Annotated in this window: 215 protein-coding genes, 4 tRNA genes, 1 other RNA gene, 3 pseudogenes and 1 riboswitch (3 of these 224 only partly in view); of the genes and pseudogenes, 108 read left to right on the plus strand and 115 right to left on the minus strand. The window is 72.5% G+C overall.

The window, feature by feature from the left end; all coding sequences use genetic code 11:
• Positions 1-6: the 3' portion of an adenosine deaminase gene (locus ABZ565_RS00250; RefSeq protein ID WP_361018375.1), read on the plus strand. It extends 987 nt beyond the left edge of the window; 6 of the gene's 993 nt are visible here — the last part of the coding sequence; its start codon lies off the left edge, out of view; it ends in the stop codon at positions 4-6.
• Here the strand turns inward: ABZ565_RS00250 and ABZ565_RS00255 are convergent.
• On the minus strand, positions 1-1,322 hold the 5' portion of the coding sequence (locus ABZ565_RS00255) for an MFS transporter (RefSeq protein WP_361018378.1). 31 nt of this gene lie to the left of the window's left edge; 1,322 of the gene's 1,353 nt are visible here — the first part of the coding sequence; it begins with the start codon at positions 1,320-1,322; the stop codon falls past the left edge of the window. The genes ABZ565_RS00250 and ABZ565_RS00255 overlap by 37 nt on opposite strands.
• A 301-nt stretch (positions 1,323-1,623) precedes the next feature.
• Here ABZ565_RS00255 and ABZ565_RS00260 point away from each other — a divergent pair, with 301 nt between their 5' ends.
• The 7 genes from ABZ565_RS00260 (at position 1,624) to era (ending at position 7,546) form a co-directional block, all read left to right on the plus strand.
• Complete coding sequence (locus ABZ565_RS00260; RefSeq protein ID WP_361018381.1) at positions 1,624-2,730, plus strand: PfkB family carbohydrate kinase; 1,107 nt, start codon at positions 1,624-1,626, stop codon at positions 2,728-2,730.
• Between the two features lie 132 nt (positions 2,731-2,862).
• Positions 2,863-3,915 (plus strand): PhoH family protein, encoded by a 1,053-nt coding sequence (locus ABZ565_RS00265; RefSeq protein ID WP_361018384.1) that lies wholly within the window; start codon positions 2,863-2,865, stop codon positions 3,913-3,915.
• A 9-nt stretch (positions 3,916-3,924) separates the two neighbouring features.
• Positions 3,925-4,422: an rRNA maturation RNase YbeY gene (gene ybeY / locus ABZ565_RS00270; RefSeq protein WP_361018387.1), complete on the plus strand. Its 498-nt coding sequence runs from the start codon at positions 3,925-3,927 to the stop codon at positions 4,420-4,422.
• Positions 4,419-5,714 (plus strand): hemolysin family protein, encoded by a 1,296-nt coding sequence (locus ABZ565_RS00275; RefSeq protein ID WP_361018390.1) that lies wholly within the window; start codon positions 4,419-4,421, stop codon positions 5,712-5,714. Before ybeY ends, ABZ565_RS00275 begins: the two co-directional genes overlap by 4 nt.
• Positions 5,711-6,064: an MmcQ/YjbR family DNA-binding protein gene (locus ABZ565_RS00280; RefSeq protein WP_093708896.1), complete on the plus strand. Its 354-nt coding sequence runs from the start codon at positions 5,711-5,713 to the stop codon at positions 6,062-6,064. Before ABZ565_RS00275 ends, ABZ565_RS00280 begins: the two co-directional genes overlap by 4 nt.
• Before the next feature lie 60 nt (positions 6,065-6,124).
• On the plus strand, positions 6,125-6,478 hold the full coding sequence (locus ABZ565_RS00285; RefSeq protein WP_361018392.1) for a cytidine deaminase: 354 nt from the start codon (positions 6,125-6,127) through the stop codon (positions 6,476-6,478).
• Positions 6,479-6,571: 93 nt separating this feature from the next.
• Positions 6,572-7,546 (plus strand): GTPase Era, encoded by a 975-nt coding sequence (gene era, locus ABZ565_RS00290; RefSeq protein ID WP_328900110.1) that lies wholly within the window; start codon positions 6,572-6,574, stop codon positions 7,544-7,546.
• A gap of 29 nt (positions 7,547-7,575) precedes the next feature.
• On the opposite strand, the gene ABZ565_RS00295 is transcribed toward era, so the two are convergent.
• On the minus strand, positions 7,576-7,842 hold the full coding sequence (locus ABZ565_RS00295; protein WP_361018395.1) for a protealysin inhibitor emfourin: 267 nt from the start codon (positions 7,840-7,842) through the stop codon (positions 7,576-7,578).
• Positions 7,843-7,854: 12 nt separating this feature from the next.
• Positions 7,855-8,931, minus strand: a complete 1,077-nt coding sequence (locus tag ABZ565_RS00300; RefSeq protein WP_361018397.1) for a M4 family metallopeptidase — start codon at positions 8,929-8,931, stop codon at positions 7,855-7,857.
• 315 nt (positions 8,932-9,246) lie between these two features.
• Between ABZ565_RS00300 and leuA the strand changes: the two genes are divergently transcribed.
• The 7 genes from leuA (at position 9,247) to ABZ565_RS00335 (ending at position 17,846) form a co-directional block, all read left to right on the plus strand.
• Positions 9,247-11,034: a 2-isopropylmalate synthase gene (gene leuA, locus ABZ565_RS00305; protein ID WP_361018399.1), complete on the plus strand. Its 1,788-nt coding sequence runs from the start codon at positions 9,247-9,249 to the stop codon at positions 11,032-11,034.
• 209 nt (positions 11,035-11,243) lie between these two features.
• Entirely contained in the window at positions 11,244-11,921 is a 678-nt protein-coding gene (locus ABZ565_RS00310) for a TerB family tellurite resistance protein (protein WP_361018401.1), read from the plus strand.
• Positions 11,922-12,070: 149 nt separating this feature from the next.
• Positions 12,071-14,170 (plus strand): MMPL family transporter, encoded by a 2,100-nt coding sequence (locus ABZ565_RS00315; RefSeq protein ID WP_361018404.1) that lies wholly within the window; start codon positions 12,071-12,073, stop codon positions 14,168-14,170.
• A gap of 42 nt (positions 14,171-14,212) precedes the next feature.
• Positions 14,213-15,532 carry a histidine kinase gene (locus tag ABZ565_RS00320; protein WP_361018407.1) on the plus strand — a complete coding sequence of 440 codons (1,320 nt, stop codon included), beginning with the start codon at positions 14,213-14,215 and terminating at the stop codon, positions 15,530-15,532.
• Positions 15,529-16,200, plus strand: a complete 672-nt coding sequence (locus ABZ565_RS00325) for a response regulator transcription factor (protein WP_361018410.1) — start codon at positions 15,529-15,531, stop codon at positions 16,198-16,200. Before ABZ565_RS00320 ends, ABZ565_RS00325 begins: the two co-directional genes overlap by 4 nt.
• A gap of 59 nt (positions 16,201-16,259) precedes the next feature.
• Positions 16,260-17,006 (plus strand): DNA repair protein RecO, encoded by a 747-nt coding sequence (recO, locus tag ABZ565_RS00330; RefSeq protein WP_073965270.1) that lies wholly within the window; start codon positions 16,260-16,262, stop codon positions 17,004-17,006.
• 21 nt (positions 17,007-17,027) lie between these two features.
• Positions 17,028-17,846 (plus strand): isoprenyl transferase, encoded by an 819-nt coding sequence (locus tag ABZ565_RS00335; protein ID WP_073965271.1) that lies wholly within the window; start codon positions 17,028-17,030, stop codon positions 17,844-17,846.
• A gap of 41 nt (positions 17,847-17,887) precedes the next feature.
• On the opposite strand, the gene ABZ565_RS00340 is transcribed toward ABZ565_RS00335, so the two are convergent.
• The 4 genes from ABZ565_RS00340 to ABZ565_RS00355 all read right to left on the minus strand — a co-directional run bounded on the left by ABZ565_RS00340 (position 17,888) and on the right by ABZ565_RS00355 (position 21,094).
• A complete protein-coding gene (locus ABZ565_RS00340) occupies positions 17,888-18,322 on the minus strand; it encodes a transcriptional repressor (RefSeq protein ID WP_361018412.1) in 435 nt (144 codons plus the stop codon).
• A 65-nt stretch (positions 18,323-18,387) separates the two neighbouring features.
• Positions 18,388-19,281, minus strand: a complete 894-nt coding sequence (locus ABZ565_RS00345) for a metal ABC transporter permease (protein ID WP_361018415.1) — start codon at positions 19,279-19,281, stop codon at positions 18,388-18,390.
• A gap of 2 nt (positions 19,282-19,283) precedes the next feature.
• Positions 19,284-20,066, minus strand: coding sequence for a metal ABC transporter ATP-binding protein (locus ABZ565_RS00350; protein ID WP_361019243.1), 783 nt, complete (start codon positions 20,064-20,066; stop codon positions 19,284-19,286).
• Positions 20,067-20,140: 74 nt separating this feature from the next.
• Positions 20,141-21,094, minus strand: a complete 954-nt coding sequence (locus ABZ565_RS00355) for a metal ABC transporter substrate-binding protein (RefSeq protein ID WP_361018418.1) — start codon at positions 21,092-21,094, stop codon at positions 20,141-20,143.
• Positions 21,095-21,237: 143 nt separating this feature from the next.
• Here ABZ565_RS00355 and ABZ565_RS00360 point away from each other — a divergent pair, with 143 nt between their 5' ends.
• Both ABZ565_RS00360 and ABZ565_RS00365 read left to right on the plus strand, forming a co-directional pair.
• Positions 21,238-22,620, plus strand: a complete 1,383-nt coding sequence (locus tag ABZ565_RS00360; RefSeq protein ID WP_361018420.1) for a glycine--tRNA ligase — start codon at positions 21,238-21,240, stop codon at positions 22,618-22,620.
• Between the two features lie 241 nt (positions 22,621-22,861).
• On the plus strand, positions 22,862-23,098 hold the full coding sequence (locus tag ABZ565_RS00365) for a DUF6243 family protein (protein ID WP_361018423.1): 237 nt from the start codon (positions 22,862-22,864) through the stop codon (positions 23,096-23,098).
• A gap of 221 nt (positions 23,099-23,319) precedes the next feature.
• On the opposite strand, the gene ABZ565_RS00370 is transcribed toward ABZ565_RS00365, so the two are convergent.
• Positions 23,320-24,792 (minus strand): MFS transporter, encoded by a 1,473-nt coding sequence (locus tag ABZ565_RS00370; protein ID WP_361018426.1) that lies wholly within the window; start codon positions 24,790-24,792, stop codon positions 23,320-23,322.
• 121 nt (positions 24,793-24,913) lie between these two features.
• Here ABZ565_RS00370 and ABZ565_RS00375 point away from each other — a divergent pair, with 121 nt between their 5' ends.
• Positions 24,914-25,795, plus strand: coding sequence for a helix-turn-helix domain-containing protein (locus ABZ565_RS00375; RefSeq protein WP_361019246.1), 882 nt, complete (start codon positions 24,914-24,916; stop codon positions 25,793-25,795).
• Here ABZ565_RS00375 and ABZ565_RS00380 read toward each other — a convergent pair.
• Entirely contained in the window at positions 25,765-27,240 is a 1,476-nt protein-coding gene (locus ABZ565_RS00380) for an MFS transporter (protein WP_361018429.1), read from the minus strand. The two genes, ABZ565_RS00375 and ABZ565_RS00380, sit on opposite strands and share 31 nt — an antisense overlap.
• 15 nt (positions 27,241-27,255) lie before the next feature.
• Positions 27,256-28,182 (minus strand): class A beta-lactamase, encoded by a 927-nt coding sequence (bla, locus tag ABZ565_RS00385; protein WP_361018432.1) that lies wholly within the window; start codon positions 28,180-28,182, stop codon positions 27,256-27,258.
• A 155-nt stretch (positions 28,183-28,337) separates the two neighbouring features.
• On the opposite strand from bla, the gene dusB reads away from it, so the two are divergent.
• From dusB to ABZ565_RS00405, 4 genes are all read left to right on the plus strand, one after another.
• On the plus strand, positions 28,338-29,486 hold the full coding sequence (gene dusB / locus ABZ565_RS00390; RefSeq protein WP_361018434.1) for a tRNA dihydrouridine synthase DusB: 1,149 nt from the start codon (positions 28,338-28,340) through the stop codon (positions 29,484-29,486).
• A gap of 417 nt (positions 29,487-29,903) precedes the next feature.
• Entirely contained in the window at positions 29,904-32,615 is a 2,712-nt protein-coding gene (gene ppdK, locus ABZ565_RS00395) for a pyruvate, phosphate dikinase (RefSeq protein ID WP_361018437.1), read from the plus strand.
• Positions 32,616-33,051: 436 nt separating this feature from the next.
• On the plus strand, positions 33,052-34,038 hold the full coding sequence (locus tag ABZ565_RS00400) for a helix-turn-helix domain-containing protein (protein WP_361018440.1): 987 nt from the start codon (positions 33,052-33,054) through the stop codon (positions 34,036-34,038).
• Positions 34,039-34,143: 105 nt separating this feature from the next.
• On the plus strand, positions 34,144-34,554 hold the full coding sequence (locus tag ABZ565_RS00405) for a VOC family protein (RefSeq protein ID WP_361018443.1): 411 nt from the start codon (positions 34,144-34,146) through the stop codon (positions 34,552-34,554).
• Position 34,555: 1 nt separating this feature from the next.
• Here the strand turns inward: ABZ565_RS00405 and ABZ565_RS00410 are convergent, their stop codons facing one another.
• The 3 genes from ABZ565_RS00410 to nirB form a co-directional block, all read right to left on the minus strand.
• On the minus strand, positions 34,556-35,479 hold the full coding sequence (locus ABZ565_RS00410) for an oxidoreductase (RefSeq protein ID WP_361018446.1): 924 nt from the start codon (positions 35,477-35,479) through the stop codon (positions 34,556-34,558).
• Positions 35,480-35,562: 83 nt separating this feature from the next.
• The gene (nirD, locus tag ABZ565_RS00415) at positions 35,563-35,922 is read right to left on the minus strand and encodes a nitrite reductase small subunit NirD (RefSeq protein WP_328900087.1); all 360 of its coding nucleotides are present in this window, start codon (positions 35,920-35,922) and stop codon (positions 35,563-35,565) included.
• On the minus strand, positions 35,922-38,516 hold the full coding sequence (gene nirB, locus ABZ565_RS00420; protein ID WP_361019249.1) for a nitrite reductase large subunit NirB: 2,595 nt from the start codon (positions 38,514-38,516) through the stop codon (positions 35,922-35,924). Before nirB ends, nirD begins: the two co-directional genes overlap by 1 nt.
• A 282-nt stretch (positions 38,517-38,798) precedes the next feature.
• On the opposite strand from nirB, the gene ABZ565_RS00425 reads away from it, so the two are divergent.
• Entirely contained in the window at positions 38,799-39,587 is a 789-nt protein-coding gene (locus tag ABZ565_RS00425; RefSeq protein ID WP_361018449.1) for a TSUP family transporter, read from the plus strand.
• Positions 39,588-39,618: 31 nt separating this feature from the next.
• Here the strand turns inward: ABZ565_RS00425 and ABZ565_RS00430 are convergent, their stop codons facing one another.
• The 4 genes from ABZ565_RS00430 to ABZ565_RS00445 all read right to left on the minus strand — a co-directional run bounded on the left by ABZ565_RS00430 (position 39,619) and on the right by ABZ565_RS00445 (position 42,815).
• Positions 39,619-40,242, minus strand: a complete 624-nt coding sequence (locus ABZ565_RS00430) for a class F sortase (RefSeq protein ID WP_361018452.1) — start codon at positions 40,240-40,242, stop codon at positions 39,619-39,621.
• Between the two features lie 101 nt (positions 40,243-40,343).
• Positions 40,344-41,168, minus strand: a complete 825-nt coding sequence (locus ABZ565_RS00435; RefSeq protein ID WP_361018455.1) for a hypothetical protein — start codon at positions 41,166-41,168, stop codon at positions 40,344-40,346.
• A gap of 363 nt (positions 41,169-41,531) precedes the next feature.
• Positions 41,532-42,011, minus strand: a complete 480-nt coding sequence (locus tag ABZ565_RS00440; RefSeq protein WP_361018458.1) for a DUF5990 family protein — start codon at positions 42,009-42,011, stop codon at positions 41,532-41,534.
• 3 nt (positions 42,012-42,014) lie between these two features.
• Entirely contained in the window at positions 42,015-42,815 is an 801-nt protein-coding gene (locus ABZ565_RS00445) for an aminotransferase class IV family protein (RefSeq protein WP_361018461.1), read from the minus strand.
• 91 nt (positions 42,816-42,906) lie between these two features.
• On the opposite strand from ABZ565_RS00445, the gene ABZ565_RS00450 reads away from it, so the two are divergent.
• Positions 42,907-43,530: an NAD(P)H-dependent oxidoreductase gene (locus ABZ565_RS00450; RefSeq protein WP_361018464.1), complete on the plus strand. Its 624-nt coding sequence runs from the start codon at positions 42,907-42,909 to the stop codon at positions 43,528-43,530.
• Between the two features lie 67 nt (positions 43,531-43,597).
• Entirely contained in the window at positions 43,598-43,939 is a 342-nt protein-coding gene (cutA, locus tag ABZ565_RS00455; RefSeq protein ID WP_164399733.1) for a divalent-cation tolerance protein CutA, read from the plus strand.
• Here the strand turns inward: cutA and ABZ565_RS00460 are convergent.
• A complete protein-coding gene (locus tag ABZ565_RS00460; protein WP_361018467.1) occupies positions 43,926-44,672 on the minus strand; it encodes an ElyC/SanA/YdcF family protein in 747 nt (248 codons plus the stop codon). The two genes, cutA and ABZ565_RS00460, sit on opposite strands and share 14 nt — an antisense overlap.
• A 132-nt stretch (positions 44,673-44,804) precedes the next feature.
• On the opposite strand from ABZ565_RS00460, the gene ABZ565_RS00465 reads away from it, so the two are divergent.
• The 6 genes from ABZ565_RS00465 (at position 44,805) to ABZ565_RS00490 (ending at position 52,441) form a co-directional block, all read left to right on the plus strand.
• Entirely contained in the window at positions 44,805-45,608 is an 804-nt protein-coding gene (locus ABZ565_RS00465) for a Cof-type HAD-IIB family hydrolase (protein WP_361019252.1), read from the plus strand.
• A gap of 106 nt (positions 45,609-45,714) precedes the next feature.
• The gene (locus ABZ565_RS00470; RefSeq protein ID WP_361018470.1) at positions 45,715-46,524 is read left to right on the plus strand and encodes a sirohydrochlorin chelatase; all 810 of its coding nucleotides are present in this window, start codon (positions 45,715-45,717) and stop codon (positions 46,522-46,524) included.
• Between the two features lie 36 nt (positions 46,525-46,560).
• A complete protein-coding gene (locus tag ABZ565_RS00475; RefSeq protein ID WP_361018472.1) occupies positions 46,561-47,883 on the plus strand; it encodes a deoxyguanosinetriphosphate triphosphohydrolase in 1,323 nt (440 codons plus the stop codon).
• 89 nt (positions 47,884-47,972) lie between these two features.
• Positions 47,973-49,232: an FAD-dependent oxidoreductase gene (locus ABZ565_RS00480; protein ID WP_361018475.1), complete on the plus strand. Its 1,260-nt coding sequence runs from the start codon at positions 47,973-47,975 to the stop codon at positions 49,230-49,232.
• Between the two features lie 105 nt (positions 49,233-49,337).
• A complete protein-coding gene (gene dnaG / locus ABZ565_RS00485) occupies positions 49,338-51,245 on the plus strand; it encodes a DNA primase (RefSeq protein WP_361018478.1) in 1,908 nt (635 codons plus the stop codon).
• 89 nt (positions 51,246-51,334) lie between these two features.
• Positions 51,335-52,441, plus strand: a complete 1,107-nt coding sequence (locus ABZ565_RS00490; RefSeq protein WP_361019255.1) for an RNA polymerase sigma factor — start codon at positions 51,335-51,337, stop codon at positions 52,439-52,441.
• A 51-nt stretch (positions 52,442-52,492) separates the two neighbouring features.
• On the opposite strand, the gene ABZ565_RS00495 is transcribed toward ABZ565_RS00490, so the two are convergent.
• From ABZ565_RS00495 to ABZ565_RS00510, 4 genes are all read right to left on the minus strand, one after another.
• Complete coding sequence (locus tag ABZ565_RS00495) at positions 52,493-54,424, minus strand: ABC transporter ATP-binding protein (RefSeq protein ID WP_361018481.1); 1,932 nt, start codon at positions 54,422-54,424, stop codon at positions 52,493-52,495.
• The gene (locus ABZ565_RS00500; protein WP_361018484.1) at positions 54,424-56,157 is read right to left on the minus strand and encodes an ABC transporter ATP-binding protein; all 1,734 of its coding nucleotides are present in this window, start codon (positions 56,155-56,157) and stop codon (positions 54,424-54,426) included. Before ABZ565_RS00500 ends, ABZ565_RS00495 begins: the two co-directional genes overlap by 1 nt.
• 135 nt (positions 56,158-56,292) lie before the next feature.
• On the minus strand, positions 56,293-57,738 hold the full coding sequence (locus ABZ565_RS00505) for an FGGY family carbohydrate kinase (RefSeq protein ID WP_361018487.1): 1,446 nt from the start codon (positions 57,736-57,738) through the stop codon (positions 56,293-56,295).
• Positions 57,739-57,807: 69 nt separating this feature from the next.
• Positions 57,808-58,113 (minus strand): YtxH domain-containing protein, encoded by a 306-nt coding sequence (locus ABZ565_RS00510; RefSeq protein ID WP_361019259.1) that lies wholly within the window; start codon positions 58,111-58,113, stop codon positions 57,808-57,810.
• Positions 58,114-58,293: 180 nt separating this feature from the next.
• Here ABZ565_RS00510 and ABZ565_RS00515 point away from each other — a divergent pair.
• The 3 genes from ABZ565_RS00515 (at position 58,294) to ABZ565_RS00525 (ending at position 58,684) form a co-directional block, all read left to right on the plus strand.
• Positions 58,294-58,366: transfer RNA gene (locus ABZ565_RS00515), tRNA-Asn, on the plus strand.
• A 5-nt stretch (positions 58,367-58,371) separates the two neighbouring features.
• Positions 58,372-58,444 (plus strand) — tRNA-Asn (locus ABZ565_RS00520).
• 166 nt (positions 58,445-58,610) lie between these two features.
• Positions 58,611-58,684 (plus strand) — tRNA-Ile (locus ABZ565_RS00525).
• 44 nt (positions 58,685-58,728) lie between these two features.
• Here the strand turns inward: ABZ565_RS00525 and ABZ565_RS00530 are convergent.
• The gene (locus ABZ565_RS00530) at positions 58,729-59,514 is read right to left on the minus strand and encodes a hypothetical protein (RefSeq protein WP_361018490.1); all 786 of its coding nucleotides are present in this window, start codon (positions 59,512-59,514) and stop codon (positions 58,729-58,731) included.
• A gap of 134 nt (positions 59,515-59,648) precedes the next feature.
• Between ABZ565_RS00530 and ABZ565_RS00535 the strand changes: the two genes are divergently transcribed.
• Positions 59,649-60,854, plus strand: coding sequence for an MFS transporter (locus tag ABZ565_RS00535; protein WP_361019262.1), 1,206 nt, complete (start codon positions 59,649-59,651; stop codon positions 60,852-60,854).
• Positions 60,855-60,860: 6 nt separating this feature from the next.
• Here ABZ565_RS00535 and ABZ565_RS00540 read toward each other — a convergent pair whose 3' ends face one another.
• From ABZ565_RS00540 to ABZ565_RS00555, 4 genes are all read right to left on the minus strand, one after another.
• Positions 60,861-61,667, minus strand: coding sequence for a VOC family protein (locus tag ABZ565_RS00540; protein ID WP_361018493.1), 807 nt, complete (start codon positions 61,665-61,667; stop codon positions 60,861-60,863).
• A gap of 43 nt (positions 61,668-61,710) precedes the next feature.
• A complete protein-coding gene (locus tag ABZ565_RS00545; RefSeq protein ID WP_361018495.1) occupies positions 61,711-63,066 on the minus strand; it encodes a carboxyl transferase domain-containing protein in 1,356 nt (451 codons plus the stop codon).
• Entirely contained in the window at positions 63,059-64,522 is a 1,464-nt protein-coding gene (locus ABZ565_RS00550; RefSeq protein ID WP_361018498.1) for an acyl-CoA synthetase, read from the minus strand. The genes ABZ565_RS00545 and ABZ565_RS00550 overlap by 8 nt, the downstream gene beginning before the upstream one ends.
• Positions 64,523-64,597: 75 nt before the next feature.
• Positions 64,598-65,809, minus strand: coding sequence for an MFS transporter (locus ABZ565_RS00555; protein ID WP_361018501.1), 1,212 nt, complete (start codon positions 65,807-65,809; stop codon positions 64,598-64,600).
• Positions 65,810-65,915: 106 nt separating this feature from the next.
• On the opposite strand from ABZ565_RS00555, the gene ABZ565_RS00560 reads away from it, so the two are divergent.
• Positions 65,916-66,347: an Lrp/AsnC family transcriptional regulator gene (locus ABZ565_RS00560; RefSeq protein ID WP_361018504.1), complete on the plus strand. Its 432-nt coding sequence runs from the start codon at positions 65,916-65,918 to the stop codon at positions 66,345-66,347.
• Between the two features lie 12 nt (positions 66,348-66,359).
• On the opposite strand, the gene ABZ565_RS00565 is transcribed toward ABZ565_RS00560, so the two are convergent.
• The 4 genes from ABZ565_RS00565 to ABZ565_RS00580 all read right to left on the minus strand — a co-directional run bounded on the left by ABZ565_RS00565 (position 66,360) and on the right by ABZ565_RS00580 (position 70,250).
• Positions 66,360-67,943 carry a GAF domain-containing protein gene (locus ABZ565_RS00565; RefSeq protein ID WP_361018506.1) on the minus strand — a complete coding sequence of 528 codons (1,584 nt, stop codon included), beginning with the start codon at positions 67,941-67,943 and terminating at the stop codon, positions 66,360-66,362.
• Between the two features lie 21 nt (positions 67,944-67,964).
• Positions 67,965-69,002 carry a rod shape-determining protein gene (locus tag ABZ565_RS00570; protein WP_361018509.1) on the minus strand — a complete coding sequence of 346 codons (1,038 nt, stop codon included), beginning with the start codon at positions 69,000-69,002 and terminating at the stop codon, positions 67,965-67,967.
• A gap of 218 nt (positions 69,003-69,220) precedes the next feature.
• Complete coding sequence (locus ABZ565_RS00575; protein ID WP_361018511.1) at positions 69,221-69,808, minus strand: hypothetical protein; 588 nt, start codon at positions 69,806-69,808, stop codon at positions 69,221-69,223.
• A 16-nt stretch (positions 69,809-69,824) separates the two neighbouring features.
• Complete coding sequence (locus ABZ565_RS00580) at positions 69,825-70,250, minus strand: MarR family transcriptional regulator (RefSeq protein ID WP_361018514.1); 426 nt, start codon at positions 70,248-70,250, stop codon at positions 69,825-69,827.
• 120 nt (positions 70,251-70,370) lie between these two features.
• On the opposite strand from ABZ565_RS00580, the gene ABZ565_RS00585 reads away from it, so the two are divergent.
• The 3 genes from ABZ565_RS00585 (at position 70,371) to ABZ565_RS00595 (ending at position 72,745) form a co-directional block, all read left to right on the plus strand.
• A complete protein-coding gene (locus tag ABZ565_RS00585) occupies positions 70,371-71,390 on the plus strand; it encodes an NADP-dependent oxidoreductase (protein WP_361018517.1) in 1,020 nt (339 codons plus the stop codon).
• 89 nt (positions 71,391-71,479) lie between these two features.
• Positions 71,480-71,908 carry an organic hydroperoxide resistance protein gene (locus ABZ565_RS00590; RefSeq protein WP_265544505.1) on the plus strand — a complete coding sequence of 143 codons (429 nt, stop codon included), beginning with the start codon at positions 71,480-71,482 and terminating at the stop codon, positions 71,906-71,908.
• Between the two features lie 54 nt (positions 71,909-71,962).
• Positions 71,963-72,745 carry an EI24 domain-containing protein gene (locus ABZ565_RS00595; RefSeq protein WP_361018521.1) on the plus strand — a complete coding sequence of 261 codons (783 nt, stop codon included), beginning with the start codon at positions 71,963-71,965 and terminating at the stop codon, positions 72,743-72,745.
• Between the two features lie 14 nt (positions 72,746-72,759).
• Here the strand turns inward: ABZ565_RS00595 and ABZ565_RS00600 are convergent, their stop codons facing one another.
• On the minus strand, positions 72,760-73,752 hold the full coding sequence (locus ABZ565_RS00600) for an aldose epimerase family protein (protein ID WP_361018524.1): 993 nt from the start codon (positions 73,750-73,752) through the stop codon (positions 72,760-72,762).
• A gap of 11 nt (positions 73,753-73,763) precedes the next feature.
• On the minus strand, positions 73,764-74,678 hold the full coding sequence (locus tag ABZ565_RS00605) for an SGNH/GDSL hydrolase family protein (RefSeq protein WP_361018527.1): 915 nt from the start codon (positions 74,676-74,678) through the stop codon (positions 73,764-73,766).
• A gap of 278 nt (positions 74,679-74,956) precedes the next feature.
• Between ABZ565_RS00605 and ABZ565_RS00610 the strand changes: the two genes are divergently transcribed.
• The gene (locus ABZ565_RS00610; protein WP_328900056.1) at positions 74,957-75,451 is read left to right on the plus strand and encodes a DUF3145 domain-containing protein; all 495 of its coding nucleotides are present in this window, start codon (positions 74,957-74,959) and stop codon (positions 75,449-75,451) included.
• Positions 75,452-75,574: 123 nt separating this feature from the next.
• Here the strand turns inward: ABZ565_RS00610 and fabF are convergent, their stop codons facing one another.
• The 5 genes from fabF to ABZ565_RS00635 all read right to left on the minus strand — a co-directional run bounded on the left by fabF (position 75,575) and on the right by ABZ565_RS00635 (position 80,475).
• A complete protein-coding gene (gene fabF, locus ABZ565_RS00615) occupies positions 75,575-76,837 on the minus strand; it encodes a beta-ketoacyl-ACP synthase II (RefSeq protein ID WP_361018530.1) in 1,263 nt (420 codons plus the stop codon).
• A 77-nt stretch (positions 76,838-76,914) separates the two neighbouring features.
• Complete coding sequence (locus ABZ565_RS00620; RefSeq protein ID WP_361018533.1) at positions 76,915-77,163, minus strand: acyl carrier protein; 249 nt, start codon at positions 77,161-77,163, stop codon at positions 76,915-76,917.
• A gap of 63 nt (positions 77,164-77,226) precedes the next feature.
• A complete protein-coding gene (locus tag ABZ565_RS00625; RefSeq protein WP_361018535.1) occupies positions 77,227-78,258 on the minus strand; it encodes a ketoacyl-ACP synthase III in 1,032 nt (343 codons plus the stop codon).
• A 13-nt stretch (positions 78,259-78,271) separates the two neighbouring features.
• Positions 78,272-79,186 (minus strand): ACP S-malonyltransferase, encoded by a 915-nt coding sequence (locus tag ABZ565_RS00630; protein ID WP_361018538.1) that lies wholly within the window; start codon positions 79,184-79,186, stop codon positions 78,272-78,274.
• An 89-nt stretch (positions 79,187-79,275) separates the two neighbouring features.
• Positions 79,276-80,475, minus strand: a complete 1,200-nt coding sequence (locus ABZ565_RS00635) for a helix-turn-helix domain-containing protein (RefSeq protein WP_026171552.1) — start codon at positions 80,473-80,475, stop codon at positions 79,276-79,278.
• A gap of 110 nt (positions 80,476-80,585) precedes the next feature.
• Here ABZ565_RS00635 and ABZ565_RS00640 point away from each other — a divergent pair, with 110 nt between their 5' ends.
• The gene (locus ABZ565_RS00640) at positions 80,586-81,242 is read left to right on the plus strand and encodes a pirin family protein (protein ID WP_361018540.1); all 657 of its coding nucleotides are present in this window, start codon (positions 80,586-80,588) and stop codon (positions 81,240-81,242) included.
• Positions 81,243-81,262: 20 nt separating this feature from the next.
• Here ABZ565_RS00640 and ABZ565_RS00645 read toward each other — a convergent pair whose 3' ends face one another.
• On the minus strand, positions 81,263-81,442 hold the full coding sequence (locus ABZ565_RS00645) for a hypothetical protein (RefSeq protein ID WP_361018543.1): 180 nt from the start codon (positions 81,440-81,442) through the stop codon (positions 81,263-81,265).
• A 104-nt stretch (positions 81,443-81,546) separates the two neighbouring features.
• Entirely contained in the window at positions 81,547-82,134 is a 588-nt protein-coding gene (locus ABZ565_RS00650; protein WP_361018546.1) for a GNAT family N-acetyltransferase, read from the minus strand.
• 249 nt (positions 82,135-82,383) lie between these two features.
• Between ABZ565_RS00650 and ABZ565_RS00655 the strand changes: the two genes are divergently transcribed.
• The gene (locus tag ABZ565_RS00655) at positions 82,384-84,474 is read left to right on the plus strand and encodes an alkaline phosphatase family protein (RefSeq protein WP_361018549.1); all 2,091 of its coding nucleotides are present in this window, start codon (positions 82,384-82,386) and stop codon (positions 84,472-84,474) included.
• A gap of 27 nt (positions 84,475-84,501) precedes the next feature.
• Here the strand turns inward: ABZ565_RS00655 and ABZ565_RS00660 are convergent, their stop codons facing one another.
• Positions 84,502-85,317: a serine hydrolase domain-containing protein gene (locus tag ABZ565_RS00660; protein ID WP_361018552.1), complete on the minus strand. Its 816-nt coding sequence runs from the start codon at positions 85,315-85,317 to the stop codon at positions 84,502-84,504.
• Positions 85,318-85,408: 91 nt separating this feature from the next.
• On the opposite strand from ABZ565_RS00660, the gene ABZ565_RS00665 reads away from it, so the two are divergent.
• From ABZ565_RS00665 to ABZ565_RS00675, 3 genes are read left to right on the plus strand one after another with little or no spacing between them, the layout of a single operon-like run.
• Complete coding sequence (locus ABZ565_RS00665; protein ID WP_361018555.1) at positions 85,409-85,870, plus strand: MerR family transcriptional regulator; 462 nt, start codon at positions 85,409-85,411, stop codon at positions 85,868-85,870.
• Positions 85,870-86,886 carry an aldo/keto reductase gene (locus ABZ565_RS00670; protein ID WP_361018558.1) on the plus strand — a complete coding sequence of 339 codons (1,017 nt, stop codon included), beginning with the start codon at positions 85,870-85,872 and terminating at the stop codon, positions 86,884-86,886. The genes ABZ565_RS00665 and ABZ565_RS00670 overlap by 1 nt, the downstream gene beginning before the upstream one ends.
• Before the next feature lie 44 nt (positions 86,887-86,930).
• A complete protein-coding gene (locus ABZ565_RS00675) occupies positions 86,931-87,377 on the plus strand; it encodes a VOC family protein (protein ID WP_361018561.1) in 447 nt (148 codons plus the stop codon).
• Here ABZ565_RS00675 and ABZ565_RS00680 read toward each other — a convergent pair.
• The 5 genes from ABZ565_RS00680 to ABZ565_RS00700 all read right to left on the minus strand — a co-directional run bounded on the left by ABZ565_RS00680 (position 87,374) and on the right by ABZ565_RS00700 (position 92,785).
• Positions 87,374-88,459: an alpha/beta hydrolase gene (locus ABZ565_RS00680; protein WP_361018564.1), complete on the minus strand. Its 1,086-nt coding sequence runs from the start codon at positions 88,457-88,459 to the stop codon at positions 87,374-87,376. The two genes, ABZ565_RS00675 and ABZ565_RS00680, sit on opposite strands and share 4 nt — an antisense overlap.
• Positions 88,460-88,608: 149 nt before the next feature.
• Positions 88,609-89,292, minus strand: a complete 684-nt coding sequence (locus ABZ565_RS00685; protein WP_361018567.1) for a response regulator transcription factor — start codon at positions 89,290-89,292, stop codon at positions 88,609-88,611.
• 13 nt (positions 89,293-89,305) lie between these two features.
• Positions 89,306-90,535, minus strand: a complete 1,230-nt coding sequence (locus tag ABZ565_RS00690; protein ID WP_361018570.1) for a sensor histidine kinase — start codon at positions 90,533-90,535, stop codon at positions 89,306-89,308.
• Positions 90,536-90,547: 12 nt separating this feature from the next.
• Positions 90,548-91,486, minus strand: coding sequence for a DUF4429 domain-containing protein (locus ABZ565_RS00695; protein ID WP_361018573.1), 939 nt, complete (start codon positions 91,484-91,486; stop codon positions 90,548-90,550).
• Positions 91,487-91,573: 87 nt separating this feature from the next.
• Positions 91,574-92,785, minus strand: coding sequence for an alpha/beta hydrolase (locus tag ABZ565_RS00700; protein WP_361018576.1), 1,212 nt, complete (start codon positions 92,783-92,785; stop codon positions 91,574-91,576).
• Positions 92,786-93,079: 294 nt separating this feature from the next.
• On the opposite strand from ABZ565_RS00700, the gene ABZ565_RS00705 reads away from it, so the two are divergent.
• Positions 93,080-93,463 (plus strand): peptidase inhibitor family I36 protein, encoded by a 384-nt coding sequence (locus tag ABZ565_RS00705; protein WP_361018579.1) that lies wholly within the window; start codon positions 93,080-93,082, stop codon positions 93,461-93,463.
• 80 nt (positions 93,464-93,543) lie between these two features.
• Here ABZ565_RS00705 and aceE read toward each other — a convergent pair whose 3' ends face one another.
• Complete coding sequence (aceE, locus tag ABZ565_RS00710; protein WP_361018582.1) at positions 93,544-96,285, minus strand: pyruvate dehydrogenase (acetyl-transferring), homodimeric type; 2,742 nt, start codon at positions 96,283-96,285, stop codon at positions 93,544-93,546.
• 540 nt (positions 96,286-96,825) lie between these two features.
• Between aceE and ABZ565_RS00715 the strand changes: the two genes are divergently transcribed.
• The 6 genes from ABZ565_RS00715 (at position 96,826) to ABZ565_RS00740 (ending at position 101,482) form a co-directional block, all read left to right on the plus strand.
• Complete coding sequence (locus ABZ565_RS00715) at positions 96,826-97,263, plus strand: DUF3052 domain-containing protein (protein ID WP_361018585.1); 438 nt, start codon at positions 96,826-96,828, stop codon at positions 97,261-97,263.
• Between the two features lie 213 nt (positions 97,264-97,476).
• Positions 97,477-97,935, plus strand: a complete 459-nt coding sequence (locus ABZ565_RS00720) for a peroxiredoxin (RefSeq protein ID WP_328900033.1) — start codon at positions 97,477-97,479, stop codon at positions 97,933-97,935.
• Positions 97,936-98,084: 149 nt separating this feature from the next.
• On the plus strand, positions 98,085-98,660 hold the full coding sequence (locus tag ABZ565_RS00725; RefSeq protein ID WP_164402590.1) for a TerD family protein: 576 nt from the start codon (positions 98,085-98,087) through the stop codon (positions 98,658-98,660).
• Between the two features lie 158 nt (positions 98,661-98,818).
• The gene (locus ABZ565_RS00730; RefSeq protein ID WP_164643397.1) at positions 98,819-99,394 is read left to right on the plus strand and encodes a TerD family protein; all 576 of its coding nucleotides are present in this window, start codon (positions 98,819-98,821) and stop codon (positions 99,392-99,394) included.
• A 70-nt stretch (positions 99,395-99,464) separates the two neighbouring features.
• Positions 99,465-100,592 (plus strand): DUF475 domain-containing protein, encoded by a 1,128-nt coding sequence (locus tag ABZ565_RS00735; protein WP_361018589.1) that lies wholly within the window; start codon positions 99,465-99,467, stop codon positions 100,590-100,592.
• Between the two features lie 155 nt (positions 100,593-100,747).
• Positions 100,748-101,482, plus strand: coding sequence for a Tellurium resistance (locus ABZ565_RS00740; RefSeq protein ID WP_361018592.1), 735 nt, complete (start codon positions 100,748-100,750; stop codon positions 101,480-101,482).
• Here ABZ565_RS00740 and ABZ565_RS00745 read toward each other — a convergent pair.
• The gene (locus ABZ565_RS00745) at positions 101,479-102,270 is read right to left on the minus strand and encodes a TerD family protein (protein ID WP_361018595.1); all 792 of its coding nucleotides are present in this window, start codon (positions 102,268-102,270) and stop codon (positions 101,479-101,481) included. The two genes, ABZ565_RS00740 and ABZ565_RS00745, sit on opposite strands and share 4 nt — an antisense overlap.
• Before the next feature lie 220 nt (positions 102,271-102,490).
• Between ABZ565_RS00745 and ABZ565_RS00750 the strand changes: the two genes are divergently transcribed.
• The 4 genes from ABZ565_RS00750 to ABZ565_RS00765 all read left to right on the plus strand — a co-directional run bounded on the left by ABZ565_RS00750 (position 102,491) and on the right by ABZ565_RS00765 (position 107,709).
• The gene (locus ABZ565_RS00750; RefSeq protein WP_361018598.1) at positions 102,491-103,654 is read left to right on the plus strand and encodes an HpcH/HpaI aldolase/citrate lyase family protein; all 1,164 of its coding nucleotides are present in this window, start codon (positions 102,491-102,493) and stop codon (positions 103,652-103,654) included.
• Positions 103,655-103,761: 107 nt separating this feature from the next.
• Complete coding sequence (locus tag ABZ565_RS00755) at positions 103,762-106,197, plus strand: phosphoribosyltransferase (RefSeq protein ID WP_361018601.1); 2,436 nt, start codon at positions 103,762-103,764, stop codon at positions 106,195-106,197.
• Positions 106,194-107,021 (plus strand): HAD family hydrolase, encoded by an 828-nt coding sequence (locus tag ABZ565_RS00760; RefSeq protein ID WP_361018604.1) that lies wholly within the window; start codon positions 106,194-106,196, stop codon positions 107,019-107,021. Before ABZ565_RS00755 ends, ABZ565_RS00760 begins: the two co-directional genes overlap by 4 nt.
• Before the next feature lie 28 nt (positions 107,022-107,049).
• Positions 107,050-107,709, plus strand: coding sequence for an O-methyltransferase (locus tag ABZ565_RS00765; protein WP_265544537.1), 660 nt, complete (start codon positions 107,050-107,052; stop codon positions 107,707-107,709).
• A gap of 109 nt (positions 107,710-107,818) precedes the next feature.
• Here ABZ565_RS00765 and ABZ565_RS00770 read toward each other — a convergent pair whose 3' ends face one another.
• From ABZ565_RS00770 to ABZ565_RS00780, 3 genes are all read right to left on the minus strand, one after another.
• Entirely contained in the window at positions 107,819-108,052 is a 234-nt protein-coding gene (locus ABZ565_RS00770; RefSeq protein ID WP_361018609.1) for a zinc ribbon domain-containing protein, read from the minus strand.
• 168 nt (positions 108,053-108,220) lie between these two features.
• A complete protein-coding gene (locus ABZ565_RS00775; protein WP_361018612.1) occupies positions 108,221-109,699 on the minus strand; it encodes a hypothetical protein in 1,479 nt (492 codons plus the stop codon).
• 107 nt (positions 109,700-109,806) lie between these two features.
• Complete coding sequence (locus ABZ565_RS00780) at positions 109,807-110,574, minus strand: DUF4097 family beta strand repeat-containing protein (protein WP_361018615.1); 768 nt, start codon at positions 110,572-110,574, stop codon at positions 109,807-109,809.
• A 174-nt stretch (positions 110,575-110,748) separates the two neighbouring features.
• Here ABZ565_RS00780 and ABZ565_RS00785 point away from each other — a divergent pair.
• A tRNA-Val gene (locus tag ABZ565_RS00785) sits at positions 110,749-110,820 on the plus strand.
• 192 nt (positions 110,821-111,012) lie between these two features.
• Here ABZ565_RS00785 and ABZ565_RS00790 read toward each other — a convergent pair.
• On the minus strand, positions 111,013-111,783 hold the full coding sequence (locus ABZ565_RS00790; RefSeq protein ID WP_361018618.1) for an aminoglycoside phosphotransferase family protein: 771 nt from the start codon (positions 111,781-111,783) through the stop codon (positions 111,013-111,015).
• A gap of 245 nt (positions 111,784-112,028) precedes the next feature.
• Here ABZ565_RS00790 and ABZ565_RS00795 point away from each other — a divergent pair, with 245 nt between their 5' ends.
• The 3 genes from ABZ565_RS00795 to ABZ565_RS00805 all read left to right on the plus strand — a co-directional run bounded on the left by ABZ565_RS00795 (position 112,029) and on the right by ABZ565_RS00805 (position 114,089).
• The gene (locus ABZ565_RS00795) at positions 112,029-112,988 is read left to right on the plus strand and encodes a threonine/serine dehydratase (protein ID WP_361019265.1); all 960 of its coding nucleotides are present in this window, start codon (positions 112,029-112,031) and stop codon (positions 112,986-112,988) included.
• A gap of 28 nt (positions 112,989-113,016) precedes the next feature.
• Positions 113,017-113,409, plus strand: coding sequence for a DUF6578 domain-containing protein (locus tag ABZ565_RS00800; protein WP_361018621.1), 393 nt, complete (start codon positions 113,017-113,019; stop codon positions 113,407-113,409).
• Positions 113,410-113,576: 167 nt separating this feature from the next.
• Positions 113,577-114,089, plus strand: a complete 513-nt coding sequence (locus tag ABZ565_RS00805) for a GNAT family N-acetyltransferase (protein ID WP_361018624.1) — start codon at positions 113,577-113,579, stop codon at positions 114,087-114,089.
• Positions 114,090-114,106: 17 nt separating this feature from the next.
• Here the strand turns inward: ABZ565_RS00805 and ABZ565_RS00810 are convergent, their stop codons facing one another.
• On the minus strand, positions 114,107-114,481 hold the full coding sequence (locus tag ABZ565_RS00810; protein ID WP_361018627.1) for a MerR family transcriptional regulator: 375 nt from the start codon (positions 114,479-114,481) through the stop codon (positions 114,107-114,109).
• A gap of 74 nt (positions 114,482-114,555) precedes the next feature.
• Here ABZ565_RS00810 and ABZ565_RS00815 point away from each other — a divergent pair, with 74 nt between their 5' ends.
• From ABZ565_RS00815 to ABZ565_RS00825, 3 genes are read left to right on the plus strand one after another with little or no spacing between them, the layout of a single operon-like run.
• Complete coding sequence (locus tag ABZ565_RS00815) at positions 114,556-114,906, plus strand: putative quinol monooxygenase (RefSeq protein ID WP_361018630.1); 351 nt, start codon at positions 114,556-114,558, stop codon at positions 114,904-114,906.
• Positions 114,903-115,088, plus strand: coding sequence for a hypothetical protein (locus ABZ565_RS00820; RefSeq protein WP_143615837.1), 186 nt, complete (start codon positions 114,903-114,905; stop codon positions 115,086-115,088). The genes ABZ565_RS00815 and ABZ565_RS00820 overlap by 4 nt, the downstream gene beginning before the upstream one ends.
• Before the next feature lie 53 nt (positions 115,089-115,141).
• Entirely contained in the window at positions 115,142-116,386 is a 1,245-nt protein-coding gene (locus ABZ565_RS00825; RefSeq protein WP_361018634.1) for an MFS transporter, read from the plus strand.
• A gap of 214 nt (positions 116,387-116,600) precedes the next feature.
• On the opposite strand, the pseudogene ABZ565_RS00830 reads toward ABZ565_RS00825, so the two are convergent.
• Positions 116,601-116,953 (minus strand): annotated as a pseudogene (locus tag ABZ565_RS00830) (PadR family transcriptional regulator).
• Positions 116,954-117,080: 127 nt separating this feature from the next.
• On the opposite strand from ABZ565_RS00830, the gene ABZ565_RS00835 reads away from it, so the two are divergent.
• Positions 117,081-118,709, plus strand: coding sequence for an IS200/IS605 family accessory protein TnpB-related protein (locus tag ABZ565_RS00835; protein WP_361019268.1), 1,629 nt, complete (start codon positions 117,081-117,083; stop codon positions 118,707-118,709).
• 59 nt (positions 118,710-118,768) lie between these two features.
• Here ABZ565_RS00835 and ABZ565_RS00840 read toward each other — a convergent pair whose 3' ends face one another.
• Both ABZ565_RS00840 and ABZ565_RS00845 read right to left on the minus strand, forming a co-directional pair.
• Positions 118,769-120,058 (minus strand): MFS transporter, encoded by a 1,290-nt coding sequence (locus ABZ565_RS00840; RefSeq protein ID WP_361018637.1) that lies wholly within the window; start codon positions 120,056-120,058, stop codon positions 118,769-118,771.
• 193 nt (positions 120,059-120,251) lie between these two features.
• Positions 120,252-121,208 carry a LysR family transcriptional regulator gene (locus tag ABZ565_RS00845; RefSeq protein WP_361018640.1) on the minus strand — a complete coding sequence of 319 codons (957 nt, stop codon included), beginning with the start codon at positions 121,206-121,208 and terminating at the stop codon, positions 120,252-120,254.
• Between the two features lie 91 nt (positions 121,209-121,299).
• On the opposite strand from ABZ565_RS00845, the gene ABZ565_RS00850 reads away from it, so the two are divergent.
• The 3 genes from ABZ565_RS00850 (at position 121,300) to ABZ565_RS00860 (ending at position 123,562) form a co-directional block, all read left to right on the plus strand.
• On the plus strand, positions 121,300-122,766 hold the full coding sequence (locus ABZ565_RS00850; RefSeq protein ID WP_361018643.1) for an MFS transporter: 1,467 nt from the start codon (positions 121,300-121,302) through the stop codon (positions 122,764-122,766).
• A 64-nt stretch (positions 122,767-122,830) separates the two neighbouring features.
• Positions 122,831-123,271 (plus strand): hypothetical protein, encoded by a 441-nt coding sequence (locus ABZ565_RS00855; protein ID WP_361018646.1) that lies wholly within the window; start codon positions 122,831-122,833, stop codon positions 123,269-123,271.
• Positions 123,272-123,337: 66 nt separating this feature from the next.
• Entirely contained in the window at positions 123,338-123,562 is a 225-nt protein-coding gene (locus ABZ565_RS00860; RefSeq protein ID WP_073965355.1) for a DUF2277 domain-containing protein, read from the plus strand.
• Here the strand turns inward: ABZ565_RS00860 and ABZ565_RS00865 are convergent.
• The 5 genes from ABZ565_RS00865 to ABZ565_RS00885 form a co-directional block, all read right to left on the minus strand.
• Positions 123,549-124,208 carry a VTT domain-containing protein gene (locus ABZ565_RS00865; protein ID WP_361018649.1) on the minus strand — a complete coding sequence of 220 codons (660 nt, stop codon included), beginning with the start codon at positions 124,206-124,208 and terminating at the stop codon, positions 123,549-123,551. The two genes, ABZ565_RS00860 and ABZ565_RS00865, sit on opposite strands and share 14 nt — an antisense overlap.
• A gap of 237 nt (positions 124,209-124,445) precedes the next feature.
• The gene (locus ABZ565_RS00870; protein WP_361018652.1) at positions 124,446-124,904 is read right to left on the minus strand and encodes a DoxX family protein; all 459 of its coding nucleotides are present in this window, start codon (positions 124,902-124,904) and stop codon (positions 124,446-124,448) included.
• A gap of 469 nt (positions 124,905-125,373) precedes the next feature.
• Positions 125,374-126,018, minus strand: coding sequence for an HNH endonuclease family protein (locus ABZ565_RS00875; protein WP_361018655.1), 645 nt, complete (start codon positions 126,016-126,018; stop codon positions 125,374-125,376).
• A gap of 378 nt (positions 126,019-126,396) precedes the next feature.
• Positions 126,397-127,059, minus strand: a complete 663-nt coding sequence (locus ABZ565_RS00880; RefSeq protein WP_361018658.1) for an HAD-IA family hydrolase — start codon at positions 127,057-127,059, stop codon at positions 126,397-126,399.
• Between the two features lie 175 nt (positions 127,060-127,234).
• A complete protein-coding gene (locus ABZ565_RS00885) occupies positions 127,235-128,278 on the minus strand; it encodes a peptidoglycan-binding domain-containing protein (RefSeq protein WP_361018661.1) in 1,044 nt (347 codons plus the stop codon).
• A 63-nt stretch (positions 128,279-128,341) separates the two neighbouring features.
• Here ABZ565_RS00885 and ABZ565_RS00890 point away from each other — a divergent pair, with 63 nt between their 5' ends.
• Positions 128,342-130,474: an MDR family MFS transporter gene (locus ABZ565_RS00890; protein WP_361019271.1), complete on the plus strand. Its 2,133-nt coding sequence runs from the start codon at positions 128,342-128,344 to the stop codon at positions 130,472-130,474.
• Between the two features lie 17 nt (positions 130,475-130,491).
• Here the strand turns inward: ABZ565_RS00890 and ABZ565_RS00895 are convergent, their stop codons facing one another.
• Positions 130,492-130,977, minus strand: a complete 486-nt coding sequence (locus ABZ565_RS00895; protein ID WP_361018664.1) for a GNAT family N-acetyltransferase — start codon at positions 130,975-130,977, stop codon at positions 130,492-130,494.
• A gap of 59 nt (positions 130,978-131,036) precedes the next feature.
• On the opposite strand from ABZ565_RS00895, the gene ABZ565_RS00900 reads away from it, so the two are divergent.
• Positions 131,037-132,140, plus strand: coding sequence for a serpin family protein (locus ABZ565_RS00900; protein WP_361018667.1), 1,104 nt, complete (start codon positions 131,037-131,039; stop codon positions 132,138-132,140).
• Here ABZ565_RS00900 and ABZ565_RS00905 read toward each other — a convergent pair.
• Positions 132,137-133,228 carry a DUF2330 domain-containing protein gene (locus tag ABZ565_RS00905; RefSeq protein WP_361018670.1) on the minus strand — a complete coding sequence of 364 codons (1,092 nt, stop codon included), beginning with the start codon at positions 133,226-133,228 and terminating at the stop codon, positions 132,137-132,139. The two genes, ABZ565_RS00900 and ABZ565_RS00905, sit on opposite strands and share 4 nt — an antisense overlap.
• 354 nt (positions 133,229-133,582) lie before the next feature.
• On the opposite strand from ABZ565_RS00905, the gene ABZ565_RS00910 reads away from it, so the two are divergent.
• Positions 133,583-135,532: a bifunctional glycosyltransferase 87/phosphatase PAP2 family protein gene (locus ABZ565_RS00910; protein WP_361018673.1), complete on the plus strand. Its 1,950-nt coding sequence runs from the start codon at positions 133,583-133,585 to the stop codon at positions 135,530-135,532.
• 10 nt (positions 135,533-135,542) lie between these two features.
• Here ABZ565_RS00910 and ABZ565_RS00915 read toward each other — a convergent pair whose 3' ends face one another.
• The 7 genes from ABZ565_RS00915 to ABZ565_RS00945 all read right to left on the minus strand — a co-directional run bounded on the left by ABZ565_RS00915 (position 135,543) and on the right by ABZ565_RS00945 (position 143,010).
• Positions 135,543-136,523, minus strand: coding sequence for an AEC family transporter (locus ABZ565_RS00915; protein WP_361018676.1), 981 nt, complete (start codon positions 136,521-136,523; stop codon positions 135,543-135,545).
• A 101-nt stretch (positions 136,524-136,624) separates the two neighbouring features.
• The gene (locus ABZ565_RS00920) at positions 136,625-137,062 is read right to left on the minus strand and encodes a transglycosylase SLT domain-containing protein (RefSeq protein WP_361018679.1); all 438 of its coding nucleotides are present in this window, start codon (positions 137,060-137,062) and stop codon (positions 136,625-136,627) included.
• A 303-nt stretch (positions 137,063-137,365) separates the two neighbouring features.
• Positions 137,366-138,190, minus strand: a complete 825-nt coding sequence (locus ABZ565_RS00925; protein ID WP_361018682.1) for an ECF transporter S component — start codon at positions 138,188-138,190, stop codon at positions 137,366-137,368.
• Positions 138,187-139,917, minus strand: a complete 1,731-nt coding sequence (locus ABZ565_RS00930; protein ID WP_361018685.1) for an ATP-binding cassette domain-containing protein — start codon at positions 139,915-139,917, stop codon at positions 138,187-138,189. The genes ABZ565_RS00925 and ABZ565_RS00930 overlap by 4 nt, the downstream gene beginning before the upstream one ends.
• The gene (locus ABZ565_RS00935) at positions 139,914-141,074 is read right to left on the minus strand and encodes an energy-coupling factor transporter transmembrane protein EcfT (RefSeq protein WP_361018688.1); all 1,161 of its coding nucleotides are present in this window, start codon (positions 141,072-141,074) and stop codon (positions 139,914-139,916) included. Before ABZ565_RS00935 ends, ABZ565_RS00930 begins: the two co-directional genes overlap by 4 nt.
• A complete protein-coding gene (locus ABZ565_RS00940) occupies positions 141,071-141,751 on the minus strand; it encodes an SCO2322 family protein (protein ID WP_361018691.1) in 681 nt (226 codons plus the stop codon). The genes ABZ565_RS00935 and ABZ565_RS00940 overlap by 4 nt, the downstream gene beginning before the upstream one ends.
• Positions 141,748-143,010, minus strand: a complete 1,263-nt coding sequence (locus ABZ565_RS00945; protein ID WP_361018694.1) for a prenyltransferase/squalene oxidase repeat-containing protein — start codon at positions 143,008-143,010, stop codon at positions 141,748-141,750. Before ABZ565_RS00945 ends, ABZ565_RS00940 begins: the two co-directional genes overlap by 4 nt.
• A gap of 123 nt (positions 143,011-143,133) precedes the next feature.
• Positions 143,134-143,206, minus strand: a riboswitch (cobalamin riboswitch).
• 268 nt (positions 143,207-143,474) lie between these two features.
• Here ABZ565_RS00945 and ABZ565_RS00950 point away from each other — a divergent pair.
• A complete protein-coding gene (locus tag ABZ565_RS00950) occupies positions 143,475-144,113 on the plus strand; it encodes a helix-turn-helix domain-containing protein (protein WP_361018697.1) in 639 nt (212 codons plus the stop codon).
• Positions 144,114-144,161: 48 nt separating this feature from the next.
• Complete coding sequence (locus ABZ565_RS00955) at positions 144,162-144,626, plus strand: DUF3291 domain-containing protein (RefSeq protein ID WP_361018700.1); 465 nt, start codon at positions 144,162-144,164, stop codon at positions 144,624-144,626.
• Here the strand turns inward: ABZ565_RS00955 and ABZ565_RS00960 are convergent.
• Genes ABZ565_RS00960 through ABZ565_RS00970 form a run of 3 tightly spaced genes read right to left on the minus strand, consistent with a single transcriptional unit; the run spans position 144,623 to position 148,609 of the window.
• Positions 144,623-145,756 carry a winged helix DNA-binding domain-containing protein gene (locus tag ABZ565_RS00960; RefSeq protein ID WP_361018703.1) on the minus strand — a complete coding sequence of 378 codons (1,134 nt, stop codon included), beginning with the start codon at positions 145,754-145,756 and terminating at the stop codon, positions 144,623-144,625. The two genes, ABZ565_RS00955 and ABZ565_RS00960, sit on opposite strands and share 4 nt — an antisense overlap.
• Complete coding sequence (locus tag ABZ565_RS00965) at positions 145,753-147,756, minus strand: GAF domain-containing protein (protein WP_361018706.1); 2,004 nt, start codon at positions 147,754-147,756, stop codon at positions 145,753-145,755. Before ABZ565_RS00965 ends, ABZ565_RS00960 begins: the two co-directional genes overlap by 4 nt.
• A gap of 34 nt (positions 147,757-147,790) precedes the next feature.
• Positions 147,791-148,609, minus strand: coding sequence for a 3-hydroxybutyrate dehydrogenase (locus ABZ565_RS00970; protein WP_361018709.1), 819 nt, complete (start codon positions 148,607-148,609; stop codon positions 147,791-147,793).
• 312 nt (positions 148,610-148,921) lie between these two features.
• Between ABZ565_RS00970 and ABZ565_RS00975 the strand changes: the two genes are divergently transcribed.
• The 12 genes from ABZ565_RS00975 to ABZ565_RS01030 all read left to right on the plus strand — a co-directional run bounded on the left by ABZ565_RS00975 (position 148,922) and on the right by ABZ565_RS01030 (position 156,650).
• Positions 148,922-150,175 (plus strand): PHB depolymerase family esterase, encoded by a 1,254-nt coding sequence (locus ABZ565_RS00975; protein WP_361018711.1) that lies wholly within the window; start codon positions 148,922-148,924, stop codon positions 150,173-150,175.
• A gap of 173 nt (positions 150,176-150,348) precedes the next feature.
• Positions 150,349-150,645, plus strand: a complete 297-nt coding sequence (locus ABZ565_RS00980; protein WP_361018714.1) for a gas vesicle protein — start codon at positions 150,349-150,351, stop codon at positions 150,643-150,645.
• A 45-nt stretch (positions 150,646-150,690) separates the two neighbouring features.
• On the plus strand, positions 150,691-151,128 hold the full coding sequence (locus ABZ565_RS00985) for a gas vesicle structural protein GvpA (RefSeq protein WP_361018718.1): 438 nt from the start codon (positions 150,691-150,693) through the stop codon (positions 151,126-151,128).
• Between the two features lie 5 nt (positions 151,129-151,133).
• Complete coding sequence (locus ABZ565_RS00990; RefSeq protein WP_361018721.1) at positions 151,134-151,844, plus strand: GvpL/GvpF family gas vesicle protein; 711 nt, start codon at positions 151,134-151,136, stop codon at positions 151,842-151,844.
• A 40-nt stretch (positions 151,845-151,884) separates the two neighbouring features.
• Complete coding sequence (locus ABZ565_RS00995; RefSeq protein WP_361018724.1) at positions 151,885-152,142, plus strand: gas vesicle protein GvpG; 258 nt, start codon at positions 151,885-151,887, stop codon at positions 152,140-152,142.
• A 49-nt stretch (positions 152,143-152,191) separates the two neighbouring features.
• Positions 152,192-152,824, plus strand: coding sequence for a hypothetical protein (locus ABZ565_RS01000; RefSeq protein WP_361018727.1), 633 nt, complete (start codon positions 152,192-152,194; stop codon positions 152,822-152,824).
• Complete coding sequence (locus tag ABZ565_RS01005) at positions 152,817-154,136, plus strand: SRPBCC family protein (RefSeq protein ID WP_361018730.1); 1,320 nt, start codon at positions 152,817-152,819, stop codon at positions 154,134-154,136. The genes ABZ565_RS01000 and ABZ565_RS01005 overlap by 8 nt, the downstream gene beginning before the upstream one ends.
• Positions 154,137-154,189: 53 nt before the next feature.
• The gene (locus ABZ565_RS01010; protein ID WP_361018733.1) at positions 154,190-154,636 is read left to right on the plus strand and encodes a gas vesicle protein; all 447 of its coding nucleotides are present in this window, start codon (positions 154,190-154,192) and stop codon (positions 154,634-154,636) included.
• Positions 154,633-155,481 (plus strand): GvpL/GvpF family gas vesicle protein, encoded by an 849-nt coding sequence (locus tag ABZ565_RS01015; RefSeq protein WP_361018736.1) that lies wholly within the window; start codon positions 154,633-154,635, stop codon positions 155,479-155,481. The genes ABZ565_RS01010 and ABZ565_RS01015 overlap by 4 nt, the downstream gene beginning before the upstream one ends.
• The gene (locus tag ABZ565_RS01020) at positions 155,478-155,690 is read left to right on the plus strand and encodes a gas vesicle protein (RefSeq protein ID WP_361018739.1); all 213 of its coding nucleotides are present in this window, start codon (positions 155,478-155,480) and stop codon (positions 155,688-155,690) included. The genes ABZ565_RS01015 and ABZ565_RS01020 overlap by 4 nt, the downstream gene beginning before the upstream one ends.
• A gap of 56 nt (positions 155,691-155,746) precedes the next feature.
• Positions 155,747-156,157, plus strand: a complete 411-nt coding sequence (locus ABZ565_RS01025) for a gas vesicle protein K (protein ID WP_361019274.1) — start codon at positions 155,747-155,749, stop codon at positions 156,155-156,157.
• 49 nt (positions 156,158-156,206) lie between these two features.
• Entirely contained in the window at positions 156,207-156,650 is a 444-nt protein-coding gene (locus ABZ565_RS01030; protein WP_361018742.1) for a hypothetical protein, read from the plus strand.
• Between the two features lie 72 nt (positions 156,651-156,722).
• Here the strand turns inward: ABZ565_RS01030 and ABZ565_RS01035 are convergent, their stop codons facing one another.
• From ABZ565_RS01035 to ABZ565_RS01065, 7 genes are all read right to left on the minus strand, one after another.
• Complete coding sequence (locus ABZ565_RS01035) at positions 156,723-157,622, minus strand: alpha/beta hydrolase (RefSeq protein WP_361018745.1); 900 nt, start codon at positions 157,620-157,622, stop codon at positions 156,723-156,725.
• Positions 157,619-158,731 carry a branched-chain amino acid ABC transporter permease gene (locus tag ABZ565_RS01040; protein WP_361018748.1) on the minus strand — a complete coding sequence of 371 codons (1,113 nt, stop codon included), beginning with the start codon at positions 158,729-158,731 and terminating at the stop codon, positions 157,619-157,621. Before ABZ565_RS01040 ends, ABZ565_RS01035 begins: the two co-directional genes overlap by 4 nt.
• On the minus strand, positions 158,728-159,615 hold the full coding sequence (locus ABZ565_RS01045) for a branched-chain amino acid ABC transporter permease (protein ID WP_361018751.1): 888 nt from the start codon (positions 159,613-159,615) through the stop codon (positions 158,728-158,730). Before ABZ565_RS01045 ends, ABZ565_RS01040 begins: the two co-directional genes overlap by 4 nt.
• Positions 159,615-160,361, minus strand: coding sequence for an ABC transporter ATP-binding protein (locus ABZ565_RS01050; protein ID WP_361018754.1), 747 nt, complete (start codon positions 160,359-160,361; stop codon positions 159,615-159,617). Before ABZ565_RS01050 ends, ABZ565_RS01045 begins: the two co-directional genes overlap by 1 nt.
• Positions 160,358-161,146, minus strand: a complete 789-nt coding sequence (locus ABZ565_RS01055) for an ABC transporter ATP-binding protein (RefSeq protein WP_361018757.1) — start codon at positions 161,144-161,146, stop codon at positions 160,358-160,360. Before ABZ565_RS01055 ends, ABZ565_RS01050 begins: the two co-directional genes overlap by 4 nt.
• A gap of 3 nt (positions 161,147-161,149) precedes the next feature.
• Positions 161,150-162,397, minus strand: a complete 1,248-nt coding sequence (locus ABZ565_RS01060; RefSeq protein WP_361018759.1) for a substrate-binding domain-containing protein — start codon at positions 162,395-162,397, stop codon at positions 161,150-161,152.
• 126 nt (positions 162,398-162,523) lie between these two features.
• Positions 162,524-163,123 carry a TetR family transcriptional regulator gene (locus ABZ565_RS01065; RefSeq protein ID WP_361018761.1) on the minus strand — a complete coding sequence of 200 codons (600 nt, stop codon included), beginning with the start codon at positions 163,121-163,123 and terminating at the stop codon, positions 162,524-162,526.
• A gap of 176 nt (positions 163,124-163,299) precedes the next feature.
• On the opposite strand from ABZ565_RS01065, the gene ABZ565_RS01070 reads away from it, so the two are divergent.
• The 3 genes from ABZ565_RS01070 to ABZ565_RS01080 all read left to right on the plus strand — a co-directional run bounded on the left by ABZ565_RS01070 (position 163,300) and on the right by ABZ565_RS01080 (position 166,521).
• Complete coding sequence (locus tag ABZ565_RS01070; protein WP_361018764.1) at positions 163,300-164,631, plus strand: glycosyltransferase family 4 protein; 1,332 nt, start codon at positions 163,300-163,302, stop codon at positions 164,629-164,631.
• Between the two features lie 67 nt (positions 164,632-164,698).
• Complete coding sequence (locus ABZ565_RS01075) at positions 164,699-165,451, plus strand: class I SAM-dependent methyltransferase (protein ID WP_361018767.1); 753 nt, start codon at positions 164,699-164,701, stop codon at positions 165,449-165,451.
• The gene (locus ABZ565_RS01080; RefSeq protein WP_361018769.1) at positions 165,448-166,521 is read left to right on the plus strand and encodes a prenyltransferase/squalene oxidase repeat-containing protein; all 1,074 of its coding nucleotides are present in this window, start codon (positions 165,448-165,450) and stop codon (positions 166,519-166,521) included. Before ABZ565_RS01075 ends, ABZ565_RS01080 begins: the two co-directional genes overlap by 4 nt.
• A 9-nt stretch (positions 166,522-166,530) precedes the next feature.
• Here the strand turns inward: ABZ565_RS01080 and ABZ565_RS01085 are convergent, their stop codons facing one another.
• Positions 166,531-166,818, minus strand: coding sequence for a hypothetical protein (locus ABZ565_RS01085; protein ID WP_164637284.1), 288 nt, complete (start codon positions 166,816-166,818; stop codon positions 166,531-166,533).
• 148 nt (positions 166,819-166,966) lie between these two features.
• Between ABZ565_RS01085 and ABZ565_RS01090 the strand changes: the two genes are divergently transcribed.
• The 3 genes from ABZ565_RS01090 to ABZ565_RS01100 all read left to right on the plus strand — a co-directional run bounded on the left by ABZ565_RS01090 (position 166,967) and on the right by ABZ565_RS01100 (position 169,466).
• Positions 166,967-167,521, plus strand: a complete 555-nt coding sequence (locus tag ABZ565_RS01090) for a hypothetical protein (protein ID WP_361018771.1) — start codon at positions 166,967-166,969, stop codon at positions 167,519-167,521.
• A gap of 40 nt (positions 167,522-167,561) precedes the next feature.
• Entirely contained in the window at positions 167,562-168,338 is a 777-nt protein-coding gene (locus tag ABZ565_RS01095) for a maleylpyruvate isomerase family mycothiol-dependent enzyme (RefSeq protein ID WP_361018774.1), read from the plus strand.
• 87 nt (positions 168,339-168,425) lie between these two features.
• Complete coding sequence (locus ABZ565_RS01100; protein ID WP_361018777.1) at positions 168,426-169,466, plus strand: PHP domain-containing protein; 1,041 nt, start codon at positions 168,426-168,428, stop codon at positions 169,464-169,466.
• A 70-nt stretch (positions 169,467-169,536) separates the two neighbouring features.
• Here the strand turns inward: ABZ565_RS01100 and ABZ565_RS01105 are convergent, their stop codons facing one another.
• The 6 genes from ABZ565_RS01105 to ABZ565_RS01130 form a co-directional block, all read right to left on the minus strand.
• Positions 169,537-170,310, minus strand: a complete 774-nt coding sequence (locus ABZ565_RS01105) for a hypothetical protein (protein ID WP_361018780.1) — start codon at positions 170,308-170,310, stop codon at positions 169,537-169,539.
• A gap of 223 nt (positions 170,311-170,533) precedes the next feature.
• On the minus strand, positions 170,534-171,460 hold the full coding sequence (locus ABZ565_RS01110; RefSeq protein WP_361018783.1) for an N-acetylmuramoyl-L-alanine amidase: 927 nt from the start codon (positions 171,458-171,460) through the stop codon (positions 170,534-170,536).
• Between the two features lie 83 nt (positions 171,461-171,543).
• On the minus strand, positions 171,544-172,131 hold the full coding sequence (locus ABZ565_RS01115; protein WP_361019277.1) for a class I SAM-dependent methyltransferase: 588 nt from the start codon (positions 172,129-172,131) through the stop codon (positions 171,544-171,546).
• Between the two features lie 150 nt (positions 172,132-172,281).
• A complete protein-coding gene (locus ABZ565_RS01120; protein ID WP_361018786.1) occupies positions 172,282-173,607 on the minus strand; it encodes a M20/M25/M40 family metallo-hydrolase in 1,326 nt (441 codons plus the stop codon).
• Positions 173,604-174,995 (minus strand): cytosine permease, encoded by a 1,392-nt coding sequence (locus ABZ565_RS01125; RefSeq protein WP_361018788.1) that lies wholly within the window; start codon positions 174,993-174,995, stop codon positions 173,604-173,606. The genes ABZ565_RS01120 and ABZ565_RS01125 overlap by 4 nt, the downstream gene beginning before the upstream one ends.
• Entirely contained in the window at positions 174,995-175,948 is a 954-nt protein-coding gene (locus tag ABZ565_RS01130; protein WP_361018791.1) for a DUF1177 domain-containing protein, read from the minus strand. Before ABZ565_RS01130 ends, ABZ565_RS01125 begins: the two co-directional genes overlap by 1 nt.
• Positions 175,949-176,096: 148 nt before the next feature.
• Between ABZ565_RS01130 and ABZ565_RS01135 the strand changes: the two genes are divergently transcribed.
• Positions 176,097-176,930 (plus strand): IclR family transcriptional regulator, encoded by an 834-nt coding sequence (locus ABZ565_RS01135; protein ID WP_361018794.1) that lies wholly within the window; start codon positions 176,097-176,099, stop codon positions 176,928-176,930.
• A 25-nt stretch (positions 176,931-176,955) separates the two neighbouring features.
• Positions 176,956-177,684: a dipeptidase PepE gene (gene pepE / locus ABZ565_RS01140; protein WP_361018797.1), complete on the plus strand. Its 729-nt coding sequence runs from the start codon at positions 176,956-176,958 to the stop codon at positions 177,682-177,684.
• On the opposite strand, the gene ABZ565_RS01145 is transcribed toward pepE, so the two are convergent.
• Positions 177,647-179,452, minus strand: a complete 1,806-nt coding sequence (locus ABZ565_RS01145) for an MFS transporter (protein ID WP_361018800.1) — start codon at positions 179,450-179,452, stop codon at positions 177,647-177,649. The genes pepE and ABZ565_RS01145 overlap by 38 nt on opposite strands.
• Before the next feature lie 270 nt (positions 179,453-179,722).
• Between ABZ565_RS01145 and ABZ565_RS01150 the strand changes: the two genes are divergently transcribed.
• Entirely contained in the window at positions 179,723-181,210 is a 1,488-nt protein-coding gene (locus tag ABZ565_RS01150) for an MFS transporter (protein ID WP_361018803.1), read from the plus strand.
• Here the strand turns inward: ABZ565_RS01150 and ABZ565_RS01155 are convergent.
• From ABZ565_RS01155 to ABZ565_RS01185, 7 genes are all read right to left on the minus strand, one after another.
• Entirely contained in the window at positions 181,149-182,591 is a 1,443-nt protein-coding gene (locus ABZ565_RS01155; protein ID WP_361018806.1) for a glycosyltransferase family 39 protein, read from the minus strand. The genes ABZ565_RS01150 and ABZ565_RS01155 overlap by 62 nt on opposite strands.
• A 53-nt stretch (positions 182,592-182,644) precedes the next feature.
• Positions 182,645-183,277 (minus strand): response regulator transcription factor, encoded by a 633-nt coding sequence (locus tag ABZ565_RS01160; protein WP_361019280.1) that lies wholly within the window; start codon positions 183,275-183,277, stop codon positions 182,645-182,647.
• A 5-nt stretch (positions 183,278-183,282) separates the two neighbouring features.
• Positions 183,283-184,485: a sensor histidine kinase gene (locus ABZ565_RS01165; RefSeq protein ID WP_361018808.1), complete on the minus strand. Its 1,203-nt coding sequence runs from the start codon at positions 184,483-184,485 to the stop codon at positions 183,283-183,285.
• A gap of 53 nt (positions 184,486-184,538) precedes the next feature.
• Positions 184,539-185,258 (minus strand): ABC transporter permease, encoded by a 720-nt coding sequence (locus tag ABZ565_RS01170; protein ID WP_361018810.1) that lies wholly within the window; start codon positions 185,256-185,258, stop codon positions 184,539-184,541.
• On the minus strand, positions 185,258-186,220 hold the full coding sequence (locus tag ABZ565_RS01175; protein ID WP_361019283.1) for an ABC transporter ATP-binding protein: 963 nt from the start codon (positions 186,218-186,220) through the stop codon (positions 185,258-185,260). The genes ABZ565_RS01170 and ABZ565_RS01175 overlap by 1 nt, the downstream gene beginning before the upstream one ends.
• Before the next feature lie 221 nt (positions 186,221-186,441).
• Positions 186,442-186,618: a hypothetical protein gene (locus ABZ565_RS01180; protein WP_361018813.1), complete on the minus strand. Its 177-nt coding sequence runs from the start codon at positions 186,616-186,618 to the stop codon at positions 186,442-186,444.
• A gap of 120 nt (positions 186,619-186,738) precedes the next feature.
• Positions 186,739-188,022 (minus strand): hypothetical protein, encoded by a 1,284-nt coding sequence (locus ABZ565_RS01185; RefSeq protein WP_361018816.1) that lies wholly within the window; start codon positions 188,020-188,022, stop codon positions 186,739-186,741.
• 198 nt (positions 188,023-188,220) lie between these two features.
• On the opposite strand from ABZ565_RS01185, the gene ABZ565_RS01190 reads away from it, so the two are divergent.
• Genes ABZ565_RS01190 through ABZ565_RS01200 form a run of 3 tightly spaced genes read left to right on the plus strand, consistent with a single transcriptional unit; the run spans position 188,221 to position 190,984 of the window.
• On the plus strand, positions 188,221-189,057 hold the full coding sequence (locus ABZ565_RS01190; protein WP_361018819.1) for a Nif3-like dinuclear metal center hexameric protein: 837 nt from the start codon (positions 188,221-188,223) through the stop codon (positions 189,055-189,057).
• The gene (locus ABZ565_RS01195; RefSeq protein ID WP_361019286.1) at positions 189,054-189,797 is read left to right on the plus strand and encodes a C4-type zinc ribbon domain-containing protein; all 744 of its coding nucleotides are present in this window, start codon (positions 189,054-189,056) and stop codon (positions 189,795-189,797) included. The genes ABZ565_RS01190 and ABZ565_RS01195 overlap by 4 nt, the downstream gene beginning before the upstream one ends.
• The gene (locus tag ABZ565_RS01200; RefSeq protein ID WP_361018822.1) at positions 189,797-190,984 is read left to right on the plus strand and encodes a bifunctional RNase H/acid phosphatase; all 1,188 of its coding nucleotides are present in this window, start codon (positions 189,797-189,799) and stop codon (positions 190,982-190,984) included. Before ABZ565_RS01195 ends, ABZ565_RS01200 begins: the two co-directional genes overlap by 1 nt.
• Before the next feature lie 194 nt (positions 190,985-191,178).
• Here the strand turns inward: ABZ565_RS01200 and eda are convergent, their stop codons facing one another.
• Both eda and yaaA read right to left on the minus strand, forming a co-directional pair.
• Entirely contained in the window at positions 191,179-191,799 is a 621-nt protein-coding gene (eda, locus tag ABZ565_RS01205) for a bifunctional 4-hydroxy-2-oxoglutarate aldolase/2-dehydro-3-deoxy-phosphogluconate aldolase (protein WP_361018825.1), read from the minus strand.
• A gap of 63 nt (positions 191,800-191,862) precedes the next feature.
• Positions 191,863-192,663: a peroxide stress protein YaaA gene (gene yaaA / locus ABZ565_RS01210; protein ID WP_361018828.1), complete on the minus strand. Its 801-nt coding sequence runs from the start codon at positions 192,661-192,663 to the stop codon at positions 191,863-191,865.
• Between the two features lie 175 nt (positions 192,664-192,838).
• Between yaaA and ABZ565_RS01215 the strand changes: the two genes are divergently transcribed.
• The 4 genes and pseudogenes from ABZ565_RS01215 (at position 192,839) to rnpB (ending at position 195,951) form a co-directional block, all read left to right on the plus strand.
• A complete protein-coding gene (locus ABZ565_RS01215) occupies positions 192,839-194,257 on the plus strand; it encodes an RNB domain-containing ribonuclease (protein WP_361019289.1) in 1,419 nt (472 codons plus the stop codon).
• A gap of 64 nt (positions 194,258-194,321) precedes the next feature.
• Positions 194,322-194,831: a TetR/AcrR family transcriptional regulator gene (locus ABZ565_RS01220; RefSeq protein WP_361018831.1), complete on the plus strand. Its 510-nt coding sequence runs from the start codon at positions 194,322-194,324 to the stop codon at positions 194,829-194,831.
• 120 nt (positions 194,832-194,951) lie between these two features.
• Positions 194,952-195,515: pseudogene (locus ABZ565_RS01225) on the plus strand (Uma2 family endonuclease); the annotation flags it as partial.
• Positions 195,516-195,549: 34 nt separating this feature from the next.
• An RNA gene (gene rnpB, locus ABZ565_RS01230) (RNase P RNA component class A) lies at positions 195,550-195,951 on the plus strand.
• Positions 195,952-196,104: 153 nt separating this feature from the next.
• Here the strand turns inward: rnpB and ABZ565_RS01235 are convergent.
• From ABZ565_RS01235 to ABZ565_RS01260, 6 genes are all read right to left on the minus strand, one after another.
• On the minus strand, positions 196,105-196,587 hold the full coding sequence (locus ABZ565_RS01235; protein ID WP_361018834.1) for a DNA starvation/stationary phase protection protein: 483 nt from the start codon (positions 196,585-196,587) through the stop codon (positions 196,105-196,107).
• 203 nt (positions 196,588-196,790) lie between these two features.
• A complete protein-coding gene (locus ABZ565_RS01240; protein WP_361018837.1) occupies positions 196,791-197,114 on the minus strand; it encodes a putative quinol monooxygenase in 324 nt (107 codons plus the stop codon).
• Positions 197,115-197,167: 53 nt separating this feature from the next.
• A complete protein-coding gene (locus ABZ565_RS01245; protein WP_361018840.1) occupies positions 197,168-197,992 on the minus strand; it encodes an alpha/beta hydrolase in 825 nt (274 codons plus the stop codon).
• Between the two features lie 160 nt (positions 197,993-198,152).
• A complete protein-coding gene (locus ABZ565_RS01250) occupies positions 198,153-200,906 on the minus strand; it encodes an AAA family ATPase (protein WP_361018843.1) in 2,754 nt (917 codons plus the stop codon).
• A 290-nt stretch (positions 200,907-201,196) separates the two neighbouring features.
• The gene (locus tag ABZ565_RS01255) at positions 201,197-201,325 is read right to left on the minus strand and encodes a hypothetical protein (protein ID WP_361018846.1); all 129 of its coding nucleotides are present in this window, start codon (positions 201,323-201,325) and stop codon (positions 201,197-201,199) included.
• Between the two features lie 70 nt (positions 201,326-201,395).
• Entirely contained in the window at positions 201,396-202,145 is a 750-nt protein-coding gene (locus ABZ565_RS01260; RefSeq protein ID WP_361018849.1) for an SDR family oxidoreductase, read from the minus strand.
• A gap of 128 nt (positions 202,146-202,273) precedes the next feature.
• On the opposite strand from ABZ565_RS01260, the gene ABZ565_RS01265 reads away from it, so the two are divergent.
• The gene (locus tag ABZ565_RS01265; RefSeq protein ID WP_361018852.1) at positions 202,274-202,708 is read left to right on the plus strand and encodes an Rrf2 family transcriptional regulator; all 435 of its coding nucleotides are present in this window, start codon (positions 202,274-202,276) and stop codon (positions 202,706-202,708) included.
• Here the strand turns inward: ABZ565_RS01265 and ABZ565_RS01270 are convergent.
• The 4 genes from ABZ565_RS01270 to ABZ565_RS01285 form a co-directional block, all read right to left on the minus strand.
• Positions 202,662-203,972 carry a low temperature requirement protein A gene (locus ABZ565_RS01270; RefSeq protein WP_361018854.1) on the minus strand — a complete coding sequence of 437 codons (1,311 nt, stop codon included), beginning with the start codon at positions 203,970-203,972 and terminating at the stop codon, positions 202,662-202,664. The genes ABZ565_RS01265 and ABZ565_RS01270 overlap by 47 nt on opposite strands.
• Complete coding sequence (locus ABZ565_RS01275; protein WP_361018857.1) at positions 203,969-204,328, minus strand: hypothetical protein; 360 nt, start codon at positions 204,326-204,328, stop codon at positions 203,969-203,971. Before ABZ565_RS01275 ends, ABZ565_RS01270 begins: the two co-directional genes overlap by 4 nt.
• Positions 204,329-204,428: 100 nt before the next feature.
• Positions 204,429-205,886 (minus strand): aldehyde dehydrogenase family protein, encoded by a 1,458-nt coding sequence (locus tag ABZ565_RS01280; RefSeq protein WP_361018860.1) that lies wholly within the window; start codon positions 205,884-205,886, stop codon positions 204,429-204,431.
• Between the two features lie 239 nt (positions 205,887-206,125).
• Positions 206,126-207,811, minus strand: a complete 1,686-nt coding sequence (locus ABZ565_RS01285; RefSeq protein ID WP_361018863.1) for a glycosyl hydrolase family 18 protein — start codon at positions 207,809-207,811, stop codon at positions 206,126-206,128.
• A gap of 293 nt (positions 207,812-208,104) precedes the next feature.
• Here ABZ565_RS01285 and ABZ565_RS01290 point away from each other — a divergent pair.
• Positions 208,105-208,380: pseudogene (locus tag ABZ565_RS01290) on the plus strand (carbohydrate-binding protein); the annotation flags it as partial.
• A 55-nt stretch (positions 208,381-208,435) separates the two neighbouring features.
• On the opposite strand, the gene ABZ565_RS01295 reads toward ABZ565_RS01290, so the two are convergent.
• Both ABZ565_RS01295 and ABZ565_RS01300 read right to left on the minus strand, forming a co-directional pair.
• Complete coding sequence (locus ABZ565_RS01295; RefSeq protein ID WP_361018866.1) at positions 208,436-209,695, minus strand: arginine deiminase; 1,260 nt, start codon at positions 209,693-209,695, stop codon at positions 208,436-208,438.
• A gap of 38 nt (positions 209,696-209,733) precedes the next feature.
• Complete coding sequence (locus tag ABZ565_RS01300; protein WP_361018869.1) at positions 209,734-211,170, minus strand: basic amino acid/polyamine antiporter; 1,437 nt, start codon at positions 211,168-211,170, stop codon at positions 209,734-209,736.
• Positions 211,171-211,366: 196 nt separating this feature from the next.
• On the opposite strand from ABZ565_RS01300, the gene ABZ565_RS01305 reads away from it, so the two are divergent.
• From ABZ565_RS01305 to ABZ565_RS01315, 3 genes are all read left to right on the plus strand, one after another.
• Positions 211,367-212,155: a MerR family transcriptional regulator gene (locus tag ABZ565_RS01305; protein ID WP_361018872.1), complete on the plus strand. Its 789-nt coding sequence runs from the start codon at positions 211,367-211,369 to the stop codon at positions 212,153-212,155.
• A gap of 65 nt (positions 212,156-212,220) precedes the next feature.
• Positions 212,221-213,438, plus strand: coding sequence for a glycosyltransferase (locus ABZ565_RS01310; protein ID WP_361018876.1), 1,218 nt, complete (start codon positions 212,221-212,223; stop codon positions 213,436-213,438).
• A gap of 199 nt (positions 213,439-213,637) precedes the next feature.
• Entirely contained in the window at positions 213,638-215,263 is a 1,626-nt protein-coding gene (locus ABZ565_RS01315) for a ubiquinol-cytochrome c reductase cytochrome b subunit (protein ID WP_361019292.1), read from the plus strand.
• Here ABZ565_RS01315 and ABZ565_RS01320 read toward each other — a convergent pair.
• The 3 genes from ABZ565_RS01320 to ABZ565_RS01330 all read right to left on the minus strand — a co-directional run bounded on the left by ABZ565_RS01320 (position 215,224) and on the right by ABZ565_RS01330 (position 217,830).
• Positions 215,224-215,613: a cytochrome c oxidase subunit 4 gene (locus ABZ565_RS01320; RefSeq protein WP_361018879.1), complete on the minus strand. Its 390-nt coding sequence runs from the start codon at positions 215,611-215,613 to the stop codon at positions 215,224-215,226. The two genes, ABZ565_RS01315 and ABZ565_RS01320, sit on opposite strands and share 40 nt — an antisense overlap.
• Positions 215,610-217,298, minus strand: coding sequence for a cytochrome c oxidase subunit I (gene ctaD, locus ABZ565_RS01325; protein ID WP_361018882.1), 1,689 nt, complete (start codon positions 217,296-217,298; stop codon positions 215,610-215,612). Before ctaD ends, ABZ565_RS01320 begins: the two co-directional genes overlap by 4 nt.
• A 154-nt stretch (positions 217,299-217,452) precedes the next feature.
• A complete protein-coding gene (locus ABZ565_RS01330; protein ID WP_361018885.1) occupies positions 217,453-217,830 on the minus strand; it encodes a VOC family protein in 378 nt (125 codons plus the stop codon).
• A 233-nt stretch (positions 217,831-218,063) separates the two neighbouring features.
• Between ABZ565_RS01330 and ABZ565_RS01335 the strand changes: the two genes are divergently transcribed.
• On the plus strand, positions 218,064-218,888 hold the full coding sequence (locus ABZ565_RS01335; RefSeq protein WP_361018887.1) for a ScbA/BarX family gamma-butyrolactone biosynthesis protein: 825 nt from the start codon (positions 218,064-218,066) through the stop codon (positions 218,886-218,888).
• 7 nt (positions 218,889-218,895) lie between these two features.
• Here ABZ565_RS01335 and ABZ565_RS01340 read toward each other — a convergent pair whose 3' ends face one another.
• Together ABZ565_RS01340 and ABZ565_RS01345 are read right to left on the minus strand one after the other, a co-directional pair.
• Positions 218,896-219,774: a PhzF family phenazine biosynthesis isomerase gene (locus ABZ565_RS01340; protein WP_361018890.1), complete on the minus strand. Its 879-nt coding sequence runs from the start codon at positions 219,772-219,774 to the stop codon at positions 218,896-218,898.
• 110 nt (positions 219,775-219,884) lie between these two features.
• The gene (locus ABZ565_RS01345; protein ID WP_361018893.1) at positions 219,885-220,667 is read right to left on the minus strand and encodes an SDR family oxidoreductase; all 783 of its coding nucleotides are present in this window, start codon (positions 220,665-220,667) and stop codon (positions 219,885-219,887) included.
• A 240-nt stretch (positions 220,668-220,907) separates the two neighbouring features.
• Here ABZ565_RS01345 and ABZ565_RS01350 point away from each other — a divergent pair, with 240 nt between their 5' ends.
• Entirely contained in the window at positions 220,908-222,536 is a 1,629-nt protein-coding gene (locus ABZ565_RS01350; RefSeq protein WP_361018895.1) for an alkaline phosphatase D family protein, read from the plus strand.
• Here the strand turns inward: ABZ565_RS01350 and ABZ565_RS01355 are convergent.
• Complete coding sequence (locus ABZ565_RS01355; RefSeq protein ID WP_361018898.1) at positions 222,533-223,531, minus strand: Gfo/Idh/MocA family oxidoreductase; 999 nt, start codon at positions 223,529-223,531, stop codon at positions 222,533-222,535. The two genes, ABZ565_RS01350 and ABZ565_RS01355, sit on opposite strands and share 4 nt — an antisense overlap.
• A gap of 78 nt (positions 223,532-223,609) precedes the next feature.
• Between ABZ565_RS01355 and ABZ565_RS01360 the strand changes: the two genes are divergently transcribed.
• Positions 223,610-224,181, plus strand: the 5' end (the start) of a protein-coding gene (locus tag ABZ565_RS01360) for a multidrug effflux MFS transporter (protein ID WP_361018900.1). It continues 733 nt past the right edge of the window; 572 of the gene's 1,305 nt are visible here — the first part of the coding sequence; it begins with the start codon at positions 223,610-223,612; its stop codon lies beyond the right edge, outside the window.

Raw genomic sequence — 224,181 nt, forward strand, 5'->3', positions numbered from 1 at the left:
GACTGACCGCCCTCCGGGCCGGCCGTCCGGAACGCGTTCCTGCCGAGGCGCCTGCGGCGCAGGGCCGGGATGCTGATCTCCGTGACGGCCTGCTCGGGCGCACCCACCTTGGGCACCGCGCCGGGCACCGCACCCGTGGTGACCGCCAGCAGGGCCGCCGGCGCACCGCCCCGGCGGCGTACCGAACCCGGCACCAGCGGACGACCGCCGACGTGCAGGGCGACGGCCGTCACCGGCAGCGCGACCAGCAGGGTCGCCGCGCCCAGGACCAGTCCCATCCCCGGGAACCCGGCCTCCTCCGACAGCACACTGCCGAGCACCGGTCCGCAGGCGACGCCCACGGACGACGCGGAGCCGGCGAGGACCGCCCAGCGGCCGCGTACGTCGAGGGAGGCGGCCAGGCCGATCAGATACGACAGCACCACCGGGTAGACGGTGTTCCACAGGATCTCGCCGGTCGCGAAGGAGCCGAGGCTCCCGGCGGACGAGCTGAGCACGATGCTCCCCGCGATCACGGCGGTGCCGACCCCGATCGGGACCGCGCGCCCCAGCTTCGAGCCCAGCACCCCGGCGCCCATCACGCCGAGCAGCCCGGCACCGAGCGCGGCGGCGAACACGGCGCCGATCGTCACCTCGGACAGCCCGACCTGGTCCACGCCGATCCGGCTGCTGACGCCCCACAGCGCGTTCTGCGCCATCGACCAGACGAGCATGCCGCCCGCGAGGACCAGTCCGGAGCGGCGGTGCGGCAGCCGGCCCGCCGAGGGCACGGACGGCCCGGACGCGGCCGAGCCGCCGAGCCGGGAGGTGGCCGGCCAGACCAGGAGCGCGACCAGGGCGATCGAGGCGAACGGCAGCCGGTGGCCGCCGCCCAGGTGCGGGACCGTCAGGTACAGGGCGCCCGCGGTCGCCGAGACGCTCAGCAGGCCCAGGGACGAGGTGCGGTGCGGGTCGCTCTGGGCGGCGATGCCCGCCGCCGCGACGGCGGTCGCCGTACCGGAACCGAAACCGCCGACCACCGCGCCCGCGATCACCAGCGGCACGGTGCCGGCCAGCGCCGCGCAGCCGTACCCCACCACGCACAGGATCAGTCCCACGCGGGCCGGTCTGCACGGCCCGTACGCCTCCACGCGTCCCGCCAGGGAGAAGCCGGCGGAGGCGGAGCTGAGCAGCAGCGCACTGCCGACGAGCCCGGCCTGGGCCGTGCTGAGGCCCAGATAGACGGAGAGCCGTCCCACGATGGTGGGGAGGAGATAGGCGGCGAGGTAACCGGCGGTGAACACGGCGACCAGGGGCCACGCGGCGCGAGGGCGCGAGGACATGGGCGTTCCTGAGGACATGCCGAGAAGCGGCAGAAGGGAGGGGGGAAATACGAGAAATCGGCGCTTCCGTCGGGTACGTCTCCAACGGTGCTCGCGGGCCAATTTGTATCAAGTGCTCCCGGCCCACCGAAAGCCGGTCTTCTGTGATCTGGGCCACTTTTGTGTTTACGCGCTTCGCTGATGGGTAATCGCGCATGTTTACGCAGGTCAGCGACCGTGAACACACGCGCGGCGCGCACTCGTCCATCACCGTCGCGTATCGGGCACACTGGCCGCAACCGCCACGACCGGGGAGTGCAAGGTGAGCGCTGACATTCCGCAGATCGACCCGCTGGACGGGCTGCGCGCCCCGCAGGACCCCGACTGCGACGTCTTCCTCACCGGCACGGTCTTCCTGGACATCATCTTCACCGGCCTGGACAGCGCCCCCGTGCGGGGCACCGAGTCCTGGGCGCGCGGCATGGGCTCCAGCCCCGGCGGCGTCGCCAACATGGCCACCGCGCTGGCCCGCCTCGGCCTGCACACCTCCCTGGCCGCCGCCTTCGGCGACGACCACTACGGCGAGTACTGCTGGGACGCGCTCGAACAGGGGGAGGGCATCGACCTCTCCCGGTCGCACACGGTCCGCGGCTGGCACTCCCCGGTGACCGTCTCCATGGCGTACGAGGGCGAGCGGACGATGGTCTCGCACGGCCACGAGGCCCCGTCCCACCCCACCACCGCCTCGCCCGAGGCCCCCGCCTTCCCCCGCTGCCCGCCCAGGGCCCGGGCCGCCGTCACCTCGCTGGAGCCCGGCCGCACCGAACCCTGGGTCGCCGAGGCCGCCCGCCGGGGGGCCCTGATCTTCGGGGACGTCGGCTGGGACGAGACCGGGCGCTGGGACCTGGACGCCCTGAGCGGCCTGGAGCACTGCCACGCCTTCCTCCCCAACGCCGAGGAGGCGATGCGCTACACCCGCACCGACTGCCCCCGGGCCGCCGCGCACGCCCTCGCCGAACGCGTACCGCTCGCCGTCGTCACCCTGGGCTCCGACGGTGCCTACGCGGTCGACGCCGCCACCGGCACGGCCGCCGAGGTCCCGGCCATCGAGGTCGAGGCCCTGGACCCGACCGGCGCCGGCGATGTCTTCGTGGCCGGCTTCGTCACCGGCACCCTGGCCGGCTGGCCCCTCGCCGACCGCCTCGCGTTCGCCGGGCTGACCGCGGCCCTCTCCGTCCAGGAGTTCGGCGGCTCGCTCTCGGCCCCCGGCTGGGCGGAGATCGCCGCCTGGTGGCAACAGGTGCGCACCTGCGCCGGACAGGACCCGGCCGCGCTGCGGCGCTACGCCTTCCTGGACGACCTGCTGCCGGCCGCCGCCCGGCCCTGGCCGCTGCGCCGGGCCCTGCCCACGATCGGTTTCCGCGCGTAACCTGCCCGGCCCCGTACCGCCCGGTAAAACCTCTGGTGTTGTCGGTGCGGAGTCGTAGGCTTGAGGGACACGAGGTTCTCGAGCGGCGAGGACCCAGCAACGGGAGGTATGCGCAGGCCCGAGGGCCGGCCCATGACTCAGTCACCCACACAGCCGCAGGCGCGTGCCCACATCAGCATCCCGGCCGCTCACCCGATGGTGATGCTCCTGGGAGCGGGCGACTCGCTGCTGCGCGTGATCGAAGCGGCGTTCCCGGCGGCCGACATCCACGTCCGGGGAAATGACATAAGCGCGACGGGCGACGCGGCGGACATCGCCCTGATCCAGCGCCTGTTCGACGAGATGGTGCTGGTGCTCCGCACCGGGCAGCCGATGACGGAGGACGCCGTGGAACGGTCGATCGCGATGCTCAAGGCCACCGACAACGGCCAGGCGGACGGCACGGAGACCCCGGCCGAGGTGCTGACGCAGAACATCCTCTCCAGCCGGGGCCGCACGATCCGCCCCAAGACGCTCAACCAGAAGCGGTACGTCGACGCGATCGACAAGCACACGATCGTCTTCGGCATCGGCCCCGCCGGTACGGGCAAGACCTACCTGGCGATGGCCAAGGCGGTCCAGGCCCTCCAGTCCAAGCAGGTCAGCCGGATCATCCTGACCCGCCCCGCCGTCGAGGCCGGCGAGCGCCTGGGCTTCCTCCCGGGCACGCTGTTCGACAAGATCGACCCGTACCTGCGCCCGCTCTACGACGCCCTGCACGACATGCTCGACCCCGACTCGATCCCGCGCCTGATGGCAGCGGGCACGATCGAGGTGGCGCCCCTGGCGTACATGCGCGGCCGCACCTTGAACGACGCCTTCATCATCCTGGACGAGGCGCAGAACACCAGCGCCGAGCAGATGAAGATGTTCCTCACCCGGCTCGGCTTCGACTCCAAGATCGTCGTCACCGGTGACATCACCCAGGTCGACCTGCCGAGCGGGACCAAGAGCGGTCTGCGCCAGGTGCAGGAGATCCTGGAGGGCATCGACGACGTGCACTTCTCCCGGCTCACCTCCCAGGATGTCGTCCGGCACAAGCTGGTCGGCCGTATTGTCGACGCGTACGAGAAGTACGACAGCAGCAAGGGCGAGCAGGACGGCGGGGGCCATCGGGGCCGCGGCCGTCACAACGGGAAGCAGTAGCAGCGCACCATGTCGATCGACGTCAACAACGAGTCCGGAACCGAGGTCGACGAGCAGGCGATCCTCGACATCGCCCGCTACGCGCTCGCGCGCATGCGGATCCACCCGCTCTCCGAACTCTCGGTGATCGTGGTGGACTCCGCGGCCATGGAGCAGCTGCACATGCAGTGGATGGACCTGCCGGGCCCGACCGATGTCATGTCCTTCCCGATGGACGAGCTGCGTCCGCCGGCCAAGGACGAAGAGGAGCCCCCGCAGGGGCTCCTCGGTGACATCGTGCTCTGCCCCGAGGTCGCCACGAAGCAGGGCGAGGAAGCCGAGACGCAGCACTCCATGGACGAGGAGCTCCAGCTCCTCACCGTCCACGGGGTGCTGCACCTGCTGGGCTACGACCACGAGGAGCCGGACGAGAAGGCCGAGATGTTCGGCCTCCAGGCGGCCATCGTGGACGGCTGGCGCGGCGAGCACGGGCTGACCGGTCCGTCCCCCGCCCCGACCGTCTCGTGAGCCTCCCCCTGATCGCCGGCGTCGTCATGCTGCTCGTCGTCGGCTGGCTGGCCGCCTGCGCGGAGGCCGGGATCGCCCGCACATCGAGCTTCCGGGCCGCCGAGGCGGTCCGCTCGGGCCGGCGCGGCAGCGCCAAGCTGGAGCAGGTCGCGGCCGACCCGACGCGCTATCTCAACGTCGCCCTGCTGGTGCGGGTCGCCTGCGAGATGGCCGCCGGAGTGCTCGTCACATACGCCTGTCTGAAGGAGTTCCCGGAGACCTGGGAGGCGCTGGCCGTCGCCATCGGCGTGATGGTCCTCGTCTCCTACGTCGCGATCGGTGTATCCCCGCGCACCATCGGCCGCCAGCACCCGCTGAACACCGCGACCGCGTCGGCGTACGTGCTGCTGCCGCTGGCCCGGATCATGGGGCCCATTCCGCAGCTGCTGATCCTCATCGGCAACGCGCTGACCCCCGGCAAGGGATTCCGCAAGGGCCCGTTCGCCAGCGAGGCCGAGCTGCGGGCCATGGTGGACCTCGCCGAGCAGGAGTCGCTGATCGAGGACGAGGAGCGCCGCATGGTGCACTCCGTCTTCGAGCTCGGTGACACGCTGGTGCGCGAGGTGATGGTCCCGCGCACCGACCTCGTCTGCATCGAGCGCTACAAGACGATCCGTCAGGCGCTCACCCTCGCGCTGCGCTCCGGATTCTCGCGGATCCCGGTCACCGGCGAGAACGAGGACGACATCGTCGGGATCGTCTACCTCAAGGACCTGGTCCGCAAGACGCACATCAACCGGGAGTCGGAGGCCGACCCGGTCTCCACGGCGATGCGCCCGGCGGCGTTCGTGCCCGACACGAAGAACGCCGGCGACCTGCTGCGCGAGATGCAGCAGGAGCGCAGCCACGTCGCCGTCGTCATCGACGAATACGGCGGCACGGCGGGCATCGTCACCATCGAGGACATCCTGGAGGAGATCGTCGGCGAGATCACCGACGAGTACGACCGCGAGCTGCCGCCCGTCCAGGAGCTGGAGAACGGCTGCTTCCGGGTGACCGCCCGGCTCGACATCGGCGACCTGGGCGAGCTGTTCGGCCTCGACGAGTACGACGACGAGGACGTGGAGACGGTCGGAGGGCTCCTCGCGAAGGCGCTGGGCCGGGTCCCGATCGCCGGTGCGTCCTCCGAGGTCGAACTGCCCGACGGGCGGCGGCTGCGGCTGACCGCGGAGTCCCCGGCGGGGCGGCGCAACAAGATCGTCACGGTGCTGGTGGAGCCGGTGGCTCCCGAGGAGGAGGAGACGCCGGAATGACCCCGCAGCAGCTGAGGGCCTTCTGCCTGGGCTTCAACGCGAGCGTCGAGGAGTTCCCGTTCGGGCCCGAGGCGTCCGTCTTCAAGGTGCTGGGCAAGATGTTCGCCCTCAGCGCGCTGGACGCCCGGCCGCTGACGGTGAACCTCAAGTGCGACCCCGACGAGGCGGTGCGGCTGCGCGAGGAGTACGAGGCGGTGGTGCCCGGCTGGCACATGAACAAGCGCCACTGGAACACCGTCACCGTCTCCGGACTGCCCGACGCGAAGCTGCGCGAGCTGATCGAGGACAGCTACGACCTGGTGGTGGCGGGGCTGCCGAAGGCGGAGCGGCTGCGGCTGGACCGTCCGTAGGCCGCGTCGCCCGGGGCTCCCGCCCGCCCCGGTCCGTGCCGGGCTTCGTATGCTCGGCACATGACTGAGACCACCGACCTCGGCGCCGAGGACCGCAAGATCGTCACCCTGGCGCGCAGCGCCCGCGCCCGCAACGGCGTCCCCGAGGGCGCGGCCGTCCGCGACGAGACCGGACGCACCTACGTGGCCGGGACCGTGGAACTGGAGTCGCTGAAGCTCAGCGCGCTGCGGACGGCCGTCGCGATGGCGGTGGCCAGCGGGGCGAAGTCCCTGGAGGCCGCCGCGATCGTCTCCGAGGCGGACGCCCCCTCCGACGAGGACCGGGCCGCCGTACGGGACCTGGGCGGGGCCGAAACGCCGGTGCTGCTCGCCGGGCCGGACGGACAGCTGCGGCTCAGCGTCACGGCCGGCTGACCCCCGCACGGGGCGGGCCCGGGGCCGTCCGGACCGGGCCCGGGAGGCCTTGGCGGGCGCCTCGGTGCCCCGCCGCCCCCGGGATCGGGGACAATGGGCGCCATGAGCGTTCGACCTAACCCTGAAGCCGCCGCGCGGCAGGCCGAGAACCCCGCCCCCCACCGGGCCGGCTTCGCCTGCTTCGTGGGCCGTCCCAACGCGGGCAAGTCCACCCTGACGAACGCTCTGGTCGGGCGGAAGGTGGCCATCACCTCCAACCGGCCGCAGACGACCCGGCACACCGTGCGCGGCATCGTGCACCGGCCGGACGCCCAGCTGATCCTGGTCGACACCCCCGGGCTGCACAAGCCGCGCACCCTGCTGGGCGAGCGGCTGAACGACATCGTGCGCACCACCTGGGCCGAGGTCGACGTGATCGGCTTCTGCCTGCCCGCCGACCAGAAGCTCGGCCCCGGCGACAAGTACATCGTCAAGGAGCTCGCGGGCATCAGGAAGACGCCCAAGATCGCGATCATCACCAAGACCGACCTGGTCGAGTCGAAGCAGCTCGCCGAACAGCTGCTGGCCGTCTCCAGGCTCGGCGAGGAGCTCGGCTTCGAGTGGGCGGAGATCATCCCGGTCTCGGCCGTCAAGGACCAGCAGGTCGACCTGCTCTCGGACCTGATCGCCCCCCTCCTGCCGGAAAGCCCGCCGCTCTACCCCGAGGGCGACCTCACCGACGAGCCGGAGATGGTGATGGTCGCGGAGCTGATCCGCGAGGCCGCGCTCGAAGGCGTACGCGACGAGCTGCCGCACTCCATCGCGGTCGTGGTCGAGGAGATGCTGCCGCGCGAGGACCGGCCGGCGGACAAGCCGCTGCTGGACATCCACGCCAACGTCTACATCGAGCGCCCCAGCCAGAAGGGCATCATCATCGGCCCGAAGGGCAAGCGGCTGAAGGACGTCGGCACCAAGTCCCGCAAGCACATCGAGGCCCTGCTCGGCACCCCCGTCTTCCTCGACCTGCACGTCAAGGTCGCCAAGGACTGGCAGCGCGACCCGAAACAGCTCCGGAAGCTCGGGTTCTGAGCGGAGGGCGCTTCAGCCGCGGCCCCGTCTCACGCGCCCTCCTTCAGAACGCGTGAGATCAAGGCGCGCTGGGCCTCGGTCAGGCGGGGGTCCGCGCAGTGCACGGTCCTGCCGTCGACCGTTATCCGGTAGCTGAAGCCGTCCGGAACGCCCTTGGGCGCGGCGGCCTGGCCGTCGGCGAGCGCCGAGTCGGCCAGGGCCTCCCACTCCCGGGCGTCGGCCCGTCCGGAGGTGTCGATCTCGCGGTGGCGCGCGATGCCGGCGAAGCCGCCGGTCCTGCTCACCTGGATCCGCATGCGGTGTCCCTCCTAATCGGTCGGAACGCCCACCTCCGACCACGCCTTGAGGACGGCTTCCACCTCGTCGCCCTCGCCGAAGCGGCTGCGCGCCGCCGCCACGGTCAGCCGGGCGAAGTCCGCGAAGTCCGCGTCCACCGCCAGTTCACCACCTGTGAGCACATCGAACCAGAGCCGGCCCGCCCGCTCCCAGGAGTTGCCGCCCAGCGCGGTGGCCAGGAGGTAGAACGCGCGGTTGGGGATGCCGGAGTTGAGGTGGACCCCGCCGTTGTCGTCGCCGGTGTGGATGTAGTCGTCCATGGACGCGGGCTGCGGGTCCTTGCCGAGCACGTCGTCGTCGTACGCCGTGCCGGGCGCCTTCATCGAGCGCAGCGCCACGCCCTGGACCCGGGGCGCGAGCAGCCCCTCGCCGATCAGCCAGTCCGCCTGGTCGGCGGTCTGGCCCAGCGAGTACTGCTTCACGAGGGAGCCGAAGACGTCCGAGACCGACTCGTTGAGCGCGCCGGACTGGCCGTAGTAGCTCAGGTTGGCCGTGTACTGCGTGAGCCCGTGGGCCAGTTCGTGGGCGATCACGTCGAGGGCGACGGTGAAGTCGAGGAAGATCTCCCCGTCCCCGTCCCCGAAGACCATCTGCTCGCCGTCCCAGAAGGCGTTGTTGTACTTCTCGTCGTAGTGGACGGACCCGATGAGCGGCAGTCCGCGGCCGTCGATGGAGCGCCGGCCGTAGGCGGTGAGCAGCAGGTCGAAGGTGGCGCCGAGGCCCGCGTACGCGCGGTTGACGCTGGCGTCCTTCGTGGGCTTCTCGCCCTCGCCGCGGACCTTGGTGCCCGGCAGGTCCGTGCCGTGGCGGCAGTCGTAGAGCGTGCGGTGGGGCTTGGCGCTGGCCTCGTCGTCCGGTTCGACCGGGGCCGTGGGCCGGGCGACGGTCGTCATCCGGCGGCGGGTGCGCCGGGCCGCGTCGGACTCCAGGGTGCGGCGCGCCGGATCGGCGAGGACGGGGTCGTCGGACTGGGAGAGCTTGTCGAGGACGTGGGGCGGGACGATGGTGCAGAAGACGGGGTGGAACCCCTGCTGTGAACGAGGCTGCATACACACGACTGTGGCAGTCCGTAAGCACAATGTCACTGGTTGCAACCGGGGTTGATGAAATGGAGTGATTGATCACTGTTGGGTGTTTAAGCCGTTCGGTACCGGCAAGCGTGGCCACCGATCCCGCATACTGATACGGCACCCACGTCTCGGGCGCCCCTCGGCTAGTCTCGACGCATCATGCGTTTCGGGCTGCTTCTTCTTAGCTGCCGCGGCGAGGGCCTGTAGTCGAGGCCGACCCCCTCCCCGCGGAGTCTGGTGTTGCAGTAACACAGTCGGCCGTCCCGGAGAAGGACACCCGAGGAGCCCTGCGCCATGACCGAAGTGAACCCCGCCCAGACCCCCGCCTCGCGGGCCGTCGGCCGCCCCACGCCGATCACCAACGCGACGGTGCTGCAGAAGCCGTCGGGGATGCCGGTCCACAAGTACGGCCGCTACGAGGCCGTCGACATCCCCGACCGCACCTGGCCCGAGAAGCGGATCACCAAGGCGCCCCGCTGGCTCTCCACCGACCTGCGCGACGGCAACCAGGCCCTGATCGACCCGATGTCGCCGGCCCGTAAGCGCGAGATGTTCGACCTGCTCGTACGCATGGGGTACAAGGAGATCGAGGTCGGCTTCCCGTCCTCCGGCGAGACCGACTTCGCCTTCGTCCGCTCCATCATCGAAGAGGGCGCGATCCCCGAGGACGTGACGATCTCCGTCCTGACGCAGGCCCGCGAGGAACTGATCGAGCGGACTGTCGAATCACTGGTCGGCGCTCGACGCGCCACCGTCCACCTGTACAACGCGACCGCCCCGACCTTCCGCCGCGTGGTCTTCCGCGGGTCCCGCGAGGAGGTCAAGCAGATCGCGGTGGACGGCACCCGGCTGGTCATGGAGTACGCCGACAAGATCCTGGGCGACGAGACGATCTTCGGCTACCAGTACAGCCCCGAGATCTTCACCGACACCGAGCTGGACTTCGCCCTGGAGGTCTGCGAGGCGGTGTGTGACGTCTGGCAGCCCGAGGAGGGCCGCGAGATCATCCTCAACCTGCCCGCCACCGTGGAGCGTTCGACGCCGTCCACGCACGCGGACCGGTTCGAGTGGATGTCGCGCAACCTGTCGCGCCGCGAGTTCGTCTGCCTGTCCGTCCACCCGCACAACGACCGCGGGACCGCCGTCGCCGCCGCTGAACTGGCCCTGATGGCCGGGGCGGACCGGATCGAGGGCTGTCTGTTCGGCCAGGGCGAGCGCACCGGCAACGTCGACCTGGTGACGCTGGGCATGAACCTGTTCTCGCAGGGCGTCGACCCGCAGATCGACTTCTCGCAGATCGACGAGGTCCGCCGCACCAGCGAGTACTGCAACCAGATGGAGGTCCACCCGCGCCACCCCTACGCGGGCGACCTGGTCTACACCGCCTTCTCCGGCTCCCACCAGGACGCCATCAAGAAGGGCTTCGACGCCCTGGAGGCCGACGCGGCCGCCCAGGGCAAGACCGTGGACGACATCGAGTGGGCGGTTCCGTACCTGCCGATCGACCCGAAGGACGTCGGCCGCTCCTACGAGGCGGTCATCCGGGTCAACTCGCAGTCCGGCAAGGGCGGCATCGCGTACGTCCTGAAGAACGACCACAAGCTGGACCTGCCCCGCCGGATGCAGATCGAGTTCTCCCGGATCATTCAGGCCAAGACCGACGCCGAGGGCGGCGAGGTCACGCCGACGCAGATCTGGAGCGTGTTCCAGGACGAGTACCTGCCCAACCCGGACAACGCCTGGGGGCGCGTGCAGATCCGCTCCGGCCAGAGCACGACCGGCTCCGACGGCCGCGACACGATCACCGTCGAGGCGACCGTGGACGGCACGGACACCGTGCTGACCGGCACCGGCAACGGCCCGATCTCCGCGTTCTTCGAAGCGCTGCAGGCCATCGGCATCGACGCCCGGCTGCTGGACTACACCGAGCACACCATGAGCGAGGGCGCGAGCGCGCAGGCCGCCTCGTACATCGAGTGCGTCATCGACGGAAAGGTGCTGTGGGGCATCGGCATCGACGCCAACACCACCCGCGCCTCGCTGAAGGCGGTCGTCTCGGCCGTCAACCGCGCCACCCGCTGACCCGGTGCCCGAAAGGGCCCGAAGTCGTACGGTCCGCGAACCCCGCCCACCCGCTTCCGGGGGGCGGGGTTCGGCCACTCTCCGGGCGGTTGTGACCGGCGGGGTGCTGACGGCACAACGGTGATGTGGTTAACATCACGTCGACACGGCAGTGTTGCCGGAGTGTTACGGAGGTGTGCGACGTGCGGTCAGCCCTGGGACAACGCGCCATGAAGCTGCGTATCTGCGGCATCCGTACGCTGTGGGACACCACCGGCGACGGGGAGTTCTTCTGCCCCGGCTGCGGCGGTGACCGCAACTACCGCCGCCTCACCGGCCGCCGCCGCTTCGCCGTGCTGGGCGTGCCCCTGCTGCGGCGCGGCACCACGGACCCGGTGGTCGAATGCGCCGCCTGCCACCAGCACTTCGACCCGGAAGCGCTCGACCACCCCACCACCACCCGGTTCTCGGCGATGCTCAGGGACGCCGTGCACACCGTGGCCCTCGGCGTCCTCGCGGCCGGCGGCAGCACCTCCCGTACGGTGCTGGAGAGCGCCGCCGAGACCGTGCGCGGCGCCGGGTTCGAGGACTGCACGCCCGAACAGCTCGCCACCGTGGTCGAGGTGCTGTCCGCCGACATCGGCCAGGGCTCCGCGTTCGACCCGGCGGCCGAGGCGTGCGGCGCGGCCCTCGCCATCGAGCTCCACGAGGCGCTGGAACCGCTCGCCCCGCACCTCGCCCCCACCGGGCGCGAATCGATTCTGCTCCAGGGCGCCCGGATCGCCCTCGCCGACGGCGCGTACAGCACCGCCGAGCGCGAGGTGCTGACCACCGTCGGCGGGGCGCTGAGGCTCCGCGCCGAGGACACCGCCCGGCTGCTCGCCGAAGCGGCGCGTACGCCCTCCTGATCCGCCCCGCCCGGTACTCCCCAGGGAGTAACGGGCCCGCCGCGCCCACCCGGGCAGTAGCCGGGAAGTCGGCCCCTGGCGCGACGAAGTTCCCCCGCACCGACGGGAGTCTGGACACGACCGGACACCCGTACGGAAGGGGGCCTCCCATGAGGACCGCGGAACAGGACAGCGGCGGACGCACACGACAGGTGAGCCGGTGGCGGCTGCTGCCCTGGGCGGTCGTCGCCCTCTGGGCCGCCGTCATGGCCGTCGCCGGGCCGTTCGCGGGCAAGCTGGCGGACGTACAGGTCGACCGGGCCGTCGACTACCTCCCGGCGAGTGCCGACTCCACCCAGGTCGCGAAGATCCAGGACGCCCTGCCCGGCGGCGAGTCCACCGACCTCGTCCTCGTCTACCACCGCGACGGCGGTCTCACCCCCGCCGACCGGGCGCTCGCGGCGCGGCAGACCGCCGAAGTGGCGAGCGGCCACACCCTCATAGCGCCCCCGCGCCCCGTGCCCTCCGAGGACGGCACCACGCTGATGTACCCGGTCTCCACGACCGAGCCCGGCCAGGACGACGAGGCCCGCACCGCGTTCGTGGACGACGTCCGCGAGACCGCGCGCGGCGGTGACGGACTGGGCGTCGAGGTCGGCGGCCCCGGGGCGCTGTACGTGGACTCCAAGAAGGTCTACGACTCGCTCGGCGGGCCGCTGCTCTACACGACCGTCGGCGTCGTCGCGGTCCTGCTGATCCTCATCTACCGCAGCCCGCTGCTGTGGCTGGTGCCGCTCGCCGTCGCGGGCGTCGCCGACGCCCTGTCCATGGCCGTCGTCCACGGGTTGCACCAGGGCTTCGACGTCACCGTCACCGGCCAGAGCTCCGCCGTGATGACCATCCTCGTCTTCGGCGCCGGCACCGACTACGCCCTGCTGCTCGTCTCCCGCTACCGCGAGGAGCTGGTCCGCGCCGAACGCCCCCGCGACGCCATGGCGGCGGCGCTGCGCGGCTGCGGACCCGCCGTCCTCGCCTCCTCCGGGACCGTCGCCGCGGGCCTGCTGTGCCTGCTGGCGGCCGACCTCACCAGCAGCCGGGGCATGGGCCCGATCGGCGCCGTCGGCGTGCTGTGCGCCCTCCTGGCCATGCTGACGCTGCTGCCGGCCGTCCTGGTCCTGCTGGGCCGCCGCGTCTTCTGGCCACTCGTCCCCGTGTACGGCTCCGAGCCGCGCCGCCGCCGTTCGCTCTTCGCGGCCGTGGGCGGCTCCGCCGGGCGCCGGCCCGTCGCGGTCCTCGTCACCGGCGGGGTGCTGCTGGGCGCGCTGTCGCTCGGGGTGTTCAACCTGCCCGGCGACCTCAAGCTGGAGGACTCCTTCACCACGAAGCCGGACTCGGTGACCGCGATGAAGACCCTCGCCGACGCCTACCCCGGCCGCTCCAGCCGTCCCGTCATCGTGACGACGCCCACCGGGAAGGCCCCCGGCGCGCTGGCGCGGGCCCGTACCACCGAGGGCGTCGCAGCCGTCGAGCGCGGCCGCAGCGGCGGCGGCTGGACCGAGCTGTCCGTCACCCCGAAGGCCGCCCCCGAGTCGGCCGGGGAGCGGGCCACCATCCTCGCCCTGCGCGAACGCCTTCCCGGCAGCCGCATCGGCGGGCCCAGCGCCCAGCAGATGGACCTGGAGAAGGCCGGCACCAGAGACCTCAGGACCGTCGTCCCGCTCGTCCTGCTTTCCGTCCTCCTCATTCTGATCGCCCTCCTGCGCAGTCTCGTCGCACCCCTTCTGCTCGTCGCCGCCGTCGTCGCGGTCTGGGGTGCGGCCCTCGGCATCGGCGGTCTGCTCTTCGGACCGGTCCTCGGGCTGGAGGGCACCGACCCCGGGGTGCCCCTGCTCACCTTCGTCTTCCTGGTGGCCCTGGGCGTCGACTACGGCATCTTCCTGATGCACCGGGTCCGCGAGGAGGCCCGGGGCGGCGCGGAGCCCACCGACGCCGCGCTCACCGCCCTGCGCACCACCGGCGGAGTCATCGCGTCGGCCGGCCTCGTGCTCGCCGCCACCTTCGCCGTGCTGACGAACATGCCGATGACGGCCCTGGTCGAGATGGGCCTCGTGATCGCCGTCGGCGTCCTCCTCGACACCTTCCTGGTGCGCACCTACCTGGTGACATCGGCGAGCGTGGCCCTCCAGCGCCGGATCTGGTGGCCGGGCGCGCTGAGCCGCCCCGCCCCCGCAGGAACGCCCCGCCAACCCGAACTCGTCAGTACCCCCTGACAGGCGCTGACAGCGCCCCGCCCCGTACCGGAGGATGGCGACGTGCCCCCAGCCACCGCCCCGGCCGCCCCCGCGGCCACGAGCCGCCGCGACCGCGTCCTGGCCGTCGTCAACCGCGACCCGATGCTGGCGCCGCACCGGACCCGCAACGACGCCCTGACCGCCGCGGGCGCGGCGGCGCTCGCCACGGCCCTCGCCCTGACCGCAGGGGGCGCCGACAGGATGGGCGCGGCCGGCTGGGCCCTGCTCCTGGGCAGCGCCGTACCGCTCGCCTGGCGCCGGCGCGCCCCGGTGTGGATCCTGTGCGCCATGGTGCCGCTGCTGGCGCTCTACCACGGCACCCAGGACCTCCACTCGGCGCCGATGCCGCAGACCTGGATCATCCTCTACACCGTGGCCGTCACCGGCCGCCCGCTGCGCACCCTGCTCGTCGGCATCGGCGTCACCTCCGTGATGGTGACGGTCGTGCTCGCCCTCAGCGCCCATGACGCCCTCGAACTGCTGCGTATCTCCGGCTGGATCGTCGCGGTGCTGCTCTGCGGGGTCGACGTGCGCATCTACCGCCAGTACGTCGCCTCGGTACTGGAGCGCGCCGAACGCGCCGAACGGACCCGGGAGGAGGAGGCGGCCCGCCGGGTCGCGGAGGAGCGGCTGCGGATCGCCCGCGATCTGCACGACCTCCTCGCGCACAGCATCACCGTCATCGGGGTGCGGACCTCGGTCGCCTCGCACATCCTGACCGTCGACCCGGAACGGCTCGACCGGCGGGCCGTCGCCGCCGCGCTGGACGACATCGCCGACACCTGCCGGGAGGCCAGGGCGGAGCTCCGGACCACCCTTCAGGTGCTGCGCGGGACCGGGCAGGAGGGCGGGAGAGCGGAGGCCGAGGGCCCGCTGCCCGACCTGGCCGCCCTGCCCGGCCTCGTACGGGCCGCCGAGGCGGCCGGGGCGCGGGTCGAACTCGACACCGGCGTCCCGGACGGCCGCCTCGCCCCCGCCATCGGGGCGGCCGCCTACCGGATCGTCCAGGAGTCCCTGACGAACGCGGTACGCCACGCGGGCGCCGGAGTCCGCGTGCGCGTCGTCGTCGCCCGGGCGAGCGGGGCGCTGCGGGTCACGGTCACCGACGACGGCACCGGTCCGGTGGAGGACGGCACCGCGCCCGGGTTCGGGATCGTCGGAATGCGGGAACGAGCCCGCTCCACGGGCGGCACCCTCACGGCGGGCCCCCGCCCCGGCGGCGGCTTCGAGGTGGCGGCCCTGCTGCCTCTCCCGCCGGGGTCCCCGGGAAACCAGCCGGACGAGCCCGGCGTGTACGCGCGTGAACACCGATCGGCACGGGAAGCGGAGACCACACCATGATCCGGGTACTGCTCGCGGACGACCAGACGCTCGTCCGGGCGGCCTTCGCGATGCTCGTCGGCTCCGACCCGGAGATGGAGGTGGTCGGCGAGGCCGCCACCGGCCTGGAAGCGGTCGCGCTCGCCCGCTCGGCCCGTGCCGACCTCGTCGTCATGGACATCCGGATGCCGGAGCTCGACGGCATCGAGGCCACGCGCCGCATCGCCGCCGACGAGGACCTGGCCGGGGTGAAGGTGCTGGTCCTCACCACCTACGACACCGACGACCACATCGTCGAGGCGCTGCGCGCCGGCGCCTCCGGCTTCCTGGTCAAGGACACCCGGCCCGCCGACCTGCTGGCCGCGATCAGGACCGTCGCGGCCGGTGAGTCCCTGCTCTCGCCCGGCCCGACCGCCCGCCTCATCGCCCGGGTGCTCAGCGCCCCGAGCGCCCCCGCCGGGCCCGGTCCCGAGGGCCTGGGCATGCTCTCCGAGCGGGAGCGCCAGGTCCTGGCCCTGGTCGCGCGCGGCCTCAACAACACCGGGATCGCCGAGAGCCTGGGCCTCAGCCCGCTCACCGCCAAGACCCACGTCAGCCGGATCATGGGCAAGCTGGGCGTCCGCGACCGGGCCCAGCTGGTCATCGCCGCCTACGAGTCGGGGCTCGTGGTGCCCGCCGGGGGAGGCTGAGGGACCCGGCTCACGGGGGCGGGCCCCGGGTGTCGGTGGCGTACCGGACAATGGGACGCATGAGCTTGTTCCGGGACGACGGCGTGGTGCTGCGCACGCAGAAGCTGGGCGAGGCCGACCGGATCATCACGATACTGACCCGGGGCCACGGCCGGGTGCGGGCCGTCGCGCGCGGCGTGCGGCGCACCAAGTCGAAGTTCGGGGCCCGCCTCGAACCGTTCTCCCACGTGGACGTGCAGTTCTTCGCGCGCGGCAGCGAGCTGGTCGGGCGCGGGCTGCCGCTGTGCACCCAGAGCGAGACGATCGCCCCGTACGGCGGCGGGATCGTCACCGACTACGGGCGCTACACCGCCGGGACCGCGATGCTGGAGACCGCCGAGCGCTTCACCGACCACGAGGGCGAGCCCGCGGTCCAGCAGTACCTGCTGCTGGTGGGCGGGCTGCGCACGCTGGCCCGGGGCGAGCACGAGCCGCACCTCATCCTGGACGCCTTCCTGCTGCGCTCCCTCGCGGTCAACGGCTACGCCCCCAGCTTCGACGACTGCGCCCGCTGCGGACTGCCGGGACCGAACCGTTTCTTCTCGGTGGCGGCGGGCGGAGTCGTATGCGGCGACTGCCGGGTGCCCGGCAGCGTCGTACCCTCGGCTGAGGCCGTGGCCCTGCTGAGCGCCCTGCTCACCGGCGACTGGGAGACGGCGGACGCGTGCGAGGCGCGTCATGTCAGGGAGGGGAGCGGGCTGGTGTCCGCGTATCTGCACTGGCATCTGGAGCGCGGGCTGCGTTCACTGCGGTACGTAGAGAAGTGACACAGGGAGACTGAGAAGCTCATGGCAGTACGCGGGATGCTCGGCGGCCGTAACCGGCGCGACTACAAGACCCCGGAGCCGCACCCGTCCGGTGCCGTGCCCCCGAAGATCCCCGGTGAGCTGGTGCCCAAGCACGTCGCCATCGTGATGGACGGCAACGGCCGCTGGGCGAAGGAGCGCGGCCTGCCGCGCACCGAGGGGCACAAGGTCGGCGAGGGCGTCGTCATGGACGTGCTCAAGGGCTGCATCGAGATGGGCGTCAAGAACCTTTCGCTGTACGCCTTCTCGACGGAGAACTGGAAGCGGTCCCCGGAGGAGGTGAAGTTCCTGATGAACTTCAACCGGGACGTAATCCGCCGCCGCCGTGACGAGATGGACGAGCTCGGCATCCGCATCCGCTGGGTGGGCCGCATGCCCAAGCTGTGGAAGTCCGTCGTGCAGGAGCTCCAGGTCGCCCAGGAGCAGACCAAGGACAACGACAGGATGACGCTGTACTTCTGCGTCAACTACGGCGGCCGGGCCGAGATCGCGGACGCCGCGCAGCGGATCGCGCAGGACGTCGCCGCCGGGCGGCTCGACCCGTCGAAGGTCAACGAGAAGACGTTCGCGAAGTACATCTACTACCCGGACATGCCGGACGTGGACCTGTTCGTGCGGCCCAGCGGCGAGCAGCGCACCTCGAACTACCTGATCTGGCAGAGCGCGTACGCGGAGATGGTCTTCCAGGACGTGCTGTGGCCGGACTTCGACCGCCGCGACCTGTGGCGCGCCTGTCTGGAATTCGCCCAGCGCGACCGCCGGTTCGGCGGCGCCGAGGAGGTCGCGGCCTCGGGGAGCTGAGAAAGACCGGGCCGGCAGGGGACACCCCTGCCGGCCCGCCCTCAGCTCTCGCCGCTCGCGCAGTCCGCGCAGGTGCCGAAGACCTCGACCGTGTGCGCCACGTTGACGAAGCCGTGCTGGGTGGCGATGGTCTCCGCCCACTGCTCGACCACGGGCCCCTCGACCTCGACCGCCTTGCCGCACACGCTGCAGACCAGGTGGTGGTGGTGCTCGCCGGTCGAGCAGCGCCGGTAGACGGACTCGCCCTCCGTGGTGCGCAGGACGTCCACCTCGCCGGCGTCGGCGAGGGACTGGAGGGTGCGGTAGACGGTCGTCAGGCCGACCGAGTCCCCCCGGTGCTTGAGGACGTCGTGCAGCTCCTGGGCGCTGCGGAACTCGTCCACCTCGTCGAGCGCCGCCGCGACGGCTGCCCGCTGCCGGGTCGAGCGGCCGCGTACCGGAGCCGCGTTCGTCCCACTGATCGGCGCCGTCGCCACAGGAGCCTCCTCGTGTCGCCCGTACATCTGTCGGGCCATTGTGCCAGCCCGCCCCTTCCGGGGGATCAGACTCGGACGTCGTCCGCCGCCGGGCGGGCCGCCGGTACTTCCAGGGTGCACCGCTCCGCCTCGGTCTCGCCGCGCCGGGCGCGGACGCGGGCGAGCGGGGCGGCGAGCAGGGTCAGGACCACGAAGACCCCGATGGCCAGCAGCACGATCGTCGCACCGGGCGGGACGTCCTGGTAGTACGAGGTGATGGTGCCGGACAGGGTGACGCCGACGCCGATGACGACGGAGAGCACGAACGTCACCTTGAAGGACCGGGTGATCTGCTGCGCGGCCGCGACCGGGACCACCATCAGGGCGCTGACCAGCAGCAGCCCCACGACCCGCATCGCGACCGTGACGGTCACGGCGGCGGTGACCGCGACGAGCAGGTTCAGCATCCGCACCGGCAGACCGGTCACCCGGGCGAACTCCTCGTCCTGGCTGACGGCGAACAGCTGCCGCCGCAGCCCCACCGTCACCAGCAGCACGAACGCGGCGAGCAGCGAGATCGCGGTGATGTCCTCGGAGGAGACCGTGGCCAGCGAGCCGAACAGGTACGAGGTCAGGTTGGCGTTCGAGCCGGTGTCGGAGAGGTTGATCAGCAGGACGCCGCCCGCCATGCCGCCGTAGAAGAGCATGGCCAGCGCGATGTCGCCCCGGGTGCGGCCGTACCAGCGGATCAGCTCCATGACGACCGCGCCCGCGACGGCGACGGCGGTGGCCATCCAGACCGGGCTGGTGGAGAGCAGGAAGCCGAGGCCGACGCCGGTCATCGCGATGTGGCCGATGCCGTCGCCCATCAGGGCCTGCCGGCGCTGCACGAGGTAGATGCCGACGGCGGGCGCGATGACGCCGACCAGCACGGCGGCGAGCAGAGCCCGCTGCATGAAGGGAGGGTCGAGGAATTCCATGGTCAGCTCAGCAGTCCCGTCCGGACGGGCTCGGAAGCCGCGTGGGGGTGTACGTGGTCGTGGCCGGGCAGCGCGTGCTGTCCGACGGCCTTCGGGGGCGGCCCGTCGTGCAGCACACAGCCGTCGCGCAGGACGACCGCCCGGTCGATCAGGGGCTCCAGCGGGCCCAGCTCGTGCAGGACGAGGAGCACGGTGGTGCCGGCGGCGACCTGCTCGCGCAGGGTGGCGGCCAGGATCTCCTGGCTGGCCAGGTCCACGCCCGCCATCGGCTCGTCCATGATCAGGAGCTCCGGTTCGGCGGCGAGCGCGCGGGCGATGAGCACGCGCTGGTGCTGGCCGCCGGAGAGGGCGTTCACCGAGTCCTTCGCGCGGTCGGCGAGGCCGACGAGCTCGATGGCGCGGTCGACGGCGGCGCGGTCCGCCTTGCGGGGGAGGCCGAGACGGGTGCGGGAGAGCCGCCCGGCGGAGACGACCTCGCGGATCGTGGCGGGCACGCCGCCGGCCGCCGTGGTGCGCTGCGGTACGTAGCCGACCCGGGCCCAGTCGCGGAAACGGCGCAACGGGGTGCCGAAGAGCTCGACGGTGCCGCCGGTCAGGGGGACCTGGCCGATGACGGAGCGGACGGCGGTGGACTTGCCGGAGCCGTTGGCGCCGAGCAGGGCGACGACCTCGCCCCGGCGCACGGTCAGGTCGACGCCGCGCAGCACGGGGCGCGCGCCCAGGACGGCGGTGGCGTCGCGTACGGCGATCACGGGTTCGGGGGTGGGGTGCTGGGGCTCGGGCATGAGCGCCTCCGGTGCTGCTGCGCGGTTCGGGCCGACGGGTGCGGTGGGATCGCCGGGTGCGGTGGGGTCGTCGCTCACTTCGCGCCGAGTGCCGTGCGCAGGGCGGCGAGGTTGGACTTCATGACCTCGATGTAGTCATCGCCCTTGGAGCTGTCGGTGATTCCCTCCAGCGGGTCCAGGACGCCGGTCTTCAGGCCGGTGTCGCGGGCGACGGTCTTCGCGGTCCGGTCACTGGCCAGCGTCTCGAAGAAGACGGTGGTGACCTTCTTCTCCTCGGCGATGGAGTGCAGGGCACTGATGCGGGCGGGGCTGGGCTCGGCCTCGGGGTCGATGCCGGCGATGCCCTCCTGGACGAGGCCGTAGCGCTCGGCGAGGTAGCCGAAGGCGGAGTGCGTGGTGATGAACGTCTTCGTCCCGGTGTTCTTCAGTCCGGTCCGGTACGCGGTGTCGAGCGCGCCCAGCTCCTTGACCAGGGCGTCGGTGTTCTTGCGGTAGTCCGCCGCGTGGTCCGGGTCGGTCTTCTCCAGGGACGTGCCGACGCCCTTGGCGACCTCGGTGTACTTCACCGGGTCCAGCCAGATGTGCGGGTCGGCGCCGGCCTCGTCGCCCTCGTGCTCGTGGCCGTGCTCCTCGCCGCCGGTCTCGGTGCCGTGGTCCTCCAGCGTGGTCAGCGTCGCGGCGTCGAGGGTGTGGGAGGCGCCGGACTGCTTGATCGCCTCGTCGACGGCGGGCTGGAGGCCCTTGAGGTAGAGGATGAAGTCCGCGTCGCTGAGCCTGCCGGTCTGCCGGGGGCTCAGCTCCAGGTCGTGGGGTTCCACCCCGGGCTCGGTGAGCGTGGTGACCGAGACGTGGTCGCCGCCTATGCGCTCGGCCAGGAACTGCATCGGATAGAAGGACGCCACCACGTCCAGCCGGCCGTCGCTCTTGTGGTCGGAGGTGCCGGACGACGAGCAGGCGGTGACGGCGGTGAGGCCGAGCGCGACCGCGCCGGTGACGGCGGCGGCCGGTATGAGGCGGCGTATGTTCATGACACTCATTTTCAACAAAAGTGGAAACGATTGTCAACAAGCGGGGTTCGCGGCCGGGACCGATACCGATTTGATCGAAGGGGAGTGGCCGCCGGTAATCTGGGCCATTCGCCCGCCCGTTCCGTCGTAATGAAGAGAGCACCGTGGCCGCCGACAAGATCGACACCATCGTCAGCCTGAGCAAGCGCCGTGGCTTCGTCTACCCCTGCAGCGAGATCTACGGTGGTCAGAAGGCCGCCTGGGACTACGGGCCGCTGGGCGTCGAGCTCAAGGAGAACCTGAAGCGTCAGTGGTGGCGCTACATGGTCACCTCCCGCGAGGACGTCGTCGGCATCGACTCGTCGGTCATCCTGGCTCCCGAGGTCTGGGTGGCCTCCGGCCACGTCGCCACGTTCTCGGACCCGCTGACCGAGTGCACCTCCTGCCACAAGCGCTACCGCGCGGACCACCTGGAGGAGGCGTACGAGGAGAAGCACGGCAAGGCGCCCGCGGGCGGCCTCGCCGACCTCAACTGCCCCAACTGCGGCAACAAGGGCACCTTCACCGAGCCCAAGCAGTTCTCCGGCCTGCTCTCCACGCACCTCGGCCCGACCCAGGACTCCGGCTCGGTCGCCTATCTGCGCCCCGAGACCGCCCAGGGCATCTTCACCAACTTCTCCCAGGTGCTGACCACCGCGCGCAGGAAGCCCCCGTTCGGCATCGCGCAGATGGGCAAGTCCTTCCGCAACGAGATCACTCCGGGCAACTTCATCTTCCGCACGCGCGAGTTCGAGCAGATGGAAATGGAGTTCTTCGTCAAGCCGGGCGAGGACGAGCAGTGGCAGGAGTACTGGATGGAGCAGCGCTGGAACTGGTACACCGGCCTCGGCATGCGCGAGGAGAACATGCGGTGGTTCGAGCACCCGCAGGAGAAGCTCTCCCACTACTCCAAGCGCACCGCTGACATCGAGTACCGCTTCCGCTTCGGCGGCAGCGAGTGGGGCGAGCTGGAGGGCGTCGCCAACCGCACCGACTACGACCTCACCGCCCACTCCAAGGCGTCGGGCACGGACCTCTCCTTCTTCGACCAGGAGAAGAGCGAGCGCTACACCCCGTTCGTCATCGAGCCCGCGGCCGGTGTCGGCCGCGCGATGCTGGCCTTCCTCCTCGACGCGTACAGCGAGGACGAGGCGCCGAACGCCAAGGGTGTCATGGAGAAGCGCGCCGTGATGCGCCTCGACCCGCGCCTGGCGCCGGTCAAGGTCGCGGTCCTCCCGCTCTCCCGCAACCCGCAGCTCTCGCCGAAGGCCAAGGGCCTCGCCGCCGACCTCCGGCAGAACTGGAACATCGAGTTCGACGACGCCGGCGCCATCGGCCGCCGCTACCGCCGCCAGGACGAGATCGGTACGCCGTTCTGCGTCACCGTCGACTTCGACACCCTGGACGACAACGCGGTCACCGTCCGCGAGCGCGACACGATGAAGCAGGAGCGCGTCTCCCTGGACCAGATCCAGGGCTACCTCGCCTCCCGCCTGCTCGGCTGCTGACGCCCGCACCGACCGGGGCCCCCGCTTCCGCGCCCGCCGCGGAACCGGGGGCCCCGTGCGTCCGGGGGACCGGAGGCGGAAAACCGGGTGAGGCGGACGCCCGCTGTGGGTACCGTCATGCGCATGTATTCGTTCTTCCAGATCTACGAGTGAGAGCGCGGCGGGCCCGACCACCCGCCGCCCCCCGGATCGATCCGAGGTCGCGAGAGACCTCACCGAGACCACACATTGGGAGAACCCCATGGCCAAGAGCCGCAACAACCTCCTCGGCGTCGGCGGACAGCGCAAGAAGCTGTCCCGCGCCGAGGCGCAGGGGGCCGGCCCCGCCCGCGAGGCCGACCGCAGGACGGCCGCCGACCAGAAGCAGGAGCTGCTCCGCAAGATGCGGGAGCGGGCCACCGGCACCGAGCAGCCCGACACGGCGGACGCCGAAGCCGAGGCGCAGGCCCCGGAGCCGGAGGCCCCGGCGCAGAGCTGACGGGCGCGGGGGCGCCCGGGGCGCCTCACCCTCGCCCCGGCCGGCCCGGAATGCCGCGCACACCTCAGGCCCCGGCGGGCCGACCCCACAGGGGTCCGCCCGCCGGGGCCGTCGCGTACGGGGCCGTCGCGTACGGGGGTCCGTCGTGCACGGGGTCGCCGGGCGCGGGCCGTCGCGTACGGGGCCGCCCCGCCCGAAGCACCGCGTTCGAAGGGCGCCCCTCACCCCACCGCGCGCGGCAGCCGCAGGCTCAGCGCGGTCGTCAGGGCCACCGCCGCCAGCTGGACGAGCAGCGTCACGATCAGGGCGTCCCGCATCCCCGACCCCGGCACCAGGGCCAGGAACAGCGAACCGAGCGTCGCCACCCCCAGCGTCAGCGTCGCCTGCTGGGTCGTCGTCATCACACCGCCGCCCACCCCGGCCCGCTCCGGCGGGACGTCCGACAGGATGATGCGGAAGATGACGGGCAGCTGGAGGCCCTGGCCGAAACCGGCGACCGCCATGCCCGGCAGCAGGCCCGCCATGCCCAGGTCCGGCCAGCCCCGCCACACGGTGAGCGCGAGCACCGCCACGCCCACCGCCTGGATCAGCCCGCCGGCCGTCACGACCCGGCTGCCGTAGCGCCGCACCAGCCGGGGACCGGCCAGCGAGGCGACGAAGAAGGCCGCCGCCATCGGGGCCATCGACAGGCCGGACCGCGCCGGGCCCAGCTCCAGGCCCTGCTGGAGCGCGACCGCGATGACGAACATGAAGCCGCCGAAGCCCACCGAGAACGGCACCACGAGGGCCAGCCCGCGCCGCAGCGACTCCAGGCGCAGCAGGCTCGGCGGCACCAGCGGGATCAGCCCGCGCCGGTCCGCCCGCCGCTCCACCCGGTAGAACGCCGCCGCCGCGAACGGGAACAGCGCGAGGGACACCCAGGTCCACAGCGGCCAGCCCGCCGCCCGTCCTTCGGTGAGCGGGGCCAGCAGCGTCAGCAGCGACACCGCGAGCAGCAGCGTGCCCGGTACGTCGACGGGCGCGGGCCGGGCCGCCCGCGTCTCCGGGACCGCGCGTGCGGCCAGTACCAGTCCGATCGCCGCGACGGGCACGTTGACCAGGAACACCGACCGCCAGCCCGCGCTCTCGCCGAACACCGAGGAGAGCGGCGCGGCGGCGACCAGCGCCCCGCCCAGGATCTGGCCCGCGACCATGGAGAGCCCGGCCGTCGCCCCGTACAGGCTCATCGCCCGGGCCCTGCGGTGGCCGGAGGTGGCCGCCTGGATGGTGGCGAGGACCTGCGGCAGCATCAGCGCGGCCGAGGCGCCCTGGGCCACCCGCGCCCCGACCAGGGTCCAGGCGGTCGGGGCGAGCCCGCAGGCCAGCGAGGTGAGCCCGAAGGCCGCGATGCCGGTCAGGAAGAGCCGGCGCCGGCCGGCCATGTCACCGAGCCGCCCGCCGAGGACGAGCAGCACGGCGTAGGCGAGCCCGTAGCCCGCGACGACCAGTTCCAGCAGGGCCGGGCCCGCCGCCAGGTCGTGGTCGATGGTGGGCAGGGCCACGTTGACGATGAAGAAGTCGATGAGGGGGAGGGCCGCGCCCAGCAGCACGGTGAACAGCCCCAGCGCGCCGAGCACCGGGGCGGGATGGTCGTGCCGCACCACCGGGGAGGTGGTGGCGCTTGCCGTTGTCGTCCGTACAGAGGATTCACTCACGCCACCGACGATCGCTCGCCCCACAGCCTGGTACCAGAGTGTCCTTATCCTGGTACAAGTACCACCAGGAACAGACCGTCCCCGGCCGGCGTCCGGCCCGCACCCTGGAGGAATGACGACGATGGCGATGCCCGTGGCGCGGACGGCCGCCCCCGGCGACAGCGAGCCCGACATCCGGCGGCACGAGCTCGCGAACTTCCTGCGCAGCCGCCGCGAACGGATCACCCCCGAGCAGGTCGGCCTCGTCCGGGGCCGCCGGCGGCGCACGCCGGGACTCCGCCGCGAGGAGGTCGCGCAGCTCTCCGCAGTCGGCGTCACCTGGTACACCTGGCTCGAACAGGCCCGGGACATCCAGGTCTCGCCCCAGGTCCTCGACGCCCTCGCCCGCGCCCTGCTCCTCGACCGCAGCGAGCGCAGCCACCTCTTCTCGCTCGCCGCTGCCATCGACCCGGCCCCCGGCACGGACTGCCCGCACCTCACCCCGGCGCTGCGGACCATGCTGCGGCAGCTGGAGCCGATCCCCGCCTGCGTGCAGAACAGCCGGTACGACATCCTCGCCCACAACCGCACCTACGGGCGGCTGCTCTGCGACCTGGAGGCGGTCGCGCCCGAGGACCGCAACGTCATGCTGCTCGCCCACACCAACGAGCAGTGGCGCTCCTCCGTCATGGACACCGCCGAGGTGACCCGCTACATCACCGCCAAGTTCCGTGCGGCGATGGCGGAACACCTCGCCGAGCCGGCCTGGAAGGAGCTGCTGGGGCGCCTGGAGGCGGCCTCGGAGGAGTTCCGCGAGAACTGGGCCCGGCACGAGGTCGTCGGGGCCGGCAGCCGGGCCAAGGTCTTCCGCAACGCCTGGGTGGGGCTGCTCCGGGTGGAGGCCACCGACCTCTGGCTCGGCCCCTCGGCCGGACCGCGCCTGGTCAGCTACGCGCCCCGCGACGACGAGACGTACGAGCGGCTGGCGCGCCTTCAGGAACTGGTGCGCGCCGCCGAGGACTGAGCGGCCGGCACGGTGGCATCGGCCGCCGGTTCCGCCAGCCGGTCCGCCGTCCGGCGGGCGGTGGACCGGGCCCAGCGGCCGCTGCTCAGGGCGCCGATCAGCAGGACGGCGAGCCCGCAGCCGGTGACGATCCACCAGCCGGGCCGGCTCGCCGCCACGAAGCCGTCCGACCCGCCCGGGTCCGCCATGCCCGCCGCCAGGACCGCGCCGATCACGGCGACCCCGAGGGTCTGCCCGATCTGCCGGCTGGTGGAGGCGACGGCGGCCGCCACGCCCGCCTGGGAGCGGGGCATGCCGGAGACGGCGGTGTTGGTGATGGGCGCGTTCACCGAGCCGAAGCCCAGGCCGAACAGCGCGTACGCGGCGAACATCGAGACCGTCCCGGTCTCCGCGTCGAACGCCGCCAGCATCAGCCCGCTCACCGCCATCGCACCGCCCGCGATCAGCAGCGGAACGCGCGGCCCGCGACTGGCCACGAGCCGCCCGGACAGCGGCGAGAGCAGGCACACCACGGCCGCCATGGGCAGCGTGTAGAGACCGGCGTCCAGCGCGCTCAGGCCCCGGACGTCCTGGAGGTAGAGCGTGTTGAGGAAGAGGAAGCCGCCGAGCGCAGCGAAGGCGCTGACCGCGATGACCGTGGCACCGCTGAACGGAACGCTGTGGAAGAACCGCAGGTCGATCAGCGGATCGGCGCGCCGGGGCTCGTACACCAGCAGCCCCGCCAGGGCCGCCGCCGCGAGCCCCGCGAAGAGCAGGATCCCGGCGGAGGTCCAGCCCTTCTGCGGGGCCTCGATGATCGCGTACGTCAGCGAGCCCAGCAGCGTGATCACCAGGAGCTGGCCCAGCGGGTCCGGGCGGCGGGCCCGGTGGGCGCGCGACTCGGGGACGTAACGCCAGGTCAGCAATAGGGCGGCGAGGCCCACCGGGAGGTTGACCAAGAAGATCGACCGCCAGCCGACCGAGTCGACGAGCCCGCCGCCGACCACCGGTCCCGCCGCCATCGAGATGCCGACGACCCCGCCCCAGACCCCGATCGCACGGGCGCGCTCGCGGGGGTCGGTGAAGGTGTTGGTGATGATGGACATGGCGACCGGGTTGAGCATCGAGCCGCCCACGGCCTGCACCATCCGGAAGGCGATCAGCGCCTCCAGGTTCGGCGCCAGCGAGCAGAGCGCCGAACCCAGGGTGAACAGCACCAGCCCGGCCATGAAGACCTTGCGCCGGCCGATCCGGTCGGCGGTGGAACCGGCGAGCATCAGCAGGGACGCGAGGACGAGCGTGTACGCGTCGATCGTCCACTGCATCCCCGCGACGCTCGCGTCCAGCTCCCGGCGCATGGCGGGCAGGGCGACATTCAGGGCGGTGGTGTCGAGGCTGACGATCAGCAGGCTCATGCAGCAGATCGCCAGCACCAGCATCCGCCGTCGGTGGCTGAGCTCAGGCATTTATTGATAGTACGACTAACTAACGACTTCCGCTGCCAGCACCTTCGCCACGTCCCGGACCAGAGGGTGGTCGCCCGCCGCGTCGGAGGCGCCCGCCGGCTTCGTCGTCAGCACCGCCAGGACCACCGGCGCGCCCTCCGCCGTCCACGCGACGCCCACGTCGTTGCACGAGGCGTACGAGCCGCCGCCCGTCTTGTCGGCGACCGTCCACTCCGGCGGCAGCCCGGCCCGGAACCGCGTACCGCTCGTCCGGCAGTTCAGCAGCCAGTGGGTCAGCAGCTCGCGGTCCCGGGGCGCCAGCGCGTCCCCCAGGACGAGCCGGGCGTAGTCACGGGCGAGCGCGGACGGGGTCGTGGTGTCCGTGACCCGGCCCGGCTCGGCGGAATTCAGGTCGGGCTCCCAGCGGTCCAGCCGGGTCAGGCGGTCGCCCAGCGAGCGGGCGAAGCGGGTCACCGTACGCGGGCCGCCCAGTTCGCGCAGCAGCAGGTTCGCCGCGGTGTTGTCGCTGTCCCCGATGGCGGCGTCGCAGAGCCGGGCCACGCTCAGCCCGCTCGCGATGGACTCCGGGGTGTCGGTGACCGGCGAATCGGAGACGCAGTCCGCCTTCGTGTAGTGGATCACCTTCTCCAGGACCTCGCCGTCCCGGTCCAGATCCCGCAGGACGGCCGCCACGGCGAGCGTCTTGAACGTGGACAGCATCGGGAAGCGCTCGCCGGCACGGTGCCGCACCGCGACCCCGGTCGCCACGTTGTAGGCGAACGCACCGACGCGGGCGCCGTGCGTCCGCTCCAGCTCGCGCAGCCGGGCCGTCGTGGAGCCGGCCGCCGCGCGGGCGGGCCCCGCGCCGAGGAGCAGCGCGCCGGCGGCACCGGCGCCACCGAGCGCGAGCAGTCCGCGACGGCTGGGGGAGCCGAGAGTCAAGCGGGACATGGGCGTGGTCATGATTCATGTCTCCTTGGTTCGCCAAAAACCTTTACCGGCCCGTCGCCGGAATCCCCACGCTACGGCGGGGGTCGGACAACGCCCCCCTCTTTCCCGTCGTCCGGCGGGGCGCCACCGCCCTCGGAGCAGTCTCCGGGGTACGGGACAATGGGGCCATGACCACGCTCGCCCCCTCGCCCTCGCTGCTCCGCATCGGCCCGCACACCGTGCAGCCGCCGGTGGTCCTCGCGCCCATGGCCGGCATCACCAACGCCCCCTTCCGCACGCTGTGCCGGGAGTTCTCGGGCGGCAAGGGCCTTTTCGTCAGCGAGATGATCACGACGAGGGCCCTGGTCGAGCGCAACGAGAAGACCATGCAGCTCATCCACTTCGACGCGAGCGAGACCCCGCGCTCGATCCAGCTGTACGGAGTGGACCCGGACACCGTCGGCAAGGCGGTCAGCATGATCGTCGACGAGGACCTGGCCGACCACATCGACCTCAACTTCGGCTGCCCGGTCCCCAAGGTGACCCGCAAGGGCGGCGGCTCGGCGCTCCCGTACAAGCGGCCGCTGCTGCGCGCGATCCTGCACGAGGCGGTTTCCCGGGCCGGGGACCTGCCCGTCACGATCAAGATGCGCAAGGGCATCGACGACGACCACCTGACCTACCTCGACGCCGGCCGGATCGCCGTCGAGGAGGGCGTCACGGCGGTCGCCCTGCACGGCAGGACCACCGCCCAGCACTACGGCGGCACCGCCGACTGGGACGCCATCGCCCGGCTCAAGGAGCACGTCCCGGAGATCCCGGTGCTCGGCAACGGCGACATCTGGTGCGCGGACGACGCCCTGCGCATGATGCGCGAGACCGGTTGCGACGGCGTGGTCGTGGGGCGCGGCTGCCTGGGCCGCCCCTGGCTCTTCGGCGACCTGGTCAGCGCGTTCGAGGGCACGGAGACCCGGCAGGCGCCGACGCTGCGCACCGTCGCCGACGTCATGCTGCGGCACGCGACGCTGCTGGGGGAGTGGATCGGCGACGAGGCGCGGGGCGTGATCGACTTCCGCAAGCACGTGGCCTGGTACCTCAAGGGCTTCGCGGTGGGCTCCGAGATGCGCAAGAAGCTGGCGATCACCTCCTCGCTGGAGGAGCTGGGCTCCCAGCTCCAGGAGCTGGACCTCGACCAGCCCTGGCCGGACGGTGCCGACGGCCCGCGCGGCCGCACCTCGGGCAACAACCGGGTGGCCCTCCCGGACGGCTGGCTGAAGGACCCGTACGACTGCGCGGGCGTCGGCGCCGAGGCGGAACTGGACACCTCGGGAGGCTGAGGAAGCGATCGACGAGTGGGGGCACTGGGTGCCCCCACTCGTCGTTTTCGCTCATCTGAGCGGCACCACTATCGAGTGATTCTCGCCACCTTGAGAGAAGTGGCGCTCGAATGAGCGCAAATTTCGGGGCTGCACTTCTCAAAGGGTGGCACTGAGTGCCAGGTGTTCGTACTTTGATCGATCGATGCGTCGATCACTTTCAGCCACCGAATCGCGGGTTGCGGTGAGCGCTGCGTCATCCTGCGTACGACTCCTGAACACGCCGTTCCGGAGGGCTTTCGGGCGGCCGACTTTCGATCTGCTGGCGGACGGGTGGTTACGGCCGTACGACGCGCAAGTGGACGTACCCAGGCACCTTCGATCTGGGTATGTTCCTCGCCGTCAGGGCAGCCACCGCGTCTTCGAGGAGTCGAGACCGTGTCGGAAAACAAAGATGTGCAGAAGTTCGTCTACGACTTCACCGAAGGCAACAAGGATCTGAAGGACCTCCTCGGCGGGAAGGGGGCCAACCTCGCCGAGATGACCAACCTCGGGCTCCCCGTCCCGCCCGGTTTCACCATCACCACCGAGGCGTGCAAGGTCTACCTGGACAGCGGTGAGGAGCCGGCCGCCCTCCGCGATGAGGTGAGTGCGCACCTCGACGCCCTGGAGACGCGGATGGGCAAGAAGCTGGGTCAGGCCGACGACCCGCTGCTGGTCTCCGTTCGCTCCGGCGCCAAGTTCTCGATGCCCGGGATGATGGACACCGTCCTCAACATCGGCCTCTCCGACGCCTCCGTGGTGGGCCTCGCCGCCCAGGCCGGGGACGAGCGGTTCGCGTGGGACTCCTACCGCCGGCTGATCCAGATGTTCGGCAAGACCGTGCTCGGGGTGGACGGCGACCTCTTCGAGGAGGCGCTGGAGGCCGCCAAGGAGGCCAAGGGCGTCAAGGTCGACGTGGACCTCGACGCGGGCGACCTGAAGAAGCTGGTCAAGGAGTTCAAGAAGATCGTCGCCCGGGACGCCGGCCGCGACTTCCCGCAGGACGCGCGCGAGCAGATGGACCTGGCCATAAAGGCGGTCTTCGACTCGTGGAACACCGACCGGGCCAAGCTCTACCGCCGACAGGAGCGCATCCCCGGCGACCTCGGCACCGCCGTCAACGTCTGCTCGATGGTCTTCGGCAACCTCGGCCCCGACTCCGGCACGGGCGTCGCCTTCACCCGTGACCCGGCCAGCGGCCACCAGGGCGTCTACGGGGACTACCTCCAGAACGCGCAGGGCGAGGACGTCGTCGCGGGCATCCGCAACACCGTGCCGCTCGCCGAGCTGGAGGCGATCGACAAGCAGTCGTACGACCAGCTGCTGAAGATCATGGAGACGCTGGAGACCCACTACAAGGACCTCTGCGACATCGAGTTCACCATCGAGCGCGGCCACCTGTGGATGCTCCAGACCCGGGTCGGCAAGCGCACCGCCGGTGCCGCCTTCCGGATCGCCACCCAGCTGGTGGACCAGGGGCTCATCGACGAGGCCGAGGCCCTTCAGCGGGTCAACGGCGCCCAGCTCGCCCAGCTGATGTTCCCGCGCTTCGACGACACCGCGAAGACCCAGCGGCTCGGCCGGGGCATCGCCGCCTCGCCCGGCGCGGCGGTCGGCAAGGCGGTCTTCGACTCGTACACCGCCGTCAAGTGGTCCCGGTCCGGCGAGAAGGTCATCCTGATCCGCCGCGAGACCAACCCGGACGACCTGGACGGCATGATCGCCGCCGAGGGCATCCTCACCTCGCGCGGCGGGAAGACCTCGCACGCCGCCGTCGTCGCCCGGGGCATGGGCAAGACCTGCGTCTGCGGTGCCGAGGAGATCGAGGTCGACACCAAGCGCCGGCGCCTGACGGTCGGCGACATCGTCGTGGAGGAGGGCGACGTCGTCTCCGTCGACGGCTCCACCGGCAAGGTGTACCTCGGCGAGGTCCCCGTCGTGCCGTCCCCGGTGGTCGAGTACTTCGAGGGCCGGATGCACGCGGGCGCCGACGACGCCGACGAACTGGTCGCCGCCGTGCACCGGATCATGGCGTACGCGGACCGGGTGCGCCGGCTGCGGGTGCGGGCCAACGCGGACAGCGCGGAGGACGCCCTGCGCGCCCGCCGCTTCGGCGCCCAGGGCATCGGGCTGTGCCGCACCGAGCACATGTTCCTCGGTGAGCGCCGCGAGATGGTCGAGAAGCTGATCCTCGCCGACACCGACCAGGAGCGCGAGACGGCCCTCGAGCAGCTGCTCCCGCTCCAGAAGGCGGACTTCATCGAGCTGTTCGAGGCGATGGACGGACTGCCGGTCACCGTACGGCTGCTGGACCCGCCGCTGCACGAGTTCCTGCCGGACATCACCGAGCTCTCGGTACGCGTGGCCCTCGCCGAGGCCCGCAAGGACGCCAACGAGAACGACCTCAGGCTCCTCCAGGCCGTGCACAAGCTGCACGAGCAGAACCCGATGCTGGGGCTGCGCGGGGTGCGGCTCGGCCTGGTCATCCCCGGCCTGTTCGCCATGCAGGTGCGGGCCATCGCCGAGGCGGCCGCCGCCCGCAAGAACGCCAAGGGCGACCCCCGCGCCGAGATCATGATCCCGCTCGTCGGCACGGTCCAGGAGCTGGAGATCGTCCGCGAGGAGGCGGACCGGGTCATCGCCGAGGTGCAGGCCGCCACCGGCACCGACCTCAAGCTGAAGATCGGCACGATGATCGAGCTGCCGCGCGCCGCGCTGACCGCGGGGCAGATCGCGGAGGCGGCGGAGTTCTTCTCCTTCGGCACCAACGACCTGACCCAGACGGTGTGGGGCTTCTCCCGCGACGACGTGGAGGCGTCGTTCTTCACCGCCTACCTGGAGAAGGGCATCTTCGGGGTGTCGCCGTTCGAGACGATCGACAAGGACGGCGTCGGCTCGCTGGTCAAGAACGCCGTCGCGGCCGGCCGCGCCACCCGCCCCGACCTGAAGCTGGGCATCTGCGGGGAGCACGGCGGCGACCCGGAGTCCGTGCACTTCTTCCACGAGGCCGGTCTCGACTACGTCTCCTGCTCGCCGTTCCGCATTCCGGTGGCGCGCCTGGAGGCAGGCCGGGCGGCGGCCGGGGCGCGGGCCAGCGACAGCCGCTGACGCGGAATTCCGGAGGCGGCGGCACCCTGTGCGGGGGTGCCGCCGCCTTGCCGTACGCGAGCGGGTGCGGCACAACGTTGTCATGTCTCGGTAAATGGGATGAGCGGCGCCCATTGCTTCGTTTAATGCGCAAAGAAATCGAGTTGAACGGACCGGGGTGCGGCCCGTGGATCCCCATCCACGGGCCGCACCCGGCTTACCCCCATCGAGTGCGGAGCCGCACCATTGCCAACCGCCGCCGAACGAGCAAAACCCCCCACGGCCTTCACTCGCTCTTCCGGTGGCTCCGGAATCGCACCCGACGCCGTACAGCTTTTCGTCCGGCGGCCGGTCCGGGCGAGGCGTTTCACCTCTGGCCGAAACCCCGTGGTGACGTGCTGTTACGATTCGCATACTCTTGCGAGGGGGAATTGCAGGTGCAAGGGGTGGGAGTTCGGTGCTGCGTATCCATGTCTCCGGATGGGACCTTTCCCGGGTGCGGATGGCCTCCGGGCCGGACGCGCTGTGGGAGACCATTCTCAGCTTTCACCGGCTGAGGGACCGGAGGGCTTCCGCGCTCTTCGGGAAATGGCGCACCGAAACCCGCCCACGGTTGAGCGGTGAAGTGCGTCTGCTGTCCGCGGTGATCCCGCAGCGCGGCTATTTCCCCGACTTCCTGACGCCTTCTCAGGAAGACTCCGACCCGCTCGGGCTCGATGCCGGAACGGAAGCCGTGCGCGCCACTCCGCCCGACCGCCTGCGCGCCGAGATCGGCCTCCTGGGGGACCCCGGCGCCCGGCACGCCGCCCGCCTGGAGCCCCTGCGCGAGGGCGGCGCCGAGCCCCTGGCCCGCCTCGTCGGCGCCTTACGGGACTACCACAGCGCCGCCGTCGGGCCGTACTGGCCGCACATCCGCTCCGCCGTCGAGGCCGACCGGGCGATCCGGGGCCGCGCCCTCCTGGACGGCGGCACCGACGAACTGCTCGCCTCCCTGCCCCCGGTCATCCGGTGGCGGGCGCCCGTCCTGGAGGCGGACTACCCCGTGGACCGCGACCTCCACCTGGACGGGCGCGGGCTGCTCCTCCAGCCGTCCTACTTCTGCCGGGGCACCCCCGTCGTCCTGCGCGACCCCCTGCTCCCGCCGGTCCTCGTCTACCCCGTGGCCCACCCGGCCGCCCCCGCCTTCGCCGACCCGGGCCCCTCGCTCGGCCGGCTCCTCGGGCAGACCCGCTCCACGGTCCTGCGGGCCATCGGCGACGGCTGCACCACCAGCGAACTGGCCCGGCGCGCCGGGGTCTCCCTCGCCTCGGCCAGCCAGCACGCCTGCGTCCTGCGCGAGGCGGGGCTCGTCCACACCCTGCGGCACGGCAGCTCCGTCCAGCACACCCTGACCCCGCTGGGCGGCTCGCTGCTGAGGGGCGGGGCGCCGGTCGCGGTTTCGTGAAGGGCCTGACACGGAAAGGAACCGGGGCCGCGCCGATGAGTTCCGGGCACCCCCCGCGTCTACCTGTCGAGAAGTGCGCGAAAGACACGAGAGAGCGAGACGGACATGCCCCAGATGATCTTCGTGAACCTGCCGGTCAAGGACCTGGAGACGTCGAAGGACTTCTTCGCGAAGCTGGGCTACTCCTTCAACCCGCAGTTCAGCGACGAGCGCACCGCCTGCCTCGTCATCAGCGACACGATCTTCGCCATGCTCCTTGAGGAGGAGCGCTTCAAGGACTTCACCAAGAAGGACATCGCCGACGCCGCCGCGTCCACCGAGGTGATCCTCGCGCTCAGCGCCGACAGCCGCGAGAAGGTGGACGAGCTGGCCGACGCCGCCCTCGCCAACGGCGGATCGCCCGCCAACGAGCCGCAGGACCTCGGCTTCATGTACGGCCGCTCCTTCCAGGACCCGGACCACCACATGTGGGAGGTCATCTGGATGGACCCGTCCGCCGTCGAGGAACAGGGCTGAGCTACAGCCCCGCGTACGTCACCCCGGTCAGCTGCTCCGAGGCCACCCACAGGCGCTCGCCCGCCACGTCGTCGCGCGTCCAGCCCGCCCGCCAGGACGGTCCGGGCGCGCCGCGCCAGCCCAGCACCCGGGGGCCGGTGAACGCGTCGGGGCGCACGCCCGGTGCGGTGGCCGCGTACAGCGTGGGCAGGGCGCCGGCCGACGCCGGCTGGGCGACGAGGCGGTTGGCGAGGCCCATGACCCGCTCCGCCCCCCTGCGGTTCTCCATCCGGGCGGCGGCCGCCTGGAGGTTGGTCGAGGCGTAGCCGGGATGCGCGGCGGCGGCGACCACTGCGCTGCCGGCCGCCGCGAGCCGCCGGGCCAGCTCGTGGACGAAGAGCAGGTTCGCGGTCTTCGAGCGGCCGTAGGCGGTCCAGCGGCGGTAGTTCCGCTCGCTGTTGAGGTCGCCCATGTCGATGTTGCCCAGGGCGTGCAGCCCGCTGGACACGGTCACCACCCGGGCGCCCCCGGTGGCCAGCAGCTTCGGCAGCAGCAGCCCGGTGAGCGCGAAGTGCCCGAGGTGGTTGACGCCGAACTGGGTCTCGAAGCCGTCGGCGGTCCGCCCGTACGGAAGGGCCATCACCCCGGCGTTGTTGATCAGCAGGTCGAGCCGGTCCGCCCGGAAGTCCCCGGCGAACGCGCGCACGGAGGACAGGTCGGCCAGATCGAGCGGGGCGAACTCGACGTCCGCACCGCGCACCGCGTACCGGATGCGGGCCGCCGCCTCCTCGCCGCGCCGCTCGTCGCGGCAGGCGAGCAGCACCCTGGCCCCGCAACGCGCCAGCTCGCGGGCGGTGATGAGCCCGATGCCGCTGTTGGCCCCCGTCACCACGGCCGTGCGGCCGCTCTGCTCGGGTATGTCGCGCGCGCTCCAGCCCTGGGTCATGGATCAAGCGTACGACCGGGGGCGCGGACGGCCGGAAGCACCCGTTCGGGGGTACTTCCGGCCGCAGGGCGTGCCCTGGCGCGTCAGTCCGCGCGTACCTCGAAGACCGGTACGGAGACCTCGTCGTCGTCCAGGCAGGCGCCCGTCGCCAGGTCGAAGCGCTGCTTGAGCAGGGGCGACGCGACGAAGGGCTGCCCGCCGTCCGAGCCGATCAGGCCGCGCGAGAGGACATAGGCCCCGGTGAACGGGTCGCGGTTGTCGATGGCGTACGTGCGCCCCGCCCGGTCCAGGAAGAGCGCGACCTGCCGGCCGTCCGGGAGGAGGGCGGCGACCCCGCGGCCCGGGGTCAGCAGGGAGCGGTCGCACACCGTGAGCCAGCCGTCCCCGGCGGCGAGCCGGACGGTCCGGGTGTCCTGCGCGGTCTCCAGCGTCTGCGTGGTCATCAGGAGGCGGTCCCTTCAAGAGTGCGGATGGCGAGAACCGGGCCTGCGAGGATGTCCAGGTCGGGCTTGACCTGGTCGCGTTCCGGGACGAACTTCACCGACGGGTCGGGCGCGTCGGGCGCGTTGACGAAGGTGACGAACCGGCGCAGCCGCTCGGGGTCGTTGATGGTCTCGGCCCACTCGTCGCGGTAGCCGCGGACGTGGTCGGCCATCAGCCGCTCCAGCTCCTCGCAGAGCCCCAGCTTGTCGTGCACGACGACGTCCCGGACGTGTTCCAGGCCGCCCTCGATGCGCTCCAGCCAGGCCGAGGTGCGCTCCAGCCGGTCCGCGGTGCGGATGTAGAACATCAGGAACCGGTCGATCAGCCGGACCAGTTCGGCGTCGGACAGGTCCTGGGCGAGCAGGTCGGCGTGGCGCGGGGTGGCGCCGCCGTTGCCGCCCACGTACAGGTTCCAGCCGCCGGCCGTGGCGATGATCCCGAAGTCCTTGCCCCGGGCCTCCGCGCACTCCCGGGCGCACCCCGAGACCGCCGACTTCAGCTTGTGCGGGGCGCGCAGGCCCCGGTAGCGCAGCTCCAGGTCGATCGCCATCTTCACGGAGTCCTGCACGCCGTAGCGGCACCAGGTCTGCCCCACACAGGACTTGACCGTGCGCAGCGACTTCCCGTACGCGTGCCCGGACTCGAAGCCGGCGTCGACGAGCCGGGTCCAGATCAGCGGCAGCTGGTCGACGCGGGCGCCGAAGAGGTCGATGCGCTGTCCGCCGGTGATCTTGGTGTAGAGCCCGAAGTCGCGGGCCACCTCGCCGATCACGATCAGCTTCTCCGGGGTGATCTCGCCGCCGGGTATGCGCGGCACGATCGAGTACGAGCCGTTGCGCTGGAGGTTGGCCAGGAAGTGGTCGTTGGTGTCCTGGAGGGCCGCCTGCTCCCCGTCCAGGACGTAACCGCTGGCGCCCACCGTCGGGGCGAGCGAGGCGATGACCGAGCCGACCGTCGGCTTGCAGACCTCGCAGCCGTCGCCGCCCCGTGCCTCCTCCCGCCCGTGGGAGTCGAGGAGGTCCGCGTACGAGGTGATGCGCAGGGTGCGCACGATCTCGTACAGCTCGCTGCGGGTGTACGCGAAGCAGCCGCACAGGCCCGCGTCCGCGCTCTGCGGGAGCAGCTGGCCGATCACCTTGACGCAACTGCCGCAGCCGGTGCCCGCCTTGGTGCACTTCTTCACCTCGGGCAGCGTGGTGTGCTCGCAGATCGCGCCCTTGGTGACGTTGTGGCAGGAGCAGATCACCGCCTCGTCGGGCAGTGCGGACGGGCCGAGCGCCACCGGGCCGCCCGCCCCGGCCGGGAGCACCAACTGCTCGGGGGCGACCGGCAGCACGCTCCCGGTCATCGGGCGCAGCGTGCCGTACTGGTCGGCGTCGCCGACGAGGACCCCGCCCAGCAGCGTGCCGTCCGCCGCCATCACCAGCTTCTTGTAGACGCCGGAGCGGGCGTCCGCGTACACCACGTCGAGGCAGCCCTCGGTGGTGCCGTGCGCGTCGCCGAACGAGGCCACGTCCACGCCGAGCAGCTTCAGCTTGGTCGACAGGTCGGCGCCGGTGAACGCGGCCTCCTTCCCGGCGATCACCTCGGCGGCCGTCAGCGCCATCTCGTAACCCGGCGCCACCAGCCCGTACACCCGGCCGTCCGAGGCGAGCGCGCATTCGCCGACGGCGAAGACCGCCGGGTCGGAGGTCCGGCACTCCTCGTCCACGATGATCCCGCCGCGCGGTCCGACGGCGAGCCCGCACTCCCGGGCCAGCTGGTCGCGGGGGCGCACCCCGGCCGAGAACACCACCAGGTCCGTGGCCAGCGCGGAGCCGTCGGAGAGCGCCATCCCGGTCACCGCGCCGTCCTCACCCGCGATCACCTCCTGCGTACCGACCCCGGTGTGGACGGTCAGGCCCATGTCCTCGATGGTGCGCAGCAGCGCGGCGCCGCCGCCCTCGTCCACCTGGACGGGCATCAGCCGGGGCGCGAACTCCACCACGTGCGTGTCCAGGCCGAGGCCCTTCAGCGCGCCGGCCGCTTCGAGGCCGAGCAGCCCGCCGCCGACCACCGCGCCGGTCGTCGCGTTCTTCGCGTACTCCTCGATGGCGAGCAGGTCCTCGATCGTCCGGTAGACGAAGCAGCCGGTGCTGTCCTTGCCGGGGACCGGCGGCACGAACGGATAGGACCCGGTCGCCAGCACCAGCGTGTCGTACGCGAAGACCTCCCCGGACCGCGCGGTGACCGTACGGGCCGAGCGGTCCACGGCCACCGCCGGGTCCCCGAGCCGCAGCTCGAAGCCGTGCCGCTCCATGAAGCCGTCCTCGACCATCGACAGTTCGTCCGGGGTCTTCCCCGCGAAGTACGAGGTCAGCTGGACCCGGTCGTAGGCGGCGCGGGGCTCCTCGCACAGGACGACGACCCGGGCGGTCCCGGCGGCGCCGGTCAGTCCGCGCTCGGCCAGGGCCTCCAGGAAGCGCTGGCCGACCATCCCGTGCCCGACGACCACGAGCGTCGGCACGGCGGCGGGGCCTGAGGTGGGGGCGGTCGGGGGAGTGGACACCGGCATCTCGGGGCCTCCGTCGTCGGTGAGCAGATTCGGCAGGGCCACAGGCGCCGGGCCTGTGTGCTCATGACCGGAAGCGTGTCGCGGCGGTGTTACCCGGCCGGTTCCCCGCTGTTTCCCGGGAGGAACCTTGCGCTCAGCACCCGCCGGCAAGGTCTGTGAGGCGGCCAGCGGGGGCCGGAAAAGGGGCCGTGTCCTGCGGAAACCTCAGAGTTGGCTCAACTTTCCCGGTGCGGCCCCGGGACGGTTGGACTGTGCACGCGTCCGCTCCATAGGGTCGTGCTCATGCCGGACATCACCCTGACCACCCTTGTCGTGCTGTGCCTCGCCGCCGCCGCGGCGGGCTGGGTCGACGCGGTGGTCGGCGGCGGCGGGCTGCTCCTGCTGCCCGCGCTGCTGCTCGGTCTGCCGCACCTCCCGGCCGCGCAGATCCTCGGCACCAACAAGGCGGTCGCCATCGTCGGGACCTCGGGCGCCGCCGTCACCTACGCGCGCAAGGCGCCCGTGAAGGTGGGCACGGCGGTCCGGATCGGGCTCGCGGCCCTGGCCGGGTCGATGACCGGCGCCTTCTTCGCCGCCGGGATCAGCAGCGAGGTGCTGCGCCCGGTGATCATGGTGGTGCTGCTCGCCGTCGCCGCGTTCGTGATGCTGCGGCCCCAGTTCGGCCGGGCCGCCGGGGACGGTGTCCCGCCGCTGGTCACCCGGGCCCGCAGGATCACCGCGATCGTCCTGGTGGGCGGTGGGATCGGCCTGTACGACGGGCTGTTCGGACCCGGTACGGGGACCTTCCTGGTGCTCGCCCTGACCGCCGTGCTCCACCTCGACCTGGTGACCGCGTCGGCCACCGCGAAGATCGTCAACGTCTGCACCAACGCCGGGGCGCTCGCGATGTTCGCCCACCAGGGCAACGTGCTGTGGCAGCTGGCGGCGCTGATGGCGGTGTTCAACCTGGCGGGCGGGCTGCTGGGCGCGCGGATGGCGCTGCGCAAGGGCAGCGAGTTCGTGCGCGGGGTGCTGCTGGTGGTGGTGTTCTCGCTGGTGGCGAAGCTCGGGTTCGACCAGTGGCAGGGCTGAGCCGGGGCGCTCGGGCGGTCGGCGCCGGACGTCAGCGCACACCCGTGAGGTGGGCGTACGCCACCACGTTGCCCCGGTAGCCCGTCGCCTCGGAGTACCCGCCGCCGCAGGTGATCAGCCGCAGCGAGGCGTGCTCGGAGGCGCCGTAGACCCGCTGGTCGGGGAAGTCGTCGCTCTCGTAGACCTCGATCGCGTCGAGCGTGAAGACGGCGGTACGGCCGTCCTGCCGGTCCACCTCGACGGTGCTGCCCTTCTTCAGTGAGCCCAGGTCGTAGAAGACGGACGGTCCCTCCGCGTTGTCGACGTGGCCGGCGACGATCGCGGTGCCCTTGGCTCCCGGCGGCGTGCCGTCCTTGTACCAGCCGACGATGTCCGTGTTCCCCGCCGGAGGTACGTCCAGGCTGCCGTCGGCCCCGAGGCCGAGCCGCATCATCGGCGCGTCGACCCGGATGGCGGGAATCCGGATGCGTACGGGCGCGGAGGGGCGCAGCGGCTCGGCGACCGGGGAGCCGGGCAGCAGGGCGGGCCCGGCGGCGAACGCCTGGGCGGCGGCCGGGCCCGGCGGGGTGAGGCGGGTGCCCGCGCCGTTCTGGATCAGCCAGACACCGGCCAGCGCCACGACGACGAGCAGCCAGCCCTTGGCCTTCTGGGACACGGTCGTCCTCCGGGGTGCGGAAGAAGGGGAAACGGTCCCGTCCCGGTGGCGCGGGGCCACCGGGACGGACACCGGGCGGTACGGAGGGGTGGATGCCTCCGTCAGCCGGCGTCCCGCGTGCCGCTCGCCCGGCGACGCAGGAGCCAGGCTCCGCCGACGGCGGCAGCGGCGAGTACGCCGGCTCCCGCCGCGATCTGGGTGGTGTCCGGGCCGACGCTGCCGCCGACTCCGGTCTTCACGTGCCCCGAGGGGGCGGTGGGCGCGGCCGAGGTGCGGTGCCCGGAGGGCGTCTCGCGGCCGGCCCCGGTCTCGTCACGCCCGGACCCGTTCGGGCGCTCGGTGGGGGCGGGGCGCTCGGTGGACGTGGTGCGGCCGGCCTCGGCGGGGGCATCCGGGACGAGGGCGGAACCGGCGGCTTCGGCGTCGAGACCGTCGAGACCGTCCAAGCCCTCCGTGTCCTCGTCGCTGCCCAGGCCGTTCAGGTCGGAGAAGTCGTACGCGGGCGAGTCGGCGGTACCGGCGGTCTCGGCGGGGTCCTCGGTGCCCGCCGCCCGGTCCCCGGCCTTCACCTCGATCTCGCCGGTGGCCTTCTTGCCGTTCGCGCAGTCCACGCCGATGCCGTACGACCCGGGCGCGACGCCGCCCGGCACCCGGAAGGAGCCGGCCAGGGCCTCTTCGAGGGAGGCGGGCGCCAGCGGGAACTCCGGGGCGTCCAGCGCGCTCGCGTCGCCTGTGGCGGCGCTGTCGCCGCCGCAGGCGGTGGTGTCCACGGTCACCGTGGACCCCGGCGCGGCGCTGGCGGGGGTGATCCGCAGGGGTGCCGGCTCGTCCCCGTACGCGGACGGGGCGGCGGCGCTGAGGCCGAGCGCGGCGGCGGCCAGGGCCGCGGCGGCGGTGCCGGTCACGAGTCGGGCAGGACGGCGCATGGGGGTTTCCTCCGCAGGGGGCGCTGGGCGGGTCTGTCCTGGCTCCGAGCCAACAGCGGGACCGGCCTCCATGCCTGCTGACACCGAGTCAGCTCTCACCCGTCCGGCCCGGCTCGGCCTCCTTGCCAACCGGTGTCGTCGCAGGTCGCAGGGGTGACGGCGGGCGAGGTGCGCGGTCCGTGGCGCCCTGGTGCCGTTCGGGTGACGGACCCGCAGGGCAATGTGGCGTACATCACATGCGTGAGGCGCCGCTGAGCGGGAACACGCATCACAACCCCCCACGGGACGGTGTGCACAGCCGCCCCCGGCCGACGCCCCCTCCGGACCTCTCCCCCCCCCTGGGCCCGGAGGGGGCGGGCTGCGTCAGGGGCGCCCCGGCGCGGCGGCCGACCACTCGACCACCGGCGGCCTGATGCGGGCGCAGAGCGGCCGCGCCCCGGCGTCCGAGAGCGGGAGCCGGGCGGTGAGGTGCCCCGAGCGCACGGCCGCCGCCAGGACGGCCGGCTCGACATCGGCGAACATCAGCTTGGCCCGCCGGAACATCGTGAACAGGCCGTCCCCGTCGACCGTGCCCCAGGACAGGTAGACGAAGCGCCCGCCGAGCCGGTTCTGCACGTACGGCCCCCGCACCGCGACCCCGTCCGCGTCCGCGGTCGCCGTGCACTCCAGGGTCCAGCGGGCGCCGGGCGCGTCGCCGGGGTGCAGTCCGAGGAGTTCGCCGGGGTGGTCCTTGCGCTGGACGCCCACGTGGATGTTCTCGTAGCCGGGGAAGCCCGGCCCGGCCGGGCAGGCGCGCCCGGGCAGCCGTGACCCCTCGATGTGGAGCAGCAGGGGAGCCTCCATGGGTCAGACCACCTCGCCCGGTGTGCTGTCGTACGCCGCCGCCAGTCGTTCCATCAGCTCCGCGTCGACCGTGAACGCGGTGTCGTCGATCCGGGCGACCGGGGCCATGCCCAGCGAGTTGGTGAGGAACGCCGAGCGGAACGCCCCGAGGCCGTCCAGGGTCACCGGTCGGCGCAGTGACGTCAGACCCGCACCCGGAAGCTCGCGTTCCAGGACGCCCATGGCCACGCCGGACAGGGCCGGGGCCTGCGGCCAGGTGACCGCCATGCCGTCCCAGAAGCCGATGTTGGTGAACGCCCCCTCGGTCACCGAGCCGTCGGGCAGGGTCAGCAGCGCGTCGTCGTAACCGGCACGGCGGGCCAGGCCGGCGTGGTAGGTCTGGCCGAACTCGCCGGGGCGCTTGAGATGAGGGGCGGTCCGGGCGAACGGGACGGACATCAGGCACTTCGGCCCGGGTTCCATCCCGCCCGGCTCCCGTACCGTCACCATCACCGTCGTCCCGGTGCTCCCCGGCGGCAGGTACGCGTGCACCCGCACCGAGGCGTCAGCCGTGCCCGCGCTCTCCAGGGCGTGCCGGATCAGCCGGCGCACCGACTCCCCGTCCAGGGGGAGTTCGAACAGCTCGCGGTTGGCCGCGTCCAGCCGGGCCAGGTGCAGATCGAGGCCGCGCACCCGGCCCTCGCGTACCTGCATCGCCGTGAAGTGGCCGTAGTTGAAGAACAGCGCCCGGCGCAGATCGTCCTCGGTGGCGGGCCGGCCGTCGAACTCGGCGTACGGAAGGGCCGCCGCTGATGGAGTCGTCATGCGGCCACGGTATGCGGCCGCCACACCCGGCGGGAGGCCGTTCTCCATCGCGTTTGACCTCAACCATGGTTGATGTACGAACGTCTTCGCCATGGACCTCATCACCGCGGAACCCACCGCCACCGCCCTGCCCGAGACCGCCCCGCTGAAGGTGGCCGTTATCCTGTCCAGCAACCGCGAGGGCCGGTTCGCCCCCGTGATCGCCGACTGGTTCCTCGCCCACGCCGACGCGCATCCCGCGATCGGGACGGACGTGGTCGACGTCGCCGGCCTCGACCTGCCCACCGCCCTCTCGTACCGCCTGGAGCCCGACGCCCGGGAGGTGCTGGCCGGGGTCTCGGCCCGGCTGGCCGAGGCGGACGCCTTCGTCGTCGTCACCCCCGAGTACAACCACTCCTACCCGGCGCCCCTGAAGAACCTCATCGACTGGCACCGCGACGAGTGGCAGGCCAAGCCCGTCGCGTTCGTCTCCTACGGCGGGGTCTCCGGCGGACTGCGCGCGGTCGAGCACCTGCGCCAGGTCTTCGCCGAGCTGCACTCCGTCTCGATCCGCGACACCGTCTCCTTCCACAACGCCGGCGCCCAGTTCGACGACGAGGGCAGGCACCGCGACCCCGCCGGGCCGGACGCCGCCGTGAAGACACTGCTCGACCAGCTCGTCTGGTGGGGCCGCGCACTGCGGGACGCGAAGAGGGCCCACCCGTACGGCGGCTGATGGCGCGGCGGGAGGCGGGACCCCACAATCGGGAGGGAACCGCCGACCTCTGCGAGGAGACGCCCACGTGACGACGACGCCGGCATGGCTGACCGTACTGACCACGACGGACAGCGAGGAGAAGGCCAGGGCACTGGCGCGGGGAGTGGTCGAGGCGCGGCTCGCCGCGTGCGTGCAGATCTCCGCGCCCGTCACCTCCGTCTACCGCTGGCAGAACGCCATCGAGGCCGCCGAGGAGTGGCAGCTGTTCTGCAAGACGACGGCCGAACGGTACGAGGAGCTGGAGGCCCACCTCCAGGAGGCGCACGACTACGACACCCCGGAGATCATCGCCCTGCCGGTCCTCCGGGGCAGCGCCCGCTACCTGGGCTGGGTCTCCGCCGAGACCGCCCCGGTCACCTCGGTCTGAGCCCCGGTCGGAGGGAGGCCGCCGCGAGGGCGTCGTCCACGCCCCGCTCCCGGGGGCCCAGGAAGTGCGGGTCCGGCTCGAACAGCGCGTCGAGCGCCGCCTTCCCCGCCGCGAACACCTCCCGCGTCCCGCCGTAGTACCAGGTGGCGTCGTGCTTGGCGTCCACCCCGACCCCGTACGCGTCGATCCCCGCCGCCCGGCACAGCGCGATGGCCCGGCGGATGTGGAAGCCCTGGCTCACCAGCACCGCCCGGTCGACGCCGAAGATCTTCTTCGCCCGCACGCAGGAGTCCCAGGTGTCGAAGCCCGCGAAGTCGCTGACGATCCGGTCGTCCGGCACGCCCTTCCCGACCAGGAACGCCCGCATCGCGTCCGGCTCGTCGTACTCCGCGCGGCTGTTGTCCCCGGTCACGAGGACGACCTTCACCTTGCCGTCCCGGTAGAGCGCGGCGGCCGTCCGCAGCCGGTTCGCGAGGTACGGGGACGGCTTCCCGTCCCACAGCCCCGCCCCGAACACCACCGCGACCTGCCGGGCCGGCACGTCCTCGACGGTCCTGATCCGGGCATCGGCCACCACATGCAGCCAGGTGGCCGGCGCGAGGGCCAGCACACACGCGGCCATCACCCCCTGCACCGCCCGCCGCCGCCCCCGCGGGGTCTTCGGCAGCCGGGGGCGCAGGGCTCTCAGCAGCCGGGCGCCCCGCGCCCGTTCGGCCCCCGGTGTCCGCCGCATCCGTACCCTCACTCGCCCGCCCTTGTTCCCGGGACCCAGCCGCCCCTGTCCTACTGGACGATCCGGAGGCCGAAAGGGTTCTCGGCCCGGTCCGGGCGGTCCGCGTACCATCGGGCGATGTCGCTTCCACGGTTGATCGCCTCCGATCTCGACGGCACTCTGCTGCGCGGTGACGGCTCGCTCTCGCCCCGCACCCTGCGCGCCCTGCGCACCGCCGAGGAGGCCGGGGCGGAGATCGTGATCGTGACCGCCCGGCCGCCCCGCTTCGTCGACCGGCTGGCCGAGGCCACCGGCCTCGTGGGCACGGCGGTGTGCAGCAACGGCGCCCTCGTCTACGACATGGCGAGCCGCAGCGTCGTCTCCTCGCAGGCGCTGCCCCTGACCGTGGCCCAGCAGGTCGCCACCGCGCTCGCCGCGGCCGTCCCCGGCATCGGCTTCGCCCTGGAGACCGGCAACCAGGTCTTCTACGAACCGGCCTACCGGCTCCGCCTGTCCGAGGACGAGGGCGCCGAACTCCCCGTCGCCTCCCTCGCCGAGCTGTGGCTCACCGACGCCCCCGTCACCAAGCTGCTCGCCTGGTCGGAACAGCTCGACGCGGACACCCTGCTCGCCGCCGCCCGCCAGGGGGCCGGCGACACCGTCCAGCTCACCCACTCCGGCGGGCGCGGGCTGCTGGAGATCAGCGCGCCCGGCGTCACCAAGGCCGGCGCGCTCGCGGTGCTCTGCGCGGAGCGCGGCATCGAGGCGGCGGACGTCATCGCGTTCGGCGACATGCCCAACGACCTCACCGTCCTCGCCTGGGCCGGTACGGGCTACGCCATGGCCAACGCCCACCCGGCGGTGCTGGCCGCCGTGCCGACGCACGCCCGGACCAACGAGGAGGACGGGGTGGCCCAGGTCATCGAGCACCTGTTCGCGGTGCGGGGGAGGGGCTGAGGGGGCGCCGGAGCACCTGGCCGCCGCCCTTCCCCCGTGAGCCGCCGGAAAACCCCCGTGACCGGCACGCAATGCCCCGGCAACGTCCGTCCGCCACCATCACCCCATGCACCGCATCCGGCACCTCCCCCCGCCCGGCCCCGCGAACCCCCCGGCGTCCACCGCTCCGGCCCTGGTCGCCGTCGCCCACGGCAGCCGGAACCCCCGCACCCCGCGCACCGTGGCCGCACTCCTGGACCGGGTCCGCGAACTGCGCCCCGGGCTCGACGTCCGCCTCGGCCACATAGAGCTCAACGAGCCGCTCCTGCCGGACGCCCTGCACGCCCTCGGCACCGGCGAGGCCGTCCTCGTACCGCTGCTGCTCGGGCGCGGTCACCACGTCAAGCACGACATCCCCGCGTCCGTCGCCGCCGCCCCCGCCCTGCGGGCCCGTGTCGCCGCGCCCCTCGGGCCGCACCCGCTGCTGGTGGAGGCGCTGCACGACCGGCTCACCGAGGCCGGCTGGCACCCGTCGGACCGGGGGAGCCGCGACAGCGCCGTCGTCCTCGCCGCCGCCGGGTCGCGCGACCCCGAATCGGCCGCCGACACCCGGTGTACCGCGCGGCTCCTCGGGGAACGGCTCGGCGGCGTGCCCGTCGTGCCCGCGTACGCCTCCGCCGCCTCGCCCACCGTGCCCGCCGCCGTGCGCGCGCTCGCCGCCCGGGGCCACCGCCGGATCGCCGTCGCCTCGTACTTCACCGCCCCCGGCCGCTTCGCCTCGGCCGCCGCCGCCCACGCCCCCTGGATCGCCGCCGCCCCGCTCGGCGCCCACCCCGCGCTGGCCCGGCTGCTCCTGCACCGCTACGACCAGGCGCGCGCGGCCGGAGCGGTCGCGTACGACATACCCATGAACACACGTTTCCCGGCCTCCGCCTGACCCGTCCTGTCGGTGCGGCGGATTACTGTCGGACCCATGAACGGCACGGACGGCACACAGCACCCCGGTACAGGGCCCTACGGCCCCGCCGACGCCGAGCGCTGGGACCCCGAGCCGGACAAACGCCCCGGCCGCACCGCCTTCCAGCGCGACCGCGCCCGCGTGCTGCACTCGGCGGCGCTGCGCAGGCTCGCCGGGAAGACCCAGGTCGTCACGCCCGGCACCCGCGGCCCCGCCTGGGACGCCAGCCCGCGCACCCGGCTCACCCACTCCCTGGAGTGCGCCCAGGTCGGCCGCGAGCTCGGCGCCGCCCTCGGCTGCGACCCCGATCTGGTGGAGGCGGCCTGCCTCTCCCACGACATGGGCCACCCGCCTTTCGGCCACAACGGCGAACAGGCACTCAACGACTTCGCCTCCGACTGCGGCGGCTTCGAGGGGAACGCCCAGTCGCTGCGGCTGCTCACCCGCCTCGAACCCAAGCGCTTCGTCCCCGACACCCGCACCGGCGACCTGGTCAGCGTCGGCCTCAACCTCACCCGCGCCGCACTCGACGCCGCCACCAAGTACCCCTGGCCCCGGGGCGCCCACCCCACCGACCCCGGCTCGCCCAAATTCGGGGTCTACGAGGACGACCTGCCGGTCTTCCAGTGGTTCCGCGAGGGCGCCCCGGGCCACCGCAGGTGCTTCGAGGCCCAGGTCATGGACTGGTCCGACGACGTGGCGTACTCCGTGCACGACTTCGAGGACGGGCTGCACGCCGGGCACATCGACCCCGACTGCCTGGAGGCCGAGCCGGAGCGCCGGGACATCTGGGACGTCGCCGTCGGCCGGTACGTCCCCGCCGGCACCGACCCGCAGGAGCTGGCCGACGCGCTCGACCGGCTCATCGCCCAGGAGTGGTGGCCGCACGGCTACGACGGATCGGCGGTCGCCCAGGCCCGGCTGAAGGACGCCACCAGCCAGCTGATCGGCCGCTTCTGCCTCGCCGCCGAGACCGCCACCCGCCAGGCGTACGGCACCGGACGCCTCAGCCGCTACGGCGCCGAGCTGGTCGTCCCGCGCGCCACCCGCTACGAGTGCGCGGTGCTCAAGGCCATCGCCGACCGCTACGTGATGCAGCGCGCCGAGCAGGAGGAGATCCGCGCCGACCAGCGCATCGTCATCGCCGAACTGGCCGCCGCGTTCACCGCCCGCGCCCCCGAAGGGCTGGAACCGCAGCTGCGCGCGCTGTACGAGGCGGCGCCCGACGACCGCGCCCGCAAGCGGGTCCTCGTCGACCAGATCGCCGCCCTCACCGACGCCTCCGCCCGCGCCCTGCACGCCCACCTCACCCGAGGGGGCGCCCGCCACCGGGAGTGACCTGATCGGGCCACACCCCCTTCCCCCACTACGCTGCGTGCGGGACGCTCGCAGTTGGCGCCGCGCAGCAAGCACCGAGGAGGCATCACGTGGTCGACGCACATCGGACGTTCGTCATCGTCGGCGGAGGGCTGGCCGGGGCGAAGGCAGCCCAGACGCTCCGGTCGGAGGGGTTCAGCGGCCGGGTCATCCTGATCGGCGACGAGCGCGACCATCCGTACGAACGCCCGCCGCTGTCCAAGGGCTACCTGACCGGGAAGGAGGACCGCGGCAGCGTCTTCGTCCACGAGACCGCCTGGTACGCGGGCGCGGAGATCGAGCTCCACCTCGGCCAGACCGTCACCGCCCTGAACCGCGAGGCGCGCACCGTGGAGACGGGCGACGGCACCGTCATCCACTACGACAAGCTGCTCCTCGCCACCGGCTCCGAACCACGCCGCCTCGACGTCCCCGGCACGGACCTGGCGGGCGTCCACCACCTGCGCCGCCTCGCCCACGCCGACCGGCTGCGCAACGTCCTCGCCGCCCTCGGCCGCGACAACGGCCACCTGGTCATCGCCGGGGCCGGCTGGATCGGCCTGGAGGTCGCGGCGGCCGCCCGCGGCTACGGCGCCGAGGTCACCGTCGTCGAACCGGAGGCGACCCCGCTGCTCCGGGTCGTCGGACCGGAGGTCGGCCAGATCTTCACCGAACTCCACAGCGACCACGGCGTCCGCTTCCACTTCGGCGGCCGGCTCACCGAGATCGTCGGCCAGGACGGCATGGTCCTCGCCGTGCGCACCGACGACGGCGAGGAGCACCCCGCCCACGATGTCCTCGCCGCGATCGGCGCGGCCCCCCGCACCGCGCTCGCCGAGGCCGCCGGCCTGGAGATCGCCCCGCGCGAAGCGGGCGGCGGCATCGCCGTCGACGCCTCGCTGCGCACCAGCGACCCGCACATCCACGCCGCCGGCGACGTGGCGAGCGCCGCCCATCCGCTGCTCGGGACCCGGCTGCGGGTCGAGCACTGGGCCAACGCGCTGAACGGCGGCCCCGCGGCGGCCCGCGCCATGCTCGGCCAGGACGTCGCCTACGACCGGGTGCCCTACTTCTTCTCCGACCAGTACGACCTGGGCCTGGAGTACTCCGGCTGGGCCCCGCCCGGCAGCTACGACCAGGTGGTCATCCGGGGCGACGCGGGCAAGCGCCGGTTCATCGCGTTCTGGCTGAAGGACCGCACCGTGCTCGCCGGGATGAACGTCAACGTGTGGGACGTCACGGAGCACGTGCAGAAGCTGATCCGGGCCGGCCGGCCCGTCGACCCGGACGCCCTGGCCGACCCCTCGGTGCCCCTGGAAAGCCTGGTCTGAGCGGCCCCGGGCCGGTGCGCGGGCATCCGCTCCCGCACCCGCGCCGGGCCGGGACCGCCCCCGCCCGCGCCGTCCTTGTCCGAGCTCACCCGTAGACTTCAACGCGTGGCAGGCAGGATCAATGACGACGATGTGAAGGCGGTACGGGACGCGGTCCCGATCGACGCCGTCGTTTCCGAGTACCTCCAGCTGCGCAACGCGGGCGGGGGCAACCTCAAGGGCCTCTGCCCCTTCCACGACGAGAAGTCCCCCTCCTTCCAGGTCAGTCCGAGCAAGGGTCTCTTCCACTGCTTCGGCTGCCAGGAGGGCGGCGACACGATCGCCTTCGTGCAGAAGATCGACCACCTGACGTTCGCCGAGGTGGTCGAGCGGCTGGCCGCCAAGGCCGGCATCACCCTGCGCTACGAGGAGGGTGGCTACAACCCCTCCCACCAGCGCGGCGAGCGGATCAGGCTGGTCGAGGCGCACAAGGTGGCCGCCCAGTTCTACGTGGACCAGCTGAACGGCCCCGAGGCGGAGATCGGCCGCGCCTTCCTCGCCGACCGGGGCTTCGACCAGGCCGCCGCCGCCCACTTCGGCGTCGGCTACAGCCCGGCCGGCTGGGACCACCTCACCCGCTTCCTGCGCGGCAAGGGCTTCAGCGACAAGGAGCTGATCACCTCCGGCCTCTCCCAGGACGGCAGGCGCGGCCCCATCGACCGCTTCCGGGGCCGCCTGATGTGGCCCATCCGCGACACCGCCGGGGACGTCGTCGGCTTCGGCGCCCGCAAGCTCCGCGACGACGACAACGGCCCGAAGTACCTCAACACCCCCGAGACCCCGATCTACAAGAAGTCCCAGGTGCTGTACGGGATCGACCTGGCCAAGAAGGACATCGCCAAGTCCAGCCGGGCCGTCGTGGTCGAGGGCTACACCGACGTGATGGCCTGCCACCTCGCCGGGGTCACCACCGCCATCGCGACCTGCGGCACCGCCTTCGGCGGCGACCACATCAAGATCCTCCGCCGCCTCCTCATGGACAACGGCAGCGCTCGCGTGATCTTCACCTTCGACGGCGACGCGGCCGGTCAGAAGGCCGCCCTGCGCGCCTTCGAGGACGACCAGAAGTTCGCCGCCGAGACCTACATCGCCATCGCGCCGGACAACATGGACCCGTGCGACCTGCGCCTGGCCAAGGGCGACGACGCCGTCCGCGACCTGGTCGAACCGCGCACCCCGCTCTTCGAGTTCGCCCTGCGCCAGATCGTCGGGCGGTACGACCTGGAGACCCCGGCCGGCCGCGCCGCCGCGCTGGACGAGGCCGCCCCGGTCGTCGCCAAGATCAAGACGGGCAGCGTCCAGCGTGAGGTCGCCGTCCAGCTGGCCGGCTTCATCGGGATCCTGGACCAGGAGTACGTCGTCCACCGGATCAACCAGCTCGCCCAGTGGGCCCGGGGCCGCGGCGGCGACCGGCGCGGCCCCGGCCCCGCCGCCCGCGGTGGCGCCCGCCACCAGCAGGTCCAGGCCCCGCCCGTCCCCTCGGGACCCGCGCTCAACCTCCGCAGCCCCGCCCACCGCACCGAGCGCGAACTGCTCAAGCTCGCCCTCCAGCGCCCCGAGCTGGTCGCGCCCGCCTTCGACGCCTACGGGGCCGACGAGTTCACCGCACCGCCCTACACCGCCGTGCGCCAGTGCATCGAGGAGGCGGGCGGCGCCGAGCAGGGCCTCGCCGACAGCCGCGAGTATCTCGTCCGGGTCCTCGATGCCACGCCCAACGAATCAGTCCGCAAGCTGATCACCGAGCTGGCGGTCGAGGTCTTCCACGGCAAGTCCATCGACGAGACCTACGCCGGGGAGCACCTGGTCAAGGTCCGCCTCCGGGCCGTCGACCGCAGGATCAACGACGTGCAGAGCAGCCTGGCCCGCCTCGGCAGCAACGTGGCCCCCGACCACCTCGCCGCCGCGCAGAACGAGGTCTGGGTCCTCCAGCAGTACGCCCAGACCCTGCGCAACCACGGCGCCGACGCCCTCTGACCCAGGGTCTGTAACGGAACGGATCCAGAAAGTCACCGCACGCCCCTCGTGGCGGCTGTGTGTCGTACCCCACACTGGATGGCGGTGCCCTGAGTCATCGGAGCGCGGCCCCACCTCCGCGGTCCGGCAGCGATCACCTGGAGGTCGCCCCCGTGCAGACCCGGACCGTCACCGAAGCCGAGCGCGCCCCCGCCGTCCCCGTACAGGCCTTGGCGGCCGACCACCCCGAGGTTGTCACGGAGGAGCCGGACGAGCCCCCGGAGCCGCGCGGGAGACCGGAGGCCGGGCCCACCTCGGACCTGTTCCGCCAGTACCTGCGCGAGATCGGGCGCATCCCGCTGCTCACCGCCGCCGACGAGGTGGAGCTCGCCCGGCGCATCGAGGCCGGCCTGTTCGCCGAGGAACGCCTCGCCCGCACCCCGGACCCCGACACCCGCCTCGCCGGCGACCTGGACCGGCTCGTCGTCATGGGCCGCATGGCCAAGCGCCGCCTCATCGAAGCCAACCTGCGCCTCGTCGTCTCCGTCGCCAAGCGCTACGTGGGCCGCGGCCTGACCATGCTCGACCTCGTCCAGGAAGGGAACCTCGGGCTGATCCGCGCCGTCGAGAAGTTCGACTACGCGCGCGGCTACAAGTTCTCGACGTACGCGACCTGGTGGATCCGGCAGGCCATGTCCCGCGCCCTCGCGGACCAGGCCCGGACCATAAGGGTCCCGGTCCACGTTGTGGAGCTGATCAACCGCGTCGTCCGGGTGCAGCGCCGCATGCTCCAGGAACGCGGCTACGAGCCCACGCCCGAGGAGGTCGCCGCCCATCTCGACCTGACGCCCGAACGGGTCGGCGAGATCCTGCGCCTCGCCCAGGAACCCATCTCGCTGCACGCCCCGGTCGGCGAGGAGGAGGACGTCTCGCTCGGCGACCTCATCGAGGACGGCGACGCCGCGTCCCCCGTGGAGTCCGCGGCCTTCCTGCTGCTGCGCCGGCACCTGGAGGATGTGCTCTCCACCCTGGGCGAGCGCGAACGCAAGGTGGTCCAGCTGCGCTACGGGCTGGTCGACGGACGCCCCCGCACCCTGGAGGAGATCGGCCGCCTCTTCGGCGTGACCCGCGAACGCATCCGCCAGATCGAGTCCAGGACCCTCAACAGACTCCGCGACCACGCCTCCGCCGACCAGCTCCGCGGCTACCTCGACTGACGCGCACGCGCGCGTACGCCGTCGAGGCAGCCGCGAGAGCGGCCGTACGGCTCAGTCGACCTCGGCGACCGCCTGGGCGAACTGCGCCGCGTACAGCCGGGCGTAGGCGCCCTTCGCGTCCAGCAGCTCGTCGTGGGTGCCCTGTTCCACGATCGAGCCGTTCTCCATGACCAGGATGACGTCGGCGTCCCGGATGGTGGAGAGCCGGTGCGCGATCACGAAGCTGGTACGGCCGTGCGCCAGGCCCGCCATCGCCTTCTGGATCAACACCTCGGTCCGGGTGTCGACGGAGCTGGTCGCCTCGTCCAGCACCAGTATCACCGGGTCGGACAGGAAGGCCCGGGCGATCGTGATCAGCTGCTTCTCGCCCGCGCTGACCCCGGAGCCCTCGTCGTCGATCACCGTGTCGTAACCGTCCGGCAGGGTCCGGATGAAGCGGTCGGCGTGGGCGGCCCGCGCCGCCTCCTCGATCCGCTCGCGGCTGATGTCGCCGGACGCGCCGTAGGCGATGTTCTCCGCGATGGTCCCGCCGAACAGCCAGGTGTCCTGGAGGACCATCCCGATGCCCGACCGCAGGTTCGCCCGCGACATCTTCGCGATGTCCACGCCGTCCAGCGTGATCCGGCCGCCCGTCACCTCGTAGAACCGCATCAGGAGGTTGACCAGCGTCGTCTTGCCGGCGCCGGTCGGGCCGACGATCGCGACGGTGTGGCCCGGTTCGACGTCCAGCGACAGGTCCTCGATGAGCGGCTTCTCCGGGTCGTAGCGGAACGACACGTGCTCCAGCGCCACGTTGCCGCGCAGGACGCCGGGGTGTTCGCCCTCGCCCTTCGCCGGATCGGCCTCCTGCTCCTCGGCGTCCAGCAGTTCGAAGATCCGCTCGGCCGAGGCGACACCGGACTGCACCAGGTTCGCCATCGAGGCGACCTGGGTCAGCGGCATCGAGAACTGCCGCGAGTACTGGATGAACGCCTGCACATCACCGATCGACAGCGAGCCGGACGCGACCCGGAGCCCGCCGACCACGGCGATCAGCACGTAGTTCAGGTTCGACACGAACATCATCAGCGGCTGCATGATCCCGCTGTTGAACTGCGCCTTGAACCCGGCCTCGTACAGCGCCTCGTTCTGCTCGGCGAAGTCCCTCGCGGACTCCTCCTGCCGGCCGAAGACCTTCACCAGGGTGTGCCCGGTGTACATCTCCTCGATGTGGGCGTTGAGCTTGCCCGTCACCTTCCACTGCTGCACGAACTGAGGCTGCGAGCGCTTGCCGACCTTCGTCGCCACGACCACCGACAGCGGCACGGTCACCAGCGCGACCAGCGCCAGCAGCGGCGAGATCCAGAACATCATGACCAGCACGCCGATGATCGTCAGCAGCGAGTTGATGAGCTGGCCCATCGTCTGCTGCATCGTCTGCGAGATGTTGTCGATGTCGTTCGTCGCCCGGCTCAGCACCTCGCCGCGCTTGGCGCGGTCGAAGTACGAGAGCGGCAGCCGCGACAGCTTCGTCTGGATGTCCTCGCGCAGCTGGAACACGACCCGGTTGATGATCCGGATCGACAGCCGCGTCGACACGAGCATCAGCAGACCCGCGCCGACGTACACCGCCAGCGCCATCAGCAGGACGTCGCCCACCGCGCCGAAGTCGATGCCCCGACCCGGCGTGAAGTCCACCCCGGACAGCATGTCGGCCAGGCCGCTGTTGCTCCTGCGCAGGCCCTCGACGGCCTGCTCCTTGGTGGTCCCCGCGTCCATGGACCTGCCGATGACCCCGGCGAAGACCAGGTCGGTCGCCTTGCCGAGGATCTTCGGGCCGACCACGGAGAGCGCGACGCTGAACGCGACCGCGACCAGCATCACGTACAGGGTGTTCTTCTCGACGGCGAAGCGCTTCAGCAGCCGCTTCGAGGACCCCTTGAAGTCCATGGACCGCTCGGTCGGCGCCCCGCCCGCCATCATGCGTCCGCCAGGCCCGGCCATTACGCGGCCTCCGCTTCCGTCAGCTGGGAGAGCACGATCTCCCGGTACGTGTCATTGCCGTCCATCAGCTCGTGATGGGTGCCGGTCCCGACGACCCGCCCCTCGTCCAGCACGATGATCCGGTCAGCCTCCCGGATGGTCGAGACCCGCTGGGCCACGATCACCACGGTCGCCTCGGCGGTCTCCCGCCCGAGCGCCGTACGCAGCGCCGCGTCGGTCGCGTAGTCCAGCGCCGAGAACGAGTCGTCGAAGAGGTAGATCTCCGGGCGCTGCACCAGCGTCCGCGCGATCGAGAGCCGCTGGCGCTGACCGCCCGAGACATTGGTGCCGCCCTGCGCGATCGGCGCGTCGAGCCCGTGCTCCAGGCCCTGCACGAACTCCTTCGCCTGGGCCACCTCCAGCGCGTGCCACAGCTCCTCGTCGGTCGCGTCCGGATTCCCGTACCGCAGGTTCGTCGCGACCGTCCCCGAGAACAGGTACGGCTTCTGCGGGACCAGGCTCACGGTCTTCGCCAGCAGCACCGGGTCCAGCGTCCGCACGTCGGTCCCGTCCACCAGCACCTGGCCGTCCGTCACGTCGAACAGCCGGGGTACGAGCCCGAGCAGCGTCGATTTCCCGCTGCCCGTCGACCCGATGATCGCGGTCGTCTCGCCCGGCCGCGCCACCAGGTCCACCGCCCTCAGCACCGGCTCCTCGGCGCCCGGGTAGCGGAAGTCCGCGCCGCGCACCTCCAGGTGCCCGTGGGCGCGCAGCTCGCGCACCGGCTCGACGGGCGGGACGACGCTGGACTCCGTCTCCAGGACCTCCTGGACGCGCTCGGCGCACACCTCGGCGCGCGGCACCATCATGAACATGAAGGTCGCCATCATCACCGACATGACGATCTGCATCAGATAGGCGAGGAAGGCGGTCAGCGCGCCGATCTCCATCCCGCCGCTGTCGATGCGGTGCGCACCGAACCAGACCACGGCGATGGACGACACGTTCACGACGGTCATCACCGTCGGGAACATCAGGGCCATCAGCCGGCCCGTCGACAGCGCCACGTCCGTCAGCTCGGTGTTGGCTCCCCGGAAGCGCTCCTCCTCGTACGCGTCGCGCACGAAGGCGCGGATGACGCGGTTGCCGGTGATCTGCTCGCGCAGCACACGGTTCACCGTGTCGAGCCGCGTCTGCATCTGCCGGAACAGTGGGCGCATCTTCCGCACGATCAGACTGACGGCGATCCCGAGGACCGGCACCACCGCGAGCAGTACCGCCGAGAGCGGCACGTCCTGGCCCAGCGCCATGATGATGCCGCCGACACACATGATCGGCGCCGACACCATCAGCGTGAACGTCATCAGGACCAGCATCTGTATCTGCTGGACGTCATTGGTCGTACGGGTGATCAGCGACGGGGCGCCGAACCGCCCGACCTCGCGCGAGGAGAAGGACTGCACCCGGTCGAAGACCGAAGCCCGCACGTCCCGCCCGAGGGCGGACGCGGTGCGGGCGCCGATGTAGACCGCCCCGATGTTGCAGACCACCTGGGCGATGCTGACGACGATCATCACGCCGCCGTACTGGAGGATGTAGCCCGTGTCCCCCCGCACGACACCGTTGTCGATGATGTCGGCGTTGAGGGTCGGCAGGTAGAGGGTGGCGCAGGTCTGCAACAGCTGGAAGACGACCAGCACCGCGAGTGGTTTCTTGTACGGACCGAGATAGGCCCGCAGGAGTTTTATGAGCACGCGTGTCTCTCGGAGTCGGCGTAGGTCGGGGGAGCCGACCCATCTTCCGGCACCGCTCGCCGGGACCGCGAACGTTTTTATTCAAGTCCAGGTCAAAAAACGGACCCGGTCCATAATTTCGCGGCCCCTCCGCACTCAGCGTGTCGGCTCGAACGCTCCCGGGTGGATCTGGTCCCGCGTCGCGATGTACTGCTGGCGCACCGCCTGCCCCACGGGCAGCTCCTCGCCGGGCTCCAGCACCTGCGCCGCAGCACCCTGCCAGGCCGGGGGAGTGCGCCCGTCGAGCGCCCCCTGCGAGACCCCGAGCGCCCAGGCTGCCTGCCGGGCCGCGCCCAGCGCCGCGTACTGGGCGGGCTGCGGCACGACCACCTGCGTACCCAGCAGCGCGGGCGCCAATTGCCGCACCGCGGGCAGCTCGGCCGCCGCGCCCAGCAGGAACACCCGCCGTACCTCCACGCCCCGGCCGCGCAGCACGTCGAGCGCGTCCGCGAGGGAGCACAGCATCCCCTCGAACGCGGCCCGCGCCAGGTGCTCCGGCTTCATCGACTCCCGCCGCAGCCCGCACAGCGTCCCGGCGGTGTGCGGCAGCTGCGGGGTGCGCTCACCCTCCAGATACGGCAGCAGTACGAGACCCGAGGAGCCGGGCGTCGACTTCAGGGCCAGCGCGGACAGGGCGTCCAGCCCCTCCACGTCCAGCATCTCGGCGGTCCCGCGCAGCGCGCGTACGGCGTTCGACGTGTGCACCACCGGCAGGTGCATGCCCGTCGCGTCGGCGAACGAGGTGATCATCCCGGTCGGATCGGCCAGCGCCTCGTGGTGCACGGCCATCACGGAGCCCGAGGCCCCCAGCGACACGACCGCGTCCCCGACCCCGACGCCCAGGCCGAAGGCCGCCGCCATGGTCTCGCCGGTCCCCGCGGAGATCAGCAGCCCCTCCGGCGTCATCCCGGCCGCCTCGGACGGACCCAGCACCTCGGGCAGCGCCGCCTGGCGGCCGAGCGCCAGCTCCACCAGGTCCGGCCGGTAGGACTCGGTCCCCGCCGACCAGTAGCCCGTGCCGGACGCGGCACCCCGGTCGGTGGTCCGCCGGGCCGGCCGCCCGAGCAGCTGCCACACCAGCCAGTCGTGCGGCTGGAGCACCGCCGCCACCCGCTGCGCCTGCTCCGGCTCGGACCGCGCCAGCCAGCGCAGCTTCGCCACCGGCTGCGCGGACTGCGGCACCGCGCCGACCGCCTCGGCCCACGCCTGCCGCCCGCCCAGCCCGTCGATCAGGTCGGCCGCGGCGGCCTGCGCCCGCTTGTCGTTGCCGAGCAGCGCCGGGCGTACGAGGTTGCCCTGGTGGTCCAGGGGCACGAGCCCGTGCTGCTGCGCGGACACGCCGATGGCCTGCACCCCTTCGAGCAGCCCGCCGGTGGCGGCCTCACCGAGGGAGAGGAGCCACGCCTGCGGGTCGGCCTCGGTGGCCTTGGCCTCGACGGGGTGCGGGGCGTACCCCTCGCGCAGTACGGCACCCGTTTCCGTATCGCAGACCACGATGTGTGTGAACGCGGAAGAACTGTCCAAGCCGGCGACTATGCCCATACACAGATTCTGCCGCACCCCCGGAGGTTTCCCGTACCGGTGGTGCGGCAGAAGCGACGGCGGGGCCGGCTAGGTGTTGGTGGTCCCCCAGTCGTCCCCGGCGCCGTTCCCGTTGCCGCGTCCCCGCATGGACCGGACCCGGTCCGTCACGGACGCCGGCACCTTGTCGCCGACCTTCTCGCCCACGGCGTGGTACGCCTTCCCCGCGAACTCCCGGCCGCTCTGGGCCGCGGTCTCGCAGGTGTTGCGCACGGCCGGGTTCTGGGCGAACTGGCGCGCGGACTTCTTCAGCTGCTCGTAACGCTCGCGCCCGGCCCGTGTGCCGAGCACGTATCCGAGGGCCACTCCGGCGATGAACGTGAGCCGGTACCGCATGGCTGCCACCCTTCCTTCGCTCCGTGCGACGTGTGCTGCCCGCCTACCCGCAGACGCCCGAGATCACCCCGGCCGATACCGATTGGCAAAGCACCCCCCTGCTTGCGCTAATGTATGTGTCGCAGCGAGCGCGCGCCGCCCGGCATCCGCCAGGCAGGTACGTTCGAGGCACCGCAGCAATCCCCTGTAGCTCAATTGGCAGAGCAGCCGGCTGTTAACCGGCAGGTTACTGGTTCGAGTCCAGTCGGGGGAGCGCGATCCCCTGTAGCTCAATTGGCAGAGCATTCGGCTGTTAACCGGAGGGTTACTGGTTCGAGTCCAGTCGGGGGAGCGATCGGAAGAGGGCCCCTTCGGGGTCCTTTTTCGTATGCCCGGAACCGGTCGGCGAGCAGTGCCGTCTTCATGGTCATCAGCAGCCGGGCAGCCGCAGCGGGAGATCGTATGACCGGCTATGCTGCGGCAGACGGTGCGCACACTTGTACGCGCCACGCCGAGACGGGGCGGTAGCTCAGCCGGTTAGAGCAGCGGACTCATAATCCGTCGGCCGTGGGTTCGAGTCCCACCCGCCCCACCCAGCTTCCCCAGGCAGAATCGTTCTGACCTGGGGGAACTTCGTCAAGAGTCCCCCGGCAGGCGCACGTTCCCGTACTTCGGGTTGGGCTCCCCGCGCACCGCGCCCGTGACCTCCCCCGGGCACCCCGGCTGCGGGTATCCCGGCACGTCGCGGACCTTGTAGTAGACGCAGACCAGCCGGGGCCCATGGGGCAGCATCCGGTCCTCGCCGCAGGACGGGCAGCGCGCCTCCGAGCGGAGGAGGGTCCTCGGTTCCGTGAACACGTGGGGCAGACGGGCTTCCGTGATGGCTGCCCGGGGCAGGGTCAGGCCGTAGTGGTCGCCCAGGACGCGGTAGACGCCGGACGCGTCGTCCCCGAAGACGCCGTGGGGACGGGCGAGGAAACCGGCCTCCGCGACCAGGCGCCGGCTCACCGGATGAGCGGTGTCGGCCGTGCCGTACTCCCGGAGCGTCCAGTCGGTCCCGCCGTCCACGGTCACCGTGACGGACGGGGGGTCCATGGTGGTGTCGAGGATGTCCACGACCGTGTGGCGGGACCTGAGGTCTCTGCCGGGGGCCGGCCGGTCGTCGCGGTGTCCGGCCTCGGGCGACTCCAGGGCGAACGCCCAGCCGGCCGCCTCGCCCACCATCGCCCAGTCCGGCAGTTCCGAGGACCCGGGCCCGTGGAAGAGCTCCAGGGCCCCCGGCGTGGTCTCCGGATCGATGAGCGTGCCCGGCCGCGCGCCCAGGTGCACCGCGAGGGCCTCGGGGGTGATGCCCTTCACCATGGTGAGGGAGTAGCCCTCCCTGCCCGGTCCGTCGTCCAGCCACGCGATCCCGTCGTTCATGGCGGCACCCTAGGGCCTTTCGAGCACGTGTTCCCTGGCCGATACCATTCCGCGTGACCGAATCCCTGACCGGATCCGCCGAGGGCGCCGACGAACCGGCGGCCCGGGGGCGGATATTCGCCGACCTGACCCCTCTGCGGACCTCGCCCGACTACCGGCGGCTCTGGTTCGGGAACACCGTCTCCTGGGTCGGGCAGGGGATGACGGCGCTCGCGGTCTCGTTGCAGGTGTACGACCTGACCGGGTCGGCGTTCTCCGTGGGGCTCATCGGAGCGTGCTCGCTGGTGCCGCTCGTGGTGTTCGGGCTGTACGGCGGTGCCGTGGCGGACACCGTGGACCGGCGGAAGCTGGGGCTGGTCAGCGCGTTCGGCTCGTTCCTGCTGTCGGTGGCGCTCGTGGGGGTCACCGTGGCCGGGGTCGAGCAGGTGGGGGTGCTGTACGCGGTCGTCGCGCTCCAGGCCGTCTGCTTCGCGCTCAACTCGCCCGCCCGCAGCTCCATGATCGCCCGGCTGCTGCCGGCCGAGCAGCTGCCCGCCGCCAACGCGCTGAACTCGATGACCAGTACCACCGGCACGCTCGTCGGGCCCATGCTCGGCGGCCTCATCGTCGGCTGGTGGGGGTACCGGGCCGCCTACGGGGTCGACGCCGTCACCTTCACGGCCTCCCTCTACGCGATGTGGCGGCTGCCCTCCATGCTGCCCGAGCGGGACGGCGCGGCGGACCGGAAGCGGGCCTCCGTGCTGGACGGGCTGCGGTTCCTCGGGACCCGGCCCAATCTGCGGATGACGTTCCTCAGCGACCTGTGCGCCATGGTGCTCGCCCAGCCCCGCGCGCTCTTCCCCGTCGTCGCCGTCCTCTGGTACGGGGGCGACGCGAAGACCACCGGGCTGCTCGTCGCCGCACCGGCGCTCGGGGCGCTCCTCGGCGGGGTGTTCTCCGGATGGCTCGGCAGCGTCCGGCGGCACGGTCTCGCGGTCCTGGTCGCCGTAGCCTGCTGGGGCGCCGCCGTCGCCGTCTTCGGGCTGACCCGGCAGCTCTGGCTGGGGATCCTGTTCCTGGCGCTCGCCGGGGCCGCCGACACCACGTCCATGGTCTTCCGCAACACCATGCTCCAGGCTGCCGTGCCGGACGAGCTGCGGGGACGGCTCCAGGGCGTCTTCATCGTGGTGGTGGCCGGCGGGCCCCGGCTGGGGGACTTCGTCGCCGGATCCGCCGCCGACCTGACCTCCCCCCGTCTCGCCGTCACCGGCGGCGGGATCGCGTGTGCCGTCGCCGTGGGGCTGCTCGCGCTGCGGTGGCCCCGGTTCGCCCGGTACGACGCGCGCAGCCCCGAGGCGTAGGAGGGCCTACGCCACCCTCTCCAGCTTCGGCATCTCGCCGCCCGTCGTACCGCTGTCGAACAGCGAGAACGGTGCGCCCTGCGGGTCCGTGAGCGCGGCGAACCGGCCGAACGGGATGGTCAACGGGCCGAACCGCAGCGCCGCGCCCAGGGACTTCGCCTTCTCCACCGCCGCGTCGCAGTCGTCCACCGCGAAGTACACGTTGATGTACGCCGGCACCTCCGGCGGGAAGTCGTCCGTCATCCTCATGCGCCCCATGACCGGGTCGGCGCCCAGGTCGTAGAGCGTGAAGTCGGCCCCTTCGTCCGCCATGCGCTGCACGCCGTACCCGAAGACCGCCGGGAAGAAGGCGTCCGCCTTCTCCGGGGCACGGGTGAAGACCTCGGCCCAGGTGAAGGCGCCGGGGACCCTGCCGGCCTCGAAGCCCTGGTGGCTGCCGGGCTGCCATACGCCGAAGGTCACCCCGCCCGGGTCGGTGGCCAGCACCATCGTGCCGAACTCGCCGACCCGCATGGGCTCCACCAGGACGGTGCCGCCGTTGTCGCGGATCCTGGACGCGGTGGCGGCCGCGTCCGGTGAGGCCAGGTACAGGCACCAGCCGGTCGGCATCCCGCCCGGGCCCGGCGGCATCAGCGCGGCGACCGCCTTGCCGTCCACCTGGGCCTGGGTGTAGTTCCCGTACTCCGTCAGCGACTCGCCGAACGTCCAGCCCAGCAGCTCACCGTAGAAGCGTTTCGCGCCCTCCAGATCGGTGAACGTCGCGTCGGCCCAGCACGGCGTGCCCTCGGTCGCTCCTGCGGTCATCGTGGTCATCTCCTCGTGCGAGTGAGTACCCCTGGTCCACGCTAGCCAGCCTTCACGTCCCCTGCCCGTCGGCTCGCGGGCCGGCCACCGAGCGGGCCACGCCCAGCTCCACCAGGTCCTGCGGGCGCAGCCGCAACTGTCCGGCCGTGGCCCGGACCCGGTCCGGGGAGCGCTTGAGGATCGCGGCGGCCAACTCGGGCGCGATGACCGAGAAGTAGCTGTCCGGGGTGACGTGCGTGTTGTCCGGAGCGGCCAGCGCCAGTGCCCCGCCCGAGCCGCCCTCGCCGATCACCAGCGTCGTGACCGGGACCCGGGCCGCCGCCACCGCCGCGAACGCGTCCGCGATGGCCGCCCCCGCGCCCGCCCGCTCCGCCTCCGCGTCGTTGGCCGCGCCCGGCGTGTCGACCAGCGTGAGGACCGGGACGCCCAAGCGGTCGGCGAGCCGGATCACCCGGGCCGCCGTCCGGTAGCCGGCCGGGCGCGTCGCCGTGCCGCACTGCGCCACGTACGCCACCGCACGCCCCTCGCGCAGCCCGAACCCGCAGAGCAGCCCCGGGTCCGTGCCACCGCAGCGGTCACCGCTCAGCGGGAGGCGCACGTCGAAGTAGGCGTCCAGATAGGCCCCGGCGCGCGGCCGGTCCGCCGCCCGCGCGCGGAGCACCGCGTCCCAGCCCGTCTCAGGCGGATCCGTCGCCGCGAGCGCCGCCGGGACCGGGGCGGGGGAGGGCGGGGTGTCCCGGCGGGCGAGCAGGCCGAGCCAGCGTCCGACCACGGCCGGCAGCTCCCCGGGCGCCACGACCGCGTCGACCGAACCGGCCGTGAGCTGGCCCTCGGCGGTGTACGCGGCGGGGTCGGCGCCGGCCGGACGCACCCGCGACCCGGCGAACCCGATCTGCGCCCCGGGCACCGCCAGGATCACATCCGCACCCGCGCCCAGCGTGGCCCAGCCGCCGCCGGTCGTCGGGTCGCGCAGGACCGCGAGCTGCGCCGGGCCCGCCGCCCGCAGCCGGGCCGAGGCGCGGGCCACCCGCTGGAGCTGGGTCAGCGCGATCATGCCCTCCTGCATGCGGCTGCCGCCCGTGGCGATGAGCGAGACGAGCGGCAACCCCTGGGTGATCGCCTCCTCGTACGCCGCCTCCAGCCGGTCCCCGGTGCGCTGCCCGAGCGACCCGCCCAGGAACCCGAACTCGAACGAGATCAGCACGCAGGGGTGCCCGCCGACCGTGGCGGTGCCGTGGACGACGGACTCCTGCTCGCCGGTACGGGCGGTGGCCCGGGCCCGCGATTCGGCGTAGCCGGCCCAGCCGAGCGGGCCGTCGCCGGCGGTGTCCCCGGCGGGGGCGGCGGACTCGGTGAAGGTGTCGGTGAGCGCGGCGATCGCCTCGCGTGCCGTCAGCCGCTCAGCCATGGAGCGCCCGCTTCATGATCTTGCCCAGGTCGTTGCGCGGCAGCGCGTCCAGGTAGCGGACGGTGCGCGGCCGCTTGTGCGGGGCGAGCTGGGCGGCGACATGGTCCGCCAGCTCCTCGGCGGCGGGCGGGGCGTCCGGGTCGGCGGGCACCACCCAGGCCACGATCCGCTCGCCCAGGTCCGCGTCGGGTTCGCCGGTGACCGCCGCCTCCCGCACGCCGGGGTGATCGAGCAGCGCGTTCTCGATCTCGCCGGCGCCGATCTTGTAGCCGCCGCTCTTGATCAGGTCCGTCGCCCTGCGGCCGACGATGCGCACATAGCCGTCCGGGTCGAGCGTGGCCATGTCGCCGGTCCGGAACCAGCCGTCGGCGGTGAGCGCGGCGGCCGTCGCGTCGGGCCGGTTCAGATAGCCGGTGAACAGGTTGGGGCCGCGCACCTGGATCTCGCCGATCGCGTCCGGGCCGGTGAGCGGGGTGCCGTCCTCCTCGACCAGGCGCAGCTCCACCCCGCGCAGGGGCGGGCCGACCGTGCCGGGGCGCGGGGCGCCGTCGGCCCGTACACCCGTGTTCATCAGGGTCTCCGTCATGCCGTACCGCTCGATGACCCGGCGGCCGGTCGCCGCCGCGATGCGCTCGTGGTCGTGGACCGGGAGCGCGGCCGACCCGGAGACCAGCAGCCGGGCGCCCGCCAGGGCCTTCGCGAGCCCGTCCGACGCGTCCGGTTCCACCAGCGCCTCCGCGAGCCGGTGGTACATGGTCGGTACGCCGAACAGCATCGTGCCGCCCGCGCCCAGTTCCCGGGCCACGCCCTCCGGCGAGAACCGGCCCAGGTGGCGCACCGAGCCGCCCCGGCGCAGGGGGCCCAGGACGCCGAGGATCAGCCCGTGCACGTGGAAGAGGGGGAGCGCGTGCACCAGGACGTCGTCGGCGGTCCACTGCCAGGCGTCCTCCAGTGCGTCCAGCGACGCGGCGAGCGCCCGGCGGGGCAGGACGGCTCCCTTCGGCGGGCCGGTCGTCCCGGAGGTGTACACCACCAGGGCGGGGGACTCCGGGCCTGGTTCGGGCAGGGCGGCGGCGGGCGCGGGGCCCGGGGGCGCCGTGGTGACGTCCAGGCGGGTCAGGCCGGCCAGCGCGGGCGGGAGCACGTCGTCCGGCGAGGCGAGGACCAGCGAGGGCGCGCTGTCCGCGACGATGTGGGCGAGCTCGCGTTCCCCCGTCTTCGGGTTCAGCGGGACGGCCGGCACCCCGGCCCGGAGCGCGGCGACGACCGCGACGACGGTGTGCGCGGTCGGGGTGGCCCAGACGGCGACCCGGCCCGCGCGGGTGAGCCGGGCCGCCAGGGCGTCCGCGACCCGGGCCAGCCCGGAGTAGGTGAGGGTGACGTCGTCGAACCGGACGGCCTCGCGGGCGGCTGCCGGACCGGACGGGTCCTGGAGTGCGGGCAGAAGTGGCATCATCCTGCGCACCCTAGATCGCGGCGCTTCCCCCGGCCCCGGGAACCGACTCGAATGAGGCCCGCCTCACGCCCCGCCTCACCCGTCCCCCCGCACGTTCCGCATGCGCCCGTACGCGTACACGCAGCCCGCCAGCGCCAGGTCGGACAGGAGCATGAAGCCGATCGAGTACGAGCCCTTCGCGCTGTAGATCGCGCCCATCACCAGCGGCGGCACGAACCCGCCGAGTCCGCCCATCGCGCCGACGATGCCGGTCACGCTGCCCACCTTCGCCTGGGGGGTGACCTGCGAGACCAGCGCGAAGACGCTGCCGCTCGCCGTGCCCAGGCCCGCCGCCATGACCAGCAGCGCGACCGTGCCCGTCGGGTCGAGCCGCGGGTCGAACGCCTGGACGATCGCCATCAGGGCGGCCACGCCCAGCGCCACCGAGGTGACGAGCGCCGGGTGGACCCGGTCCGAGAGCCAGCCGCCGATCGGCCGGAAGATGACCGTGACCAGGGCGAACCCGGCCGCCTTCGTGCCCGCGTCGGTCGGCGTCAGCTCGTACCACGTCTTGAGGTACGTCGGCAGGTACACGCCGAACGCCACGATGCCGCCGAAGCCGATCGCGTACAGCGCGGACAGCTCCCAGGTGACCCGCAGCCGGCCCGCCGAGCCCAGCCGGTGGGCCAGCGAGTCCGTCGGCACCTTGCGGCCCGGGTGGTCGTTGATGAGCAGCCCGGAGAGCGCCGCATACACCACGAGGGCGCCGGCGACCACGAGGAACGGCAGGTTGTCGCCGTGCTCGGCGATGCGCGGCGTGAAGTAGCCGGACAGCGCGACGCCGCCCATGCCCATCCCGAAGACACCGAGTGCGAGACCGCGTTTGGCGGGCGGGAACCACGAGTTGACCAGCGGGATGCCGATCGCGAACGTCGTGCCGCCGATGCCGAGCAGGAAGCCCACGGCGAGCATCGCCCCGTACGAGTTCTTCGCCGGGATCAGCAGCAGCACCGGCAGGATGGTCAGCGCCGAGGTCACCGGGAACATCAGCCGCGCCCCGAACTTGTCGGTCAGCGCGCCCACCGGGATGCGGCCCAGCGACCCGACCAGCACCGGCACCGCCACCAGCAGCGACTGCTGGAACGAGCTCAGGCCGAGGCGGTCCTTGTAGTCCCCGGACATCGGCGCGATCAGGTTCCACGCCCAGAAGGTGAGCGTGAAGCCGATCGTGGCCATGATCAGGTTGCGATAGGCGGCGGAGCCCGGGGCGTCCACGGGTGCGGGTGACTGCTTCACGGCTGTGTCCACACGGTCAGTCAAGGACGGCTGCGGACCGTGAGCCCGTCGGCCTGCTCCGTACGGGGGACGCCTCCCCGTTCTTCGCATATACGGACAAGCTGTCACAATGGTGACCATGGATCGTCTGGACAGGGAAATCCTCGGTGTCCTCCAGGAGGACGCCCGGATCTCGTACCGCGACCTGGGCATGCGGGTCGGACTCAGCGCCAACGCGGCGGCCGACCGGGTCCGGCGGCTGCGCAAGGACGGCGTCATCCGCGGCTTCACGGTGATCGTGGACCCGGCCGCCGACACCCGCACCGGGCTCGTCGTCTTCATCGACGTCACCCTGCGGATGGACACCACCAACGAGACGTTCGAACGGGCGGTGCTGACCCTGCCCGGCATCACCGAGGTGGTGCACGTGACGGGCGGCCACGACTATCTCGTACGCGCCACCGCCGCCGACACCGCAGCGCTCGACGCCCTCCTGCGCCGCCTCAAGCGCGAGGCGGGCGTCGCGCACTCCAGCACCCGGGTCGCCCTGCGGGCCGCGCCCGGCCCGTGACCGGCGGCGACCTCACAGCGGCGCCTCCCAGGTCACGGTGTCCGCCCGCGAACCGTCCGGCTCGCGTCCGTCGTCCGCCACCGTGAGGCGGACCGCACCCCGGCCGTCCGGCAGGGTGGCCGTCGCGTCCACCTCCACCTCGATCGCCGAGACCCCGGCCCGCCGGTGCGCCGCGGCCAGCGCGCTCCGGAGCGCCGCGAGCAGCCGCTTGCCGACCGGTTCCGCCACCAGCGCGTCCACCGCCCCGGCGAACCGCACCGACGGCTGGAAGCCGAGCACCGCCGCCGCACCCCCGGTCTCCCGCAGCACCTGGCCCCGGAACGTGGCGGGGGCCTCGGCGGGCGGCTGCTGGAGCGCGAAGATGGCCGTCCGCACCTCCTGGATCGTGGAGTCCAGCTCGTCCACGGCCGTCCCGAGCAGCTCGCCCGTCTCCCCGGCACCGGCCCTCCGGCGGGTCGACTCCAGCATCATCTCGGTGGCGAACAGCCGCTGGACGACCAGATCGTGCAGGTCCCGTGCGATCCGGTCGCGGTCCTCGTACACCGCCAGCCGCTCCCGGTCCTGCTGCGAGTCCGCCAGCACCAGCGCCAGCGCGGCCTGCGAGGCGAACTGGGCGGCCAGCAGCCGGTCCAGGCCGGTGTACGGGCGGGCTCCGCGCCGCCGGGGCAGGGCGAGCGTCCCGATGAGCCGGCCCCCGCTCTGCAACGGCAGCATCATGCTCGGCCCGAACCGCGACCGTACCGGCGTCGTCATCCGGGGATCGGTCGCCGAGTCCTCGATGAACACGGCCTCGCCGCCGAGCAGCTGATCGAGGACGGGGGAGCCGGGGGCGATCGCCGTGCCCACCAGGCCGGCCGGGTCCTCGTGCGTCGAGGCGACCACGATCTCCATCCCGCCCGCGTCGGTGGGCTGGAGGATCACCCCCGCCGAGGCGTCACTGAGCAGACGCGCCCGCTCCGCCACCGTCGTCAGCGCGTCGGACAGGTTCTCGCCGGTGAGCAGGGTGTTGGTGACGGCCGCCGCGCCCTCGATCCACCGTTCCCGCTGGCGGGCGCTCTCGTAGAGCCGGGCGTTGCCGATCGCGATGCCCGCCTGCGCGGAGAGGACCTTCAGCAGCCCCGCGTCCGTCTCGGTGAAGTGCCCGGTGTGCTTCTCGGAGAGGTAGATGTTGCCGAAGACCTCGTGGTGCACCCGGATCGGTGCGCCGAGGAACGAACGCATCGGGGGGTGCCCGGGCGGAATGCCGGTGGCACGCGGATCGGCCGTCAGATCGTCGGAGCGCAGCGGGCCCGGTGCGTCCACGAGCGCGCCGAGCATGCCGGTGTGCCCGTCCGGGAAGTCACCGATCGCAGCCTGCTCGTCCTCGCCCATCCCGCATACGTACAGCTCGCGGATCGTGCCGCGCACGGGGTCCAGTACGCCCAGCGCCCCGTACCGGGCGTCGGTCAGGGCGGTCGCGGTGTCGATGATCTGCTGGAGCGTGGCCCGGAGTTCGAGGTCGGAGCCGACGCTCAGCACGGCCTCGAGGAGCCGGGGCAGCAGCGGCGACCTGGGCAGGCCGCGGTCCGGGAGCGCCCCCGGTGGCCGGTCCGTCATCCGCCGCTCCCGCCGCCGGGGTCAGCTCGCCAGCGGGTCGAGCACCAGGGGGCTGATCTCGCCCTCCATCATGGCGCCCAGACCGAGGATCGAGCAGGTGTCGGGCCGCTCCGCGATGTGCACCGGCACGCCGGTCGCGTCGCGCAGCATCTGGTCGAGGCCGGGCAGCAGGGCGCTCCCGCCGACCATCGTGATCCCGCAGTCCGCGAGGTCGGCGACCAGATCGGGCGGGCAGTCCCGCAGCACCTTGCCCACCCCGTCCAGGACGGCGGTGAGCGGGCGGTGGATCGCCTGCCGGATCGCGGCGGTGTCGACCTCGACGGACCGGGCGAGGCCGGTGGCGACGTCCCGGCCGTGGATCTCGGTGACCGAGGGGCCCTGCGTGGTCAGCCCGTTGCCGTGCAGAGCGAGCTGGAGCGGGCGCACGGACTGGCTGGGCAGCATCAGTTCGTGGTGCTGGCGCAGGTGCTGGATCACCGCGTGGTCGATCGCGTCGCCGCCCACCGGGAGGCGTACCGCCGTCACGATCGAGCCGAGCGAGAGCACCGCGATCTGTGTCGTCGCGGCCCCGCACACCATGATCATGGTCGCGGTCGGCTGCTCGACCGGCAGCCCGCAGCCGACGGCCGCCGCGATCAGGGTGTCGACCAGCTCCACCCGCCGGGCGCCGAGGCCGACCAGGGTCTCCACGGAGGCCCGCCGAGCGAGCGGGTCGCTGTCGTGCGGGGTGCAGGCCGCGGCGCGCAGCCAGGGCTTGCGGCGCAGCTGGCGGCGGAGCTTCTCGCCGAGCAGGTGGCGCAGCATGCGCTGGGCCATCTCGATGTCCACGACGGTCCCGCCGGAGACGGGCCGGGTCACCCGGATGTAGTCCGGGGTGCGGCCCGTCATCTGCTCGGCGAGCGCACCCACTGCGATGAGCGAGCCGGTACGGGTGTTGACGGCGGCGACACTCGGCTCGTCCACGACGAGGCCGGGCCCCTTGACGTACACCCGGGTGCGGGCGGCCCCCAGGTCGACGGCGACATGGCAACGGCGCAACTGCTCAAGGCTGACGGTCACGGCGGGTTCCTCCCGAGAGCGTTGAGGGCGACCGACGAACAGCCGGCTCTCCTGAAAGCCTGCGCCGTTCGGGGACACGCCGCCCGCTGGGCTGAGCCGGAGGAGGGACCACCTGACGGCGTGTCGAGCGCGTTGCGCGCGGAGCGCGCGCAGCCGTAGGAACCCGCCGCACGGCTGGCCCCCGCGGCACAACCCAGCCCGGTACGGCAAACGCCCCCTCAGCTGCCCGGAACCACCCGCTGCAACAACCCCCACGTGAACTCCGCGACGCACGCGCTCGCCCCGGCCCCCACCCCGATCCGCAGCGCGAACCGCGTCGGCGCACTCCCCTCCATCGGCCGGGCAGGCGCAAACGCACGGGCGACCTCGTCCACCGTGCACGACCAGGGCACGAGGTCGTCCACCGTCCGCAGCACCGGCGCGGAAGCGCCCCGCGCCCGCACCAGCCACTCGTTCCACACCGCCCCGCCCGGCGCCACCATCACCTCGAACCGCAGCTCCGGCCAGAGGGGAACGGGCCACAGCAGCACGTCGAACTCCAGGTCACCGAGGATTCGGCGGCCCGTCGACTCCGGCTCGCCGAGCACCGACCGGTAGCGTCGCAGCACGCCCCGCCCGCGCGGCGCCCGGACCATGGCCTGCCACCGCCGGTTCGCCTCGCGCATCTCCGCGAGCGTCGCGCTCAACTCGTGCCGGGCGTCCTCCACCAGACCCGGCTGGTGGTCCGCCATCCGGCGCAGAAGGACGAGCTGGAACTCACGGGGCCCGAAGGGCCCGGAAGGGGCGGCGGCGCTCATGGACCCCATCGTGCCCGTCCGCCGCTCAGGCGCCCAGCATCCGCCGCAGCAGATCCCGCAGCACCGTGCGGTCCGCCGTGGACAGCCCCGCCAGCGGCTCCCGCGCGAAGTCCAGCGCGTCCCGCAGCCGCGCGGCCGTCGCCGCGCCCCGCTCGGTCGGCGCGGCCAGCTTCACCCGCCGGTCGGCCGGGTCCGGGCGCCGCTCCACCAGACCGCGCGCCTCCAGCCGGTCCACGATCCCGGTCACGTTGGACGGCTCGCACTTCAGCTTCTGGGCGATCCTGCGCATGGGAAGCGGCTCGACGGACAGCAGTCCCAGGACCCGGGCCTGCGCGCCCGTGAGGCTGTGCGCGGCCGCGGCCTGCTCGTACTCCTCGTAGTAACGCGCCACGACGCTGCCGATGAGCTCGATGACTTCGAGGGTCAGGGGGTCTGTGCGCGAGGTGGCCATGACACCCAGGATACCCAGTTGCTTGACAACGTGAAATATCCAGGAGCATGGTTGTTTCATGTGGTGAAGCTTTTCCACCGCGTCAGACCGACACCCCCACACCGAGGAGACCCCGAGCCCATGTCTGCAGCTCTTCCCGCGTCCGGCCGCGAATGGCACCTCACCGCCCGTCCGCACGGCTGGCCGAAGGCCGAGGACTTCGCGCTGCGTGAGGCCCCGGTCGCCGCCCCCGCCGAGGGCCGGGTCCTCGTGCGCAACCTGCACTTCTCCGTCGACCCGTACATGCGCGGCCGGATGAACGACGTGAAGTCGTACACCCCGCCGTTCAAGCTCGACCACCCCATGGACGGCGGAGCCGTCGGCGAGGTCGTCGCGTCGAACGCCGAGGGCTTCCAGGTCGGCGACCACGTCCTGCACGGCCTCGGCTGGCGCGAGTACGCGAGCGTCCCCGTCCAGCACGCGGTGAAGGTCGACGCCTCGATCGCCCCGCTCTCCGCCTACCTCGGGGTCCTCGGCATGACCGGGCTCACCGCCTACGCCGGCCTGTTCGACGTGGCGTCCTTCAAGGAGGGCGACGCGGTCTTCGTCTCCGGCGCCGCCGGCGCGGTCGGCAGCCAGGTCGGCCAGATGGCGAAGATCAAGGGCGCGTCCCGGGTCATCGGCTCCGCCGGCTCCGACGAGAAGGTCAAGCTCCTCACCGAGGAGTACGGCTTCGACGCCGCGTTCAACTACAAGAACGGCCCCGTCGCCGAGCAGCTGCGCAAGGCCGCCCCCGACGGCATCGACGTCTACTTCGACAACGTCGGCGGTGAGCACCTGGAAGCCGCGATCTCCTCGTTCAACGTGCACGGCCGCGCCACCATCTGCGGCATGATCGCCCAGTACAACGCCACCGAGCCCACCCCCGCCCCGCGCAACCTCGCGCTCGTCATCGGCAAGCGGCTGCGCCTCCAGGGCATGCTCGTCGGCGACCACGCCGACCTCCAGCAGCAGTTCGTCCAGGAGGTGGCCGGCTGGCTGGCCTCGGGCGAGCTGAAGTACCGCGAGACGGTCGTCGAGGGCATCGAGAACGGCGTCGACGCCTTCCTCGGCCTGCTGCGCGGCGAGAACACCGGGAAGATGATCGTCTCCCTCGGCTGAACCGCCCTTCCCCGCACCCGTTAGGCTCAACCCAGGCCGCCGCGATCGTGGGCGCGAGTCGCGGCGCATCAGCAGGAGGAATCCTCGGTATGACCATTCAGAACATAGCCGTCGCGTACACCGCCGTCGCCACCGCCGAGAACGGCCGTGACGGCCGCGTCGCCTCGGACGACGGCAAGCTCGACGTCGTCGTCAACCCGCCGAAGGAGATGGGCGGCAGCGGCGCCGGCACCAACCCGGAGCAGCTCTTCGCCGCCGGTTACAGCGCCTGCTTCCAGGGCGCGCTGGGCGTCGTCGCCCGCCAGGAGAAGGCCGACATCTCCGGCTCCACGGTGACCGCGGCGGTCTCCATCGGCAAGACCGAGGCCGGCGGCTTCGGCCTGGAGGTCGCGATCACCGCGACCATCCCGAACGTCGACAAGGCGACCGCGCAGGCGCTCATCGAGAAGGCCCACCAGGTCTGCCCGTACTCGAACGCCACGCGCGGCAACATCAAGGTGGAGCTCGCGGTCGCCTGACCGCCCCCGCACCACTGAACCGAGCCCTGCCCCCGGTCCCGTTAGGCTGAAGCCATGCGTGATCTCGGGGCGGGGCTCGGTTTTCTGATCAAGGGCCAGCGCTGGGTGTTCGGCCACGGCAAGTGGTTCGGCATAGGGCTGCTGCCCGGTCTGATCACCCTCGTGCTGTACGCGGGCGCCCTCGTCGGCCTCGGCTACGGCGCCGACGACCTGGCGGAATGGGTGACGCCGTTCGCCGACGACTGGTCCTCGCCCTGGCCAGGCCTGCTGCGCAACGGCCTGACCGTGCTGGTCTTCGTCCTCGGCCTGTTCCTGGCCGTGATCACCTTCACCGCCGTGACCCTGCTGGTCGGGCAGCCCTTCTACGAGTCGCTGTCCGAGGAGGTCGAGCGCACCGAGGGCGGCACCGTCCCCGAATCCGGACTGCCGCTCTGGCGGGAACTGTGGATCTCCGCCCGCGACAGCGTGCGCGTCCTGGTCCGGGTCGGGCTGTACGCGATCCTGCTCTTCGCCCTCGGATTCGTCCCGGTCGCCGGGCAGACCGTCGTCCCCGTCCTCGGCTTCTGCGTCACCGGGTACTTCCTGGCCGAGGAGCTGACCGCCGTCGCGCTCCAGCGCAGGGGCATGGTGCTGAAGGACCGCCTCGCCCTGCTGCGCGGCCACCGCATGCGCACCCTCGGCTTCGGCGTACCGCTGGGGCTGGCGTTCATGCTGCCGTTCGTCGCCGTGTTCCTCATGCCCGGCGCCGTCGCGGGGGCGACCCTGCTGGCGCGTGGCCTGGCCGGCGACGAGGGGGCGGCCGACGCGGGCAAGGGCGGGACGGACGCCGAGGACTGAGCCGGCCGCCCCGCTCAGCGCACCGAGAACCCGTAGACCGTCGTGGACGCGAACTCCTCGCCCGGCCGCAGCACCGTGCTCGGGAACTCCGGACGGTTCGGCGAGTCCGGGAAGTGCTGGGTCTCCAGGGCGACCCCCGCGCACGGGCCGAAGGGCCGTCCGTCCATGTGGTCCGCCGTGTACAGCTGGAGCCCGGGCTCCGTCGTCGTCACCGTCAGCACGCGCCCGGACCCCTCGTCGTACAGCTCCGCCGCCGGGGACGTGCCGTCGAGCACGAAGTTGTGGTCGTACCCCTTGGCCACCGGCCGGGGCTCGCGGAAGTCGAAGCGCGTGCCCTCCACCGGCAGGAACTCACCGGTCGGCAGCGACTCCTCGTCCACCGGGGTGACCGCCCCCGCCGCGATCCGCAGCCGCTGACCGAGCGCGCTGCCGCTGTCGGCGCCCGCCAGGTTCCAGTAGGTGTGGTTCGTCAGGTTCAGCACGGTCGGCGCGTCCGTCACCGCCCGGTACGCGATGCGCAGCGCCCCGCCCTCGTCCAGGGTGTACGCCGCCGTCAGCTCGACGCGCCCCGGGAAGCCCTCCTCGCCGTCCGCCGAGACGAGGGACAGCTCCACCCCGTCCGGGACCGCGCGCGCGTTCCACACCCGCTTGTCGAAGCCACGCACCCCGCCGTGCAGCTGGTTGCGCCCCTCGTTGCGCGTGAGGTGGTGCGTACGGCCGTCCAGCTCGAAGGACGCCCCGCCGATGCGGTTCGCGTACCGGCCGACGAGTGCGCCGAAGTACGGCGCCGTGTACACCTGGTAGGAGGCCAGGTCGGGCAGCCCGAGCGCGATTCCGGCCCGGACCCCGTCCCGGTCCGGCACCTCGGCCGACTGCACGATGCCGCCGTACGTCAGGACGCGCACCCGCGTGCCGTCCCGCTCCAGCGTCCAGCGGTGCACCGCGGTGCCGTCCGCGAGGGTGCCGAAGCGCTCCGTACCGATCATCGTGCCCGAACCCGTCTCCATGATCAGCGACTTTACGCGGGCGGTCGCACCGCCGTGACATTCCGGTAGGCGATCTCGGCGAGCCGCGCCTGTCCGTTGCGGCCGGGGTGGAACCAGTCCCACTGGCTGAGCTGCTTGCCGGTGAACCGGTAGTCGAACACCGCCCCGCCGTCGTACCGGCAGCGACGGTCCTTCGCGCACACCTCGCGCAGCACCTCGTTGTACGCCACGACACGCTCCTGCACCGCCGTGCGCCGGGCCACCGCCGCCGCGCCCATGTCGTCCGCGCCGCTCAGCATCGACTTGCAGATGCCCAGCTTCCAGATCTGCTTGCCCAGCGGGTTGGCGCGCCCCTGCGCCCACAGCCGCTTCAGGTCCGGCACGCTCGACACGTACACCTGCGCCTTCGGCGCCCCGGCGCGCAGCTCGCGCATCGACGCCTCGAACGACGCCCGGAAGTCCGCCACCGGGGTCATCGACCGCACCGAGTCCCGGCAGGCGTCGTTGGCGCCGATCATCACGGTCACCAGGTCCGGGTCCTCGTCCGCCGCCTCCGCCATCTGCTCCGGCAGTTGCGCCATCCGGGCGCCCGTCACCGCGTGGTTCCAGCTGTGGTCCGCCGCGCCGGACGCGCCCAGGAGCCGTACCGCCAGGCTGCGGACCGAGCTGTCCGTGCCCGTCGACCAGGAGACCTCCGGGCAGTCGGCCAGCACCGAACACGCGTCGAAGCCGCGCGTGATGGAGTCCCCGACCGCAGCGATCGACTTCGGGCGCGGGTCCCAGACCGGGCCCGCCGCCGGGGACGGACGGCGCTCGGCCGCCGAGCCCTTCGTCGTCCCGTCCGACCCCGAGCCGCAGCCGGCCAGCGCCCCCGAGCCCAGGCAGGCCAGAGCGGCCAGCCCGGCCAGTGCGGTGCGCGAGCGGTGCCGTACGGACCGATCCGGCATTGCCTGGTCTCCTCCTGTTCATGCCCCGCCGCTCCGCCGGGTGAAGACTGAGCGAAGAAGGGCCCCGGGACCGACGGTACGTCACACCTCCGACACCGGGGCGCGGTAGCTTTTCCCCGTCGAACCAGTGGCTTTCGCGGCGCCCGGCTCCACTCGGGTGGCATCCGAACATCACACCGCGTCACATACTGTCGCTTTTCCGGAGAATAACTCCCGATGCTGTTTACTGATGACAGGCCGCTGGGGAAGGCGAACCTCGTCCCACACTGGAGGTCCCGGTGACGACACGTGGAGTCCTGTACGTTCACTCCGCACCGCGCGCGCTCTGCCCACACGTCGAATGGGCGGTGGCGGGAGTCCTCGGCGGGCGGGTGCAGCTCGACTGGATCAGACAGCCGGCCGCGCCGGGCACCTGGCGCTCCGAATTCTCCTGGCAGGCGCGGCCCGGTACGGCGTCCAAGCTGGCGTCCGCGCTGCGCGGCTGGGACCTGCTGCGTTTCGAGGTGACGGCGGAGCCGTCGCCCACGGCGGAGGGCGAGCGCTACAGCTCGACGCCCGCGCTGGGCATCTTCCACGCCGTCACCGGCATGCACGGCGACATCCTCGTCCCCGAGGACCGCCTCCGCGCCGCGCTGGCCCGCTCCGCCGGCGGTGAGACCGACCTGGAGGCGGAGATCGCCAAGCTCCTGGGCAAGCCCTGGGACGACGAACTGGAGTCCTTCCGCCACGCGGGCGAGGGCGCGCCCGTCCGCTGGCTGCACCAGGTCGTGTGACGCGTTCAAGCCCCTCCGGCGATTGAGGAGCGGGGGTCCGGGGGCGGAGCCCCCGAATGCGACGAAGCCCGCACCCTCACTCGGAGGGCACGGGCTCCAAGCCCGCGCGGACGCGCAAGCGCGTCACACGCTACGGAACGCCAGCACCACGTTGTGGCCGCCGAAGCCGAACGAGTTGTTGATCGCCGCGATCGGCCCCTCCGGCAGCGCCCGGGGCGCGTCCCGGACGATGTCCGCGTCGATCGACTCGTCCAGGTTGTCCACGTTGATCGTCGGCGGAGCCATCCGGTGGTGCAGCGCCAGGACCGTCGCCACGGTCTCGATGCCGCCCGCACCGCCGAGCAGGTGACCCGTCATCGACTTCGTCGCGGAGATCGCGACGTGGTCCAGATCGTCCCCCAGCACCGCGCGCAGCGCCTTGACCTCCGCGAGGTCACCCTGCGGGGTGGACGTCGCGTGGGCGTTCAGGTGGGCGATCTCCGACGGCTTGAGGTCCGTCTGGTCCAGCAGGTTCTGCATCGCCGCGGCGATACCGCGACCCGTCGGCTCCGGCTGCGCGATGTGGTGGGCGTCGGCCGAGAGGCCCTGGCCCAGCACCTCGCAGTAGACCCGGGCGCCACGCTTCGCCGCGTGCTCCGCGGACTCCAGGACGACGACACCGGCGCCCTCGCCGAGGACGAAGCCGTCGCGGCCCACGTCGTACGGGCGGGAAGCCTTCTCCGGCTCGTCGTTGCTCTTGGACATCGCCATCATGTTGGCGAAGGCGGCGATCGGCAGCGGGTGGATCGCCGCCTCGGTGCCGCCGGCGAGGACCACGTCGGCGCGGCCGGTGCGGATCATCTCGACGGCGTACCCGATCGCCTCGGCACCCGAGGCGCAGGCGGAGACCGGGGTGTGGACGCCCGCCTGGGCGTTCACCTCGATGCCCACATTCGCGGCCGGGCCGTTGGGCATGAGCATGGGCACGGTGTGCGGGGAGACGCGGCGTACGCCCTTCTCCTTCAGCACGTCGTACTGGTCGAGCAGGGTGATCACGCCGCCGATGCCGGAGGCGATCACCGAACCCAGCCGCTCCGGCTGGATCGTTTCGTCCTCACCGGCCTTGCCGGTGAAACCCGCGTCCGCCCACGCCTCACGGGCCGCGATCAGCGCGAACTGCGCCGATCGGTCCAGTCGGCGGGCGAGCGGACGGGGCAGGACGTCAGCGGGATCGACGGCCGCCAGGGCCGCGATCCGGACAGGCAGTTCGGCGAAACGTTCGCCCTCAAGAGGCTTGACGCCGGAACGCCCGGCCATCAGACCTTCCCAGGTCGATGCGGAATCGCCACCCAGCGGAGTGGTTGCGCCGATACCGGTGACGACCACGGTGCGATTGGTCGAGTTCACTGGAAAATCTTCTCCACGTGTAGGGGGTCGTGAATCAGCGGCGCCACCGCCGGGTGGCGACACACGAACCGGCTGGATCAGTCCTGGTGCTTGAGGATGTAGTCCGCGGCGTCGCCGACGGTCTTGAGGTTCTTGACGTCCTCGTCGGGGATCTTCACGTCGAAGCGCTCCTCGGCGGCGACGACGACCTCGACCATGGACAGCGAGTCGACGTCCAGGTCGTCCGTGAACGACTTGTTCAGCTCGACGTCCTCGGTCGGGATACCGGCGATCTCGTTGACGATCTCGGCGAGACCCTCGACGATCTCTTCCTGCGTGGCGGCCATTTCGGCGCTCCTTCGGTGTATTTCTGCTGGGTTCGGGCGTCCGGGCGAAAAAGCCCGGTGTGCCTAGGGGAGAGTAACGACCGTCGCGGCGTAGACGAGACCCGCCCCGAAGCCGATGACGAGCGCGGTGTCGCCGCTCTTGGCCTGACCGGTCGCCAGGAGCCGCTCCATGGCGAGCGGGATCGAGGCGGCGGAGGTGTTGCCGGTGGTCTCCACGTCACGGGCGACCGTGACGCTCTCCGGCAGCTTGAGCGTCTTCACCATCGAGTCGATGATCCGCATGTTGGCCTGGTGCGGGATGAAGACGTCCAGGTCTTCCGGGGCGATTCCGGCCGCGTCCAACGCCTGCTGGGCGACCTTCGCCATCTCGAAGACGGCCCAGCGGAACACCGCCTGGCCCTCCTGTGTGATGGCGGGGAACTTGACCTCGCCGCGGTCGTTGAGGGGCAGCTTCGTGACATCGCCGAGCTGGAAGTCGTTCCATGCCACGGTCTGCTTGATCGTCTCGGACTTGTCGCCCTCGGAGCCCCAGACCGTCGGGCCTATGGCGGGCACCTTGGAGGGGCCGACGATGACCGCCCCGGCGCCGTCGCCGAACAGGAAGGCCGTGGCCCGGTCGGTGAGGTCGGTGAGGTCGCTCAGCCGCTCCACACCGATGACGAGTACGTACTCCGCCGAGCCCTCGACGATCATGCCCTTGGCCAGGGTCAGCCCGTAGCCGAAGCCCGCGCAGCCGGCCGAGATGTCGAAGGCGGCGGGCTTGCCTGCGCCGACCTTGTGGGCGATCTCGGTCGCGATGGCCGGGGTCTGCTTGAAGTGCGAGACGGTGGAGACGATGACCGCGCCGATCTGCTCCGGGGCGATCCCGGCGTCCGCGATGGCCTTGCCGGACGCCTCGACGGACATCGCGGCCACGGTCTCCTCCTCGGAGGCCCAGTGGCGGGTCGCGATGCCGGAACGGGAACGGATCCACTCGTCGGACGAGTCGATCGTCTCCAGGATGACCTCGTTGGGCACCACCCGGGTCGGGCGGTAGCCGCCGACACCCATGATCCGCGCGTACGGAGCGCCCTGGCTCGGCTTGATCTTCGACATGCTCTCGGGCTCCTTAGGCGCCCGCGTGCTCAGCGATGAGCGCGCGGGCCGCGTCGAGGTCGTCGGGGGTCTTGAGCGCGAGGGTCGGGACGCCGGGCAGCGCCCGCTTCGCCAGGCCGGTGAGCGTGCCGCCGGGGCAGACCTCGATGAGCGCGGTGACGCCCATCTCCTTGAAGGTCTCCATGCACAGGTCCCAGCGGACCGGGTTGGCGACCTGGCCGACGATCCGGGTGATGACCTCGTGGCCGGTGGCGACGGTCTTGCCGTCGGCGTTCGAGACGTACGTCACCGAGGGGTCGGAGACGTCCAGGTCCCCGGCCGCGGCGCGCAGCCGCTCGACGGCGGGCGCCATGTGGTGAGTGTGGAAGGCGCCGGCCACCTTCAGGGGCACCACGCGGCGCACACCCTCCGGCTTGTCCTCGGTCAGCGCGGCGATCTGCGCGGCGGTGCCCGCGGCGACGATCTGGCCGCCGCCGTTGACGTTCGCCGGGGTCAGCCCGAGCTTCTCCAGGTGCGGCACGGTCACCTCGGGGTCGCCGCCGAGCAGCGCCGCCATCCCGGTCTCGGTGACCGCGGCGGCCTCGGCCATGGCGAGCCCACGCGTACGGACGAAGCGCAGCGCGGCCTCCTCGCCGATGACACCGGCGAACGAGGCGGCGGTGATCTCACCGACGCTGTGGCCGGCGACGACGTCCGGAGAGGCGTCGAGCGCGGAGGCCGACAGCAGACCGGCGGCGACCAGCAGCGGCTGGGCCACCGCGGTGTCGCGGATCTCCTCCGCGTCCGCCTCGGTGCCGTAGCGCAGGAGGTCGAGCCCGATGGCCTCGGACCAGGCCGCGATGCGGTCGGTGGCACCGGGGAGGTCGAGCCAGGGAGTCAGGAAGCCGGGCGTCTGAGCGCCTTGGCCGGGAGCGACGAGTACGAGCACCCTCACACTCTCTCTTGTGAACGGTCCGGAACACCCGTGGGGACAGGGACGAAGAACCGTAGGGGGAATTGTTGATGTCCGACAAAAGTCTAGGACTGCGTATCCCGGTCGGCCAGACGCCCCAGGATCAGGGCGATTCGCAGAGTGAACGCCGAGCGCACATCGGAAGGTGACCAGCCGGTGACGTCTGTCACACGTCGAAGCCGGTAGCGCACGGTGTTGGGATGCACGAAGAGCATCCTGGCCGCGCCCTCCAGGCTGCTCGCCTGTTCCAGATACACACTCAGAGTCTCCAGAAGCGCGGAGCCCGCCTCTTCCAGCGGTCTGTAGATCTCCTCCACCAACTGCTCGCGCGCGGCAGGGTCGCCCGCCATGGCGCGCTCCGGCAGCAGATCGTCCGCGAGCACCGGCCTCGGCGCGTCCTGCCAGGCTCCGCACGCCTTCAGCCCGGCTGCCGCGGCCTGCGCGGACCGGGTCGCGGCCAGCAGGTCCGCCACCACGGGCCCGGCCACCACGGGGCCCGCCGCGTACGGCCCGATCAGGGCCTTCGCGACCTGGAGCGGGTTGTCGCTGCCGCCCGCGATGACGACCAGGCGGTTGCCGAGCACCCCGGTCAGGACCTGGAGCTTGGCGTGCCGGGCGGCGCGCCGGATCGCCTCCACGGTCAGCTCGCTGTCCCCGTCCGGGGCGGTGCCGAGCAGCACGCAGACGTGTTCGGGGGAGTTCCAGCCGAGCGCGGCGGCCCGGGAGACGGCGCCCTCGTCGGCCTCGCCGGACAGCACCGCGTTCACCACGAGCGATTCGAGGCGGGCGTCCCAGGCTCCCCGGGCCTCGGCCGCCTGCGCGTACACCTGGGCGGTCGCGAACGCGATCTCGCGGGCGTAGACGAGCAGCGCCTCCCGCAGCACCGACTCGTCGCCGGGCGCGGCGACCTCGTCGATCGCGGCCTCCATGACCTCGATCGTGGTGCGCACCATCTCGACGGTCTGCCGCAGCGTGATCGCCCGGGTCAGCTCGCGCGGGGCGGTCCCGAAGACATCGGTCGAGATCGCCTGCGGGGTCTCCGGATGCCGGAACCACTCGGTGAACGCGGCGATGCCGGCCTGGGCGACCAGGCCGATCCAGGACCGGTTCTCCGGGGGCATCGCCCGGTACCACGGCAGCGACTCGTCCATGCGGGCGATCGCGTTCGCGGCCAGCCGGCCGGAGGACTGCTCAAGCCGCTTCAGGGTCGCGGCATGGAGGTGGGCGTCGTTCGCAGCGGGCTGCTCAGGATCGGGTCGGGGCACGTAGACAAGACTGCCCTATCCGGACGCGCGCCCCGATGGCCGGGGCCGGTGGCGGGCCGCTTCGCCGTCCGGCGGGCGCTTCACGAGGGGCGGCGGGCTACCGTGGACGGGTGATTTCCGTACACCGCGCGGGCGACCGGTTCGAGGGCGGGGACGCGACGGCCGGCATCGTCTCCCGGCACTCGTTCTCCTTCGGCGCCTTCTACGACCCCGACAACCTCCGCTTCGGCCCGATCCTCGCCTGCAACGAGGAGCGCCTCGCGCCCGGCGCGGGCTTCGAGGAGCACCCGCACAGCCATACGGAGATCGTCACCTGGGTCGTCGAGGGCGAGCTGACGCACCGCGACTCGGCCGGTCACGCCACGGTGGTCCGGGCCGGTGACGTCCAGCACCTCAGCGCCGCGTCCGGCGTCCGCCACGTCGAACGCAACGACGGCGAGCACCCGCTGACGTTCCTTCAGATGTGGCTCGCGCCCCTGGAGCCCGGCGGTGAGCCCTCGTACACGACCGTCCCGGGCATCGCCGACTCCACCCCGTACGCCCTCCCCGAGGCGGGCGCCATGCTCCATGTGCGCCGTCTCGCGGAGGGCGGGCGCGCGGCGGTCCCCGACGCTCCCCGGGCGTACGTCCACGTGGTGCGCGGCACGATACGCATCGGCGCCGAGGAGCTGACGGCGGGCGACGCGGCCCGCGTCACCGGTGAACGGGGCCTCGAACTGGTCGCGGCGGACACGGCCGAGGTGCTGGTCTGGGAGCTGGGTCACTGACTGGGCGCCCCGGCCGCGCGTCAGCGGGCGTGGTGCCGGTGGCCCTGCTGCCGCGGGATCTCGCTCAGCCGCATCGGCGCCGGGCGCCGGCGGCTCCGGCCGGGAAAGGGGTTGGGCCGCGCGGGCACCTTCGGGGCCAGGGCCACGAAGGCGAGCGGGGCGAGGACCGCGACGAGGATCAGCACGATGACGACGTTCATGTTCCTGCCTTCCGTCCGGTACTGATGGTCTGTCACTACTTGTCGTAACCGGAAATCGGCCCGATAAACACGATGGGTGACGAAGATTCCTTTCTGTGGGCGGCCTAGCGCCGCCACATCGACCACATCGGCGGCCCCGACCGGAACGTCATCTCCTCGCGGACCTCGAAGCCGTGGCGGCGGTAGAACGTGAGGTTGCGGCTGTTGCTCGATTCCAGGAAGACCGGGCGCCCGTCCGCGTCCGCCCGTTCCAGCAGGCCCCCGAGGACCGCCGAGCCGCGTCCCGTACCGCGTGCGTCGGCGTGGGTGCCGATGTACTCGACGTACCAGTGCGCGGGGCGGGCCGGGTGCCGGTGTTCCAGGGCGAGCAAGCGCCCGGCCGTACGGGGGAGTTGTGCCCGGCTCGCCCGGAGGAGCGTGCCCGCGTTGCGCAGCAGGTAGGCCGCCGGGAGCTTCCACGCGCCGGGTTCCGCCCAGACGGCCGCCACCGTGCGGTCCTCGTCCGTCCACACCCGGCCCGCCGGGATCTGCTGCGACAGGTGCGCGGTGAACAGCAGCCGCAACCGCCGGTCCCGGTCCCGGTCCCGGGGCATCAGCCAGGACCAGACCGGGTCCTCGGCGTACGCGCTGGCCAGCACGCCCGCGAGCGCGGGGACGTCGGACGCGGTGGCGCGGACTATGTCGTCGGTCATGGGCGGGGAGCGTAGCGGCCGTCCGTGACCGGCGGCCAGCATCCCGGCAAGACCGGCCGACCGGCCATCGGGGCGCGATTTTCGGCTATCACCGTGCGGGATCTCGACTGCGTGCCGGGGCCATGGAAATCTGCCGGTGCCTCAGGAATACGTCCACGGTTCGCCCGCCGTTCGCACCGGCGGCCTAGTTTTCGCAGGCGCGCAGACGTCCCTCCCCTTGTGAACGACTCTCCCCCCAGAGGTGCCCCGATGACCCTTCAGATCAGCGAGATCCCCTGCCCGGACACCGACGCTCCCGCCGAAGCCGATGACACCGGCGAACTCACCAACGACCTGCGCATCAGCCGCCGCCGGATGCTGCAGACGGCCGCCGTCTCCCTCGGCGCCCTGGCCGCGGGACCGGTGGCCGACGCGGTCGGCGGTGCGCAGGCCGAGGCGGCCGAATACCGCTTGCCCAGAGGCTTCAAGGGCGATATCTCCGACCTGAAGCACGTGGTGATCCTTATGCAGGAGAACCGTTCCTTCGACCACTACCTCGGCCAGTTGAAGGGAGTGCGCGGCCATGACGACAAGCAGGTCCTGACGTTCCAGGACGGCACCACCGTCTTCCAGCAGCGCGACGCCACCGGTGCCATCGTGACGCCCGCCGTCTCCACCGCCACCTGGAGCGACAAGCACAACTTCTACGGTGCCAACGGCGGGCGCTGGGACACCTGGGTGCAGGACAAGGGCGACCACTGCATGTGGTACTACACGCCCGACTACATGCCGTGGATGTACTCGCTCGCCTCGCAGTACACCGTCTGCGACATGAACTTCTGCTCGCTGCACGGGCCCACGATCCCCAACCGCTACTACCTGATGAGCGGCACGGCGGGCGGCGAGACCAGCAACGCCGGACAGAACAACTACACCCGCCGCTGGACCACCGTCCCCGAACAGCTCCAGCAGGCGGGCATCGACTGGCGGGTCTACTCCGACAACAGCGGCAACGGCGTCGGCAAGAGCCTCCAGAGCGGCTATGTCGGCGAGTACGGCTGCAACGTCACCAACAGCTTCGCCGCCTTCGACCCCCGCAGCGCCGACCCGGCCGAGCTCGAACCGGGCACCGGCAAGGTCTGGAAGGCCAACTCCTTCGTCTACGCGGGCGCCACCACCCCCAACGACGACTCCGAGGCCAACCTGGACGCCGTCCTGCGCGACCTGATCGCCGCCTGCGAGCCGGGCGCCGAACACCCGCTTCCCGAGGTGTCCTGGGTGGTCATGCCCGCCGCGTGGAGTGAGCACCCGGGCTTCGACACGGTGCACGGCGAGCGGTACATGAACAAGGTGCTGAAGACCCTCCAGAGCAACGAGGACATCTGGAACCACACCCTCGTGATCATCACGTACGACGAGAACGACGGGAAGTTCGACCACGTCCTGCCGCCGCGCCCGGAGGCGGGCACCCCCGGCGAGTTCTCCGGCACCACCCCTTACGGCTTCGGGCCCCGCGTCCCGATGCTCCTCGTCTCACCGTGGACGCGCGGCGGCTACGTCGCCTCGGAGGTGTTCGACCACACCTCGACCGTGAAGTTCCTGGAGACCTGGGCCGCGCACCTGGGCAAGCCGTTCACCTGCCCGAACATCACCCCGTGGCGCCGCTCCATCGCCGGAGACCTGACCAGCGCGATCGACTTCGCGCACCCGCGCCCCGGCCCGGTCGTCATCGCCGACCCGGTCACCGGCACCCCGCCGAGGCCGCCCCGCGACCGGATGGAGCCGCGCGGCCTCTCCTTCCACCCGCACGCCGTGCTCACCGAGGACCGGGCCGCCGGCACGGTGACCGCCGCCATGACGCTGACCGGCGGTCCGGAGGGCAAGGCGGTGAGCCTCCAGGTCTTCCCCGACCGGTACCTCCCGTTCGAGAACATCCCGCACACGGTGAGCGCGGCGACCCCGCGCTCGTACACCTGGGACACGGCCGCCACCGACGGCCGGTACGCCTTCTCGGTGTACGGCCCCGACGGGTTCCTGCGCTCCTTCGCCGGGCAGGTCGTCCCCGAGGACGCGAGCACCCGCCACATCGGCCTGCCGCGCGTCGAGGCGCGGCTGGTCCGGGGCAGGCGGCCGGTGGTCCGCCTGGGGCTGCACAACGACGGCCGCCACCCGGTCCGGTACACCCTGGAGGCCAACGACTACGCGGGCGGCACCCGCAAGGTCACCGTCCCCGGCGGCCACTCCGCGGTCGTGGACTGGCCCACCGAGCACGGCTACTACGACGTGGTGCTCACCGCCGACACCGGCACCGGCTGGACCCAGCGGTACGCGGGCCGGGTGGCGACGGTGAGCGACCGCTGACCGCAGCGGCGGGCCCCGGCGCCCCGGTCAGCCCGCCAGCTCCGCCAGTACCGCGTCGGTGAACGGCGGCCACACCTCGACCGCCCACGGGCCGAAGGCCCGGTCGGTGAGCGCGACACAGGCCGCGCCCGCCGCCGGGTCGACCCAGAGGAACGTGCCCGACTGCCCGAAGTGGCCGAAGGTTGCGGGGGAGGAGGAGGCGCCGGTCCAGTGCGGGGACTTGGAGTCGCGGATCTCGAAGCCGAGGCCCCAGTCGTTGGGGTTCTGGTGGCCGTAGCCGGGGAGGACGCCCTTCAGGCCCGGGTGGACGACGGTCTGCGCGGCGAGCACGGTGCGCGGGTCGAGGAGGCGGGGGGCCTGCACCTCGGCGGCGAAGCGCGCGAGGTCGTCGACCGTGGAGACGCCGTCCTTGGCGGGGGAGCCGTCCAGGGTGGTCGCGGTCATCCCGAGCGGTTCCAGGACCGCCTGTCGAACGTATTCCGGGAACGGGATGCCGGTGGCCTTCGCGATGTGGTCGCCCAGCACCTCGAAGCCCGCGTTGGAGTAGAGGCGCCGGTTGCCGGGCGGGGCCATCACCCGGTGCTCGTCGAACGCGAGGCCGCTGGTGTGGGCGAGGAGGTGGCGCACGGTCGAGCCCTCGGGGCCCGCCGGTTCGTCCAGCTCCACGGCGCCCTCCTCGTACGCCACCAGCGCCGCGTAGGCCGCGATCGGTTTGGTGACGGAGGCGAGCGGGAAGCGGTGCGCGGTCGGGCCGTGCGTACCGGCGACCGTGCCGTCCGCTCGTACGACGGCCGCCGCGGCGGTGGGGACGGGCCAGTTCTCGATCATCGCCAGGCTCTGCATGCGTACGAGAGTAGATTCCAGGTCCCGCCCGTCGGAAACCGCACCCGGTCCTGCTTGCTTCGAGTGCACTCCAACGTCATAGCGTGGAGGCATGACGGTGATGGAGACCACTTCGACCCGGACCGATATCTGCGCCTCCGCCCCCTCGGCGCACCCGCGCCCCGACGGGCAGGACCGCTACACGATCAGCGAGGTCGCCGCGTTCACCGGGCTGACCGCCCACACCCTGCGCTGGTACGAGCGGATCGGGCTCATGCCGCACGTCGACCGGTCGCACACCGGCCAGCGGCGCTTCAGCAACCGGGACCTCGACTGGCTCGCCTTCGTCACCAAGCTGCGGCTGACCGGAATGCCGGTCGCGCACATGGTCCGGTACGCCGAGCTCATACGCGAGGGCGACCACACCTTCGAGGAGCGGCAGGAACTCCTGGAGGCGACCCGCCGCGACGTGAGGACGCGGATCGCGGAGCTCCAGGACACCCTGGCCGTACTGGACTACAAGATCGACTTCTATGCGGGCGCCCGTGGGGCGCCGGAAGGGCCCAGTGCCTGATGACTGACAACAAGATCGCCACCGTCGAACTCGGCCGGGGCGGCCCCCGGATCGGGGTCCAGGGCCTCGGCTGCATGGGCATCAGCGAGTTCTACGGCGACACCGACGAGGTTTCGGCCCGCGAGACGCTGGAAACGGCGCTGGCGGCGGGCGTCACCCTCTTCGACACCGCCGACATCTACGGCAGCGGCGCCAACGAGACCTTCCTCGCGCCGTTCGTCGGGGCGCACCGCGACGAGATCACCCTGGCCACCAAGTTCGGCATCGAGCGGCGCGACGACGACCCCGATTACCGCGGTGTCAACAACAGCCCCGCGTACATCCGCAAGGCCGTCGAGGCCAGCCTGCGCCGCCTGAACACCGACGTGATCGACCTCTACTACATGCACCGCCACGACCCCGCCGTACCGTTCGCGGAGTCCGTCGGCGCCATGGCCGAGCTGGTCCGGGAGGGCAAGGTCAAGCAGCTCGGGCTCAGCGAGGTCACCGGCGCCGAACTGCGCGAGGCGCACGCCGTGCACCCGATCGCCGCCCTCCAGTCCGAGTGGTCCCTCTTCAGCCGGGACGTGGAGCGCAGCGCGCTCGCCGCCGCCGCCGAGCTGGGCGTCACGGTCGTGCCGTACTCGCCGCTGGGCCGGGGCTTCCTCACCGGGTCCTTCGCGGACGCGGGCAAGGAGCTGGCCCCGGGCGACTTCCGCGCCTCGCAGCCCCGCATGACCGGCGAGAACGCGAAGACCAACACGGCGCTCCTGGAGCCCGTCCACAAGATCGCCGCCGCCCACGGGGCGACTGCCGGGCAGGTCGCGCTCGCCTGGGTCCAGCAGCGCGCCCAGGTCCACGGCGTCACCGTCGTCCCGATCCCCGGCACCCGCAAGAGCCACCGCCTCCTGGAGAACGTGGGCGCGACCCGCATCGCGCTCACCGACGACGAGCTGGCCCTCCTCGAACCGATCGCCGGACAGGTCGCGGGCGACCGCTACCAGGACATGAGCCTGACCTCGCTCGCGCGCGAGTAGCCGGCGGGTAGCCTCCGCACGAGGAAGCGACAGAGGAGGCAAGCATGGCGATCAAGCGGATGGACAACGTCGGCATCGTCGTCGAGGACCTGGACGCCGCCATCGCGTTCTTCCGGGAACTCGGCATGGAGCTGGAGGGCAAGGGCGAGGTCCAGGGCGGTTTCGCCGAGCAGTGCACCGGGCTGGACGGCACCCACTGCGAGATCGCCATGCTCCGGACCCCGGACGGGCACAGCCGGCTGGAGCTGGCGAAGTACCTCAGCCCCGCGCCGATCGACGCCCCGCGCGACCGGCCGCACAACGTGCTCGGCACGCACCGCGTCATGTTCGCCGTGGACGACATCGAGGACACCGTCGCCCGGCTGCGCTCGTTCGGCGGCGAACTCGTCGGCTCCATCGCCCGGTTCGAGAACAGCTACCTGCTCTGCTACCTGCGCGGCCCGGACGGCGTCATCGTCGGTCTGGCGGAGGAGCTGGGCGGGAACGGCTAGGCGCCCGCGCCCTCGGCGATCGCCGCGAAGGGGGCGTCCGCGCCCGCGCCCTCGGCGATCGCCGCGAAGGCCCGTAGCGACCGGGTCCCCGGGGCGAAGTAGCCCGTGTGTCCCTCCGCGTCGTCGGCCGGCACGCGGCGGGCGCCGAACCCCGGCGACGCGGGGTCCGGGCCGTGGCCGAGCCCGGCGAACTCGACGTGCGGGACCTTGTCGATCCAGTCGCCGGGGTCCTTCGCCGCCCACACCCGCGCCCCGGTGCGCAGACCGGCCACGCTGTTCGCGCGCATCCCGGGCGAGCCGAGGACCACGAGGTCGGCGACGCGCAGCCGGTGCGCGGCCAGGCCGCAGACGACCGAGCCGTAGCTGTGGCAGAACACCGTGGTGACGGGCACCCCGGCGGCTGCCAGCCCGTCCGTGAACCGGGTCAGCCGGGCGGAACCGGCCTCCGCCAGCGTCCCCCGCGCCGCGTCGAGCCCGAGGCCCACCGGTGTGGTGTACCCGGCCCAGGCGATCACGGCGGTGCCCGGCCCCGTACGGGCGTACAGCGACCTGGCCATGCCGGCCGGGGTGCCGTACACATCGGTCGTACGGTCGAACGTGCCGGCGTCGATGTCGGACCCGGGCACCACCACGGACACTCGCCGGGCGGTCGCCAGGTCGCCGAAGACTTCCGCGACCTGGCCCCGGCCGCGCGGGTCGAACGCCAGGAAGCGGCGGGCCGGGTCCTCGGCGAGGTGGGCGTAACGGGGGTCGTGCGAGGTGCGCAGAGCAAGGGCGTTGGCCCGGTAGCGCAGTCCGACGGGGGCGCCGTCGAGGTTGCCGACGACCAACGGGTGCCGTGCGGCCAGGACCTGTTGCCGGGCCCCGTCCAACCCCGCGAAGAACCGGGCCGCTTCGGCGGGCGAGTCCCGCTCCGGGTCCGGCAGTTCGCGGCCCAGTGTGTGGTCGGCCCGCCAGGAGGCCGTGCCCGGCGGCGGGCCCGTGACCGCCTGCTGGGCGTTGCCCGACACCCAGCCCGCCGTCCCCGACACCACGGTGACCGCCAGCGCGGCCGCGACCAGGGTCCTCGCGTAACGCCGCATCCTCCCCGCCCTCCCTCTCCGGCCGACCGGCCGGTCCCCGCACGCCGTTCGGCGCGACGGGAGGAAGGTAGGAACGCGGTGGGCGCGCGGGCGTCACACCGGGGGGCCAACTGCCGTGTGATACCCGGGTAGGGGGTGTGGCGGGTGCGTCAGGCGGAGCCGGGGACGACGAGCCCCGCCTCGTACGCGAAGATCACCGCCTGCGCCCGGTCGCGCAGGGACAGCTTCGCCAGGACGCGCCCGATGTGTGTCTTCACCGTCTGCTCGGCGAGCACCAGCTTCCCGGCGATCTCCTGGTTCGACAGGCCGCGCGCGATGAGCTCCAGGACCTCCGTCTCGCGCGGCGTCAGCCCGTTGAGCCGCAGCGTCGCCCCGCCCCGGGCCGACACCGAAGGCCCCTGCTTCGCGAAATCGGCGATCAGACGGCGTGTCACGGAGGGTGCGAGCAGCGCGTCACCCGCCGCCACCACCCGGACCGCCGCGATCAGGTCCGCCGGGGGCGCGTCCTTCAGCAGGAAGCCGGACGCCCCGGCCCGCAGCGCCTCGTACACGTAGTCGTCCACGTCGAACGTGGTCAGCATCAGCACCCTGGGCACATGGACCACGCCCGGAGGCGGGTCGAGGAGCGCGCGGGCCGCCGCGAGACCGTCCATCTCGGGCATCCGGACGTCCATCAGGACCACGTCCGGGTGGACCCGGCGGCTGACCTCGACGCCCTGGCGCCCGTCCGGCGCCTCACCGACCACGTCGATGTCCGCCTGCGCGGCCAACAGGGCCGCGAACCCCGCCCGCACCATGGCCTGGTCGTCGACGATGATCACACGGATGGTCACGGTTCCTCCGGACTCAGGGGGCGTCGTCGGGTCCGGCCGGGGACAGCGGCAGCCGCGCGGCGACCCGGAACCCCCCGTCCGGCAGCGGCCCGGCGTCCAGTGAGCCGCCCGTCAACCGTACGCGCTCCCGCATCCCGACCAGACCGTGGCCCGTTCCCGCGGTCTCCAGCGGCGGAACCGGCCGACCCGGCGGGCCGTTGACGACCAGCACCGTCAACTGCCCGCCGTCCGAGGCTACCGAGACCCGGGTCCGGGCACCCGGCGCGTGCCGGACCACGTTTGCCAGCGCCTCCTGCACGATCCGGTACGCGGACAGGTCGACGGCCGGCGGTACGTCACCCGGATCGGCGGCCAACGACAGTTCGGCAGGGAGCCCCGCCCGCACCGTCGCCTCCACCAACTGCTGCAAGCGGTCGATCCCCGGCTGCGGGGTCCGCTCGCCCTCCGCACCGTCACCGCGCAGCACCACGAGCAGCCGCCGCATCTCGGCCAGCGACTCCCGCGCGCTCGCGGCGATCGTCCCGAACTCCTCGCGCGCCTCGTCCGACAGCTCCGGCAGCCGGTAGGGCGCGGAGTCCGCCTGGACGGTGATCACGGACATGTGGTGGGCGACCACGTCGTGCAGCTCCCGGGCGATCCTGGCCCGCTCCTCCAGCAGCGTCCGCCGGGCGCGCTCCGCCTCGCTGACGGTCTCCTGCTCGGCCAGCCGGCGCTGCGCGACGCGCCGTTCCCGTACCGCAGCGCCGATCACCAGCACCACCGCCGCGCCCAGGGGGAGGAGCAGCGCGGTGCCGTCGCTGCGGTCAGCGCGGACCAGATGGAGGATGAGGCTCGCCGCCCCGGTCGCCAGCCAGACGGCGACGAGAACCGGCCGCGACCTGCGCAGGGCCAGGGCGAGGAGCAGGAAGAGGTAGGCGACGAGCGGCGCGGGCGGCCACGGCCACACGTCGTACTCGCGGGCCGGCTGTCCCAGGAGCACCAGCGCGCCCGCGATGTCGGCCGGGAAGACGATCCACCAGGCCCACAGGGGCCGGTGCGCCATCAGAAGCAGGGGCCCGGCCTGGGTGACGGCGAGGGTGGTGGCGGCCGCGCCGCCGAGCCCGTACTGATCGAGGAGATTGGCCAGGGTGACCGGGAGGAAGAGCACCGTCAGGACCACGGCGGCGGCCTGCGGCAGTAAGCGCGTCCACCGCCGGGCATCGCCGGTGTGCGCGGGAGGGGAAGCGGGTATCGGCTCGGTCATCTCGGGCGGCGGCTACAGCTCGGCCAGAAGCTGCGCCTTCTTGGCGCTGAACTCCTCGTCGGTCACCAGGCCCGCCCGGTGCAGCTCCCCGAGGTGGTGGATGCGCTCCGCGATGTCGGCCGGATCACGCCGGGCGGCGGCGCCGAGGGGAGCGGGGGCCGGGGGCGCGGACTGCTTCCTGCGTACGGATTCGAGGACGGCCGCCGCGAAGGGCAGCGACTCGTGGACCGGGCCGTAGCCGAGCCCGAAGATCACCGCCGCGGGGTCCTGGTCGGCCCGGGCGGGCCTGGGTATCACCGGCTGGACGCCGGTGGCCGTACCGCCCGCCGCGGGAGCGGTGAGCCCTCCGGACGCGGGGACCACGGCGTCCGAGCCCTTGGGCAGCAGCCGCAGATAACCCTCCAGGCCTTCCGGCGAGCGCCACTCGACCCCGCACAGATCCGTGACCGGGAACGTCTGGTCGCCGGCCTTCCACTTCTCCGACGAGGCGCCCGTCCAGAACCAGCGGAACGAGATCCGCTCACCGTCGAAGCCGGCCCGCCCGTCGTACGCCTTGAACTGCATCGGGGCCTCGGGGGCGGCGACCAGGAAACGGTCGGCGGGCTCGCCCGCGTCCGCGCCGAGGCAGGCCCGCAGTTCGTCCGCGTAGTACTCGGCAAGGGTCTCGCGGGCGGCGGGGAGCACCAGCCGGTACGGGTCGCAGCCGTCCTTCAGCTGGCCGGCGGCGGCTTCGAGGAGCGGGTCGGCACCAGGGCGCGGGACGGCACGCAGCACCACCGTGCCCCGCCTGCCCGGGGTCAGCGTCACCGACGACAGCGCCGCGTGCGGGACGCGGCGCTCACGGAGGCTCTGGAGGAGTCTCGGCGTGCGGATACCCCGTTCGTAGCGGATGAGCACGGAGTCGGCGTCGAACTCCCAGGTGGCATGAATTCCGGCCAGCACATCACCCATGCGCCTCATCGTATGCGGCACTTGCCCGCCCCGTCCCCTCTCGGAGTCGACCGCTTCCGGAGGCCGGACGCGGTGTCTCTACGCGCGTCAGGCTGTCGAGTCGGCGTACACCCCGTCGTTGCAGGTGCTGTCGGCCGGTGCGCAGGTCACCGATGTGTATGCGCCAACTCCGATCGCGGCGAAGTTGCCCAGGCTCTCGGTGCCCGGCTCGAAGTAACCGCTGTGGCCGACCGCGCCGTCCGCCGAGACGACCCGGGCGCCGAAGCCGTGGTCCACCGGATCGGCACCGTGCCCGAGGCCGCCGAACTCCAGGTTCGGCACGTCCTCGATCCAGTCGCCGCTGTCCCGCATCGCCCACACGTGCGCCCGGGTGTGCAGCTGTCCGGCGTTGTCGGCCCGCATGCCCGGACTGCCGGCCACGGCGATGTCCTCGACCCGGCCGGGCAGCCTGCTCGCGGCGACCCCGCACAGGACGGAGCCGTAGCTGTGGCAGAACAGCGAGACGGGCGCCGGTCCCGGGAGGGCGCGGACGAGCGCGTCGAGCCGGACCGCCCCGCGCTCGGCGAGGTTGCCGAGGGCGGCGTCCATGCCGATGCCGACGGGCGTGGTGTAGTCGGCCCAGGCGATGACGGCGGTGCGCACCTCGGGGCTCGCGGCGCGCTCGGCGGCGTACAGCGACTTGGCCATGCCGACGGGCGCGGCGTTGGTCTTGGCGCCGGTGCGTTCCAGCGTCAGCAGATTCGTGTCGACGCCGGGCACGACGAGCGAGATGCGCCGGGCCCGGTCCAGGTCGCCGAAGACCTCGGCGGCGAGCCCGCGCCCCGACGGGTCGAACGCCAGGAAGTGCCGGTCCCGGGCGAGCATCGAGCGGAAGCGGTCCAGGCGGTGCTGGGCCTCGGCACGACCGGACGCGGAGAGTCTTGTGTCGTGGACGCGTGCGCGTTCGACCGCGCTCGCCTGTCCGATCGCCCGCCGGTTCGCGCGGTAACGGGTGGCGGCCGGGGCGCCGTTGAGGTTCCCCACGACGAGCGGATATCTGTCGGCGAGGTGTGCGCGCTGCGCCGGTGTCAGCGTGGCGAAGAAGTGCGCCAGCTTGTACGACGGGGTGTCGGTGTCCGGCAGCGGCTGTCCCGCTATCGACCCCTTGGCCCAGGCGGCCAGCGCGAGCGCGCGGGAGTCGCCGGAGCGCTGGTGGTGCACGGCGGTCCAGCCGGTCGTCGCGAGCATCACGAAAACGACCGCGACGGCGAGCAGGGCGCGCCAGGCGGTGAGCGTGGGAGAGGAGTCGAAGGAAGTCACTCCGGACCACCCTAGGAGACGGGCGGAGCCGGTTCGGGGGCAGGGTGACCTACATCACCCGACTGTGCGGAAGGACACGGCGATCGCCTCACCCTGCGTACGGCCTTGCGCCACGCTCCGCGCCTTTCGTGTCAACCGTGTGGGGGCTGTCACCTTTCAGGGTGGACTCGACCTCCAGCCCTTCCGATTACTCTCCGTAACGGCGCAGGGTGGGTGCCGGGAGATCCACATCGGTGGACGCCCCGCATCAGCAGTTCCGTCACGGCAGTTCCATCACACGGGGGTTCCACTCACATGCGTACGACCGTTGCCGCAGCCGTCCTGGCCGTCACCGCCCTGCTCCTGTCCGCACCCTCCGGGGCCACCGCGCCCCCGAAGGCCGCCGCGCCCGTCTCCCTCGGGGACTGCGGGAGCGGGCAGCTGTGCCTCTGGGCGAAGCCCGACTTCACGGGCGCCCGGCAGACCCATGAGCTGTCCACCATCGACATCGAGAGCTGCGTCCCGCTGAAACCGGGCACCACCGCCCAGTCCCTCGCCAACCGCACCGGCCGGCCCGTCACCACCTACCAGTCCGAAGAGTGCGCGGAAACCGGCGAGTTCGAGACGTACCCGGGGGGCGGCACCTGGCTGCCGCGCTCGCCGTACCAGGTGCGCGCCTTCAAGGTGTGGGAAAACTGACCGGCTCTGGACGCACCGCGGGGCGGCGGCACCCCTCCCGGGTCCCACCGCCCCGCACCGGGCCGGTCTCCGCGCCCGCGTTACGCGTCGCCGCCCGCGGCCCCCGGATCGGCCGAGGCCACGTCCAGCAGCTCGTAGCGGTCGACCGCCGTCTTCAGCGCCGACCGGTCGACCTTCCCGTCCTTCGCCAGCTCCGTGAGCACCGCGAGCACGATCGACTGCGCGTCGATGTGGAAGTACCGCCGCGCCGCGCCCCGCGTGTCCGCGAACCCGAAGCCGTCAGCGCCCAGCGACTGGTACGCACCGGGCACCCAGCGGGCGATCTGGTCCGGCACGGACCGCATCCAGTCCGACACCGCCACGAACGGCCCCTGCGCCCCGGACAGCTTGCGCGTCACGTACGGCACGCGCTGCTCCTCCTCCGGGTGCAGCAGGTTGTACCGCTCCACGTCCACGGCCTCGCGCCGCAGCTCGTTCCAGGAGGTGGCCGACCAGACGTCCGCCCTCACGTTCCACTCGTCGGCGAGGATGCGCTGCGCCTCGACCGCCCACGGCACCGCCACGCCGGACGCCAGGATCTGGGCCGGGATCTCACCCTTCTCCCCGGCGCTGTAGCGGTAGACGCCCTTCAGAATGCCCTCGACGTCGACATCGGCGGGCTCCGCCGGGTGCTGGATCGGCTCGTTGTAGACGGTGAGGTAGTAGAAGACGTCCTCGTTCTCCTCGGGGGTCCCGCCGTACATCCGGCGCAGACCGTCCTGCACGATGTGCGCGATCTCGTACCCGAACGCCGGGTCGTAGGCCACACAGGCCGGGTTGGTCGACGCCAGCAGCTGCGAGTGCCCGTCGGCGTGCTGGAGCCCCTCGCCGGTCAGCGTCGTCCGGCCGGCGGTCGCGCCCAGCACGAAGCCGCGGGCCAGCTGGTCCGCCATCTGCCAGAACTGGTCACCGGTGCGCTGGAATCCGAACATCGAGTAGAAGACGTACACCGGGATCAGCGGCTCGCCGTGCGTCGCGTAGGCCGAGCCCGCGGCGACCAGCGAGGCCGTGCAGCCCGCTTCCGAGATGCCGTCGTGCAGCATCTGCCCGGTCGGCGACTCCTTGTACGCGAGCAGCAGATCACGGTCCACCGACTCGTACTGCTGCCCGAGCGGGTTGTAGATCTTCGCGCTCGGGAAGAAGGCGTCCATGCCGAACGTGCGGTACTCGTCGGGCGCGATCAGCACGAAGCGCTTGCCGATCTCCTTGTCCCGCATGAGGTCCTTCAGGATGCGGACGAAGGCCATGGTGGTGGCGATCGACTGCTGACCCGAGCCCTTCTTCGCGGCCGCGTACGTCTTGTCCGCCGGCAGCGGCAGCGGCTTCGCGCGCACCACCCGGGTCGGGACGTAACCGCCCAGGCCCTTGCGGCGGTCGTGCATGTACTGGATCTCCTCCGAGTCGCGGCCCGGGTGGTAGTACGGCGGGTTGCCGTCCTCCAGCTCCTTGTCGGCGATCGGGATGTGCAGCCGGTCCCGGAACCGCTTCAGGTCCTCGGCGGTGAGCTTCTTCATCTGGTGGGTCGCGTTGCGCCCCTCGAAGTTCGGCCCGAGGGTCCAGCCCTTGACCGTCTGCGCCAGGATCACCGTCGGCTGGCCCTTGTGGGCCTTGGCCGCCGCATAGGCCGCGTACACCTTGCGGTGGTCGTGACCGCCGCGCCCCAGGTGCAGGATCTGCTGGTCGGTCATGTCCTTGACCATCTCGCGCAGCCTCGGGTCGTCCCCGAAGAAGTGCTCCCGGATGTACGCGCCGGTCTCCGTCGCGTACGTCTGGAACTGCCCGTCCGGCGTCGTGTTCAGCTTGTTGACCAGGATGCCCGTGCGGTCCTGCGCCAGCAGCGGGTCCCAGGACCGGTCCCAGACCAGCTTGATCACGTTCCACCCGGCGCCCCGGAACTGGGACTCCAGCTCCTGGATGACCTTGCCGTTGCCGCGCACCGGGCCGTCGAGGCGCTGGAGGTTGCAGTTGACGACGAACGTCAGGTTGTCCAGGCCCTCGCGCGCGGCGATGGACAGCTGGCCGAGCGACTCCGGCTCGTCCATCTCGCCGTCACCGAGATACGCCCACACATGCGAGTTCGACGTGTCGGCGAGGCCGCGCGCCTCCATGTAGCGGTTCATCCGCGCCTGGTAGATCGCGCCGAGCGGGCCGAGGCCCATCGACACCGTCGGGAACTCCCAGAAGTCCGGCATCAGCCGCGGGTGCGGATAGCTGGACAGCCCGTTCGGCGCCTTCGACTTCTCCTGGCGGAACGCGTCCAGCTGCGCCTCGCTCAGCCGGTCCAGCAGGAAGGCGCGGGCGTAGATCCCGGGCGAGGCGTGCCCCTGGAAGAAGATCTGGTCGCCGCCCAGACCGTCGTCCTTGCCCCGGAAGAAGTGGTTGAAGCCGACGTCGTACAACGAGGCCGAGGAGGCGAACGTGGCGATGTGACCGCCCACGCCGATCCCCGGACGCTGGGCGCGCGAGACCATCACGGCCGCGTTCCAGCGGGTCGCGTTGAGGATCTTGCGCTCGATCTCCTCGTCGCCGGGGAAGAACGGCTCGTCCTTCGTGGCGATCGTGTTGACGTAGTCCGTGCTGCGCATCTCCGGCACGGCGACGCGCTTCTCGCGCGCTCGCTCGATGAGCCGGAGCATGAGATAGCGGGCCCGCTCACGGCCTCGCTCGTCGACGGCGGCGTCGAGGGAGTCGAGCCATTCCTGGGTCTCTTCGGGATCAAAATCCGGGACCTGACTCGGAAGGCCGCCAATGATGATCGGGTTGCGATCGGATCCGGAAGCCACGCTGTTCCTTCGCTGTTCGGTGCTGCGCTTCGGGGCCTGTTACGGGAGTCCTGCCCCCGGACATGAGGTACGTGTACGCCAACCCATCGTGTACCGCCGAAACGCGTACGTCATCTCTACCGAGAGGTAACCGCGAACGCGTCCCCGGCCCGGTCCCGCCGGGGTGGATGGACGGCCGCCGAGTGGGTATCGGTGCAGGCAGACGGCCTCGGACAGGACGGGGCAGGCAGGATGACAGGGGACGGAACGCAACCATACGCCCAAGGGGTGCAAGTGTTCCCAAAAGCTGCTCGGCTCCGAATGCCGGACCGAAACGGCATAAGCTGTCCAAGGACGTAGGACGCGAACAGGAGTGGAGGAGGACGCGGGCCCTTGCGGGGGGCTGCCTGAAGAACGGCGACGTGACAGGAAACGTCACCGTTTAGGCGGTCTCGTACGCTGGGTACTTGCGCGATCCGCCGCTCCCGTGTGGACTACGGCCAGCGCCCCGCGCACGCGCGTGGCTGAAGCATTTTCCGAAACATGATCAGGAGGCAACCCGTGAGCGCGACCGCGGACCACGCGGAGGAGCGGACCAACCCGGCGGCACGCCTGGGGTTCGAGCCCGGACAGGTGGTCCAGGAGATCGGCTACGACGACGACGTCGAGCTGGAGCTCCGTGAGGGCATTGAGGCCATTACCGGCCAGGACCTCGTCGACGAGGAGTACGACGACATCGCCGATGTCGTCCTGCTGTGGTTCCGCGACGAGGACGGCGACCTTACGGACGCGCTGGTGGATGCCATTGGTCTGCTCGAGGACGGCGGCGTGGTCTGGCTGATGACGCCCAAGACCGGCCGCGACGGATACGTCGAGCCGAGCGACATCAACGAGGCCGCCCAGACCGCAGGGCTCGCCCAGACCAAGAGCGTCAGCGCGGGCAAGGACTGGTCGGGAAGCCGTCTCGTCACGCCCAAAGCGGCCAAGGCCAAGCGCTGACCCCACCAACCCCTGAAGGCCCCCGACAGGCATCACGCCGGCGGGGGCCTTCGTACATCCGCCTCGCACATCCGTGTCCCGGTTACCCACTGGCTTGATCCGCGCGTTCGCGGGAAGCTTTCCCGGGCGCCGCACGGGCGCCCGGGGGGTCTGCGTAGGGTGGGGGTCACCCGGACAGCCCAGCCCGGTGACGTAGCGAAGGGACGCGTTTTCATGGCGATCGAGGTCGGCACCCAGGCCCCGGATTTCGAGCTGAAGGACAACCACGGCCGGACCGTGAAGCTCTCCGATTTCCGGGGCGAGAAGAACGTGGTGCTGCTGTTCTACCCGTTCGCCTTCACCGGCGTCTGCACGGGCGAGCTGTGCGCGCTCCGCGACGAGCTGCCCACGTTCGAGAACGACGACACGCAGCTGCTGGCCGTGTCCAACGACTCGATCCACACCCTGCGCGTCTTCGCCGAGCAGGAGGGTCTGGAGTACCCGCTGCTCTCCGACTTCTGGCCGCACGGCGAGACCTCGCGGGCCTACGGCGTCTTCGACGAGGAGAAGGGCTGCGCGGTGCGCGGCACCTTCATCATCGACAAGGAGGGCGTGGTGCGCTGGACGGTCGTCAACGGCCTGCCCGACGCGCGCGACCTCAACGACTACATCAAGGCGCTCGGCACCCTCTGATCCGGCTTCGGGAGGATCGCGGGCCGAACCGGGGCGGAAAGCCTGTTTCGGCCGGGAACCGGTCACTAGGATCCACTCGTTGATCGGATGTCAACACGACGTGGAGGCGCCGGCACCGGCCGGCCCCCAAGAAACCAATGGGAGGACTCGTGGGAGTCAGCCTCAGCAAGGGCGGCAACGTCTCGCTGACCAAGGCCGCGCCCAACCTGACCGCGGTCATCGTGGGTCTCGGCTGGGACGCCCGTACCACCACCGGCGGGGACTTCGACCTCGACGCCAGTGCTCTGCTGACGAACGCCGAGGGCAAGGTCGCCAACGACGGCAACTTCGTCTTCTTCAACAACCTCAAGAGCCCCGACGGCTCCGTCGAGCACACCGGTGACAACCTCACCGGTGAGGGCGAGGGCGACGACGAGGTCATCAACGTCAACCTGGCCACGGTCCCGGCCGACGTCGACAAGATCGTCTTCCCGGTCTCGATCTACGAGGCCGAGAGCCGCCAGCAGAGCTTCGGCCAGGTCCGCAACGCGTACATCCGCGTTGTCAACCAGGCCGACAACAGCGAGCTCGCGCGCTACGACCTGTCCGAGGACGCCTCGACCGAGACCGCCATGGTCTTCGGCGAGCTGTACCGCAACGGCGCGGAGTGGAAGTTCCGGGCCATCGGCCAGGGCTACGCCTCCGGTCTGCGCGGCATCGCGCAGGACTTCGGCGTCAACGTCTGACCTGCCCGGGGCCCCGGCCCCGGCACCAGCATTTCCGTCCGGCGCCGCACCACGTGCGGCGCCGGACGCGCTCGACGGACAGTTCTTCCGGCCGCACGGGTTCGGCCGGCGGCTCCGTCCGGTACAAAGACGGTTCATAGACTCGGGGAGGACACACCATGGGCGTCACGCTCGCCAAGGGAGGCAATGTCTCCCTCTCCAAGGCCGCACCCAATCTCACCCAGGTGCTGGTCGGGCTCGGCTGGGACGCACGATCCACGACGGGGGCCGACTTCGACCTGGACGCCAGCGCGCTGCTGTGCCAGTCGGGCCGGGTCCTCGGTGACGAGTGGTTCGTGTTCTACAACAACCTCACGAGCCCCGACGGCTCCGTCGAGCACACCGGTGACAACCTCACCGGTGAGGGTGACGGCGACGACGAGTCGATCATCGTGAACCTCACGCAGGTGCCGGCCCACTGCGACAAGATCGTCTTTCCGGTCTCCATTCACGAGGCCGACAATCGCGGTCAGACCTTCGGCCAGGTCAGTAACGCCTTCATCCGCGTCGTCAATCAGGCCGACGGCCAGGAACTCGCGCGTTACGACCTCACCGAGGACGCCTCCACGGAGACCGCGATGATCTTCGGCGAGCTCTACCGCTACAACGGCGAGTGGAAGTTCCGTGCAGTTGGTCAGGGGTACGCATCGGGGCTCCGGGGCATCGCTCTAGACTTCGGGGTCAACGTTTCGTAAAGCCGCGCACGGCGCGGGGGAGCCCCGTGCACATCGGGGGAGACCCGTTACATACATGATGGGGTAGCCAGTGCTTCTGAAAACCTTCGGGTGGTCGTTCGCGATCACCGTGATCGGCCTCGTGGCCGCGTTCTTCTACGGGGGGTGGGAGGCGTTCGGCGTTGTGGCGATCCTTTCCGTCCTGGAGATCTCGCTCTCGTTCGACAACGCGGTGGTCAACGCCGGAATCCTGAAGAAGATGTCCGCCTTCTGGCAGAAGATCTTCCTCACGGTCGGCGTGCTGATCGCGGTCTTCGGTATGCGGCTGGTCTTCCCCGTCGTGATCGTGGCCATTACCGCGAGCCTGAATCCGATCGATGCCATCGATCTCTCGTTCAACGACCCGGACCGCTACAAGGAACTGGTCACTGACGCCCACCCGGCGATCGCCGCCTTCGGTGGCATGTTCCTGCTCATGATCTTCCTCGACTTCATCTTCGAGGACCGTGACATCCAGTGGCTCCGCTGGCTGGAGCGCCCGCTGGCCAAGCTGGGCAAGGTCGACATGCTGTCGGTCTGCATCGCGCTCATCGTCCTGCTGATCTCCGCGATGACCGTCGCCACCCACGCCCACCAGCACGGCGGCGGACATGTGGACAAGGCGGAGACCGTCCTGCTCTCCGGTATCGCGGGTCTGATCACGTATCTCATCGTCGGCGGGCTCTCCGGCTACTTCGAGGACAAACTCGAAGAGGAGGAGGAGCGCGAGCACGAGGAGGAGGAAGAGGCCAAGCGGAGCGGCAAGAAGATCTCCGCGGCCGCCCTCTCCGGCAAGGCCGCCTTCTTCATGTTCCTCTACCTGGAAGTCCTCGACGCGTCCTTCTCGTTCGACGGCGTGATCGGCGCCTTCGCCATCACCAACGAGATCGTGCTCATGGCGCTCGGCCTCGGCATCGGCGCCATGTACGTCCGTTCGCTCACGGTCTACCTGGTCCGCCAGGGCACCCTGGACGACTACGTCTACCTGGAGCACGGCGCGCACTACGCGATCGGCGCGCTGGCCGTCATCCTGCTCGTCACGATCCAGTACGAGATCAACGAGATCATCACCGGTCTCGTCGGCGTCGTCCTGATCGCCTGGTCCTTCTGGTCCTCGGTCCGCCGCAACAAGGCGCTGGAGGCCGAAGAGGGCAACAGTGAAGTGACCGCCGGGGTGTGACCCGGTAGGAATTGAGGGAACGCTCTCTGCGGGGCGGCTCGTACGGCAACGGCTCCGGGACACACCCGGAGGCGGCCCGGAGCCGCCCCGCAGTGGTGCGTGCGTCGTATGCGCCGCGTGCGACGGGTGAGGGACCGAGAGGGGCGGGGTCGGGGATGGCGTTCTGGAACAGCCTGTGGCCGGGGCGGGAGTCACAGTTCGAGTCGGGCAACGCGGCCACCAACTCCATCGTGCTCACCCGGCGGCACGCCACGGTCTCGCTGACCAAGCAGGGCGCGCTGAGCGGCAACCTCCGCGTCAACCTCTCCTGGCGCATGCGCACCTCGGACATCGGGGGCCGCTCCCGGCAGAGCGGGCGGCTGCTGCGCCCCTTCAAGCTCTTCCAGCCTGAGGCCGTCCAGGCGCACACCCAGGGGATGGTCAACGTCGACCTGGACCTCGGCTGCATGTACGAGCTGGCGGACGGCACCCGGGGCGTGGTGCAGCCCCTGGGCAATCTGCTCGGCGATCTGAACGGGCCGCCCTACATCAGGCTCAGCGGCGACGACCGCTTCGGCGCCCCCTCCGGCGAGACGCTCTACGTCAACCTCGACCAGCGCGAGCACATCAAGCGGCTGCTGTTCTTCGTCTACATCTACGACCAGACGCCCGCATTCGACCGCACGCACGCCAAGGTGACGCTCTACCCGGGCAACGGGCCGCGCATCGAGATCGAGCTGGACGAGCGGGCCCCGCAGGCCCGCTCCTGCGCGGTGTTCACGGTGGAGAACATCAAGGACGAGCTGATCGTGCGCCGCGAGGTGAAGTTCGTCTACGGCTTCCAGTCCGAGCTGGACCGGATGTACGGCTTCGGCATGCAGTGGGGTCGCGGCTACAAGACCCGTACCTAGGCCCGTATGAACTGCGGACCCTGCGGAGGCAGCACGAAATTCGGGTCGGGAGCGGGCGCCGCCGCCGGAGCGGGCTGCGGATAGCCGTAGGCGGGCTGCGCCGAGGCCGGCTGGGGATAGCCGTACGCGGGTTGCGGCGCCGGGGCGGCGGTGGGCTGCGGATAGCCGTACGAGGGCTGCTGGTGCAGGACGGTCGCCTGCGAGTCCGGTACGGGGGCCGGTGCGGGCGGCTGGGGCTCGGGCTCCGCCTCGTCCACCGAGATGCCGAACGCGGTCGCGAGGCCGATGAGCCCCGTCGGATAGCCCTGCCCGACCGCCCGGAACTTCCAGCCGTCCCCGCGCCGGTACAGCTCACCGCAGATGATCGCGGTCTCCTCGCCGGTCTCCGCGCGCACGTCGAACACGGCGAGCGGTTCGCCGCCGGCCGCCGCCGCGTCGTGGATCAGGATGCGCAGATCGCGTACGGCTCCGAAGGCGGCCCCGTCCGAGGACGCGGCGATGACGACCTGGTCGACCGAAGGATCGAGCGCGTTCAGGTCGGCCTCGATGGTGTCCGTCAGGCCCTCGGGCAGGCTGCGCTTGGGCAGCCTGCGCACCAGGCCCGAGGGGTGGCGCGGCTGGTTGTAGAACACGAAGTCCTCGTCCGAGCGCACGCGCCCGCCGGCGCCCAGCAGCAGGGCCGAGGCGTCCACATCGGGCACCCCGGCGCCCGGCGTCCAGCGCAGCACGGCCCGTACGGCCATGGCGTCGAGAGGGACGTTCGAGCCTTTCACCATCGCGTGCGTCATGCCGGTCATCCTGCCTGCTGGCCGCCCGTGCGGACAACGTGGGGGCGGGTCCCGTGTCCCGGGGGTCAGGCGGATTCACCCACTCCGCCACTTTTGAAATTCGTGCGAAACGGTCATGACACCCGGAATTCACCCCGACTGGGAACTGTCGACACACGTTCGTACGTACTATTACCGGCCACACGTTGTCCGATCGGTCAGAGAGTACGGGGGGAATTGCATGCGTCATTTCGGGCATATTGCAGCTGCTGCGAAGGACGGGCTCTTCTTCCAGGAACCTTGTGCCTTCGACGCCGGTTCGCCCGCCCCCCTCCTCTCCGCCGCCCTCGGCGCCACGCTCTACAGCCCCGCCACCCGCCCCCGGCTCGCCGACGACATCGTCAAGCTGGCCGGGCGCGGAGTCGTCTCGATGGTGCTGTGCCTGGAGGACTCGATCGACGACTCCGAGGTCGTCGAGGCCGAGGAGAACCTGGTCAGGCAGTTCGCCGACCTGGACGCGCGCTCCACCGAGCCGCCGCTGCTGTTCATCCGGGTCCGTGAACCGGACCAGATCACCGACCTGGTGCGCCGCCTCGGCGCTTCCGGCCGGCTGCTGTCCGGCTTCGTGCTCCCCAAGTTCACGCGCGCCCGCGGGGTCCCGTTCATGGAGGCCCTGACCAAGGCCGAGGCCGCCGCGGGCCGCCGGCTCTTCGCCATGCCCGTGCTCGAATCGCCCGAGCTTCTTCACCTGGAGACCCGCCGCGAAACCCTCCGGGGCATCGCCGAGACCGTCACCGCACACCGCGACCGGGTCCTCGCGCTCCGCCTCGGCGTCACCGACTTCTGCTCCGCCTACGGACTGCGGCGCTCCCCCGACATGACGGCGTACGACGTCGGCATCGTCGCCCACGTCATCGCGGACGTCGTCAACGTGCTCGGCCGGGCCGACGGGACGGGCTTCACGGTCACCGGGCCCGTCTGGGAGTACTTCCCCCGCCAGGAGCGCATGTTCAAGCCACAGCTGCGCAGCAGCCCCTTCCAGCAGAACCGGGCCGAGGCGCTGCGCACCGAGCTCATCGCGCACGACCTGGACGGACTGCTGCGCGAGATCGAACTGGACCGGGCCAACGGGCTGCTCGGCAAGACCTGCATCCACCCCTCGCACGTCGCCCCCGTGCACGCGCTGTCCGTGGTCAGCCACGAAGAGTTCAGCGACGCCCAGGACATCCTGCGGCCCGAGAGCAATGGCGGCGGGGTGCTGCGCTCCGCGTACACGAACAAGATGAACGAGGTGAAACCCCACCGGGCCTGGGCCGAGCGCACCCTGCTGCGCGCCAAGGTCTTCGGCGTGGCCCGGGCGGACGTCGGCTTCGTGGACCTGCTGGCGGCCTGCCTCGCGGAGTGAGCGGGACCGGCGGGACGATCGGAGAGGGACACCGGCGCCGAGCACGGCACCGGGTCCGACAGGCGAGGGAAAGAGGGACGACGGACGTGGTGTGGTCGGGTAGCTGGGTGGCGGAGCGACTGGGCGTCGAGCTGGTGGGCGACGGGGAGCTGCGCGAGCTGCTGGGCCTCGCCCTGCGGCGCAACCCCAAGCGGGCACACCTGCTCGTCTCCAACGTGCTCGGCAAGCATGTGCCGCAGCGCCCCTCCGTGGTGTACGGAGCCGGCGTCGAGCTGGGCCGCCGGGTGCGGGCACTCCTCGGCGAGGACGGCGCGCGGCGGGCGGTCGTCCTCGGCTACGCGGAGACGGCCACCGGCCTCGGCCACTCGGTCGCCGACGGCCTCGGCCGGGCGCCCTACCTCCACTCGACCCGCAGGCCCGTGCCCGGCGTGGCCCGGGCGGGCGGCTTCGAGGAGGCCCACTCGCACGCCACCTCGCACCTGCTGCTCCCCGAGGACCCGGAGCTGCTGGCGGCGGACGGGCGCGGCTCGGCGCTGGTCCTGGTGGACGACGAGTTCTCCACCGGCAACACCGTCCTCAACACGATCCGCGCGCTCCACGAGCGCTACCCCCGCGACCGGTACGTCATCGTCGCCCTGGTCGACATGCGCTCACCGGCCGACCGGGGCCGCCTCACGGAGTTCGCCGCCGAGATCGGCGCCCGCGTCGACCTGGTGGCCCGCAACACCGGCACGGTCACCCTCCCGGACGGCGTCCTGGAGAAGGGCCAGGCCCTGGTCGCGGAGCGGGAGGCCGAAGCGGAAGACCTTCAGGACGGGCCCCCGCACCCGCGCCCCCACGTGCGCCTCGACCTCCCCTGGCCCGCCGGCGTCCCCGACGGCGGGCGGCACGGCTTCGCCGAGGCCCACCGAGCCCTCCTGGAGCCCGCTCTCCCCGCCCTGGCCGACCGCGTCGCGCGGGCGCTCGGCGACGGGCCCCGCCGCGTCCTCGTCCTCGGCTTCGAGGAGCTGATGTACGCGCCGCTGCGCCTGGCCACCGCCCTGGAGGAGCGCACCGACGCCGAGGTCCGCTACTCCACGACCACCCGCTCCCCGGTCCTCGCCGTGGACGACCCGGGCTACGCGATACGCACCCGGCTGGTCTTCCCGGCCCACGACGACCCGGCCGACGGCCCGGGCGAGCGCTACGCCTACAACGTGGCCGGCGCCGGCTTCGACGCCGTCGTCCTGGTGGTCGACTCCGCCGCCGACACCCCGGCCCTGCACGCCCCCGGCGGCCTGCTCGACCGCCTCGCCCCGCACACCGCGCGGGTCCTGCTCGCGGTGATCCCCTCGTACGTACCGGGGGCGCTCGCCTCCGCACGCCAGGAAGAAGCCCCCATGCAGCTGCCCGAGCCCCTTCGCGGCCCCGCGTTCTCCTCGTACGCGCCGGACGAGGTCGGCTGGCTGCTCCAGGACCTCTCGGACACCCGCCTCGAAGCGCCCACGGAGGAGCGCGAGGAGGCGATACAGAGCGGGGGCGCGCACTACGCGGAATCGCTCCCCGTCGAGTACCAGCCGTCCGCCGAGTACCAGGAACTGTTCAAGAGCGCCCTCGAACTGTCGGCCGCCCGGATCGCCCGCGCCGTGGGCACGGTCACCGAGACCGTCCTCGCCGAGCGCGGCCCGCGCCCCGTCCTCGTCTCTCTCGCCCGGGCCGGTACGCCGGTCGGCGTGCTGATGCGCCGCTGGGCCCGGGCGCGGCGGGGCATCGACCTGCCGCACTACGCCGTCTCCATCGTGCGCGGACGCGGCATCGACGCCAACGCGCTGCGCTGGCTCGCGGAGCATCACGACCCTGCCGACGTCGTCTTCGTGGACGGCTGGACCGGCAAGGGCGCGATCACCCGCGAACTGGCCGCCGCCGTCGCCGAGTTCGAGAAGGCCGGGGGAGTGGCGGGCTTCAACCCGGAGATCGCGGTGCTCGCGGACCCGGGCGGCTGCGTGCGGACGTACGGCACCCGCGAGGACTTCCTCATCCCCTCCGCCTGCCTCAACTCCACGGTCTCCGGCCTCATTTCCCGTACGGTCCTGCGCGCCGACCTGGTCGGTCCCCATGACTTCCACGGCGCGAAGTTCTACCGCGAGTTGAGCGGCGCCGATGTGTCCGGCCTCTTCCTCGACACGGTCGCCGCACGCTTCGACGAGGTCGCGGACGCCGTGGACGCCGAGGTGAAGGAGCTCCTGGCCGCCGACCGGGCCCCCACCTGGGAGGGCTGGGCGGCCGTGGAGCGCATCAGCGAGGAGTACGGCATCCACGACGTCAACCTCGTGAAGCCCGGCGTCGGCGAGACCACCCGGGTCCTGCTGCGCCGCGTCCCCTGGAAGATCCTCGCCCGGCGCGGCGCCGGCCCGGACCTGGACCACATCAGGCTCCTGGCCGAGCAGCGCGGCGTACCCGTCGAGGAGGTCGACTCGCTCCCGTACACCTGCGTGGGGCTCATCCACCCCAAGTACACGCGCGGGGCGACCGGCGCCGACGGCAAGGCGGTGGAGTCCGCGTGACGGCCTCCCCGGTCACCCTCGTCGCCAGCGACCTCGACCGCACCCTCATCTACTCCTCGGCCGCGCTCCAGCTCACCATGGCGGACGAGCGGGCGCCCCGGCTGCTGTGCGTCGAGGTGTACAACCACAAGCCCCTCTCGTACGTCACCGAGACCGCCGCCGGGCTGCTCGCCGACCTGACCTCCGCCGCCTCCACGGTGTTCGTCCCGACGACCACCCGCACCCGCGAGCAGTACCACCGCATCCGGCTCCCGGGCGCCCCGGCCGAGTTCGCGATCTGCGCCAACGGCGGCCACATCCTGGTGAAGGGCGAGTCCGACCCGGACTGGCAGCGGACCGTGGCCCGCCGCCTGTCCGACGAGTGCGCCCCGCTCGCCGAAGTCCGCGCCCACCTCGTCGCCACCGCCGACCCCGCGTGGCTGCTGAAGGAGCGCGTCGCCGAGGACCTGTTCGCGTATCTCGTGGTCGACCGCGCCGAACTGCCCCCGGATTGGACGAAGGAGCTCGCCGCCTGGGCGGAGCCGCGCGGCTGGACCGTATCGCTCCAGGGCCGGAAGATCTACGCCGTACCGCGCCCGCTCACGAAGAGCGCCGCCATGCGCGAGGTCGCCCGGCGCACCGGCGCCACGCACACCCTCGCCGCCGGCGACTCCCTGCTGGACGCGGACCTCCTGCTCGCCGCCGACCAGGGCTGGCGCCCGGGCCACGGCGAACTCGCCGACGCGGGCTGGAACGCCGCCCACATCGAGGCCACCGCCGAACGGGGCGTGGCGGCGGGCGAGGAGATCCTGCGCCGCTTCCTGCGGGCCTCGGGAGCCCGGTAAATCACGCGCGCGACCGTAGAGTTGTGCGATGACCAAGGGAAACTCCACCAAGATCACCGATGAGCTGTACGCGTACATGCTGGCGCACAACCCGCCGCTGGACGCCGTGCAGCGCGAACTCGTCGAGACGACCTACGCGCGGCTGCCCGAGCACGCGGGCATGCAGTCGGCCGAGGAGCAGGGCCCGCTGCTCGCCTTCCTCGTCCGGCTGACGGGTGCCCGGCACATCGTGGAGGTCGGCACGTTCACCGGGTTCTCCGCCCTCGCGATGGCCCAGGCCCTTCCGGCGGACGGACGGCTGATCGCCTGCGACGTGTCGGAGGAGTGGACGGCGTACGGCCGCGAGGCGTGGCAGAAGGCGGGCGTCGCCGACCGCATCGACCTGCGCATCGCACCCGCCCTGGACACCCTGCGCGCGATGCCGGAGGAACCCCACATCGACTTCGCCTACCTGGACGCGGACAAGGGCAACTACATCGCGTACTGGGAGGAACTGGTGCCGAGGCTGCGCCCGGGCGGGGTCATCACCACGGACAACGTGCTGTTCCACGGACGCGTGACGGACCCGGACGCGACGGGCGCGGCGAAGGCCATCCAGGAGTTCAACGACCATGTGTCGGCGGACGCGCGGATGGACAGCGTGCTGCTGACGGTGTCGGACGGGCTGACGCTGTCGCGCAAGCGGTAGCCGCCCGGGGCGGCGGTCGCGGTCCGGGGTGCGGCGGTCCGGGGCGCCGGGGTGCGGCCGTCCAGGGTGCCGGGGCCGCGGTGTTGCCGGTGTCCCGGGCGCCGCCGGGTCAGCCGCAGCAGCCTCCGCCGCAGCAGCCGCCCCCGCCACCGCCACCGCCACCGGCGGAGGGCGCGGGCCGGGAGCCGCCGCCCGCAGTGCCGCCGACGGCGACGGTGGAGAGCAGCTTCACGGTGTCCTCGTGCCCGGCGGGGCAGGAGGCGGGAGCGGAGGACTCGGCCATGGGGCGGCTGAGCTCGAAGGTGTCTCCGCAGGAGCGGCAGCGGTACTCGTAACGAGGCATGACACCAGGTTATCGGCGACGGGCCCGTGGCTGTCCATGGTGGGACGGGCGGGGCCCGTCGGGCCGGGCCTCATGCGGTCCAGGACGAGCGACACCGTCCACCCCCGGCGGGCGCACCGCACCCCTGGCGGGACACGCCGGCATCACGCCCCCCGACGCCGCACGGCGTCAGTGGCTGCCCGCGCCGCGTTCCTCGCGGATGTCGGCGACGACGTCCGCGGCGGTCCGGCGCAGGCCCTCCGTCACGGTGAGGAAGTGCCAGTAGTCGGGGTGGCGGTTCTCCAGGGCCGTGATCGCCTGGTCCAGGCGGGCCACCGCGTCGTCCAGCGGCCGGGCGTGCCGCGGCTCGGGGGTGTGGCGTCCGGCCATGGCGAGGCGCTGGGCGTCGCGGATGGCGAACCGGGTGCGCTGGATCTCCTGCTGCGGGTCCTTCGCGACGTCATCGAGCCGGCGCAGGCGGTCACCGGCGGCGGACACCGCCTCGTCGGTGGCGTTGAGCAGGGCCCGCACGGTGCTCAGCCGGGACGTGGCGTCGGCCCAGCGCTGCTCGTCACGGGCCTGCGACGCCTCCTTCAGCTTCTCCTCGGCCCGGCGCACATTGACCGCGGCCTGCTCCGGGACCGGCTGGAGGTCCTGCCAGCAGGCGGCGGAGAACCGGCGCCGCAGCTCGCTGAGGACGGGCTCGACGGAGGCGGACCGGGTGGTCAGCGCCTGGGCGCGGGTGCGCAGGGTGACCAGCCGGCGGTCGATCTCGGCGGCGCGCTCGGGCAGCTTCTCGGCCTCGGCCCGTACGGCTTCCGCGTCGCGCAGCACGCGGTCGGCCCGCTGCAGGGTCTCGGTCACGCCGTGGCGTCCGGCGCCCTGGTTGAGCTTGGTCAGCTCGGGGGCGAGGGCAGCGAGCCGGGCGGCGAGGTCGTCCGCCCGCAGCCCGGACGCCCGCACCGCATCGAGAGCATTGCTCGCACCGAGGAGCGCCTGCCGCGCGCGCTCGACGGCGGGGGCGAGCCGGGCGAGCTGCGTCTCGGCGCTCCCGAGGAGCGGCCCGAGCCCGGCGCCGAACCGGTCGAGCTCCCCCTTGACCCGTACCAGCTGCTCCTTCGCCGAGGTCAGCTCGTCCCGGGCCCGGGACGCGACGGACGGTTCCAGATCGTCGCGGTCGAGGTCATGGGCGTCGACGGCGGTGATGTACGCGTGGCTCGCCTCGTCGATGCGCCGGCCGAGCGCGGCGAAGTCGTCCACGGCTCTGCGGGCGGCCGGCGAACTGTCGACCGCTGTGATGGTCTCGATGGAGATCTTGAGGTCGCGCTGGGCGGTGTCCAGCTCGTAGAACGCCTCGGCGGCCGCGTCCTTCGCCGCCTGCGCCTCGGCCCGCTGCCCCTCGCCACGCCCGCCGAACCACCGCCGCGTACCGCCGCCGGTGACGGCGAGGGCGACGGCGAGGAGGGGGAGGGGCGCGAGAACGAGGACGCACAGGTCGCGCAGGGCGGTGGTACGTGAGGCCTGCCGGTCACGCGGGCCGGGCACGAACCGGTCAAGCGGACCGGGAACGTACCGGTCAAGCGGACCCGCCCCGACCGCACGACGCCGACTCCGCTCCCGGACCGCTCCGGCGACTCCTGCCTGCGGCTGCGCGTCTGTCGCCGTCACATGCCTCTCCCGTGCCGTTTCGCCCTGCCGGATACATTCTCCCACCAGTAGGGACGAACACACGTGCCGGTTAGTTCACGCCGGGGGCCGGGGACCGTGCTCCATTCTCAGCTCGCGTGCCGGACGGCGACCCCGCCGTTGTCGCTGTGCGCCTTCACCACGTGCCGGCTGCTGTCACTGCGCGGTACCTTCACGTCGACGTGCCCGTTTTCGGCCGACGCGGAAACGGCGTACGAGGTGGTGCCGGCGGGCAGGTCGATGGCGATGCGCCCGTTGTCGCTGACGGTGTCCACGAGATCCGGGACGCGGTTGAGATCGAGATCCACGGACCCGTTGTCCGACCGCGCCACCACGGACCGCGAGGAGACGCGCTCGGCGCGTACGGACCCGTTGTCGCTCTTCAGGTCGAGGGGCCCGCTGACATCCCGGACGACGACGCCGCCGTTGTCGGAGTAGAGCTTGAGCGGCGTGGCGAACTCGGACGCGGTGACCTTCCCGTTGTCCGCGTCCACGGTGAGCGCGATCCCGCGGGGCACCTTCACCTCGTGCCGCGCCTCGCAGTTGCTGATCATCGCCTCGCACTTCACGTGGAGGGTGAGCGTGTCCCCCTCCAGCTTCCACACGGGGTCGGGCCCGCTCCCGAGGACGACCCACCCGTCGACCCTCCGGGTCACCTGGACCTCGTCCACGTCGGCCGGAACGACGTCCACCACGGAGTTCTCCGCATCGATGGTGAGCGCCTTGCCCCCGAACGCGAACGACTTGTGCTCGGCCGGCGCGTCCTCCGCGTCCGTGCTCCCGCACCCGGTGAGCGCCGCGACGAGCAGGACGGTGCCCCCGACGGCCACGAACGCGCTGCGATTACGGATGGTCATGGTGATCAGGTCCCCCTGGGCCGGCGCTGCGATGTGCCCCTACGGTAGGCAGCGCCGCCCCACCCGGACGATCCGGACGGCTACCGTCTCCGGGGTGGGGCTATCCCCCGTAACCCCACCCCGAACCGATTGTCGACATGCCCCGCGAGCCATGTAACCTGTTCCTTCATCCACGGGTGCGTAGCTCAGGGGTAGAGCGCTGCTCTTACAAAGCAGATGTCGGCGGTTCGAAACCGTCCGCGCCCACCGGTGTCGAAGGCTCCCAGCCGCAAGCGGCTGGGAGCCTTCGGCGCGTTCGGCGCTGCCGTCGCCGACGAGCGCCCGGAGTGGACAGGCCCCGGGGATGAGATGAGGCGATCGGGAGAAGGTCCCGAGGGACGGCAGAGAGTTTGGCGGCACCTCGACGGCCAGAAGTACGGTCGGTGACGGGCGAATCCGCTACTCGACCAGATGTCGGTGCGCCTTGCTCCAGGCGATCCTGTGGTCGAGTTCGGTCAGCAGCCCGTCGGCGGCCCACGTGGCCTGGGGCTCGTGCCCCTGCTCGGCCAGCCGTCGTACGAGGTCGGCATTGTCCTGCTGTCTGGCTATGACGGCGTCGACGATCCCCACGGTCGAGTCAAGACCGTACGCACCGCAGAAGCGCTCCAGCCGCAGACGGCGGTCGGGCGGCGCCGGGTAGCGCAGCCAGCGCAGGCACTCGGCGTCGTCGCGGAATGGGGCGACGTACTCCAACGCGTAGGCCACGTCGTGCAAGCGTGGCGCCGGGCGAGCGAAGTCCCAGTCGATGATTCCCACCGGTCGGTTGCCCTGCCAGACGACGTTCCAGGGGCCGAAGTCCCCATGGCAGACAACCTCGTCGTCCCCGGAGGCACTTGCGTCCGTGGACCAGGTCGCGCCCGGCGGAGGTGAAAAGCCCTCGCAGGCATCGTGGTAGTCGCGCAGAAGACGGGCGAAATCGCTCAGGCCCCGGTCGTCCACGACCTTGGCCCATCCCGACGCTCCGGAGTCACCGTCGATGTAGCTAAGGACCTCGCGACCCTCGTCGTCGATTCCCAGCGGTCGGGGCGCATAGGCAAACCCCACACTCTCCAGGTGCCGCAGCAACGCGTGGACGGTGGGCGTCCAGGGCTGTGCGGGCCTACGGACGGTGTCGCCGATCCGTACCACCCGACGATGGGCACCGTCCTGCAACACTTCCTCGCCGGCCACCCGGTCACGCTACCCAGCCGTCGGACACGCGTCACCTCGATTACCTCAGCGACGATGGCGGCCAGGTGGCTGCTCTCCGCCCCCAAGGTGCCACCTGGCTCCCGCTGGTCCCACGTGCAGGAGAAGCCTGGCCCTCGCACGGCGGCGGGCCCACGCGGTGAGGTGCGGGCTGCCTGTCGATAAGTTGCTCCTGTCGACCTACTGATCGGTCGCCGCAGCTCAGGCAACACCTGGAGGGGAACGTGCTGATCACCGTCGCGGATGTGGAAGCCGAGGCCGAGCGGATTGCCGCGCATGTCGTGCGGACGCCGACCGTGCCGAGCCCCGGGCTCTCCGCGTTCCTTGGTGCGCCGGTCACCACGAAGCTGGAACTGCTCCAGCGCACCGGTTCCTTCAAGGCGCGCGGTGCGACGGCCAAGCTGCTCGCGCTCAGCGAGGCCGAGCGGGCCGCTGGAGTCGTCGCGGTGAGCGGCGGCAATCACGGCATCGCGGTCGCGGTCATGGCCGGGGTGCTGGACATCAAGGCGACCGTCGTCATGCCGCGGTCCGCACCCGGCCGCGCCGTGGACATCGCCGAGGCGTCCGGAGCGAGGGTCATCGTCGCCGACACCATGGACGGGGCCTTTGCCCTGGTGGGGGAACTCCAGGAGTCGGGGCTCACGTTGGTCCATCCCTTCGACGACCGGGTCGTCATCGCCGGGCAGGGCACCGTCGGCCTGGAACTCGCGGAGGACGCCGGCGAGCTCACCGACGTACTCGTCAGCATCGGTGGCGGGGGATTGATCTCCGGTGTCGCGGCCGCGCTGCACGCGCGTCGTCCGGGGGTACGGGTCTGGGGCGTGGAGACCGAAGGTGCGCGGGCCATGTCGGAAGCCCTGACCCGAGGAGGGCCCGTAGCGGTCGAACTGTCCTCCGTCGTCTCGACGTTGAGCGCCCCGAGCGCCTCGCCGCTCACGTACGAACACGTCTCTGCCTTGGTCACCGACGTCCTCACCGTGACCGATGCCGAGGCCGTGCAGGGGACCCTCGACCTGGCCGACCATGCGAAGGTCTGGGCCGAGCCCGCCGCCGGATGCCTGCTGCCCGCGGCACGGCAGGTGCTGGAGCGCGTCGGTGACAGTGCCAGGCTCGGCCTGGTCGTCTGCGGCGGCAACGCGACCACGGCCGATGTGGCCGCCTGGGCCGAACGGTTCGGGCTGCGCTGACCCGGACCGAACGGCGCACCATGGGCGAATGACGTTGACGATTTGGGTCGATGACTGGCAGATGCAGTGCTGCGGGGAGCCCTTCGCGCCCGGGGACGTCGTGTCGTGGGCGTTGATGGAGGTCGATCCCGAGGATTACTTCGACCTCGTCGGCGGGGAGCGCGCGGAGGGGATCGACTTCCGCGAGGAGCATCACGGCCGGGAGGAGGGGGTCCAGCCGGTCCCGTTGGAGGTGGCCTCCGTCGTGGAGGTGCACTGCCGTTACGGGGTGCCTCCCGGCGCGACGGACCGGGTGAACTGCCCCGTTCCGGGCACGACCGTGCTGGTTCCGGTCGAGGCGGCGGACGGGTGGGCCGAGCCCAGGCCGGATGTGAGCTTTGCCGGGTATCTGGTGGCGGCCAGGCGGGTCGTCGATCGGTGAAGGACGCGGTTGCTCGTGGGCTGGGCCACCGAGGTGCCGCCCCCCGGTAGGTGGCTCCGGTGCTCAAGGTGGCTGTCAGCGTCCGGAAGTCGGCCCGTGTCCCCGGTCACCGGGGCAGGATGGCAGGCTGGTCCGACAATCGTGCCCGCGCCCGTGGAGGATGTCCCGTGTCCGAAGTCCTGGTTCGTCCCCGCGAGGACGCCGATCTGGGCGAGGCGGCTGTCGTGCTCGCCGGTGTGCATGAGTCCGACGGGTATCCCGTCGAAGGGGTGGCGGACCCCGAGGCGTGGTTGTCGCCGGAGGGGCTGATCGCGGCCTGGGTCGCCGAGCTCGACGGGCGCGTCGTGGGGCATGTCGCGGTCAACCAGGCCCAGCGCGGTGAGGATGTGGCGCGGCTCTGGCGGGAGAGCGGGGGTGCCGGGGATGCGGAGGTCGCGGTGCTGGCCCGGTTCTTCGTGGGGCGGGACGCGCGTGGCGCTTCCGCCGGTGCGCGGCTCATGGGCGCGGCGGAGGGGTATGCCCGGGCGCACGGGCTGCCGTTGGTGCTGGAGGTTCTGACCAAGGACGCCGCTGCCATCCGTCTGTACGAGCGGCTCGGGTGGCAGCGGATCGGTGAGGTCACGCACTTCTTCGCCGGCCGGCACTTCGACGCCCTGTGCTTCGTGGCGCCGAGTGCGTGAGGGAGGGCCCCCGCCGGTCAGGTGGTCGGGGACGTGTGGGCGTATCGCTTCTCCACCCGGGCTGCCGTGACCAGGTCCGCCAGGGCCGAGCGGGTATCCTGGAGTGCGGTGATGCGGTCGTCCAGGCCTCGGAGGTGCTGTTCCAGGGTGTCCAGCTTGCACAGGGCCACCGTGCCGTCCTGGCGTACGCACGGGAGCAGGTCGCGGATGGTGCGGGTCGGCAGGCCCGCGTCCAGCAGCGAGCGGATGCGGCGGACCACAGTGGGGGCGTCGGCGTCGTAGCGGCGGTGGCCGCCGGCGAGGCGGTGGGAGGCGAGGAGGCCCTGTTCCTCGTAATACCGCAGCAGCCGGACCGAGGTGTCGGTCTCCGCGGCCAGATCGCCGATCTTCATGTGGCGCACCTCACACCCCCCCGGCCTCGCCGCCCCTTGAACCTCACATCGGTGTCAGATTCTAGCTTGGGGGCATGACAACCCAGACCCCCAACTCCCTTGCTCTTTACGGCTTTCTGCGGCCGCGCCCGGAATACGCCGATGAGCTCCGGCGTACGCTGTCCGACCTCGTCGAGCCCACCCGGAGGGAACCCGGCAACCTGGCGTACCACCTCCATGAGCAGGAGGACGGGCGGTTCTTCCTGTACGAGGTCTGGCGCTCGCGGGAAGACCTGGACCGGCACAACGCCCTGCCCGCGCTGCGCGCCTTCCTCGACAACCTGCCGGCGTTCCTGGAGGGTTCGCCCGAGGTGTACGCCGACACCATGATCAGTCCGTACGCGGACTCCGCGGAGAGCGCTCCACTCGGTACAGTCCCGGTGTGACCAGCGAGCCCGAACCGACGATTCCCGAGATCACCCGCACCGACTGCGCGCGGTGCGGCACCGAGGTGCACGGTCTGGCCGGGCGGTACGCCTGTGCGCTCTGCGGGTGGGTCAACCACTACTCGGAGGGGCACGAGGAACTGCCCGGCCTGGACGCGGACCCCGACCACGGGCGGCGGTAGGACGCGTCCGGAAGCCGGGTGCCCCTCCGGTCGTGCCGCCCTACCCTGCCGGGATGGGTGACGCGCGTGCTGGACTGATGACGACCGACGACCGGGGCGCTTCACCGCTGCGGCTGCCCGCCTTCCGGCGGTTCCTGCTCGCCCATCTGGTCTCCGCGACCGGGTCCGCGATGGCCCCCGTGGCGCTGGCGTTCGCCGTGATCGGGCAGGGCGGGGGAGAGTGGTCGCTCGGGATCGTGCTGACCGCCAACACCGTGCCGGCCCTGGTCCTCCTGCTCGTCGGCGGGGTGCTGGCGGACCGGGTCTCGCGCAGCCGGATCCTCTTCCTCGGCAACCTCGGTGCGGGGGCCGCGCAGGCGGTCGTGGCCGTACTCGTGGCGACCGGGACGGCGACCACCGCAGCGATCAGTCTGTGTGCGTGTGCATCGGGGGCGGCGGCCGCGTTCACCGCACCGGCGGCCCAGGGGGTCGTGCCCCGGCTCGTGCCGCCGGAGCGGCTCCAGGAGGCCAACGCGCTGGTCCGGGTGCCCAGGAACGCGGTCAAGGTCGTCGGTCCCGTCGTCGGCGGGTTCGTCGTCGCCCTGACCGGGCCCGCCTGGGCGCTCGGGTGGGATGCCGTGACCTTCGTCGTGGCCGCGCTCCTGCTGGCGGGGCTGCGGCTCGCGGGGACGGTGTCCGCCGGAGGGCCGGGCGCGGGGCTGGTGGCCGATCTGCGTGTCGGATGGGCCGGGTTCAGGTCCCGGGCCTGGTTGTGGAGTTTCACGCTGTCCGGTACGGCGGTCGTGGCCGCCTGGCTGGCCGGGTACCAGTTGCTGGGGCCGCTCGTGGCCGACCGTAGCTACTCGGGCGCCGGTTCCTGGGGGCTGGTCCAGGGGGCGTTCGCGGCCGGGCTGCTGGCGGGGACGTTCGTCTGTCTGCTGTGGAAGCCGCAGCGGCTCGTGCTGGTCGCCGTGGTGACGAGTTCCGGGCTCTTCCTGCCGTTGGCCGCGATGGGGCTCGGGCTGGCGCTGCCCTGGGTGCTGGGGGCGGCCGCCGTCGCCGGTGCGGGGATGGACGTGGCCATCGTCGCCTGGTCCACCGCCATGCAACAGCAGGTGCCGGACGAGGAGTTGGGGCGTCTCAACGCCTTCAACTCCCTGGGGGAGCAGGTCGCCATCCCGCTCGGCTACCTCGTCGTCGCGTCCGTGTCCGCGTACTGGTCCAGCGGGCGCATCCTCCTGGTGTGCTCAGTTGTCATCCTCGCCGCCGGGGTGGCCAACGCCTGCGTACGCGATGTGCGCCGGATCAGGCGGGCGTGAGGCACTTCCGGGCGGAATGAAGAGTCGTTGGTTGGTCCCGATCAACAAGGCGTCCCGGGCCCATCCGCATCCGCAGTGCCTGCGCCGCGATGTCGCCCGCCTACCGCAGTCGGGGGTCCGGCCCGCGCCTTCGGTCGCCTCCCGTACGCCTCCGCGACCTCCGCCCCGAACGCGCGGCGGTAGCCGGCCGGGTAGAGCCGCAGCAGCGGCGTGCTCACGCGGTGGCCGGCTTCCCGGCGACACCCAGGCGCCGGGTCGCCTCGCGCGCGGTGGCGGCGATCCGGCGGGCCTCGGCGGCCAGGGTCTCCCTGCCGGTCGCGGTGAGCGTGCAGGTGCGGCGGAGCCGGCTGTCCACGACCTCCTCCGTGTGCCCCTCGATCAGGCCCTCGTTCAGCAGCCCTGCAGCGCCCCGCACAGCGTGCCGGTGCGGATCTTCACCCGGCCGCCGGAGATCGTCTCGACCTCGCGCGCGATGGCGTAACCGTGCCGGGGCTCGTCCGCCAGGGCGGTCAGGAGGAGGAGGGTTCTGAACTGCTGTGGGCAGAGTGCGCATGAGTGAGTCGTCATGCATGGGAGTGAGCAGGTTGGTGCGGGTGGATGGCATGAGGATGTGGGTTCTGGGATCGAATGGGTGACCTGGTGGGTGGTTGCTCGTTGTGCTGGGTGACGGGCTGGGCCGGTGGGGGGTGTGGTGATGGGCGCGGTGAGGGAGGTGGCGGCGTCGTTCGTGGTGCCCGGACCGTCCGGGGTGGCGGTGCGGGACCGCCTCAAGCACCTCACGGCCGAGGACGAGCGGGTGTTGCGGGCCGTCGGCGCGTATCAGGGCGGGCTGGCGTCGCGTGATCTGAAGGCCCGGTGTGCGGACGGTCTGGGCCACAGTGCTGAGTCGTGGGCTTCGCGTAAGCGTGGGTTGACCGGGGTGTCGTCGTCGCGGATCGCTGGGGCGATCACGAAGGCGTCGCATGATCAGTGGGCACTGGCGAGGCGGTGCCTGGCCGCGCATATCCGTTCGCTGGAGGCTGGGATCAGGACCCTGCGGCACCGCCTGTCGCTCCCTGTCGGGGTGAAGGGCACGAAGCGCGCGGCGGGCGGTTACCGGTCCAGGGGTGAGTGGTTTCACAAGTCCCGCCGTCTCAAAGCCTTGGAGGACCGGCTCGCTGCCGCTGTCGCGGACTGGCGGGCGGGGCGGGTGCGGGTGGTGCGCGGCGGGAAGCGCCTGTTGAACACCCGCCATCACCTGGCCGAGGCCGGACTGAGCGAGGGAGAGTGGCGACAGCGGTGGGAGGCGGAGCGGTGGTTCCTGGCGGCGGACGGCGAGTCGGGGAAGCGGTACGGGAACGAAACCATCCGCGTCACTCCGGACGGCCGGGTCAGTATCAAGCTCCCCGCCCCTCTGGCCCACTTGGCCAACAGCGCGCACGGCCGCTATACAGTCACCTCGTCGGTGGCCTTCGCGCACCGGGGTGGGGAGTGGGCCGACCGAGTCGAAGGCAACCGTGCTGTCGCCTACCGCATCCACTACGACACCGGCCGAAGACGCTGGTACCTGACCGCGTCCTGGCAACGACCGATCGTGCGGACAATCCCGTTGGATGCGGCGAGGGCCGGGGGTGTGATCGGGGTGGACACCAACGCCGACCACTTCGCCGCCTACCGCCTCGACCCCCACGGCAACCCCGTCGGCGAACCCCACCGCTTCCCGTACGACCTGTCCGGAACGGCCGCACACCGTGACGCGCAGGTCCGCCACGCCCTCACCCGCCTCCTGCACTGGGCCCGCAGGACCGGCGTCACCGCGATCGCCATCGAGGATCTCGACTTCAGCGCGGAGAAGACCCGGGAGAAGCACGGACGCAGGAAGCGTTTCCGGCAGCTGATCTCGGGCATGCCCACCGGCAAGCTCAAGGCCCGCCTCGTCTCCATGGCCGCGGAACAGGGCTTGGCAATCATCGCGGTCGACCCCGCCTCCACCTCACAGTGGGGTGCTCAGCACTGGCAGAAGCCGCTGACCACGCCCCGCCGGAAGATGTCCCGTCACGATGCCGCCGGTATCGCGATCGGGCGACGCGCCCTCGGACACCCGATCCGGCGTCGGACGACACCGCCCTCACACGACCGGAGCGATCGTGCGGGGCATCGGACCGTCCAGGCCGCACCAGGTGCCCTAGGGCGTGAGGAAACCCGCCCCCGCATCCCCGGACCACGGACACGATCCGTGCCACCGGACGCGGCGAGAACGCGGGCAACCAGGACACCCAAAACCGTTCGGGATGTCCGCAGTGCCAGGGTGTGGGTCCAAGACCCACTCCTGCTCACTGAATAGGAACGGTCGGTTCCTGCATCGCGCGTTCGCTCATGTCCTTATCGGACGCGAGGCATGGGTCACTCACCGGCATATGACGGGCCGCCCTGAGCTGCGACGGGAAGGACTTTGCCCAGGTGGGCCAGGGGGGAGAGGGCCATGAACAGCGGGGAGAGGGCGAGCGCGACCGCCGTGACCAGCAGGCTCGGGCGCAGGCCCCAGGTACCGGCCAGGAAGCCGCCGAGCAGGGAGCCGAAGGGGGTGAGGCCCATCCCCGCGAAGTTGATCGTCGCCACCACCCGTGCCTGGATGCGGACCGGGGTGACCGCCTGCCGTACGGACATCACCGTGACGTTGACCAGCTGACCGAACGTACCGAAGACGAGGTTGACGGCCATCAGCGCGGGCAGGACCAGGGGCCCGGAGCCGTGCAGCGCCGGTACGCCGAGCATCACGCCGTCCGCCAGGACCGCCGAGCCCACCAGCACCACGCCGTACCCCAGCCGTTCCGGCAGCCTCACCGCGAGGAGCGACCCCAGCACCGCCCCCGGACCCGTCGCCGCGAGTGCCAGGCCCACCTCGGCGCCGGACAGGCCCAGTTCACGCGGCAGGAACAGTAGATAGACCGTCATCAGCGCGGCGAGCGAGAACTGGAACAGGCCCGACGCCAGCCCCACCGCACGCAGTGCCGGGTGCCGGGCCACGAAGCGGAGCCCCTCGTGGATCCGCCGCAGGACCGGCGCGGGGGCCCCGGCGGGCGCGGGCACGCGTTCCGGGCGGCGGATGCGGCCGATCGACACGGCGGACAGCACGAAGAAGCACGCACCGGTGGCGACCGCGAGCAGCGGCGAGAACACCGACATCAGCGCCCCGCCGAGCGCCGGGCCGCCGATCCGCGCCGCCGACCTGCTGCCCTCCAGCGCACTGTTGCCCCGCATCAACAGTTCGCGGTCCACCAGCCGCACCAGCGACGCCTGGTACGCCACGTCGAAGAACACGCTCCCCACCCCGAGCAGGGCGGCCACCACGAGCAGGACGGGCAGCCCCAGGACGCCGAGGAGGTACGCCAGGGGCACCGCCGCCAGGGCCAGTGCCCGGCCGAGGTCCGCCGCCACCATCACCGTGCGGGTGCGGCGGCGGTCCGCCCACGCGCCCGCGAACAGCGACAGCAGCAGGATCGGCGCCTGCTCCACCGCGCGCAGCAGGCCGAGCGCGCCCGCGTCGGCGTGCAGCGAGACGACGGCGACGAGCGGCAGGACGACCAGGAGCGCCTGCTCGCCGAACTGGGAGGCGGTCTGCCCGGCCCACAGGCGCAGGAAACCGGAATCCCGCCGGAGTGCGGGGGAGGGGGTACGGGAAACGGGATGCACGGAGGCCCCTTGAGCTGCGGACGGCAAGGCTCCGCCGCCACCGCGCACAGAAGTGTGCGCCGGCGGTCCGGCGGGAAAGGCTCGCTGTGCCGCGCTCGGAGGCAGCACGCGATGACGGGTCGTTCTACGACGTCAGCGCGTGCGCGGGCTACCGGGCAACTTCCCCTCCTCGAACTCGTCGGGTGAGGGGAGGTTAACCGCCCGGCGTGAGGGGGAACAGCGGATTTCCGGCACCGCCGTCCGGCGCCTCCTCGCGGGCCAGCTGCCGGAAGCACTCCCGCAGCCAGGCGTGTGCCGGGTCCGCGTCGTGGCGCGGGTGCCAGGCCATGCCGAAGACGAGCGGCGGCAGCGGGAAGGGGATCTCGAACGTCCGCAGACCCAGGGGTTCCGTCAGCGGTCGCGTCCGCAGGGGCGTGAGCCCGACCAGGTCGCTGCTGAGCAGGATGAACAGGGATGACGGCAGGGTGCCCACGCTGGCCACGACCCGCCTGGTCAGGCCGAGTTCGGCGAGCGCGGTGTCCACCGGGCCCGTCGTCCGGCCACGCCGGGACACCGTCAGATGGTCGGCGGCGGCGAACCGGGCCGGGGTGATCTCCCCGTCCAGGAGCGGGTGGCCGGGCCGCACGACGCCCATCATCCGGTCCGCGTAGAGGTGTTCCCGGCGGACCTCCGGGGAACGCGTGTCGATCACCCCCACCTCCAGATCGGCGGCGCCCTCGCGCAGGAACGCCCCGTCCACGTGGCTCTCCATCAGGAAGCGGAGCCGCACGCCCGGTGCCTCCCGGGCCACCCGGGTGAACAGCGCCGGGCCGGAGATCGCCGCCAGGGTGTCCTGGGCCAGCACCGTGAAGGTCCGCGACAGGGCGCGCAGATCCACCTTGCCGCCCGACAGGAACACCCCGCGCGCCCGCTCCACGACCGCGCGCACCTCGCCGTGGATGGCCAGGGCGTGCGGGGTGGGCACCATCGCGCGCCCGGCGCGCACCAGCACCGGATCGCCGAGCGCCTTGCGGATGCGGCCGAGGGTGCGGCTCATCGCGGGCTCGGACAGATGCAGCCGGGCGGCGGCGCCGGAGACGCTGCACTCGTCCAGGAGAACGTCCAGGGCGACCAGAAGATTGAGGTCAAGGCTGGATTGCGTCACGCGCATACATCCCTTGTCGAAGATGCATTGGAAAGCAAGTCGCGTCAACTCTACGGTGGACAGCACATCCCACCCACCACGGCTCCGAGGAGGAGCGTTGTCCCCGCATGCCCAGAAGGTCCCGCGCCTGACCCCCGCCGCGCAGTACGCCCTCTGCGCCTGTGTGCTCGTCGCGCAGGGCATGGTCGCCGCCGTCAACCTGCTCATCCCCCAGCTCGCCTCCTCCGCCCTGCACCCGTCCGCCGGCGAACTCCTGTGGTCGGTCGACGCGTACGTCATCGTCTTCGCCGGGCTGCTGATCCCCGCCGGTGCGCTCGGTGACCGCTTCGGACGCAAGGGCGCCCTCCTCGCCGGACTCGGCCTCTTCGCCGCGGGCGCCGCCACCAGTGCGCTGGCCACCGTTCCCGCCGTCCTCATCGCCGGACGCGGGGTGTGCGGGGCCGGGGCCGCGCTGATCATGCCCGCGACCATGTCCCTCCTGATCACCCTCACCCCGCCCGCCCGCAGGTCCCAGGCGCTGGCGGCCTGGACGCTCGCGGCAGGCCTGGGCGGCCTCGCGGGCAACGTCGGCGGCGGCCTCGCCGGCCAGTTCTCCACCTGGCGCTCCCTGTTCTGGGCGATGGTGCCGCTCGCCGCGCTGCTCGCCCTCGCCGTCGCCCGCCTCTCGCCCCGCAGTCCCGAGCGCTCCGACGCCGCCCCCGAGCCGGTCGGCTCGCTGCTGCTCGTCGCCGCCCTCACCGCCCTGGTGTACGGGATCATCGAGGGCCCTCCGCAGGGCTGGGGATCGGCGCGGGTGCTGACCGCCTTCGGCCTCGGAGCCGTACTGCTCACCGTCTTCACCGTCCACGGGCTGCGCGCCGCACGGCCGCTGCTCGACCCCCGCATCTTCGCCTCGCCGGTGGTGCGCGCCGGGACCCTGGGCATCGCCACGGCCTTCTTCGGGCTGTTCGCGCTGTTCTACGTCAACTCCCAGTACCTCCAGTACGTGAAGGGCTTCCCGGTCGGTCTCGCCGGGGTGGCGATCGTGCCGCTCACCGTCGGGATGGCCGTCATGCCGAAGTTCGGGGCGCGCTGGCAGGACCGGTACGGCATCCGGCCCGTGGCGGGCGGCGGGCTCACGGTCATCGGCCTGGGCCTGCTCCTCGTCTCCACCGCCGACGGTGGCACCCCGTACGCCCTGTACGCCGTGTACCTGCTCGTGATCTCCGCCGGTACGGGGCTCTGCGCGCCCGCGCTGACCTCGGCCGTGATCGTCGGGCTGCCCGCGCACCGCAGCGGCCTCGGCTCCGGGCTCAACACGGCGGCGCGCGAGATCGGGGCGGCGTTCGGTGTCGCCGTCGTGGGCACCGTGCTGGCCTCCGGTACCGGCACGGGCCGCACCGGTGCCGCCCGTGCCGCCGCCTTCGCCCCGGCCATGTCCGACGGGCTGCGGGTCGTGGCGGTGGTGCTCCTCGTCGCCACGGTGTTCGTGGTCCTGGGGACGTCGGGGCGGCGGCGCGGTGCGGCGGGGACCGGGGACGGGGCGGAGACCCGGGGCGTCACCCGTACGGGTGCTTCCATGTAGCCCTGCCGGGAAGGGCGGCGCAAGGTCGGTCTGACCCGCACGTTCCACCGGCCCTGGAGACCTCATGGCACAGACCGCGCCCCCGCCGGGCACCCCCTCCTCGCCCACCCCGCCGCGCGCGGGGGACGAGAATCCCTGGGCGTCCGGCGGGGTCATGTTCGCCGGTGTGCTGCTGCTGGTGGACGGCGTGCTCGACGCGATCAAGGGCATCGCCGGGATCGCGTCGGACGACGTCTACGCACGGATCAACGACTACGTCTTCAAGTTCAACGTGACGGCCTGGGGCTGGATCCACCTCATCCTCGGCATCCTCATCGCCGTCGTCGGCTGGGGCATCCTCAGGGGCTCCGCCTGGGCGCGCGGCGCCGGTGTGGGGCTCGCGGCGCTCAACATGATCGCCAACTTCATGTGGCTGCCCTACCAGCCGGTCTGGGCCGTGGTCTCCCTCGCCATCGACACCTTCGTCATCTGGGCCCTGTGCACGGCACGGAAGCCGGTCATCTGACCGGCCGCCCCGGGCAGGTTCCGCGGGTTCTGTGCCGTTGTCAGTGGCGCGGGTCACACTGGAGACATGTGCCGCAGTATCAAGACGCTCCGACCGCCCGTCCTGCCCGAAGAGGCCACCGAGGACGACATCCGCGCCGCCGCCCTGCAGTTCGTCCGCAAGGTGTCGGGCTTCCGCGCCCCGGCCGCGCACAACAGGGAGGTCTTCGACCGTGCCGTGGACGAGATCGCCGAGGCGACCGCCCGGCTGCTCGACGGCCTGGAGATACGGGGTGGTGTCAGGACGCCATAGGAGGCGCGGCGGCCGCGGCGGCGGCCGGGCGCCGCATGAGCAGCGCGGCGAAGGAGCCCGCGAGGAACAGGGCGAGGACCGAGACGGCCGTGCCCAGCCAGCTCGCGCCCAGATACTGGGCGCCGAAGTAGCCGAGGCCCACGCTGTAGCCGGCCCAGGCCACGCCCGCGACGGCCGACCAGGGCAGGAATTCCTTCGCCTTGCGGTGCGCGGCGCCCGCGCCGAGCGAGACGACCGAGCGCCCGGCCGGGGCGAAGCGCGCGATGACGACGAGGATGCCGCCGCCCCGGCTCAGGGCGGCGCCGAGGCGTTCCTGTGCGGAGGTCAGGCGGCGGGAGCGGGCGATGGCCCGGTCGAGGCGCTCGCCGCCGTGCCGGGCCAGCCGGTACGCGGCGAAGTCGCCGAGCACCGAGGCGGTGGCGGCGCACAGGACGAGGGCCAGCAGAGAGGGGACCTCGGCCACCTGGCGGGCGGCGCCCGCCGCGTCGGCGGCGACACCGGTGGTGCCGGCCGCCGCGGCCGTGGCGGCGGTGATCACCAGCACACCGCTGGGCAGTACGGGGAGGAAGACGTCCAGCAGCACGGAGAGGGCGACCGCGACATAGATCCATGGGCTGCCGGTCAGCGCACCCACACTCTCGAGCACCTTCTACTCCCCGATCGTCAACAACGCCGCGACGTCGCAGGGGAGCGGCAGGAGCGGCAGGGTCAGCTGTACAGCGTACGCCTGCCGTTCACCCGGTGATCCCTATATATGCGTGATGTTGGGCACCCCGGTCGAGAGCGGCTGGAGCGCGTACCGCCGGGGAGCGGTTTCCCGGCGGTACGCGAAGGGTGTGCGGGGCCCGGTCGGTCGGCGGGCCCGGTGGAGCGGGGAGAGGGGTCAGACGGCGACCGGGGAGCTCTGTTCCGGGGTGCGGTCCTGGTCCCGGCGGTCCGGGGCCCGGGTCGTGAGGAGGCTGTCCAGCGCGAAGGCGCCGGGGCCGGTGAAGACGAGGAGCAGGAAGACCCAGCAGTAGACGGCCGACGGTTCGCCGCCGTTCTGGATGGGGAAGAGGGCGTGGGACTGGTGGACCGTGAAGTAGGCGTAGGCCATGGAGCCGGACGAGATCAGGGCGGCGAGGCGGGTGCCGAGGCCCAGGGCCACGAGGGTGCCGCCGACGAGCTGGATCACCGCCGCGTACCAGCCCGGCCAGGTGCCGGCGGCTATGGAGCCGCCGCCGTGGGCGCCGCCGAGGACGCCGAAGACCGAGGCCGCGCCGTGGCAGGCGAAGAGTCCGCCGACGACGATGCGGAAGAGCGCGAGGGCATAGGGCTGCGCCCGGTGGAGGTGTGGGGTCATGTGGGGAGGGCTCCTTCGGTCTGGTGGGGACGTGAACCGACTGGGCGCAAAAGATTAGGTAGACCTCACCAATACTTGCAAGTTCAACGTTTTGTCGACTGGCTGAATTTCGATGGGCTGTTGTGAGCCGGTCGGTGTGCCAATACCGCCCCGAACTGGGCAGTAACGTTCCGTTGCTTGGCCTGAACCAATGGCGGCGCAGCTTTCCGGCCATGGGCGTCCGGTTCCCTCGCTTGGCGCTCCCACCACGGCACCCCCGGCTTTCACCGGAGTCCCACCGGGGATACGGGGCACTCGCGCCCCGTTGGCGGCCGGTCGGCCCGCCGGCCCGCCGCGCTCCGTCGAACGGCTTGTCATGGACAGCCGTAGTAGGCCGAAAACACGTCGGTGGCCCCGCCGGCCGGCCCGTCGTACGGGCAACGACCGGTGAGGCCACCGGGGTTGGGGTTTCGGTCGGGTGTTCCTCGGCTCAGCAGCCGCTGAGCGCGGACTGCAGGGCCGACTTCTCGGCCGAGTCGACGGACAGCTTGTAGTAGTGCTTCACGTGGACCCAGGCGCGTACATAGGTGCATTTGTACGCGGCGCGCGGCGGCATCCAGGAAGCAGGGTCCTGGTCGCCCTTGGACTGGTTGACGTTGTCCGTGACCGCGATCAGCTGCGGGCGGGTCAAGTCGTTGGCGTACGCCTGCCGTTGGGCGGTGGTCCAGCTGGACGCGCCCGAGCGCCACGCCTCGGCGAGCGGCACCATGTGGTCGATGTCCAGGTCGGACGCGACGGTCCAGGTGGCGCCGTCGTACTCCGAGTACCAACTGCCGCTCGTCGCCGCGCAGCTGGAGTCCTGGGAGACGTTGGTGCCGTCCCGCTTCAGGACGACCTCACGGGTGTTGCAGGCTCCCGACTGGGTGATCCAGTGCGGGAACTTGTCCCGGCTGTACCCGCTGGAGGAGCCCTCCGCCTTCACCGTCAGCTCGCTCAGATAGGTGCGGGCGGTGGACGCGGAGACCGGGGTGGGCATGGCGGCCTGGGCGCTCGGTGCGGTGAGCAGGCCGGTGGTGGCGGCGAGTGCGGCGGAGGCGGCGAGGACGGCTATGCGACGCGCGTAGACACCTGACATGCGAACTCCCTTGATGTGGGGGGATGTGGACGGGTTGTCATGAACGGCCCGGCCATCGTGGCGGCGCCTGGTTTCCGTGGGGTGGGCGCCAGGTAACAGGGTGGCGACATGGGCACGTCACATCAAGGGATCTGACAAAAGGGCTCGTGGTGCGGGGGCGCGCGGATCCGTGCGCGCGGGCGCGGTGAGCCGGTCCGGCGCGGCACCGGGACCTGTGACCTGCGCGGGAGCGCATGAGTACGGCCCCCGCCCGGGGTGGGCGAGGGCCGTACGGAGGTTCGTGGTGCTGGTGTTTGACGGGGGATCAGCGGCCCCGGGGCGGGCGCGGGCGGTTCCGGCGCGGGCGGTGAGCGGGGCGTCGGGCGCCCTGCCGGGAGACTACCGCGCCTCGACGTGCAGCGTGATCGTGCCGTCCGCCGCCGCCTCGACGCGCAGCTGCGTCAGGTCGGCCACGTGGGCGTCCGGCGTGTGGGCCCCCGCGCGCGGGCCGACCCCCACCACGCGCATGCCGGCCGCCCGGCCCGCCGCGATGCCCGCCTCGGAGTCCTCGAAGACCACGCAGTCCGCCGGGGCGAAGCCCAGTGCCGCCGCGCCCTTGAGGAAGCCCTCCGGGTCCGGCTTGCTGGCCCCGACGCTCTCGGCGGTGACGCGGAGGTCCGGCATCCGCAGTCCGGCGGCGCCCATCCGGGCCGTCGCCAGCGCGAGGTCGGCCGAGGTGACCAGGGCGTGCGGCAGGGCGGCGATGGCGTCCATGAAGGCGGGGGCGCCGCCGATGGCGACGACGCCGTCGGTGTCGGCGGTCTCCTCGGCGAGCATCACCTTGTTGTCCGCGTAGTTCTGCTCCATCGGGCGCTCCGGGAGCAGGACCGCCATCGTGGCGTAGCCCTGCCGGCCGTGGACCACCTTCAGGGCCTCTTCCGGGTCCAGCCCGTTCCGCAGCGCCCAGCGCCGCCAGCAGCGCTCCACGACGGCGTCGGAGTTCACCAGGGTGCCGTCCATGTCGAGCAGCAGTGCTTTGGCGGTGAGGGCGGTGGCCGGCATGGGCGGGCTCCAGAGCGGGGGGAAGCGAACACCGCGGGGGTGAGCGGCGCGGGAGATCAAGCGGCCCCCGCCCGCCGGTCAGGGTGTGCGCGCGGGGGCCACTTTGTTTCTCCACGATACAAAAACGGGGTCGCAAACGCGAATCCGGGGACTCCCCTCCCGCGGGCGTGCCCCGTCAGTGGCGCCCGCGCCCCGTCGTCACCGCCTCCAGGCGGCTCCGCGTGTTCGGGCCGTAGACGCCGTCCGGGTCGCCCTCGATGCTCCACCAGGTCTGGAGGTCGCTCACGGCCTTCTCCGTGCGGTCCCCGTAGTCCGAGTCGACCGGGCCGTTGTACACCCAGACCTCCCGGAGCCGGTTCTGGAGCTCCGCGACCTCCGCGCCCCGGTCGCCCCGCCGCAGGGTTCCCGCGTCGTCCGGCGCCTCGGGGGGCGGGGCCACGCCCTCGGCCGGGCCGCTGCTGCTCGCGGTGGCCGACGGGGACGCCGCGGCGTCCGCGCCGGGGGCCGAGGAGGACGCGGTGGCGGAGCGGGAGGGGGAGGCGGAGGCGGAAGCGGAGGCGGAGGGCGACGCGGAGGCCGATGCGGACGAGGCGGGGGAGGCGGACCGGCTGGGTGAGGCGGAGGCGGAGGACGAGGCGGAGGGCGCGGGCTCGCCGCTCTCCTCGGGGAGGCTGGTCACCGTGGACGGAAGGGCCTGGTCCAGGTCGGCCTCCCCGTCGCCGTCCCCGTTGAACAGCCCGCCGACGAAGGCCGCCGTGCCGACCACCGCGACCACGGCCGCCCCCGCGATCACCGCGGCGAACGGCTTGCGGCGGCGCGGCGCCACCGGGTCCCGGCCGGTGAGGAGGAGGGCGGTGTCGGGCCCCTCGGCATCCGGCGCGGCGCCCGCAGGGCCGAGGAACAGCGGCATCGTGGTCGCGGCGTCGCCCTCGGGGCCGTAGACCTGCGGGGCGGCGGGCGGGGGTGTCGTGGGCGCCGTCGCGGTGTCGCCGCCCAGGGTCACGTACGGGCGGATGCGCAGCGGGTCGAAGTCCTCCGCCGCGGCCATCTCGGCGGACCGGCCGGCGTGGTGCTCATCGGCGATGCGCTGCTGTTCGGCGGCCCGCTCCGGATCGGTGGCGTAACCCCGCGTACCGGTGTTCCGGCCCGCGCAGGCACAGCCCGGAGCGGTGCCCGGTCTGCTCTCCGTACCGCACTCCGGGCATATATGTCCGGCCATCGTGGGTCCCCTCCCCTTGAACTGCCTGCGATTATGCAGCCCGCCGCCGAGAAGCCCAATCGGATGGGCCCCCGGCAGGCCATAACGGGGCAGAACAGACAGGATGGGGGTCTAGCGGATCCGAGGAGATGTCTCATGGCCCAGCAGCTGAGCCCGACGGCCCAGGCCCCCGGCGAAGGCCGCTCCACGCGGTCGGTCCTGGTGGCGATCGGCGCACTGCTCCTCGGCATGCTGCTCGCCGCACTCGACCAGACCATCGTCTCCACCGCGCTCCCCACCATCGTCAGTGACCTCGGCGGGCTCGAACACCTGTCGTGGGTGGTCACCGCCTATCTGCTGGCCTCGACCGCCGCGACCCCGCTCTGGGGCAAGCTGGGCGACCAGTACGGGCGCAAGAAGCTGTTCCAGACGGCGATCGTCATCTTCCTGATCGGCTCCGCGCTCTGCGGGCTCGCCCAGAACATGCCCCAGCTGATCGGCTTCCGCGCCCTCCAGGGGCTCGGCGGCGGCGGTCTGATGGTGCTGTCGATGGCGATCGTCGGAGACATCGTCCCGCCCCGTGAACGCGGCAAGTACCAGGGCCTCTTCGGCGCCGTGTTCGGCGCGACGAGCGTCCTCGGGCCACTGCTCGGCGGCTTCTTCACCCAGCACCTCAGCTGGCGCTGGGTCTTCTACATCAACCTCCCCATCGGCGTCGTCGCCCTTGTGGTGATCGCCGCCGTGCTGCACATCCCGGTCCGCCGGACGAAGCACACCATCGACTACCTGGGCACCTTCCTCATCGCCTCGGTCGCCACCTGCCTCGTCCTCGTCGCCTCCCTCGGCGGCACCACCTGGCCCTGGGGCTCGGGGAAGATCATCGGCCTCGCGGTGCTCGCGGTGGTGCTCCTGGTCGCGTTCGTGCTCGTGGAGCGGCGCGCCACCGAGCCCGTACTGCCGCTGAAGCTGTTCCGGATCAGGACCTTCAGCCTCGTCGCCGTGATCAGCTTCGTCATCGGCTTCGCGATGTTCGGCGCCATGACCTATCTGCCGACCTTCCTCCAGGTCGTGCACGGCATCACGCCGACGATGTCCGGTGTCCACATGCTGCCCATGGTGTTCGGGCTGCTCATCACCTCGACGGTGTCCGGGCAGATCGTCAGCCGCACGGGGCGCTGGAAGGTGTTCCCGGTCGCGGGCACCGGCATCACGGCCATCGGGCTGCTGCTCCTGCACCGGCTGACGGTGTCCAGCGGCACCTGGGAGATGAGCGCCTACTTCTTCGTCTTCGGCGCGGGCCTCGGCCTGGTGATGCAGGTCCTCGTCCTGGTCGTGCAGAACGCCGTCTCGTACCGGGATCTCGGCGTGGCGACCTCGGGCGCGACGTTCTTCCGGTCCATCGGCGCCTCGTTCGGCGTGGCCATCTTCGGCACCATCTTCACCAACCGGCTCACCGACAAACTCGGCGCCGCGCTCGCCGGACGGCCGTTGCCGCCCGGCGTGGACGCGAAGAGCCTGGCCGCCGACCCCCGCGCCATCGGCCGGCTGCCGGACTCCCTGCGGGGGCCGGTGCTCCAGGCGTACTCGACGTCGATCACCGATGTGTTCCTGTACGCGGCACCCGTCGTCCTGGTCGCCTTCCTCTTCGCCTGGCTCCTCAAGGAGGACAAGCTGCGCGGATCGGTGACCGCGCCGGACCCGAGCGAGACGCTGGCGTCGAACCCGGTCGAGCGCTCCTCGTACGACGAGTGCGCCCGGGCCCTGTCCGTGCTGGCCACCCGGGAGGGCCGCCGCGAGGTCTACGTCAGGATCACCGAGAAGGCGGGCTACGACCTGCTGCCCGCCGCCAGCTGGATGCTGCTGCGGATCAAGCGCCACGGCACGGTGGAGCCCGCCCGGCTCGCCGAGGTGGCCCCCGTGCCGCTGCGGGTGATCAACGACGCGGCCCGGCAGCTGGAGGGGCGCGGGCTCGTCCGGCGGGTCGGGGTGCAGATGGTCCTCACCGAGCCGGGCGCGGAGGCGGTGGTGAAGCTCGCCCAGGCCCGCGAGGACTCCCTCGCCGAGCTGCTGGGCGACTGGTGGGGCCCGGACCGGCCGACGGACCTGGTCGCGCTGGTCTCCGAGCTGACACGGGAGACCAGCGGGTCGAGCAAGGAGCGCCCGCACAGCCCGGAACCCAAGCGCGACCACGCGGCGGGGCACCCGTACCGGGATTAGCGGCCCCGGCCCCCGCATCAGGCCGGGGCCACCTCCTTGGCGAACCAGTGCTCCGCGTACGGGCCCCGGCTGAACGCCGGGACCTCCCGGTAGCCGTGCTTCGCGTACAGGCCGCGGGCCTCCACCAGGTCGTGCCGGGTGTCCAGCCGGAGCAGGGCCGCCCCCAGCGCCCGGGCCCGCTCCTCCAGCGCCGCGAGCAGCAGTCCGCCGCCGCCCGTGCCCCGGAACTCCGGGCGGACGTAGACCCGGGTGAGCTCCGCCGTGTCCGCGGCCACGAGGACCAGGCCCGCGCAGGCCGCCGCCCGGCCGCCGGAGCGGCCGACGACGAAGTCACCGGTCGGGGCGGCCAGCAGTCCGGCGCCGTCGTCGGTGAGCCCGGCGTCGATCTCCTCGGCGGTCGCCGGACGGCCCCAGTAGCGGCCGGCGACCTCGGCGTAGTAATCCCGCCGGAGCAGGGCCGCGTCCGGGGAGTCGAAGGGTTCGGGTGCCACGGTCCAGGTCATTGGGCCATTCTTGCTACCGCACACATGTATGAGCCAGGCGATTTCGAGGGGGCGGTGCGGTGGTGCGGGAGAACGGGGCCGGAGCGGTCCGGCGGCTCGGCGAGCGGTGGATCCGGGAGCTGGCCGGGCCGGGCGGCGACTTCGTCTGCTCGCCCGCCGGGCTGTGGCTGGCCCTGACCGCCCTCGCGGCGGGGGCGCGCGGGGAGACCGCCGAGGAATTGCGGGCGGTGCTCGGGGTGGCCGGGGACGAGGCGGCCGGGGCGGCGACGGCCACGGCCCGGGCGCTGGCGGCCACCGACGGGCTGGGCGTGGCGACCCGGGTCTGGACGCGTACGAAGGTGCACCGGAGACTCCGGAAGGCGCTGCCGGACATCGGCTTCGGGCCCATGGACCCGGACGAGGCCGACGCGTGGGTCCGGGAGAGGACCGGCGGGCTCATCGAGCGGCTCCCGGTGGCCGTGAGCAACCGCATGCTGCTGGTGCTGGTCAACGCCCTCGCGCTGAAGGCCGACTGGGCGACGCCCTTCCCGAAGGCGGCGACCGAGGACCGGCCGTTCACCGACGCGTCCGGCGTCACCCGCGAGGTGCCGACGATGTCCGGGAAGCCCTTGTCATGGGACGTCTGGATGACAGGGGGCGCGTTCGTCGTCGATCTGCGGTGCGCCGGGGAGGGGCCGGGTGCGTCGCCGCCGGTCAAGGTGCGCCTCGTGCTGGGGCGGCCGGGCGAGGGGGCGGCCGATGTGCTCCCGGCGGCCTGGGCGCCGAAGGAGGCGCGGACCGCCCTGAAGGCGGATGCCGTGACCATCGCGGTTCCGCGGTTCACCCTTCGTACGCACATCCGGGCGACCGACCACCTGTCGGCGCTCGGTATCCGTCTCGCCACGACGTACGCCGCCGACTTCTCCGGGATCTCGGAAACCCCGCTCATGCTCAACGAGGTGGTGCAGGAGGCGGTGCTGAAGGTGAACGAGGAGGGCCTGGCGGCGGCCGCCGTGACGGTGCTGCCCGTACCGTCCGGCGCGGAGCCGGGCCCGCCTCCGCGCCGCCTGCACCTGGCCTTCGACCGGCCCTTCGGCATCGTCGTCCTGGACCCCGGCGAGGAGGTCCCGCTCTTCGCGGGCTGGCAGGCGGAAACCCCCACGTACCCGCCGGACAGGGCCTAGCGCAGTGGCGGCGGCGTGAAGACCGGCGGCGGGGGCAGTACCGGGCGCCGCCGCCGGGCGCGTACGAGCAGGAGCAGGGGCAGGGCCACCAGCAGCACCGCGCCGCCGAGCAGCGTCAGCAGCCAGGCCGGCATGGAGCCCCAGGTCAGCAGCGTGTCCCGGTACACCACGGTCCGGTACGGGGTGTCCTCGGCGGTCGCCCGCAGCTCGTGGTCGCCGTCGATCCGCTCCGGCGACGGAAAGTACTGGTCGATCGCCGTCACGAAGACCGGCTTGTCCCCGGTGACCGCCGCCAGCGCGTTGTACGACTCCTTCGCGGGGTCGACGCGGCCCGCGTACGCGACCTTCGGGGGCCGCCCGCCGATCGCGCCGCGCGGTTCCATGCGGTGGTCGGCCAGCACGTACAGGTCGAGGGACTGCGGGGTGGCGGCCAGCTTGGACAGGCGCATCGGATACACCATCCGGTCGCTGGCGAACCGCAGCCGCAGCGGGTCGAGCGTCCCGCTCAGCGTGCCCCCCTGCTCCTCCGGCGCGAGGCGCACCGCCACGTACTCCCACTTCTGCTCGACGTACGGGGTCAGGGCCGTGGCGAGGCGGTCCGGCAGCTCGAAGCCGTTCTCCTTCAGCCAGCCCTCCAGCGCCTCCGGGTCGGTCGCCGCCAGCCGGGCCACGTCGAACGGGCCGAGCCGTTCCCGGCCGACCACGTCGACCGGGGCGGAGGCCCTGGGGGCGGCGGCGCCGTCGCCGACGGAGTCCCCGGAACCGCCGAACGGCCAGTCCTTGCCGCGCGGCCAGAAGTAGTGCCGCTCCTCGGTGACCGGCGCGGTGAGGGCCCTCAGCTCGGAGAACAGCGCCGTGTCACCCAGCTCGACCGTGGCGCGGTGCGGTACCGGCATGATCCAGGCCGCGTCCGGCGCGTTCCCCCGGACGCTCAGCTGCATGACGATCTGCTCGGTGCGGCCGTCCCAGCCGACCGCCGACGTCTCCCGGTCGACCGCCACCTGGCTGTTCCGGTGCACCACCATCGCCCCGCAGCCGCAGGCGTACGCCGGTGCGATCAGCGACCCCACCTGCAGCGACACCAGCATCAGGAGCAGGGAGAGCGCTCGGACCGCCCAGCCCCCCGTCCTTCCGTTTCTCCCCGCGCGCCGCATCTTCCGCCCTCTCCGTCGTTGCTGATCACGGGCTCAGACGTGCGCGGGCCCCCGCCGGTTCCGGCCCCGCCGCGCACCCGGCCGAGCGGACTTCCGGCCGAATCCGGGTGACAGTCAGGCGTCAAAGGGGTTGATTGGGTCTACCCAAGAGCACAATGCGAAGGTTTCACACATGCCGGACAACCGGCCGGCGACAGACCTTGGGAGGGTCGGCGCAGCGTGGCGAACGCGGAGCACAGTGGCAGCACAAGCGCGACGGCGGGAGTGAGGACCGGAACGGTACGGGCGGTGCTCTGGCTGGTCGCGGCCGCGCTGGCCGTCCGGCAGATGGCGGTGGTGCTGCGGCAGCCGCCGGGCGAACGGCTCATCGATCTGGAGACCTGGATCGGTGACAACGGGGTGCTCCATGTGACCGGTTCGCTGTACGACACCGACCGCTTCACCGGCACTCCCTTCTCCGGGCTCGTCCTCAAGCCGCTGACCCGTACCGCCGAACAGAGCCTCGGGGTCGCCTGGACCTTCGGCTCGCTCCTGCTCGTCGCCGTCCTCGGCCTCGTCGCCGCCCGCGCGCTGCCGGGGCCCGTCGGCCGGCGCACCGCCCTGCTCGCCGCGCCCGTCGCGATCAGCCTGCTGATGCTCTCGCTGCCGGTGCGCAACGCCTTCCACCTCGGCCAGGTCAGCATCCTGCCCGTCCTCCTGGTCCTCGTCGGCCTCTTCGTCGTCCGGGGGGAACGCAAGGCCGGGGCGCTCATCGGGGTCGCCGCCGCCCTCCAGCCGGCCGTGCTCCTGTTCGCCCTGCTGCTGTGGCTCACCGGAAGACGCCGTTCAGCGCTCACCTCCGCCGGCGCCTTCGCCGCGTGCACGGCCCTGGCGTGGGCCGCGATGCCGCACGACTCGTGGACGTACTGGGTGCACCACGTCGCCGGGGCCGGCCTCGGCGACCAGGCGGACAGCCTCGCCAACCAGTCCCTGCACGGCGCGCTGCTGCGCCTGGGCCTCGCCGGGCCGCCGGAGATCGCGCTGTTCCTGGCGCTGGCCGCCGCCGTCTGCGTCATCGGCCTGCGCCGCGCCGTGCGGTACGCGCGCGACGGGCAGCTCCTGCTCGCCGCGGCCGTGACCGGGTGCGTCGCCGTCGCCGTGTCCCCGACCGCGTGGCAGCACCAGTTGCTCTGGGTGCTGCTCGCCGTGGTCGGCCGGGCGGGCCGCAGCGCCTCGGACCGGCTGGTGTGGCCGGCCGTCGTGATCCTGGTGACCACCCTGCCGGGCGCGATGCTGCTGCCGAACATCGGGGCGGTGTTCCCGGTACGCGACAACGTGCTGCTGATCGCCGCGCTCGGGGCCGCCTGCGTGACGCCGTTCCTGCCGCGCACCTCCCCGTACTGGCAGCGGCCCGTGCCCACCGCGTACGCGAAGCCGGTCCCGGCCCGCTGGGGCCGGGTGCCGCTGCTGCCGGTCTGGCGGCGGGTGCTCAGCCGGCCCAACCTGCTCCTGGAACTCCTCCTGATCCGCGTCGTCTACTCCGCCTACGGGCACGTCAGACTGGCCGCCACGGCCGGGCGGGACACCGCCGAGCGGCACGGGCACCAGATCCACTCGCTCGAACAGTGGCTGCACATCGACATCGAGCACCGGATCAACCACGCGGTCGCGGGCGTCGGCCCGCTGCGGGACTTCTTCGACTCCTACTACTCGACGTTCCACTTCATCGTCCCGCTGGCGATCCTCGCCGTGCTGTACGTGCGCCGCCCCGCCGACTACCGCTGGGCCCGGTCCACCCTCGGCTTCGCCACGCTCCTCGCGCTCGTCGGCTTCTGGCTCTACCCGCTGGCCCCGCCGAGGCTGATGCCCGGGCTCGGCTTCGTCGACACGGTGCACGGGGTGCAGGACTTCTCGCAGCCCGACTACGGGGCGCTGACGGCGGTGACCAACCAGTACGCGGCGATGCCCTCCCTGCACTTCGGCTGGTCCCTGTGGTGCGGGGTGATCATCGTGCTGCTCGCCCCGAAGGTGTGGATGAAGGCGCTCGGGGTGCTGCATCCGCTGTTCACGGTCTCCGCGATCGTCGCGACCGCCAATCACTGGGTGCTGGACGCGGTGGGCGGGGCGGTCGTCGTCGCGCTCGGCTTCCTCATCGCGTACGTGCTCGCGGGGCCGCGCCGGCTGCGGTCGGCGCCGGAGGCCCCGGAGGGCGAGGCGGCCCATGCACCGGAGGGCGAGGCGCTGGCGGGCAAGCCGTAGCCCGGACCGCTCACGGCCCGAGCACCCAGGCGGCCACCGACAGGGTGACCATCGACACCAGCGTGGAGGCCACGATCGCGTCGCGGGCGAGCCCGGTGCCGAGGCCGTACTCGCGGGCGTAGATGAAGGAGTTCTGCGCGGTGGGCAGCGCCGCGCACAGCACGACCGCGAGCAACTGGTGGTCCGGGAGGCGCAGCACCGGGCCCGCGATGAGCAGGGCGGCCAGCGGCTGGCCCAGCGTCTTCACCGCGACGACGGCCGCGGTCTCCGCCCGCTCCCGGCGCGCCCGGCCGCCGCCGCCCGCGCCCCGGTGCAGTGACAGGCCCAGCGTGATCAGGGCCGTGGGCACCGCCGCCGCGCCGAGCACGTCGCACGGGTGCGTCACGGCGGCGGGCAGCCGCAGTCCGGTCGCGGAGACGGCCACGCCGAGCAGCGAGGCCAGGATGATCGGGTTGCGCAGGGGCATGGTGAGCAGTCGCCGCACCCCGCCGCCGGGGCGCCGCCCGTCGCCCCCGCGCGTCCCGGAGTCCAGCAGCGTCAGGATCACCGGGGAGAGCACCAGCACCTGGAAGAGGATGACCTGCGCGACGAAGGAGGCGTCGCCCAGCACCTGCACCGCCACCGGGATGCCCAGGTTCGCGGAGTTCACATGGCCCGAGGACATGGCGCCGATCGCCGCGTCCGCCCGCCCCCGGCCGAAGACCCGCCGGACGAGGACGAACCCGGCCCCCGCCGCCACCGCCGTGCTCGCCGCGAACGCCACCATCGACGGATGGCCGAACACGTCCGGGCCCGCCCCCGACACCATCGTGAACAGGGCGGCGGGCATCGCCACATGGAAGACGAACCGGCCGAGCACGGCCTCCGCCTGCTCCCCGAGCAGCCCGCCGCGCCCGACCGCGTAGCCGATGCCGGTCAGGACCCAGATGGGGGCGAACGCGGAGAGCAGGGCATGCATGGCCGCCATGATCCCCGCACGTCCGTTCGGCATGCGGACGGGGGTACGGATCGGTGTACCGCCACCGGACAGGCCGAAGCCCCGGCCGCTGAGCGGTCGGGGCTTCGGGAGTCACCGGTTCGAGCCGGGCCGGCTCAGTACCAGTTGTGGGCCTGCCAGAAGGACCAGGCGCCACAGGGGCTGCCGTAGCGGGAGTTCATGTAGTCCAGACCCCACTTGATCTGCGTGCCGGGGTTGGTCTTCCAGTCGGAACCGGCGGACGACATCTTCGAACCGGGCAGCGCCTGGACCAGTCCGTAGGCGCCGGAGGAGGCGTTGGTCGCGCTCGGGTTCCAGCCGCTCTCGTGGCTGACGATGTTGCTGAAGCACTGGAACTGGCCGTCGTCACCGATCATCTGCTTCGCCGTGTCCTGGGCACTCCCGGCGGAGGTCGGTGCGGCGGACGGGGCCGCCATGGCCGGGGAGACACCCAGGCCGAGGCCGGTGGCGCCCAGCAGCACGGAGGCGCCTGCGATGGCGGCCTTACGACGGGTGGTGCGGGGCTTGGCGATGAGGTTACGGGCGAACGTCACAGGGAACCTAACGTCGGGAACGGGGGAGTCGCACGGCTCGGTCCGAATCCTGCGTGGACCGGCGCTCGTTGACCGCGATCCCGGTGAGGACCCTGCGGTGCTCGGCGACGGGATCCAGTCTTAGCGAGCCCGTTCGGCCGTGGCAACGACCCCTGTTACGACCCCGCCTCGCACCCGGGGCCGAAGGTCCCGAACCATGCCAAAGCGCTTCATAGCAGGCTGGATGGGGTGCGGCGGGGCCCTGCGAAGCCCGTGCGCGGCTCCTAAGCCGCTTCGTACAGGACCAAGGTCCTGTGGGTGCCCTCACTCGCCAGGGGCGCCGAATGTGACCTGGGCCTCGAAGGAAGCCCGCCGCGTCGCCCGCCGCAGCGCCTTCAGCAGCGGCGCCCCGACCGTCAGGGTCAGCACGATCGTGAGCACCGCCCGGCCCAGGTCCCAGCCGAGCGAGGTCGTCGCGCAGTACGCGAGGAAGCGGACCAGGTTGTCGCCCAGCGGGTCGCCCGGCCGGAACGAGATGCCCGAGGCGAGGCCCGGCACGATCGTCCAGCCGTACAGATTCATGATCGTGCCGTACGCGAACGAGGCGACGGCCCCGTAGGCCGCCAGCATCAGCAGCTCCCCGCGCCCGCGCAGCCGGTCCGGGGCGGGCAGCAGCCCGGCGCCCATGGTGAACCAGCTCATCGACAGCATCTGGAACGGCATCCACGGCCCCACCCCGCCGGTCAGCAGCGCGGACGCGAACATCGTCACGGACCCCAGCACGAAGCCGAACCCCGGCCCCAGCACCCGCCCGCTCAGCACCATCAGGAAGAACATCGGCTCCAGGCCCGCCGTGCCCGCCCCCAGCGGGCGCAGCGCCGCCCCGACCGCGGCCAGCACCCCCAGCATCGCGACCGCCTTCGCGTCGAGCCCGGCGTCCGCGATCATCGCGACCACCACCGCGACCAGCAGCGGCAGCAGCGCGGCGAACAGCCACGGCGCGTCCTGCGCGTGCGCGAGCCCCGAATCCCGGTCCGCGAGCAGCGGCCACCCGAAGGCGGCGATCCCGACGGCGCTGATCAGCACCAGCGCGACGACCGCCCGGGGACCCAGCCGGACCGGGCGGCCACGCTTCCCCACCTCGTTCACGCGCCACCTCCCAGGGCCGCGCGCACCTGGGGGACGGTGAGCCATTCCTGCGGGGCGAGGATCTTGGCGGTCTGCGGGGCGAACGCGGGCGAGGACACGACGACCTCGGCGGTCGGGCCGTCCGCGACGACCTCCCCGTCGGCGAGGATCACCACCCGGTGCGCCAGCTCGGCGGCCAGCTCCACGTCATGGGTGGCGAGCACGATGGCGTGGCCCTCGGCGGCCAGCGCGCGCAGCACCCCGACCAGCCGGGCCTTCGCCGCGTAGTCCAGACCCCGGGTCGGCTCGTCCAGGAGGAGCAGCGGCGGCCGGGCGGTCAGCACCAGGGCGAGGGCCAGCGCGAGGCGCTGCCCCTCGGAGAGATCGCGGGGGTGCGTGTCGTCCTCGACCCCCGGCAGCAGCTCCGAGACCAGGGCCCGGCAGCTGCCCGGCTCCGCCCCGGCGTCCGCGTCCGCCGCCGCGCACTCGGCGGCGACCGTGTCCGCGTAGAGCAGATCGCGCGGCTCCTGCGGTACGAGGCCGACGCGGCGCACCATCTCGCGCGGCGGGGTCCGGTGCGGGGGCAGGCCGCCGGTCAGGACGGAGCCGGAGGTGGGCTCGACCATGCCGACGAAGGTACCGAGCAGCGTGGACTTGCCCGCGCCGTTGCGCCCCATCAGCGCCACGGTCTCGCCGGCCCGGACGGTGAGCGAGACCCGGCGCAGCGCTTCGACGCGGCCGCGCCGCACCCCGAGCCGTTCCGCCTGGGCGGCGGGGGCGCCGGGGGCGGGTCCGGGGGCGGGGGCGGTCCGCGGGGCGCGGCCGAAGAGGCGGGCGAGGGCGCCTCGACGAGGAGCGGGGCGGGGCTCGGGGAGGGGAGCGTCGGGCATCGCGGGACGGGGCGCGCCCTCGTCCACCGCCCCCGGCGCCCGCTCCGCCAGCCGGTCGCGCAGGTCACCGGCCCGTCGCCGCGCGTCCCGGACCGTGAGGGGCAGCGGGTCCCAGCCCGCGAGGCGGCCGAGCGCGACGACCGGGGGGTGCACCGGGGAGACCGCCATCACCTCGGCGGGCGTGCCCATCACCGGGGCGGCGCCCGGCGAGGGGAGCAGGACGACCTGGTCCGCGTACTGCACCACGCGCTCCAGCCGGTGTTCCGCCATCAGGACCGTGGTGCCCAGGTCGTGGACGAGCCGCTGGAGGACCGCGAGGACCTCCTCGGCCGCCGCGGGGTCGAGAGCGGACGTCGGCTCGTCCAGGACCAGGACGCGGGGGTGCGGGGTGAGGACCGAGCCGATCGCGACCCGCTGCTGCTGGCCGCCGGACAGGGTGGCGATCGGGCGGTCGCGCAGCCCGGCCAGGCCCAGCAGGTCGAGGGTCTCCTCGACCCGCCGCCGCATCACGTCCGGGGCCAGGCCCAGCGACTCCATGCCGTAGGCGAGCTCGTCCTCGACCGTGTCGGTGACGAAGTGCGCCAGGGGGTCCTGGCCCACCGTGCCGACCAGGTCCGCGAGCTCCCGGGGCTTGTGCGTACGGGTGTCGCGCCCGTCCACGGTGACCCGTCCGGTCAGCGTGCCGCCGGTGAAGTGCGGCACCAGACCCGAGACGGCGCCGAGGAATGTCGACTTGCCGACCCCGGACGGGCCGACGAGCAGCACCAGCTCACCCTCCGGGACCGTCAGGTCGACCCCCGACAGGGTGGGGCGCCCGGCGCCCTCGTACCGCACCGAAACATCGTCGAACCGGATCACAGCTGCTCCTGGAAGCCTGCGGGGGAAGGCGGGACGGGGGCGGCCACCGCCGGCAGCAGCCCCAGCAGCACGGCTGCGGCCGGCCACAGTGGCAGCACGGGCGCGGTCAGCGGTACGACCCCGGGGTGCAGCGCGGCCGGATCGGCGTTCCCGGCCCAGATCATCGCCGCCGCGACCGCCGCGCCGGACCCGGCGATCAGCCAGGCCCGCGCCCCCCACCGGTCGGGCCGGTAGCGGGTCCGCACCGAACGCGCCCCGCCGAGCCGCAGCCCGGCCATCGCGGCGAGGAGACCGGCGGCCAGCAGCGGCACCCCGTAGCCGGCGCCCTCGGCGGCGAGCAGCCCGTACGTACCGGCGCACACGCCGAGCAGCCCGCCGAGGGTCAGGACGTTCGTGGTGTGCCGGACGGCGGCCGGGACGCGGGCGGTGCGCCCGTAGCCGCGCGCGTCCATGGAGGCGGCCACGGCGACCGACCGTTCGAGGGCGCCCTCCAGGACCGGCAGCCCGATCTGGAGGACGGCCCGCACGCCGCCGGTCGGGCGGCCGCGCAGCCGGCGGGCGGTGCGCAGCCGCAGCACGTCGGCGACCATGTTCGGCGCGAACGTCATCGCCACGACGACGGCGACCCCGGCCTCGTACAGCGCGCCGGGCAGCGATTTCAGTAGCCGGGCCGGGTTGGCGAGGGAGTTCGCCGCACCGACGCAGATCAGCAGGGCCGCCAGCTTCGCCCCGTCGTACAGCGCGAACAGCAGCTGCTCGGCGGTGACCCGGCCGCCGATCCGGACGCCCTTCGCCCAGTCGGGCAGCGGCAGCTCGGGCAGCGTGAACAGGGTGTGCGTGCCGGGGATCGGCGAGCCGAGGAAGACGGAGAACAGCAGGCGGACCGCGATCACGAAGAGCCCGATCCGGATGAACATCCCGTACGACCTGGCCCACGGCGCGTCCGTGCGGCGCGCGGCCACCACGTACCCCGCGACCCCGACCAGCAGGCCGAGCAGCAGCGGGTTGGTGGTCCGGGACGCGGCGGTGGCCAGGCCCAGCGCCCACAGCCACCACGCCCCGGCCGGCACCGCGTTGGAGCGCGTCGCGGCGGGGGCGCGCCAGGCGGGGAGCCGGTCCGTGGCGATGTCCGTGCGGCCGGCCGTCGGGCCGGTCATCCGCGGCGGCGGCGGGCCTGCGCGACTGCGGCGATGCCGAGGAGCAGCACGGCGCCGATCCCGACGAGTATGCCGGCGGACGGGCCGCCGTCGTCGCCGTTGCCGCCGGTGGAGGCGGCGGCCGAGGCGGGTGTCTTGCTCCCGCTGTCCGCGCTGCTGCCGCCGCTGTCGCCGGAGACCTGCTCGCCGCAGCCGGTGGCCGGGTAGCCGGAGATCGCGCAGAGCATCGCGCCCGCGTCGTACCGCAGCGGCTTGGCGACCGCAGCCAGGGCTTCCGCGCTGCTCGCGTCCTTCGAGACCCGCGCGCAGGCGGTACGCGGCGGGGGCGGGGTCTCCCCGTCCGGCGCGTCGGCGGCGGTGCCCGGGTCGATGACGACCGCGACGCGCTTGCTGCCGTCCTTCGCGGGGGTGTCCGCGCAGACCTTGGCGAAGTCGGGGGCGCTGCGCGGCTTGGACGCGTCCTGAGAGTCCGCGCTCACCGCGAAGCGGAAGCCCGCCACCGAGCCGTCCTCGGGCCGTACGAGCGACGGCCCCTGGGTGGCGTACGACCAGCCGTCCGCCGAGCCCTCCCAGAACGACCAGTAGCGGTAACCCGCGGCCTGCGCCGTGCCCGCGCCGAGCACGGCCAGGACGGCGCCGACGAGCAGGAGCGCGAGCGCCCGTGCGACGCGGCTCACAGCTGCTGGTTCTTGCGGCGGCCGCTGATCAGGAAGCCGGCGCCCGCGCCGACCGCGAGGCCGATACCGACGAACCACCAGACGCCGCCGATGCCGTCGCCGTCACCGCTGTCCTTCTTCTCCTCGTCCTCCGTGGCCGTCGGCTGCGGCTTCTTCACGGCGGCCGGCTCGGGGCCGGTCGCGTTCAGCTGGGAGACGAGGTCGGCGCCGCCGAAGTCGCGGACGTCGGCGCCGGTCGCGTGGGCGGCCAGGATCAGCTGGGCGTAGGCGGCGGGGCCGCTCTGCTTCGCCCAGGCGGCGGAGTTCTTCTTCAGCCAGGCGACCGGGCCGGCCGCCTTGTCCTTGTGCCCGGCGGCGGACAGGGCGACGACCGCGTCGGCGGTGTTGCCGAAGTCGGGCTGCGGCTTGCTGTCCTCCGCGCCGGGCATCGGGGCCGCGTCGAGGTGGCCGCTCTTCGCGAGGGCGGTCGCGAGGTAGGAGGCGCCGTTCTGCGCGGCCTGCTCCGGTTCGAGCGGGGACCCCTTGTGGCAGGCGGGGTCCTTCACGGCCGCGTTGTCCGAGACGACGAGGCCCTTGCCGAGCGCGCCGAGGACACCGGCGGCGGTGGCGTCACCGTTGGCGGCGAGCTTGCCGGCCTTGTCGGGCTGGTAGGCGAAGGCGCCGCCGTCCTTGCCGCCGCAGGGGATGGAGAACGTGAGCAGGGCGGCGTACGGGGTCTTGCCGCCGTGCGTCGTGACGTCGCCCAGCTTCTCGCCGGCCCGGGCGAGGGTGCCGATCACGATGGACGTGGAGTTCGCGTCGCTGGGGCTGCCGGCGGTGTAGCCCCAGCCGCCGTCCTCGTTCTGGACGGACTTGAGCCAGCTGACCGCGTTCGCGACGGCGTCCTGGTGCCCGCCGACCGCGCGCAGGGCCTGGGCGGCGGCGGCCGTCGCGTTGGTGTCGACCATCGTCTTGTCGGTGCAGGGCGCGGAGGCCTCCGGGCGGTACGCGGGGAACGCGCCGCTGTCGCACTGCTGGCCGGTCAGCCAGTCGACGGCCTTCGTGGCCGGGGTCACGCCGGTGGCCTGCTGCGCGAGGAACGCGAGCGACTGCCGCCACACCCCGTCGTACGTCGGGTCGCCGGTGCCGTAGAGCCCGGAGGGCAGCGCGGCCGAGGGGGAGGGCGACGGAGACGGCGCGGCGACGGCGGCCGGGGCGGCGGCCGCGCAGAGCGCGGCGGCGGTGACGGCGAGCGCGGTGGCGCTGCGGCGTGCGGTCATGGCGGGCGGTGCCTCTCCTGGGGGCCGGGGGCAGGCACACACGGCACCAGGCTCCGGCTCCGTATACCTCGACGGGGCGGGCCGCCGGGGTTCCGGCGGCGTGAGCCGGTCACGACTCGGACAGGGCATTCCGGCTTCCGCCGTTGGTGGCGGTTACGGCTGCGGGTCAGTGCCGGATTCGCACCGGCTTCCCCCTGAACGGGCGTAGTGACGACGCGGCCAGTCTAGCGGGCGGGGTTTGTTCCCCTACCTGCCCCTTCCCGAAACCGGGGCGCTGCCCCGGACCCCGCTGTTCAAGCGCGGCAGGGGCTGGATGCCGGGGCTCCGCCCCGGACCCCGCGCCTCAATCGCCGGCGGGGCTTGGTTTCGCGCCGGGCACCATCAAGCCCCTGCGGCGATTGAGCAGCGGGGGTACGGGGGCAGCGCCCCCGAGAGTGGTGCGGCCGGCGCCTAGACTCGGGGCCGTGAGCAGTGACGACGCCGCCCTCGACGCGCTGGCGGTTCTCGGGGACCCCGTACGCCGTGGGCTGTACCGACACGTGGCCGCCGCCCAGGGCGACGTCACCCGGGATGCCGCCGCCGACGCGGTCGGGGTGACGCGCTCCGTGGCCGCCTTCCACCTGGACAAGCTCGTGGACGCCGGGCTGCTGGAGACCACCTTCCGCCGGCTCTCCGGCCGCACCGGGCCCGGCGCCGGGCGGCCCTCCAAGCTGTACCGGCGGGCGGACGGCGAGCACACCGTCTCCGTACCGCCGCGTTCCTACGACACCGTCAGCCACTTGCTCGCCGAGGTGGTCGAACGGGCCGGACTCGACGCCGAGTTGCAGGCGGCGGCGCGGGCCGCCGGTGAGGCGGCGGGCGCGGCGGACCCCGTCGAGGCGCTGCGGGAGCGCGGCTACGAACCGTACTGGGACTGCGGCAGGCTCCGGCTGAACAACTGCCCGTTCCACGCCCTGGCGGAGCACTTCCCGGCTCTGGTGTGCGGGATGAACCTCGCCGGTATCCAAGGGCTGCTCGCCGGGGGGTGGACCGCCGCCATGGACCCGCTGCCGGAAGGGTGTTGCGTCGCGATCGAGGGGCCCGAGGGGGCCGCCGAAGTCTAAAAAGGAATCCGTTGACTTTAGAAGGTTCGCCCGGCCATGCTTGGCCCCGTGAACGACTTCCACCTTGCCCAGGTCAACGTCGGGCGCCTCGTCGCCCCGCTCGACAGCCCCCAACTCGCCGACTTCGTCGCACAACTCCCCGAGATCAACGCCCTCGCCGACCACGCCCCCGGCTTCGTCTGGCGGATGGTGGACGAGGAGGGCGCCGACGCCACGAGCCTGCGCCCCGACCGCCAGGACGACTTCTTCCTGATCAACTGCTCGGTCTGGGAATCGGTCGACGCGCTGAAGGCGTACGTGTACCGCAGCGATCACCTCAGGGTCCTGGCCCGCCGCCGCGAGTGGTTCGAGCGCCTGACCGACCACCACGCGGCCCTGTGGTGGGTTCCGGCCGGCCACCGCCCGAGCGTCGAGGAGGCGATGGACCGGGTCGCCCTGCTCCGCGCGAAGGGCGACACCCCCGACGCCTTCACCTTCCGCGCCCCGCACCCGCCCCCGGTCCGCACCCCCTAGAGCATCCGCACATCCGCGTCCGGCAGCTTCGCCCACCAGTGGTGGTAGCGGTTGTAGACCACCCGCCCACGGGCGCCGAGGAACGCTGTCAACGCCTCTGCCTCCGCCCCCAGTTGGTCCCAGACGGCGGCCGGCAGCGGATGGAACGCCGTGGCCTCGACCCCCTCGGCCGTCGGGCGCCACACGCCCGCGACATGGCCGTCCACCAGCAGGGTCGGCAGCACGTCACCGTTGCGCCGGATCACCAGCGGGCGGTACTCCGGGGGTATCACCCGGCCCCGGTCCGCGTACGCGAGCAGCGTGGAGTCCCACATCGCCATGAGCCGGGACGGGGCCGGGGTCCCGGCGTCCGGCCGGGAGGCGCCCGGGACGTCGAACAGGTCCTCCCCGCCGGGCCCTCGAAGCCGCTCCACCTCGTCCGCCATGGCCGTCAGCTCCGCTCGGACCGGCACCCGCCCCACCATCGAGAACTGCGCCACGTCCGCGGCCGACGCCGGGCCGAACCCGGCCAGGTAGCGCAGGATCAGCGTGCGCAGCGCCGCCCGGTCCACCACCCGGCCCCGGGGCGCCGGCCCCGCGCCCGCCGCGACGAACGCGGCCCGCGCGCCGAACGACCACGGCGCGCCGGTCGGGACGTGATGGAGCGGCGCGTAGTTCTTCATGCCCCACCACACCGCGTCCTTCCGCTCCGCCCCGAACCGCTCCACCAGCCACGCCTGGATCTCCGCCGTCGTCCTCGGCGTACGGGCGAACTCCACGAGCTCCGCGACCAGTTCCTCCCCGTCGGCCGGGGTGAGCCCGGACACGGTGAACCGGGAGCCCAGCCGCGAGGCGTACAGCACCGGCTGCATCGCCGCCCGGAACGCCGGGTAGTCCTCGGCGTGCACCGCGTGCAGCGTGATCCGCATGAGCGTCGCCTTGACCACCGACCGTTCGGTGAAGGCCGCGTCGAGCGCTTCCGGCGCGAAGCCCGAGAGCCGGTTCCACAGGGCGATGTACGGCGAGGCCGGGTGCTGGGCCTGGAGCGCCACCACCCGCCGCACCCCCTCGGATGCGGTCAGCGGTGCACGGGCCAGCAGCAGTTGACGGCTGAGGGTCGCCCGGTTCAGGGCGCGCGCGGTGATCGTCACGGACCAGGATTCTGCCCGTCAGGCCGGTCGCGTGTCCCGTGAAGCCCCGACAGCAGGTGCAGCCGCAGTGCCAGCTGGAGCTCCAGCGCCCGGTCCGGTTCGTTCCAGTCGCGGCCCAGCAGCACCTGGATACGGTCCAGGCGCTGCACCACCGTGTTCACGTGGACGTGCAGTTCGTCCTTGGCCCGGATCAGGCTGCCGCCCGCGCCGAAGTACGCGCTCAGCGTCCGCACCAGGTGCGTGCCGCGCTGGGCGTCGTACTCCAGCAGCGGCCCCAGCGTCGCCGCCACGAAGCCGTCCACGTCCTGCGCGTTGCCCAGCACCACGCCCAGGAACCCCAGCTCCTCCACGCACGCGCCCTCGCCCGTCCGGCCCAGCACCCGCATCGCCCGCAGACAGCGCGCCGCCTCCGCGTAGGCGGCCGCCAACTCCCCGGGGCCCCGGGCCGGACCGGCGGCGGCCACCGTGACGGGGGCCTGGGCCAGCTGCCCCAGCTGGGCCGCCGCCGCCCGGGCCGCCGCACCCGCACCCGTACCGGCGTCCTCCGTCAACAGCACCACCGCGCCCGCGTGTTCGGCGCTCACGCCCTGGTGCTCGCCGCCGAACAGGAAGCGCATCGCGGCCGGGGCCAGCCGCTCGCGTGCCCCGGTCTCCGCCACCAGCAGCAGATGCGGGCGGTCCAGGTCTACGCCGAGGCGGCGGCCCCGCTCGGCCAGCCCCGCCGGGTCACGGGGCGGATCCGCCAGCAGGTCCGCGATCAGCTCACCGCGTATCCGGTTCTCCGTCTCGGCCACCGTGCGCCGCAGCAGCAACAGGAGCCCCGTCACCACCGCCGACCGCTCGAACAGCCGCCGGTCCGAGTCGTCCAGCGGGCGGGCCCGGTGCAGGACGAGCCCGGCCAGCAGCTCCTGGCCGGCGAGCACCGCGCACACCACCCGCCCGTCGCGGTGCACCGCCCGCGCCCCCGTACGCGACTCCTCGGCCGCCTCCGCCAGCCAGCCGGCGTCCATGCTGTCGGCGGCGAAGCCCGAACCGTCCGGGCGGACGGCGGCCAGCGGGCGGCCGCCCGGGTCGTGGATGGTCAGCGGCGAGCCGAGCAGCCCGGCGACCGCCGCCGCCACGTCCTTGACGTCCCGGCCGCGCAGCACCAGGTCGGTGAGCCGGTCGTGCGACTCCTCGGCCCGCGCCATGGCCGCCGAGTGCGCCCGCACGGAGGCGTTGGCCTCGGCCAGCTCCGCGTTCGCCTCGGCCAGTTCGGCCAGCGCCGCCGTGGTGTCGGCGAGCGCGCGGGCCGTGTCGATGGCGATCGCCGCGTGCGCCGCCAGCGAGCAGAGCAGGGCCACCTCGTCGGGGCTGAAGACCCGGGGCGAGCGGTCCGCCGCGAACAGGACGCCGATCACCTTTCCCGTACCGCCCCGGCTCGACCCCAGCAGCAGCGGCACGCCCAGGATCGCGACCAGGCCCTCGTCGAGAACCCCGGCGTTGATGTTGCGGGTGTGGTGGAAGCGGTCGTCGGTGCGGTAGTCCGGCGTCGCGTACGGGCTCGCCGTCTGCGCCACCAGACCGCCCAGGCCCTCGCCCAGCTCGAGCCGCAGCCGCTGGAAGAGCACCGAGACCGAGCCGTCGGTGACCCGCATGTAGGTGTCCCCGGCCTCCTCGTCCGGGAGGGTCAGATACGCGGTGTCCGTGCCCAGCAGCATCCTGGCCCGCCGCACGATCGCCTTCAGCACGTCGTCCAGGTCGCGCGATGCCGCCAGGTCCCCCGCCGTGTCGAACAGCGCGGTCAACTGGGCCTCGCGCCGCCGGTGCTGGCGCAGCGCGCTCCTGATCCGCAGCGCCGTCGCCGTCGCCCGCTCCACCTCGGCCAGCTCCCCGGCGGGCACGCCGTCCGCCCGCGCCTGCGAGGAGACCGCCCCCAGCGCCTCGGCCGGGGCGTCGTCGGCCAGCAGGTCGAACAGGCGCCGGAGATGGGGTGCGGCGGAGGGGAGCGGGTCAGGCATGGCGTCCAGGGTTCCTCGGGGTCGGGGCGGCAGGTCAGTTCGCGGTCCAGCCGCCGTCCATGGAGAGCGAGGAGCCGGTGATGTGCCCGGTGCGCGGGCCGCACAGCCACAGGACCGCCTCGGCCACGTCCGCCGGCTCGATCAGCCGCTTGACCGCGCTGCGCTCCAGCATCACCCGCCCGACGACCTCGTCCTCGGAGATACCGTGCGTGCGGGCCTGGTCGGCGATCTGGTTCTCCACCAGGGGCGTGCGGACGTACCCGGGGCAGACGCAGTTGCTGGTCACCCCGTGCTCCGCCGCTTCGAGCGCGACCACCTTGCTCAGCCCCTCCAGTGCGTGCTTGGCCGTCACATAGGCCGATTTGTACGGGCTCGCGCGCAGCCCGTGCACCGACGAGATGTTGACCACGCGCCCCCAGCCGCGTTCGTACATGCCCGGCAGGGTCCGGCGCAAGACGCGGAACGGGGTCTCCACCATCACCCGCTGGATCAGGGCGAACCGGTCCGGCGGGAACTCGTGCACCGGCGCCACGTGCTGGATGCCCGCGTTGTTGACCACCACGTCCGCATCGGCCGGCAACGTGTCCACGAGGTCGGGCTCCGACAGGTCCACCACCCAGGGCGTCCCGCCCAGCTCCTCAGCCAGGCGCTCGGCGGCCTCACCGGCCCGGTCCACCACGTGCACATGGGCGCCCGCACCGGCGAGCGCCCGGGCGCAGGCCCGCCCGATGCCGCTCGCCGCCCCGGTCACCAGCGCGGTGCGCCCGGCCAGGACGGGTTCGGCGGGCGACTGCGCGGGGCCGCCGGGCACGGGGGCGGCGGGCTGGTGATCCGGTCTGCGGGAAGTCTCCATGGCCGTCACCGTAGGTACGCGCGGGCCCGCGTCACACGGCGTCGGTGCACACACCCGCGTACCGGGGCATGGTGCGGGCGTACATGGTGCGGGCCGGTGTCCGGCCGCCGGGCCGTCAGTGCGCGGAGTCCAGGAGTTCCCGCTGCTCCGGGTCAGCTCCAGGTCCACCGCCGCCAGGCTCTCGTCCGCCGCGCAAGGGCGTCGGGGCACACAGCGGGGGCCGGGGTGTGGCCACCGCTCCCATGGGCGGGGACCGGCCCCGCTCGTAGGTTCCGGCAGCAACCCGTACCCCCACGGCAGGAGAACAGCACTGTGCGACCACCGATCCTGAAACGGCTGCTGCGCCGCCTCGCGTCCGCCGCCGCCCTCGGCATGCTCGCCGCGACGCTGAGCGCCACCACCGCGCAGCCCGCCGCCGCTGCCGCCGGCCTCCAGCAGGTGACCGGCTTCGGCTCCAACCCCGGCAATCTCCAGATGTACGCGTACACCCCCGCAGGACTCCCCGCGAACGCCCCCCTGGTCGTCGCCCTGCACGGCTGCACGCAGACCGCGAACGCGTACTACACCAACTCCGGCTGGCCGCAGTACGCCGACGAGTGGGGCTTCGCCGTCGTCTTCCCGCAGACCACCTCGGCGAACAACGCGCTCTCCTGCTTCGGCTGGTTCGACCCGAACGAGGACACCCGGGGCAAGGGCGAGGCCGCGTCGATCGTGCAGATGGTCGACTACGCGAAGAAGACCTACGGCTCCGACGGGCGCCGGGTGTACGTCACCGGGCTCTCGGCGGGCGGCGGGATGACCGCCGACCTGCTCGCCGCCTACCCGGACGTCTTCGCGGGCGGTTCGGTGGCCTCCGGGCTGCCCGCCCAGTGCGCGACGAGCCAGGCGGCTGCCTCCGGCTGCCAGACGGGCCCGCAGAAGCTGACGCCCGCGCAGTGGGGCGACAAGGTCCGCGCCGCGTACCCCGGGTACAGCGGCCCCTGGCCCCGGGTCGCGATCTGGCAGGGCACCTCGGACTACACGGTCTACCCGGCCAACGCCACGGCCCTGCGCGACCAGTGGACCCATGTGTGGGGCATCGGCCAGACCCCGTCGTCCACGGACAGCCTCCCCGGCAGCACCACCCGCACCGTCTACAACGACGCCTCGGGGAAGCCGGCCGTCGAGATGTACTCGGTCTCCGGCATGGGCCACGGTCTGCCGGTCAGCCCCGGCTCGGGCGACCGGCAGTGCGGCTCGACGGCCGCGTACTTCCTGAACGCCATCTGCTCCACGTACTACACGGGCGTCTTCTGGGGCCTGGACGGCGGCACCGACCCGGGCGACCCGGGCGATCCCGGCGACCCGGGGGACCCCGGTGACCCCGGTGACCCCGACCCCGCTCAGTGCTACACCGCCACCAACTACGCCCACGTCACGGCGGGCCGGGCGCACATGTCCGGCGGGTACGTCTACGCCAACGGCTCGAACCAGAACATGGGCCTGTACAACGTCTTCGTCACACACACCCTCAAGGAGTCACCCGCCGGTTACTACGTGATCTCGGACGGTGGCTGTACCGGCTGAATCACGCGACGACGCGGTTTTTCCACGGCTGCCGGTCCAGGGAGCCGTGGAAAAACCGCGTCGTCTTCATTCCCGCTCCGTCAGGCATGCCTCCGGAATGCACGGGCATGCGAACGGAAGCCATGACGACGGAGGCCGGTCAGACAGCGGCACTCCCCGGCGACAGGGGAAGGATGAGTACCGAAAAGGACACCGGAAAGCAGGACGACGAGCGCGTCGACGCGCCCACGGCGATGCGGCAGGCCGCCGCACAGCTCAGGGAAATGCTCCAGTGCGAACCCGATTCCGTCTCCGCGGTGAAAGCCACCGAGAACGGCTGGTCGGCGGACGTGGAAGTGGTCGAGCTGGAGAGGGTTCCGGACACGATGAGTGTGATGGCCTCCTACCGGGTGGAACTCGATGCCCGAGGGCGGCTCATGTCCTACGAGCGCATGCACCGGTACGCCCGGGGTCAGATCGACCGTCGCTGAGGAACTCCGTCGTCGCACGCAAAAAGATCACCGAAAGGAGTTCCCATGTCACTCGTGCAACAGAGCAATGCGTCGTCCGGTGGGAGCGGCGGCTCGGGAAATCTCTACGACGTTCTCGAGCTCATACTCGACCGCGGCCTGGTGATCGACGCATTCGTCCGCGTCTCCCTGGTGGGCATCGAGATCCTGAAAATCGATGTCCGCGTGGTGGTCGCCAGCGTCGACACCTATCTGCGGTTCGCCGAGGCGTGCAACCGACTGGACCTGGAGTCCGGCCGCAAGGCCCCGAGCCAGCTCACCGACCTGGTCGGTGACATGACGGAAAGCGGCGCCAAGGGCAAGTCCAAGGGCGCGCTGTCCGGAGCCGTCGAGGCGTTCAGCGAATCGTTGCAGGGCAAGCGTGACGAGCCCGAGGAGGAGCCGCGCAAGCGGACCGCCCGCAAGTCCACGTCCAGCCGGCAGACCCAGCGACGCGAGGAGTAGCAGCAGTGTCCACGTACATCTACGCCATTACCGGCGCCGGCCACCCGTTGCCGCTGGACGGCCTGCACGGGGTCGGTGAACCGGCCGCGGCCCTGCGGGTCGTGCGTACCGACCGCCTCGCGGCGGTGGTCAGCGACGCTCCTCCCGGGCTTCGCGCGAAGCGGCGGGACGTCATGGCCCACCAGGGCGTCCTGGAGGCCCTGATGGAGAAGGGCGCGACCCTGCCCATGCGCTTCGGCCTGGTGGGGCCGAGTGACGAGGAGGTCACCGCGGCCCTCGAGCGCGAGGCCGACGCCTACGAGCAGCGCCTCGCGGAACTGGACGGGCAGGTGGAGTACAACCTGAAGGCCGGCCGGGACGAGGACGACCTCCTGCGGGAGATCATGGCCGACTCCGAGGAGATCCGGCGCCTCAACGAGCGGGCCCGCGGCGGGGGCAGCCAGGAGGACCGGATCGCGCTGGGCGAGATGGTGGCCCGCGAGGTCAGTGCCCGCCACGCCAAGGAGGCCGAGGAGGTGACCGGCCGCCTGGCGGGCGCCGCCACCCGCACCTCGACCGCGGAGCCCGCCCCCCAGCACTTCCTGAACCTCTCCTTCCTCGTGCACCGGGAGCAGACGGACGCCTTCGTGGCAGCGGTCCGGCGGGAGGCGGAGGAGCGGGGCGACGCTTACGCGTACACCCTGACCGGGCCGCTTCCGCCGTACAGCTTCGTCTGACGCCGAGGCCGTCCGGCCCAGTGAGCGGAGGTGATCCGGCATGGGACTCATCACCCAGTTGCTGACCCTGCCGCTGGCTCCCGTCCGGGGGACGGCGTGGGTCCTCGACCAGGTCGTCCACGCCGCCGAGGAGGAGTACTACAACCCCGAAACGGTGCGCGCCCAACTCGCTCAGCTGGAACAGGAGCTGAACAGCGGACTCATCGGGGCCGAGGAGTTCGACCGGCGCGAGGACGAACTGCTCGACAGGCTCGACGAGATCGAGGCGTACCGGAACAGCGCACGGCACGCGCCGTGACCAGCGACCAGACCACACACGACCGGGGGAGACCCGAGGTGTATTCCACATGACGAAGAACGCCAAGATAGGCGCGGCCCTGGTGGGGGGATACCTGCTGGGGCGTACCAAGAAGGCCAAACTCGCCGTCGGATTCGGCATGTTCCTCGTCGGTAAGAAGTTCGACCTCGACCCGAGGCGCATCGGCAGGATGCTGGCCGAGTCGCCGGCCCTGGGCCCGCTCAACGACCAGGTCCGCAAGGAGCTGGTGGACGCCACGAGGACGGCGGCCACCAAGGCCGTCACCCAGCGGGCCGGCAGCCTGGCCGAATCGCTGCAGCGGCGCACCCAGTCCCTGGGGGCGGGCCCCGCCGCCGAGGACGACGAGCCGGTAGAGGACACCGACGACACCGAGGACACCGACGACACCGAGGACCGCGCGGCGTCCGACGACGACACCGAAACGGACCGGGACGAGGAGCCGAAGCGAGGCTCCGCCCGGAGGACCGCGGCCTCGTCGGGCAGCAAGAAGGCCGCGTCGAAGAGCCGGTCCACGTCGAGCGGCAGCCGCTCCGGGAGTACGGGCAAGGCCGCCGCCCCCGCCCGCAAGCGCACCGCCGGAGCCGGCAAGGCCGCGGCGTCCGGCACCCGCAAGGCCGCGGCGTCCGGCGCTCGCAAGGCCCGGGGAGGCGGCAATGGCTGATTCCGCGCTCAAGGGCATCAAGGACGACGTCGTGAAGAGCCCTGCCGCCGAACGGCTCAAGGAAGAATTGCAGAACTACCTCCGGGCCCGCGCCGAGCACACGGTGACCCAGCTCGGGAGCCGGCTCGGGGAATCGGTGTCCAAACTCGCGGAGCCGGGCGGCGGGAGCGGCGCCCTCAAGGGCCTCGCCAAGGGCGGACAGGCCCTCAAGGACGGCAAGTCACCGGCCCAGGCGGCGATCGGCGTGGGTGCCTCCCACCTCAAGGACAAGGTGAAGGACAAGGTCAAGGGATTGTTCGGCAAGGGGCGCAAGTCCGGTGGCGGGAAGTCCAAGAGCGTCACGATCGTCGAGGACATCGATGTCGGTGTGCCCGTCCGCGAGGCGTACGACCAGTGGACCCAGTTCCAGGAGTTCAGCACGTTCGCCAAGGGCGTCGTGAGCGTGGAGAAGGCCGACGACACCACCAGCAACTGGAAGGTGAAGGTCGCCAAGTCCACCCGCAGCTGGAAGGCGAACGTCACCGAACAGGTGCCGGACGAGCGCATCACCTGGACCACCGAGGGCGCCAAGGGCACCGTCAAGGGCGTGGTCACCTTCCACGCGATCACCGACGACCTCACCCGCGTCCTGCTGGTCCTCGAATACTTCCCCAAGGGCCTGTTCGAGAAGACCGGCAACATCTGGCGCGCCCAGGGCCGCCGTGCCCGGCTCGACCTGAAGCTGTACCGCAAGTTCATCATGATGCGCGGTGAGGCGACCGACGGCTGGCGCGGCGAGATCCGCGACGGCGAGGTCGTCGTCGGCCACGACGAGGCGCTTGAGGAAGAAGAGGCGCGGAACGACCAGGACCCCGAGGCCGGGACCGAGGACGAGGCCGAGGACGAGGACGTTCGCGACGAAGCGGCCGAGGACGATCCGTCCGGTGAAGAGGCCGACGGCGGCGAGGAAGAGCCGCCGGACGACGAACTCGCCGATGAGGGCGAGGACGAGGACGTCGACGCGGAGCCGGAGGACGAGTTCGAGGAGCCGGAGGACGAGGCCGGTCCGGAGGACGAGGAGCCCGAGGGCGAGTTCGAGGAGCCGGAGGACGACGCCGAACCGGCGGACGAGCCCGTGGACGAGAACGAGCCCGTGGACGAGAACGAGCCCGTGGACGAGAACGAGCCCGTGGACGAGGAGGAGCCCGAGTACGAGGACTCCGCCGAAGAGCAGGACGAGGAGCAGGACGAGGAGCAGGAGGAGGAGCCGGAGGCCGAGGAGCCCCGGCCGGCCCGTCGCTCCCGCCGCCGGACGGCCGCCGGCCGCCGCTGACCCCGGGTGGCGCCCGTCCGCGTACCGACACCCCATGAAAGGCGTGAGAGACCGTGTCCGATTCACTCGCCGGCCGGCTGCCGGCCCCACCGAGGGGGAGCTCCCCGGCGTACGGGCAGCAGGGCTCGTCGGCCAACCTCGCCGACATCCTGGAAAGGGTGCTGGACAAGGGCGTCGTCATCGCCGGTGACATCCAGATCAACCTGCTCGACATCGAGCTGCTGACCATCAAGCTCCGGCTGCTCGTCGCCTCGGTCGACAAGGCCAAGGAGATGGGTATCGACTGGTGGGAGCACGATCCCTCGCTCTCCTCGCGAGCCCGTCCCGGCGGCCGGAACGCGGCGCCCCCCGAGGGCGGCGCCCTGGCCGAGGAGAACGAGCGGCTGCGGGCCGAGCTGGCCCGGTTGCGGTCGGCGGCCGGTCTCCCCGAGGGGGCCGGGCTTCCCGAGCAGGACGCCCAGGGGCAGGCGGCCCGGGCCGGGACGGAGGAGGAGCGATGAGCACCCGGACGGACACGTCCGGCGGCCTGCCGGAGCCCGGCGGCGAGGAGCTGACCTATGTCTACGCCGTCGGGCGGGAGGGCCCCGGGCTCCACGGCCTGGCCTCCCGCCTGGCGGGCGTGGACGGCCGCCCCCTGCACCCGGTGACCGCGGGTGAGTTGTGCGCGCTCGTCTCCCGGGTGCCGGCGGACGCCTTCGGCGAACACGGCCTGGCCGCACAGCTGGAGGATCTGGCACGGCTCGAAGCGCTCGCCCGGTCCCACCACGCCGTGGTGGACGCCGTGTTCGCCGAGACGTCGGTGCTGCCGATGCGCCTGGCCACGGTCTATCTGGACGACGCCCGGGTCGCCGCCATGCTGGTCCGGCGCCGCGGTGAGTTCGAGGAACTGCTGGGCCGGCTGTACGGTCACGTCGAACTGGGCATGAAGGTCTACGCCGATCCCCGGACGGCCGCCGCTCCGGCCCCGGCCGCCGCGGCGTCCACCGGAGCGGGAGCGGGGCGGGCCTACCTGCAGCAGCGCCGGGCGACGATGCGCAGGGACCAGGACGCCTACCGGGCGGCGTCCGACCTGGTCGGCCGGGCCGCGCAGCTGACGGAGGGCGTGGTCGCCTCGCGCGTGGTCCACCGCCCGCAGCAGGGGCAGCTCGCCTCCCACCCCGGCGTGAACGTGGCCAACGAGGCGTACCTCGTACCCCGGGCACAGACCGAGGAACTGCGCCGGGCGCTCACGGCCCTGGCCGACGGCGTTCCCGGAGTCTCGGTCGAGGTGACGGGGCCCTGGGCGCCCTACTCGTTCGCCACCGCGCCGCCCGCGGAGGACGCGGACGGCGGTGAGGGGCCGTGAGCGCGGACCTCGTCGGGGACGTCCTCGGCCCGTCCGAGCGCCGGGAGGGCCCGCCGGTCGCGCTGATCGACCTGCTGGACCGCCTCCTGAACGGCGGCGCGGTGCTCACCGGTGACCTCGTCCTGTCCATCGCCGACGTGGACCTCGTCCACATCAACCTGCGAGCGGTGATCCGGTCGATCACCGGCGAGGAGCCGGCGCCGTGGTGAGCTCCCGGGCCCCCTCGGGCCTCGCACCGCACCACCCGCACGAGGAGGCAGACGGCATGACCCAGCGCGACGGCGAACGCGGCGCGCCCGCCACGCCCGCCGAGGCGGTCGAAGCCGTGGCGCAGGCGGCGGCCCGGTCGTTCGGGCTCAGATCCGCGCAACCGGACGACCGTCCCGCTCCGGCCGGTGCCCGCAAGCTGGAGACCGATCCGGACACCGTCGAGCGGGACCTCATGAAGCTGGTGCTCACCATCGTCGAGCTGCTCCGCCAGCTCATGGAGCGCACCGCCCTCCACCGTGTGGACCAGGGCGATCTGACCGAGCATCAGGAGGAGCGTGTCGGTATGACGCTGATGATCCTGCACGAGCGCATGACCGAACTGTGCGACCGGTACGACCTGACGATGGACGATCTCAATCTCGACCTGGGGCCGCTCGGCTCCCTGCTGCCGCAGAGCGGCGCATGAGTGAGCCGCACCCAGGTTTTGTCGCGACACCCGAGGCAAGGAGGACGCCATGACCGCTGAAAAGGAAACCAAGAATTCCACGGCAAGCAAGGGGCGGACCACTGCGGCCCGCAAGACGACCGGTGCGGCGAGAAGGACGGCCGGCGCCCGGGGAGAGCAGGCGAAGTCCACGGCCGCCAAGACGAAGACCGCGGCGGCGAACGCCAAGGACTCGGCCGAGGAGAGCGTGAGCGAGGCCGGGGGGTTCACGCAGCGCGCCGGTCAGGCCGCCGTCTCCGGTCTCCAGAGCGGCCGGCAGGTGGTGACGGCCAACGTGGCCAGGGTCGGCAGCGCGGCCACCTCCGCCTGGACCGTCATCAAGCTCAGGAAGGCGATAGCCGCCGGCGCCGCCGTGAGCGTGGTGAGCATCGTCGGCGTGGCCTTCGCGACCGGACGCGCGACCGCCAAGCCGCGCACGGGCCCGCTGACCCGGCTGGCGAACGGCAGGATCTGATTCCGCCGGCCCGCGGCCCGCATCAGGGGCCGGCCCCGTGGTACCGCCACGGGGCCGGCCCCTGAAACCGTGTCAGCCGCCCTCACGCGCGAGGGCCACCAGCCGGTCCGCGATCTCCCGGCCGCCCCGGTCGCCCGTCAGGACCGTGTAGTGGTTCACGTCCTTCACCGCGACCGGCTCCACCCGGGTCCCGTCCAGTCCGGCGGCGGCGAGCCGGCCCTCGTCGTACAGGCCCTGCTCCTCGTCCATCAGACCGCGCGCGGCCCACAGCAGCGTCGCGTCGACGGGCAGCTTCCGCACCGCCGACAGGACCTCCTCGTCGAACAGGCCGACCCCGTCCGTGCGGATCGCCTCGATCCGGCAGGACGACCGCAGGGCCGGCTCCTCGCCCGTCAGGTCGCGCTGGATGTACGCGTCCACCTCGTCCGACCACGCCCCGGCGAACGCCGGATGCGCCTGCCAGAACGCCCGGTACGCGGCCCGGTCAGGGAAGGTCATCGACAGCCGGTCCATCGCCGGGCCGATCACCGCCGTCATCAGCTCGTCGGGCGTCAGGTGGGCCGGGGCGGGGAAGCCGACGCCGCCGTCGACCAGGAGCAGCGGCCCGAAGCGGTCCGGGTGGCGCACCGCCGCCAGGGCCGCCACGAACGCGCCCATCGAGTGGCCCGCCAGCACCACCCGGTCCGGACCCAGGAACTCGGCCAGGGCGGCGATGTCGTCGGTGTGCGCGGCGATCCCGTACGGGCCCGGCAGGTGCGCACTCCCGGCCCGGCCGCGCAGATCCGGGGCGACCAGCGTCACCCGGCCCGCCAGCAGCCGGGCCACCGCCGCCCAGGACAGGGCGTTGGAGGTGATCCCGTGCAGCGCCACCACCACCGGCGCCTCCGGGCCGGTGGCCGGCCAGCGCAGGACCGCCAGGCTGCCCCCGCGCACGGGGACTTCGATCTCTTCGTACTCCGTGAGCGGGCTCAACTGGCTCCGGTCTCCTTACGGTTCGAGGCGGCTCGCAGCCGGGACGGCAGACGGGCCAGGCCGCCGGGCAGCAGATGTACCACGGCCACGAACAGCACACCCAGCAGGAACAGCGGCTGCGACAGCGGTACGCGCAGGACCGCCGGCAGGTCCGCGACCGCGCCCGACCCGGCCAGATCGCCGAGCCGGTGGTCGGCCCAGGTGTAGAGGACGCCGCCGACCATCGGGCCCCACCGGGTGCCCGAGCCGCCGAGCACCACCATCACCAGGAGCGACAGCGTGAAGTCGGAGGTGGTCGTCTGCGGGGTCGAGCCGCCCGTCAGGAGCAGGTGCACGATCCCGCCGAGCGCGGCGAGGGCGCCCGCGACCACGAAGGCCGTCAGCTTGAACCCGTACGGCTTCAGGCCCAGGACCTCCACCCGGCGCTCGTTCTCCTTGATGCCCTCCCAGACCCGGCCGGTGGGGGAGCGGACCGCCCAGTGGACGACGCCCAGGGTCAGGACCAGGTAGGCCAGCGCGATCCAGTACAGGTTCGCGGTGTTGTCGATGCCGACCAGCGAGGACGGCAGCAGGCCGGAGGGCGCCGCCCGGCCCTCCTCGCCGCCGGTGACCCCACCGGGGTCGCGGGACACCAGGATCGAGCCCGCCTGCGCGAAGGCCAGGGTCACCATGGAGAAGCCGATCCCGGTGACGCGCAGGCTCACCGACCCCAGGGCCAGGGCGAGCGCGATCCCGAAGAGCAGCCCGAGGACCGTGGCGAGCGCGAACGGCAGCCCCGCCTCAAGGAGGAACAGGTTGGTGGCGTAACTGCCCGCCGCGAAGTACAGGGCGTGGCCGAAGGAGAGCAGCCCGGTCCGCCCGAGCAGCAGGTCGTAGCCGGTGGCCAGGGCGCCGAACAACAGGCAGGTGGCCAGCAGTTGCAGGCTGCCCGCCGAGCCGAGCGGTCCGTCGAGCAGTCCCGGCACCGGCACCGCGCTGAACGGCGCGACGGCCAGGACGAGCAGGACGGCGGCGGGCCACCAGCGCAGCGGCCGGAAGCGCCCGGCGGGGGCCGGACCGGGGGCGGCGCGCCCGGCGGTGCGATCGGGTGTGTCGGTGGCGGTGCTCACGCGAGCCTCCCCGTCAGTCCGCGCGGCCGGATCAGCAGCAGCACGGCGAGCAGGACCACGACCGCCAGGTCGCCGAGCCCCGCTGCGGTGTAGTAGTTGGCGAACTGCTGGACCAGGCCGATGACCACCGACGCCACGGCGGCGCCCGTCACCGAGCCCATGCCGCCGGTGACCACGACGACGAACGCGAAGATCAGCAACGAGGTGCCCTGGCGCGGGTCGACCGAGCCGAAGTACAGCCCGCCGAGCGCCCCGCCCAGCGCCGCCGCGCAGCCGCCGATCGCGAAGACCAGCGTGAACGCCTTGCGGACGTCGACGCCGAGCGCGGTGACCATCGCCCGGTCCTCGACCCCCGCCCGGACGACCAGGCCGTGCCGGGTCCGCCCGAGGAACAGCCGCAGCGCCACCAGCACCACGACCGCCGCGCCCACCAGGACCAGCCGGTTGACCGGGACCCGCGCCCCCAGCAGCCCGAAGGTGCCGGACAGCGCCTCGGGCCCGGGGAAGGTGTGGGCGTCGGAGCCCCAGACGCCGGAGAGCAGCGCGGGCACCGCGAGCCCCACCCCGACCGTGGCGAGCACCTGCTCGCGCGGCCGGGTGTAGAGCGGGCGGACGACCGCGAGTTCGAGGAGCACGGCGGCCGCGGTGCCCACCGCCGTACCGAACAGGACCGCCAGGGCGAAGCCGGCGCCGCCGGGACCCGCCCCGGGCAGGTTCCCGGACGCCGCCCACCAGGTGCCGTACGCGCCGATGGACAGCAGCGCCCCGTGCGCGAAGTTGAGCACGTCCATCAGGCCGAAGATCAGCGAGAGTCCGGACGCGACGAGGAAGTAGAGGGCCCCCAGACCGAGTCCGGTCATGGTGAGCAGGACGAGGGTGGACATCAGGAATCCGCCTTCACGGAAGGGTGTGCGGCGACCGGGCCGTGGCCCACACCGAGCAGCGTGCGGGCCGCCTCCGCGTCGCCCAGCAGTTCGGCGGCCGGGCCTCGGTGTGCGGTGCGGCCGTCGGCGAGGACCACGCAGTGCCCGGCCAGCCGGCGCACCACGGCGAGGTTCTGCTCCACGAGGAGCACCGGCACCGCCTCGGCGGCCCGTTCCAGCACCTGGGCCACCTCGGTGACGACCTTCGGCGCCAGGCCCTTGGTCGGTTCGTCCGCGATGATCAGCCGGTTGGCGTTGAGCAGGGTGCGCCCGATGGCGACCATCTGCTGCTGGCCGCCCGACAGCGTCCCGGCCAACTGCCGCGCCCGCTGCTTGAGTTCCGGGAACAGCTCGTGGACCAGGCCGTACGCCGGCTCGCCCGCGCCGCGCCGCTCGGCGAGGCGCAGGTTCTCCGCGACGGTCAGCCCGGCGAAGACGCCCCGGTCCTCGGGGGAGTAGCCGATGCCGCGCCGGACCAGGGCGTGCGTGGGCAGGCCCACGGTCTCCTCGCCGTCGAGCCGGACGCTCCCGGCGCGCGGGACGAGCCCGAGGACGCCCCGGACCGTGGTGGTCTTCCCGGCACCGTTGCGGCCGAGGAGCGCGGTGACGCCGTGCGCGGTGACGTCGAGGTCGACGCCGTGCAGGATGTGCCGGCCGCCGATCAGGACCCGCAGATCCCGCACGTCCAGGAGGGGTTGCTCCGTCACAGGCCCTCCCCGAGGTACGCCTGCTGCACGACCGGGTCGGCGGTGACCGCCTCCGGGGTGCCCAGGGCGAGCAGCCGGCCGTGGTGCATCACGGCGAGCCGGTCCGCGAGGCCGAGCAGGACGTCCATGTGGTGTTCGACCATGAGGACCGTGCGCCCCTCCTCGCGGTGCAGGGTGCGGATGAGCTCGGTCAGGGCGGGGACCTCCTCGGCGCTCACCCCGGCCATCGGCTCGTCGAGCAGCATCAGCCGGGGTTCGCCCACCAGCAGCACGGCGAGCTCCAGCTTCCGCTTCTCGCCGTGCGACAGCTCGCCCGCCGTGGCCCGCGCCCGGTGGCCGAGCCCGGTGCGCTCCAGGACACCGGCGACTTCGGCGGTGTACGGGTCGGCGCGCCGCCACAGCCGGTACGAGCCGCCCCGGGCGGCCTGCGCGGCCAGCCGCACGTGGTCGGCGACGGTCATCGCGGGCCACAGGCTCGACGTCTGGAAGGTCCGGCCGGCACCGCGCCTGGCCCGGACGTGCGCGGGCCGGTCCGTCATCTCGGCGCCGTCCAGCTCGATCCGGCCGGCGGTCGGCAGGCTGAGCCCGCTGATCAGGTTGAACAGGGAGGTCTTGCCCGCCCCGTTGGGCCCGATGAAGGCCAGGAACTCGCCCTCGCGGACGCTCAGGGAGACGTCCTCGACGATGGTGGCGCCGCCGACGCTCCAGCCGAGGCCGTCCAGCCGGAGCACGGGCCCTTCCCGGTCCGCCGGGCTCGCCTGCCCGAGGGTGTGGGGTGCGGTCACGGTTCAGCCCGCCGCGGGCTTCACGGGCGGCGCGACGGCGTCCAGCTGCTCGGTGTCCAGCAGCTTCGGCTCGGCGGTCTTGCCCTTGCCGTCCAGCTTGGCCACGAACATCGGCTGGAGCAACGCGTGGTCCTCGCCGCGCACCCGGGTCGGTCCCTTGACGCCGTCGAAGCTCCAGTCCTCCAGGGCCTTCACCATCGCGGCGGTGTCGCCGGCGCCGCCCTTCTCGACGGCGTGCACGATCATCTGGGCGGCCGTGAAGCCGTCCGGCGTGAACAGGTCGGGCTTGCCGCCGGCCTTCTCCACCGCGTCCAGCATCGCCTTCTCCACGGCGTTGTTCCCGCCCGCGCCCGGGAAGTAGTGCGCCAGGAACGACACCTTGGACCCGGCAGCCCCGAAGACCGGGTACGAGGCGGTGCCGGCCAGGCCGGTGACGACCTTGCTCGCGCCCAGCACGCCCTGCTGGTCCAGCGCTGTCCACAGCGCCGGGGCGGTGGAGCCGGCCCAGGCGACGAAGACCAGGTCGGGGCCGCCCGCCTTGACCTGCCGGGCGAAGGGAGTCAGGTCCGTCGCGCTGGGCGGCGCCAGCACCGAGCCGACCTTCGCGCCCTTCCCGCCGAGGACAGCCTTCACGGCGGCCACGTTGGCCTGGCCGAAGGTGGAGTCCTGGGCGAGCACGGTGACCTTCTTGCCCTTGGCGTCGCCGAGCATCGTGCCCGCCGTCAGGATGTCCTGGTAGGACTGGCGGCCGGAGCGGAAGGTGTAGTCGTTGATCCCGGTCACCGCGTCGGTGGCGGCCGGCCCGCTGACGTACAGCACCTTGTTCTGCGCGGCGAGCGGGGCCATCTGGAGCGCGACGCCCGAATCGGTGGTGCCGGCCAGCACCTTGTAGCCCTTGCCGATGAGGTTCTTCGCGGCGGAGACGGCCTTGCCCGGGTCGCCCGCGTCGTCCTGCTCGGTGACCTCGATGCGGTGTCCGGCGACCTTGCGGGTGCCCTTGGTGGCGTAGTCGAGACCGGCCATGAAGCCGTCGCGGTACTGCTTGCCGTAGTCGGCGAGGAGCCCGGTCCTGGAGTACACCAGGCCGATCTTGACGGCCGCGTCGTCGGCGGTCTTCGCGGAGTCGGACCCGCCCGCCTTCCCGGCGGCGGTGCAGCCCGTCAGCAGCAGGCCCGCTGCGGCCAGGACGGCGACGGTTCGGATGTCACTGAGGGATCTGCGGGCTCTGCTGGCGGTGCGGCTGCGGGGCATGGTGACCGGCTCCTCGGCGTGTTCCTGTGATGTCGCCGAACCGTATGGACACCGCGCCGCCGTCGACATGGTGCAGGGCACCCCACCTCACCTCCGAGGCGTGTGGGCGCGGCACATGGCAAGGAGTCAGGGGCCCGCCGGGCCGACCAGGCGGCACACCGTCTCGATGTCCGTGCGCACCTGCGCGGTCGACGCCCGGCCGGAGAGCCAGGTGATCAGCGCGGAGTGCCAGGTGTGCTCGATCACCCGCACGGCGGAGAGCTGTCCCGGCGTCGGGTGGCCGGTGCCCATCGCGTCCAGGATGATCGCCGTCGTGAGCCGTGAGACGGCGTCGACCTCGCTGCTCGCGCCCCGGTCCGCGAAGGTCAGCGCGCGCACCATGGCGTCCGCCAGCTGCGGTTCGCGCCGCATCGCCAGGAAGGCCCGCAGCAGCGTTCCGGCGACCCGGGCCGCCGCGTCGTCCCCGGCCGGGGGGTGCTCGCCGAGGGCGGTGCGCAGGTGCTGGAGCCGGTCGTGCAGGGTGGCGACGAGGAGGTGGATCTTGGACGGGAAGTACCGGTACAGGGTGCCGAGGGCGACCTCGGCGGTCTCCGCCACCTCGCGCATCTGGACGGCCTCGAAACCGCCCCGGCCGGCCAGCTCCGCGGTGGCCCGCAGGATGCGGCGGCGACGGGCCTCCTGGCGTTCCGTCAGGGGCGGCGATGCCGGTGTGGCTTCCGCTGTCATGTGTCCCGTCCCGTGGCCAGGGTCTGTGCCGTGGCGTGAATCACCTGATCCGGCCGTTGCGCCGAAGCTACCTGCCGGTAGATTCGTAGCTCATTGAACTACCCAGTCTGAAACTTGTTCTAGATTAGCGCCAGCGGTTACGCTCCGGCGAACACGCAGTGAGAAGGGGGCCGAGTGTGACCGCTGAGGCCGTTGAGTCGGGCCCCCGTACGGGCGTCGCCGCACCGGGCACGGGCCCCGGCGACGGACCCCTGCGCATCGCGCTCCTCACGTACAAGGGCAACCCCTTCTGCGGCGGCCAGGGCGTCTACGTACGGCACCTCGCCCGGGAGCTGGCCCGCCTCGGCCACCGCGTCGAAGTCATCGGCGCCCAGCCCTACCCGGTCCTCGACGAGGGCGTCCCGCTCACCGAGCTGCCCAGCCTCGACCTGTACCGGCAGCCCGACCCGTTCCGCACCCCGAAGCGCGGCGAGTACCGGGACTGGATCGACGCGGCCGAGGTCGCCACCATGTGGACCGGCGGCTTCCCCGAACCGCTCACCTTCAGCCTGCGGGCCCGGCGCCACCTCGCCGCCCGGCGCGGCGAGTTCGACGTCGTCCACGACAACCAGACCCTCGGCTACGGGCTCCTCGCCGACCTCGGCGCGCCCCTGGTCACCACGATCCACCACCCCATCACCGTCGACCGGCAGCTCGACCTCGACGCCGCGACGAGCCGGCGCCGCCGGGCCTCCGTGCGCCGCTGGTACGGATTCACCCGCATGCAGAAGCGGGTCGCGCGCCGGCTGCCGTCCGTGCTCACCGTCTCCGGCTCCTCCAAGCAGGAGATCGTGGACCACCTCGGGGTGGACCCGCGCCGCATCCGGGTCGTCCACATCGGCGCCGACACCGATCTGTGGTCGCCCGACCCCTCGGTCCCCGAGGTCCCGGGCCGCATCGTCACCACGTCGAGCGCCGACGTCCCGCTCAAGGGCCTCGTCCACCTCGTGGAGGCGCTGGCCAAGCTCCGTACCGGCAACCCCGCCGCCCATCTCGTCGTCGTCGGCAAGCGCGCCGAGGACGGGCCGGTCGCCCGGGCCATCGAGCGGCACGGCCTCGCGGACGCCGTCGAGTTCGTCAAGGGCATCAGCGACACCGAGCTGGTCGACCTGGTGCGCGGCGCGCAGATCGCCTGCGTCCCCTCGCTGTACGAGGGGTTCTCGCTGCCCGCCGCCGAGGCCATGGCCACCGGCACCCCGCTCGTCGCGACGACCGGCGGCGCGATCCCGGAGGTCGCGGGAGCCGACGGGGAGACCTGCCTCGCCGTCCCGCCCGGTGACCCGGGAGCCCTCGCCGACGCGCTCGGCCGGCTGCTCGGCGACGCGCAGCTGCGCGCCCGGCTCGGGGCGGCCGGCCGCGAGCGGGTGCTCGCCCGGTTCACCTGGAAGCAGGCCGCGATCGGCACCGCCGAGCTCTACCGGCAGGCGATCGCCGCCCGCGCCGCCACCGGCCCCGGCGGCCGGCGGTGACCCCGGACCGTCCGCCGGGCCACTGACCCCGTTCCCCTTCCGACTCCGACCGCGAAAGCAGGCACCCGTGCTGACCGTGGACTTCACCCGCTTCCCGCTCGCCGCCGGCGACCGCGTGCTCGACCTGGGGTGCGGCGCCGGACGCCACGCCTTCGAGTGCTACCGGCGCGGCGCCCAGGTGGTGGCCCTCGACCGGAACGGCGAGGAGATCCGCGAGGTCGCCAAGTGGTTCGCCGCGATGAAGGAGGCGGGGGAGGCCCCGGAGGGCGCCACCGCCACCGCGATGGAGGGTGACGCGCTCAACCTGCCCTTCCCCGACGAGTCCTTCGACGTCGTGATCATCTCCGAGGTCATGGAGCACATCCCCGACGACAAGGGCGTGCTCGCCGAGATGGTCCGGGTGCTGCGGCCCGGCGGCCGGATCGCCGTCACCGTCCCGCGCTACGGCCCCGAGAAGGTCTGCTGGGCCCTCTCCGACGCGTACCACGAGGTCGAGGGCGGCCACATCCGCATCTACAAGGCCGACGAGCTGCTGGGCAAGATGCGCGGTGCCGGCCTCAAGCCGTACGGCACCCACCACGCGCACGCCCTGCACTCGCCGTACTGGTGGCTGAAGTGCGCGTTCGGCGTCGACAACGACAAGGCGCTGCCGGTGCAGGCGTACCACAAGCTGCTGGTCTGGGACATCATGAAGAAGCCCGCCCTGACCCGGGTCGCCGAGCAGCTGCTCAACCCGGTCGTCGGCAAGAGCTTCGTGGCCTACGCGACCAAGCCGCACCTGCCCGTCGCCGCCGCCGCAGTCGCAGAGGCCGAGGCGTGAGTCTTCCCGAGCGGACCGAACACCTCGTCCTGCCCGGAGTCCTCACCGCCGCGCAGGCAACCGAGACCGTCGCCGCGCTGCGCGCCGTGCAGCGCCCGGACGGCGCCATCCCGTGGTTCCGCGGCCACCACCTCGACCCGTGGGACCACACGGAAGCCGCCATGGCCCTGGACGCGGCCGGCGAGCACACCGCCGCGGAACGCGCCTACGAGTGGCTGGCCCGCCACCAGAACGGGGACGGCTCCTGGTACGCCGCCTACCACGACGGCGACGCCGGGCAGCCGACCGACCGGAGCCTGGAGACCAACTTCTGCGCCTACGTGGCCGTCGGCGTCTGGCACCACTACCTCGCCACCGGCGACGACGCCTTCGTGGACCGCATGTGGCCCACGGTCTACGCGGCCGTCGAGTTCGTCCTGCGCCTCCAGCAGCCCGGCGGACAGATCGGCTGGAAGCAGGAGGCGGACGGCACGGCGGTGACGGACGCGCTGCTCACCGGCTCGTCCTCGATCCACCAGGCCCTGCGCTGCGCGCTCGCCATCGCCGAACGCCGCGAGGAGCCGCAGCCCGACTGGGAGCTGGCGACCGGGGCCCTGGGCCACGCGATCCGCAGCCACCCGGAGCGCTTCCTCGACAAGAGCCGGTACTCGATGGACTGGTACTACCCGGTCCTCGGCGGCGCCATCACCGGCGCGGCGGCCAAGGAGCGCATCGAGGAGGGCTGGGACCGCTTCGTCGTCCCCGGCCTCGGAGTGCGCTGCGTACTGCCGAACCCGTGGGTGACCGGCGGCGAGAGCTGCGAACTGGCCCTGGCGCTCTGGGTGATGGGCGAGTCCGACCGGGCGCTCGACATCCTCCAGTCCGTCCAGCACCTGCGGGCCGAGGGCGGCATGTACTGGACGGGTTACGTCTTCGAGGGGAACCGCGCCTTCTGGCCCGAGGAGCTCACCTCCTGGACGGCCGGTTCGCTGCTGCTGGCGGTGGCCGCCCTCGGAGGGGACGAGGCGACCACCGCCGTGTTCAGCGGGGACCGGCTGCCGAAGGGGCTTGAGCCGGACTGCTGCGGCTGAGCGCGTCCGTCAGCGCCGGACGCGGCCTGCCACGGCGTGCCCGATGAACAGGTACACCAGGGCGGCGAGGCCGTAGCCGGCGACGACGTTGGCCCATGCCTTGTCGAACGTGAACAGGTCGTACGACCAGCCCGCGAGCCACCTGGCGGTGTCCCGCACGAACTCGACCAGTTCGTTGCCCCGGTTCGCGTCGAGCAGGTACATCAGGATCCACAGGCCGATGATGAAGGCCATGACGTCCGCCACGAGGGCGATGACACGTGCTGCGGTGAAGCCGTTGCCTCTGCTGTAGGACATGGTCTCCGCGTTGCCGCTCCCGCCCGGCCGAAACCCCTCGGCCGGACCCGTACGGCCGCGCAGCGGTGGCGGACCGCCCGGGGCGCGGCCAGCCTGGCGGGGAGTGCCGGGCCCCGGCACCCGTTCCGCCCGGCCAGGGAGGCCCGCCGTGCCCCGACCCGTACCGCTCCGCCGCCTGCTCCTCGCGCTGCTGCTGGCCTGCACGGTACTGGCGGGCACCACCGCGTGCGGGAGCGACGACAAGGGCAGCGGTGCGAGCAGTTCGGCGTCGCCCTCCGGTACCTCGTCGGCCCAGGCGCAGAAGTGGGCCAAGACCAGGTTCGTCGCCAACGCGGGGCTCGCCGCGGGCGCCACGTACCAGTGGATCGTGAAGCCTTACCGGGCCGGGAAGTTCAAGAAGGGCGCCGACGGGCGCACGTTCGCGCTCGTCAAGGCCGGGCTCGCGGGCGGCTTCGCCTACAACCGGCTGAAGGCCGCCACCGAGAACGCCAAGGGCGACCCGCTGCTGTCGAAGGCGGTCGCCCCGCTCACCGCGGGCATCGAATCGCTCAAGGGCCTCGGCAGCAAGCTCCGCAAGGGCGAGGCGGGGGCGGGTGACATCGGCGTCTTCGAGGACGTCATCAGCGGCATCAAGGACGCCGGGAAGAGCGCGGGCGCCGAGGTGAAGGACAAGGTCCCGTCCACCTCGCAGCTCGGCGGATAACCGCATGTGGAAGGCGGGCCGGCCGCACTAGGGTGCGATCATGGGACTTCTCGCGCACGAGCGCTACTGCGATGAAATCGTCCGCCTCACCGGGGAGTTGAGGGCGGCCCTCAAAGGCGCCGACCTCGGCACGACCGTGCCGACCTGCCCCGACTGGACCCTGCGCGAACTGGCCGGGCACGTCGGCCGCGCCCACCGATGGGCCGGCGAGATCGTCCGCACCCGGGCCGCCGAGGCGGTCGAGGACGAGAAGGTGCCGGACAACAGCCCGGCGAGCGGCGACCCCGCGGCGCTCGACGCCTGGCTCGCGGAGGGGGCCGCCGGCACCGCCGACGCGCTGCGGAAGGCCGGGCCGGACGCCGAGGTGTGGTCCTGGTCCTCGGACCACAGCGCGGGCTTCTGGGCCCGCCGCATGGCCATCGAGACCGTCGTCCACCTCGCCGACGCGGCCCTCGCCGCGGAGGTCCCGTACACGATGACGCCGGAGCTGGCGGCGGACGCCATCGACGAGTGGCTGGAGATCGTGGTCTTCGCGCAGAAGCAGGGCCACCCCGGGATCGCCGAGTTGCCCCGCGACGGGCGCACCCTGCACCTGCACGCCACCGACGCACCCGACGCCGAATGGCTCATCGAGCGTGGCGCGGACGGCGTCACCTGGCGCCGGGCGCACGACAAGGCGGACGTGGCGCTGCGGGGGCCGCTCACCGACGTGATGCTGGTGCTCAACCGCCGCCTGGCCCCCGACAGCGACCGGGTGGAGGTGCTGGGCGACGGCGGGGTGCTGGATTCCTGGCTCGAGCACACCACCTTCGGCTGAGCGGCCCGGCCCGGTGTGCGGGCCCGGCCGCGCTGGGCCAAGCTGGACGGGCGGCCGCCAACCGTCCCGTCCCGCGAGGAGGTGCCGATGGACCCGGTCAGGGCCCTGGAGCGGATCGCCTTCCTGCTGGAGCGCGGCAAGGCGGTCACCTACCGCGTCCAGGCGTTCCGCACCGCCGCGCGCACCGTCGCCGCGATGGACGGCGGCGAGGTGGAGCGGCGCGTCGCGGACGGCTCGCTGGCACGGGTCAAGGGCATCGGTCCCCGCACCGCCCAGGTGATCCGCGAGGCGGTGGCCGGGGAGACACCCGGCTACCTGGACCGCCTGGAGTCCGAGGCGGCGAGCGCCGGGCCCCTCGCGGAGGGCGGCGAGCACCTGCTCTCACTGCTGCGCGGCGACTGCCATACGCACTCCGACTGGTCGGACGGCGGCAGCCCCATCGAGGAGATGGGGCGCGCGGCGGCGGAACTGGGCCATGACTGGACGGTGCTCACCGACCACTCGCCCCGGCTCACCGTGGCGGGCGGCCTCTCCCCGGAGCGGCTGCGCCGTCAGCTCGCCGAGGTGGCCGAACTCAACGAGCGCTGGGCGCCGTTCAGGCTGCTCACCGGCATCGAGTGCGACATCAACCTCGACGGCTCCCTCGATCAGGAGGAGGACCTGCTCGAACAGGTCGACCTGGTCGTGGTCTCCGTCCACTCCAAACTCCGCATGGACGCCGCCCCGATGACCCGGCGCATGGTCACCGCCGTCCGCCATCCCCAGGCGAACGTCCTCGGCCACTGCACCGGGCGCCTCGTCACCGGCCGGGGCCGCCCCGAGTCGTCGTTCGACGCCGACGAGGTCTTCGCCGCCTGCGCGGAGGCGGGCACCGCCGTCGAGATCAACAGCAGGCCCGAACGCCTCGACCCGCCCCGCAGGCTGCTGCGCCGGGCCGTGGCGGCGGGCACCCTGTTCGCCGTCGACACCGACGCCCACGCACCGGGCCAGCTCGACTGGCAGGCGTACGGCTGCGCCCGCGCCGAGGAGTGCGAGGTGCCGCCGGGGCGCGTGGTCACCACCTGGACGGCCGACGAGCTGCTGCGCTGGACGCGGAAGGGCAAGGTCCCCGAGCGCGCGGCCGGTTGAGCCCCGGGTACGCCGACGGCCCCCCGCCCGGAGGGGGCGGGGGGCCGCTGCGACGGACAGGGTGCGGGCGTCAGCCGCGCTGGATGCCCGTGGTGTCCTGGAGGACGCCGCGACGGCCGTCCTGCGTCTGGGCGATCAGCGCCGAACCGCGCTGCTCGACCGCGAGGTACCAGGTGCCCGGCGCCAGCTCGGCGATCGGGGCCTGCGAACCGTCCTCGTTGTACAGCTGGCGGGCCACCGGCACCGCGAACCAGAACGGGGTGAAGTCACCGGAGCCGCCACCGGCCGCCGGCGCCGCCGGAGCCTTCTGCGCCTCGGGCTGGCCCGGCTGCTGCGCACCGTACGGCTGCGGCTGGCCCGGCTGCTGGCCGCCGAACGCCGGCTGCGGACCGCCCGGGTAGCCGTAGCCCTGGCCCGGCTGGCCGCCGTACGGCGGGTGCACGGCCTGCGGGTTGGGGGCGCCGGCGAGCGGGGCCTTCAGGGCCGGGACCAGCGGCGAGGCGACCGCGCCCGCGGACAGCGCCAGGGAGGCGATGAAGCCGAGGATCAGGCCGGCGCCCGCGTCGATCTGGCCCAGGTCGATGATCGTCCAGAACATGTTCCAGGCGGTGAACACCGTGGCGGCGACACCGAACTGGGCGAGGTCGAGACCCGCGACCTTGCGCGGCTGGGGCTGCGAACGGGAGAGCACGATCAGCGCTGCGCCGATCACTCCGACCATGTAGACGCCGATGCCGTTGCCCAGGGAGTCCCAGGAGTTGGGGCCGTCGACGCCGCTGTTTCCGTAGTCGTAGTAGTCGAGGAACGAGGCGATGAACAGCACGACCGCTGCTCCGATCACCACGCCATCGCCTCGAGTGAGGGAGCGGATATTCACGTGAAGGTCCTTAGTCGATCGTCTCGTCGGGGCGGTCGTCGCTGCCGCCGGATACCCGGCGGGCACGGCTTGAAGCTCGGGAACGGCTCCCCATCGTAGGGATGAATCTATCGTCTGGCCCGGCGGGTTGTGTTCCTGCCCGGTTGGTGCGGGGACATCCTCCCGAATTCATCGCAGAATCACCCCTTGACTACCCCTTGAGGTAGCTGCTGATGCCGTCCGCGATGCCCTGGGCCGCCTTCTGGCGCCAACCCGGGCTGGTGAGCAGGGCGGCGTCCTCGGGATCACGCATATTGCCGCATTCGATGAAGACTTTGGGCACGGTCGACAAATTAAGTCCGCCGAGATCCTTGCGGACGTCCAAACCCGTTTTGCCGCCCACGTAATTGGAAGGGGAACTTCCGGTACTGCGTACGAACAGTCCGGCGATACGGGTACCGAGATCGCGTGAAGGCTCAACGATCTTCGAGGTGTTCGCGCCCCCGCCGCGCACGAGTGCGGGGAGGATCACATGGAACCCCCGGTTTCCCACGGCCGATCCGTCCGCGTGCACCGAGACCACCGCGTCCGCGTGCGCCTCGTTGCCGATCCGCGCCCGCTCGTCCACGCACGGCCCGAACTCCCGGTCCCGGTCGTACGTCAGGAGCACCGTCGCGCCCTGGGCCCGCAGCAGGTCCCGCAGCCGGTGCGCCACGTCGAGGGTGAACTCCGCCTCCGCGTAACCCCCGTTGGTGGCGGTCCCGGTGGTGTCGCACTCCTTGCGGCCGGTGCCGATGCCGACCTGGCGGTTGATCGCGGCGGTGTGCAGGTGGTTGCGCGGGTTGTGCCCGGGGTCGATGACCACCGTCCTGCCGGCCAGCGGGCCGGTGGGGGCGGCGCTCTCCGCCGGGGTCTTGGAGGGCGACTTCGACGGGGAGGCGGCCTTCGAGCGCGACGGTGACGGCGCGGCCGAGGTGGCCGGCGGGGTGGTGGCCGCACCGCCGCTCGGCCCGGCCTGGGCCTGCGCGGTGCCGCCTCCGTCGCCGCAGCCGGCCAGGCCCAGGCACAACAGGGCAGCGGCGGCGGCGAGCCGGAGCGGACGGCGCGGGGTGGGGGGAAGGCTCTCGTGGTGGCGCACCCGGCGATGCTACCGGCACCCCCTTGCCCTGTCCGGGGCGTCCGCGGACAGGCCGGGAACACCCCGTGAACAGGTCCGCGCGGTCAGATGCCCGGCCCGGTGCGGCGCAGCACGCGCAGCGAGTCCGTCACGGAGACCTCCGTGAAGGCGCCGGACCGCAGCGCCCGCAGATATACCCGGTACGGGGCCTGGCCGCCGTGCGCGGGGTCCGGGAACACGTCGTGGATCACCAGCAGCCCGCCCTCGGCTACATGCGGAGCCCACCCCTCGTAGTCGCCGTTCGCGTGCTCGTCGGTGTGGCCGCCGTCGATGAAGACGAAGCCCAGCGGGCCGCCCCACACCGCCGCCACCTGCGGCGAGCGCCCCACGAGCGCCACCACGTGGTCCTCCAGGCCCGCCGCGTGCAGCGTCCTGCGGAAGGTGGGCAGGGTGTCCATCCGGCCGACCTCCGGGTCCACCACGGTCGGGTCGTGGTACTCCCAGCCGGGCTGCTGCTCCTCGCTGCCCCGGTGGTGGTCGACGGTGAGCGCGGTGACGCCGGCCGCCCTCGCCGCGTCGGCGATCAGGATCGTGGAGCGCCCGCAGTAGGTGCCGACCTCCAGCAGCGGCAGGCCGAGCGCGGCGGCTTCGGTGGCCGCCTCGTACAGCGCGAGCCCCTCGACCACCGGCATGAAGCCCTTGGCGGCCTGGAAGGCGGCGAGAATCTCCGGCTCGGGCTCGGCTGCCACGGCGTTCCTCCTGGTCGGTACGGGTACGGCGTCATCGTGCCGTACGCCCCCGCCGAACCTACCGGCGGGGGCGTACGGGAGGTCCGCAGCGGATCAGCAGCTCTGCCACAGGCGCGTCATGACGCGCACCCCGAAGCGCAGCCCCTCCAGCGGGACGCGCTCGTCCACGCCGTGGAAGAGGCGGCCGTAGTCCAGGTCGTGCGGGAGCTTCAGGCCCTTGAAGCCGAAGCAGCGGATGCCCAGGTGCGTGAACGCCTTGGCGTCGGTGCCGCCGGGGTTGCAGTACGGCACCGGGTGGCCGTCCGGGTCCTCCGCGCGGACCGCCGCGCACATGGCGTCGACCAGCGGGCCGTCGAACGTGGTCTCCATGGCGATGTCGTGGTTGACCCACTCCCGGCTGACCGAGGGCAGCAGCAGCCGGTCGATCGTGTCGATCAGCTCCTGCTCGTGGCCCGGCAGGAAGCGGCCGTCCACCCGGGCGGTGGCCTTCCCCGGGATCACGTTGGTCTGGTAGCCGGCGTCGAACATCGTCGGGTTCGCCGAGTTGCGCAGCACCACCTGCAGGAAGTCCGCGACCGGGCCGAGCCGGGCGAGGCTGCCCTCGATGTCCTCCTCGTCGAACTCCACGCCGTAGAGCCGGGCGGCCTCTTCGAGCAGCGCGCGGACCGGCTCGATCAGGCGGACCGGGAAGGTCTCGCGGCCGATCCGGGTCAGCGACTCCGCGAGGTCGGTGACCGCGTTCTCGTCGTTGGGGGATGAGCCGTGGCCGGCCCGGCCGGTGGCGGTGAGCTCCATCCAGGCCATGCCGCGCTGGGCGTTCTCGATGGGGTAGAGCCGCCGGGTGTCGTCGATGGCGAAGGAGAACCCGCCGCCCTCGCCGATCGCCTCGGTGACCCCGGCGAACAGCTCCGGGCGGTGCTCGACCAGCCAGTGCGCGCCGAACTTCCCGCCCGCCTCCTCGTCCGCGAGGAAGGCGAGGACCAGGTCGCGCGAGGGGGCCGTGCCGGTGCGGGCGAAGTGCCGGGCGGTGGCCAGCATCACCGCGACGGTGTCCTTCATGTCGATCGCGCCCCGGCCCCAGAGGTAGCCGTCGCGGATCTCGCCGGAGAAGGGCGGCACCTGCCACTCGGAGGCGTCCGCCGGGACCACGTCCAGGTGGCCGTGGACCAGCAGGGCGCCGCGGGCCGGGTCGCGGCCGGCGATCCTGGCGATGACGCTGGCGCGGCCGGGCGCGGACTCGACCAGCTCCGAGTCGATGCCCACCTCGGCGAGGCGGGCCACGACCCACTCGGCGCTCGCGCGCTCGTCGCTCGTCGGGTTGGAGGTGTCGAACCTGATCAGCTCGGCGCAGAGGGCGACGGCCTCCTCCTGGGCCTCGTCGGAGGCCAGGACCGGTGCGGTGCCGGATGCGGTGCTCATGCTGCTCCCACAGGGGTGGTGGTGCGGGCGGCCGGGGCCGGGCCGTCCTGCTCGTCGGCGAGGACGGAGGTGCCGTAGGGCTTGATCCAGCCCAGCAGGCCCAGGACGCAGTACAGGACGAAGGCGGTGGCCAGCGAGTTCAGGGCCGGGATGCCGCCGTCGAAGAACTTGCCGACGCAGAAGGCCGCGATCCAGATCGCGATCGACATCGGCACCCAGGTCGGGGAGTGCGCCGGGAGGGTCTGGGCCTCCCGGGTCTCGTCCAGCGGCTTGCGCATCCGCTTCACGACCCAGTACTCGGCCACGATGATGCCGCCGATGGGCGGGATGGCGACGCCGAGGATCGTCAGGAACTCGGTGAAGTGGCTCATGATCCCGACGGCCGACAGGACCGTGCCCGCGATGCCGAGCACGATGGTCACCGCGCCGCGGTGGACGCGCTTGCCGAAGACGACCTGGAAGAAGTTGACGACGCCGAGCGAGGAGCCGTACAGGTTCCAGTCGTTGATCTTCGCGGTGGACATCAGGACGACGAGCACCCCGAAGGCGCCGGAGGTGGAGAGCACGATGTGCGAGACCTCGCTGCTCTTGACCAGGTGGCCCAGGAGCACACCGGTCAGGCCGACGATGTACTCGGAGAGGATCATGGACGAGGCGCTCTGCAGGAAGACGTGCGAGCCCTTGCGGTTGTAGCGGGTCATCTCGGGGGAGACGATCGCGCCCGTCATGTAGCCGCCCGCGATGGCGGTGGCGGCGACGGCCAGCGGGATCGTGTCGCCCGGCGGCGGCGAGTGGACCAGGTCGCCGAACGAGTGGTCGTTCAGGGTCCGGATGACCGAGAAGGCGACCATGGCGAAGAACAGCGGGGTGACGACCTTCGCGAAGTTGGCCATGTACTTGAAGCCGAAGATCACCAGGGCGGTGATGGCGATGCCCGCGAGCACGCACCACATCCAGGACGGACCGCCGACGAGCGCCGAGACACTGTCGCCGAAGATCTTGTTCTGGACGCCGAACCAGCCGACCAGGCTCACCGCGATCACGAAGCTGACCAGCGCCGAGCCGTTGCGCCCGAAGCCCACCCAGCGGGTCAGCATCGGTGTCGCCAGGCCCTCGCGCATCCCGGCCAGGCCGATCGCGAAGATCACCACCTCCAGGATCACCGCGCCCAGCGTGAACGCGAGGAACGCGTCGCCGAACGTCATCCCGACACCGATGGTGGCGCCGAGCGTGAACTGCGAGATCGAACCGGACTGGGCCAGCCACTGGAGGAGCATCGACCAGAAGCCGAACCGCTGGTCGCGCGGGACGCGCGAGAGCGCGTAGTCGTCGCTGCCGATGCTCTTGGGCGCGGGCGCCACGGCACCGGACTGCGGGGCGGCTGCCATCAGGACTCCTGGGGGGTACGGCCGAAGGTCTGCAGGTGGGTCAGCGAGCCGTAGCGGCTGACGAGGTTGTCGAACTCCACCGCGTCGTGGAAGTCCAGCCGGCCGTCGCCGTACGCCTTGGCGACCTCGACGGCGTAGCGGGCGGCGGAGGCGATGTCGCTCTCGTGACTCGCGCCCGTCCCGCAGCCCGGCACCGCCGCCGCCGACGTGATGGCCAGGCCGATCACGGGGGCCGCCGTCGCGGTGGAGGGCTGGAGGATCGAATTGATGTGGTGTGCACCATTACCGTACGGGGTGATGTCCTGGGTGGTCACCGGGTACGTGACCAACGGCTCACCGGTCACCACGGCCAGCAGCTCCCCCAGCTGCTCGTTCACGCGGAGCACCCAGCCCTCCTTGACGGTGGGCGACAGGGCGAGGCCCTTGTGGTTGATGATGCGGTTGCCCTTGGTGGTGTCGATGGAGAGCACGGCCTCCATCTCGCCGGTCACCTCGTGGCGGTTCATCGTGGCGATGTCGACCGGCGAGCCCATGAACGGCACCGGGTCGTGCGGCTCGGTCGGCGCGTCCGGGCAGATGTGGGTGGCGATGATCACGTCGCCGGCCAGCACATCGCCCCGGCGGCGCATGTCGAGCAGCTTGGCGGCCGCGGCCAGCGCCGAGACCGCCCCGTCGGCGTCGGAGACCAGACCGGTCACCTCGGGCCGGGCGCCGATCCCGCCGAGCCGGCCGACCACGCCCAGGGTGCGGGCACCGCCCCCGGCCGTGCGGCCACGGGAGCCGGGGATGCGGACCGATACGAAGTCCGTCGAGCCCCGCTCACCGGCGACCGTGGTGACCTGTGCGGACGAGCCCTCGGCCCCCGCCGCGGCGTCCAGGTACTCGACGGCCGTCTTGCCGTTGGCCTGCGGGTCGTCGAGCAGCTCGACGAGGTCCAGTACGTACTTCAACATGGGGGGCCTTTCTCGCGCATCCGTCACACCCGTCCGGAGCCCGCCAGGGAGCCACGGCTCCGGACGGGGTGCTGAGAGCAGATTCGGGATCGGATAGCGTTGAGCGCAATGATTTCCCGTTATCTGCAATTCACGTCTGAATGGTGAGATGGCCATGGCGGAGTTCGAAGTCGACCGGCGCACCCCCGCCGGAGCCCTCCAGACCGTCGACCGCGCGCTGCTCGTGCTGCTCGCGTTCGAGCGGACCCGGCCCGACTGGGGAGTGACCGAGGTCGCGGCGGAGTTCGGCTGGGACACCTCCGTCGCCCAGCGGCTCCTCGCCACGCTCGCGGGACGCGGCTTCCTGGTCTCCGACCCCGCCACCCGGCGCTACCGCATCGGCCCCGCCGTACTGCGCCTGGGCCGGCTCTGGGAGCGCTCGGGATCGCTGGAGCTGCTGGCCGGACCGGTCCTGGAGGAGCTGCGCCGCGTCACCGGCGACACCGTGCTCTTCTGCCTGCCCGACAGCTTCCACATGCGGTGCGTGGCCGCCGAGGAGGGCGAGGCGGGGCCGCTGCGCTACTACCCGCTGGTCGGCGAGCTCTACCCGGCGCACGCCGGGGCGACCAGCAAGTCCTTCTACGCCTACCTGCCCGACGAGCAGCGCCACCGGCTCTTCCGGGGCCGCCCGATGGCCCGCTTCACCGACCGCACGGTCACCGACCCGGACGTGCTGGAGCAGCAGCTCCTGAAGGTCCGCGCCCAGGGGTACGCCTGGACCGTCGGCGAGTACGACACCGGCATCGCGACCCTCGCCGTACCCGTCTTCCTGGGCCGCGAACCGTACGGGAGCCTCAGCCTCGGCGGCGCCGAGGAGCGGTTCGAGGGCGCGCCGGAGAACCGCCTCGACGCGCTGCGGCACGCCGCCGCGCTGCTGGAGAAGCGCCTCACCCACCCGCCGCAGCGCCCGAAGCCGCGAGCGCGCCGCACCCCGTCCGCCTGAACCGAAGACCCCCGAGAGGAACCCCGTGCACCTGCTCCTGCTCTCCAACTCCACCCAGTACGGCCGCGGCTACCTGGAACACGCCCTGGACACGGTCACCGCGTTCCTGCCCGCCGGTGCCCGGCTGGCCTTCGTGCCGTACGCGCTCGCCGACCACGACACGTACACCGCGCGCGTCCGCGGCGCCCTGGAACCGGCCGGGATCACCGTGCGCGGTGTCCACGAGCACGCCCAGCCGGCCGCCGCGCTGAAGGACGCCGACGCGGTGTTCATCGGCGGCGGCAACTCCTTCCGGCTGCTCGGCGCGCTGCACCGGACCGGGCTGCGCGAGGCCGTCGCGGACGCCGTGCGCGCCGGGCTGCCGTACATGGGGGCGAGCGCCGGGACCAACATGGCGGCGCCCACCCTGCGGACCACCAACGACATGCCCATCGTGCAGCCGCCGTCCTTCGCGGCCCTGGGCCTCGTCCCGTTCCAGATCAACCCGCACTACCTGGACCCGGACCCGGCCGGCACCCACAAGGGCGAGACCCGCGAGGAACGGCTCACCGAATTCCTGGAGGAGAACGACGTCCCGGTCCTCGGCCTGCGCGAGGGCACCTGGCTCCGCGTCGAGGACGAGACCGCCCGGGTCGAGGGCGCCCACCCCACCCGCCTGTTCACGCGGGGCGCCGAGCCCCGGGAACTGGCGGCCGGGACGGACGTGTCCTGGCTGCTCAGGACCGAACCGCGGTTCGACGCCCCGGCGCGCTGACACCTCCCAGCACGAGGTCGGTGTCGACGGGGCCGCCGTTCGCCGGGCAGGCGGCCGGGCAGGCGCGCGGTGCGTGGCCGGTCGCCGACGCCGCCAGGACGAACGTGCCGGCCTCCGGGGCGGCCAGCGCCCAGCGGCCGAGCGCGTCCGCGGCGGTGAGCCCCGCCTGCCGGCCCTGCCGGTCGATCAGGGTCACATTGGCCCCGGCGACCGGGGCCCCCTCCGCGTCCAGCACCCGGCCGCGGAAGCCCTCCGGCGCCGGCAGGGGCAGCGGTTCGGCGTCCTCGGCGGCGCGCCGGGCCGCCTCGTCGCCCTCGCTGCTCGCCAGCAGTACCGGCGCGGTGGCCGTGCGCCGGGACGGCAGGAACGAGGCCAGGACGAGACCGGCGACCACGGCGCCCGTCGCGATGAGGAACGAGATCCGGAAGCCCTTCATCGTGGGCACCTCGACCGCGCCCATCCGGGTCGAGGTGTGGGCCAGGACCATGCCGATCACCGCGCTCGACACCGAGGTGCCGATGGAGCGCATCAGGGTGTTGAGCCCGTTGGCGGCGCCGGTCTCCGAGGCGTCGACGGCGCCGATGATCAGGGCGGGCAGCGAGGAGTAGGCGAGCCCGATGCCGGCGCCGAGGAGGACCGCGATGACCACGGTCTGCCAGGCGGCGCTCATCAGGCCGAGCCCGGCCCCGTAACCGATCGCGATGATCAGCATGCCGAGGATCAGCGAGACCTTCGGGCCCCTGCGGGCGGAGATCCGGGCGTACAGCGGGGCGACGAACATCATCGTCAGGCCCAGCGGGGCCACGCAGAGCCCGGCGACGACCATCGACTTACCGAGGCCGTACCCGGTGGAGGCGGGCAGCTGGAGCAGCTGGGGCAGGACCAGCGAGACGGCGTAGAAGGCGACGCCGACCATGATCGAGGTCAGGTTGGTCAGCAGCACCTCGCGGCGGGCCGTGGTCCGCAGATCGACCAGCGGGGCTTCGCTGCGCAGCTCGAACAGTCCCCACAGCACCAGCACCACCAGCGACGCGGCGAGCAGGCCGAGCGTGGTGGGCGAGGCCCAGCCCCAGTCGGAGCCCTTGGTGATGGGCAGCAGCAGGAGCACCAGACCGAGCGAGAGGCCGAGCGCGCCGACGGTGTCGAACCGGCCGGGGGCGCGCAGCGTGGTCTCGGGCACCGCGAACACGGTCAGCGCCATGGCCAGCACGCCGAGCCCGGCCGAGCCGAAGAAGAGGGCGTGCCAGTCGGTGTGCTGGGCGACGAGCGCGGCGGCCGGCAGCGCGAGTCCGCCGCCCACCCCGATGGACGAACTCATCAGCGCCATCGCCGAACCCAGCTTCTCGCGCGGCAGCTCGTCGCGCATGATGCCGATGCCCAGCGGGATCGCGCCCATCGCGAAGCCCTGGAGGGCGCGGCCCACGATCATGACGACGAGGTCGTCGGTGAAGGCGCATATCAGGGAGCCGACCACCATCACGGCCAGGCTGGCCAGCAGCATCCCGCGCTTGCCGTACAGGTCTCCGAGCCGCCCCATGATCGGGGTGGCGACGGCTCCGGCGAGCAGGGTGGCGGTCATCACCCAGGTCGCGTTGGAGGGGGCGGTGTGCAGAAGGGCGGGCAGATCCTTGATGACGGGGACGAGCAGGGTCTGCATCACGGCGACGGTGATACCCGCGAAGGCCAGCACGGGGACGATCCCCCGGCCCGCCTTCGCGCGCGGATCAGGAAGCTCCGCGCCGGGCTGTTCGTGCGTCGTCTGTGGCATGCGTGCGGCCTCCGGGCAGCAGTGAGGAGTGGGGCGGTGCGTACGGTTACGGTCGGTGCCGCGGGCAGCACCGACCGCCAAGTCTGTGCAGGGTGAACCTTCCTCGGCTACGGCGTATTCCGGGGTGCGGGGTGCGAATCCGGCCCGGCCGCGCGCGGGGCGCGTACCGGACGGGCCTGACGTCACGTCAATTCGCTTTCCGGCCTACGCCGCTGGACCGAGGCCGACCGGACCTGAAACCGATGTACGAGGCACACAGGGGCTGCGAGTATGACGCCCATGGCCGACCTCTCGATGCCCGTACCGCCCACCGAGCGGAACGCCGCCCGCACCTGGGCGGTGGTCCTCGCCGCCTGCGTCGGGCAGTTCCTCGTGGTGCTCGACGTGTCCGTCGTCAATGTGGCCCTCCCGTCGATGCGCACCGACCTCGGGCTCAGCTCCACCGGGCTCCAATGGGTGCTCAACGCGTACTCGATCGCCTTCGCCGGGTTCATGCTGCTCGGCGGGCGCGCCGCCGACCTGTACGGCCGCAAGCGGATGTTCCTCGTCGGCCTCGGCCTGTTCACCGCCGCCTCGCTGGCCGGCGGGCTCGCCCAGGAGGGCTGGCAGCTGCTCGCCGCCCGCGCCGCGCAAGGGCTCGGCGCGGCCGTCCTCGCCCCGGCCACCCTCACCCTGCTCACCGCCGCCGTACCCGAGGGCCCGGCCCGCGCGAAGGCCATCGGCACCTGGATGGCGGTCGGCGCGGGCGGCGGCGCGGCGGGCGGACTCGTCGGCGGCGTGCTCACCGACACGCTGTCCTGGCGCTGGGTGCTGCTGATCAACGTGCCCATCGGGGTCCTTGTGCTGACCGCCGCCGCCCTCTGGCTCGCGGAGGGCCGCACGGGCGGGCGCAGCCGCGCCGACCTGCTGGGCGCCGTCCTCGTCACGGCGGGCCTCGCCTCCGTGGCGTACGGCATCGTGCAGACGGAGGAGGCGGGGTGGACCTCCGCCGCGACCCTGGTCCCGCTGCTCGGCGGACCCGTGCTGCTCGCCCTGTTCGCCCTCGTGGAGACGCGTACGGCGAAGCCCCTGATGCCGTTGCGGGTGCTGGGGGCGCGGGCGGTGGCGTCGGCGAACGTGGCGATGCTCGTCATCGGCTCGGCCACGTTCTCCATGTGGTACTTCATGACGGTGTACGCGCAGAACGTGCTGGACTACAGCGCGCTGGAGGCCGGGCTCGCCCTGATGCCGTCCTCGCTCGCCGTGGTGCTCGGCTCCAAGAGCGCGCCCCGGCTGATGGCCCGCGTCGGGGCGAAGAACCTCGCGCTGATCGGTACCGCCGTCACCGCGGCCGGCTTCGGATGGCAGTCCACGATGACCGCGCACGGCTCCTACCTCACCGCGGTCTGCCTGCCCGGCGTGCTCATGATGGCCGGTGCGGGGCTCGCCTCGACCCCGCTCGCCTCGCTGGCCACGTCGGGGGCGGCGCCGGGGGAGGCCGGGCTCGTCTCGGGGCTCGTCAACACCTCGCGCACCATGGGCGGCGCCCTCGGCCTCGCCGTGCTCTCCACGGTCGCCGCCGCCCGCACCGGGGACGGGGCGGACCCGGCCGCCCTCACCGCCGGCTACGCGCTGGCCTTCCGCACGGCGGGCGTCGTCCTGCTCGCGGGCCTGCTGCTGATGCTGCTGTGGCTCCCGCGCCACCGGCCGGAACGGCTCACTTCCGTGCGTACAGCGTCACCCGACGCCCCCGCACCCGCTCGTCCTCGATCACGGTGAAGTAGTTCTTCAGGACGGCCGCCTTCGCCCTCTCCCGCCGCCCGTTCTCCGGACGCGCCGCCCCCGGCGCGTCCGTGACCAGCAGTATCCGGCGCTGGGCGAGCATCGCGTCCCTTATCCGGGCCGGGGAAGCCTCCACCCCGTTCAGCGTCCCCGACGCGCGCGGGCCCCGGGCCAGCGCTATGTCGCGCAGACCGGTGAACGCCCCGGGCGAGACCAGCTTCGCGTCGCGCCGGGCGCCGGGCAGGAACACCACCGCGGTGCCCGGCTCCTTCAGCCGGCGCACGTCCGCCGTCATGGCCAGCACGTCGTCCACCCGGCTGGACGGCGCCCGCTTGGCCAGCGACTGCGGCAGCAGCGCCGCCACCGCGCAGGTGAGCAGCACGGGCACGAGCCACCGCGACGCCGCCGGGAACCGGGGCGCCACCGCCCGGACCGCCGCCCCCAGCAAGGAGCCGATGAGCAGCGCCAGGCCGAGCAGGCTGAAGAGTATGTAACGGTCCAGGAACAGCGGCTTCTCCAGCGAGACGGCGGCCAGGGCGAGTTGGGGGACCGCAAGCAGCGGCAGCCCCACCGACGCGACCGAGAGCCGGCGCCCGCCCGGCCGGTCCGCCAGGGCCCCGAGACCGCCGATCGCCAGGAGCGCCGCGGGGCCGATCATCATGTGCCAGGTCAGCGGCGGTATCCAGGACACCTGCCCGGACTGGCCCGAGGTGTACAGGATCAGCGGCAGCGCCCCCGCCGCGGCCGCCCCCGAGGCCGCCGTCCAGCGCGCCCACACCCGGCGCCCGGCCCCGGTCCACGTCAGCGTCGCCGCGTGCGCGGGCAGGATCAGCAGCGAGAACCAGTTCAGCAGCGCGCAGACCAGCACCGTGCCCGCGTACGCCGTCCAGCGCCCCCACCCCTCGCGCCCGTCGAGCAACGTCACCAGGAGCAGCGTCGAGACCCCGGCGCCTGCCGCGACCAGCGCGTACGGACGGCCCTCCTGGAGGTAGAACTGCACGGCCGGCAGCAGGCAGAGCGCCATTCCGCCGCCCAGGCCCGCCCCTCTTCCGGCCAGCCGCTCCCCGATGGCCGTCACGCAGGCCGCCGCCACCGCCATGGCCAGCACGGAGGGCAGCCGCAGGGTCGTGGTCGTCGGCCCGAACCAGTCGAAGAGCCCGTGCATCAGCAGGTAGTAGAGCCCGTGGACCGCGTCGACGTGGCCCAGCACCAGCCGTATCTCGGTGGCGGACCGCAGCGCCACCTGCCAGGTCGCCGCCTCGTCCCGCCACAGGCTGTCCTGCCGGGAGAGCCCCCAGAGCCCGAGGCCCAGTGTCCAGAGCGCCGGCACGAGCCAGAGCGGAACAGCGCGCCGGAGCACGGATATTCGAGACGGCATGAAGTGGTCGGCCCCCCCCGGGTGGTGACGGTACGGACGATGCGCCGGTGCGGTCAGAGCCAGCCCTGCTGCCGGGCCGCGCGCACTGCCTCCATGCGGTTGCGGGTGCCCGTCTTGCCGATCGCCGACGACAGGTAGTTGCGGACCGTGGACTCCGACAGATGCAGTTTCGCGGCGATGTCGGCGACCGTCGCCCCGTCCGCCGACGCGACCAGCGCGTCCCGCTCCCGCGCGGTGAGCGGACTCGGCCCCGAGCTGAGCGCGGCGGCGGCCAGCGCCGGATCGACCACCGTCTCCCCGGCGAGCACCCGGCGGATCGCCTGGGCCAGGTCCTCGACCGGGCCGTCCTTCACCAGGAAGCCCGCCGCCCCCGCCTCCATCGCCCGACGCAGATAACCCGGCCGCCCGAAGGTGGTGAGGATCAGCACCCGGCAGTCCGGGACCTCCTCGCGCAGATCGGCCGCCGCGTCCAGGCCGCTGCGCCCCGGCAGCTCGATGTCCAGCAGCGCCACGTCCGGCCGGGACGCCAGCGCGGCCGCCACGATCTCGTCGCCCGCGCCCACCTGGGCCACCACCTCGATGTCCGGTTCCAGCCCGAGCAGCAGGGCGAGCGCGCCGCGCATCATCCCCTGGTCCTCGGCGAGCAGGACGCGGACGGACGTGGCCGGGGGGTGCTCCTGAGGCATCTCGTTCACCGGCCCAGGGTAGGCGAGCAGGCCGGGTCGTCCCCCGCTCCGGGGGCCGGCGTCGCGTCGGCGTCGCCGTCCCCCTCGCCGCCCGCGTCCACCGGGAGTTCGGCCGTGACCACGAAGCCGCCGTCCGGGCCGGGGCCCGCCACCAGGGAGCCGCCCGCCGCCGCGAGCCGTTCGGTGAGCCCCTTCAGACCGGTGCCGCCGATGCCCGGGATGGGCGCGGGGCCCTCACGCTCGCCCCGGCCGTCGTCGGTCACCGTGAGCCGGACCTTCTCGCCGGTCCCGCTGACCTCGAACACGCAGCGCGTCGCCGAGGAGTGCCGCACCACGTTGGTGACGGCCTCCCGCACCACCCAGCCCAGCAGCGCCTCGGCCTGCGGGGCGAGCGGCGGCCCGGAGCGCCGGACGACCGGCTCGATCCCGGCGGCGGTCAGCGCGGACCTGGCCCGGTCCAGCTCGGTCGCGAGGCTCCCCTCGCGGTAGCCGGTGACGGCCTCGCGGATCTCGGTGAGCGCCTGGCGCCCGACGGACTCGATGTCGGCGACCTGGGACAGCGCCGCGTCCATGTCGCGCGGGGCGAGCCGGCGCGCGGCCTCCGACTTCACCACGATGACCGAGAGCGTGTGGCCCAGCAGGTCGTGCAGGTCGCGCGAGAAGCGCAGCCGCTCCCGCTCGACGGCGGCCCGGGCCAGCTCCTGGCGGGTGGCGCGCAGTTCCGTCACGGTCTCCGCCAGCCGGAGGATCGCCGACGTCACGGCACCGGAGATGAACGTCCCGTACCCCAGCGTCCACGGCGGCGAGGCGCTGTCGTCCCGCCAGACCGCGACCGCGCACGCGGCGACCGCGAGCCCGAGCAGCCCCACCGCCAGCAGGCGGTGGCGCAGGACCGTGCCGGCGGCCAGCGAGAGCAGCGGGAAGAACAGCAGCCAGCTGCCCCCGTAACCGATGGCCAGCGCGAAGGTGACCGCGGCCAGCGCGCCCAGCAGGACGTAGGTCACCGGGCTCTCGCGCTTCTCCTTGGTGAAGCCCCGGAACACCACCGAGATGTAGAGGGAGTTGAAGGCCAGCAGGCCGGCGCCGGCGATCCACGGGGTGGGGGTCTCGCCCTGGAAGAGGTTGGAGAAGGCGCCGAGACCCATCAGCAGCCACGGCAGCAGGGCGTACGGCGACGGCGGTCCCGGCCTGCGGCCCTCCTTCCGCATCCGGCGGCGCTCCTTGAACGATGGTCGTCCGGTCCCCGGCATGTTCGCTCCCGTCACACGGTCCTGGCGGACCGACGGTACGAGATCACCGCGTACCCGCCGAACAGCAGGAGCCAGACGGCGAGCACGCCCATGGTCATGGCGCCCGGCGCGTGCCCGTCGGTCGTCGCCCAGCCCAGGTCCGCGAACCGGTTGGCCGGGGTGAACCGGCCGACCGAGCGCAGCCACCCGGGCAGCATCTCCAGCGGGAACCACAGCCCGCCGACGACTCCGAAGCCCATCAGGCAGGCGACGTTGGCGACGCCGGTGCCCTGCGGGGTCAGCCGGTAGCCGTTGCCCAGGCCGAGCAGGGTGAAGGGCAGCGCGCCGATCCACAGCAGCACCACCAGCACCGCCCACTGCCAGGCCGCCATCCGCACCCCGTTGATCAGGGCGCCGGCCAGCAGCACGGTCAGGATCACCGGCAGCACGGTCACCGATCCGCTGACCGCCCGGCCCACCACCGCGTGCGAGGGGGAGAGCGGGGTGACCCTCAACTGCTGGAGCCAGCCGAGGGACTTGTCGGACGCGACGCCCGTGCCGATCGACATCGCGGAGCCGAGCGCGCCGTACGCGGCCATGCCGACCATGGACGCGGTCTTCCAGCCGTCGGCGCTGCCGTCACCGATGTTGGTGAAGAGCAGGTACATCATCACCGGCATACCCGTGCCGAAGATCAGGAATCCGGCGTCGCGCAGGGTCCGGCGCATTTCGAGCAGGATGTAACGGAACATCAGACGGTCTCCTTCTCGGTCCTGGGCGCGGTCCTCGCGGGTGCGGTGTCCCCGGGCGGCGCGGTGTCGCCCGGTGCGGGCTCCCCGGGTGCGGTGAGCGCCAGGAAGGCGGTCTCCAGCGTGGCCCGGGAGACCTGGAGGCCGCGGACCAGGCCCAGCCGGGCCAGCTCCACGACCGTCGCGTCCGAGTCGTCGGTGCGCAGCAGGGCGCGGTCGCCGGTCACCTCGACGGCGACGACACCGGGCAGCCGGTCCAGGCCCTCGGTGGAGCGGCCCGCGAGGTCGAAGGAGACCTGGCTGTGCCCGGCCGCGTCCTTGATCGCCTCGCCGCTGCCGTCCGCGACGATCCGGCCCCGGTCGATGACGACGATCCGGTCCGCGTTCTCGTCGGCCTCCTCCAGGTAGTGGGTGGAGAAGAGCACGGTGTTGCCGCGCCGGGCGTAGGCCCGCATCGAGTCCCAGAACGCGCGCCGCCCCGCCACGTCCAGGGCGGCGGTCGGCTCGTCCAGCACGATCAGCTCGGGGTTGCCGGCCAGCGCGACGGCGAACCGCACCCGCTGGGTCTGGCCGCCCGAGAGCTTGTCGATGCGCCGGTCCGCGTACTCCGCCACGCCCGCCAGGGCCAGCGCCTCGGCGACCGGCAGCGGACGCGGGTAGGTCGAGGCGACGAAGGCGACCAGCTCGCGCACGGTCACCCTCGGTATCGGCCGGCCCTCCTGGAGCATGGCGCCGACCAGCCCGGCCCGCACCGCCTGCCCGGGGGAGCGGCCCAGGACCCGCACGGCGCCCTCGTCCGGCTCGTCAAGACCGAGCAGCAGCGAGATGGTGGTGGACTTCCCCGCGCCATTGCGGCCGAGCAGGGCCACGGTCTCGCCGCGCCCGATCCGCACGTCGATCCCGTCGACGGCCCGTACGCTCCGCCCGGCCCGGCCGAACGTCTTCACCGCCCCGGTGAAGACCACCGCGGCCCCGTCGTCCCTTGTCTGCGTCATGTCTACGACGTTACGCAGCGTGAGCATGCGGCGGCAGATGTATATGTACGCGGTCCACCATGACATTTGTCATCGCGGACCCGGAGGGTCCGCGTCCGGTCGCGTCCAGGGCGGACAGGCGGCGCCCCCGCCGCCCGGGAGGCCGTCCCGGGCGGCGGGGGCGCCGCTTTCCCCTCCTCGACCGGCGGCGGTCAGGCCGCTGCCGCGCCGCTCTCCCCGTCGGGGCGGCGATGGCGGCCGGCCGGAGTCGCCGCCGTGTCGTCCGTCGCCACACCCCCTCGGTGCTTTCCGGAGCCGCCGGCGTCGCCCCGCTGCGCGTCCGCCCCCGGCGGGAACGTCTGGGTCGTTTCGATGCGGGCTTCAGACATGTGGGAAGTCACCCCGTTGTGATCGCTTACGTGTGTGCCAACCGGAGCGTCACGCCGCCGCCCGCCCGGAAAGGTCACGTTCGGTGACCGGGGCGCACGGTGCGTGAGCCCGGCCCCAGCTCAGCCAGGGGCCGTACGCCCCACGAGAGGCGCCTGCCCCAGAGGGACCGGTGTACACACTGGAGGATTCACCGATGGCGCGGAAGGTTGCCTCCCACTTGCATCGCCCGCGCATTCCGCCTCCTCCGGCATCTCCAGCAGGGCCACCGCGCACGCCGTGTCCCCGTCCGCGTACGGGAGTTTGAGCACCCCGTCGCGCGACCAGACCCCGCTGCCCGCCAGCCAGCCCCCGGGCGCCGCGAGCTGGTGCAGCCGGCGGCCCGACGGGCGCCACAGGCCGATCCAGCTGCCCGCCGCCCCGTCGATCCGGAGGGCCACCGCACAGCTCTCCGGCATCAGCGTCTGCCCCGGCTGCACGGCGAACGGCTCCACCGAGCAGTCCGGTGGCCGCAGGCACTCGGGGAACCGCACCGGCAGGCAGCTGCCGAGGACCCCCCAGCCGAGCCGGTCGCGGCCGGGCGCGTCCGAGCGGATCAGCAGCAGCCCGCTGTCCGGGTCCGCGAGCAGCAGCCGGTCGTCGCTGTCCGGCGTGATCTGGAGCAGCGGCGTCATCTCGGCGCCCCGTCCCAGGTCCACCGCGACCGTCTTCACCGGGCCGCCCCCGGCCGGCTCCCGGTCCAGGGCGAGCAGCCGGCCCGCCCGGTCCAGCCAGACGCCGCCGGAGCAGCGTCCCGGCAGGTCCGCGATCCGCGCGGGTCCGGCCGCCCCGCCCGCCACGCGCCACAGCTCCGTGGAGTACGCGCCGACCGCGAGGGCGTACGCGCTCGCCCCGTCCGGCGACGGCGGCAGCAGGGTGAGCGCGTCCCGCTCGACGGCCCCGAGCAGCAGCTCGCCGGTGCCGGGGCCGGTCGGGTAGAGCAGCGAGAAGGTGTGCCGCTCCGCGACCCGCCGCCGGATCAGCACCCGCCCGTCGGCGAGCGGCACCACCTGCGCCTCCGCCTCCTCCGGCTGATCGGTGGGCAGCGGCACGGCGTACGGCTCGGGCCCGTCGAGCGTCCAGCGCTCGGCATACCAGGCGGTGTCGGCGGCGGGCACCGGGGCGGCGGTGAGCCGGGCGCCGTAAGCGCCGTCCGCGGTGAGCGTGAAGGCGGGCAGAACCGTTTCGGCGGGCGCGTCCGCCTCGGCCGCGGCGGACGGTGCGGGAACCTCCGGCGCCGGGGCACCCTCCGTCGGGCCGGTCTCCCCGGCGGCCCCCGCGGGGCCGCCCGGATCGGGCTCCGGTTCCGGCTCCGCCGACCCGCCGTCACCCGTCGTGGTCCCGTCCTCGATGGCACAGGCAGTCATCGACTCATCACCTCCGGCAACCGAAGCTAGTTTTCGCACTTCCAGCCGAACAACACGACCTCTCCCACTTCACACATAAGGGTGGTGATGGCCGGATTTCGCTGTGCTGCCGGGGGTGCGTGTGCTGTACGGGGCCGAGTCGCGGGCGGCCCGTTCCCGGGGCTTCCCGGGGCGCGGCGGGCAGGTAGCCTTTCCTCCGTGCCCCGTCTGTCTGAAGTCATCTCCGAGCTCGACGCCCTCTGGCCGCCCGAGCGGGCCGAGGGATGGGACGCGGTCGGCACCGTCTGCGGTGATCCGGACGCCGAGGTCCACCGGGTGCTCTTCGCCGTCGACCCCGTCCAGGAGATCGCCGACGAGGCGAAGAGGCTGGGCGCGCAGCTGATCGTGACCCATCACCCGCTCTACCTGCGCGGTACGACGACGGTCGCGGCGGACACCTTCAAGGGCCGCGTCGTGCACACGCTGATCCGCGACGGCATCGCGCTGCACGTGGCCCACACCAACGCCGACACCGCCGACCCCGGCGTCTCCGACGCCCTGGCCGCCGCCCTCGACCTGCGCGTCGAGCGCCCCCTCGTGCCGGACCCGACGGACCCGGCGGGCCACCGGGGGCTCGGCCGGATCTGCGTGCTCGACCACCCCGAGACCCTGGGCGCGTTCGCCGCCCGCGCCGCCGCCCGGCTGCCCGCCACCGCGCAGGGCGTCCGCCTCGCGGGCGACCCGGACGCGCTCGTGCGCACCGTCGCGGTGAGCGGCGGATCGGGCGACAGCCTCTTCGACGCGGTGCGCGCCGCCGGCGTGGACGCCTTCCTCACCGCCGACCTGCGCCACCACCCGGCCTCCGAGGCCACCCAGCACTCACCGCTCGGCCTGGTCGATGCCGCACACTGGGCCACCGAGTGGCCGTGGTGCGAGCAGGCCGCGGCACAGCTCGAAGCGATTTCCGACCGCCTCGGATGGGACCTGAGGGTCCACGTCTCGAAGCAGGTCACCGACCCCTGGACCGCCCACCACTCTTCTGGAGCCCCCAACTGAACGCCGCGCCCGCCGACCAGATCCGACTTCTCGACGTCCAGGCGCTCGACCAGCGCCTCTCCCAGCTCGCGCACCGCCGCAGTTCCCTGCCCGAGCACGCCGAGATCGAGTCGCTGACGGCCGACCTCGCCCAGCTCCGCGACCTGCTCGTCGCCTCGACCACCGAGGAGAGCGACACCGCCCGCGAGCAGACCAAGGCGGAGCAGGACGTCGACCAGGTCCGCCAGCGCGCCGCGCGCGACCAGCAGCGTCTGGACTCCGGCGCGGTCACCTCGCCGAAGGACCTGGAGAGCCTCCAGCGCGAGATCGCCTCGCTCGCCAAGCGCCAGGGCGACCTGGAGGACATCGTCCTGGAGGTCATGGAGCGCCGCGAGTCCGCCCAGGAGCGCGTCGCCGAGCTGACCGACCGGGTCGCCGCCGTGCAGGCCAAGGTGGACGACGCCACCGCCCGCCGCGACGCCGCGACCCAGGAGCTCGACACGGAGGCCGCCTCGGTCACCAAGGAGCGCGAGGTCGTCGCCGGCTCGGTCCCCGCCGACCTGCTGAAGCTGTACGACAAGCTCCGCGCCCAGCAGGGCGGGGTGGGCGCCGCCCGCCTCTACCAGCGCCGCTGCGAGGGCTGCCGCCTGGAGCTCAACATCACCGAGATCAACGACGTGAAGGCCGCGTCCCCCGACACGGTGCTGCGCTGCGAGAACTGCCGCCGCATCCTGGTCCGCACCGCCGACTCGGGCCTGTAGTGAGCCTGCCGCGCCGGTTCGTGATCGAGGCCGACGGCGGCTCCCGGGGCAACCCGGGCCCCGCCGGCTACGGCGCGGTCGTCATCGACCCGGACACCGGCGAGACGCTGGCCGAGACCGCCGAGTACATCGGCGTCGCGACCAACAACGTCGCCGAGTACAAGGGCCTCGTCGCGGGCCTCCGCGCGGTGGGCGCGCTGCTCGCCGACGGTCCGGTGGGCACCGGGGTCCGGGTGAGCGTCCGGATGGACTCCAAGCTGGTCGTGGAGCAGATGTCCGGGCGCTGGAAGATCAAGCATCCGGACATGAAGCCGCTCGCGGCCGAGGCGGCGGCGGTCCTGCCGGGTGCGGACATCACGTACGAGTGGATCCCGCGCGAGCGGAACAAGCACGCCGACCGGCTGGCCAATGAGGCGATGGACGCGGGCCGGCGCGGCGGCCGGTGGGAGCCCTCGGCGTCCACGGCCGCCCTGGACGCCTCCCGTTCCCCGGAGACGGCGGCCGCACCGCCCGCCTCCGACCCCCTCACGCCCCAAATGGGCTGGGGCTCGGTGCCCGACCTGGGCGCGCCCGCCACCCTCGTACTGCTGCGGCACGGCGAGACGGCCCTCACCCCGCAGAAGCGGTTCTCCGGCAGCGGGGGCACCGATCCCGCGCTCTCCCCGGCCGGTCTGGACCAGGCCGAGCGGGCGGCCTCGGCGTTCGCGGCGCGGGGCACGGTGCAGGAGATCGTCAGCTCACCGCTGCGCCGCTGCCGCGAGACGGCCGGCGCGGTCGCGGCCCGGCTGGGCCTGGAGGTCCGTGTCGAGGACGGGCTGCGCGAGACGGACTTCGGGGCCTGGGAAGGGCTCACGTTCGGCGAGGTCAGGGAGCGGTACGGGGACGACCTGGACGCCTGGCTCGCCTCCCCGGACGCGGCCCCCACGGGCGGCGGCGAGAGCTTCACGGAGGTCGCCCGCCGCGTGGCGGTCGCCCGGGACGGCCTCGTCACGCGGTACGCGGGCCGCACGGTCCTCGTCGTCACGCACGTCACCCCGATCAAGACCCTGGTCCGGCTCGCCCTGGGAGCGCCCCCGGAGGCGCTGTTCCGGATGGAGCTCTCGGCGGCGTCCGTCTCGTCCGTCGCGTACTACGCCGACGGCAACGCCTCCGTACGCCTGCTGAACGACACGTCCCACCTGCGCTGACGGCCCCGGGACAGCAGTCGGCCCCACCGGTCGGGGGGAGGACCGATGGGGCCGAGGCGGTTCCGGCGGGTCGGGGGATTACCGGCCGGAACCCGGGTCACCCGGCATGCGGGCTACGTCCCCTACCAAGGGTCGTGCCCCGAATACCGGGGAGCATGCATGGCGATGTGCGACGGGTTCTCCCGCCGCACCGCTCATCCCCTCAGCGCCGCCGCCCCGGCGGCGAGCCGCTCCACGCGCGCCCAGTCCCGGGCCGCGACCGCGTCCCCGGGAACCATCCAGCTCCCGCCCACGCAGCCGACGTTGGGCAGCGCCAGGTACGAGGGCGCCGAGGCGGCCGAGATCCCGCCCGTCGGGCAGAACCGGGCCTGGGGGAGCGGGGCGGAGAGGGCCTTGAGGTAGGCCGTGCCGCCCGCCGCCTCGGCCGGGAAGAACTTCATCCCGGTCACCCCGCGCTCCAGCAGTGCGACCACCTCGGACGTGGTCGAGACGCCCGGCAGGAACGGCAGCCCGGACCCCTTCATCGCGTCCAGCAGCGCATCGGTCCAGCCGGGGCTGACCAGGAACCGGGCCCCCGCCGCCACGGTGTCCGCCACGTTGCGCGCCGAGATCATCGTGCCCGCCCCGACGACCGCGTCCGGGACCTCCGCCGCGATCGCCCGGATCGCGTCCAGGGCGGCGGCGGTGCGCAGGGTCACCTCGATCGCCGGAAGACCGCCCGCGACCAGGGCCCGGGCGAGCGGCACCGCGTCGGCGGCGTCCTCCAGGACGACGACGGGCACGACGGGGGCGAGGTCCAGCACGGAGGAGGTCATGCGCCCATCCTGCCCGCGCGCGCCACATGGCGCAACGAGCGTTGCAGAGGGTGCAACGTGCGGCTAGTGGATCTCCGTGACGACCACGTCGAGCTGCCACGGGCGCCCCGCCCGGGCAGGCGCCTCGGCCTCGACGCTGTACCCGAGGTCCCGCAGGGCGGTCACCAGCTCGGCGGGACCGGCCGGCCGGGCACCCGCGAGCAGCAGGTCGCGCACCATGCGGCCCTTGGTGGCCTTGTTGAAGTGGCTGACCACGGACCGCTTCTCCACCCCGTCCACGATCTGCGCGTGCAGCACCCGCACGCTCGCCGTGCGCTCCGCGACCGCCCCCTTCGGCCTCCACGCGGCCGTGTACGCGGACGAGCGCAGATCCAGCACGAGCCCGTCGCCCGCCGCCTCCGGCATCACCTCCGCCATGGGCGTACGCCAGAACGCCCCCAGAGCGCCGAGCCCCGGCAGCTTCACGCCCATCGAGCAGCGGTACGGCGGAATCCGGTCGCCCATTTGCACCGCGCCCCACAGCCCGGAGAACACCAGCAGCGACTTCCCGGCGAGGCGGCGGGCGGCCGTGCCGAGCGAGTCCAGGCCGAGGGCGTCGTACAGGACACCCGTGTACAGCTCCCCGGCCGGCCGCGTCCCCGCCGTCCGCAGCTCCGCGTTCTTCGCGATCTCGCCCCGCAGCCCCTCGCTGAGCCCCAGCACCTCCCGCGCCTTCTCCTCGTCGGCCACGCACAGCTCCACCAGCGCGTCCAGCACCTCGGCCCGCGCCCCGGCGAGACCGGGCAGCGACAACGACTCGGGCTTCAGGGGTGCCCCGCGCCCCGAGGCGGCCTTTCCTTCGGAGGGCGGCAACAGCACGAGCACGGCGGTTCTCCTTCGTACGTACGGGGAAGAGGCGCCGGCGGTGTGCGGACCGCGCGGACGCCCCGGCCAGCGTACGGGGGCGGAAGGGCACACCGTACGGGCACGAAGCCCTCTCGGAATGCCGCGCTCCGCACCCCGTCCTACGCTCGGGACCATGCCCCGCCGCCATCTGCACATGACCGGCGCAGCCGAGACCCCGCTGCGGGCGGCCCTGCGCGGCCTCCGCACCGAGCTGTCGCTCCCCGACGACTTCCCGCCCGACGTGCTCGCCGAGGCGGCGGACGCGGCGCGGAGCCCGGAGCTCGCCGGGCACGCGGACGCGACGGACATCCCGTTCCTCACCATCGACCCGCCCGCGTCCACGGACCTCGACCAGGCGATGCACCTGGAACGCCGCGCCCACGGCTACCGCGTGCACTACGCCATCGCGGACGTGGCCGCGTTCGTGCGCCCCGGCGGCGCGCTCGACGCCGAGGCCCACCGCCGGGTGACGACGCTGTACTTCCCGGACGGCCGGGTGCCGCTCCACCCGGAGGTCCTGTCCGAGGACGCCGCCAGCCTGCTGCCCGGCCGGATCCGCCCCGCGGTCCTGTGGGAGATCGACCTGGACCCGGAGGGCTCGGCGGTCGCGACCCGGGTGCGCAGGGCACTCGTACGCAGCCGCGCCAAGCTGGACTACGCGGGCGTGCAGCGGCAGATCGACGAGGGCACCGCCGAGGAACCCCTCGCGCTGCTCCGGGACATCGGCACGCTCCGCGAGGAGCAGGAGGTGGCCCGGGGCGGCATCTCCCTCAACGTGCCCGAGCAGGAGATCACCGAACACGACGGCACGTACGGCCTGACGTACCGCGCTCCGCTCCCCGCCGACGGCTGGAACGCCCAGGTCTCCCTGCTCACCGGCATGGCGGCGGCCCACCTGATGGCGGAGAGCGGCACCGGCGTCCTGCGGACGCTGCCGGTCGCGCCCGACGGCGCGGTGGCCCGGCTGCGCCGCAGCGCCGAGGCCCTGCACATCGACTGGCCGCACCACGTCCCGTACGCCCAGGTCGTCCGCTCGCTCGACCCGAGGCGCACCGACCACGCGGCGTTCCTCCAGGAGTGCACGACGCTGCTGCGCGGCGCGGGCTACACGGTCTTCGGCGGCGGCGACCTGCCGGACCCGGCCGTGCACGCGGCGGTGGCGGACCTGTACACGCACTGCACGGCACCCCTGCGCCGCCTCGTGGACCGCTACGCCTCCGAGCTGTGCGTCGCGGCCTGCGAGGACCGGGACCCGCCCGAATGGGTCCTCGCCGCCCTGCCCGCGCTGCCCAAGGAGATGGCGGAGGGCACCCGGCGCGCCAACACGGTGGAGCGGGAGTCCGTGGACCTGGTCGAGGCGGCGCTGCTCAGGGACAGGGTGGGCGCGGTCTTCGACGGATACGTGGTGGACGTCAAGGAGAACGAACCGGCCACCGGGACCGTCCACATCGACGCCCCGGCGATCGTCGCCCGCGTCGAGGGCACCGCGCCCCTCCCCCTGGGCGAGCGCCTGCGGGTCCGCCTCGCCCAGGCCGCTCCGGGCACGGCGAAGGCCCTGTTCGTTCCGGCCTGACGGCGTCTCGTACGATCGCGAGTTCGGCCCCCGCGCCCCGCGCCCGTACGACGGAAGGACCGGCGTGACCGACCGCGCCCGCCAGCACCAGATCCTGGCCGCCGCCCGCATGCTCCTGGAGCAGGAGGGCCCGGAGGCGCTGACCATGCGCCGGCTCGCGGGCCTGCTGGGCATCACGGCCCCGTCCCTCTACAAGCACTTCCCGGACAAGTCCTCGGTGGTCGACGCGCTGGCCGACGCGATGCTGATCGAGACCGCCGAGGCCCTGGAAGCGGCGGAGACGGCCGCCCCGGGCTCCTTCCCGGCCCTGGCCACCGCCTACCGCGCCCACGCCCTGGCCCACCCCCACCTCTACCGCCTCACCACGTCCCGCCCCCACCCCCACCACCTGGAGGACCGCGCCGCCGCCCCCCTCTTCCGCGCCCTGGCCCCGGACGAACCCCTGGCCCGCGCGGCCTGGGCCTTCGCCCACGGCATGGTCGTGATGGAACTGAACGGCCGCTTCCCCACCCCGGAGTCCGTCACCACGGCCTGGACGGCGGGCATCACCGCGCTGGCGTCGGGCCGCCTCTGACGTCATGACGTCGTCCTGTGCCACGATCGGGGGAACGACTCCCATCTCATCTCACGGACGGCTGGTTCCGCGATGGCCCACTCCGGCGAACGACCGAGGAAGGGGCGTGACATGTCTGCCATGCCGCACGAACCGCTCACGCAGGCGGACGTCCTGCTTGAGGGCTTCCTGGCGCTGGATACGCCGGGGCTTCCGGGCGGAGCTGATCGAGGGGGAGATCGTCGTGACACCGCCGCCGGACGGGGATCATGAGGACTACATCGGGCTGATCCTGGAGCAGGTGATGGCTCATTCCCGTACACAGATGCAGTTCGCCGGGAACAAGGGCCTGAAACTGAGGAGCGGCGGACGCTGCCCGAAGAACCACGCCATTCCCGACGGCACGTTCGCCCCCCGTGCCCTGCGCCTGTACAGGGGTGCGGCCCCGTGGATGCCGTGCGAGGGGGTGGCGCTGGTCGTAAAGGTCACGTCGTCCAAGCCGGCCGCCGACCGCGAGGCCAAGCGGCACTGCTACGCGAGGGGCCCGATCCCGCTGTACTGCTGGTGGACCGGGAGGAGTCCTCGGTGACGCTGTTCAGCGACCCGGAGGGCGACGACTACCGCCAGCACTGCACGGTCCCGTTCGGCAAGGCGGTCCGCCTTCCGGAGCCGTTCTCGTTCCACCTGGACACGGCGGACTTCATCCGACCCGGCCGGGTAGCATGGGCCCCACGGCAGACGAGCCGGGCGGACGGCCGCGTGGGGATCTCCGGATCCTCCCGAGGAACGTCCGGGCTCCACAGGGCAGGGTGATGGCTAACGGCCACCCGGGGTGACCCGCGGGACAGTGCCACAGAAAACAGACCGCCCGGGACCTCGGTCCCGGGTAAGGGTGAAACGGTGGTGTAAGAGACCACCAGCGCCTGGGGCGACCCAGGCGGCTAGGTAAACCCCACCCGGAGCAAGGTCAAGAGGGGCCGTCGCGAGACGGCCCTGCGCGAACGTTCGAGGGCTGCCCGCCCGAGTTCGCGGGTAGACCGCACGAGGCCGGCAGCAATGCCGGTCCTAGATGGATGGCCGTCTCCCCGGCCGCCGCGAGGCGACCGGGCGACAGAACCCGGCGTACAGCCCGACTCGTCTGCCGCCCCCTGCGGTTTTGCCTTGGTAAGGGCCTCCGGCCCGCGTCGGAGGCCCTTACCGCGCAGCCGTGCGGCTCAGGTGCCCGCTCCGCCGACGGGCGTCGGGGCCGTGCGGCCTGCGAGCGTGGCGCGGATGGTGGGCGTGGCTACGCCCTTCAGCCCGTGCGGAAGGTGCCCTCGGCCGCGAACATCCAGCGCTGCTTCTCGAGTTCGGCGGTGATCGAGATCAGGAGGTCCTGGGTGACCGGGTCGGCCCCCTCGGTGGTGTCGATGCGCTCGCGCAGCCGGGTGGCGGCGGCCCCCAAGGTCTCGACCATCATGTCGACGGCGTCGGCGTCGCGTATCCAGCCGTCCTTCGGGCCGGGCAGAGCGAACGCCGAGGCGATCGTCTCCGGCCGGCCGTCCGGCGGGAGCCCGAGCGTCGCGGCCCGTTCGGCTACCGTGTCGGCGGCCTCGCGGAGCACCGTCACCAGCGCGTCGAGCTGCAGGTGGATGGAGCGGAAGCGAGGCCCCACGATGTTCCAGTGCGCCTGCTTCCCGATCAGCGAGATCCCGAGGAGATCCACGAGGGTGCTCTGCAGCGCGCTCCCGGCGGCCTGACGGGCCGCGTCGGGTATCGGGCTCTTCATGGCGGTCATGCGGCGGTTCTCCTTGCGTGATCGGCTCCGGTGATACGGAGCGGTGCGCACGTTCCGGCGGGGGAGCGGTGGGCCCGCCCCCCGGGCATCGGCGTGGCGTGGTTTCAGGGGGAGTGGGTAGTGAGGGCGTTCACCGGGAGCACCCGCCGGATCGGTTCGCGGTGGTGCGGCCCGCCGGCGTCGATGCCGGCGGGCGTCCGGCGCTAGCGGGCGGGTCGGAACGGGCGCAGCAGGCGGATGCCGTCCTCGATGGATCCGTCGAGGAGTTCGAGCATCTGTGGGACGAGCTCGCGCATCCGGGGCGCGGCGAGGTGGGCGTCGAGGTGGGCGCGGGTCTCCCAGCGTTCGTAGATGACGAATTCGCCGGGCCGGCCCTCGACTTCGTGGGCCTCGTAGTCGATGTTGCCGGGGTCGTTGCGCGAGGGGGTGACGGCGGCGGTGATGAACGCCTTGAGGTCGTCCTCCCTGCCCGCCTTCGCCTTCGCGTCCCAGACGACGGTCACGTATCCGGTGGGTGTTGCGGTCATGGTCATTCCATTTCTGTTCGGTGCCGGCGGGGTGTGTGGGTACCGGGCCGGTGTCAGCTGTCGATGAAGTCGAGGAGGTCGGCGTTGACGGTGTCGGCGTTGACGGTGCACATGCCGTGGGACAGTCCCGGGTAGACCTTCAGGCGCGCGTCCTTGACCAGCGTGATCGCCATCTCGGCGGAGTTGGCGATCGGGACGATCTGGTCGTCGTCGCCGTGCATGATGAGCGTGGGCACGTCGATCGCCCGGAGGTCGTCGGTGAAGTCGGTCTGCGAGAACGCCTTGATCCCGTCGTAGTGCGCCTGCGCACTGCCGGTCATCCCCTGACGCCACCAGTTCTGGATGACGCCCTGGGAGATGTCCGCGCCCGGGCGATTGAACCCGTAGAACGGCCCGGAGGCGAGGTCGAGGTAGAACTGGGAGCGGTTGGTGGCCACGGCCTCGCGGAAACCGTCGAAGACCTCGACCGGCAGCCCTCCCGGGTTCGATTCGGTCTGGACCATGAGCGGCGGGACCGCTCCGATGAGGACGGCCTTGGCGACCCGCCCGGCACCGTGCCTGGCGACGTACCGGGCGACCTCTCCGCCACCGGTGGAGTGGCCGACGTGGACGACGTCGCGCAGGCCGAGGTGCGCCACCACGGCGGCGGCGTCCGCCGCGTAGTGGTCCATGTCGTGCCCGTGGCCGACCTGGGCGGAGCGCCCGTGCCCGCGGCGGTCGTGGGCGATGACACGGTAGCCGTGCTGGACGAGGAACAGCAGCTGGGCGTCCCAGTCGTCCGAGCTCAGCGGCCAGCCGTGGTGGAACATGACCGGCCGGCCCGAGCCCCAGTCCTTGTAGAAGATGTCGGTTCCGTCGCCGGCGGTGACGAACGGCATGGTCTGCTCCTCGTGGTCTCGCCCGGGTACCGGGCGGTTTCGCTGTCTCCACGAGAATGGCTCGGCCGCCGTGCCGACAGCCTCCGTCAGCTGACTGACATCCGGCCGACGGCTCGCTCACGTCAGTACCGGGGCAGCGCCGGGACCCGACCGGTAGCTCTCACAGCCGGGAGGCCGGAGGCCCGGGAGGCAGCGCCTCCAGTGCGTCGCGGAGCTCGGCCCGCGATGTGATCCCCAACTTCGGGAACACCCGGTAGAGATGCGACGACACGGTCCGCGGCGAAAGGAACAGGTGCGACGCGATCTGCGGGTTCGACAGCCCCGTCGCCGCCAGCCTGGCGACCTCCAGCTCCTGCGGGGTGAGGGCCTCACCGGCCTTGCCCCGGCCGGTCCGCGTCATCCCGGTGGCACGGAGTTCCGCAGCGGCCCGGGCCTCCCACGAACGGGCCCCGAGTTCCTCGAAGCGGTCGCGGGCGGCGGCCAGCTGCACCCGGGCGTCACGGTTGAGTCCTTGCCGGCGAAGCGCTTCGCCGTACGCCAGACGAGCATGGCCGGCCTCGAAGGGCCACTGCTCGACGCCCGGCAGTGCGAGAGCCTCCTCGAAGCACCGGGCCATGTCCTCGTCAGCCGATGTCATCGCCGTGACCGTGGCCGCGCTCAGCGCGAGCCGCGACGAGAGGTGGCCGACACCGGCGTCGCGCAGCGCGTCCGCGTGCCGTCGCGCCTCCGCGTGCCGGCCGGTGCGCACGGCGGCCTCGACGAGGTCCGGCGCGGACCACACGGCCTCGGGGTTGAACGGCGGCAGCACACCCGGGGCGCAGATGGCTGTGGCGTGCCGGAACGCCGTCTCGAAGTCGGCGGCGCCGAGGGCCGCCCGGGCCGCCGCCTGGTGGGCGCAGTTCTCCAGCCGCCGCAGTCCCCTGGGCCCCGACCACCCCCAGACGGCCTCGCAGTGGCGGTGGCACGCGTCGAGGTCGCCGCGCTGGGCCGCGGCCATCGCGGCGATGTAGTGCCCGACCTGGACGAACAAGTGGTACCCCGTCTCCTCGGACAGGGCGATGAGCTCGTCCGCGGCGTCGGCCGACGGCTGCCACCGGCCGGCGTACAGGTCGTCGAGCGCGACGAACATCAGGGCCGGCATGCTCGACCCCACCGCGCCGCCGTCGCGTATGACCCGGGACACGGCCTCGCGGCAGCCCGGAAGCCGGTCGAGGTACGAGGCGGTCAGGGCGGTGCGGATGACCACGTCGGCGTCACTCCGGTCCCTCAGCCGCGCGATCTCCTCGTCCAGGCGGCGCAGCATGCCGTCGGTGACGGAGCCGAGGTCGTGGTGGACGCGCCCCAGCGACGACGCCGCGGCGGCGGGCGCCGCCTCGGGGAAGCGGGCGAGGACGTCGACCAGAGGCTGCCAGTGCTCGGGCCGGCCCGAGTACTGGCTGGCGAGCGTGAGGGTGAACAGCGCGGTCTCCAGCTCGCCGGACGGCGGACCGGGCGGCATCGGCCCCTGCTCGATCGCCTCCATCAGCAGCGCGTGGGCGGTGTCGGCGTCCCCTTCCGTAACGAGCACGAGGAAGCCGGCCGTCGCGGCCGCCAAGAGCGACCGGGCCGCCGGATCGCCCTCGACCTCACGCATGATCGCGTGGCTGACCTCCAGATGACCCGCGACCCAGGCGGCGACGTAGGCGGCACGCGACAGGCGGCGTCTGCGGACCGTCCGGTCGGGACTCAGCTCGGCCGCGCGCCGCAGCCTCGCGATCGCGCCGTCGGCGTCACCGCGTCGCAGGCTGCTCCGGGCCGCCGACTCCACGACGGCGGCGACCGCCTCGTCGGGCGCCGTCGTGGCTCTCGCGAGGTGATCACCGCGCCGCTCGGGCTGGTCGCCCAGCGCGCCGGCCAGCCGACGGTGGGCGCTGCGCCGCTGCTCGCCGGTGGAACCGTCGACCACCGCGGACCTGACCAACGGGTGCCTGAAGCGCACCACGCGGCCGTTCTCCGCGACCATGACCAGGTGGTCACGCTCCGCGGGAGCGAGTTCCTCGAGGCTGCCCGGCCCGCCGGCCGCCTCAAGGACGACGATGTCGCCGGAGCCCTCGAGAGCCGCGAGCAGCAGTACCTCGCGCGTTCTGTGCGGCAGTCGCCCGACGCGGACGCCGTAAAGAGCGCGCACGTCCCGTCCCTGGCCGCTCGTCCACCCCGTCCCTCGGCCGTGTTGGCCGCCGGACGCCCCGGCGAACTCGAGCAGAGCCAGGGGGTTTCCCTGCGCCTCGTGCGCCACGGTCGAAAGGACCCGCCGGGGGAGGTGGGCGAAGCGCCGGGACAGCAGTCGCAGGGCGTCCGAGTCACCCAGCGGAGCGATCCTGAGCTCCGGCAGACCGGTGGACCGGAAGGATTCGTCGGACTCCGTTCGCCCTGCTCCGAGCAGTCCGATGCGGCGACCGCCCAGCCTTCTGGCGACGAAACCCACCGCAGCCCGGCTCGCCTGGTCGACGGCATGGAGGTCATCGACCACGAGGAGCAACGGCCGTTCCTTCGCGGCCTCGTCGAACAGGGACAGTGCCGCGTTCAGGACGGCGATCCGGCTCGGCGCGGGACCGGTGCCGAGACCGAGGGCGACCTCGAGGGCCTCCCGCGTCGAACGCGGCAGACGACCGAGCTCGTCCGGCAGCGAGCCGACGAGCTGATGGAGCCCCGCGAAGCTGATGTCCGTCTCGTACTCGTCGCCGCTCCCGCGGACGACCCGCATCCCCTTCGCCACCGCCAGCTCGGCGGCCGCGTCCAGGAGCGCCGTCTTCCCCACGCCCGGATCACCGGTGAGCAGCAGGACGGCTCCGTCCATCCCGGCCGTGTCCAGGAACGCCGCAAGCTCTGCGCGCTCGCCCTCCCGGCCGACCAGTCCAGTCGGGCCGACACCCATGCCAGTCCTTGGCTCAGCCCACATCCGCCGTGTCCCTCGCTATGCCCCGCGAGGCAGTCCAACCACCGGCCACGCACTTGACCAGCAATTATCGCACCCACCGGCAAACGGAGCGTGAACCATCCGCTTCGCCGACACCCGCAGCTCCCAGGCGAAGATCATGCGGAACATGTCGCCATCCTCCGGAGGCCGCCGCAGTCCTGATGAACGACTCGTCGAGCAACTCGCCTCCCGCACCCACCCCAGCGGACAGCGCACAATCCACGTCCGACGCGACGAAGACGGACGGATCATCGGCGCCGGCACCGGCGGCGGACGGCGGCGAAGGCCAGGAACACCACGACGCCGACGCCGATGTCAGCGGCCTCGTTGGCCGCTGACAGGAACACGGAGAGGACCTGTTCCCAGGTGCCGTCCACGGCCCCCAGCAGCGGCGGCGCGCGCCCCGAAGGTGCGTTCTCCTTCGGGACGCGCGGCAGGGGTTCGGGTTCAGGCGTTGTAGCCGCCGTGGGCGTCCAGCACCGCACCCGTGACGTATGACGCGGCGGGGCTCGCCAGGAAGGCGATCGCCGTGGCGATCTCGTCGGGGTGTCCCATGCGCTGCAGGGACAGCGAGCTGACCAGGGCCTTGAGGGTCTCGGGGTCCGGCGGCTGCATGCCGCCCTCCATCAGTCCGGCCTCCACGACGTTGGCCGTGATGTTCCGGGGCCCGAGGTCGCGTGCTACGCCCATGGTGTACCTCTCGATCCCGGACTTGGTCGCCGAGTAGTCGGCAAGGCCGGGGGCGCCGACCCGGGAGCCCAGTCCGGAACTCACCGTGATGATGCGGCCGCCCGTGCGCAGCACTCGGGAGGCGGCCCGGATGACGGCGATCACGCCGAGGTAGTTGGTGGCGTGCATCCGGTCCAGGGCGGCGGTGTCGGCGTCCGAGTCGTCCACTGTGCCGGCCACGGAGATCGCCGCGTTGTTGACGAGGATGTCCAGGCCGCCGAAGTGCGCGACCACGTCGTCGATCAGCGCCGGCGCCCGGCTCGTGTCCGCCTGGTCGGACTGGAAAGCGACGGCCTTGGCTCCCTTGCCGTGCACCTCGTCGACGACGGCCTGCGCCTGCTCTTGGGAGCTGACGTAGGTGAAGGCGACGTCGGCGCCCTGCTCGGCCAGCAGTCGTACGGTCGCGGCTCCCAGTCCGCGAGACCCCCCGGTGACCAGGGCGACCTTGCCCATGAGTGGCTTGCTCATTCTTCTCACCTCGTTGATTGGCTCTTTCCGGCAGTCGCAACGTTAATTGTTACGACTGTCTGTTGCAACATTCACTGTTACGACTGCGTTGTCGTAACATAAAGCGTTGCGGCCGAGAGGAGGGGTTCATGAGTGCCAACAGCAGGTTGACCATTGCCGCCCACGCGCTGGCCTGGATCGGTCTCTACCAGCGCCAAGGCCATGAGGTCGCCACCTCCGAGCAGATCGCGACCAGCGCGAACACCAACCCCGTGGTGATCAGGCGGCTGCTCGGCGAGCTGCGCAGGGCCGGGCTCGTGGAGTCCCGACGGGGCGTGGGCGCGGGCTGGTCACTGGCGCGCGAGCTGGAGTCGATGACCCTGCTCGACGTGTACGAGGCAGTGGAACCCGGCCCGCTGTTCGCGATGCACCGCACCACCCCGGACCAGGGATGTGTGGTGGGTTACGGCATCCAGCCGGCTATGCGGGGCATCTACGAGGGCATTGAGGACACCCTGAGACACGAGCTGGCCCGCGTCACGCTCGAGAACGTACTTCGGGACGTACTCGCGGCACCTCGCTAGCCTCCCCGTTACGCCCTGACATCGCCGGGATCGCCACCGCGACGCCTTCCTCGCCCCTCCCGCGCTCCGGGCTCGCCCCGAGCGCCGTCAGCGTCACCCCGGCTGCCACTGCCAGCGCCGCCACCAGCCCCGCCGCGAGCACCGCCCAGTGACCCAGGAACGTGCAGGCGGCCACCAGCAGCGCCGCGGCCGGCAGCACCGACTGCTGGGCGATTCCCACCTTGTAGAAGCGCGAGTGCAGCGCCCACACCGTGAGCAGGAAGAGCGCTGTCGGCAGCGTCACCGCTGCCGTCGCCGACAGCGTCGCAAGGTGTGCCTCGCCCACCGCCTGCTCCACCGCCACCTCCAGGCCGGCCCCGATCGCGGCACCCGAGACGAAGATCAGGTAATGGCCGTAGCCCCAGAGGAAGGACTGCCGGTTGGACCGGAGGTGCCCGTGGATGGGGACCGCGAAGTACACCCACCAGGCGGCGAAGATGATCAGCAGTCCGCCGGCGGCGATGGGCAGCAACTCACCCAGGGCCTCGTGCTCGTCGATCCCCGACTTCACGGCGACGGTGGCCGCCGCGATGGTCTCGCCGAGCACGATGAGCGTGAACAGCCCGTAGCGTTCGGCGATGTGGTGGGGGTGCCACGGCGTGGGATGGGCCCGCTCCGCATACAGCGGTACGGCCATCTCCAGCAGCGCCATCACCAGGAAGACCCAGGGGCGGCCGGCCTCCGGCAGGGCCAGTAGTCCCAGCCAGCCGATCTGGCACAGCCCGATGGCGTACCGCAGTGCCATCGTCCGCTCGGGGCCCTGAGTCGACCGCGCCACGCGCAGCCACTGCGCCGTCATGGCGAACCGCATGATCACATAACCCAGGATGACGACCGGGTAGGCGTGTTCCTCGAACGCCTGGGAGACGCCTGCCGTCAGGACGAGCACGCCGGCTATCTGGATCAGCGTGATGATCCGGTACAGCACGTCGTCGTTGTCGTAAGCCGAGGCGAACCACGTGAAGTTCATCCACGCCCACCAGATGGCGAAGAAGATCATCAAGTAGTTGAGGATCCCCTCGCCCGTGTGGCCCTCGACTACGGCGTGCACCAACTGGGCGCCTGCCTGGGCTATGGCCACGATGAAGCACAGGTCGAAGAAGAGCTCCAGTGAGGAGACGCCGCGGTGGGTCTCGTCGCGGCCCCGCGCCGTGAGCCTGCGCAGTGGTCTGTGGTGTGCGGGCTCCGCGGAGCACACCGGCGGCGGAGCCGGGCTGCTTGTCATCTGGTGAGCCAAGCTCCGAAATGCCGCTGCAGTCGGGGATTGATCTGCCAGACCATCGCCGCTGCCGCCGCCGGGACGAGCACAGCGAGCCGCACCGGCAGGTACAGATCCCCCAGAACAGGGTTCGTGGCCAGGGCCAGCAGGATGATGGTGGGGTAGATGGCGCACACGGTGAGGAGCCACAGCTTCCAACGCCGGACGGCGGCCGGCACGGTGGGGCCGGAGCGGGGTCCGGCGTTCGCGAACGCGTTCCGGCTCTGCTTCCGGAGCGTGTGCCGGATGTCTGTCACTGCCGGTGGGCTCGGCCGTGAAGGATCGTGGGCACCGTAGGCATGGGAAACACTTCTCTCGTTCATGGACCACTCCAAATCGACATGCTGCGTATCGTTTCAAGACCGTTCGGCGCGGGGGCCCGGGCCCGGCACCCGGGCGGGCGCCGGCCGGGTCATGATCTGATCAGTGAGCGGACTGGGTGTGGTCCTGCTCCACGTACACCTTCAGGGCCTGGAACTCCTCGATCGCGCGCGGGCCGCACAGGTAGCCGTAACCGCTTCCCTTGACGCCGCCCTCCTCGAAGTCCTCGCTGATGGCTCCCCAGGTGTTGATCCACACCGTGCCGGTGCGGATACGCCGGGCTATCCGGCGGGCCTTCATCGAGTCCGAGCTGAACACCGAGGCGGCCAGGCCGTAGATGGTGGCGTTCGCCTTGGCCACGGCGTCGTCCTCGTCGTCGAAGACCTCGAACGTCTGGACCGGACCGAAGACCTCTTCCTGCACGATCCGGACGTCGGTGCGGTCCACCTCGACCAGGCTCGGCCGGTAGAACGCGCCGGCGGCCAGCGGGCCGTCGGTGACCACACCGCCGCGCAGCAGTACCGTGCCGTACGAGGCGGCTTCCTCGACGATCGCGTCCACCCGCTGGGCGGACGCCCGGTCGATCACCGGGCCGAGCTGGGCCTTCTCGTCGTCGCCCGACCCGAGCCGCACCTGCGCGAGCGCGGCGGTAAGCCGGGTGCGCACCTGGTCTGCGACGTCCCGGTGGACCAGTACACGGGAGCCGGTGCAGCAGAACTGCCCGTTCATCAGCACGAGCGACTGCACCACGGTGGGGATCACCATGTCCAGATCGGCGTCGGGAAGGATCACCATGGGCGCCTTGCCGCCCAGTTCGAGACCGAGCCGCTTGAGTGTGGTGGAGGCCGCGGCCGCGATATGGCGCCCGACCGGCGTGCTGCCGGTGTAGTTGATCACGTCGACCTTGTCCGAGGAGACCAGGAACGGCGCCCCGGTGTTGCCGGACTCGGTGAACACGCTGACCACACCCGCCGGGATCTCCGGGACCGAGGCCAGGACCTGTGCGAAAAGCTCATTGGTCAGTGCCGTCTGAGCCGGAAGTTTGACCACGACGGCGCAGCCGGCGGCCAGCGCCGGGCCCAGCGCCCGCACGGTCAGCATGACGGGGGAGTTCCAGGGAGAGATGATCCCGGCGACACCGAGCGGCTCGGGCACCGAGTGGGTGTACTGGCCGGGTCCCGTCTCGGCGGCGCGCCCGGCGGTCTGGGTGCGCACAGAGGCCGCCGCGTACCGCAGCCACCCCACTGCACCGCTGACCTCCCACGTGGTCTCACCCAGCAGCTTGCCGTTCTCCCGGGACAACATGGCGGCAACCTCGGGTACCCGGGCGTCGAGGGCGTCGGCCAGCCGGCTGAGTGCGGTCGCCCGGAGCGAGGGAGTGCGCGCCCACTCGGTGGTCGCGAACGCGACGGCGGCGGCGTCCACGGCGGCCGAGGCCTCTGCCTCGCCACCGTCGTAGAACGAGCCGACGACGGTGCCGTCGGCCGGGTTGATCGATTCCAGAACCGAACCGGAGCCGGTCCACTGACCGTTGATCCAGTGCCGCGCGATGGTGTTCATGGTCTGCTCCTCGTGGTCTCGCCCGGGTACCGGGCGGTTTCGCTGTCTCCACGAGAATGGCCCGGCCGACCTGCCGACAGCCTCCGTCAGCTGACTGACATCCGGCCGACGGCTCGCTTACGTCAGCACCGGGGCAGCGCCGGGACCCGACCGGGACGGCGTCGCGCTCCGGTGACAGCCGGGACGCGAGGGCCCCCGCCGGTGCGCACACCGGCGGGGGCCCTCAGAGGGTCAGGGCGTCAGCAGGCGCCCTGGTCCTTCCAGACGCCCCAGTCACCCGTGCTGCCGGGGGTCTCGTTCTGGGTCCACCACTGGGCCTTGTACGTGCGGCCGTTGTGGGAGACCACGGTGCCCGCGTTGTAGACCGTGCCGGCCACGTACGCCGGGGCCGAGCCGCAGCCGCCGGCGGGCGGGTCCGTGGGGCCGGTGGTGGGCGGGGTGGCCGGGTCGGTGGTCGGCGGGGTCGTGGGCCCGGTGGTGGTGCCGCCGATCGCGGTGTTGATCTGGTTGAGCAGGGTGGCCTTCTCGTCCAGGCCGAGGAGGGAGTACATCATCGCGCCGGCCAGGCCGCGCTGCTTGGCGTAGTCGGCCCTGACCCGGATGGACTTCTGGTCCAGGCCCGTGAAGAACTCGCCGTCCTTGTAGAAGTAGGACGCCTTGGCCTCGTCGTCCCAGTAGGTGGTCGCCGGGTTGTCGACGATGCCGCCGAGCTCCTTGTAGTGCGCGATGCCGGCCTGCTGGCTCAGCGGGCGGGGGGAGGAGCCGCCGGTCGCGGACTGGGTCAGGCCGTGGGTGGTCCCTTCCGGGACGCCCTTCCAGCCGCGGTAGTAGAGCTCGTAGCCCAGGGTCAGCTTGTTCGCGGGGAAGCCGCCGGCGATGCCGTAGGCCGGCTTGCCGTCGAGCCAGGAGTCGACCGCGTTGTCGATCGAGTACTTCTCGGTGCCGGGCGCGACCGGGTCGGACGGGTCGTTGCCGCCCGAGTAGAGCGGGGACTGGTGGTACGTCGGCCCGTCGCCGTCCCAGGCGCCGTGCATGTCGTACGTCATCAGGTTCGCGTAGTCGAGGTACTGGCCGATCTTGTCGGTCTCGATGTTCGCGATCTTGTCCTGGCCCGCTCCGAAGGCCGCGGTCAGCAGGTACTTCTTGCCGCCGTTGGCGGCGCCGTACGCGTCGAGCTGCTTACGGAACTCGGCCAGCAGCAGGGTGAAGTTGTGCTTGTCCTCGGCGGCGTAGTGGTTGCCCAGGTGGCCGCCCGCGGAGGCCGGGTACTCCCAGTCGATGTCGATGCCGTCGAAGATGCCGGCTGCCGCGCCGGGGCCGCCGAAGCCGCCCTCGACGGGCAGGTTGCCCTTGATGTACTGGTCGATGCAGGAGGAGACCAGCTTCTTGCGGCTCGCGTCCGTCTTCGCCGCGTCGCTGAAGTACTTGGAGTACGTCCAGCCGCCCAGCGATATGTTGATCTTCAGGTGGGGGTACTTCGCCTTCAGTTCCTTGAACTGGTTGAAGACGCCGACGATCGGCTGGTCCCACTTGTCGGCGACGCCGTCGACGCTGTCCGCCGCGCTGAAGGACTTCTGGTAGTCGGCGTACGAGTCGCCCGCACCGTCACCCGCGTTGGGGTTGTTGTCGTCGCCCGCCGCCTTGTTGGCTTCGAAGCACGTGAGGTCGGTCGGGTGGATGTTGCCGAACGAGTAGTTGATGATGTCCAGCTTGCCGGCGATGCCCCGGGTGTCGAGCTGCTTCGGGTAGAAGGCGTTGCCGTAGACGCTCCACTGGTCGTAGTACGCGATGCGCACGCCGCCCGAGGAAGCGGAAGCCGGTGCGTCGGCCGCCTGCGCCGAGCCGATGCCGACGGTCGCGGCGAGGCCGCCGGTGGCGAGGGCCGTGCTCAGGAGCGCGGCGATCAATGTCTTACGGGGGTGCACGTGCGGCCTCCAGCGGGGGAGCGGGTGGTGCTGTGGATGGGCTGGAGCAGTGATAACTGGGCCGTGACCTGCGCGTCAACGATTCCAACGAGATTAGGACTAGACCAATTTGAGGGTTCGTGAGGCGAGTGCCGAGCGTCGTCGCGCCGCAGGGCGACCGGGCGCCGCCGGTGACCAGCGGCTTAAGGATCACTTAAAAACGGCGTCGCGAGCGGTGCGGTGGCGAACCACTCGATCCTGAAAAGTGGAGGCGCGAACCGACGTGGCCCATCCCCTTGACCGGACCCCGTTCGGCCAACGCCTTCTACGCCTGCGTCGACGTCAACATCGGCTCCACCGGCGGAGGGGACGACGGCGGCAACCCCGGCGGAGGGGATGGCGACGGCGGCGGGACCGGCGAGCCGGGCGCCTGCTCCGTGCCGCTGTGGAGCACCGAGGCCGTCTACACCGGGGGTGACACCGTCTCGTACGACGGGCACACCTGGCGCGCCAAGTGGTGGGTGCAGGGCGACAAGCCCGGCGCCACCGGTGAGTGGGGCGCCTGGGAGGACCTCGGGGCCTGCACCTGACCGTACGACCGGCCCGGCGGGGGGAGTGACACCCCGCCGGGCCGTGCCCGTGTCCTCAGAAGCTCACCGGTTCACGGATCAGCGGGCACGTCATGCAGTGTCCGCCGCCCCGCCCCCGGCCGAGCTCCGCGCCGACGATCTCCAGCACCTCGATGCCCGCCTGCCGCAGCAACGCGTTGGTCTGGGTGTTCCGGTCGTACGTGAACACGACGCCCGGCTCGACCGCGACCGCGTTGTTGCCGCTGTCCCACTGCTGGCGCTCGGAGGCGTACTCATCGCCGCCCGTCTCGATGACCCGGAGCCCCGGCAGCCCCAGCGCGCCGGCCACCACGTCGGTGAACGGCCGGGAACCCTCGTCGGTGATGTCGACGGGCACCGGGCCGCCGCCCGGGCGCAGCGAGAAGCTGTGGATGGCGCCCACGATGCGCGGGTAGAGCGTCACGACGTCCCGGTCCGCGAAGGTGAAGACGGTGTCCAGATGCATCGCCGCCCGCAGCTTCGGCATGCCCGCGACGACCACATGGTCCGCCGCGCCCTGCTCGAAGAGGGCGGCGGCGACCTGTGTGATGGCCTGGCGCGAGGTGCGCTCGCTCATGCCCATGAGGACGACGCCGTTGCCGACGGGCATGATGTCGCCGCCCTCGAAGGTGGCCTGGCCCCAGTCCCGTTCCGGGTCGCCCCACCACACCGTGGCGTCCGTGAAGTCGGGGTGGAAGCGGTAGACGGCCTTCATCAGCAGGGTCTCGTCGTGCCGGGCGGGCCAGTACAGCGGGTTGAGCGTCACTCCGCCGTACAGCCAGCACGTGGTGTCGCGGGTGTACAGCGTGTTGGGCAGCGGGGGCATCACGTACTCCCGCACTCCGGCCGACTCGCGGGCCAGGGTGATGTAGGGCGGGCGGTAGTCGTCGGGCAGGTCCGTGGTGGCCAGGCCGCCGATCAGGAACTCGGCGAGCGTGCGCGGGTCCAGGGTCTCCAGGAACGCCCGGGTGGAGTCGATCAGCCCCAGGCCCGCCTCATTCGCGGTGATCTTGCGGTCGAGCAGCCAGTCCCTCGCCCCGGGCACGGCCATCGTCTGCGCCAGGAGGTCGTGGAGTTCGACGACCTCGATCCCGCGCGTGGTGAGCGCGTCCACGAAACCGGCGTGGTCCCGCTGGGCGTTCTCCACCCACATCACGTCGTCGAAGAGCAGATCGTCCGCGTTGGTCGGGGTGAGCCTGTGGTGGGCGAGGCCCGGCGCGCACACCAGGACCTTGCGGAGCCGGCCGACCTCGGAGTGGACTCCGAGCGGGGTGCGGGAGGTGCTGTCACCGGTCATGTGCGGTCCTTCGCATACGGGTCGGGGTGCGGTACGGCTCAGAGGCTGATCCAGCCGGCCGCCAGGGCGATCACGCCCATGACCGCACCGGCCACCGATACGGCGCAGATCAGCAGCTCGCGGGGGGAGAAGGGGCGTCGGCCCTGCTCGCGGCGGGCCATGACGAAGAGGATCGTGGCGGGGGCGTAGACGATGAAGGAGAGCAGGACGAACCGGAGCCCGGCCGCGTACAGCAGGAAGGCCGTGTAGGCGGTGGCGAGCACGGCGACGACGAGGTCGCGCCCGGTCGTCCGCCCCTGGGCCAGCGGGTCCGGGGTGAGCGAGATCTTCAGCGCGAACGCGGCGGCGAGCAGGAACGGGATGAGGGTCAGCGCACTCGTCAGGTCCAGCGCGAAGTTGAACGCGTCGTCGGAGAGCAGCGTGACGACCAGGACCAGCTGGATCAGCACGGTCGTCATGACCAGGGCCGGGACCGGCACGTCGTCGGCGGTGGCGCGGCGCAGGAAGCGCGGCATGTCGTGGTCCTGCGCGGCCACGTACAGCACCTCGGCGGCCATCAGCGTCCAGGCCAGATAGGCACCGAGGACCGAGACGATCAGGCCGACGCTGACGAAGGCCGTGCCCCAGGTGCCGACGGCGTGCTCCAGGACGCCCGCCATCGAGGGCTGGCGCAGCGCGGCGATCTCGCTCATCGGCATGATGCCGTACGAGACGATGGTGACCGAGGCGAAGACGGCGAAGACGCTGAGGAAGCCGAGGACCGTGGCGCGCCCCACGTCCTTGCGGCGCTTGGCGTGCCGGGAGTAGACGCTCGCCCCCTCGACGCCGAGGAAGACGAAGACGGTGGCCAGCATGGTGCCGCGCACCTGGTCGAACAGCGAGCCGGCGTAGGAGGCGCCGCCCCAGTTGTCGGCGAACACGCCGGTGTCCAGGTAGAACAGGGCGAGGACGACGAAGACCAGGATCGGGACGACCTTGGCGACCGTGACGATGCGGTTGATCGCCGCGGCCTCCTTGACGCCCCGTCGGATCAGCAGGAAGAAGCCCCACAGCCCGAGTGAGGACAGCGCCGCGGCGAGCACGGTGTCGCCGTCCCCGAGCGCCGGCCAGATCGTGCCGATCGTGGACATGATCAGCACCCAGTACGTCACATTGCCGACGCAGGCGCTCGCCCAGTAGCCGAACGCGGAGAAGAACCCGAGGTATTCGCCGAACCCGGCCTTCGCGTACGCGTACACCCCGGCGTCCAGGTCCGGGCGGCGCACCGCGAGCGACTGGAAGGCGAAGGCCAGCATCAGCATGCCCGTGCCCGCGACGGTCCAGGCGATCAGCGCCCCGGCGACACCGGTCTCCTCCGCGAAGCGGCGGGGCAGCGAGAAGACTCCCGCGCCGACCATGGAGCCGACGACCAGTGCGGACAGGGTCATCAGCGAGAGCTTCGCCGTGTGCGGCTGCTCCTCGGTGACTGCGGACATGGGTCGGGCCCTTCCTGGTGCGGGGCTGCGGTCGCAGAGGGCGGGCGGGGCCCGGGACGGCACCCCTTGAGGGCGAAATGTACCTTTCGTTACGGTGCTGCGCTCCGCTGCCGGGCCGGTGTCCCAGGATCGGGGCGCGGCTTGACCCTCCCCTTACGTCAGGCCCGATGATCGGTCGCGAGGAAAGGGCGGGTGGATGACGTATTCCGTGGGGCAGGTGGCGGCCTTCGCCGGAGTGACGGTGCGGACGCTGCACCACTACGACAAGGCGGGGCTGCTCTCGCCCAGCGGGCGCAGCCAGGCCGGCTACCGGCTCTACGGCGAGGCGGACCTGGTCCGGCTCCAGCAGATCCTCTTCTACCGGGAGCTGGGTTTCCCGCTGGACGAGATCGCCGAGATCTTCAAGAACCCGCAGGCCAACGCCCTGGACCAGCTGCGGGCCCGGCAGGAGCAGCTGGAGGCGGAGATCGCCAGGCTGCGGCGGCTCTCCGAGGTGGCCCAGCGGGCGATCGAGGTGCAGCGGACCGGAGTCCCGCTGACGCCCCGGGAGCGCTTCGAGGTGTTCGGCGAGATCACCGCCGACCTGAGTTACGCCACCGAGGCGGCGCTCAAGTGGGCTGACTCGCCGGGGCAGCGCGAGTCGATGGCCCGGGCCGCCGCGCACACCAAGGAGGACTGGCGGCAGCTCATGGGCGAGGCCACGGCCTGGCGTGCCGAGCTGCTGGCGGCCTTCGACGACGGCGAGCCGAGCGACGGCGAACGGGCCATGGACCTCGCCGAGGAGCACCGGCTGCACATCTCCCGCTGGTTCACCGCCTGCCCGCCCGGCATGCACCGGCGCATCGCGGACGACTTCGCGGCCGACCCGCGCGCCTTCGCCCTGGTCGTACCGCCGTCCCAGCAGCGCCCCGGCCTGGCCGCCTACCTGTGCAAGGCCGTCCACGCCAACGCGGCCCGCCGCACGGACGGCGGGGAGGACCGGTGAGCCGGGAGAACCGGTGAGCCGGGACGACCGATGAGCCGAGGAGAACCGATGAGCCGAGGAGAACCATGAGAATCCTGATCGCCGCAGCCGGATCGCGCGGTGACATCGCCCCCTACACGGGCCTGGGCGCCGCACTCCGCGCGGCCGGCCACGGCGTCGCCCTCGCCACCACCGACACCTTCGCGCCCCTCGTCCGCGCCGCCGGGCTGGAGTTCCGAGCCCTCCCGGGCAACTCGGCGCAGGGCGGCGGCGGGGGCGGGGACAGGCGGGAACTCATGCGGGCCGCCTCGGCGTTCATCACGGACCTGGGCCAGGGGTTCGCCGACGCGACGGCCGGCGGCACGGACCTGATGCTGCTCTCGACCACGACCGCCCCGCTGGGCCTGCACCTCACCGAGGCCACCGGCACCCCGAGCATCGGGGTGTACCTCCAGCCCACCGCGCCGACCGGCGCCTTCCCGCCCGTCGTCACGGGCGCCCGCTCCCTGGGCCGCACCGGCAACCGCCTGGCCGGGCGCTTCGCGCTGCGCATGACCGACCGCCTGTACGCCCCGGCGGTGACCGCGCTCCGCGAACGGCTCGGGCTGCCCCCTGCCAAGCCCTCCGACACGCGCCGGCGCCAGGAGCGCGCCGACTGGCCCGTCCTGCACGGCTTCAGCACCGCCCTGGTGCCCCGGCCCGCCGACTGGCGCCCCGGCCTGCAGGTGGTCGGCAACTGGTGGCCCCACCACGACCCGGACGAGCAACTTCCCCCGGAGCTCGCGGACTTCCTGGGCGCCGGACCCCCGCCTGTCCTCATCGGCTTCGGCAGCATGGCGGCCGGTGAGGGGGAACGGCTCAGCGAGCTCGCCGTCACGGCCCTGCGCCGCGCCGGGCTGCGCGGCATCCTCCAGTCCGGGAGCGCCGGGCTCGCCGCCGAGGGCGACGACGTCCTCACCATCGGGGACGTCCCGCACGCCCCGCTGTTCCCGCGCCTGGCCGCCGTGGTCCACCACGCCGGGGCCGGCACCTCGGCCGCCGCGCTGCGGGCGGGGGTCCCCGCGGTGACCGTGCCGGTGACCGCCGACCAGCCGTTCTGGGCCGGCCGCCTCGCCGCGACCGGTGCCGCCTGCGAGCCGATCCCCTTCCGCGCCCTCACCGCCGACCGCCTCGCCGACGCCCTCGACCGCGCCGTACGGCAGGAGGCGTACGCGGAGGCCGCCGCGCGGGGTGCGAAGCGGATGGCCGCGGAGGACGGGGCTGCGGAGGCGGTGCGGGCGGTGCGGCGGCTGACGGGAGGCTGAGGGGACCCGCCTCGGCCGAGCGGCGCAAGAGGGCGGCACCGTTGCGCGTAACCCGGCCCCCGCGCCGTGACAGCCCGGGATCCGGGGGTACCCCTTCCGTCGGGCGCGCAACAAGCGGGACAACCGGCCGACGGAGAGGCGACTCGTGCTGCTGCCGAAGAACGAGAGGCACAAGAGCGACGGGGCGCGGCACGCCGGCGTGAAGGCGGCGGACGCCGTGGACGCACGGCTTCCGCTCGCCGGAGCCGCCCGGACGCTGCTGCGCAAGGCGTTCCCCGACCACTGGTCCTTCCTCCTCGGCGAGTTCGCCCTCTACAGCTTCATCGTGCTCCTGCTCACCGGGGTCTACCTGACCCTGTTCTTCGAGCCGTCGATGAAGGAGTCGGTGTACACGGGCTCGTACGGTCCGCTCCAGGGGGTCCGCACGTCGGAGGCGTACGCCAGCACGCTCCGCATCAGCTTCGACGTGCGTGGCGGGCTGCTGATCCGGCAGATCCACCACTGGGCGGCGCTCGTCTTCGTCGCCTCGATCGGTGTGCACATGCTGCGCGTCTTCTTCACCGGCGCCTTCCGCAGGCCGCGCGAGGTCAACTGGATGGCCGGGGTGACGATGTTCCTCCTCGCGCTCCTGGAGGGCTTCGCCGGCTACTCGCTCCCCGACGACCTGCTGTCCGGTACGGGGCTGCGCACGGCGCAGGGCATCATGCTGTCGGTTCCGGTCGTCGGCACCTATCTGAGCTTCTTCGTCTTCGGCGGCCAGTACCCGGGCGAGGACATCGTCTCCCGGCTCTATCCCGTTCACATCCTGCTGGTCCCCGGACTGCTCCTCGCCCTCGTCAGCCTGCATCTGCTGCTCGTCGTGCACCTCAAGCACACCCAGTGGGCGGGCCCGGGACGCACCGGCCGCAATGTCGTCGGCAAACCGTTCTTCCCGCAGTACGCGGCGAAGTCGGCCGGTCTCTTCTTCATGGTCTTCGGCGTGCTCGCCCTGCTGGGCGCCCTCGCGCAGATCAACCCCGTCTGGGACTACGGCCCCTACCGCACCGACCAGGTCTCCACCGGCTCCCAGCCCGACTGGTACGTCGGCTTCCTCGAAGGCGCCCTGCGGCTCATGCCCGGCGTCGAGACCCGGCTGTGGGGCCACACGCTCATGTGGAACCCGTTGGTCCCCGGCGTGCTGCTGCCCGGCGCGCTCTTCCTCGTGCTGTACGCGTACCCCTTCTTCGAGCGCTGGATCACCAAGGGCTCCGGCGAGCGCCACCTCTGCGACCGCCCCCGCGACCGCCCGGTCCGTACGGGGCTCGGCGTCGCCGCCCTGACGGCCTACGCGGTGCTGCTGCTCGCCGGGGCGCAGGACGTCATCGCCTACCTCTTCGACGTACCGGTGCACGGGCTGACCTGGGCGTTCCGCATCGCCCTGTTCGTCCTGCCGCCGGTGGCGTTCGTGGTGACCGACCGGCTGTGCCTGGCCCTCCAGGCGCGGGACCGGGAGCTGCTGGAGGACGGCGACGAGACCGGGGGCGTCGACCAGTCGGTGGAGGGCGGCTACCACCCGGAGCACGCCGCGCTGCCCGGGGAGAAGCGGTACGTGCTGCTGGCCCGGGAGCTGCCCCGGCCGCTCGACCTGCCCGCGCCCCGGCGGGCCCCCGCCCGCACCCGGCTCGCCCGGCGGCTGCGGTCACGGCTCAGCCACTGGTACTACCACGACCAGGTGCGCCCCGGCCTGACGCCGGAGCAGGAGCGGGAGGCCGAGGAGCTGCTGGCCGGGCCGCGTCGGCCGGGGGATCAGCGCGCCGGGTCGGGGTTCTGGAAGACGAAGCCGTAGACGCCCGGGATCAGCACGCCGACCCCGATCAGGAACAGCCACAGCCCCTGGACGGTGCCGAGGCCCAGCAGCGCGGTGCCGGCCGCGCTGATCGCCGGGTAGTGGCTGCGCGCCGGGAAGCAACCGCGCCGGCCGCTCACCTCCTGGACCAGGGCGTCCTTCCGGTCCTCCGGGCGGGGGGCCGAGCGGCGGGCCTGCCGCCACAGGAAGGCGGAGATGAGCGCCGCCATCAGACCGGACACGGCGAGCGCCGCGATGCCCGCCGGGTCCGGCGCGAACGCCGCGTACACCGCGCAGGTCGCCGCGAAGAACAGGGCCACCCCGCTGAACAGCCACGCCTCGCCCTTCACCGGTCCGCCCCCCTCGCCGGGGCGACCGCTTCCGGATGGTGCAGGTCGAAGGCGGGGGACTCGGAGCGGATACGGGGCAGCGCGTGGAAGTTGTGCCGGGGCGGCGGGCAGCTGGTCGCCCACTCCAGCGAACGGCCCCAGCCCCACGGATCGTCGCTCGTGACCCGCTCCCCGTACCGCCAGGTCTTCCACACGTTGTACAGGAACGGCAGCGTGGACAGGCCCAGCAGGAACGCCCCGATGGTGGACAGGGTGTTGAGCGTGGTGAACCCGTCGGTGGCCAGGTAGTCCGCGTACCGGCGCGGCATGCCCTGCTCGCCCAGCCAGTGGTGGACGAGGAAGGTGAGCTGGAAACCCACGAAGAGCGTCCAGAAATGGATCTTCCCCAGCCGTTCGTCGAGCATCCGGCCGGTGAACTTGGGCCACCAGAAGTAGAACCCGGCGAAGGTGGCGAAGACGATCGTCCCGAACAGGACGTAGTGCAGATGCGCCACGATGAAGTAGGTGTCCGTCAGATGGAAGTCCATCGGCGGTGACGCGATGAGCACCCCGGTCAGCCCGCCGAGCAGGAAGGTGACCAGGAAGCCCAGGGACCACAGCATCGGCGTCTCGAACGACAGCGAACCGTGCCACATCGTGCCGATCCAGTTGAAGAACTTCACGCCCGTCGGCACCGCGATCAGGAACGACATCAGCGAGAAGAACGGCAGCAGCACCCCGCCCGTCGCGAACATGTGGTGCGCCCAGACGGTCGCCGAGAGACCGGTGATGGCGATGGTGGCGCCGACCAGACCCACGTAACCGAAGGCCGGTTTACGGCTGAACACCGGCAGGATCTCCGTGACGACCCCGAAGAACGGCAGCGCCACGATGTACACCTCGGGGTGGCCGAAGAACCAGAACAGGTGCTGCCACAGCAGCGCCCCGCCGTTGGCCGCGTCGAAGACGTGCGCGCCGAACTTCCGGTCCGCCTCCAGGGCCAGCAGCGCCGCCGTCAGCACGGGGAACGCGAGCAGCGCCAGGATCGACGTGAACAGCACGTTCCAGGTGAAGATCGGCATCCGGAACAGCGTCATGCCCGGGGCGCGCAGGCAGATGATCGTGGTGATGAAGTTGACCGAGCCGAGGATGGTGCTCAGGCCCGCGACCACGAGCCCCATCCCCCACAGGTCCCCGCCCGCCCCCGGCGAGAACACCGGCCCGTTCAGCGGCGCGTAGGCGAACCAGCCGAAGGCGGCGGCCCCGCTGGACGTCAGGAACCCCGAGACGACCATCAGACCGCCGAAGAGGTAGACCCAGTACGTGTACGCGTTCAGCCGGGGGAACGCCACGTCCGGCGCCCCGATCTGGAGGGGCATGATCGCGTTGGCGAAGCCGGTGAACGTCGGGGTGGCGAACAGCAGCATCATGATCGTGCCGTGCACGGTGAACAGCTGGTTGTACTGCTCGTGGGAGACGATCTGCATCCCCGGCCGGGCGAGCTCGGCGCGCATGATCATGGCCAGCAGACCGGCGAACAGGAAGAACGCGAACGAGGTCACCAGGTACATGTCGCCGATGACCTTGTGGTCGGTGGTCGACAGCAGCCTGAGCACTCCGGCGCCCCCGCGCACCCGCCGCTCGGTGGCCCGCCGCTCCCGCTCCGCCACCGCCGCTGTGCCCGGCCGCTCGTCCAACGACGCCATACACCCTCCCGGATCGGCCCGGTCCGCGCCCGGCCCGGCGGCCACCGGTCATCATGGGCCCGACGCCCGTCCGTACCGGTCACCCGCGGCGTGTACCCGGGCCAGGGCTACCCGAACGGCGCAGGGCGGGGGAACGCGCCCACGGGCCGGCGGTTCAGCGGTGCGTCAGCACGTTGACCACGCGGCCGTTCGGGTCGCGCACGAAGAAGCGGCGCACGCCCCACTCCTCGTCGTGCGGGCCGTACACGATCTCCGCGCCCTCGCGGACGAGCGCGGCGTGCACCGCGTCCACGTCGGAGACCTCCACGCTGAGGTCCGGGTTGACCGGGCCGGTCGCGTCCTTGGTCATGAAACTGATCTGGGCGCCCGGCTGGGCGGGCGAGGCAAGGGTCATGATCCAGCCATGATTCATGACCTCCTCGAAGCCGAGCAGGCCGTAGAACGCGGTGGTGTCCCGCAGGGCGGACGCGTCCGTCCCGGCCTCGCCGCCGGGGCTTACCGGGACGTTGGGGACCACACGGTGCACGGACATGAGGCTCTCCAGTCGCGTTGATGACGGTCAGTCACCCCACTCACCCTAGGGCCTGGCCCCAGGGGGACTCGAGAGGCGGATGGGAGGGTGGCTGGAAAGTGTTGGTCGGGCCGGGGCAGACTGGCCCGGTCACAGCCGGGCCGGGGGCAACCCGGCCCATCGAACCGCAGTCTTCCCGGGGGCGCCCCATGGTCCATTTCTCCTCACGCGTGGCCGGGGAGGAGCTCGGACGGATGGCCCACCGCCCGGATACGCGGGACCTCTTCCCGACCGGCGTGGCCCGGCTGAGCGACACCCGGTTCCGCGTGCCCGCGCACTGGCCCCGTGCCCACCGCTTCTTCACCCCCGTCGGAGGCCATCAGGACCCGCTGCTGATCGCGGAAACGATGCGGCAGGCGGCGATGCTGGTCTGCCACGCCGAACTCGGGGTGCCGCTCGGCGACGCGTTCGTGATGTGGGAGCTGCGCTACACCACCGCCGCCGCACACCTCGTGCTCGGCGACGAGCCCTGGGACGTCATGGTCGAGGTGAACTGCTCCGACATCCGCCGCCGGGGCCGCGGCCTCGGTTCGATGCGCGTCGACTTCCTGCTGCGCCGGGCCGGGGCGGTGCTCGCCGTCTGCGGCTCGCGGATCAGCTGCACCTCGGCGGCCGCCTACCACCGCCTGCGCGGCCACCGGTCCGACGCCGCCCCCGTGCCCCGGCTCCCGCCGCTCGCGCCGCGCACCGCGGGGCGGGCCGCCGAGCGGGACGTCGTCCTCGCGCCCCCCGTCGCCCCCGGGCGCTGGCCGCTGCGGCTCGACACCGGGCACCCGACGCTGTTCGGCCGCCCCAACGACCACGTGCCCGGCATCCTGCTCCTGGAGGCGGCCCGGCAGGCGGCCAATGCCACCGTGCCCGGCTTCCTCCCGGTCACCCTGCGCTCCGACTTCCTCCGGTACGTGGAACTGGACCGCCCCTGCTGGATCGAGGCGGCGGCCACCCCGGCCGGGGTGCTGGTGCGGGCGGAGCAGGAGGGCGACACGGTCTTCACCTGCGCGCTCGGCCGGCCGGCCTGAACGGGGATCAGGCCGGGTCCGGCAGCCGGGTGCCCGTCCCGCTCACCCGCACCCGCGCGTCGCCCGCCCCCAGCGTCACGGTGAGCGTGCCGGGGCGGCCCATGTCCTCGCCCTGGTGCAGGGTCAGCACGACCGCCTCCGGCACGAGGGCCAGCTCCCGCAGGTAGGCCCCGAACGCGGCCGCCGCCGCACCCGTCGCCGGGTCCTCCACCACCCCGCCGACCGGGAACGGATCGCGGACGTGGAACACCGCGTCGGACGCCCGCCACACCAGCTGCACGGTCGTCAGGTCCAGCCGGTGCATCAGCGCTTCGAGGCGCGCGAAGTCGTAGTCCAGCGCGGCCAGCCGCTCCCGGGTGGCCGCGGCCAGCACGAGGTGGCGGGCGCCGGCGTACGCGATCCGGGGCGGCAGGGCCGGATCGAGGTCGGCGGCCGGCCAGTCCAGCGCCGCCAGCGCCTCGGCGAGGTCGCCCGCGTCCACGTCCTCGACGCGCGGTTCCACGCTCGTCAGCGTCGCCCGCAGCTCGCCGCCCTCGCGGACCACGGTGACCGGCACCGTACCGGCCGGGGTGGCGAACTCCACCTCGCTGGGCCCGTCCCGCTCGGCGAGCGCGAGGGCGGCGGCGACCGTGGCGTGGCCGCAGAACGGCACCTCGGCCTTCGGGCTGAAGTAGCGGACCGCGTAACCCCGCGCGCCGGGCTCCGACGCCTCGGTCCGCCCGGTCAGAAAGGCGGTCTCGCTGTAGCCGAGGTCCGCCGCCACGGCCAGCATGGCCGCCTCGTCGAGACCGGAGGCGTCGAGCACCACCCCGGCGGGGTTGCCGCCCTCGGGGTCGGCGGAGAACGCGGTGTAACGCAGGATGCCGGATGCGGGAAGATCAGTCATGTGCGCCTCAACCCCGCGCCCGCCCGGGGCATTCCCGGCCGGGCGGCTGCCGGGTGAACCCGGCGCCCACCCGTTCCTGCCCCGGGCCCCCGGCACGCTCCGCGCGCCCCTCAGCCCCGGCCCACGTACGGCATCGCCGTCGCCATCACCGTCGCGAACTGGACGTTCGCCTCCAGGGGCAGCTCCGCCATGTGCAGCACCGTCCGGGCCACGTCACCGGCCGCCATCACCGGCTCCACGGCCAGTTCGCCGTTGGCCTGGAGGGTGCCCGTGCGCATCCGTTCCGTCATGTCCGTCGCCGCGTTCCCGATGTCGATCTGGCCGCAGGCGATGCGGTACGGACGCCCGTCCAGCGACAGCGACTTCGTCAGACCGGTGATCGCGTGCTTCGTCGCGGTGTACGCCACCGAGTGCGGGCGCGGCGTGTGCGCGGAGATGGAACCGTTGTTGATGATCCGTCCGCCCTGCGGGTCCTGCTCCTTCATCTGCCGGTACGCCGCCTGCGCGCACAGGAACGCCCCCGTCAGGTTCACGTCGACCACCCCGCGCCAGTCCTCGTACGCCACGTCCTCGATCGGACCGCCGGGGCCGAACGTCCCCGCGTTGTTGAAGAGCAGATCGAGGCGGCCGAAGCACTCCCGTACGGAGGAGAACAGCGCGTCCACGTCCTGGGGGCGGGTCACGTCGGCGGGGACGGTGAGCACCCGGGCGTGCTCACCGGCCAGGGCCGCGGTCTCGGCCAGGGGCTCCGGGCGGCGGCCCGCGAGCGCCACCGACCAGCCCGCGCCGGCCAGGGCGAGCGCCACCGCGCGGCCGATGCCGGAGCCGGCGCCCGTCACCACCGCCGACTTCGCGGGGGAGTCATCCGCGGAATTCAACAGACTGTTGCTCATGCTGTGGCAGCGTACGCGCAGCCCCGGCGGGGTGATTCGGGGCGGGGCCCCGGCGATTCCCGCGCCCGTGCGGCGCCGGCCGATGATCATGGATTTGGCCGCGCACGCGGAGTTTGCCCCTGGGGGCACCATCCTGCCGCACTCCTCATCCGGGCGACGCCCGCGCGACGCGAACACGTCAGCCTCCGGATGCGCCGGGCCGGTGGACTCTACGCACACCACCAGTCAGGGGAGGGACAGATGACGCACTCATCGCCACAGCAGGAGCTGCGCGACGCGGCCCGGCACACGGACCGCCGCCGCTTCCTCACCGTCACCGGCGCCGCCGCCGCGCTCGCCTTCTCGGTCGGCCTGCCCGCCGCCGGGACGGCAAGCGCCCGCGAGATGGAGGCCCGGCAGCTCGGCGAGGACCCGTTCACGCTCGGCGTCGCGTCGGGCGACCCGCTGCCCGGCTCCGTGCTGCTCTGGACGCGGCTCGCGCCCCGCCCGTTCGAACCCGGCAGCGGCCTGCCGGACGCCCGCGTCGAGGTCCGCTGGGAGCTGGCCCACGACGAGCGGTTCAGCCGCGTCGTCCGGCGCGGCACCACGTACGCCCACCCGGAGTTCAACCACAGCGTCCACGTCGAGGTGCAGGGCCTCGCCCCGGACCGCGTCCTCTACTACCGCTTCCGCGCCGGACAGTGGACCAGCCCGACCGGCCGCACCCGAACGGCGCCCGCGCCCGGCGCCCGCAAGCGCGAACTGGCCCTGGCCGCCGTCTCCTGCCAGGCGTACCACGACGGCTACTTCACCGCGTACCGGCACCTCGCCCAGGAGGACGTCGACGTCGTCTTCCACCTCGGCGACTACCTCTACGAGTACGCCGTCACCGCCGTCGGCGGCGCCCGCAAGTACACCGACCGCACGCTGCCCGCCCTGTTCAACCGGGAGACGGCGACGCTGGAGGACTACCGGCTGCGGTACGCCCTCTACAAGTCCGACCCGGACCTGCGCGCCGCCCACGCCGCGCACCCCTTCGTCGTCACCTGGGACGACCACGAGACCGAGAACAACTACGCGGGCGACACCCCCGAGAACAGCGTGCCGCCGGAGGAGTTCCTGATCCGCCGGGCCGCCGCGTACCGCGCGTACTGGGAGAACCAGCCGCTGCGCGCGCCCCAGCGGCCGACCGGCCCCGACATGCGGCTCTACCGGCGGCTGAACTTCGGCCGGCTCGCCCAGTTCGACGTGCTCGACACCCGGCAGTACCGCAGCGACCAGGCGTACGGCGACGGCTGGCAGACGCCCGGACCGGAGTCCGAGGACCCGAAGCGCACCCTGACCGGCGCCACCCAGGAGCGCTGGCTCATCGACGGCTGGCGCCGCTCGCACGCCACCTGGAACGTCGTGCCGCAGCAGGTCACCTTCGCCCAGCGGCGCGACGTGCCCACCGACGCGTTCAAGCTGTCCATGGACTCCTGGGACGGCTACCCGGCCTCCCGCGACCGCATCCTGAAGGGCGCCGAGCGCGTCGGCGTGGACAACCTCATGGTCCTCACCGGCGACGTGCACGTCAGCTACGGCTTCGACATCAAGCGGGACTTCGACGACCCGGCGTCGCGCACCGTCGGCACCGAGATCGTCACGACGTCCATCACCAGCGGGAAGGACGGCTCCGAGAAGCCGTCCAACTACAGCAACCTGATGGCGGCCAACCCGCACCTGAAGTTCTACAACGGGCGCCGCGGCTACGCCGTCGTCACCCTCCAGGAGCGCGCGGCGCGCGCCGACTTCCGTACGGTCTCGGCCGTCACGACGCCGGGCGCCCCCGTCACCACCGCCGGCTCCTACGTCACCGAGGCCGGCGACCCGGGCCTCACGCCCGCCTAGACGGCGTCCACCGGGTAGCGGACGCCGATGCGGTCACGGACCGCGTCGAGCGTCCGCATCACCGCGAGCGAACCCTCCAGCGGCACCAGCGGGGACTCCGTCTCGCCCGCCAGGACCGCCCGCATCACCTCGGCCGCCTCGTACTGCATCCCCGAGAGCCCCTGCGGACCCGGGCCCGAGGTGATCTCCTCGGGCTCGGCGCCCGCCCGGTGCAGCACGAAGCCCTGCGGGTGGAAGAAGCTGTGCGGGATGTCGATCCGCCCGCCCGTCCCGATCACCGTGGCGGCCGTCGGGTGGTGCCCGACGATCGAGCAGGACAGCAGCGCGGTGGCGCCCGAGTCCCAGCCCAGCAGCATCCCGGTGTTCAGGTCCACGCCCTCCGGCGACAGCAGGGCGTCCGCCTGCACCCGGTCCGGCTCGCCCAGCAGCAACTGCGCGAACGAGACCGGGTAGACGCCCAGGTCCAGCAGCGCCCCGCCGCCCAGCCGGGGGTCGCGCAGCCGGTGCTCGGGGCCCAGGTCACCGGCGAAACCGAAGTCGGCCTGCACGGTGCGGATCTCGCCGATCGCCCCGTCCCGCACCAGCTCGGTGAGGCGCCGGATCACGGGGTTGCAGTAGGTCCACATCGCTTCCATCAGGAAGACCCCGCGGTCCCGGGCGAGCTTCACCAGCTCCCGCGCCTCGCGCTCGTTCAGCGTGAACGCCTTCTCGCACAGCACGTGCTTCCCGGCCTCCAGCGCGAGCGCGGCGGCCTCCCGGTGCGCGGAGTGCGGCGTGGCCACGTACACCACGTCGACCTCGTCGTCCGCGACCAGGCCGGCCCAGTCGCCGTACGCCCTCGGTATACCGAACCGCTCCGCGAACGCCCGCGCCGAGGCGTCCGAGCGGGACGCCACCGCGACCACCTCCGCACCGGGCATCGCCTGGAGATCGGCGGTGAACGTCGCCGCGATCCCGCCGGTCGCCAGCACGCCCCAACGGACAGTCCTGCTCATGCACGCTCCCAAAAAGGTGTCGACCATCCCCGCCGAGCTGAGAGCATAGAGCCGGATTCAACAACTATGGAGATGAGAATGCCGGAGAGCGGCGTCAGCCGGGCCCAGCACATACGCACCACCGACACCACCCCGCAGAGCGGGACCCCCGTCCCCGGCGGAGCCGCCACCACCGCCGCCCGGCGCACCGGTCTCCTCGTCACCCTCGTCCTCGGCGGCCTCACGGCGCTCCCGCCGCTGTCGATGGACATGTACCTCCCGGCCCTCCCGGCCGTCACCGACTCGCTGCACGCACCCGCCGCCACGGTCCAGCTCACCCTGACCGCCTGCCTCACCGGCATGGCGCTCGGCCAGGTCGTCGTCGGACCGATGAGCGACCGCTGGGGCAGGCGCCGCCCGCTCCTCCTCGGCATGGCCGTCTACGTGCTGGCCACCGCGCTCTGCATCTTCGCCCCGTCCGCCGGGCTCCTCATCGCCTTCCGCCTGATCCAGGGTCTCGCGGGCGCGGCCGGCATCGTCATCTCCCGCGCCGTGGTGCGCGACCTGTACGACGGCGTCGCGATGGCCCGGTTCTTCTCGACGCTGATGCTGATCTCCGGCGTCGCCCCCGTCATCGCCCCGGTCATCGGCGGCCAGGTCCTGCGGCTCAC

Source organism: Streptomyces sp. NPDC016469 (assembly GCF_040632905.1).
Classification (GTDB): domain Bacteria; phylum Actinomycetota; class Actinomycetes; order Streptomycetales; family Streptomycetaceae; genus Streptomyces.

Excerpts from the sequence above, each read along its gene's own strand:
- ABZ565_RS00265 (WP_361018384.1), top strand. The coding sequence starts at position 2,863 with ATGACTCAGTCACCCACACAGCCGCAGGCGCGTGCCCACATCAGCATC.
- ybeY (WP_361018387.1), top strand. The coding sequence starts at position 3,925 with ATGTCGATCGACGTCAACAACGAGTCCGGAACCGAGGTCGACGAGCAG.
- ABZ565_RS00280 (WP_093708896.1), top strand. The coding sequence starts at position 5,711 with ATGACCCCGCAGCAGCTGAGGGCCTTCTGCCTGGGCTTCAACGCGAGC.
- ABZ565_RS00285 (WP_361018392.1), top strand. The coding sequence starts at position 6,125 with ATGACTGAGACCACCGACCTCGGCGCCGAGGACCGCAAGATCGTCACC.
- era (WP_328900110.1), top strand. The coding sequence starts at position 6,572 with ATGGGCGCCATGAGCGTTCGACCTAACCCTGAAGCCGCCGCGCGGCAG.
- ABZ565_RS00295 (WP_361018395.1), bottom strand. The coding sequence starts at position 7,842 with ATGCGGATCCAGGTGAGCAGGACCGGCGGCTTCGCCGGCATCGCGCGC.
- ABZ565_RS00300 (WP_361018397.1), bottom strand. The coding sequence starts at position 8,931 with ATGCAGCCTCGTTCACAGCAGGGGTTCCACCCCGTCTTCTGCACCATC.
- leuA (WP_361018399.1), top strand. The coding sequence starts at position 9,247 with ATGACCGAAGTGAACCCCGCCCAGACCCCCGCCTCGCGGGCCGTCGGC.
- ABZ565_RS00310 (WP_361018401.1), top strand. The coding sequence starts at position 11,244 with ATGAAGCTGCGTATCTGCGGCATCCGTACGCTGTGGGACACCACCGGC.
- ABZ565_RS00315 (WP_361018404.1), top strand. The coding sequence starts at position 12,071 with ATGAGGACCGCGGAACAGGACAGCGGCGGACGCACACGACAGGTGAGC.
- ABZ565_RS00325 (WP_361018410.1), top strand. The coding sequence starts at position 15,529 with ATGATCCGGGTACTGCTCGCGGACGACCAGACGCTCGTCCGGGCGGCC.
- recO (WP_073965270.1), top strand. The coding sequence starts at position 16,260 with ATGAGCTTGTTCCGGGACGACGGCGTGGTGCTGCGCACGCAGAAGCTG.
- ABZ565_RS00335 (WP_073965271.1), top strand. The coding sequence starts at position 17,028 with ATGGCAGTACGCGGGATGCTCGGCGGCCGTAACCGGCGCGACTACAAG.
- ABZ565_RS00345 (WP_361018415.1), bottom strand. The coding sequence starts at position 19,281 with ATGGAATTCCTCGACCCTCCCTTCATGCAGCGGGCTCTGCTCGCCGCC.
- ABZ565_RS00350 (WP_361019243.1), bottom strand. The coding sequence starts at position 20,066 with ATGCCCGAGCCCCAGCACCCCACCCCCGAACCCGTGATCGCCGTACGC.
- ABZ565_RS00355 (WP_361018418.1), bottom strand. The coding sequence starts at position 21,094 with ATGAACATACGCCGCCTCATACCGGCCGCCGCCGTCACCGGCGCGGTC.
- ABZ565_RS00365 (WP_361018423.1), top strand. The coding sequence starts at position 22,862 with ATGGCCAAGAGCCGCAACAACCTCCTCGGCGTCGGCGGACAGCGCAAG.
- ABZ565_RS00375 (WP_361019246.1), top strand. The coding sequence starts at position 24,914 with ATGGCGATGCCCGTGGCGCGGACGGCCGCCCCCGGCGACAGCGAGCCC.
- ABZ565_RS00380 (WP_361018429.1), bottom strand. The coding sequence starts at position 27,240 with ATGCCTGAGCTCAGCCACCGACGGCGGATGCTGGTGCTGGCGATCTGC.
- bla (WP_361018432.1), bottom strand. The coding sequence starts at position 28,182 with ATGACCACGCCCATGTCCCGCTTGACTCTCGGCTCCCCCAGCCGTCGC.
- dusB (WP_361018434.1), top strand. The coding sequence starts at position 28,338 with ATGACCACGCTCGCCCCCTCGCCCTCGCTGCTCCGCATCGGCCCGCAC.
- ABZ565_RS00405 (WP_361018443.1), top strand. The coding sequence starts at position 34,144 with ATGCCCCAGATGATCTTCGTGAACCTGCCGGTCAAGGACCTGGAGACG.
- ABZ565_RS00410 (WP_361018446.1), bottom strand. The coding sequence starts at position 35,479 with ATGACCCAGGGCTGGAGCGCGCGCGACATACCCGAGCAGAGCGGCCGC.
- nirD (WP_328900087.1), bottom strand. The coding sequence starts at position 35,922 with ATGACCACGCAGACGCTGGAGACCGCGCAGGACACCCGGACCGTCCGG.
- nirB (WP_361019249.1), bottom strand. The coding sequence starts at position 38,516 with ATGCCGGTGTCCACTCCCCCGACCGCCCCCACCTCAGGCCCCGCCGCC.
- ABZ565_RS00425 (WP_361018449.1), top strand. The coding sequence starts at position 38,799 with ATGCCGGACATCACCCTGACCACCCTTGTCGTGCTGTGCCTCGCCGCC.
- ABZ565_RS00435 (WP_361018455.1), bottom strand. The coding sequence starts at position 41,168 with ATGCGCCGTCCTGCCCGACTCGTGACCGGCACCGCCGCCGCGGCCCTG.
- ABZ565_RS00440 (WP_361018458.1), bottom strand. The coding sequence starts at position 42,011 with ATGGAGGCTCCCCTGCTGCTCCACATCGAGGGGTCACGGCTGCCCGGG.
- ABZ565_RS00445 (WP_361018461.1), bottom strand. The coding sequence starts at position 42,815 with ATGACGACTCCATCAGCGGCGGCCCTTCCGTACGCCGAGTTCGACGGC.
- ABZ565_RS00450 (WP_361018464.1), top strand. The coding sequence starts at position 42,907 with ATGGACCTCATCACCGCGGAACCCACCGCCACCGCCCTGCCCGAGACC.
- ABZ565_RS00460 (WP_361018467.1), bottom strand. The coding sequence starts at position 44,672 with ATGCGGCGGACACCGGGGGCCGAACGGGCGCGGGGCGCCCGGCTGCTG.
- ABZ565_RS00470 (WP_361018470.1), top strand. The coding sequence starts at position 45,715 with ATGCACCGCATCCGGCACCTCCCCCCGCCCGGCCCCGCGAACCCCCCG.
- ABZ565_RS00475 (WP_361018472.1), top strand. The coding sequence starts at position 46,561 with ATGAACGGCACGGACGGCACACAGCACCCCGGTACAGGGCCCTACGGC.
- ABZ565_RS00495 (WP_361018481.1), bottom strand. The coding sequence starts at position 54,424 with ATGGCCGGGCCTGGCGGACGCATGATGGCGGGCGGGGCGCCGACCGAG.
- ABZ565_RS00505 (WP_361018487.1), bottom strand. The coding sequence starts at position 57,738 with ATGGGCATAGTCGCCGGCTTGGACAGTTCTTCCGCGTTCACACACATC.
- ABZ565_RS00510 (WP_361019259.1), bottom strand. The coding sequence starts at position 58,113 with ATGCGGTACCGGCTCACGTTCATCGCCGGAGTGGCCCTCGGATACGTG.
- ABZ565_RS00530 (WP_361018490.1), bottom strand. The coding sequence starts at position 59,514 with ATGAACGACGGGATCGCGTGGCTGGACGACGGACCGGGCAGGGAGGGC.
- ABZ565_RS00540 (WP_361018493.1), bottom strand. The coding sequence starts at position 61,667 with ATGACCACGATGACCGCAGGAGCGACCGAGGGCACGCCGTGCTGGGCC.
- ABZ565_RS00545 (WP_361018495.1), bottom strand. The coding sequence starts at position 63,066 with ATGGCTGAGCGGCTGACGGCACGCGAGGCGATCGCCGCGCTCACCGAC.
- ABZ565_RS00550 (WP_361018498.1), bottom strand. The coding sequence starts at position 64,522 with ATGATGCCACTTCTGCCCGCACTCCAGGACCCGTCCGGTCCGGCAGCC.
- ABZ565_RS00560 (WP_361018504.1), top strand. The coding sequence starts at position 65,916 with ATGGATCGTCTGGACAGGGAAATCCTCGGTGTCCTCCAGGAGGACGCC.
- ABZ565_RS00565 (WP_361018506.1), bottom strand. The coding sequence starts at position 67,943 with ATGACGGACCGGCCACCGGGGGCGCTCCCGGACCGCGGCCTGCCCAGG.
- ABZ565_RS00575 (WP_361018511.1), bottom strand. The coding sequence starts at position 69,808 with ATGGGGTCCATGAGCGCCGCCGCCCCTTCCGGGCCCTTCGGGCCCCGT.
- ABZ565_RS00580 (WP_361018514.1), bottom strand. The coding sequence starts at position 70,250 with ATGGCCACCTCGCGCACAGACCCCCTGACCCTCGAAGTCATCGAGCTC.
- ABZ565_RS00585 (WP_361018517.1), top strand. The coding sequence starts at position 70,371 with ATGTCTGCAGCTCTTCCCGCGTCCGGCCGCGAATGGCACCTCACCGCC.
- ABZ565_RS00590 (WP_265544505.1), top strand. The coding sequence starts at position 71,480 with ATGACCATTCAGAACATAGCCGTCGCGTACACCGCCGTCGCCACCGCC.
- ABZ565_RS00595 (WP_361018521.1), top strand. The coding sequence starts at position 71,963 with ATGCGTGATCTCGGGGCGGGGCTCGGTTTTCTGATCAAGGGCCAGCGC.
- ABZ565_RS00600 (WP_361018524.1), bottom strand. The coding sequence starts at position 73,752 with ATGGAGACGGGTTCGGGCACGATGATCGGTACGGAGCGCTTCGGCACC.
- ABZ565_RS00605 (WP_361018527.1), bottom strand. The coding sequence starts at position 74,678 with ATGCCGGATCGGTCCGTACGGCACCGCTCGCGCACCGCACTGGCCGGG.
- ABZ565_RS00620 (WP_361018533.1), bottom strand. The coding sequence starts at position 77,163 with ATGGCCGCCACGCAGGAAGAGATCGTCGAGGGTCTCGCCGAGATCGTC.
- ABZ565_RS00625 (WP_361018535.1), bottom strand. The coding sequence starts at position 78,258 with ATGTCGAAGATCAAGCCGAGCCAGGGCGCTCCGTACGCGCGGATCATG.
- ABZ565_RS00645 (WP_361018543.1), bottom strand. The coding sequence starts at position 81,442 with ATGAACGTCGTCATCGTGCTGATCCTCGTCGCGGTCCTCGCCCCGCTC.
- ABZ565_RS00650 (WP_361018546.1), bottom strand. The coding sequence starts at position 82,134 with ATGACCGACGACATAGTCCGCGCCACCGCGTCCGACGTCCCCGCGCTC.
- ABZ565_RS00655 (WP_361018549.1), top strand. The coding sequence starts at position 82,384 with ATGACCCTTCAGATCAGCGAGATCCCCTGCCCGGACACCGACGCTCCC.
- ABZ565_RS00660 (WP_361018552.1), bottom strand. The coding sequence starts at position 85,317 with ATGCAGAGCCTGGCGATGATCGAGAACTGGCCCGTCCCCACCGCCGCG.
- ABZ565_RS00665 (WP_361018555.1), top strand. The coding sequence starts at position 85,409 with ATGACGGTGATGGAGACCACTTCGACCCGGACCGATATCTGCGCCTCC.
- ABZ565_RS00670 (WP_361018558.1), top strand. The coding sequence starts at position 85,870 with ATGACTGACAACAAGATCGCCACCGTCGAACTCGGCCGGGGCGGCCCC.
- ABZ565_RS00675 (WP_361018561.1), top strand. The coding sequence starts at position 86,931 with ATGGCGATCAAGCGGATGGACAACGTCGGCATCGTCGTCGAGGACCTG.
- ABZ565_RS00680 (WP_361018564.1), bottom strand. The coding sequence starts at position 88,459 with ATGCGGCGTTACGCGAGGACCCTGGTCGCGGCCGCGCTGGCGGTCACC.
- ABZ565_RS00690 (WP_361018570.1), bottom strand. The coding sequence starts at position 90,535 with ATGACCGAGCCGATACCCGCTTCCCCTCCCGCGCACACCGGCGATGCC.
- ABZ565_RS00695 (WP_361018573.1), bottom strand. The coding sequence starts at position 91,486 with ATGGGTGATGTGCTGGCCGGAATTCATGCCACCTGGGAGTTCGACGCC.
- ABZ565_RS00705 (WP_361018579.1), top strand. The coding sequence starts at position 93,080 with ATGCGTACGACCGTTGCCGCAGCCGTCCTGGCCGTCACCGCCCTGCTC.
- ABZ565_RS00720 (WP_328900033.1), top strand. The coding sequence starts at position 97,477 with ATGGCGATCGAGGTCGGCACCCAGGCCCCGGATTTCGAGCTGAAGGAC.
- ABZ565_RS00730 (WP_164643397.1), top strand. The coding sequence starts at position 98,819 with ATGGGCGTCACGCTCGCCAAGGGAGGCAATGTCTCCCTCTCCAAGGCC.
- ABZ565_RS00740 (WP_361018592.1), top strand. The coding sequence starts at position 100,748 with ATGGCGTTCTGGAACAGCCTGTGGCCGGGGCGGGAGTCACAGTTCGAG.
- ABZ565_RS00745 (WP_361018595.1), bottom strand. The coding sequence starts at position 102,270 with ATGACGCACGCGATGGTGAAAGGCTCGAACGTCCCTCTCGACGCCATG.
- ABZ565_RS00750 (WP_361018598.1), top strand. The coding sequence starts at position 102,491 with ATGCGTCATTTCGGGCATATTGCAGCTGCTGCGAAGGACGGGCTCTTC.
- ABZ565_RS00765 (WP_265544537.1), top strand. The coding sequence starts at position 107,050 with ATGACCAAGGGAAACTCCACCAAGATCACCGATGAGCTGTACGCGTAC.
- ABZ565_RS00770 (WP_361018609.1), bottom strand. The coding sequence starts at position 108,052 with ATGCCTCGTTACGAGTACCGCTGCCGCTCCTGCGGAGACACCTTCGAG.
- ABZ565_RS00780 (WP_361018615.1), bottom strand. The coding sequence starts at position 110,574 with ATGACCATCCGTAATCGCAGCGCGTTCGTGGCCGTCGGGGGCACCGTC.
- ABZ565_RS00800 (WP_361018621.1), top strand. The coding sequence starts at position 113,017 with ATGACGTTGACGATTTGGGTCGATGACTGGCAGATGCAGTGCTGCGGG.
- ABZ565_RS00810 (WP_361018627.1), bottom strand. The coding sequence starts at position 114,481 with ATGAAGATCGGCGATCTGGCCGCGGAGACCGACACCTCGGTCCGGCTG.
- ABZ565_RS00815 (WP_361018630.1), top strand. The coding sequence starts at position 114,556 with ATGACAACCCAGACCCCCAACTCCCTTGCTCTTTACGGCTTTCTGCGG.
- ABZ565_RS00825 (WP_361018634.1), top strand. The coding sequence starts at position 115,142 with ATGGGTGACGCGCGTGCTGGACTGATGACGACCGACGACCGGGGCGCT.
- ABZ565_RS00835 (WP_361019268.1), top strand. The coding sequence starts at position 117,081 with ATGGGCGCGGTGAGGGAGGTGGCGGCGTCGTTCGTGGTGCCCGGACCG.
- ABZ565_RS00845 (WP_361018640.1), bottom strand. The coding sequence starts at position 121,208 with ATGCGCGTGACGCAATCCAGCCTTGACCTCAATCTTCTGGTCGCCCTG.
- ABZ565_RS00855 (WP_361018646.1), top strand. The coding sequence starts at position 122,831 with ATGGCACAGACCGCGCCCCCGCCGGGCACCCCCTCCTCGCCCACCCCG.
- ABZ565_RS00860 (WP_073965355.1), top strand. The coding sequence starts at position 123,338 with ATGTGCCGCAGTATCAAGACGCTCCGACCGCCCGTCCTGCCCGAAGAG.
- ABZ565_RS00870 (WP_361018652.1), bottom strand. The coding sequence starts at position 124,904 with ATGACCCCACACCTCCACCGGGCGCAGCCCTATGCCCTCGCGCTCTTC.
- ABZ565_RS00875 (WP_361018655.1), bottom strand. The coding sequence starts at position 126,018 with ATGTCAGGTGTCTACGCGCGTCGCATAGCCGTCCTCGCCGCCTCCGCC.
- ABZ565_RS00880 (WP_361018658.1), bottom strand. The coding sequence starts at position 127,059 with ATGCCGGCCACCGCCCTCACCGCCAAAGCACTGCTGCTCGACATGGAC.
- ABZ565_RS00885 (WP_361018661.1), bottom strand. The coding sequence starts at position 128,278 with ATGGCCGGACATATATGCCCGGAGTGCGGTACGGAGAGCAGACCGGGC.
- ABZ565_RS00890 (WP_361019271.1), top strand. The coding sequence starts at position 128,342 with ATGGGCCCCCGGCAGGCCATAACGGGGCAGAACAGACAGGATGGGGGT.
- ABZ565_RS00895 (WP_361018664.1), bottom strand. The coding sequence starts at position 130,977 with ATGACCTGGACCGTGGCACCCGAACCCTTCGACTCCCCGGACGCGGCC.
- ABZ565_RS00905 (WP_361018670.1), bottom strand. The coding sequence starts at position 133,228 with ATGCTGGTGTCGCTGCAGGTGGGGTCGCTGATCGCACCGGCGTACGCC.
- ABZ565_RS00915 (WP_361018676.1), bottom strand. The coding sequence starts at position 136,523 with ATGCCGAACGGACGTGCGGGGATCATGGCGGCCATGCATGCCCTGCTC.
- ABZ565_RS00935 (WP_361018688.1), bottom strand. The coding sequence starts at position 141,074 with ATGACCGGCCCGACGGCCGGCCGCACGGACATCGCCACGGACCGGCTC.
- ABZ565_RS00945 (WP_361018694.1), bottom strand. The coding sequence starts at position 143,010 with ATGACCGCACGCCGCAGCGCCACCGCGCTCGCCGTCACCGCCGCCGCG.
- ABZ565_RS00965 (WP_361018706.1), bottom strand. The coding sequence starts at position 147,756 with ATGCCTGACCCGCTCCCCTCCGCCGCACCCCATCTCCGGCGCCTGTTC.
- ABZ565_RS00970 (WP_361018709.1), bottom strand. The coding sequence starts at position 148,609 with ATGGAGACTTCCCGCAGACCGGATCACCAGCCCGCCGCCCCCGTGCCC.
- ABZ565_RS00980 (WP_361018714.1), top strand. The coding sequence starts at position 150,349 with ATGAGTACCGAAAAGGACACCGGAAAGCAGGACGACGAGCGCGTCGAC.
- ABZ565_RS00985 (WP_361018718.1), top strand. The coding sequence starts at position 150,691 with ATGTCACTCGTGCAACAGAGCAATGCGTCGTCCGGTGGGAGCGGCGGC.
- ABZ565_RS00995 (WP_361018724.1), top strand. The coding sequence starts at position 151,885 with ATGGGACTCATCACCCAGTTGCTGACCCTGCCGCTGGCTCCCGTCCGG.
- ABZ565_RS01000 (WP_361018727.1), top strand. The coding sequence starts at position 152,192 with ATGACGAAGAACGCCAAGATAGGCGCGGCCCTGGTGGGGGGATACCTG.
- ABZ565_RS01005 (WP_361018730.1), top strand. The coding sequence starts at position 152,817 with ATGGCTGATTCCGCGCTCAAGGGCATCAAGGACGACGTCGTGAAGAGC.
- ABZ565_RS01015 (WP_361018736.1), top strand. The coding sequence starts at position 154,633 with ATGAGCACCCGGACGGACACGTCCGGCGGCCTGCCGGAGCCCGGCGGC.
- ABZ565_RS01025 (WP_361019274.1), top strand. The coding sequence starts at position 155,747 with ATGACCCAGCGCGACGGCGAACGCGGCGCGCCCGCCACGCCCGCCGAG.
- ABZ565_RS01030 (WP_361018742.1), top strand. The coding sequence starts at position 156,207 with ATGACCGCTGAAAAGGAAACCAAGAATTCCACGGCAAGCAAGGGGCGG.
- ABZ565_RS01045 (WP_361018751.1), bottom strand. The coding sequence starts at position 159,615 with ATGTCCACCCTCGTCCTGCTCACCATGACCGGACTCGGTCTGGGGGCC.
- ABZ565_RS01060 (WP_361018759.1), bottom strand. The coding sequence starts at position 162,397 with ATGCCCCGCAGCCGCACCGCCAGCAGAGCCCGCAGATCCCTCAGTGAC.
- ABZ565_RS01065 (WP_361018761.1), bottom strand. The coding sequence starts at position 163,123 with ATGACAGCGGAAGCCACACCGGCATCGCCGCCCCTGACGGAACGCCAG.
- ABZ565_RS01085 (WP_164637284.1), bottom strand. The coding sequence starts at position 166,818 with ATGTCCTACAGCAGAGGCAACGGCTTCACCGCAGCACGTGTCATCGCC.
- ABZ565_RS01095 (WP_361018774.1), top strand. The coding sequence starts at position 167,562 with ATGGGACTTCTCGCGCACGAGCGCTACTGCGATGAAATCGTCCGCCTC.
- ABZ565_RS01100 (WP_361018777.1), top strand. The coding sequence starts at position 168,426 with ATGGACCCGGTCAGGGCCCTGGAGCGGATCGCCTTCCTGCTGGAGCGC.
- ABZ565_RS01115 (WP_361019277.1), bottom strand. The coding sequence starts at position 172,131 with ATGCCGGTGGTCGAGGGGCTCGCGCTGTACGAGGCGGCCACCGAAGCC.
- ABZ565_RS01120 (WP_361018786.1), bottom strand. The coding sequence starts at position 173,607 with ATGAGCACCGCATCCGGCACCGCACCGGTCCTGGCCTCCGACGAGGCC.
- ABZ565_RS01125 (WP_361018788.1), bottom strand. The coding sequence starts at position 174,995 with ATGGCAGCCGCCCCGCAGTCCGGTGCCGTGGCGCCCGCGCCCAAGAGC.
- ABZ565_RS01130 (WP_361018791.1), bottom strand. The coding sequence starts at position 175,948 with ATGTTGAAGTACGTACTGGACCTCGTCGAGCTGCTCGACGACCCGCAG.
- ABZ565_RS01135 (WP_361018794.1), top strand. The coding sequence starts at position 176,097 with ATGGCCATGGCGGAGTTCGAAGTCGACCGGCGCACCCCCGCCGGAGCC.
- ABZ565_RS01145 (WP_361018800.1), bottom strand. The coding sequence starts at position 179,452 with ATGCCACAGACGACGCACGAACAGCCCGGCGCGGAGCTTCCTGATCCG.
- ABZ565_RS01150 (WP_361018803.1), top strand. The coding sequence starts at position 179,723 with ATGACGCCCATGGCCGACCTCTCGATGCCCGTACCGCCCACCGAGCGG.
- ABZ565_RS01155 (WP_361018806.1), bottom strand. The coding sequence starts at position 182,591 with ATGCCGTCTCGAATATCCGTGCTCCGGCGCGCTGTTCCGCTCTGGCTC.
- ABZ565_RS01160 (WP_361019280.1), bottom strand. The coding sequence starts at position 183,277 with ATGCCTCAGGAGCACCCCCCGGCCACGTCCGTCCGCGTCCTGCTCGCC.
- ABZ565_RS01165 (WP_361018808.1), bottom strand. The coding sequence starts at position 184,485 with ATGCGGAAGGAGGGCCGCAGGCCGGGACCGCCGTCGCCGTACGCCCTG.
- ABZ565_RS01170 (WP_361018810.1), bottom strand. The coding sequence starts at position 185,258 with ATGTTCCGTTACATCCTGCTCGAAATGCGCCGGACCCTGCGCGACGCC.
- ABZ565_RS01180 (WP_361018813.1), bottom strand. The coding sequence starts at position 186,618 with ATGTCTGAAGCCCGCATCGAAACGACCCAGACGTTCCCGCCGGGGGCG.
- ABZ565_RS01185 (WP_361018816.1), bottom strand. The coding sequence starts at position 188,022 with ATGACTGCCTGTGCCATCGAGGACGGGACCACGACGGGTGACGGCGGG.
- eda (WP_361018825.1), bottom strand. The coding sequence starts at position 191,799 with ATGACCTCCTCCGTGCTGGACCTCGCCCCCGTCGTGCCCGTCGTCGTC.
- ABZ565_RS01215 (WP_361019289.1), top strand. The coding sequence starts at position 192,839 with ATGACCGGCGCAGCCGAGACCCCGCTGCGGGCGGCCCTGCGCGGCCTC.
- ABZ565_RS01235 (WP_361018834.1), bottom strand. The coding sequence starts at position 196,587 with ATGACCGCCATGAAGAGCCCGATACCCGACGCGGCCCGTCAGGCCGCC.
- ABZ565_RS01240 (WP_361018837.1), bottom strand. The coding sequence starts at position 197,114 with ATGACCGCAACACCCACCGGATACGTGACCGTCGTCTGGGACGCGAAG.
- ABZ565_RS01245 (WP_361018840.1), bottom strand. The coding sequence starts at position 197,992 with ATGCCGTTCGTCACCGCCGGCGACGGAACCGACATCTTCTACAAGGAC.
- ABZ565_RS01250 (WP_361018843.1), bottom strand. The coding sequence starts at position 200,906 with ATGGGTGTCGGCCCGACTGGACTGGTCGGCCGGGAGGGCGAGCGCGCA.
- ABZ565_RS01260 (WP_361018849.1), bottom strand. The coding sequence starts at position 202,145 with ATGAGCAAGCCACTCATGGGCAAGGTCGCCCTGGTCACCGGGGGGTCT.
- ABZ565_RS01265 (WP_361018852.1), top strand. The coding sequence starts at position 202,274 with ATGAGTGCCAACAGCAGGTTGACCATTGCCGCCCACGCGCTGGCCTGG.
- ABZ565_RS01270 (WP_361018854.1), bottom strand. The coding sequence starts at position 203,972 with ATGACAAGCAGCCCGGCTCCGCCGCCGGTGTGCTCCGCGGAGCCCGCA.
- ABZ565_RS01275 (WP_361018857.1), bottom strand. The coding sequence starts at position 204,328 with ATGAACGAGAGAAGTGTTTCCCATGCCTACGGTGCCCACGATCCTTCA.
- ABZ565_RS01280 (WP_361018860.1), bottom strand. The coding sequence starts at position 205,886 with ATGAACACCATCGCGCGGCACTGGATCAACGGTCAGTGGACCGGCTCC.
- ABZ565_RS01295 (WP_361018866.1), bottom strand. The coding sequence starts at position 209,695 with ATGACCGGTGACAGCACCTCCCGCACCCCGCTCGGAGTCCACTCCGAG.
- ABZ565_RS01300 (WP_361018869.1), bottom strand. The coding sequence starts at position 211,170 with ATGTCCGCAGTCACCGAGGAGCAGCCGCACACGGCGAAGCTCTCGCTG.
- ABZ565_RS01305 (WP_361018872.1), top strand. The coding sequence starts at position 211,367 with ATGACGTATTCCGTGGGGCAGGTGGCGGCCTTCGCCGGAGTGACGGTG.
- ABZ565_RS01310 (WP_361018876.1), top strand. The coding sequence starts at position 212,221 with ATGAGAATCCTGATCGCCGCAGCCGGATCGCGCGGTGACATCGCCCCC.
- ctaD (WP_361018882.1), bottom strand. The coding sequence starts at position 217,298 with ATGGCGTCGTTGGACGAGCGGCCGGGCACAGCGGCGGTGGCGGAGCGG.
- ABZ565_RS01330 (WP_361018885.1), bottom strand. The coding sequence starts at position 217,830 with ATGTCCGTGCACCGTGTGGTCCCCAACGTCCCGGTAAGCCCCGGCGGC.
- ABZ565_RS01335 (WP_361018887.1), top strand. The coding sequence starts at position 218,064 with ATGGCCCACCGCCCGGATACGCGGGACCTCTTCCCGACCGGCGTGGCC.
- ABZ565_RS01340 (WP_361018890.1), bottom strand. The coding sequence starts at position 219,774 with ATGACTGATCTTCCCGCATCCGGCATCCTGCGTTACACCGCGTTCTCC.
- ABZ565_RS01345 (WP_361018893.1), bottom strand. The coding sequence starts at position 220,667 with ATGAGCAACAGTCTGTTGAATTCCGCGGATGACTCCCCCGCGAAGTCG.
- ABZ565_RS01350 (WP_361018895.1), top strand. The coding sequence starts at position 220,908 with ATGACGCACTCATCGCCACAGCAGGAGCTGCGCGACGCGGCCCGGCAC.
- ABZ565_RS01355 (WP_361018898.1), bottom strand. The coding sequence starts at position 223,531 with ATGAGCAGGACTGTCCGTTGGGGCGTGCTGGCGACCGGCGGGATCGCG.